203 protein-coding genes and 9 tRNA genes (1 of these 212 running past the window's edge) are annotated in these 230,686 nt (G+C 34.7%); 81 read left to right on the forward strand and 131 right to left on the reverse strand.

The window, feature by feature from the left end; translation table 11 throughout:
- The 8 genes from nuoD to VB776_RS03880 all read left to right on the forward strand — a co-directional run.
- Positions 1-699, forward strand: the 3' portion of a protein-coding gene (nuoD, locus tag VB776_RS03845; protein WP_323326210.1) for an NADH dehydrogenase (quinone) subunit D. The gene continues 537 nt to the left of window position 1, outside the view; only the last 699 of its 1,236 coding nucleotides appear in the window; its start codon lies beyond the left edge, outside the window; the stop codon is at positions 697-699.
- Between the two features lie 24 nt (positions 700-723).
- Complete coding sequence (locus tag VB776_RS03850; protein ID WP_323326212.1) at positions 724-1,218, forward strand: NADH-quinone oxidoreductase subunit NuoE family protein; 495 nt, start codon at positions 724-726, stop codon at positions 1,216-1,218.
- A 75-nt stretch (positions 1,219-1,293) separates the two neighbouring features.
- Positions 1,294-2,634, forward strand: a complete 1,341-nt coding sequence (gene nuoF / locus VB776_RS03855; protein WP_323326214.1) for an NADH-quinone oxidoreductase subunit NuoF — start codon at positions 1,294-1,296, stop codon at positions 2,632-2,634.
- Between the two features lie 10 nt (positions 2,635-2,644).
- Positions 2,645-3,835: a glycosyltransferase family 4 protein gene (locus VB776_RS03860; RefSeq protein WP_323326216.1), complete on the forward strand. Its 1,191-nt coding sequence runs from the start codon at positions 2,645-2,647 to the stop codon at positions 3,833-3,835.
- A gap of 95 nt (positions 3,836-3,930) precedes the next feature.
- On the forward strand, positions 3,931-4,947 hold the full coding sequence (locus tag VB776_RS03865; protein WP_323326218.1) for a 2Fe-2S iron-sulfur cluster-binding protein: 1,017 nt from the start codon (positions 3,931-3,933) through the stop codon (positions 4,945-4,947).
- 38 nt (positions 4,948-4,985) lie between these two features.
- Positions 4,986-6,146: an NADH-quinone oxidoreductase subunit NuoH gene (nuoH, locus tag VB776_RS03870; RefSeq protein WP_323326220.1), complete on the forward strand. Its 1,161-nt coding sequence runs from the start codon at positions 4,986-4,988 to the stop codon at positions 6,144-6,146.
- A 62-nt stretch (positions 6,147-6,208) separates the two neighbouring features.
- Positions 6,209-6,727: a NuoI/complex I 23 kDa subunit family protein gene (locus tag VB776_RS03875; protein WP_323257411.1), complete on the forward strand. Its 519-nt coding sequence runs from the start codon at positions 6,209-6,211 to the stop codon at positions 6,725-6,727.
- A 51-nt stretch (positions 6,728-6,778) separates the two neighbouring features.
- A complete protein-coding gene (locus VB776_RS03880) occupies positions 6,779-7,288 on the forward strand; it encodes an NADH-quinone oxidoreductase subunit J family protein (RefSeq protein WP_323257413.1) in 510 nt (169 codons plus the stop codon).
- Positions 7,289-7,413: 125 nt separating this feature from the next.
- On the opposite strand, the gene pyk is transcribed toward VB776_RS03880, so the two are convergent.
- Together pyk and VB776_RS03890 are read right to left on the reverse strand one after the other, a co-directional pair.
- Positions 7,414-8,886: a pyruvate kinase gene (gene pyk, locus VB776_RS03885; protein WP_323326222.1), complete on the reverse strand. Its 1,473-nt coding sequence runs from the start codon at positions 8,884-8,886 to the stop codon at positions 7,414-7,416.
- A gap of 291 nt (positions 8,887-9,177) precedes the next feature.
- A complete protein-coding gene (locus VB776_RS03890; RefSeq protein WP_323326224.1) occupies positions 9,178-9,684 on the reverse strand; it encodes a PAS domain-containing protein in 507 nt (168 codons plus the stop codon).
- Positions 9,685-9,863: 179 nt separating this feature from the next.
- On the opposite strand from VB776_RS03890, the gene murC reads away from it, so the two are divergent.
- Both murC and VB776_RS03900 read left to right on the forward strand, forming a co-directional pair.
- Complete coding sequence (murC, locus tag VB776_RS03895) at positions 9,864-11,240, forward strand: UDP-N-acetylmuramate--L-alanine ligase (protein WP_407653790.1); 1,377 nt, start codon at positions 9,864-9,866, stop codon at positions 11,238-11,240.
- A gap of 92 nt (positions 11,241-11,332) precedes the next feature.
- Positions 11,333-13,699, forward strand: coding sequence for a S9 family peptidase (locus tag VB776_RS03900; RefSeq protein ID WP_323326228.1), 2,367 nt, complete (start codon positions 11,333-11,335; stop codon positions 13,697-13,699).
- Between the two features lie 192 nt (positions 13,700-13,891).
- Here VB776_RS03900 and VB776_RS03905 read toward each other — a convergent pair whose 3' ends face one another.
- The 12 genes from VB776_RS03905 to VB776_RS03960 all read right to left on the reverse strand — a co-directional run bounded on the left by VB776_RS03905 (position 13,892) and on the right by VB776_RS03960 (position 23,604).
- Positions 13,892-14,698: a Rossmann-fold NAD(P)-binding domain-containing protein gene (locus VB776_RS03905; protein ID WP_323326230.1), complete on the reverse strand. Its 807-nt coding sequence runs from the start codon at positions 14,696-14,698 to the stop codon at positions 13,892-13,894.
- The gene (nadD, locus tag VB776_RS03910) at positions 14,695-15,267 is read right to left on the reverse strand and encodes a nicotinate (nicotinamide) nucleotide adenylyltransferase (protein WP_323326232.1); all 573 of its coding nucleotides are present in this window, start codon (positions 15,265-15,267) and stop codon (positions 14,695-14,697) included. Before nadD ends, VB776_RS03905 begins: the two co-directional genes overlap by 4 nt.
- A 68-nt stretch (positions 15,268-15,335) precedes the next feature.
- A complete protein-coding gene (gmk, locus tag VB776_RS03915) occupies positions 15,336-15,911 on the reverse strand; it encodes a guanylate kinase (RefSeq protein WP_323326234.1) in 576 nt (191 codons plus the stop codon).
- Positions 15,912-16,030: 119 nt separating this feature from the next.
- Positions 16,031-16,237: a phosphohydrolase gene (locus tag VB776_RS03920; protein WP_323326236.1), complete on the reverse strand. Its 207-nt coding sequence runs from the start codon at positions 16,235-16,237 to the stop codon at positions 16,031-16,033.
- A 221-nt stretch (positions 16,238-16,458) separates the two neighbouring features.
- On the reverse strand, positions 16,459-17,076 hold the full coding sequence (locus tag VB776_RS03925; RefSeq protein WP_184129601.1) for a sigma-70 family RNA polymerase sigma factor: 618 nt from the start codon (positions 17,074-17,076) through the stop codon (positions 16,459-16,461).
- A 167-nt stretch (positions 17,077-17,243) separates the two neighbouring features.
- Entirely contained in the window at positions 17,244-17,750 is a 507-nt protein-coding gene (locus tag VB776_RS03930; RefSeq protein ID WP_323326238.1) for a hypothetical protein, read from the reverse strand.
- A gap of 52 nt (positions 17,751-17,802) precedes the next feature.
- Entirely contained in the window at positions 17,803-18,651 is an 849-nt protein-coding gene (gene mreC, locus VB776_RS03935; protein ID WP_323326240.1) for a rod shape-determining protein MreC, read from the reverse strand.
- A 117-nt stretch (positions 18,652-18,768) separates the two neighbouring features.
- Entirely contained in the window at positions 18,769-19,794 is a 1,026-nt protein-coding gene (locus tag VB776_RS03940; protein ID WP_323257435.1) for a rod shape-determining protein, read from the reverse strand.
- 188 nt (positions 19,795-19,982) lie between these two features.
- Complete coding sequence (locus tag VB776_RS03945; protein WP_323326242.1) at positions 19,983-20,642, reverse strand: beta/alpha barrel domain-containing protein; 660 nt, start codon at positions 20,640-20,642, stop codon at positions 19,983-19,985.
- Positions 20,643-20,649: 7 nt separating this feature from the next.
- Positions 20,650-21,657: a sugar kinase gene (locus VB776_RS03950; protein ID WP_323326244.1), complete on the reverse strand. Its 1,008-nt coding sequence runs from the start codon at positions 21,655-21,657 to the stop codon at positions 20,650-20,652.
- Positions 21,654-23,111 carry a tagaturonate reductase gene (locus VB776_RS03955; RefSeq protein WP_323326246.1) on the reverse strand — a complete coding sequence of 486 codons (1,458 nt, stop codon included), beginning with the start codon at positions 23,109-23,111 and terminating at the stop codon, positions 21,654-21,656. Before VB776_RS03955 ends, VB776_RS03950 begins: the two co-directional genes overlap by 4 nt.
- Positions 23,112-23,280: 169 nt before the next feature.
- The gene (locus VB776_RS03960; protein ID WP_184129586.1) at positions 23,281-23,604 is read right to left on the reverse strand and encodes a DUF3467 domain-containing protein; all 324 of its coding nucleotides are present in this window, start codon (positions 23,602-23,604) and stop codon (positions 23,281-23,283) included.
- A gap of 160 nt (positions 23,605-23,764) precedes the next feature.
- Here VB776_RS03960 and VB776_RS03965 point away from each other — a divergent pair, with 160 nt between their 5' ends.
- Entirely contained in the window at positions 23,765-24,460 is a 696-nt protein-coding gene (locus VB776_RS03965) for a YjjG family noncanonical pyrimidine nucleotidase (protein ID WP_323326248.1), read from the forward strand.
- A gap of 206 nt (positions 24,461-24,666) precedes the next feature.
- Here the strand turns inward: VB776_RS03965 and VB776_RS03970 are convergent, their stop codons facing one another.
- Positions 24,667-25,284 carry an adenine nucleotide alpha hydrolase family protein gene (locus VB776_RS03970; RefSeq protein ID WP_323326250.1) on the reverse strand — a complete coding sequence of 206 codons (618 nt, stop codon included), beginning with the start codon at positions 25,282-25,284 and terminating at the stop codon, positions 24,667-24,669.
- Between the two features lie 59 nt (positions 25,285-25,343).
- Positions 25,344-25,646, reverse strand: coding sequence for a (2Fe-2S) ferredoxin domain-containing protein (locus VB776_RS03975; RefSeq protein WP_323257449.1), 303 nt, complete (start codon positions 25,644-25,646; stop codon positions 25,344-25,346).
- Between the two features lie 169 nt (positions 25,647-25,815).
- On the opposite strand from VB776_RS03975, the gene VB776_RS03980 reads away from it, so the two are divergent.
- Together VB776_RS03980 and VB776_RS03985 are read left to right on the forward strand one after the other, a co-directional pair.
- Positions 25,816-26,697, forward strand: a complete 882-nt coding sequence (locus VB776_RS03980; RefSeq protein ID WP_323326252.1) for a fructosamine kinase family protein — start codon at positions 25,816-25,818, stop codon at positions 26,695-26,697.
- A gap of 137 nt (positions 26,698-26,834) precedes the next feature.
- The gene (locus VB776_RS03985; RefSeq protein WP_323326256.1) at positions 26,835-28,121 is read left to right on the forward strand and encodes an O-acetylhomoserine aminocarboxypropyltransferase/cysteine synthase family protein; all 1,287 of its coding nucleotides are present in this window, start codon (positions 26,835-26,837) and stop codon (positions 28,119-28,121) included.
- A gap of 100 nt (positions 28,122-28,221) precedes the next feature.
- Here VB776_RS03985 and VB776_RS03990 read toward each other — a convergent pair whose 3' ends face one another.
- A complete protein-coding gene (locus tag VB776_RS03990) occupies positions 28,222-29,097 on the reverse strand; it encodes an SDR family oxidoreductase (RefSeq protein ID WP_323326258.1) in 876 nt (291 codons plus the stop codon).
- Between the two features lie 160 nt (positions 29,098-29,257).
- Between VB776_RS03990 and VB776_RS03995 the strand changes: the two genes are divergently transcribed.
- Positions 29,258-29,623, forward strand: coding sequence for a winged helix-turn-helix transcriptional regulator (locus VB776_RS03995; protein ID WP_323326260.1), 366 nt, complete (start codon positions 29,258-29,260; stop codon positions 29,621-29,623).
- A 136-nt stretch (positions 29,624-29,759) separates the two neighbouring features.
- Here VB776_RS03995 and VB776_RS04000 read toward each other — a convergent pair whose 3' ends face one another.
- From VB776_RS04000 to VB776_RS04010, 3 genes are all read right to left on the reverse strand, one after another.
- On the reverse strand, positions 29,760-31,475 hold the full coding sequence (locus VB776_RS04000; RefSeq protein WP_323326262.1) for a GMC family oxidoreductase: 1,716 nt from the start codon (positions 31,473-31,475) through the stop codon (positions 29,760-29,762).
- A gap of 69 nt (positions 31,476-31,544) precedes the next feature.
- Entirely contained in the window at positions 31,545-32,066 is a 522-nt protein-coding gene (locus tag VB776_RS04005) for a gluconate 2-dehydrogenase subunit 3 family protein (RefSeq protein WP_323326264.1), read from the reverse strand.
- Positions 32,067-32,411: 345 nt separating this feature from the next.
- On the reverse strand, positions 32,412-33,620 hold the full coding sequence (locus VB776_RS04010; RefSeq protein WP_323326681.1) for a 4-hydroxy-3-methylbut-2-enyl diphosphate reductase: 1,209 nt from the start codon (positions 33,618-33,620) through the stop codon (positions 32,412-32,414).
- A gap of 251 nt (positions 33,621-33,871) precedes the next feature.
- Here VB776_RS04010 and VB776_RS04015 point away from each other — a divergent pair, with 251 nt between their 5' ends.
- Positions 33,872-34,351, forward strand: a complete 480-nt coding sequence (locus VB776_RS04015) for a flavin reductase family protein (RefSeq protein WP_323326266.1) — start codon at positions 33,872-33,874, stop codon at positions 34,349-34,351.
- Between the two features lie 134 nt (positions 34,352-34,485).
- Here VB776_RS04015 and prmA read toward each other — a convergent pair whose 3' ends face one another.
- The 5 genes from prmA to VB776_RS04040 all read right to left on the reverse strand — a co-directional run bounded on the left by prmA (position 34,486) and on the right by VB776_RS04040 (position 37,650).
- Complete coding sequence (prmA, locus tag VB776_RS04020; protein ID WP_323326268.1) at positions 34,486-35,319, reverse strand: 50S ribosomal protein L11 methyltransferase; 834 nt, start codon at positions 35,317-35,319, stop codon at positions 34,486-34,488.
- Positions 35,320-35,496: 177 nt separating this feature from the next.
- Positions 35,497-36,348, reverse strand: a complete 852-nt coding sequence (locus tag VB776_RS04025) for a hypothetical protein (RefSeq protein ID WP_323326270.1) — start codon at positions 36,346-36,348, stop codon at positions 35,497-35,499.
- Positions 36,349-36,500: 152 nt separating this feature from the next.
- Positions 36,501-37,124, reverse strand: coding sequence for a HipA family kinase (locus tag VB776_RS04030; RefSeq protein ID WP_323326683.1), 624 nt, complete (start codon positions 37,122-37,124; stop codon positions 36,501-36,503).
- Positions 37,019-37,321, reverse strand: a complete 303-nt coding sequence (locus VB776_RS04035) for a hypothetical protein (RefSeq protein WP_323326272.1) — start codon at positions 37,319-37,321, stop codon at positions 37,019-37,021. Before VB776_RS04035 ends, VB776_RS04030 begins: the two co-directional genes overlap by 106 nt.
- Positions 37,322-37,577: 256 nt before the next feature.
- Positions 37,578-37,650: transfer RNA gene (locus VB776_RS04040), tRNA-Phe, on the reverse strand.
- 262 nt (positions 37,651-37,912) lie between these two features.
- Between VB776_RS04040 and VB776_RS04045 the strand changes: the two genes are divergently transcribed.
- The 6 genes from VB776_RS04045 to VB776_RS04070 all read left to right on the forward strand — a co-directional run bounded on the left by VB776_RS04045 (position 37,913) and on the right by VB776_RS04070 (position 43,327).
- Complete coding sequence (locus VB776_RS04045; RefSeq protein ID WP_323326274.1) at positions 37,913-39,241, forward strand: (Fe-S)-binding protein; 1,329 nt, start codon at positions 37,913-37,915, stop codon at positions 39,239-39,241.
- Between the two features lie 99 nt (positions 39,242-39,340).
- Positions 39,341-40,000 carry an NAD(P)-dependent oxidoreductase gene (locus VB776_RS04050; RefSeq protein ID WP_323326276.1) on the forward strand — a complete coding sequence of 220 codons (660 nt, stop codon included), beginning with the start codon at positions 39,341-39,343 and terminating at the stop codon, positions 39,998-40,000.
- Positions 40,000-40,992, forward strand: a complete 993-nt coding sequence (locus VB776_RS04055; protein WP_323326278.1) for an alpha/beta hydrolase — start codon at positions 40,000-40,002, stop codon at positions 40,990-40,992. The genes VB776_RS04050 and VB776_RS04055 overlap by 1 nt, the downstream gene beginning before the upstream one ends.
- A gap of 76 nt (positions 40,993-41,068) precedes the next feature.
- Positions 41,069-41,944: a sterol desaturase family protein gene (locus tag VB776_RS04060; RefSeq protein WP_323326280.1), complete on the forward strand. Its 876-nt coding sequence runs from the start codon at positions 41,069-41,071 to the stop codon at positions 41,942-41,944.
- A gap of 16 nt (positions 41,945-41,960) precedes the next feature.
- Positions 41,961-42,392, forward strand: coding sequence for a PBECR3 domain-containing polyvalent protein (locus VB776_RS04065; protein WP_323326282.1), 432 nt, complete (start codon positions 41,961-41,963; stop codon positions 42,390-42,392).
- 137 nt (positions 42,393-42,529) lie between these two features.
- Positions 42,530-43,327, forward strand: a complete 798-nt coding sequence (locus VB776_RS04070) for a (Fe-S)-binding protein (RefSeq protein WP_323326284.1) — start codon at positions 42,530-42,532, stop codon at positions 43,325-43,327.
- Positions 43,328-43,336: 9 nt separating this feature from the next.
- Here the strand turns inward: VB776_RS04070 and VB776_RS04075 are convergent, their stop codons facing one another.
- Positions 43,337-43,585, reverse strand: coding sequence for a hypothetical protein (locus tag VB776_RS04075; RefSeq protein WP_323326286.1), 249 nt, complete (start codon positions 43,583-43,585; stop codon positions 43,337-43,339).
- A 440-nt stretch (positions 43,586-44,025) separates the two neighbouring features.
- Here VB776_RS04075 and rlmN point away from each other — a divergent pair, with 440 nt between their 5' ends.
- Entirely contained in the window at positions 44,026-45,105 is a 1,080-nt protein-coding gene (gene rlmN, locus VB776_RS04080; RefSeq protein WP_323326288.1) for a 23S rRNA (adenine(2503)-C(2))-methyltransferase RlmN, read from the forward strand.
- Here the strand turns inward: rlmN and VB776_RS04085 are convergent.
- The 3 genes from VB776_RS04085 to VB776_RS04095 all read right to left on the reverse strand — a co-directional run bounded on the left by VB776_RS04085 (position 45,095) and on the right by VB776_RS04095 (position 48,199).
- The gene (locus VB776_RS04085) at positions 45,095-45,589 is read right to left on the reverse strand and encodes a DUF456 domain-containing protein (protein WP_323326290.1); all 495 of its coding nucleotides are present in this window, start codon (positions 45,587-45,589) and stop codon (positions 45,095-45,097) included. The two genes, rlmN and VB776_RS04085, sit on opposite strands and share 11 nt — an antisense overlap.
- Positions 45,590-45,709: 120 nt before the next feature.
- Positions 45,710-46,393: a response regulator transcription factor gene (locus VB776_RS04090; protein ID WP_323326292.1), complete on the reverse strand. Its 684-nt coding sequence runs from the start codon at positions 46,391-46,393 to the stop codon at positions 45,710-45,712.
- Positions 46,394-46,432: 39 nt separating this feature from the next.
- Positions 46,433-48,199, reverse strand: a complete 1,767-nt coding sequence (locus VB776_RS04095; RefSeq protein WP_323326294.1) for a sensor histidine kinase — start codon at positions 48,197-48,199, stop codon at positions 46,433-46,435.
- Positions 48,200-48,526: 327 nt separating this feature from the next.
- Between VB776_RS04095 and VB776_RS04100 the strand changes: the two genes are divergently transcribed.
- Positions 48,527-49,312, forward strand: a complete 786-nt coding sequence (locus VB776_RS04100; RefSeq protein WP_323326296.1) for a T9SS type A sorting domain-containing protein — start codon at positions 48,527-48,529, stop codon at positions 49,310-49,312.
- 66 nt (positions 49,313-49,378) lie between these two features.
- Here VB776_RS04100 and VB776_RS04105 read toward each other — a convergent pair whose 3' ends face one another.
- Entirely contained in the window at positions 49,379-50,101 is a 723-nt protein-coding gene (locus tag VB776_RS04105) for a DUF2490 domain-containing protein (protein ID WP_323326298.1), read from the reverse strand.
- Between the two features lie 256 nt (positions 50,102-50,357).
- Here VB776_RS04105 and VB776_RS04110 point away from each other — a divergent pair.
- From VB776_RS04110 to VB776_RS04125, 4 genes are all read left to right on the forward strand, one after another.
- Positions 50,358-50,430 (forward strand) — tRNA-Gly (locus VB776_RS04110).
- 70 nt (positions 50,431-50,500) lie between these two features.
- Positions 50,501-50,586, forward strand: a tRNA-Leu gene (locus VB776_RS04115).
- A 221-nt stretch (positions 50,587-50,807) separates the two neighbouring features.
- Positions 50,808-51,077 carry a helix-turn-helix domain-containing protein gene (locus VB776_RS04120; protein WP_323326300.1) on the forward strand — a complete coding sequence of 90 codons (270 nt, stop codon included), beginning with the start codon at positions 50,808-50,810 and terminating at the stop codon, positions 51,075-51,077.
- Positions 51,078-51,113: 36 nt separating this feature from the next.
- A complete protein-coding gene (locus VB776_RS04125) occupies positions 51,114-51,389 on the forward strand; it encodes a hypothetical protein (protein WP_323326302.1) in 276 nt (91 codons plus the stop codon).
- On the opposite strand, the gene VB776_RS04130 is transcribed toward VB776_RS04125, so the two are convergent.
- Positions 51,390-52,286 carry a hypothetical protein gene (locus tag VB776_RS04130; protein WP_323326303.1) on the reverse strand — a complete coding sequence of 299 codons (897 nt, stop codon included), beginning with the start codon at positions 52,284-52,286 and terminating at the stop codon, positions 51,390-51,392.
- Between the two features lie 216 nt (positions 52,287-52,502).
- Here VB776_RS04130 and VB776_RS04135 point away from each other — a divergent pair, with 216 nt between their 5' ends.
- From VB776_RS04135 to VB776_RS04155, 5 genes are all read left to right on the forward strand, one after another.
- Positions 52,503-53,186, forward strand: a complete 684-nt coding sequence (locus VB776_RS04135) for a hypothetical protein (protein ID WP_323326305.1) — start codon at positions 52,503-52,505, stop codon at positions 53,184-53,186.
- A 111-nt stretch (positions 53,187-53,297) separates the two neighbouring features.
- The gene (locus tag VB776_RS04140) at positions 53,298-54,815 is read left to right on the forward strand and encodes a type IV secretory system conjugative DNA transfer family protein (protein WP_323326307.1); all 1,518 of its coding nucleotides are present in this window, start codon (positions 53,298-53,300) and stop codon (positions 54,813-54,815) included.
- A 35-nt stretch (positions 54,816-54,850) separates the two neighbouring features.
- Complete coding sequence (locus VB776_RS04145; protein WP_323326310.1) at positions 54,851-55,648, forward strand: hypothetical protein; 798 nt, start codon at positions 54,851-54,853, stop codon at positions 55,646-55,648.
- Between the two features lie 169 nt (positions 55,649-55,817).
- The gene (gene mobF / locus VB776_RS04150; RefSeq protein WP_323326312.1) at positions 55,818-58,571 is read left to right on the forward strand and encodes a MobF family relaxase; all 2,754 of its coding nucleotides are present in this window, start codon (positions 55,818-55,820) and stop codon (positions 58,569-58,571) included.
- Positions 58,555-58,953 carry a hypothetical protein gene (locus VB776_RS04155; protein ID WP_323326314.1) on the forward strand — a complete coding sequence of 133 codons (399 nt, stop codon included), beginning with the start codon at positions 58,555-58,557 and terminating at the stop codon, positions 58,951-58,953. Before mobF ends, VB776_RS04155 begins: the two co-directional genes overlap by 17 nt.
- 102 nt (positions 58,954-59,055) lie before the next feature.
- Here VB776_RS04155 and VB776_RS04160 read toward each other — a convergent pair whose 3' ends face one another.
- The 3 genes from VB776_RS04160 to VB776_RS04170 are packed head-to-tail and all read right to left on the reverse strand — an operon-like array spanning position 59,056 to position 61,044.
- On the reverse strand, positions 59,056-59,526 hold the full coding sequence (locus tag VB776_RS04160; protein WP_323326316.1) for a hypothetical protein: 471 nt from the start codon (positions 59,524-59,526) through the stop codon (positions 59,056-59,058).
- Positions 59,527-59,561: 35 nt separating this feature from the next.
- Entirely contained in the window at positions 59,562-60,905 is a 1,344-nt protein-coding gene (locus VB776_RS04165) for a radical SAM/SPASM domain-containing protein (RefSeq protein WP_323326318.1), read from the reverse strand.
- Positions 60,853-61,044 carry a hypothetical protein gene (locus VB776_RS04170; RefSeq protein WP_323326320.1) on the reverse strand — a complete coding sequence of 64 codons (192 nt, stop codon included), beginning with the start codon at positions 61,042-61,044 and terminating at the stop codon, positions 60,853-60,855. The genes VB776_RS04165 and VB776_RS04170 overlap by 53 nt, the downstream gene beginning before the upstream one ends.
- 147 nt (positions 61,045-61,191) lie before the next feature.
- On the opposite strand from VB776_RS04170, the gene VB776_RS04175 reads away from it, so the two are divergent.
- From VB776_RS04175 to VB776_RS04185, 3 genes are all read left to right on the forward strand, one after another.
- Positions 61,192-61,572: a helix-turn-helix domain-containing protein gene (locus tag VB776_RS04175; protein WP_323326322.1), complete on the forward strand. Its 381-nt coding sequence runs from the start codon at positions 61,192-61,194 to the stop codon at positions 61,570-61,572.
- Positions 61,573-61,941: 369 nt separating this feature from the next.
- A complete protein-coding gene (locus tag VB776_RS04180; protein WP_323326323.1) occupies positions 61,942-62,538 on the forward strand; it encodes a hypothetical protein in 597 nt (198 codons plus the stop codon).
- Complete coding sequence (locus tag VB776_RS04185) at positions 62,528-63,478, forward strand: nucleotidyl transferase AbiEii/AbiGii toxin family protein (protein WP_323326325.1); 951 nt, start codon at positions 62,528-62,530, stop codon at positions 63,476-63,478. The genes VB776_RS04180 and VB776_RS04185 overlap by 11 nt, the downstream gene beginning before the upstream one ends.
- Before the next feature lie 318 nt (positions 63,479-63,796).
- On the opposite strand, the gene lysS is transcribed toward VB776_RS04185, so the two are convergent.
- The 3 genes from lysS to VB776_RS04200 all read right to left on the reverse strand — a co-directional run bounded on the left by lysS (position 63,797) and on the right by VB776_RS04200 (position 67,891).
- Positions 63,797-65,941 (reverse strand): lysine--tRNA ligase, encoded by a 2,145-nt coding sequence (gene lysS / locus VB776_RS04190; RefSeq protein WP_323326327.1) that lies wholly within the window; start codon positions 65,939-65,941, stop codon positions 63,797-63,799.
- Between the two features lie 7 nt (positions 65,942-65,948).
- A complete protein-coding gene (locus tag VB776_RS04195) occupies positions 65,949-66,638 on the reverse strand; it encodes a peptidoglycan DD-metalloendopeptidase family protein (protein WP_323326329.1) in 690 nt (229 codons plus the stop codon).
- Positions 66,639-66,724: 86 nt separating this feature from the next.
- Entirely contained in the window at positions 66,725-67,891 is a 1,167-nt protein-coding gene (locus VB776_RS04200) for a hypothetical protein (RefSeq protein WP_323326331.1), read from the reverse strand.
- Positions 67,892-68,883: 992 nt separating this feature from the next.
- On the opposite strand from VB776_RS04200, the gene VB776_RS04205 reads away from it, so the two are divergent.
- Complete coding sequence (locus VB776_RS04205; RefSeq protein WP_323326333.1) at positions 68,884-69,741, forward strand: hypothetical protein; 858 nt, start codon at positions 68,884-68,886, stop codon at positions 69,739-69,741.
- 535 nt (positions 69,742-70,276) lie between these two features.
- Here the strand turns inward: VB776_RS04205 and VB776_RS04210 are convergent.
- From VB776_RS04210 to VB776_RS04230, 5 genes are all read right to left on the reverse strand, one after another.
- Entirely contained in the window at positions 70,277-70,444 is a 168-nt protein-coding gene (locus VB776_RS04210; protein WP_323326335.1) for a hypothetical protein, read from the reverse strand.
- 280 nt (positions 70,445-70,724) lie between these two features.
- Positions 70,725-71,696: an ArdC family protein gene (locus VB776_RS04215; protein WP_323326337.1), complete on the reverse strand. Its 972-nt coding sequence runs from the start codon at positions 71,694-71,696 to the stop codon at positions 70,725-70,727.
- A 251-nt stretch (positions 71,697-71,947) separates the two neighbouring features.
- On the reverse strand, positions 71,948-72,424 hold the full coding sequence (locus VB776_RS04220; protein WP_323326339.1) for a JAB domain-containing protein: 477 nt from the start codon (positions 72,422-72,424) through the stop codon (positions 71,948-71,950).
- A gap of 10 nt (positions 72,425-72,434) precedes the next feature.
- A complete protein-coding gene (locus VB776_RS04225) occupies positions 72,435-73,352 on the reverse strand; it encodes a toprim domain-containing protein (RefSeq protein WP_323326341.1) in 918 nt (305 codons plus the stop codon).
- Between the two features lie 74 nt (positions 73,353-73,426).
- Positions 73,427-73,627 (reverse strand): helix-turn-helix domain-containing protein, encoded by a 201-nt coding sequence (locus tag VB776_RS04230; protein WP_323326343.1) that lies wholly within the window; start codon positions 73,625-73,627, stop codon positions 73,427-73,429.
- Between the two features lie 409 nt (positions 73,628-74,036).
- Between VB776_RS04230 and VB776_RS04235 the strand changes: the two genes are divergently transcribed.
- The 3 genes from VB776_RS04235 to VB776_RS04245 all read left to right on the forward strand — a co-directional run bounded on the left by VB776_RS04235 (position 74,037) and on the right by VB776_RS04245 (position 76,295).
- Positions 74,037-74,444 carry a hypothetical protein gene (locus VB776_RS04235; RefSeq protein ID WP_323326345.1) on the forward strand — a complete coding sequence of 136 codons (408 nt, stop codon included), beginning with the start codon at positions 74,037-74,039 and terminating at the stop codon, positions 74,442-74,444.
- Between the two features lie 271 nt (positions 74,445-74,715).
- Positions 74,716-75,090 carry a hypothetical protein gene (locus VB776_RS04240; RefSeq protein ID WP_323326347.1) on the forward strand — a complete coding sequence of 125 codons (375 nt, stop codon included), beginning with the start codon at positions 74,716-74,718 and terminating at the stop codon, positions 75,088-75,090.
- 8 nt (positions 75,091-75,098) lie between these two features.
- A complete protein-coding gene (locus tag VB776_RS04245; protein WP_323326349.1) occupies positions 75,099-76,295 on the forward strand; it encodes a hypothetical protein in 1,197 nt (398 codons plus the stop codon).
- Positions 76,296-76,327: 32 nt separating this feature from the next.
- On the opposite strand, the gene VB776_RS04250 is transcribed toward VB776_RS04245, so the two are convergent.
- Positions 76,328-77,620: a tyrosine-type recombinase/integrase gene (locus VB776_RS04250; RefSeq protein ID WP_323326351.1), complete on the reverse strand. Its 1,293-nt coding sequence runs from the start codon at positions 77,618-77,620 to the stop codon at positions 76,328-76,330.
- Between the two features lie 1,141 nt (positions 77,621-78,761).
- On the opposite strand from VB776_RS04250, the gene VB776_RS04255 reads away from it, so the two are divergent.
- The 3 genes from VB776_RS04255 (at position 78,762) to VB776_RS04265 (ending at position 86,626) form a co-directional block, all read left to right on the forward strand.
- Complete coding sequence (locus VB776_RS04255) at positions 78,762-82,409, forward strand: DUF7149 domain-containing protein (RefSeq protein WP_323326353.1); 3,648 nt, start codon at positions 78,762-78,764, stop codon at positions 82,407-82,409.
- A gap of 63 nt (positions 82,410-82,472) precedes the next feature.
- Positions 82,473-84,713: an ATP-dependent nuclease gene (locus VB776_RS04260; protein ID WP_323326355.1), complete on the forward strand. Its 2,241-nt coding sequence runs from the start codon at positions 82,473-82,475 to the stop codon at positions 84,711-84,713.
- Entirely contained in the window at positions 84,710-86,626 is a 1,917-nt protein-coding gene (locus VB776_RS04265) for a UvrD-helicase domain-containing protein (protein ID WP_323326357.1), read from the forward strand. The genes VB776_RS04260 and VB776_RS04265 overlap by 4 nt, the downstream gene beginning before the upstream one ends.
- A 204-nt stretch (positions 86,627-86,830) precedes the next feature.
- Here VB776_RS04265 and VB776_RS04270 read toward each other — a convergent pair whose 3' ends face one another.
- Entirely contained in the window at positions 86,831-88,039 is a 1,209-nt protein-coding gene (locus VB776_RS04270) for a site-specific integrase (protein WP_323326359.1), read from the reverse strand.
- Between the two features lie 461 nt (positions 88,040-88,500).
- Between VB776_RS04270 and VB776_RS04275 the strand changes: the two genes are divergently transcribed.
- Positions 88,501-93,207, forward strand: coding sequence for a hypothetical protein (locus VB776_RS04275; protein WP_323326361.1), 4,707 nt, complete (start codon positions 88,501-88,503; stop codon positions 93,205-93,207).
- A 66-nt stretch (positions 93,208-93,273) separates the two neighbouring features.
- Here the strand turns inward: VB776_RS04275 and VB776_RS04280 are convergent, their stop codons facing one another.
- Positions 93,274-93,492: a hypothetical protein gene (locus VB776_RS04280; protein WP_323257544.1), complete on the reverse strand. Its 219-nt coding sequence runs from the start codon at positions 93,490-93,492 to the stop codon at positions 93,274-93,276.
- Positions 93,493-93,757: 265 nt separating this feature from the next.
- Here VB776_RS04280 and VB776_RS04285 point away from each other — a divergent pair, with 265 nt between their 5' ends.
- The 7 genes from VB776_RS04285 to VB776_RS04315 all read left to right on the forward strand — a co-directional run bounded on the left by VB776_RS04285 (position 93,758) and on the right by VB776_RS04315 (position 99,440).
- The gene (locus VB776_RS04285; protein WP_323326363.1) at positions 93,758-95,095 is read left to right on the forward strand and encodes a BatD family protein; all 1,338 of its coding nucleotides are present in this window, start codon (positions 93,758-93,760) and stop codon (positions 95,093-95,095) included.
- Positions 95,096-95,152: 57 nt separating this feature from the next.
- Positions 95,153-96,265, forward strand: a complete 1,113-nt coding sequence (aroC, locus tag VB776_RS04290; RefSeq protein ID WP_323326365.1) for a chorismate synthase — start codon at positions 95,153-95,155, stop codon at positions 96,263-96,265.
- Between the two features lie 3 nt (positions 96,266-96,268).
- Positions 96,269-96,709 (forward strand): nucleoside deaminase, encoded by a 441-nt coding sequence (locus VB776_RS04295; protein WP_323326367.1) that lies wholly within the window; start codon positions 96,269-96,271, stop codon positions 96,707-96,709.
- A gap of 88 nt (positions 96,710-96,797) precedes the next feature.
- Positions 96,798-97,409 (forward strand): superoxide dismutase, encoded by a 612-nt coding sequence (locus tag VB776_RS04300; RefSeq protein WP_323326369.1) that lies wholly within the window; start codon positions 96,798-96,800, stop codon positions 97,407-97,409.
- A 96-nt stretch (positions 97,410-97,505) separates the two neighbouring features.
- Positions 97,506-97,581, forward strand: a tRNA-His gene (locus VB776_RS04305).
- Positions 97,582-97,635: 54 nt separating this feature from the next.
- Positions 97,636-98,319, forward strand: a complete 684-nt coding sequence (locus VB776_RS04310) for a carotenoid biosynthesis protein (protein ID WP_323326372.1) — start codon at positions 97,636-97,638, stop codon at positions 98,317-98,319.
- A 242-nt stretch (positions 98,320-98,561) separates the two neighbouring features.
- The gene (locus VB776_RS04315) at positions 98,562-99,440 is read left to right on the forward strand and encodes a MerR family transcriptional regulator (protein WP_323326374.1); all 879 of its coding nucleotides are present in this window, start codon (positions 98,562-98,564) and stop codon (positions 99,438-99,440) included.
- 39 nt (positions 99,441-99,479) lie between these two features.
- Here VB776_RS04315 and VB776_RS04320 read toward each other — a convergent pair whose 3' ends face one another.
- Complete coding sequence (locus VB776_RS04320; RefSeq protein ID WP_323326376.1) at positions 99,480-100,550, reverse strand: mannose-1-phosphate guanylyltransferase; 1,071 nt, start codon at positions 100,548-100,550, stop codon at positions 99,480-99,482.
- A gap of 426 nt (positions 100,551-100,976) precedes the next feature.
- Here VB776_RS04320 and VB776_RS04325 point away from each other — a divergent pair, with 426 nt between their 5' ends.
- The gene (locus VB776_RS04325) at positions 100,977-103,949 is read left to right on the forward strand and encodes a TonB-dependent receptor (protein WP_323326378.1); all 2,973 of its coding nucleotides are present in this window, start codon (positions 100,977-100,979) and stop codon (positions 103,947-103,949) included.
- Positions 103,950-104,022: 73 nt separating this feature from the next.
- Here the strand turns inward: VB776_RS04325 and nusG are convergent, their stop codons facing one another.
- The 10 genes from nusG to VB776_RS04375 all read right to left on the reverse strand — a co-directional run bounded on the left by nusG (position 104,023) and on the right by VB776_RS04375 (position 109,901).
- Positions 104,023-104,574 carry a transcription termination/antitermination protein NusG gene (gene nusG, locus VB776_RS04330; RefSeq protein ID WP_184129484.1) on the reverse strand — a complete coding sequence of 184 codons (552 nt, stop codon included), beginning with the start codon at positions 104,572-104,574 and terminating at the stop codon, positions 104,023-104,025.
- A 101-nt stretch (positions 104,575-104,675) separates the two neighbouring features.
- On the reverse strand, positions 104,676-104,861 hold the full coding sequence (gene secE / locus VB776_RS04335) for a preprotein translocase subunit SecE (protein WP_184129481.1): 186 nt from the start codon (positions 104,859-104,861) through the stop codon (positions 104,676-104,678).
- 161 nt (positions 104,862-105,022) lie between these two features.
- Positions 105,023-105,093: transfer RNA gene (locus tag VB776_RS04340), tRNA-Trp, on the reverse strand.
- A 118-nt stretch (positions 105,094-105,211) separates the two neighbouring features.
- A complete protein-coding gene (gene tuf / locus VB776_RS04345; RefSeq protein ID WP_323257564.1) occupies positions 105,212-106,399 on the reverse strand; it encodes an elongation factor Tu in 1,188 nt (395 codons plus the stop codon).
- Between the two features lie 158 nt (positions 106,400-106,557).
- Positions 106,558-106,629 (reverse strand) — tRNA-Thr (locus tag VB776_RS04350).
- Between the two features lie 111 nt (positions 106,630-106,740).
- Positions 106,741-106,816, reverse strand: a tRNA-Gly gene (locus VB776_RS04355).
- A 68-nt stretch (positions 106,817-106,884) separates the two neighbouring features.
- A tRNA-Tyr gene (locus tag VB776_RS04360) sits at positions 106,885-106,967 on the reverse strand.
- Between the two features lie 212 nt (positions 106,968-107,179).
- A complete protein-coding gene (locus VB776_RS04365) occupies positions 107,180-108,379 on the reverse strand; it encodes an outer membrane beta-barrel protein (RefSeq protein WP_323326380.1) in 1,200 nt (399 codons plus the stop codon).
- A 158-nt stretch (positions 108,380-108,537) separates the two neighbouring features.
- The gene (locus VB776_RS04370) at positions 108,538-109,326 is read right to left on the reverse strand and encodes a hypothetical protein (protein ID WP_323326382.1); all 789 of its coding nucleotides are present in this window, start codon (positions 109,324-109,326) and stop codon (positions 108,538-108,540) included.
- Between the two features lie 26 nt (positions 109,327-109,352).
- Entirely contained in the window at positions 109,353-109,901 is a 549-nt protein-coding gene (locus VB776_RS04375) for an RNA polymerase sigma factor (RefSeq protein ID WP_323326685.1), read from the reverse strand.
- Between the two features lie 205 nt (positions 109,902-110,106).
- Here VB776_RS04375 and murI point away from each other — a divergent pair, with 205 nt between their 5' ends.
- A complete protein-coding gene (gene murI, locus VB776_RS04380) occupies positions 110,107-110,913 on the forward strand; it encodes a glutamate racemase (RefSeq protein WP_323326384.1) in 807 nt (268 codons plus the stop codon).
- A gap of 38 nt (positions 110,914-110,951) precedes the next feature.
- Here murI and VB776_RS04385 read toward each other — a convergent pair whose 3' ends face one another.
- The 31 genes from VB776_RS04385 to rpsA form a co-directional block, all read right to left on the reverse strand.
- Positions 110,952-111,221, reverse strand: a complete 270-nt coding sequence (locus tag VB776_RS04385; protein WP_323326386.1) for a hypothetical protein — start codon at positions 111,219-111,221, stop codon at positions 110,952-110,954.
- A gap of 23 nt (positions 111,222-111,244) precedes the next feature.
- Entirely contained in the window at positions 111,245-111,784 is a 540-nt protein-coding gene (locus tag VB776_RS04390; protein WP_323326388.1) for a DUF420 domain-containing protein, read from the reverse strand.
- 21 nt (positions 111,785-111,805) lie between these two features.
- Entirely contained in the window at positions 111,806-112,531 is a 726-nt protein-coding gene (locus VB776_RS04395; protein ID WP_323326390.1) for an SCO family protein, read from the reverse strand.
- Positions 112,532-112,622: 91 nt separating this feature from the next.
- Positions 112,623-112,940, reverse strand: coding sequence for a cytochrome C oxidase subunit IV family protein (locus VB776_RS04400; protein ID WP_323326392.1), 318 nt, complete (start codon positions 112,938-112,940; stop codon positions 112,623-112,625).
- Positions 112,941-112,967: 27 nt separating this feature from the next.
- On the reverse strand, positions 112,968-113,726 hold the full coding sequence (locus VB776_RS04405; RefSeq protein ID WP_184129454.1) for a cytochrome c oxidase subunit 3: 759 nt from the start codon (positions 113,724-113,726) through the stop codon (positions 112,968-112,970).
- Positions 113,727-113,779: 53 nt separating this feature from the next.
- On the reverse strand, positions 113,780-114,373 hold the full coding sequence (locus VB776_RS04410) for a cytochrome c oxidase subunit 3 (protein ID WP_323326394.1): 594 nt from the start codon (positions 114,371-114,373) through the stop codon (positions 113,780-113,782).
- A gap of 30 nt (positions 114,374-114,403) precedes the next feature.
- On the reverse strand, positions 114,404-115,291 hold the full coding sequence (cyoE, locus tag VB776_RS04415; RefSeq protein WP_323326396.1) for a heme o synthase: 888 nt from the start codon (positions 115,289-115,291) through the stop codon (positions 114,404-114,406).
- 53 nt (positions 115,292-115,344) lie between these two features.
- Positions 115,345-116,310, reverse strand: coding sequence for a COX15/CtaA family protein (locus VB776_RS04420; RefSeq protein WP_323326398.1), 966 nt, complete (start codon positions 116,308-116,310; stop codon positions 115,345-115,347).
- Positions 116,311-116,455: 145 nt separating this feature from the next.
- Positions 116,456-118,339 carry a cytochrome c oxidase subunit I gene (locus VB776_RS04425; protein WP_323257590.1) on the reverse strand — a complete coding sequence of 628 codons (1,884 nt, stop codon included), beginning with the start codon at positions 118,337-118,339 and terminating at the stop codon, positions 116,456-116,458.
- A 35-nt stretch (positions 118,340-118,374) separates the two neighbouring features.
- Positions 118,375-119,481, reverse strand: coding sequence for a cytochrome c oxidase subunit II (locus VB776_RS04430; protein ID WP_323326400.1), 1,107 nt, complete (start codon positions 119,479-119,481; stop codon positions 118,375-118,377).
- Positions 119,482-119,572: 91 nt separating this feature from the next.
- A complete protein-coding gene (locus VB776_RS04435; protein WP_323326402.1) occupies positions 119,573-120,904 on the reverse strand; it encodes a quinol:cytochrome C oxidoreductase in 1,332 nt (443 codons plus the stop codon).
- A gap of 82 nt (positions 120,905-120,986) precedes the next feature.
- Complete coding sequence (locus VB776_RS04440; RefSeq protein WP_323326404.1) at positions 120,987-121,604, reverse strand: c-type cytochrome; 618 nt, start codon at positions 121,602-121,604, stop codon at positions 120,987-120,989.
- 56 nt (positions 121,605-121,660) lie between these two features.
- Entirely contained in the window at positions 121,661-122,185 is a 525-nt protein-coding gene (locus VB776_RS04445) for a DUF3341 domain-containing protein (protein ID WP_184129433.1), read from the reverse strand.
- Between the two features lie 57 nt (positions 122,186-122,242).
- Complete coding sequence (nrfD, locus tag VB776_RS04450) at positions 122,243-123,652, reverse strand: NrfD/PsrC family molybdoenzyme membrane anchor subunit (protein WP_184129429.1); 1,410 nt, start codon at positions 123,650-123,652, stop codon at positions 122,243-122,245.
- Between the two features lie 104 nt (positions 123,653-123,756).
- Positions 123,757-126,837: a TAT-variant-translocated molybdopterin oxidoreductase gene (locus VB776_RS04455; RefSeq protein ID WP_323326406.1), complete on the reverse strand. Its 3,081-nt coding sequence runs from the start codon at positions 126,835-126,837 to the stop codon at positions 123,757-123,759.
- Positions 126,838-126,905: 68 nt separating this feature from the next.
- On the reverse strand, positions 126,906-128,111 hold the full coding sequence (locus VB776_RS04460) for a c-type cytochrome (protein WP_323326408.1): 1,206 nt from the start codon (positions 128,109-128,111) through the stop codon (positions 126,906-126,908).
- A 678-nt stretch (positions 128,112-128,789) separates the two neighbouring features.
- Positions 128,790-129,839, reverse strand: a complete 1,050-nt coding sequence (locus tag VB776_RS04465; RefSeq protein ID WP_323326410.1) for a PDDEXK nuclease domain-containing protein — start codon at positions 129,837-129,839, stop codon at positions 128,790-128,792.
- A 408-nt stretch (positions 129,840-130,247) separates the two neighbouring features.
- Positions 130,248-130,619, reverse strand: a complete 372-nt coding sequence (locus tag VB776_RS04470; protein ID WP_323326412.1) for a hypothetical protein — start codon at positions 130,617-130,619, stop codon at positions 130,248-130,250.
- A gap of 15 nt (positions 130,620-130,634) precedes the next feature.
- Positions 130,635-131,030, reverse strand: a complete 396-nt coding sequence (locus tag VB776_RS04475; protein ID WP_323326415.1) for a hypothetical protein — start codon at positions 131,028-131,030, stop codon at positions 130,635-130,637.
- A gap of 65 nt (positions 131,031-131,095) precedes the next feature.
- Positions 131,096-131,713, reverse strand: a complete 618-nt coding sequence (locus VB776_RS04480; protein WP_323326417.1) for a hypothetical protein — start codon at positions 131,711-131,713, stop codon at positions 131,096-131,098.
- Positions 131,700-132,248, reverse strand: coding sequence for a hypothetical protein (locus VB776_RS04485; protein ID WP_323326419.1), 549 nt, complete (start codon positions 132,246-132,248; stop codon positions 131,700-131,702). Before VB776_RS04485 ends, VB776_RS04480 begins: the two co-directional genes overlap by 14 nt.
- A gap of 77 nt (positions 132,249-132,325) precedes the next feature.
- Positions 132,326-132,595, reverse strand: coding sequence for a hypothetical protein (locus VB776_RS04490; protein ID WP_323326421.1), 270 nt, complete (start codon positions 132,593-132,595; stop codon positions 132,326-132,328).
- 2 nt (positions 132,596-132,597) lie between these two features.
- Complete coding sequence (locus VB776_RS04495) at positions 132,598-133,461, reverse strand: toprim domain-containing protein (protein WP_323326423.1); 864 nt, start codon at positions 133,459-133,461, stop codon at positions 132,598-132,600.
- 239 nt (positions 133,462-133,700) lie between these two features.
- Positions 133,701-134,870, reverse strand: coding sequence for a hypothetical protein (locus VB776_RS04500; RefSeq protein ID WP_323326425.1), 1,170 nt, complete (start codon positions 134,868-134,870; stop codon positions 133,701-133,703).
- Between the two features lie 120 nt (positions 134,871-134,990).
- Positions 134,991-135,176 carry a hypothetical protein gene (locus VB776_RS04505; protein ID WP_323326427.1) on the reverse strand — a complete coding sequence of 62 codons (186 nt, stop codon included), beginning with the start codon at positions 135,174-135,176 and terminating at the stop codon, positions 134,991-134,993.
- Between the two features lie 27 nt (positions 135,177-135,203).
- Positions 135,204-135,410: a hypothetical protein gene (locus VB776_RS04510; RefSeq protein ID WP_323326429.1), complete on the reverse strand. Its 207-nt coding sequence runs from the start codon at positions 135,408-135,410 to the stop codon at positions 135,204-135,206.
- A 2-nt stretch (positions 135,411-135,412) separates the two neighbouring features.
- On the reverse strand, positions 135,413-135,682 hold the full coding sequence (locus tag VB776_RS04515; RefSeq protein ID WP_323326431.1) for a helix-turn-helix domain-containing protein: 270 nt from the start codon (positions 135,680-135,682) through the stop codon (positions 135,413-135,415).
- Positions 135,683-135,770: 88 nt separating this feature from the next.
- Positions 135,771-136,583, reverse strand: coding sequence for a hypothetical protein (locus VB776_RS04520; RefSeq protein WP_323326433.1), 813 nt, complete (start codon positions 136,581-136,583; stop codon positions 135,771-135,773).
- A complete protein-coding gene (locus VB776_RS04525) occupies positions 136,584-137,753 on the reverse strand; it encodes a site-specific integrase (protein WP_323326435.1) in 1,170 nt (389 codons plus the stop codon).
- A 188-nt stretch (positions 137,754-137,941) separates the two neighbouring features.
- A tRNA-Cys gene (locus tag VB776_RS04530) sits at positions 137,942-138,015 on the reverse strand.
- Between the two features lie 215 nt (positions 138,016-138,230).
- Positions 138,231-140,048: a 30S ribosomal protein S1 gene (gene rpsA / locus VB776_RS04535; RefSeq protein ID WP_323326437.1), complete on the reverse strand. Its 1,818-nt coding sequence runs from the start codon at positions 140,046-140,048 to the stop codon at positions 138,231-138,233.
- A 325-nt stretch (positions 140,049-140,373) separates the two neighbouring features.
- Here rpsA and VB776_RS04540 point away from each other — a divergent pair, with 325 nt between their 5' ends.
- On the forward strand, positions 140,374-145,752 hold the full coding sequence (locus VB776_RS04540) for a T9SS type A sorting domain-containing protein (protein WP_323326439.1): 5,379 nt from the start codon (positions 140,374-140,376) through the stop codon (positions 145,750-145,752).
- Between the two features lie 52 nt (positions 145,753-145,804).
- On the opposite strand, the gene VB776_RS04545 is transcribed toward VB776_RS04540, so the two are convergent.
- Both VB776_RS04545 and VB776_RS04550 read right to left on the reverse strand, forming a co-directional pair.
- A complete protein-coding gene (locus VB776_RS04545; protein WP_323326441.1) occupies positions 145,805-146,677 on the reverse strand; it encodes an inositol oxygenase family protein in 873 nt (290 codons plus the stop codon).
- A gap of 129 nt (positions 146,678-146,806) precedes the next feature.
- Positions 146,807-148,429 carry a sodium/sugar symporter gene (locus tag VB776_RS04550; protein ID WP_323326443.1) on the reverse strand — a complete coding sequence of 541 codons (1,623 nt, stop codon included), beginning with the start codon at positions 148,427-148,429 and terminating at the stop codon, positions 146,807-146,809.
- 236 nt (positions 148,430-148,665) lie between these two features.
- Between VB776_RS04550 and VB776_RS04555 the strand changes: the two genes are divergently transcribed.
- From VB776_RS04555 to VB776_RS04575, 5 genes are all read left to right on the forward strand, one after another.
- A complete protein-coding gene (locus tag VB776_RS04555; protein WP_323326445.1) occupies positions 148,666-149,574 on the forward strand; it encodes a hypothetical protein in 909 nt (302 codons plus the stop codon).
- A gap of 473 nt (positions 149,575-150,047) precedes the next feature.
- Positions 150,048-151,031, forward strand: a complete 984-nt coding sequence (locus tag VB776_RS04560; protein ID WP_323326447.1) for a ribonucleoside-diphosphate reductase small subunit — start codon at positions 150,048-150,050, stop codon at positions 151,029-151,031.
- Positions 151,032-151,162: 131 nt separating this feature from the next.
- On the forward strand, positions 151,163-152,512 hold the full coding sequence (locus VB776_RS04565) for a hypothetical protein (RefSeq protein ID WP_323326449.1): 1,350 nt from the start codon (positions 151,163-151,165) through the stop codon (positions 152,510-152,512).
- Entirely contained in the window at positions 152,499-153,896 is a 1,398-nt protein-coding gene (locus tag VB776_RS04570) for a tetratricopeptide repeat protein (protein ID WP_323326451.1), read from the forward strand. Before VB776_RS04565 ends, VB776_RS04570 begins: the two co-directional genes overlap by 14 nt.
- Before the next feature lie 150 nt (positions 153,897-154,046).
- Positions 154,047-156,695 (forward strand): valine--tRNA ligase, encoded by a 2,649-nt coding sequence (locus VB776_RS04575; protein WP_323326453.1) that lies wholly within the window; start codon positions 154,047-154,049, stop codon positions 156,693-156,695.
- Positions 156,696-156,944: 249 nt separating this feature from the next.
- Here VB776_RS04575 and VB776_RS04580 read toward each other — a convergent pair whose 3' ends face one another.
- Positions 156,945-157,913: an SMP-30/gluconolactonase/LRE family protein gene (locus VB776_RS04580; RefSeq protein WP_323326455.1), complete on the reverse strand. Its 969-nt coding sequence runs from the start codon at positions 157,911-157,913 to the stop codon at positions 156,945-156,947.
- Positions 157,914-158,038: 125 nt separating this feature from the next.
- Positions 158,039-159,109 carry a mechanosensitive ion channel family protein gene (locus VB776_RS04585; protein ID WP_323326457.1) on the reverse strand — a complete coding sequence of 357 codons (1,071 nt, stop codon included), beginning with the start codon at positions 159,107-159,109 and terminating at the stop codon, positions 158,039-158,041.
- A 165-nt stretch (positions 159,110-159,274) separates the two neighbouring features.
- On the opposite strand from VB776_RS04585, the gene VB776_RS04590 reads away from it, so the two are divergent.
- Genes VB776_RS04590 through lptC form a run of 3 tightly spaced genes read left to right on the forward strand, consistent with a single transcriptional unit; the run spans position 159,275 to position 161,965 of the window.
- The gene (locus VB776_RS04590) at positions 159,275-160,003 is read left to right on the forward strand and encodes a type III pantothenate kinase (RefSeq protein WP_323326459.1); all 729 of its coding nucleotides are present in this window, start codon (positions 159,275-159,277) and stop codon (positions 160,001-160,003) included.
- 13 nt (positions 160,004-160,016) lie between these two features.
- On the forward strand, positions 160,017-161,357 hold the full coding sequence (locus VB776_RS04595) for a hypothetical protein (protein ID WP_323326461.1): 1,341 nt from the start codon (positions 160,017-160,019) through the stop codon (positions 161,355-161,357).
- Between the two features lie 11 nt (positions 161,358-161,368).
- Entirely contained in the window at positions 161,369-161,965 is a 597-nt protein-coding gene (gene lptC / locus VB776_RS04600; RefSeq protein ID WP_323326463.1) for an LPS export ABC transporter periplasmic protein LptC, read from the forward strand.
- Between the two features lie 39 nt (positions 161,966-162,004).
- On the opposite strand, the gene VB776_RS04605 is transcribed toward lptC, so the two are convergent.
- The 6 genes from VB776_RS04605 to VB776_RS04630 all read right to left on the reverse strand — a co-directional run bounded on the left by VB776_RS04605 (position 162,005) and on the right by VB776_RS04630 (position 168,717).
- Entirely contained in the window at positions 162,005-162,457 is a 453-nt protein-coding gene (locus VB776_RS04605) for a c-type cytochrome (RefSeq protein WP_323326465.1), read from the reverse strand.
- A 7-nt stretch (positions 162,458-162,464) separates the two neighbouring features.
- Entirely contained in the window at positions 162,465-163,124 is a 660-nt protein-coding gene (locus tag VB776_RS04610) for an SCO family protein (protein WP_323326467.1), read from the reverse strand.
- Between the two features lie 23 nt (positions 163,125-163,147).
- A complete protein-coding gene (locus tag VB776_RS04615; RefSeq protein WP_323326469.1) occupies positions 163,148-163,540 on the reverse strand; it encodes a hypothetical protein in 393 nt (130 codons plus the stop codon).
- Positions 163,541-163,625: 85 nt separating this feature from the next.
- Positions 163,626-165,293: a DNA repair protein RecN gene (gene recN, locus VB776_RS04620; RefSeq protein WP_323326471.1), complete on the reverse strand. Its 1,668-nt coding sequence runs from the start codon at positions 165,291-165,293 to the stop codon at positions 163,626-163,628.
- 70 nt (positions 165,294-165,363) lie between these two features.
- The gene (locus tag VB776_RS04625; RefSeq protein ID WP_323326474.1) at positions 165,364-166,170 is read right to left on the reverse strand and encodes a crotonase/enoyl-CoA hydratase family protein; all 807 of its coding nucleotides are present in this window, start codon (positions 166,168-166,170) and stop codon (positions 165,364-165,366) included.
- Between the two features lie 114 nt (positions 166,171-166,284).
- Positions 166,285-168,717, reverse strand: coding sequence for an outer membrane beta-barrel protein (locus VB776_RS04630; RefSeq protein ID WP_323326476.1), 2,433 nt, complete (start codon positions 168,715-168,717; stop codon positions 166,285-166,287).
- 182 nt (positions 168,718-168,899) lie between these two features.
- On the opposite strand from VB776_RS04630, the gene VB776_RS04635 reads away from it, so the two are divergent.
- Positions 168,900-169,769 (forward strand): AraC family transcriptional regulator, encoded by an 870-nt coding sequence (locus tag VB776_RS04635; RefSeq protein ID WP_323257653.1) that lies wholly within the window; start codon positions 168,900-168,902, stop codon positions 169,767-169,769.
- Positions 169,770-170,248: 479 nt separating this feature from the next.
- Here the strand turns inward: VB776_RS04635 and VB776_RS04640 are convergent, their stop codons facing one another.
- Positions 170,249-171,217, reverse strand: coding sequence for a hypothetical protein (locus tag VB776_RS04640; RefSeq protein WP_323326478.1), 969 nt, complete (start codon positions 171,215-171,217; stop codon positions 170,249-170,251).
- A gap of 133 nt (positions 171,218-171,350) precedes the next feature.
- Between VB776_RS04640 and VB776_RS04645 the strand changes: the two genes are divergently transcribed.
- Positions 171,351-172,019: a YggS family pyridoxal phosphate-dependent enzyme gene (locus VB776_RS04645; RefSeq protein WP_323326480.1), complete on the forward strand. Its 669-nt coding sequence runs from the start codon at positions 171,351-171,353 to the stop codon at positions 172,017-172,019.
- Positions 172,020-172,255: 236 nt separating this feature from the next.
- On the opposite strand, the gene VB776_RS04650 is transcribed toward VB776_RS04645, so the two are convergent.
- Entirely contained in the window at positions 172,256-172,867 is a 612-nt protein-coding gene (locus VB776_RS04650) for a DUF4230 domain-containing protein (protein WP_323326482.1), read from the reverse strand.
- Between the two features lie 255 nt (positions 172,868-173,122).
- Here VB776_RS04650 and VB776_RS04655 point away from each other — a divergent pair, with 255 nt between their 5' ends.
- Positions 173,123-174,538 (forward strand): TlpA family protein disulfide reductase, encoded by a 1,416-nt coding sequence (locus tag VB776_RS04655; protein WP_323326484.1) that lies wholly within the window; start codon positions 173,123-173,125, stop codon positions 174,536-174,538.
- Between the two features lie 94 nt (positions 174,539-174,632).
- Here the strand turns inward: VB776_RS04655 and hemA are convergent, their stop codons facing one another.
- The 10 genes from hemA to guaB form a co-directional block, all read right to left on the reverse strand.
- Complete coding sequence (gene hemA / locus VB776_RS04660) at positions 174,633-175,913, reverse strand: glutamyl-tRNA reductase (RefSeq protein ID WP_323326486.1); 1,281 nt, start codon at positions 175,911-175,913, stop codon at positions 174,633-174,635.
- Positions 175,914-176,447: 534 nt separating this feature from the next.
- On the reverse strand, positions 176,448-177,278 hold the full coding sequence (locus VB776_RS04665) for a group I truncated hemoglobin (protein WP_323326488.1): 831 nt from the start codon (positions 177,276-177,278) through the stop codon (positions 176,448-176,450).
- A gap of 254 nt (positions 177,279-177,532) precedes the next feature.
- Positions 177,533-177,958, reverse strand: a complete 426-nt coding sequence (locus VB776_RS04670; protein WP_323326490.1) for a hypothetical protein — start codon at positions 177,956-177,958, stop codon at positions 177,533-177,535.
- Between the two features lie 170 nt (positions 177,959-178,128).
- Positions 178,129-178,860: a hypothetical protein gene (locus VB776_RS04675; RefSeq protein ID WP_323326492.1), complete on the reverse strand. Its 732-nt coding sequence runs from the start codon at positions 178,858-178,860 to the stop codon at positions 178,129-178,131.
- A 68-nt stretch (positions 178,861-178,928) separates the two neighbouring features.
- Positions 178,929-180,029 (reverse strand): undecaprenyldiphospho-muramoylpentapeptide beta-N-acetylglucosaminyltransferase, encoded by a 1,101-nt coding sequence (gene murG / locus VB776_RS04680; protein ID WP_323326494.1) that lies wholly within the window; start codon positions 180,027-180,029, stop codon positions 178,929-178,931.
- 83 nt (positions 180,030-180,112) lie between these two features.
- Positions 180,113-181,255, reverse strand: coding sequence for an FtsW/RodA/SpoVE family cell cycle protein (locus tag VB776_RS04685; RefSeq protein ID WP_323326496.1), 1,143 nt, complete (start codon positions 181,253-181,255; stop codon positions 180,113-180,115).
- Positions 181,256-181,286: 31 nt separating this feature from the next.
- Complete coding sequence (gene murD / locus VB776_RS04690; protein WP_323326498.1) at positions 181,287-182,630, reverse strand: UDP-N-acetylmuramoyl-L-alanine--D-glutamate ligase; 1,344 nt, start codon at positions 182,628-182,630, stop codon at positions 181,287-181,289.
- A 136-nt stretch (positions 182,631-182,766) separates the two neighbouring features.
- Positions 182,767-183,081, reverse strand: coding sequence for a large conductance mechanosensitive channel protein MscL (mscL, locus tag VB776_RS04695; RefSeq protein ID WP_323326500.1), 315 nt, complete (start codon positions 183,079-183,081; stop codon positions 182,767-182,769).
- A 49-nt stretch (positions 183,082-183,130) separates the two neighbouring features.
- Positions 183,131-184,102 (reverse strand): DUF3078 domain-containing protein, encoded by a 972-nt coding sequence (locus tag VB776_RS04700; protein WP_323326502.1) that lies wholly within the window; start codon positions 184,100-184,102, stop codon positions 183,131-183,133.
- A gap of 61 nt (positions 184,103-184,163) precedes the next feature.
- Positions 184,164-185,633 carry an IMP dehydrogenase gene (gene guaB, locus VB776_RS04705; protein WP_323326504.1) on the reverse strand — a complete coding sequence of 490 codons (1,470 nt, stop codon included), beginning with the start codon at positions 185,631-185,633 and terminating at the stop codon, positions 184,164-184,166.
- Between the two features lie 446 nt (positions 185,634-186,079).
- Between guaB and VB776_RS04710 the strand changes: the two genes are divergently transcribed.
- Positions 186,080-187,018, forward strand: a complete 939-nt coding sequence (locus VB776_RS04710; RefSeq protein ID WP_323326506.1) for a formylglycine-generating enzyme family protein — start codon at positions 186,080-186,082, stop codon at positions 187,016-187,018.
- A gap of 101 nt (positions 187,019-187,119) precedes the next feature.
- Positions 187,120-188,439 (forward strand): Gfo/Idh/MocA family protein, encoded by a 1,320-nt coding sequence (locus VB776_RS04715; protein WP_323326508.1) that lies wholly within the window; start codon positions 187,120-187,122, stop codon positions 188,437-188,439.
- 52 nt (positions 188,440-188,491) lie between these two features.
- On the opposite strand, the gene VB776_RS04720 is transcribed toward VB776_RS04715, so the two are convergent.
- On the reverse strand, positions 188,492-189,388 hold the full coding sequence (locus tag VB776_RS04720) for an arsenite methyltransferase (RefSeq protein WP_323326510.1): 897 nt from the start codon (positions 189,386-189,388) through the stop codon (positions 188,492-188,494).
- A 139-nt stretch (positions 189,389-189,527) separates the two neighbouring features.
- Here VB776_RS04720 and VB776_RS04725 point away from each other — a divergent pair, with 139 nt between their 5' ends.
- Positions 189,528-189,821 carry a hypothetical protein gene (locus tag VB776_RS04725; RefSeq protein WP_323257685.1) on the forward strand — a complete coding sequence of 98 codons (294 nt, stop codon included), beginning with the start codon at positions 189,528-189,530 and terminating at the stop codon, positions 189,819-189,821.
- Positions 189,822-189,834: 13 nt separating this feature from the next.
- Here the strand turns inward: VB776_RS04725 and sigZ are convergent, their stop codons facing one another.
- The 3 genes from sigZ to VB776_RS04740 all read right to left on the reverse strand — a co-directional run bounded on the left by sigZ (position 189,835) and on the right by VB776_RS04740 (position 193,389).
- Positions 189,835-190,419, reverse strand: a complete 585-nt coding sequence (gene sigZ / locus VB776_RS04730) for an RNA polymerase sigma factor SigZ (RefSeq protein WP_323326512.1) — start codon at positions 190,417-190,419, stop codon at positions 189,835-189,837.
- Positions 190,420-190,538: 119 nt separating this feature from the next.
- Positions 190,539-192,749, reverse strand: coding sequence for a polyphosphate kinase 1 (gene ppk1 / locus VB776_RS04735; RefSeq protein WP_323326515.1), 2,211 nt, complete (start codon positions 192,747-192,749; stop codon positions 190,539-190,541).
- 151 nt (positions 192,750-192,900) lie between these two features.
- Entirely contained in the window at positions 192,901-193,389 is a 489-nt protein-coding gene (locus VB776_RS04740; protein ID WP_323326517.1) for a DUF6438 domain-containing protein, read from the reverse strand.
- Between the two features lie 261 nt (positions 193,390-193,650).
- Here VB776_RS04740 and VB776_RS04745 point away from each other — a divergent pair, with 261 nt between their 5' ends.
- The 6 genes from VB776_RS04745 to pnuC all read left to right on the forward strand — a co-directional run bounded on the left by VB776_RS04745 (position 193,651) and on the right by pnuC (position 197,900).
- On the forward strand, positions 193,651-194,253 hold the full coding sequence (locus VB776_RS04745) for an RNA polymerase sigma factor (RefSeq protein ID WP_323326518.1): 603 nt from the start codon (positions 193,651-193,653) through the stop codon (positions 194,251-194,253).
- Positions 194,243-194,437: a hypothetical protein gene (locus VB776_RS04750; protein WP_323326521.1), complete on the forward strand. Its 195-nt coding sequence runs from the start codon at positions 194,243-194,245 to the stop codon at positions 194,435-194,437. Before VB776_RS04745 ends, VB776_RS04750 begins: the two co-directional genes overlap by 11 nt.
- 36 nt (positions 194,438-194,473) lie before the next feature.
- Positions 194,474-195,301 carry a mechanosensitive ion channel family protein gene (locus VB776_RS04755; RefSeq protein ID WP_323326522.1) on the forward strand — a complete coding sequence of 276 codons (828 nt, stop codon included), beginning with the start codon at positions 194,474-194,476 and terminating at the stop codon, positions 195,299-195,301.
- Positions 195,302-195,576: 275 nt separating this feature from the next.
- Positions 195,577-196,422: a twin-arginine translocase subunit TatC gene (gene tatC / locus VB776_RS04760; RefSeq protein WP_323326524.1), complete on the forward strand. Its 846-nt coding sequence runs from the start codon at positions 195,577-195,579 to the stop codon at positions 196,420-196,422.
- A gap of 134 nt (positions 196,423-196,556) precedes the next feature.
- Positions 196,557-197,234 carry an endonuclease III gene (nth, locus tag VB776_RS04765; RefSeq protein ID WP_323326526.1) on the forward strand — a complete coding sequence of 226 codons (678 nt, stop codon included), beginning with the start codon at positions 196,557-196,559 and terminating at the stop codon, positions 197,232-197,234.
- Between the two features lie 78 nt (positions 197,235-197,312).
- Entirely contained in the window at positions 197,313-197,900 is a 588-nt protein-coding gene (gene pnuC / locus VB776_RS04770) for a nicotinamide riboside transporter PnuC (protein WP_323326528.1), read from the forward strand.
- Between the two features lie 38 nt (positions 197,901-197,938).
- Here pnuC and VB776_RS04775 read toward each other — a convergent pair whose 3' ends face one another.
- The gene (locus VB776_RS04775) at positions 197,939-203,476 is read right to left on the reverse strand and encodes an alpha-2-macroglobulin family protein (RefSeq protein WP_323326531.1); all 5,538 of its coding nucleotides are present in this window, start codon (positions 203,474-203,476) and stop codon (positions 197,939-197,941) included.
- Between the two features lie 485 nt (positions 203,477-203,961).
- Between VB776_RS04775 and VB776_RS04780 the strand changes: the two genes are divergently transcribed.
- Entirely contained in the window at positions 203,962-204,795 is an 834-nt protein-coding gene (locus VB776_RS04780) for a dienelactone hydrolase family protein (RefSeq protein WP_323326533.1), read from the forward strand.
- Positions 204,796-204,880: 85 nt separating this feature from the next.
- Here VB776_RS04780 and hemE read toward each other — a convergent pair whose 3' ends face one another.
- Complete coding sequence (gene hemE, locus VB776_RS04785) at positions 204,881-205,912, reverse strand: uroporphyrinogen decarboxylase (protein WP_323326535.1); 1,032 nt, start codon at positions 205,910-205,912, stop codon at positions 204,881-204,883.
- A gap of 297 nt (positions 205,913-206,209) precedes the next feature.
- On the opposite strand from hemE, the gene yihA reads away from it, so the two are divergent.
- Positions 206,210-206,812 (forward strand): ribosome biogenesis GTP-binding protein YihA/YsxC, encoded by a 603-nt coding sequence (gene yihA / locus VB776_RS04790; RefSeq protein WP_323326537.1) that lies wholly within the window; start codon positions 206,210-206,212, stop codon positions 206,810-206,812.
- A gap of 91 nt (positions 206,813-206,903) precedes the next feature.
- Entirely contained in the window at positions 206,904-207,353 is a 450-nt protein-coding gene (locus tag VB776_RS04795) for a DUF5606 family protein (protein ID WP_323326539.1), read from the forward strand.
- Positions 207,354-207,434: 81 nt separating this feature from the next.
- On the opposite strand, the gene VB776_RS04800 is transcribed toward VB776_RS04795, so the two are convergent.
- The 13 genes from VB776_RS04800 to VB776_RS04860 form a co-directional block, all read right to left on the reverse strand.
- Positions 207,435-207,725: a hypothetical protein gene (locus VB776_RS04800; protein WP_323258330.1), complete on the reverse strand. Its 291-nt coding sequence runs from the start codon at positions 207,723-207,725 to the stop codon at positions 207,435-207,437.
- 107 nt (positions 207,726-207,832) lie between these two features.
- Positions 207,833-208,174, reverse strand: a complete 342-nt coding sequence (locus tag VB776_RS04805) for a c-type cytochrome (RefSeq protein ID WP_323326542.1) — start codon at positions 208,172-208,174, stop codon at positions 207,833-207,835.
- 151 nt (positions 208,175-208,325) lie between these two features.
- Positions 208,326-209,156, reverse strand: coding sequence for an N-acetylmuramic acid 6-phosphate etherase (murQ, locus tag VB776_RS04810; RefSeq protein WP_323326544.1), 831 nt, complete (start codon positions 209,154-209,156; stop codon positions 208,326-208,328).
- Between the two features lie 209 nt (positions 209,157-209,365).
- The gene (locus VB776_RS04815; RefSeq protein WP_323326687.1) at positions 209,366-210,772 is read right to left on the reverse strand and encodes a dipeptidase; all 1,407 of its coding nucleotides are present in this window, start codon (positions 210,770-210,772) and stop codon (positions 209,366-209,368) included.
- A 68-nt stretch (positions 210,773-210,840) separates the two neighbouring features.
- On the reverse strand, positions 210,841-211,491 hold the full coding sequence (gene plsY / locus VB776_RS04820) for a glycerol-3-phosphate 1-O-acyltransferase PlsY (protein ID WP_323326546.1): 651 nt from the start codon (positions 211,489-211,491) through the stop codon (positions 210,841-210,843).
- Positions 211,492-211,768: 277 nt separating this feature from the next.
- A complete protein-coding gene (locus VB776_RS04825) occupies positions 211,769-212,560 on the reverse strand; it encodes a LytR/AlgR family response regulator transcription factor (protein ID WP_323326548.1) in 792 nt (263 codons plus the stop codon).
- Positions 212,557-213,669, reverse strand: coding sequence for a sensor histidine kinase (locus VB776_RS04830; RefSeq protein ID WP_323326550.1), 1,113 nt, complete (start codon positions 213,667-213,669; stop codon positions 212,557-212,559). The genes VB776_RS04825 and VB776_RS04830 overlap by 4 nt, the downstream gene beginning before the upstream one ends.
- 417 nt (positions 213,670-214,086) lie before the next feature.
- Positions 214,087-216,639, reverse strand: a complete 2,553-nt coding sequence (locus VB776_RS04835; RefSeq protein WP_323326552.1) for a DUF5686 and carboxypeptidase-like regulatory domain-containing protein — start codon at positions 216,637-216,639, stop codon at positions 214,087-214,089.
- 234 nt (positions 216,640-216,873) lie between these two features.
- A complete protein-coding gene (locus VB776_RS04840) occupies positions 216,874-217,446 on the reverse strand; it encodes a non-canonical purine NTP diphosphatase (protein ID WP_323326554.1) in 573 nt (190 codons plus the stop codon).
- Between the two features lie 62 nt (positions 217,447-217,508).
- Positions 217,509-218,387, reverse strand: a complete 879-nt coding sequence (locus VB776_RS04845; protein ID WP_323326556.1) for an FKBP-type peptidyl-prolyl cis-trans isomerase — start codon at positions 218,385-218,387, stop codon at positions 217,509-217,511.
- Positions 218,388-218,403: 16 nt separating this feature from the next.
- Positions 218,404-219,300 carry an FKBP-type peptidyl-prolyl cis-trans isomerase gene (locus tag VB776_RS04850; protein WP_323326558.1) on the reverse strand — a complete coding sequence of 299 codons (897 nt, stop codon included), beginning with the start codon at positions 219,298-219,300 and terminating at the stop codon, positions 218,404-218,406.
- Between the two features lie 243 nt (positions 219,301-219,543).
- Positions 219,544-220,410 (reverse strand): FKBP-type peptidyl-prolyl cis-trans isomerase, encoded by an 867-nt coding sequence (locus VB776_RS04855; RefSeq protein ID WP_323326560.1) that lies wholly within the window; start codon positions 220,408-220,410, stop codon positions 219,544-219,546.
- A 55-nt stretch (positions 220,411-220,465) separates the two neighbouring features.
- Positions 220,466-221,491, reverse strand: coding sequence for a DHH family phosphoesterase (locus VB776_RS04860; protein WP_323326562.1), 1,026 nt, complete (start codon positions 221,489-221,491; stop codon positions 220,466-220,468).
- Between the two features lie 224 nt (positions 221,492-221,715).
- Here VB776_RS04860 and VB776_RS04865 point away from each other — a divergent pair, with 224 nt between their 5' ends.
- Positions 221,716-222,135, forward strand: a complete 420-nt coding sequence (locus VB776_RS04865) for a nucleoside-diphosphate kinase (RefSeq protein ID WP_323326564.1) — start codon at positions 221,716-221,718, stop codon at positions 222,133-222,135.
- Positions 222,136-222,186: 51 nt separating this feature from the next.
- Here VB776_RS04865 and ftsA read toward each other — a convergent pair whose 3' ends face one another.
- From ftsA to VB776_RS04880, 3 genes are all read right to left on the reverse strand, one after another.
- Positions 222,187-223,563: a cell division protein FtsA gene (ftsA, locus tag VB776_RS04870; RefSeq protein WP_323326566.1), complete on the reverse strand. Its 1,377-nt coding sequence runs from the start codon at positions 223,561-223,563 to the stop codon at positions 222,187-222,189.
- Positions 223,564-223,695: 132 nt separating this feature from the next.
- On the reverse strand, positions 223,696-224,400 hold the full coding sequence (locus VB776_RS04875; protein WP_323326568.1) for a cell division protein FtsQ/DivIB: 705 nt from the start codon (positions 224,398-224,400) through the stop codon (positions 223,696-223,698).
- A 291-nt stretch (positions 224,401-224,691) separates the two neighbouring features.
- Positions 224,692-227,109, reverse strand: coding sequence for an alpha-ketoacid dehydrogenase subunit alpha/beta (locus VB776_RS04880; protein ID WP_323326570.1), 2,418 nt, complete (start codon positions 227,107-227,109; stop codon positions 224,692-224,694).
- Between the two features lie 307 nt (positions 227,110-227,416).
- Between VB776_RS04880 and VB776_RS04885 the strand changes: the two genes are divergently transcribed.
- From VB776_RS04885 to VB776_RS04900, 4 genes are all read left to right on the forward strand, one after another.
- Positions 227,417-227,848: a DUF1573 domain-containing protein gene (locus VB776_RS04885; RefSeq protein WP_323326572.1), complete on the forward strand. Its 432-nt coding sequence runs from the start codon at positions 227,417-227,419 to the stop codon at positions 227,846-227,848.
- 135 nt (positions 227,849-227,983) lie between these two features.
- Positions 227,984-228,535 (forward strand): fasciclin domain-containing protein, encoded by a 552-nt coding sequence (locus VB776_RS04890; protein WP_323326574.1) that lies wholly within the window; start codon positions 227,984-227,986, stop codon positions 228,533-228,535.
- Positions 228,536-228,962: 427 nt separating this feature from the next.
- Positions 228,963-229,550 (forward strand): RNA polymerase sigma factor, encoded by a 588-nt coding sequence (locus VB776_RS04895; protein ID WP_323326576.1) that lies wholly within the window; start codon positions 228,963-228,965, stop codon positions 229,548-229,550.
- Between the two features lie 82 nt (positions 229,551-229,632).
- Complete coding sequence (locus VB776_RS04900; protein WP_323326578.1) at positions 229,633-230,457, forward strand: anti-sigma factor; 825 nt, start codon at positions 229,633-229,635, stop codon at positions 230,455-230,457.
- The last annotated feature ends 229 nt before the right edge of the window (positions 230,458-230,686 follow it).

The raw sequence follows: 230,686 nt of genomic DNA on the forward strand, positions 1-230,686 counted from the left end.
ATGGAAAGGGACTTATCTAAAGAAGCCATTCGCAAAATCCAAATACTTCTTGACGAATTTCCTGCAGGATTAACAGAGTTTGAAAGTTTGGTAAAACGTAATCGTATCTTCATGGATAGAACCATTGATGTTGGTGCTATTTCTGCTGAACGTGCTTTAAACTATGGCTTTACTGGACCAAACTTAAGAGCCGCTGGTGTTGATTATGACGTTCGTGCGATGAATCCATATTCTTCTTATGAAGATTTTGATTTTGAAGTACCAGTTGGCACAAAAGGTGATACTTATGATCGTTTCTTGGTTCGTGGAGAAGAAATGTGGCAAAGTTTGAAAATCATCAAACAAGCTTTAAGTAATCTTCCAGAAGGGCCATATCACGCTGATGCCCCACATTATTATTTACCTGAGAAAAAAGAGGTTTATAATAACATGGAAGCATTGATTTATCACTTCAAAATTGTAATGGGTGAAATTGATGCTCCTGTTGGTGAAGTATATCACTCAGTAGAAGGTGGTAATGGTGAACTTGGTTTTTATCTGGTATCAGATGGTGGCCGTGCACCATATCGTTTGAAATTCCGTCGTCCTTGCTATATTTATTATCAAGCATTCCCAGAAATGATTAAAGGCTCAACACTTTCAGATGCCATCGTTACGATGTCTTCTATGAATGTGATTGCTGGAGAATTAGACGTGTAATTTTTGCTTAATTCAGACTAAAACATGACAAATACACAAACCATACAGTTTCCAGCGGATACGTTGGAGTTAGTTCATAAAATCATTAAACGTTACCCAGAAGGTAAGCAAAAATCTGCTTTACTTCCAATTTTACATTTGGCTCAAGCAGAGTGGAAATGGTGTAGTTCAGAAGTGATGGATTATGTGGCTAGCTTGTTGAAAATTAAGCCTGTTGAAGTATATGAAGTAGCTTCATTTTATACAATGTTTCACTTAGAACCAGTAGGTGAACACGTAATTGAATATTGCCGTACTGGGCCATGTTGTTTAATGGGTGGAGTTGAAGTATATGATCACTTAAAGAAAAAACTAGGCATTGAAACTGGAGAAACTACTCCAGACGGTAAATTTACAATTAAAGAAGTAGAATGCTTAGCAGCTTGCGGTTGGGGACCTGTCTTTCAAATTCGTGAAAAATATTATATGAATTTGACCAACGAAAAGGTTGATGAAATCATTGATGAGTTGTCAAAATAATAATGTACTCTTAATTAATTGATACACTTTATCTGAATTCGATGCGAAATATCGCTGAGCAAATTTAATAGAAAAATGAAAATATTAACCGAACATATTGACGTACAAGGCATCGATACTATTGATGTTTTTCGTAAAAATGGTGGATATAAAGCTGTTGAAAAAGCTTTAAAAACGATGACTCCCGATGAAGTTACTGAAGAAGTAAAAAAATCAGGTATTCGTGGACGTGGTGGTGCTGGTTTCCCGATGGGTATGAAATGGTCCTTTTTGGCTAAACCTGAAGGTATTCCTCGTTATTTAGTTTGTAATGCGGATGAATCAGAACCGGGTACTTTCAAAGACCATTATTTGATGATGAAATCTCCTCATACTTTAATTGAGGGGATGATTGTTTCGTCGTATGCTTTAGGAGCAAATACTTCTTATATTTATGTAAGAGGCGAATTAATGTACGTTGTAAATATTCTTGAAAAAGCCATTCAAGAAGCTTATGACAAAGGTCTTTTAGGTAAAAACATTTTGGGTTCTGGTTATGACCTCGACCTTTTCGTTCAACCGGGTGGTGGTGCTTATATTTGCGGAGAAGAAACAGCCTTGTTAGAATCGTTGGAAGGTAAACGTGGAAATCCACGTAATAAACCTCCATTTCCAGCAGTAAAAGGTTTATGGCAATGCCCGACAGTAGTTAATAATGTAGAATCTATTTCTGCTACTTCTTGGATTATTAACAATGGTGGCGATGAATACGCTAAAATTGGTATTGGTAGAAGTACAGGAACTAAATTAATTTCAGCATCAGGCCATGTTCGTAAGCCAGGTGTTTATGAAATTCCTCTTGGTATTACTGTCGAAAACTTTATTTATGCAGATGAATGGTGTGGTGGTATCAGAGATGGACATAAATTGAAAGCTGTAGTAGCGGGCGGATCTTCAGTACCAATTCTTCCAGCAGAGTTGATTTTAAAAACAGTAAACGGTGAAAATCGTTTGATGACTTACGAATCGCTTTCTGATGGCGGTTTTATCACAGGCACAATGTTAGGTTCTGGAGGTTTTGTGGTAATGGACGAAACTACTTGTATTGTTCATAACACATTGACATTCGGTCGTTTTTATCACCATGAATCATGCGGACAGTGTTCTCCATGCCGTGAAGGAACAGGTTGGATGGATAAAGTACTCTACAGAATTGAACATGGAAAAGGACGTCAGGAAGATATTGATTTACTAGTAGATGTTGCTAAGAAAATTGAAGGAAATACCATTTGCCCATTAGGAGAAGCTGCCTCTTGGCCAGTCGCTGCTGCGATTCGTCACTTCCGTGATGAGTTTGAATGGCATATTAAACATCCTGAAAAAGCAACACAAAAAGGAGCAGTATTTATGCGTGAAGGTGCTAGTTGGAGTTTATAATTTAAAGGTTATGAAAAAGAAGATATTATTTATTGGACACGACGCCAACGTTGCAGGTGCTCAATATGTATTACTCGATTTCTTAAAATCTTTAAAACAAAAAGGTTTTGAAACCTATCTTCTATTAGCAAAAGGAGGTTCTTTACTTCCTGAATTCAGTAAAGTTGCAGAAGTAATTCTTTGGGAATACGATGATAAAGACACTCAAAGAAATCCATATTCAAGGATTATTTATGATAAAGTTTTTAAATTAAACAAGCTTCGTAAATTAGCCTTTTATCAGGAAAAACATAAAGAACTTACTGAATTAAAGTTCGATTTAATATTTTCAAATACCATTGCCAATGGCGGTTTGTTGAGAAGTTTAGAGTTTCTGAGATGTCCATTTGTGGTATATGTACACGAGCTTGAAAACTCTATTCAAAAATATACTTTGCCTGAAGACTTGGAGTATCAAATAGAAAATTGCATCCATTTTCTAGCGGCATCTAAAGAGATTAAAAGTAATCTCTTCTTGAATCATCAAATTGATGAAGATAAAATTACTGTTGTCAATCCATTTATATCAGTAAATAATATACTTGAAAAGCTCAACAATGCAGATAAATCAGGTATCAGGAAAAGGCTGAATATTCCTAATGACGCTATTGTAATTGGAGGTTGCGGAAATTTTGAATGGAGAAAAGGCGTTGATACTTTTTTATCAGTAGCTAATGCCATACTTAATAAAAAGAAAGAAGTACATTTTCTTTGGATAGGTATTCAAAAAAACTCTGTTGAACACCAAAATATCTTGTATGATTTAGAAAAAATGGGAATTCAAGAACATGTACATGTTATCGCTCCTACGATGGAAAACATGGATTATATGTCTTGTTTTGATATATTCTTTCTTTCTTCAAGAGAAGACCCACATCCGTTGGTCATGATTGAAGCAAGTTTAAATAAAATTCCTGTGGTATGTTTTGATAAATCTGGCGGTGCTCCAGAATACGTGGAGCAAGATGAAAGAGTAATTATTCCTTATGGCAGTATAGTTTGTGCCAAAAATAAATTGATAAGCTTAATTGAGGACAAAGTACTCAGAGAAGAAATAGGGCAAAAAATGTTTCAGAAGGCATTAAATTATGATGCTTCTGTAATAGCTCCACAGATATTACAAATTTTAGAAGAAATAAACGAGCATGAAAGTATTTCTTAATTATCAATGAAATACCGTCTGAATCGTAATATAGTAATTAGGTTATTCTTTGGAAAAACCATGTTTTAATCGACAAATAAATATTAAGCTTTTATATGAAAGTTACAATAGATAACATCACCGTTGACGTAGCTCCTGGAACAACCATTATGCAAGCGGCTCGTCAAATTGGGCCACATATTGCACCTCCAGCCATGTGTTATTACGAACCATTAAAGGCTTCGGGTGGTAAATGCCGTGGTTGTTTGGTTAAAGTAACAGCGGGTTCTGAAAAAGACCCTCGTCCAATGCCGAAATTGGTGCCTGCTTGTATTACTCAAATTCAAGAAGGTATGGTGGTTGAAAACACTATCAACGAACAAGTATTAGAAGTAAGAAAAGGGATTGTTGAGTTCTTATTATTGAACCATCCTTTAGATTGCCCAATCTGCGACCAAGCTGGTGAATGTGATTTACAAAACTTTACTTTTGAGCACGGTGTATCTAAAACACGTACAGTTGAAGAAAGAAACACATTTGACCCTGTTGATTTAGGTCCGAACATCAAATTAAACATGAATCGCTGTATTCTGTGTTATCGTTGTGTTTATACAGCAGACCAAATTACTGACGGACGTGTACATGGTGTAATGAATCGTGGCGACCATGCAGAGATTAGTACTTATATCGAAAAAGCAATTGATAATGATTTCTCTGGAAATATTATTGATGTTTGTCCTGTAGGTGCTTTAACAGATAAAACATATCGTTTCAAAAGTCGTGTGTGGTTCTCGAAACCAGTAGATGCAAGTTGCGATTGTGGAAAATGTTCTGGAAAAGTAACACTTTGGTACAGAGGCGATGAAGTAATCAGAGTAACAGCACGCAAAAATGAATGGGGAGAAGTAAAAGATTTTATCTGTAATACTTGCCGTTTTGAACGTAAAAAGACTTCTGATTGGACTATTGAAGGACCAAGCAAAGTACCACACAATTCGGTAATTTCTGCTAATAAGTATGGAGCGAACAAAATCACGCCAGCATTCCCATTAAAACAAGCAGCAGAACAATACAAAAAGATTGACGACAACCGTGATCGTTCATTTTTAGCCCCACAAAAGCAATTAAATTAATTGATTGTAGATAGTTTACTATTTACTCATTTAGATATATGGAAATTACATCAACATTATTTACGGCCAAAGCCATTTATGTAGGTATTATCTTCGCTATTACTCTTGGGGTAGCGGCCTATTCTACTTACTTTGAACGTATCATTGCCGCTTTTATGCAAGACCGTGTTGGACCAGATAGAGCTGGACCATTCGGTATTTTACAGCCTCTTGCTGATGCTGTAAAAATGTTCATGAAAGAAGATTTTATCCCAGCTCATTCAAACAAATGGCTTTTTATTGCTGGACCATGTTTATCAATGCTTACAGCTTTGATGACATCAGCTGTAGTTCCATTTGGTGACCAATTAGATTTAGGTGGAGGAATCATTCTGGATTTGCAAGGAATTGACGTAAACATTGGTATCCTTTGGGTATTTGGAATTGTTTCTTTAGGTGTTTATGGCGTTTTAATCGGAGGCTGGGCTTCAAATAACAAGTATTCATTAATTGGTGCGATTCGTGCTGCTTCTCAAAACATTTCTTATGAATTGGCAATGGGGCTTTCAATCATCGCCATTTTAATGCTTTCTGGCTCACTTTCAACAAAATCTATCGTTGAAACTCAACAAAATGGTCATTGGAATATCTTTTATCAACCATTGGGTTTTGTTATTTTTATCGTCTGTGCTTTTGCAGAGTGTAACCGTACTCCTTTCGATTTACCTGAATGCGAAACTGAATTAATTGGTGGTTATCACACAGAATATTCTTCTATGAAATTAGGCTTTTACTTATTCGCTGAATACATCAACATGTTTATTTCAGGTGCAGTAATGGCTACTTTATATTTCGGTGGTTATGATTATCCAGGACATGATTATGTAGCTACTCAATTCGGTGGGAATATTGCTACTTTACTAGGTGTGGGTGCATTAATCGGAAAAGCTTTATTCTTCGTTTTTGTGTTCATGTGGGTTCGTTGGACGCTTCCACGTTTCCGTTATGACCAATTAATGGGCTTAGGTTGGACAGGCTTAATTCCGTTATCAATGTTCAATGTTGTGCTTACGGGTGCTTCAATGTTATTTACTGTAAATGATGGCGGTTCAAACTGGATGACAGTTGGTGCATCATGGGCTGGCGTTATCATCATGTTAGTGGTAACATTTGCTTACAGCGAAATGAAATACAAGAAAAAGAAATTAGCAACAGCTTAAAATGTATTAATATTTTTAAGCTTCAAAATAAAAACTCTTTCCTTTAAGGTTTGAAGACTATTATGAAATTATCAAATAAATCCAAAGTCTTAGAGCAAGAAGAAATGACTTTTGCCGAACGCATTTACTTACCAGCTATCGTTGGTGGTATGGCTACTACGCTGAAACACTTCTTTTCTAAAAAAGTAACTATTCGTTATCCTGAACAAAAACGTTATTTAGGACCTGTTTTTCGTGGACATCATATCTTGAAACGTGATGAACAAGGAGCAGAACGTTGTACTGCTTGTGGGCTATGTGCTGTAGCTTGTCCAGCAGAAGCAATTTCAATGGTTGCAGAAGAACGTAAAAAAGGCGAAGAAAACTTATACCGTGAAGAGAAATATGCAAGCGTGTATGAAATCAACATGCTTCGTTGTATTTTCTGTGGTTTATGTGAAGAAGCTTGCCCTAAGCAAGCCATTTACTTACAACACGATAAAATGGTTCCTGTTTTTGAAGACCGTTCTGAAGTAATCTTTGGAAAAGATAAATTGGTTGAAAAAATGGATAATCGCTATTTAAGAGAAGGTTGGAAATAGCCATTTTGTAAATAAATTATTTGTAATATCTGATAACGATTCATTAAAAATATGAACTTTTGGTACTTTCTAACTGCCTTGACACTCCTGAGTGCATCAATGGTAATATTATCTAAAAACCCAATACACAGTGTTTTGTATTTGGTTTTCACATTCTTCTGTATTTCTGGTCATTACGTATTATTAAATGCTCAGTTTTTAATGGCTGTTAATATCGTAGTTTATGCAGGTGCCATTATGGTATTATTCCTTTTCGTAATCATGATGATGGATTTAAGTAAAAATTCACCAGATTCGAAAAGTACATTGACAAAACTAGCAGGAGCAATTTTAGGTGGAACACTTTTAGTAATTTTAATTGCAGCCTCACGTAAAGTAGATTTAAAGAACGCTGTAGGTCTTCAAGCATACGATGCTCAAACAGGAATGGTTGAAGGACTAGGACAAATCCTTTATCGTGATTATGTACTTCCTTTTGAATTAGTTTCTATCTTGTTTTTTGTAGCAATGGTTGGTGCAGTAATGCTAGGAAAAAGAGAAGCTGGAGAACGTAATTTCTAAGCAAAAAATATTAATATTTAGCCTGATGATTAATTTCGTCAGGCTTTTTTGTTTCCTTTCTTTTTGGGCAATAAAAAAGGGCTAAATCTTGAAGATTTAACCCTTTTAATATCGTTAAGGAATTACTATTCAACAATACCTAATTGAACGGTGTTGGTCTTTAAATTCTTATCAGAAGGAACACTTAACGTCGTTACGAAAGTATCACCAATAGCTAATAATCCTTTTTCTTTCAAGAAATCTGTCATACCTTTTACAGTTGCTTCAACATCATTTCCTTTTGTTTCATAATAGAAAACATTTGCTCCCCACAATAAACCCATTTCCTGTTGAACTGCTTTGTTAGAAGTAAAAATAAACAAACCAGCTTTTGGACGGTGAGCAGACAAACGGAAAGCTGTATAACCACTATTTGTGATACACAAAATTGCTTTTGCTTCAGTATCACGAGCTAAACGACAAGCTCCAGCAATCATACGATCATTTAAAGGAAACTGAATTGAACCTTTACTCAAAGAGTGATTCTTAAAGTAAATTGACGCTTCATCTCCTTTTACGATTTTGATTTCGTTTTGTTGTTGCTCAACTACTTCTTGAATATGTGCCATTGTTTCAACAGCTTTCAATGGATACGCACCAGAAGCAGACTCTCCACTTAACATCGTTGCAGAAGCACCTTGCAATACTGCATTGGCAACGTCAGATGTTTCAGCACGAGTTGGAACTGGGTTAGTAATCATCGACTCTAACATTTGAGTAGCCACGATAACTGGTTTTCCAGCCAAAGTACATTTCTCAACCATTAGTTTTTGCAAATGTGGTACTCTTGCCCCATCAATTTCAACACCAAGGTCACCACGAGCAACCATGATAGCATCTGTAGCTTCGATGATTTCGTCTAAATTATCAATTGCAAATGGCGTTTCAATTTTAGCAATCACCTTTGTATTCTTACCATAAGCTTTGATTCTGTCTTTAATATCATGAATATCAGCAGCAGTACGAACAAATGAAAGGGCAATCCAATCAACACCATTATCTAAACCAAAATATAAATCTTTAAGGTCTTTTTCTGTTAAACATGGTAAAGAAACTTTAGTCCCTGGAAGGTTAATACCTTTCTTTGACTTTAAAACGCCACCATAAACAACCTCAGTAATTACTTCTTTCTTTACTTTATCAATTTCTAAAACTTTAACTTCTAAATTACCATCATCCATCAAAATTCTTTCTCCAACATTTACATCTAAGTACATAGAAGTATAAGTTGTTCCAACTCTTTCAGAATTTCCCAATAAAGTTTCATCCATTACGAATGTCAATTTATTTCCTTCTGTAATAGTAACACCGTTATTCTCTACAAGTTGTGTACGAATTTTAGGTCCTTGTAAATCTTGAAGAACTGCAAGATTAATTCCTAACTCTTCAGATACTCCTCTGATAGTTTTTAATCTGTTTAAATGATCTTCGTGTGTTCCGTGCGAGAAATTAAGTCGGAAAATATTTACGCCAGCTTCTGCAAACTTAACTAGCATTTCTTTTGAATCGGAAGCAGGGCCTACTGTTGCTACGATTTTAGTTTTTCTTTGATAGGACATAATTCAGTTAATTATTCAATCTTGATAGTTCAATTAGATAATATAATGCGAAATTACATTTTACTATTTACACTTTGAATTAAATTTATGTGTTTTCTTTGAGAAGTTTAATTTTTATTTTGCAAATATAATTTTATCAAGAAAATAAATAACCAAATCAACAGTATATATTTTAATAAATATCAATAATAATATTTTGTCTTACTATCAGAATTCAAATGATTCTATAAGTTACAAAAAAATCCCATAAAGTTTTTCACCTTATGGGATTAGCAATCGTTTTTCTAAACCTTAATTTACTTCTCGTTCTAAAGCTATAAAATTACACAATACTTTGTCATTATTAAAAATCGGCAAAATTTCTACTTTACACAAATACTGCTCTCCATCTTTTCGGTAATTAAGTACTTCTCCAGAAAACGTTGTTTTGATAGCCAGCTTTTCTCTAATTTCTTTTCTGATTACCGCAGAAGTTTCAATTCCTTGAAGGAAATTCGGGAACTTCCCAACGGCTTCATTAGCATCATAGCCCGTCATTCTAGTAAACCCTTTGTTGACCCACTCTATTCTTTCGTTCGGGCAAGTAATAACAATTGCATTTTCACGATGCTTCAAAAAGCTTCTGATCTTACTTAAATTAAAATGCCAAGCACGGTTTCTAGCATATTCTTCTAAAAATTCATACTCAGTTATGTTTTTGCTCGCTCTAGTTGTAAACTCATAGGCATGTAGCAGTGGACTCACCAAGTGTACATTCTTGAAAGTATTACAATGGACTTCAGGGGAAAGATTGGTCATTTTACAAATAAATTTAAACTTACTGATGATGGTAAGTCTTTGTAAAATGATTTTGTTTTAAAATTTTATATTTTTTTTGAAAATAATCTTTCAGAAGAAGTACAGCCACAAAAGCCTTTGGTAATAATTATAAAAAACTAAATATCTTTGCCCTAATAGAAATTTAACCCTTGATGAAAGTGAATCTTAAAGCCCTAAAACACATTTATTTTCTTGGAATCGGTGGCATCGGTATGTCGGCAATTGCTCGTTGGTTTATTGCCAATGGTTATTCTTTGGCTGGTTATGATAAAACTGCAACTCCACTAACCAATGCTTTACAAGCTGAAGGAATTCCCGTTCATTTCTCAGATGACATTAGTCTGATTCCTGCTGAATTTTTAGCAAATAAAGAAGAAACACTCATCGTTTACACACCAGCTATTCCGAAAGACCATCTTGAATTTAATTATTTAAAAGATAATGGTTTTACCTTAATGAAGCGCTCGCAAGTATTGGGACTTTTAACCAAAAGTTTTTATACCATTGCCGTTTCAGGTACGCATGGCAAAACCACTACTTCTTCAATGGTTTCGCATATTCTGAAAAATGCTGGTAAAAATGTAACGGCTTTTTTAGGAGGAATCACCCAGAATTATGGCACAAATTTCTTGATTAACGAATCGCCAGAAGATGTGATTTGTGTAGTAGAAGCCGATGAATTCGACCGTTCTTTTCTTACTTTATACCCCAACTTAACCATTGTTACTTCTACTGATGCCGACCATTTAGATATTTATGGCGACCACGATCAATTACTGGAATCTTTCCAATTATTTGTATCACAACTGAAAGAAGGCGGTAAATTATATCAGCGTAAAGGTTTGAATTTGGCAAGTTTCACTAAAAATGAATCGACAGAATATTCATTAAATGAAGGAGATTTCTATGCAGAAAACCTAAGAATTGAAAATGCTGAAATGATTTTTGATATTGTTTATCCAAATGGCATCATCAAAGATTGTACTTTATTAACACCTGGTTTCCATAATGTGGAAAACGCTTTGGCGGCTACCGCAGTGGCTTTAGAAGTAGGGCTTAGTCCAGTGCAAATCAAAGATGGTATTTGTACTTTTGGAGGAGTAAAACGCAGATTTGAATACCATATTCGTTCAGAGAAGATTGTTTATATTGATGATTATGCCCATCATCCTACTGAAATTCAAGCCTTTTTGTCTTCTGTAAAAGCATTGTATCCACAACATAAATTAACGGTGGTTTTCCAACCGCATTTGTTTACTCGTACTCGTGATTTCCAAGAAGGCTTTGCTGAAAGTTTAAGTTTAGCCGACGATTTGATTTTACTTGATATTTATCCAGCCAGAGAATTACCAATCGAAGGCGTTACTTCTGATATTATCTTCAACAAAGTAACTTCGCCAAGCAAAACACTTTGTAGTAAAGAAGCCGTATTAGACCTCCTCAAAGAAAAACAACCTGAATTAATCGTTAGCGTTGGTGCGGGTGATATTGATACTTTAATTCCTAAAATTAAGGAATGGGGATTGAGTTTGTAATGTTTTAAATTCCCACTTCCCACAGCTTTGTCAACTTTTAAAAAGTTGACAAAGCTAGAAAAATCTATTACTAAATAATAAAAATCATCAACATGAAAAAAATCCTTACGTTAATTGCAATTACTTGCTTTTGTATGCAACTCAATGCCCAACATCTGAGTATCGAGCATATCATGCAAGACCCTAAATTTACCATTGGTGCTTTACCTTCTTCTATTAATTGGTCGGAAGATAGCAGAATGATTTACTTCAACTGGAATCCTTTCCGTAATAAGGCTGATTCTTTATACAGTGCTTCGGTTACTGAAAAAAAGCCTTTTAAAGTTGCTCCTCAAGTCCGTAGAGCTTTGCCATCTTTTAATGGTGTCTATAATCGAGATTTCTCAAAAAAGATTTACACAAAAAATGGGGATTTGTTTTTGCTAGACTGTAAAACAATGGCAATTCGGCAGATTACAAATACTGTAGAGACTGAAAGTAATCCTAGTTTTAATGGCAAAGAGAATAAAATTATTTACAGCAAAGCAAGTAATTTATACAGTTTTAATCTTTCGACTGGTGAAACAGAACAACTAAGTAATTTCTTGACTGGTACTAAGAAAACAGAAGCTAAAGCCAATGAGCAAGAAAAATGGCTCAAGAAAGACCAATTGAGCCTTTTTGAAGTATTAAAAGAACGTGCAGATAAGAAAAAACAAGGTGAGGCAATTGCCAAAGAAGATTTACCCAAACGTGCCAAAGAGATTTATATTGAAGATAAAAGAGTAGATATTCAGACCTTAAGTCCTGATGAAAACTATATTACTTATCGACTAACAAAATCGGCCACTGGTGCAAAAAATGCCGCAGTACCAAGTTATGTTACGGAGTCTGGTTTTACAGAAGATTTACCTGCAAGAACAAAGGTTGGCGCTCCAATGCCTACCTATGAGTTTTGGGTTTATGACATTAAAAAAGATACAGCTTTACAAGTATCCACCAAAGAAATTGAAGGTATTGATGAACAACCAGCTTATTTGAAAGAGTATGCTAAAAAAGACACAACAAAAAATAAAAAAGCTGAAGCTAAAAAAGTAATTTTCAACGAAGCACTTTGGTCGGAAGATGGAAAATATTGCGTAGTAGTAGTAAGAAGTCAAGATAATAAAGACCGTTGGATTTTAAAACTAGATGTTGCGACAAGAAAACTAAAAACCATTGACCGCCAAAGAGATGAAGCTTGGATTGGTGGTCCTGGGATTGGCTCTAATTTTAGTACAGGAAACATTGGCTTTTTAGGAGATAACCAAACGCTTTATTATCAGTCAGAAGAAGATGGTTACTCTCATTTATATACTGTTAATCTTGCAACAGGTGCCAAAAAACAATTAACCAAAGGAAAATTTGAGATTCAAAGTCTTCAATTATCAAAAGACAAACAACATTTTTACTTTACTTCTAATGAAGTACATCCGGGCGAACAGCATTTCTACAAAATGGCAGTAACTGGTGGCGATAGAGTACGTTTAACGAAAATGACAGGTTCAAACCAAGTAGTACTTTCGCCTGATGAAACGAAATTGGCTTATTTGAATTCATATTCAAATCGTCCTTGGGAAGTATATATTCAGGATAACGTAGTAAATGCTCCGCCTAGCCAAATTACAAAATCGCAAAGCCAACAGTTTAAAGAATATAAATGGCGTGAGCCTGAAATCGTTACTTTTAATGCTAAAGATGGCTCAGAGGTGTATGCTCGTTTGTATGAAGGCAAAGGAGAAAAAGGTAAAAAGCCAGCCGTAATTTTTGTACATGGTGCAGGTTATTTACAAAATGTGCATAAATGGTGGAGTCAGTATTTCCGTGAATATATGTTCCATAATATGTTGGTTGATAATGGTTATACGGTATTGGATATTGACTATCGTGGTTCGGCTGGTTATGGCAGAGATTGGCGTACAGGCATTTATCGTTTTATGGGCGGTAAAGATTTAACTGACCAAGTAGATGGTGCTAAATGGTTAGTAGAAACTCAAGGCGTTGACCCTAAAAAGATTGGTATTTATGGTGGCTCTTATGGTGGGTTTATTACTTTAATGGCAATGTTTACAACACCTGATGTATTTGCGGCTGGTGCAGCATTAAGACCTGTAACAGATTGGGCAGCCTATAATCATCCTTATACAGCCAATATCTTGAATGAACCACAAACGGATTCAATTGCCTATCGTAAAAGTTCACCGATTTATTATGCGGATGGCTTAAAAGGCAATTTGTTGATTTGTCATGGAATGGTTGATGTCAATGTTCATTATCAAGATGCCGTGCGTTTAGCACAAAGATTAATTGAATTGAAAAAAGAAAATTGGGAGTTGGCTTCTTATCCAATGGAAGACCACGGTTTTGTAGAACCAACATCATGGATGGATGAGTACAAAAGAATTTTCAAACTTTTTGAAACAACATTGAAGAAGAAGTGATTTTTAGATTAGGTGGTCATCAGCAATTAGATTTGTGGTACTAATTAATCATTGTAATCTTATTTACAAATAATAAAATTTAAGGTTTTATAAACCCTGTAGCGGTAACCCTTGCGGTTACCGTTTCTTGTATTATTTAAACGGTAACCGCAAGGGTTACCGCTACAGGAAATTTAACTCACAATTCACTAACTACAAAAATGAATAAGTAAAATCTAAAGGATTAGCATATTTAAACTGATAGCCCGTTTTCTCAACAAGTTTTTGCGGACTGATGATTTTAAATGGAATAACTTCTGTAGCTTCTTCAAAAATTGGGACATCAAAACCGTATTCTTCACAATTCTTTAGAAATACTACTTCACGCACAGGATGTTCTGGCGAAACAGCATTAAAAGTTTCTCCCCAAAAACCTTTTTCAAGTATCATTGAAATAATGCCAATTACATCATCTTGATGAATATAATTCACAGGAATTTGTCCAGTATTAATGTGCTTTCCAGCAAAATACTTCGCTCCTATTCTTTCCATTCCCATCAGTCCTCCGCAACGTAAAATAGTTGTTTGTACATTCATTGCTTTTAGTAATTCTTCTACTTTTATCAAAGCCGAAGAATTGATTACTTCATCTTCCTCTGTGATTTCTCTATTCAAATCTGGATAGACAGACGTAGAGGAAGTATAAATGATGGATTGAATACTGGAACTTTTAATGGCAGGAATTAAAGATTGTATTTGCTGAACATGATAATCTTCACCATACTTGCCAGCACGAGGTGGGATACAAATAATCAATATTTCTGATTGAAGGAATTCTGCAAGTTCTTCGCCTTCTACTGCCGGAGAAAATTTCAGTAAAAAAGGCTGAATCCCTACGCTTTGAAGCAATGATAATTTGAATTCAGAAGTAGTAGAACCTTTTACTTCATGACCATTTTCTACTAAAAATTTGCCCAAAGGCAAACCTAACCAACCACAACCTAAAATACTTATTTTCATAGATAAAACTTTTTTCTCAAGATAAACTCTTCTACTGCTTCAGGAATCATGTAACTGATAGATTGTCCATTTTTTAAACATTCACGAATAAAAGTAGCTGAAATATCCAATAAAGGAGCTTTGACTAAACGCACATTGGGGTGGCTTGCTAAATCGCTTGCTTCTGAATTTGGGCGTGGATACACATATAAACCGAAGTACTCTAAAATCTTATCGTGGTTTTTCCAATTTGGAAACTGTGCTAGATTATCGCCACCAATGATTAATTTGAATTCATGTTGTGGATACTTTTCTTGCAAACGAATTAGCGTATCAATCGTATAAGAAGGCTTGGGCATCGAAAACTCTATGTTGGTTACCTTAAATTTAGGATTATCAGCAATGGCTTTTTCAACCATATCTAAACGGTCGAATTCGTGCAATAAAGATTTATTTTTCTTGAAAGGATTTTGTGGAGAAACTACAAACCAGACTTGTTCTAAATCTGTAGTGGTTGCCATTACGTTGGCAACAATTAAATGCCCAATATGGATGGGATTGAAAGAACCAAAAAAGAGACCAATTTTCATATAGCTGTAAGCTATAAGCCCTAAGCTTTAAGCCTTTGGCTTATAGCCTAGAGCCTAAAGCTTATTACTTACAGCTTTTTCGTAAATTCATCAAACAGTTTTTGTGCTTTTCTAAAAGCTTCTGTTAAGTCATCATTTAATAAAATAATGTCGAATTTGTCTTTAAAAGACATTTCAAAATTCATTTTAAATACTCTTTTTGAAATAGAATCTTCTGAATCTGTACCACGTTCACGCAAACGTTTTTCTAGTTCTTGTACACTTGGTACTTTTACAAAGATTGACAAAGCTCTTTCTTTATAATATTCTTTCAATTTCACTCCTCCACGTACATCAACATCAAAAATCACGTGTTTCCCAGAAGCCCAAAGGCGTTCGATTTCTGATTTCAGTGTTCCATAATAAGCACCTGGATATACTTCTTCCCATTCTACAAATTCATCGTTATCAATTTTAGTTTTGAATTCATCGGGAGTCATGAAGTAATAATCTTTCCCATTTTCTTCGTTACGTCCACGTTTATCACGAGTACAAGCAGAAATAGAAAATCCAAGATTGTCATTATTGGCAAGCAAATGCTTTACAATAGTAGTTTTGCCCGAACCAGAAGGGGCTGAGAAGATAATAAGCTTTCCGTTTTCCAATTTTCAACAAGTAAGTAGGTACAAAATACCCTAATTAATTAAAAGTAAAAGGCTACTAAGTATATCGTAATAATCACGACGGACTTAATAACCTTTATCAAAAGAGCAAGATAGCTCAATTACAATGCACTTATTTTCTTTTTGATACAATCAATTAAGCTTGAAGGAACGCATTTTTTTTCCAATTTCAATTGCATTGTTTCTTTGATACATTTCTCCAATTCATATCCTTTCTCACACGGCAAACACTTATCCATGTTTTGCTTAAATTGTGCTATTTGCTCATCTGTTGCCTGACCATCCACAATTAATTGGACGAATTTCATACATTCAGATTGATGCTCGCAGCTTGTCTTTTTTTGAATTTTTTCAACCTCGGAAACCATTATTCTATTGGATTAAGCAAATTTAATTTGGCGTTTTATTGGGTTACTCTTTGTGATAATCAAGTAGTTAATCAACAGGAAGGTTTATAAAAAAATTCCCATAAATTTAAAAATATAAAAAATAATCCTTTGAAAGTTCATTTTTTCATATCCATAGCTACTTATTCTGCCATGCTGTCAGCATTTACGTCATAGCCTAATGATTTGGCATACGATTTCAATTTCTCTTTTAACAACATTCTGGCACGGTGCAAACGAGAACGGACAGTTCCGATAGGAATATCCAAAATCTTCGCCATTTCTTCATAGGTAAATCCTTCAACATCACAAAGGATAATCACCGTTCTAAAATCAACTGGCAAAGCATTTAAAGCGTTTGCAATTTCATCCCCAATTAAATCTTGAACTGTATCAGCTCTTAAATCTACTGTTTGGGTTGTTTCAGCGTCTTCTTCAGAATTATAAGTTGTTTCAACATCTTGATAGTCAACTTTTGAAGGTTCTTTAGACTTCTTCCTAAAATCGTTGATAAAACTATTCTTCAGGATTCTGAACAGCCATGCTTTGGCATTAGTTCCTTCAGCAAAAGAGTTGATGAATCTAAATGCTTTCAGATAAGTATCTTGAACGAGGTCGTTAGCATCATCTTCATCATTCGTCAGACGAAAGGCAAAGTTGTACATTGAGTCAATGTACGGCATAAACTCTTTTTCGAAAACTCTGTGTTTTTCTACTTCAGTATAGGTTTGAGTTATTTTAATTTCTTCTTGCTCGTCCATGGTTGCTGCTGAATATCACTTGATAAAAATAGAAAATGATACCTTAATTATCAAGTAATTTATTGAATCTACATTACATTGTTTTAGATAAATTTTTATAAACAAACAACTTGCCAAGCATGATTTTTGTCATTTTCCTGACAAAAAGGCACAATCATGATTGGTGATTAATCTTTTCTAAAAAACTGAATAATGATAATTACTAAAGTTGTAAAAATGGTGCTGGCAATTACTTTGGCTAGAATGGGTAGAATAAGACCAAAATCTGAAGCTTCTAATGAAAAAAGTATAAAATGATGAACAAAAGTCAATATCGTTACATAAGATACAAACCAAGATAAACCCATTGATTTTAGACTAAGTATTTGGCGTTCGTCATAGCCTCTTTGTGGTACTAATAGTGCTAAAATGGGAGTACGAATATAAGCGATGAAAGTCATCGCTGCGGCATTTGCACCGATGGTATTATAAAAAATATCAATAAATATTCCAGCAATAAAGCCTAGAAACACTAGCTGTACTCTACTAATATCAAAAGGAAGTAGAATAACAGTGGCTACGTAAACAAAACAAAATGCGTGATTGAGGAATACCAATTGTCTGACAAAGAAAATTTGCAACAAAAGATAAAAAATAAAAGTAAGTATTTGTGGAAAAATATTTCTTGGAGTCATTCTTAAATTAAATTGCCGAGTTTAAGCTATGCACAATTATTACAACAGGTTTTTATTTCTTTACTTCGCTGTCAGTACTTTCTAAAGCCTTCTGTTCTTTTTCAAGTTTGTTATTAATGACATACACATAAGAAAGTGTACTAAAGTCGGTAGCCAATTTTACTTTGATGTCATGAAAAGTTTGATCTGGCTTTAAACCTACTTTACTGACATAACCGATTACGATGTTAGAAGGGAAAACATAGTTAAAGTCGGAAGTCATAATGGTATCCTTTACTCTAACATTTTTATATCTTGAAACATCCGTCATTTCAACAATAGAAGGATTTTTACCATCCCACTTTACTGAACCAATTTCGTTATTACTTTTTACTTTCGCAGAAACGGTATATTCTGAATGAAGGATAGAAATTATTCTTGAATAGTGTTCTGAACAGGATTTAATTTTACCAACTACTCCTGTTGAAGAAATTACGCCCATTCCTGGTGCTAAGCCATCCGCAGTACCTTTATCAATAGTAATATAATTATTGAATTGTGCTACCGAAAGGTTGGTTACCTTGGCTACAGTAAACCTAAAACGAGCAGCTACAGCAGAATCTGCTTTATAAGTAATGTTTGATAATGCTATTGGCGTTTGCTGGGCTTGTAATTTCCCTACCAATTCATACAGATGTTTGTTTTCAGCACTTAAATCATCATTTACTTTTCTAAGATTTGAATATTCAACAATTGAATTTGAAATTTCTAAAGCTTGTGCTGCATAATAGTTGGTTGTATTAAACATCACAGCACTTGGGTAATTATTGTATGAATAAAAAAACCATAGACTCAGTACCTCCAATAATGCAAATAGAATGAAGGCTCGTTTCCTAGAAATAAATTGGATTAACTGATACATTTGCTAAAAGAAGAATCTTGGAGTAATTGATTTTGGAAAAGTCTATAATGTAAAAATGAGTAAACGAAAGAACATAAAATATCATTCTTTCATTTACTCATTTCTTAGCTTGTTTAATTAAGAGATGAGAATAGGCTTGAAGTGGTCAAGATGTTTTAATACTTCACCTGTTCCACGTACAACAGCTCTTAATGGATCATCTGCAATATGAATTGGCAATTTAGTTTTATTTGCCAAACGCTTATCTAAACCATGTAATAAAGCTCCACCACCTGTTAAATGAATACCATTGTGATAAATATCAGCTGAAAGTTCAGGAGGAGAAACCTCTAGGGCTTTCATTACAGCTTCTTCAATTTTAGAAATTGATTTATCTAAAGCATAAGCAATTTCAGAATAAGTAACTTTAATTTCTTTAGGAATACCCGTCATTAAATCACGTCCACGAATTTCATAATCTGCTGGTGGGTTTTCTAATTCTGGCAAAGCAGAACCGACTTCAATCTTGATTAATTCTGCTGAACGTTCACCAATCAATAAATTGTGTTCACGACGCATATAGTCAACAATATCACGAGTAAATACATCACCCGCAATACGTACAGAAGCTTCACATACAATTCCTGAAAGTGCAATTACTGCAATTTCAGTTGTACCACCACCAATATCCACAATCATTGAACCATTCGGTTGTTCAATATCTATTCCAATACCAATTGCCGCAGCGATAGGCTCGTGAATCATGTACACTTCTTTAGCACCAGCATGTTCTGCTGAATCTTTTACCGCTCTTTTTTCAACCTCTGTAATTCCTGAAGGAATACAAATTACCATGCGATGAGAAGGCGTTAAAAAACGGTTTCCCGTATCAATCATTTTAATCATTCCCCGAATCATCAATTCGGCAGCCGTAAAATCGGCAATTACTCCATCTTTTAAAGGACGAATCGTTTTGATATTTTCGTTGGTTTTTTCGTGCATCTGCATCGCCTTGTTACCAATTGCCAATACTTTATTGGTGGCTTTATCAAGGGCAATAATTGATGGTTCATCAACCACAATTCTATCTTTATGAATAATTAACGTATTGGCAGTACCAAGGTCAATAGCAATGTCTGACGTCAGGAAATTGAATAATCCCATTTTATGATTTTGTTCTTTATATTAATATTTTTAATGACAGGTCTTGTGTAAAGTTAATCATTTAAAATCACCTGTTTTCAGATATTCTTGTAAAAGTACAAAATTAATGAGAATGTGAGAGATTACCTTAAAACCATGAGGAAAAAATTTAGTAGGATTTAAAGATAAAGACCAAAGTAGATAAAGGATTATCTGTTTGAAAGAATTCTTAGACTTTCTTTTACTGTATTTTCAATCCAAGTAAAATTATTGCTTTCTAAAATGGATTTAGGGAATAGTTGTCCACCCATTCCAACGAATTTAGCTCCAGCATCTAGCCAAGTATTCAAACTCCGCTCATTGGGTTCAACGCCACCAGTTATCATCATTTCTATTTGGGGCATCACCGTTTTAACAGCTTTTACAAAAGAAGGATTTAAAATATTGGCAGGAAATATTTTAACAATATCAGCACCCAATAGATAGGCTTTATAAATTTCGTTAGGAGTAAGTACTCCTGGGAACCACGCCATGTCATTTTTTTGACAAACCTGAGCTACTCCAACATCCAATGTTGGCTGAACAATAAAGTCAGCATCTAAACTAACAAAGTATTCGGCTTCTTCTGCATTATAAATAGTGCCAATACCAATTGCCATATCTGGAAAATCATTCCGAATGTATTTTACTAATGCGGCAAAAACTTTATCTGCACCAACACCACGATTAGTGTATTCAAAAACTCTGATTCCACCATCATAACAAGCTTTTACAACAGCTTTACTCTTTTCAACATCAGGATGATTGAAAAGTGGCATGATTGGTGTCTGATAAAGTTTATCGTACAAAACCTCTTTGGAAAATCTCATAGCTAATTTATCTTCTTAATTTTCCGCTTACATCGCCATTCATCACGGCTTCTATTTCCTTTACTGACGATAAATTAAAATCGCCTTCAATCGTATGTTTTAGTGCCGAAGCTGCTACTCCAAATTCAATTGCTTTTTGTGTATTTTGATAAATGATTTCTCCATAAATAAAACCAGCCATAAAAGCATCTCCTCCGCCAATTCTATCAACAATATCTGGAATATTGATTTGCTTGGTCTCTAGCATTTCAAAGCCGTTCCAGCATTTTCCAACCAAAGTATTGTGTGAAGCCGAAATCTGTCCTCGTTTGGTTGTCAATATTTTTCTTAGCTTTGGAAAACGTTCTGTAAGTTGTTGACAAACTGATTTGAAACTTTTCTTTTCGTCATTAGGCACAATGCCAAACATATCTTCGGCATCACCTTTGCTACAAATAATCACATCGCAGTTTTCAATCAATTCAGGCATTACTTCATTGGGTTTCTTGCCCCATTTCCATAAATTAGAACGATAGCCTACATCGGCAGAAACTTTTAATCCTAAACGACTAGCTGTTTGTACTGCTTCTAAACAAGCTTGAGCTGCACTTGCTGAAATAGCAGGAGTAATACCCGTGAAATGAAACCATTGAGCATCTTCAAAGATTTGTTCCCAGTTAAATCCAGAAGGTTTTAGACTAGCAAAAGAAGAATTAGCTCGGTCGTAAATTACTTTACTTGGACGCATCGCTGCTCCTTGTTCTACATAATAAATACCGATACGGTCGCCTCCTCGGACAACATCTTGCATACTCAATCCGTACTTTCGATAAGTGTTGATAGCGGCTGAACCTAAATCATTATCGGGAAAACGAGTAACGTGGCTCGCAGGAATACCCATAATAGCCAATGAGGACGAAACATTTGCTTCGCCCCCACCGAAATTAATATCAAAACTTGTCGACTGTTGAAAGCGAGCATGATTTGGCGTACTAAGCCTCATCATTATCTCACCGAAAGTGACTACTTTTTTCATAAATATTTTCTTACTGCATCAGAAAATCCTTCTAATTGTGTTAAGTCTTCTCCCCACAAACTTCTGTTGGATAATACTTTATCTAAATCAAAATTTTCCCATGCTTCATAAAAGTACGGAGCAAAATTACAATTGATTGGGTAATACTCACCATTGCATTCTCCAAAATAATTACCATTCACTTCTTTTTCTGCCTTCATGAATTGTAAATATGCCGCAAAACCCATTGCAAACAATTCTGGTGCTTTGCCAAATTCACGATAGTATTGCAAAAGAATAGGGATATTACGCATCTTCATTTTAGCGGTGTACTGCACCGTAATATCTAATAATTTATGTTGCAAGAATGGATTACGGAAACGGTCTAAAACCATTCTGCCGAAACGGTCTTTAATTTTAGGGTCTATTTTATAAGGAATGGCTAAAGAAACTTCACCCAACATCATATTGGTGATAATTTTACTTAAATAGCTATTACTCATTACATCTTTCACTAAACGGAAACCTAATAAATAAGCCATTCCGCAAGTTAAAGTATGTGTTCCGTTAAGCATTCTTAACTTTAATTCACGATACACTTCGATGTCTCTTTCGATGATAACTCCTGAATCTACACTTGCGAAAGATAAAATTTTACGGATTTTTTCATCTCCTTGAATTGCCCATAAACGATAGACCTCAGAAAGTATCATCAAATCATCTTGATACGAGAATTTCTTTTCTAGTTCTTCACAAATTTCTTTGTCTGGTTTTCCCGGCACAATTCTATCTACTAATGAATTACAGAATGAATTGTGGTTTTCAAGCCATTCGATAAATTCTGGTTCAAGTCCATTACGGTGTGCTTGTTCTAATACAATTTCTTGTAATTTATCTCCATTTCCAACAATTAATTCTGTTGGAATAATCACCATTCCGCTTTCTGGAGAACCTTTGAACTCTTTCCAACGCTCGTATAAAAAAGCTAATAATTTTACAGGAAATGATTGTGGTGGAGTATTTGCGATTTTATCATTTTCTACTAGAGCAATACCAACTTCCGTTGTGTTAGAAATGATTACTTGCATTTCAGGGTTTTTCGCACAAGCTAAAATTTCATTCCATTGTGAACGAGCTGAAATAGTACGAGAGATTGAAGCATTAATAATGTATTCTTCAACGGGTTGTCCATTTTCTAAACCTTTTACACAATGTGTAAAAAGTCCATCTTGTTCATTGAAATCGTCAGTGCCACCTTTGTCTGTAGATTTAACCACCACTATACGACCATTGAACACTCCCTTTTTGTTAGCCTTATCAATAAAATAATCGCAAAGTCCTCTCAATAATACTCCAGTACCAAATTGAAGTACTTTTTCGGGAAGTTCAAAAATTTTATCATTAGGTAATTCAACAAGTTTACTCAAGTTTTCAGCATTCGACGCTAAATATTCTCTGGTCAGTTTTTGGTTCATTGTATCACAATATTTAATTATTTATATATTTTAAAGCCTCAAAGTACTTACTATCTACTCATTATTGTTTTAACAATAAAGCGTAAATCAAGCAAATAGACCATAATCTATTACTCATTTTACGCTTTATTGATGAAAATGCTAAAAATTGTGTTGCTTATAGTTTAATCTAAGCTTCTCCTATCGGGCCACGATAATTTGTTGGAAAATGGAAGCCGTCTTGGTTTTTATCATCTGTTATTGGGCCATAAGCCTCTTCGTATTTTTGAATATTCTCCTTTAAAGCATTCAAAAGACGGTACACGTGGTCAGGTGTTAGAATGACTCTTGACTTTACTCTTGCTTTGGGTATTCCGGGCATCATTTTAATAAAATCAATCACAAATTCACTTTGAGAGTGTGCAATCATCGCCAGATTTACGTATTCTCCTTCTGCCATTGCCTCGGTTAATTCTACATTTATCTGGTTTTCTTCAGTGGGTTGACTAGCCATTTTATAGTTCAATTAGATTTCTTGAAATTGTTTTTTACAGACTATGAATTTATACAAAAGAATATCTTATTGCAAATTAATTCAGGTTTTATCCTTTAAAACAAAATGCTTAGTACTTTGTTTCAAAGATTTACCTCAACATATTTGTATAAAAATCTTTATGTATAAACATCTTTTTTTCGACCTTGACCATACCCTTTGGGATCATAATACCAATTCTAAACAAGCATTAGACGAAGTATATCAACACTTCGAATTACATACTTATGGCATTCCTTCTCCACATCAATTTTACTTAAAATTCAATGAAATCAACCATCAATTATGGGATTTGTATGAACAAGGAAAAATAGCTCAGCCCGAATTACGCCATAACCGTTTTAGAATGATTTTTTCTGAATTAGGTTGTTATGATTATTCACTTTGCGATAAAATTTCGGATACTTATATCAACATTTCGGTTCGTAAACCCAATTTATTACCGAATGCTAAATCTGTTTTGGATTACCTTTTTCCAAAGTATCCATTACACATTATCACGAACGGTTTTATGGAAGTGCAGGATATTAAAATGACTTCAGGTGGGATTAAACATTATTTCCGAGAAATCGTTACTTTCCAAAATTCAGGATTCAAAAAACCAGAAGTGGGTATTTTTGAATATGCTTTAAATTTGGTCGGAGCAAAACCTCATGAATGTATCATGATTGGCGATAGTTTTCAAAGTGATATTGTGGGAGCAGCCAAAGCTGGAATTGATACAGTTTTTTTTAATCCAGATGGCAGAAAACAAGATATTACTTTACAACCCAAACATGAAGTGAAGGATTTGATTGAGTTGAAGGAGATTTTTTAATTTTGAGACTCAAAGACTTGAGGACTGGAAGACTTGAGCATTTTTGACTTGAAGATTTTTAGAGGCAAGAGGCAAGACAAAAGACTAGAGACTAGAGACTAGAGAACTGGAAGACTTAAGCATTTTTGACTTGAAGATTTTTTGAGGCAAGACAAAAGAGTAGAAAATTTAAGCCTACTGCCTAAAGCATACAGCCTAAAACCATTTCAAAACAACGACAACTGATTTGTATCTCCTTTTTTATCAAAAATCTTTTTGTCTTTGATTAATTTTCTGTGCTGTTCAAGAAATGCTACGAAAGCGTCTATTTGGTGATAGAGTGGTGTAAAATCGTAAGTTTTGATGTCGTAGCGTTCTTGATATACGTCTTCAAAATCAGTGATGATATAATCTAAGGTTTTTACGCCCCATTTTTGTAATCCTAATAAGTACAAATTTTGATGATTCAACGCAAAACGATTGGGTTCATAAAGTCTAGTCGATTTTAAATCAACGGCACGGTCGCCACCGACTAAATCTACAAAACCGTAAATTAAACAATTTTTATACTTGGCTTCTGTATAAAACTGTGTTTTGTATTTGGCTGGTAAAAATTCACGAGCTTTTTCGATAATTTTTTCACCAAATAATTCTTCATTTTCGCCCGTCACTACTGCCTTTTCAAAATCAATACCTTTTTGTTGGGCTTCGGTAGTTGGCTTTTTTACTCTGTTAATCCTATCAATCATTTCCCACAAATCCACCAAAATATTACCCTGAGCATCCAATACTTGTTGCTCATACAAAACAAATGAATTGATTAATGTGGGATAAATTCTATACATTTTGTTTTTGATTGTTAATTTGAAACGGAAAAATCCGTTTCAAATTAATAGAAATAATGTTAAGCTATTACCAAACGTTCAACCGCTTGATCGCCAATTAAATGACTTTCTACAATTTCTTCTACATCCGATAATTGTACGTTGCCATAAAATACTCCTTCAGGATAAACCACTAAACCTGGTCCGAAAGCACAAACATCTAAACAGCCTGTTTTTTGTGCTCTGATTTCTGACAATAATCCTTTTTCTTTTAAAGATGCTTTGAAAGCATCAACCAATGCACTTCCTCTTTCTGAGCCACAACATTTTTTGGGTGCATCTTTCTGATTCGTACAAATAAAAACGTGTTTCTTGTATTTCATTTTGTTTTTTAATTTTCGCTGATAACTGCTGAAATGAATTTCAACAATTTGTTTTTGATAAAATCGTTCAATCCATGCAATTTAACGGTTTTCTCGTAATTTTGGAATAAACCCAAGAAGGCAGAAGATAAATAAATCTTTATCGACACATTTTGCAATCAATATTTGTATGACTTTTCAGACGCAAGAACAATATCAGTTTATCGAAAGTATTCTTTTTGAAAACTTAGGACATCATCCAGAAGTACTTGATTTTCAGTTTTTTTATGGCGGAAATTTCAACCTTGCCGTAAAAGTAAAAGTTGCCGAAGGCGATTATTTTATTAAATGGAATCAAGGCGACCATGATGGAATGTTTGAATCGGAAGCAAAAAGCTTACAAACTTTGCGTGATAAAAACGTACTTTCAATTCCAGAAGTAATCAATTATGGAAAGATTTTGGATAAAGAATATTTAATGATTGAATTCTTGACGGCAAGTTATAAACAAGAAAATTATTGGCAAGATTTTGGACAAAAACTGGCTAAACTTCATACACATACTCACCACAGTCACGGCTTAGATTTTAATAATTATATTGGTGCTTTACGCCAAAACAATGAATGGATGGAAGATGGCGTTCAGTTTTTTATTGAAAAAAGATTGAAAGTACAGGCTGGTTTAGCCCTTTACGACCGCAAGATTTCTCAAGAATTATACGATAAATTTCAAACACTTTTTGAAAAAATACCCACCCTAATACCAAATGAAAAGCCAGCATTATTACATGGTGATTTATGGTCGGGAAACGTAATGACTGATAGTAAAGGTTTAGTAGCCTTGGTTGACCCCGCTTGTTATTACGGTTTGCGTGAAGCAGAATTAGCATTTACTACTATGTTTGGTGGTTTTGAACCTGTTTTTTATGAAGCCTATCACGAAGTATATCCAATCGAAAATGGTTTTGGCGATCGAATTCCACTATATAATTTATATCCATTAATGGTTCATGTTAATCTTTTTGGTGGCGGATATTTAGATGCCGTTGAGAAGATTTTGAAGAAGTATTAATGATAATCCACTGATTTACTTGCCATTAAATATTTTTCTAAAATTTTACAACCTTATTACTTACACATTAAATTAAAATTATAACTTTGTCTATCGAATTTGTAGAATTTATTAAATCTAATTAACATAACAATCTCATGAAATTTGAAACACTCCAATTGCACGCTGGGCAAGAAATCGACCCTACAACAAATTCTCGTGCAGTACCTATTTATCAAACTACGGCTTATCAGTTCAACAATGCAGAACACGGAGCCAACCTCTTTGCCTTAAAAGAATTTGGGAATATTTATACCCGAATTATGAACCCAACAAGTGATGTTTTTGAAAAACGTTTAGCTGCCTTAGAAGGTGGCGTGGCGGCTTTGGCTGTGGCTTCTGGCCATGCGGCACAGTTTATCGCTATCAATAATATTACTACGGTTGGCGACAATTTTATTACTACTTCGTTTTTATACGGTGGTTCGTATAATCAATTCAAAAATTCATTCAAAAATATTGGTGTTGAAGCTCGTTTTGCTGATGGTGACGATGTTTCGTCTTTTGAAGCCTTGATTGACGATAAAACCAAGGCGATTTATTTAGAAACTATCGGAAATCCAAGTTTCAGTATTCCTGATTTTGAAGCTTTTGCTGAATTGGCTAAAAAATACGATTTACCAATTATCGTTGATAATACTTTTGGTGCGGGCGGTGCTATTGCACAGCCAATCAAACATGGAGCACACATTATTGTTGAATCTGCTACCAAATGGATTGGCGGACATGGAACTACGATGGGTGGAGTAATTGTAGATGCGGGTACTTTCAACTGGGGAAATGGAAAATATCCACAGTTTACTGAGCCGTCTCCTAGTTATCACGGATTGGTACTCAACGATGTTTTTGGAATCGGTGGTCCTTTCGGAAATATTCAGTTTATCATTCGTGCCAGAGTAGAAGGTTTGCGTGATTGGGGTCCAGCACAAAGTCCATTCAATTCTTTCTTGTTGTTACAAGGTTTAGAAACGTTGACTTTAAGAGTAGAAAGAATTGGTGAAAATGCACTTGCTCTTACTAATTGGTTATCTGAACATCCAGAAGTAGAAGCTGTAAATTATCCCGGTTTAGCAAGTAGTCCGTATCACGAATTAGCGAAAAAATACCTTACTCGTGGTTTTGGTGGCGTGTTTTCATTCAAACTAAAAGGTGATAAAGCAAAAGCTGAAAAATTTGTAAATAGCCTAAAACTCATCAGCCATTTGGCCAATGTGGGCGATGCTAAAACATTGATTATTCATCCAGCGTCAACAACGCATTCACAACTTTCAGAAGCGGAACAAATTTCAGCAGGGGTTGAACCTACGATGTTGAGAATCTCTGTAGGAATCGAACATATCGACGATTTAAAAGAAGATATTGAACAAGCTTTGGCGGCTTTGTAGCAGCTACAGGCTTTGAGCTATCAGTCCTCAGCTTTCAGGTTTTAGCTTATTAAAAAAGCTGTTGTACAAAATTTGTGCAACAGCTTTTTTAATTTTCAAATTACTTCCCATAAACTCCTTGTAAGAAAGTTTCAGCATCTACTGGGGTTCTTCCTAATAAATCTGCTAAATCTGAACTTACTTCATCAAATTCTCCATCCTTGATTGCTCCGCTGAAACCAGCAAATAAACCAATGTATTCAGCAGGAACGCCTACTTCTGTAAGTGTTTTTGTAAATTCCTCCACACTTGGCGAAACATGTACAATTTGCTTTCCTGTTATTTTCGAAATGATATTGGCAATATCTTGATAAGAATAAGTTTTTGAACCAGTAATTTCATACGTTTTGTTTTCGTGTCCTTCGCTTGTCAACACATTTGCTCCAGCTTCTGCCATGTCTGTACGCAAAGCAAAAGCTGTTTTTCCATCACCTGCTGGCTGATAAATTACTCCTGTTTCAAGTACTTGTTCGCCCACAAACATTGGTAATAAATCTGTATATAAACCGTGTTTCAAAATGGTATAAGTAAGTCCTGATGCTTTCAACCATTCTTCAGTTTTTAAGTGACCTTCTGCAACAAAGGCAATTGGCGAAGTTTCAGTTTCGTTTTTACGTTGGAAACTTGTATAAACTACATGTTTTACACCAGCCGCAACAGCTGCTTTTACTACATTTTCTTGTTGAGAAATTCTGTTATGAATATCACTTCCTGAAACAAAATACAATTTATCAATTCCTTGAAATGCAGCGACTAATGAATCAAAATCACTATAATCACCCACAAGTACATTTACTCCTTTTTCTTTCAACGCTTCTACCTTAGCCGCATCTCTTACCAATACTGCAATGTTTGAAGCGGCTGTTTTTTCTAATAAAAAATTTACAACGGCACTACCTAATCCGCCTGTTGCTCCTGTTACTAATATCTTACTCATTTCTTTAAATGTTTATTTTATGAATATTTTTGCAAACTAAAAGTTATTAAGTTACTTTTGGTAAGTCAAAGATAAAAGGTAAGTTATAGCCTCACAAGAAGGTACGAAAAAGTTAGACACTTACTTAGAAGTTATTAATACTGAAAATCAAACAATTAAGATGAAAAAAAATATAAAGAAATTTTCAAGATCGCCTCAATGCCCTATCAGAAATGTATTAGATAGGTTTGGTGACAAGTGGTCGATACTTGTGATTTTGGTTTTAGGAGAAAATGGCACGATGCGTTTTAATGAAATCAATAAAACAATTGGAGATGTTTCGCAGAAAATGTTGACGGTTACACTAAGAACTTTAGAAGCCGATGGTTTGGTGGCAAGACAAGTATTTCCAGAAATACCGCCAAGAGTAGAGTATCAATTAACGCATTTGGGCATGAGTCTGATGCCACACATTCATAGTCTGACAACTTGGGCAGACCAGAATATTAATGAAATTAAAACTTCGAGAGAAAAATTTATGGTATAGCTGTAAGACTTAGCCCTGAGAAATGAGCCATGAGCTTTTTTGTACTAAAAGAAAAGGGTAAGTGTCCAATTTGGTACTTACCCTTTTCTTTTTTATTCTTTCTAAAATCTCAAAACTTATAGCTCATCACTCAAAGCTATAAAGTCCCTTTTCTCATTTCTTTCACGGCATAATCAACTGAACGAGCCGTCATTGCCATATAAGTTAGTGATGGATTTTGTGTCGATGTTGAAGTCATTGATGCTCCATCTGTTACGAAAACATTTTTACAACTATGAATCGCATTCCATTTATTTAGGATAGATGTTTTCGGGTCTTTACCCATTCTTGCTCCACCCATTTCGTGAATATCTAAACCAGGAGTACGGTTTGAATCGTTTGTTCTGATGTTTGTAAATCCAGCTTTGGTGTACATTTCAGTGAATTGCTCAAAGAAATCTTTCACCATTTTACGGTCATTATCATCATATTCAACTGAAATTTTGAGTTGAGGAATTCCCCAAGGATCTACTTTAGTTTTATCCAAAGCCACATAATTACTTTCTTTAGGAATGGTTTCGCCCATCATGTGCGAACCTACGTTCCAAACATTGTTATATTCTGGTTTCAATAAAGCTTTCTTTAAATCTTCTCCTAAACCACTTCTATCATCATGTTGATAACGTCCAGCCGAGAAACCTGCCGCATAACCACGCAAGAAATCGGTTTCTTGTTTTTCAACATTTCTGAAACGAGGCACATAAGCTGAATTTGGTTTACGTCCATCGGTGGTACTATCCAAGAATCCTTCATACTGAGCATCAATCGTTGCTGTATAATTATGGAAAGCTACGTATTTACCTAATACTCCGCTATCATTACCCAATCCATTCGGGAAACGGTGTGAAGTGGAATTCAACAATACCAAGTTTGAATTTAAAGCTGCTGCATTTACAAAAATAATTCTTGCATAAAACTCCATCATTTGGTTTGTCGTAGCATCAATTACTCTTACGCCTGTAGCCTTGCCTTTTTTCTCATCATAAATGATAGAATGAACTACTGAGTGTGGACGCAAAGTCAATTTACCCGTTTTAGCCGCCCACGGTAAAGTAGAAGAATTACTGCTGAAATATCCACCATAAGGACAACCTCTTTCGCAAATCGTTCTGCTTTGGCATTGTGCTCTTCCTTGGTCGTAATGTACTTGTTTAGGCGAAGTAAGATGCGCACAACGTCCAGTAATAATATGGCGGTCTTTATAGTTTTTGGCTACTTGTTCTTTAAAATATTTCTCTAAACAGTTTAATTCATGGGGTGCTAAAAATTCACCATCTGGCAAACTTGGCACATTATCTTTATTACCAGAAATTCCAGCAAATTTCTCTACATAACTATACCACGGAGCAAGGTCGGCATAACGTATTGGCCAATCTACTGCAAAGCCATCACGAGCTGGTCCTTGAAAATCATATTCTGACCAACGTTGTGTTTGGCGAGCCCAAAGTAAAGATTTCCCACCCGTTTGATAGCCACGAATCCAGTCAAAAGGTTTTTCTTGTACGTAAGGATGTTCGGCATCTTTTACAAAAAATTGTTCTGTGCCTTCATAGAAAGCATAACATTTGCTCACGATTGGATTGGCATCTTTTACTTCTTTTTTGATACGGTTATGGTGTTCAAATTCCCACGGTTGCATCAACGTTGTCGGATAGTCAATTACGTGTTTTACATCTCTTCCTCGTTCTAAAACCAAAGTACGTAATCCTTTTCCTGTAAGTTCTTTGGCAGCCCAGCCACCACTAATTCCTGAACCAATCACGATAGCATCGTAAGTTTGGTTTTTTATAGCATCTATATTAAAATTAGACATTTCTTGAGATGAAATTTGAGATCGTGAATAATAGCTTAGACGTTTAAGTAGTCAAGCAAATTTTTAGTACTATTTCTTGATTGGCACACAACCATGATAACGACCCGGAACCATTTCAAAAATTCTTAAGTTGGTCATCACATATTCAGAAACTAAATAACCATCGATTGTCAGACTTTTTACCAATTGTAAAAAACCTTTTTCATCGCTGTTTGGTGAAGTACTCATTTTCTTCAATACTTCTAATTTTTGTTTAGCATCGCTTTCTACAAAAGTTTTGCCATTTTCTTTTTTCGATATCTCATCTACCGAAACCATTCCTTTCGCAAAAATATCTTGAGATTTTTTATCGTAACAATCTGCTACCATTTTCAAGATAAATTTATCAGCACCCAGTTCTTTGGCTCCTGGCGTATCTGTTTTCGGAATAATTGTTTCTACGATTTCTGCCAATAAAGTTTCTTGAGCATAAGTAATCTTAAAAGCACCACTTTGAATCGATTCTTTGCTCCACGCATTTGCCCACGCTGGTAGAACAATTGTTCCACCTATCGTCAAGGCTAAATTTTTGATTGCCGAACGTCTTTGCATTATGTTATGATTAATTTAGGAATACAAATAAAAGAGTTTTTAAGCTGGATTTTAGACTGACTTATATGCTTTCAGGAAGCTAGGACAAATCTGCTGATTTACTGAACAATCAAAAGCTCAAATCCATGTCAAATTACTAGAAAATATTGTAAGATAAAAACTAAGAAAAAAGCAACTAAAGTATTATCTGAAAGAAAAAGAGGAATTTAAGGAAGAATAAGAAGGAATGTTTAGAGATACTTTTTTGCGGTATTTTGCGGCAAAAAATATCTCAGAAGATACTCCAAGTATGTCGAGAGATACTTTCTTGCGGTATTTTGCGGTTATTAGAAGTGTTGCCGATTTTTATGCTTCAATCGGCAATGCTTCAGGAAAGAATGAATGCAATTTCAATAAAATTGATTCTACAACCGCATCAGGGCAAGAAGCTCCACAAGTAAGCATTATCGTTACTTGCTCTTTTTTCGGTAAAAAATCACTTGTATGTTTTTCAGTTTTTGAATGTAAATCAAAATGACTGATAAGATTTTCTGTCAGGATTTTATCGGCAGAAGAAATAAAATAGGTTGGCAATTTTTGTTCACATAATTCTACCAAATGTGAAGTATTCGATGAATTATAACCACCCGCAACCACTACTAAATCTGCCTCCTCTTTCAATAGACCATAAGTAGCACTTTGATTGTCGTTAGTGGCATAACAAAGTGTATCACGAGTATCCGCAAAATAAGCCGTTACGTCTGAACCTTCAATATTATATTGTTGAATCATGATTTGCTTCAAATAATCCGCAATTCCTTGTGTATCCGAAGCCAACATTGTGGTCTGATTCACCACGCCAATTCTTTGTAAATCTTTCTTTACATCGAAACCTTCAGAGTACTGTCCTTTAAATTCTTCGTAAAATTGTTCGGCAGACTTTTCACCTGTGATGTATTTCGCCAATTCTATGGTTTGCTTAATGTCTTTTACGACAATAGTAGGAGCATTTTCTTTGGCATGTGAAAAAGTAGCTCTGGTTTCTTCATGGGCAGGTTTTCCATGCACCACGATTGTATAATCTTTTTGACCAATCGCTGTAGCACGATTCCATACTTTTTCAACAAAAGGACAAGTAGTGTCATACTGATAAGCATTGATTCCAATATCAGAAAGACGTTGTTGGATTTCAACCGTTGTACCAAAAGCTGGCACAATAACGACATCATCAAAAGTTAATTCTTCCCAAGGAATCAATTGTTTACCAGAAGTATCCATGATGAAACTTACGCCACGACTCAACAAGTCAGCATTTACATCAGGATTATGAATCATTTCTGATAGCAGAAAAATTCTTTTATCAGGATTTTCTTCTATCGTTCTGTAAGCAATCTCAACTGCATTTTCTACTCCATAGCAAAAACCAAAATGTCTGGAAATCAAAAACCTTACAACACCATAATCCAAAACGGTTGGCGTGAAGTCTTTTTTGAGTTTATCTTGTAAACGGCGTTTCTCCTTGATACCACCGATGATAGTACTCTTGTATAGATCAGGAATCTGAAATGATTTCATTTTCTTCATTTTTCTTCGGGCATCTCCCTCCGAAGGAGCATCTACCCGAAACAGTTCAATATCAGAAGAATTACTAATTACCTCCATCTCTTTAAACAACTTTTTTGATTAACAGTTTTCAAAGTTACATCAAATTGTAAAAATCAAGTCAAATAAATATCAGTAATTGAGTAAATGGTCACTAAAATTCAAGCTTTTATAGTTGTTTAATGACCCGTTTTATAATTTAATATTTCCTAAAAATACTCTTTATGGCTAAAGTATTATTAAAATACAAAAATTACGATTTGCATTCTATCACAACGGTTTCATCATTAGGACAAATCAATGCAAACATTACTACTTGGGTTATGCAAAGTGCTATGCAGGGTAAATTTATCACTGTTGCTCTTTACAAAACGGATTATACCATAGAATTGGTGCGAGAAAGCATGATACTGAATGTAAATCTTTTGGCGAAAGACCAAGCCAAAAAACTTATTCCTAAACTGGGCAGAAAAAGTGGAAGGACTTCAAACAAGTTCATAAACCTTCCTTTTGAAATGGACGAAAGAGGTTGCCCATATTTAACCGAAGCCATTGGCTATGTTCAATGTAAATGCACTGGAATTATCGACTCTGGCGACCATGAATTGTTTGTCTGTGAAGTATTGAAGCAAAAAGTACTCAATCCCGAAAAAGAAGTTTTGACAAATGATTACTTGCGAGCGGAAGGCTTGGTGAGAGGGTAAGTGGCTTTCGGATGTCAGCTTTCGGATTTCGGTTTTGATAAAACAAAAACGGCAACCTCCACGGTTGCCGTTGCATTTTATCTTATTTGCTACTATCAAAAACCGAAAGCCGATTGCTGACGACCGAAAGCCAATTATTTTCTTTCAAAAATCACCGCTGCCCAATTATTTTTGTTTTCGGTATGTGTTTTTGTTAAGCCTGATTCGTTAGCTACTTTTTCAATATCTTCGATGTCGTGCTGATAAAAACCGCTTACAATTAATTTTGAAGGAGCGGGTTTCATAAATTCAACATATTTCGGAATATCACGCATCAAAATATTACGGTTGATATTTGCCAAAATAATATCGTATTGGTCGGCAGGTTCATCTTCAATTGTTCCCTGACGAATCACTACATTTTCACAAGAATTCAACTGTACATTTTCACGAGAATTTTCAGCAGCCCATTCTTCAATATCAAAACCTGCTACTTCCGAAGCCCCCAATTTTGAAGCAAAAATGGCTAAGATACCCGTTCCACAACCAACATCTAATACTTTTTTAGCTTGGTGGTCAATCTCCATTTGTAAACTTAACACCATCGAAGTAGTTTCATGATGTCCAGTTCCAAACGACATTTTAGGATTAATCAACAATTCATATTGAATATTTGGATCAGGTTCATGGAAATTAGCACGTACTCTTACACGCCCATTGGCAGCTAAAATTGGCTCATAGTTTTTCTCCCATTCCTCATTCCAATTCTTTTTCTCTAAAGTCGAATAGCTATAACTAATAGGAGTCATCGCTAAATATCGCTCCATAATTTCGTCCAGATTTTCTTCAGAAAACAAGTCCTCCGTAATGTAAGCGTTCAAACCCTCCGCTTCTTCAGTAAAAGTTTCGTAGCCAATTTCACCTAACTCCGCCATGAAAATATCCGAAAATTCTGGGTTGATGTTTAGTTTTACTTCTATGTAGTTCATGATTAAATTTTGATTTGCTTGTTTGCAATGCCAAAGATAATATTTTTCTATGGGTGGGGTTGAATAATTTTGAAGTGAAGTTTAAAATAAGCATACAACAACAGACTCTTAAAGGTTTGTAAATGAATATTTGTAAGTAGTACCCACAAAAAAAGAGAACCATTTTTTCGGTTCTCTTTAGATTTGTGAATTTAACGCTTCCAAAGTTCTCTGGGAATATTCCTCTAATTGGTTTTCTGCCCAAAGCCTTACACACTTTACTTGTTCTAAAATTGTAATGGCTTCTTCGTACTTTTTTACAAGTGATTTCTGCTTGGGTTCTGCTAATAAAATATCAAACATTGCCTTGTTTTCATCCGCATAGCTTTGTAGAAGTGTAAATTTCCCAAAATTGAGCGTCGCTTTTCTAATGATAGATTCAGGCATTTTTAAATCTAAACTTACTGGGCTGACAATATTATAAGTACCATTCTGCCAAGCAAACGGGAAAGAGTACTCTCCTATCTTTTTATTTTCTTCAATTTTGTTTTGATTAAAAATTTGCTCGTTACCTAACTTTATTTTTTTTCTATACTCTTTTATTAAATACTCCTCAGTATGGATTTTATAAGGACTTTCTTCAACCTCATAAAAAGACAAGTACAAATCTTTTAACTGTGTTATAATATCCTTAATATTCTCTGTGTAGAGAATACTTGTTTTAATTTCCCCAAACTGCAATACAGAAGCATCTTTTATTAAAAGTTCATTATTAATAAATTCAGTTGGACGATTTTTATAATCATTAAAAATTTCAGGTTGACGATTCAGAGCATGAACTTTGCCATCAATACCCTTTAAAAAAGCTTTTAAAGTACGTTCTGCAAGACTATTTGGATAGGCATAACGAAGGCGATTTAGTTTTTCTGGATAAACAAACGCCACTTTTTGTTGGTCAGGAAACAATACCAATAAGCCCACATTCAATACTTCTCCAGAAGCTGAATTATAGTGATATTGAAGAGGGCTATATTGAAAAATGTTATTCATCTTTGGTTTCAATCCTTATTTCATCAAGATTAGAAATCTTTAAATTATTATTCTAATTACCTATAATTTTAGGCATTAGGTAATATTTATTCGCTATTTCAATTCCAAATATATACGACTAAATAGACAAACTCTTTTACTTCTTGCTTGGCTCAAGCAATCTTTTGAATCAATAAATCACAAAACTTATCAGGTTTGGACTTTATTTCATAAATATATTCTTTTATCAAATCAAAATTCCCTATCGAAATTTGATGTTGACTTAGGAAAAATGCCGTCTCATCCAAAATATTAGTATCTAAGTTTTTTAGATAATACCAGAACGTACCAAAAATATCCTTTTTTGCTCGTGGTGATAAACTTTTCAACAAGGGATAAAATAAATGTCTCTCAGCCTGATAATTCCAAATATTATTCTTGAAGTCTGCGATTACTGGATTATCGGAAGCATTAACATCATCTGAAAAGTAAAAAAGTTGTTCATGATCAATTAACAAAAAATATTCATCATTAATTAACAGATTGGGTTTGTTTCGGTATCCACCTCTATCTAAGTTGAGTACAAAGTTATCGAAAGCAAAAATGGTAGCCAAATCGTAATCTTTTAAATGGGATTTTAAGTTATTTGTATCAACAATCTGCATTCCATTAACCCACTCACAACAAAATTTCAATCCATTATCTCTTTGTGAAAGTATATCCTTTTCTGATTGTTTAAGTTGATACTCAATAAACAGTTCTGAAAATTCACTAACCCTGCTTCTGGAACATTTAATTCAAACTCACGAGCCAACACATTCCCAAATAGTTCTTTGGCAATAGCATGTTGCTGTATGAGTTGTCGTTTCGTAAATATCTTTGCTAAAAATGGTCTGATATGCTTATGCTCATCTACAACCAACACTCGCCACGGATAAGTAGAACCACCAGCATCCACAATTTCCTGAAAAGATATAGCCTCGTAAATTTGCACGTCAATACGTTTATTTTATTTACTCAAATATACTCTTTTAGTCTGTATTTGATGAAAGGTGGAAGTACATTTTTAGAATTAACAATTGGCTATTTACAAGTCAAGACTTTTAGAAACCTTGCATAAAATTGTAGAATTGGGTTTGGGGAAAGAATTGAGATTGGAGGTGGTTTGAAATCCTTTGCAAAAACTGTTCACCAAAGCATACCTCGAAAAAACAAAAACCCCTCAAACATTGCGTTTAAGGGGTTTTTTGTGGTAAAGGGCGGACTCGAACCGCCGACACACGGATTTTCAGTCCGATGCTCTACCAACTGAGCTACTTCACCTGAATCCCGCCTGTGTTTCGGGACTGCAAAGGTAGGAAACTTTTTTTTAACACCAAACATTTTCCGAAAATAATTTCAAAAATTTTTGAAATTATTTTCAAATAGTATGCTTGCATACTATTTGAAAAATCAACATCTTTGTATCACACAATAAAATCAGTAAATTGTTAAATAAAGTACAAGATTTACCTTAAATTCATCAAAAAAGGGTTCTGATTCATTTTAAAAATAAATAAGTACCAAAACTTATTTTTTCTGAACTATGCAAATCATCCAACAAATTCTCTTCGTAGCAGCTTTCGGTTTGGCGGCTTATTTTATTTCAAAACGCATACAAATCATAAAAAAAACCATTCTATTAGGCAGAGATGAAGACCGTTCGGATAATCCTTCTGAACGATTGAAGACCATGTTACGCATTGCGTTCGGGCAAAAAAAGATGTTCGACCGCCCCATCGTTGGCATTATGCACTTTGTTATTTATGCAGGTTTTTTGTTGATTAATGTTGAAGTATTAGAAATTGTATTGGATGGCATTTTGGGTACTCATCGGCTTTTTGCTCCTGTTTTGGGTAACTTTTATTCTTTCTTGATTAATTTCTTTGAAATATTAGCCGCTGGCGTACTCTTGGTTTGTGTGGTGTTTTTGATTCGTAGAAATATTACCAAAGTAGAACGCCTTCAAGCAACTCGCCACCGAGAGTTAAATGGTTTTCCCGTTATTGATGCCAACACGATTCTTTTTGCTGAAATTATTTTAATGACGGCACTCCTCAGTATGAATGCTGTCGATAGTATTTTGCAAGAACGTGGCAACGAACATTATCATCCAGTGGGTTCTTTTGTAATTAGTACTTTCTTGAAACCTATTTTCAGCAATTGGAACGAAACCGCTTTAATTATTTACGAACGCACGACTTGGTGGCTACACATTTTGGGTATTTTGGGTTTTGCCCTGTACGTCACTTATTCCAAACATTTACATATTTTCTTGGCGTTCCCGAATACGTACTTCTCAAATCTGAAAGCAAAAGGTGAAATTCCGAATATGCCAGCAGTGACGAAAGAAGTACAAATTATGTTGGGTTTGGCTCAGCCTGATGCCGAAGCAAGTACTGAAATTGCTCGTTTCGGAGCGAAAGACATCAAAGATTTATCTTGGAAAAACTTGATGGATGCCTATTCTTGTACTGAGTGCGGTCGTTGTACTTCGTCTTGTCCTGCTAATTTAACGGGCAAAGCTTTGTCGCCACGAAAAATTATGATGGATACTCGTGACCGACTCGAAGAAGTAGGCAAAAATCTTTCCGTAAACGGTGGCATTTTTGTTGAAGACGGTAAAGCTTTGTACGGAAGCTATATTACTTCCGAAGAGTTACGTGCTTGTACTACTTGCAATGCTTGCGTACAGGAATGTCCGATAAATATTTCGCCATTAGATATTATTCTTCAATTGCGTCGCTATCAAATCATGGAAGAATCCGACGCTCCTGCTTCTTGGAATGCGATGTTTTCTAATTTAGAGACCAATCAAGCTCCGTGGAAATTTGCGACATCGGATAGATTTAATTGGGCGAATGAAGTGAAGTAAAGCGTGATTTAAGTTGCTTCGCTATTATGTGGACTAAAGCACTGTTTATCAAAATTTCAAACTTAATACTCATTCTTAGTCAAGTTATCCTCATTAGTTATGAACAATAAAATACTAATATTAGGTGCAACTGGAAGAACTGGAAAACACCTTTTAAACATTGCTTTGGCGAGAGGATACGAAGTAAGTATTTTGGTAAGAGATATTCAAAAAATAGAAATTCAATCTGATAAACTAAGGGTTTTTGAAGGAACACCAAGTGATTTATCAGCCTTGACAAATGCTATTGAGAACTGTTCTACTGTCATTAGTGCATTAAACATTTCAAGAAAATCTGATTTTCCATGGGCTAAACTACGTACTCCCAAAGATTTTATTGAAAAATCAATTGAGAATATTCTTTACTTGAGTAATCAATACCCCATCAAATCCCTCATAATTGTTTCAGCTTGGGGTGTTTTTGAAACAAAATCTGAAATCCCGTGGTGGTTTAGATTAATGATAGATTATAGCAATATTAAGTTTGGATATGAAGCACATGAGCAGCAAGAAAAACTAATAAAATCCTCTAATTTAAATTGGACAATAGTTAGACCCGTCGCTTTAACCAATTTCACTAAAGAACATAAAGTACAAATTAGCATAAATAGTGTTCCTAAACCCAATTTGTTAATTAGTAGAAAAAACTTAGCGAGCTTTATCCTTGATATTTTAGAAACAAAAACATTTGTTCAACAAACATTAACAATTTCCGAATAATGAAACTATTGTTGAGAGTACTAATTATATTTTTTGTTGTTGGCTTTTTTGGCTATTTAATGGGTCCAAAGCCTGATGTCCCTTCGATAAAAGTACCCACTTTTGAATTACCAGATTCATTGGTGGATTTAGAAACCAAAATCAATAATGCTGAAAAAGCCGTAAAAGGCATTCGTCCCGACTGTGAAGCCAGAATTATTTGGGCTGATACTGCCAAAAAAGTGAAAACTAAATTAGCCATTGTATATGTGCATGGTTTTTCGGCAAGTCAGGAAGAAGGCGACCCTGTTCATACTAATTTAGCAAAAAAGTACGGAGCAAATTTGTACTTAGCTCGCTTGGCTGGTCATGGGATTGATTTGGGCGATTCTACCATGAAAAATGTAAAAGCCGAAGATTTTATCAATTCAGCCGAAGAGGCTTTGGCAATTGGCAAAAAACTGGGTGATGAAGTTGTAGTGGTGGGAACATCATTCGGTGGAGCATTGACTTTGTATTTGGCTTCGCAACATCCAGAAATTAAAGCCATCGTACTCTATTCTCCTTGCATCAAGATTTTTGATAAAAATGCCGAATTGTTGGATAATCATTGGGGATTGGCTTTGGCGAAATTAGTGACAGGTTCAGATGTAAGAGATTTCCCTCCGCACAATCCGATTCATGCCAAATATTGGAGTACGCATTATCATATTAACAGTGTAATTGCTTTGCAGAATTTCTTGACAAACGTAATGACGCCAGAAACTTTTGCAAAAGTAAAATGCCCAACTTTTATGGGATATTATTACAAAAACGAAGAAGAGCAAGACAAAGTAGTTTCTGTGCCAGCGATGCTAAAAATGTACGATGAATTGGGCGTTGCTGCCAATCAAAAACAAAAAGTTGTTTTTCCGAATGCTGGAAATCATGTAATTGGCTCTTATGTTTTATCAAAAGATTATCAACACGTTCAAAGAAAAACTGAGCAATTTTTAGATAAGATTTTGAAATAAAAGTATTCGGCAATCAGATTTTAGTCGTCGGTTGTTTTCAAATTTAGCTCATTTTCAAATTTTCAAATTACGCTCAATGGCTCCTAATCTAATTTTATATGCTGTTCCGTTTTTTGTGCTGACGGTTATTCTTGAGGCAATTTTTATTACTCGTGAACAAAAAGATTATTTGGAAGTAAAAGACACTTTTACTTCTATCGCTTTGGGCATTGGTAATTTATTAAGCGGACTGATTACTAAAACTGCCATAGCATTCATTTTTCTGTACTTGTACGAAAATTTTCATGTTTTTACTTTAGACGGTTCGGCTTGGTGGATGTGGGTTTTAGCGTTTTTTGCCGATGATTTTAGCTATTACTGGTTTCACAGAGAAGCACATTTGATTCGATACTTCTGGGCTTCGCACAAGGTGCATCATTCTTCTGAAAAATATAATTTGGCAACGGCACTGCGACAAACTTGGACGGGCAATATTTCGGGGTCATTTATTTTTTATCTGTGGATGCCCATTGTTGGTTTTCACCCCATCGTCGTGGTGATTATGCAACAGATTAGCTTGCTTTATCAGTATTGGATTCACACCGAAACCATTGATAAAATGTGGGAACCTTTTGAATTTATCTTTAATACGCCTTCGCATCACAGGGTACATCATGGTTCGGATGTGAAGTATTTGGATAAAAACTATGCAGGTATTTTGATTATTTGGGATAGAATGTTTGGTACTTTTATCGACGAAGACGAACGTCCAACTTATGGTTTGACCAACAATTTAAAGACTTATAATCCTGTAAAAATTGCTTTCAGCGAATGGATTGATATTGCCAAAGATGTTTGGAAGGCTGGTTCTCTGAAAAACGCTTTTAATTATATTTTTGCTCCTCCGGGTTGGAGTCACGATGGTTCAAGAAAAACAGCTAAACAGATGCAGGAGGAAATAAATAGAGAATAAAATTTCATACATATCAATGGATTTAAACGAAATTCTAACCTTAGCAAAAACAGATACCGAAAATAAAAACAAAGTTTTGATTATTGGTGAAATATCTCCAGAGTTATCTGTTCTTTTGACAAATCAATCAGGTATTGAACTAAGAAATTATCGTTTTTCGATAGATGTTTATGCCGTAAAACATATTATTAAAAATCATGGAATACCTGAAATAGAAACACCAAAAGGACAAGTAGCTATTACAGACGAAGATTTTACCCTAATCCCTGAAATTTTAGAGAATCCTGATATTGTTTTCTATGATGGAAAAAATAAATTGGGAAAAGATGTTTTTCAATTTCAGAAAATAATTGGTGACAAATACGTAATTATTAAAGAAGTGAGAACAGGTAAAAAACAGTTAGCACTAAACTCAATGCGTATAATAAAAAAGAACCATCATTCCTGACAGTTCCTTTTAAAAACAACGAGCGAGTGCCTAAAATATTTATCCCTCCTCCTAACGTCCAAAACGTCTTTGTTCATTGCAAATATAGTGAAAAATAAAGACTTATCCAGTAAAATAAATGATTTATCAATAAAGAAATGACACAAGAAATAGAATATAAAGTGCCAACAATGGCAGAAATGATGAGTACAGGCGAAAGTCCTGAGATTTTGTTTTGGGTGGGTTGTGCTGGTTCGTTTGATGACCGATACAAAAAAGTAACGATTGCTTTTACAAAAATCCTAAACCAAGTTGGGATAAAATTCGCTGTACTTGGCACAGAAGAATCTTGTACAGGCGACCCCGCACGCAGAGCTGGCAATGAATTTCTATTTCAAATGCAAGCCACTATGAATATTCAAGTATTGGATGGTTATGGCGTAAAAAAAATCGTGACGGCTTGTCCGCATTGTTTTAATACGTTAAAAAATGAATATCCAGCTTTGGGTGGAAACTATGAAGTAATTCACCATGCTACTTTTTTGCAACAATTAATTGATGCTGGAAAAATAAAATTACAAGGCGGTGGCGAATTTAAGGGCAAAAAAATCACTTATCACGATTCTTGTTATTTAGGACGTGCCAACGATATTTATGAAGCCCCACGTTCAGTTTTGGAAGCCTTAGATGCTGATTTAGTAGAAATGAAACGCTGCAAAACCAAAGGTCTATGCTGTGGTGCTGGTGGCGGACAAATGTTTAAAGAACCCGAAAAAGGCAACAAAGACATCAACATTGAACGCATTGAAGACGCTTTAGCCACAGGAGCAAGTACCATTGCCGTAGCTTGTCCATTTTGTATGGTAATGATGTCGGATGGTGTGAAAAATAAAGAAAAAGAAGATTCTGTAAAAGTATATGACTTGGCAGAATTGCTGTTGGAGGGGATGAAATAGGTGATTGTATTACTGTTTTTTTAATAACTTTTCTATTTCTTTAGCCGTCAAACTACTGTCACTTGTTCCGAAAATTTGCCCAATTTGTGGCGTAAATAAGTACTTTTCATTTGTTGTAGAAAATTTTATCCAATAAAAATCTAAGAAAAAAACGATGGGTTCAACACTAAAATTAGCCGAACGCAAATACGATTTTTTACTCTTAAAGTTCGTTACATAGATATTGCTTTTATCATAAGAAAGAGTATTTATTTTCATAAAAAATAATAAACCTATTAAGGAAAAGGGAAATATTGACAAGCTTGAATCTGATACAAAAAAGGAAATGGCTTGAAGCATAAAAATCATTAGAAAGATAAAAAAGGAAAGCTGAAACATCCAAACTGACGTTTTTGCTCCTATATATTTTTGTTCCGACATAAAAACTGATACTTAGATTTTGAATGATTTAATTATTTTATCATAATTTTTTTGCTGGCATGACTCGGAGTCATGTTAGCAATGGTTTTAAAGCTGCAATATCAATATTTATAAGCATTTGATTATCAATCCTATACCAACATCTTGGTTTGACTTGTTTTTATCCTTAACTTTGTAGAAAATTAACCTAAAGAGTAAAGACGCCAATCTTTGCTCTTTTTTTGTCGATAAAAATAATCTTACTTTCAGTAAAACTCAGAGTAATGATTACCAAATTCATGGAAACAGCAATAATCACCAAAAAAGATATACGTAAATTATCGTTGGCTCAAATAAAAGATTTCTTGACAGAGCAGGGCGAACAGGGTTTCAGAGCTAAACAAATTTATGAATGGCTTTGGAAAAAATCGGCTCACACTTTCGAAGAAATGACTAATCTTTCTAAGAAAACTCGTGAGTTATTAGAAAATAACTTCGACATCAGAGCTGTAAAAGTATCTGAAAAACAAATAAGTTCGGATAGAACTATCAAATCATCTTTTGAATTATTCGACCACAATTTGGTTGAAGGCGTATTGATTCCTGCCGACGATAGAATGACGGCTTGTGTTTCTTCGCAAGTGGGTTGCTCACTTACTTGTAAATTCTGTGCTACGGGTTATATGGACAGAAAAAGAAACCTCGACCCAGCCGAAATTTACGACCAAGTAGTTTTGATTCGTGACCAAGCAGAATCGCATTACCAAACTCCCCTTACCAATATTGTGTATATGGGCATGGGCGAACCTTTGTTGAATTATGCCAACGTGTTGTCGTCGATTAATTATATTACTTCGCCCGAAGGCTTAGGAATGTCGCCAAAACGTATTACGGTTTCTACGGCTGGTATTGCCAAAATGATTACAAAATTGGGCGATGATGAAGTAAAATTCAATTTGGCACTTTCGCTTCACGCCGCCAATGACGAAAAGCGTAATCAGATTATGCCCATCAACGAGTCCAATACATTAGAAGCTTTGAAAGATGCTTTATTGCATTTTTACAAGAAAACAGGCAGTAGAATTACCTTAGAATATATTTTGTTTTATCGTTTCAACGATACTTTACAAGATGCCAAAGAGCTTTGGGAATTTGCCAGACAGTTTCCTTGTAAAATCAATATTATCGAGTATAACCCAATTGCAGAAGCCAATTATACCAATACTGACCCACAAACTTTAGCAAAATTTGCTCAGTTTTTTGAAGATAAAAATATGGTGATTAATGTGCGTCGTTCAAGAGGAAAAGATATTGATGCCGCTTGTGGACAATTGGCTGGCAAAAAACCACCAACGGTGAAAGAAGAAATTACAGCATAATCATAAAGTATTCTGTAATAGCAATACAAGCGAAAATCAACATTGCTAAACAAAGTATTACTTTACCAAATATTCCAGCAATCAGCCCTAAAAATGAGCCAATCGCCGCTTTTAGGGCTTTTTTAGGCACTGCTTTTCCAAGAATTTCTCCTAAAAATGCTCCCAAAAAAGCTCCAAGAAACATACCAAAACCTGGGATAATAAATAAGCCTACAAGCAAACCAATTGTTGAACCCCAAGCTCCATACTTCGTTCCACCGAATTTTTTTGTTCCCCAAATAGGTGCATAATAATCAAAAATGCTGATTCCGATAGTGACCAAAGTAAAGAAAATCAAAGTTTTTTTATCAAAATCAGCATACTTGGAATAATGTAGCATAAATAAACCAACCAGACTCAATGGCGGACCAGGCAATGGCAATACTGCTCCAGCCAATCCGACCAAAAGGCATATTATTGAAACAATCAATAGCAGTATGTCCATTTTATTTTTAGTCTTTTAGGTATCTTTTAAAAAAAATTTCTGGCATCATAATTTTTGCCAGTTTATTGAAAGACAAACGATTAACGAATTTCAGATAACTGATAACTTGTACGAAAGTACTTAAACCATCAATTTAAAACCTTCACCATGAAGATTCAGAATTTGAATTTCTGGTTCTTCTTTCAAGAACTTTCTTAATTTGGTAATATAAACATCCATACTTCTGGCATTAAAATAAGTATCATCGCCCCAAACCATTTTCAATGCAAAACTTCTACTGACGGGTTTTCCCATGTTTTCACAAAGTAATTTCAATAAAGCAGATTCTTTGGCTGTCAATTTTTGCGATTCACCATTTCTTTCCAATACTTGTTTTTCAGCATCAAAAGCAAAGCCTCTGATACTAAAATTGGTTACTTTTTCATTTTGTAATTCTACTTTCTGACTTCTTCGTAAAACAGCTTGCAGACGAGCCAACAACTCTTCCATCGAAAAAGGCTTGGTCATATAATCGTCTGCCCCCAATTTAAAACCTTGTAAAGTATCCTCTTTCATCGCCTTTGCCGTCAGGAAAATGATTGGTGTATCTTTATCAGACATTCGTACTTCTTTTGCCAAAGTAAAACCGTCTTTTTTGGGCATCATTACATCAAAAATGCAAAGGTCGTAATCTTGTTGTACAAACTTTGTAAGAGCCTCGTCGCCATCTTTTGCTAAAACAGTTTCGTAGCCTTTTATGGTCAAATATTCTTGAAGTAAAGTACCTAAATTGGGGTCGTCTTCGGCAAGGAGAATCTTTGTCATGTTGATAAATAGGTAAAATTAAATGCTTCTAAAATTATATTAACTGTGTTGTGAAGTAATAGCAATCGGTAAAATCACTTCAAATTCACTCCCTTCATTGAGTTTGCTTTGTACACTAATTTTTCCATGATGTTCTTGAATCATCTTTTTCACGTAGCTCAAACCCAATCCAAAACCTTTAACATCATGTAAATTTCCAGTAGGAACTCGATAGAATTTTTCAAAAATATTCTTCAAAGATTCTTTACTCATCCCGATTCCTTTGTCTTTTATCGTAATTGAAATTCCTTTTTCAGTATTCTTGGTAGCAATGGTAATTTCAGGTTTATCGGGCGAATACTTGTTGGCATTATCCAAAAGATTAAAGATAATATTAGTCAAATGTACTTCATCAGCTTCAATTTCTGTAGTTTCGGCTTGTAAATCTAAGTCGATGATGCCTTCACGGAGTTCAATTTGTGGACTAATATTTTCTAATACTTTCTCAATAATTTCATGAACATCAACGGTTTTTAGCTTCAATTGAACGTCTCCTCTTTCCATTTGTGCTGTTTGAAGCACTTTCTCTACTTGTGAACCCAAACGTTTATTTTCATCTCGAATAATGCCTAAATAACGCTTAAACATCGATGGACTAGCCGATACGGCTTCATCTTGTAGCATTTGAGTAGCCAACGAAATCGTTGAAATTGGCGTTTTAAACTCATGCGTCATATTATTGATAAAATCATTCTTGATATCAGCCAATTGTTTTTGCTTTACAATCGTACTTACTGCTACATAAAAGCAACTCAAAACTACTAAAATCAATAACAATGATGTTGCGTACATTACCCAAATATTTCTGATAATGTATCGGTCTTGATTAGGGAAATATACTCTCAGATAATTCTCAGAATTGGCATAATCATTCGGGAAAAGATTAACCATATAGGTATCTTTATCGTTCTTTAAACCTGTCATTTTATACTTCATCGAAGAAGCATAATGCAAATAACTTGGTTCTTCTTGACTACTAATTCCATACTCAAAAGGGATTTCAATTCCCTTCATTTTGATTTCATACTTCAACAAAGAATCTAGTACTAAATAATTGATTCTGTCATAAATACTTCTCTTTTTGAACAAAAAATCATTGAAAACCTCTTTAGCCATTTCGGCTTTGTTCATTACTTTATCTTGGGCTTGTAATGGTTCAATAACCTTATCAACATGTTTTTTGCTTACTTGCTTTTTTCTTGCTGCTGATAATTCAGCCTTTCGCATAGAATCTTGTTTTTGAAGTGTATTTTGATGTTGTTGAAGTGCTTCGGAAAAAATTTCGTCTAATTGTTTATGTTCATTTAAACGATTCTGAAAATCTTGAATGTCAATATTCATCGAAAACTCCTGATATTCTCGAATCTCTCCATTAGGCAAAATTTCTGTCCCTTTAGATACCAAAATATCTGAAGGAAAAGGTGTTCTGGCTACTTTATCCAAACCAATTCCAGCTTGATTTGAAGCAATTGAACTGGTTGGTACTTTTTGTTTTGGTTTTTCAACAGCCTTCTCTGGGATAGGTTTAGCAATCGCCATTAGCTGTTTTTTCTTTTCCTCTGCTTCTACTTTTCGTTGTACAAAATAGTAAAATTCTTGTTTTCCAAGCTTACGCACTACTTGTTGCATGGCATCCCGTACATCACTTCCAAATTGATCATTTTTAGATCGAACAGTAAATCCTAGCCAATACATTTGAAAGGCAATTAAACCTAATAAAGCAAAAGCCATCAAAGCAATTATATATTGTATTTTCCGCTTAGTCATTCTTAATCATTAATATTGATTGAACTGTAAACATTAAGCTATAAGTCTTTTTAACCATTGTAAGTGATTTATTTCTTTCAATTTTTTTTGTACCTATATACTTTAAAACAAGCTAAACCCTTAAAAATATTGTGCTTATAGCAGCGTTGCAACATTTTTATTTTTAGAGTGTCTATTACAGAGCAACAAAATTAAACTAATTCTTAAGCAATTTATTCCGTTTAACATCTTTTAACAAAGTTTAAAGGTTTGATATAGAATAGGTTGATTAAGTTTGTTTCATGTAATCTTTACATGATTTTTTTTACTCAAAAAACAAAAATCACTATGCAAAAGAACATCAAATTTTTCGGAACAGCGATTTTATTTGCAGTTAGCATGACTGCAATGGCACAAAAAAGTACCTCTCAAAATATTGAGGAAAAAGACGGCAAAATTAAAATTCATGTAGAATCAACAGAGAACGGACAAAAACAAGTTTTCGACCGTACCTACAATGCCGAAGGAATGAATGCAGAACAAAAAGAAGACCTTATTAACCGTATTACTGATTCGCTATCGACAACTTTAGGAAAGGGCGAAAGAAAGCAAATTAGAATCAAAATTGATAGAGACAATATAAATAATCCAAGATTTGCACAATCATTTAAATCTCCTAGAAACGAGCAAAAACGCATTGAAATCTACAAAGATGGCAAAAGAATAGAAAAAGATTTTGATAGAAATGACCACAAAGAATTCCACTTTGATTTTGACCACGATAAGCTTTTAGGTTCTTTAAAACCAGCCATGAAAGAATTCAAGTTTAAATTCGACCACGACTTCAAAGATTTTGAGCCTTTTAGTGATTCAAAAACAGTTAAAGCCTTGAGAATTTATCCAAACAAACCTTTTGATAATAAATTGAATCTTAAATTTTACACCCCTGAAAAAGGAGATGTAAATATTACAGTGACAGATGTGAATGGAAAAGAAGTAGGTTCTCAAAAATTCAAAGATTTCCAAGGAGATTTTATGGGTCAAGTAGAACTAAAGAAAAATACAAAAGGAACACTTTTTGTAACCGTAACACAACGTGAAGATGGTACTGCAAAAAGAGTAGTTATTGAATAAATAAATTGATTGGAAAGTTTCGTTTTACAGAAAGAGTAATTGTTTAAAAGCAGTTACTCTTTTTTGTTATAGCCTGATAATGAAATGAGTATGCAAAGTATTTTCTTCATCAAACTCAACTAAACTAGCCCTTTGTCTATGATTCCACATATAACCAATCTCAGTTGTAAAATGCGGAGAAAATACGTGACTCAACATCAATGTAAGCTGGTTTTGACTAAAATTATTGGCTGGTAAATTAGGAGGAATATTCAAAAGTGGTTCTTCGCTGACATACAAAATATTGTTTTTATTCAGATTATACCTCCACTGAATCCTTAAACGAACCCTAGCTTGTTCATCTCCAAAAGTATTATCACTTCTTTTAAACAAACGATATTCATAACCAAATCTTGACCGAAAAGTCCATTTTGGACTCAGCACTTTAGTCCATTCTAAATAACCAACAGGTCTTATTTCTAATCTTACAGGTCTTTTTAAATCATCTATTTTTCCATAAAGTGGATAAGTATTAAAAACAATTGGAGCAAAACTTACTGCCCAATTTCCTTTTCTATAAACTGACGAAATTCTGTAAGCTTCTACATATCTTGAATCAAAAAGATTATAATTTTCTTTACTAAAATCATTTTGCCTTCTGTAAAGAAAATCGGCATTCACATCAAAATGCTCACTTACTTTTTTTTGAATTGAAATTCTTGACCACCAACTATAGTGTGGATAATTTTGGGTATAACTTGAAAAGCTCACTAAAAAAATCATAGCAAAGCCCAAAACATATTTTTTCATTTTAAGCAGTTAATAAATATCTTACAAATTACACGAATACTTAGTTACTTTCCAATTTTACAGCCTACAGCCCATTTAAATGCACAAAAAAAATAAAAAAACTTCCAAGCTTAATCCAAACATAATCAGCTATTTATATATTTTTTGAAACTTTTTTATTAAAAAATTTCAAAAAAAGCTTGCACAGACGAATTACATCGCATAATTTTGCACCACAATTCAACGGAATTACAACAACAATTCAAAAGAATTACAAGCGAAAGTAGCTCAGCTGGTAGAGCGCAACCTTGCCAAGGTTGAGGTCGCGAGTTCGAACCTCGTCTTTCGCTCAGCTTACAGAAGCACCTTTTGGTGCTTTTTAAGTTTAAGAGGTTAAAGATAATACATCTTTGATTTCATGCCAGGGTGGTGGAACTGGTAGACACGCAGGACTTAAAATCCTGTGAGCCGCAACGCTCGTACGGGTTCGATTCCCGTCCCCGGTACAAATTTGAAGGGTTTTTGCAGTAAAATGCAGAAACCCTTTTTTGTTTGGTACAACATAGGTACAACATTTTTTTCGTACGAATTAGGGTAAAAAAAACTGTAAAATCCCGAAAAAAAGTCAAAAAAATTGCTAAAATCTTACCGCTGCAATGATGAAGCTTATCATATAATTTTTTAAATTTATTTGATTGTTTCATCCACCCTCTTCTCTTCAAAATTCATGCAAGTCATCTGCTTAGAAGAATCTGCCTTTTATGCTTTAGTTGAACAGGTAGTTGCTCGACTAAAAGAAACAAACAAAGTGGAAAAAGAAAAATGGATTTCTGATGAACAAGCCATGCAACTCTTGAATATCAAATCAAAGACTACATTACAAAAATTGAGAGATGAAGGGAAAATTAGATTTTCTCAACCACAGAAAAAAATCATTCTCTACGACAGGGATTCAATTGATAAGTACCTTGAGAGCAATGCTCATAAAACGTTTTAATTATCCACAAGATTGATACTTTATAAACAACAAACAATGAACGAGCAAGAAAATATGGATTTGTATATCAAAGGCTTTAATCAAGGCTATATGATAGCAACATACGAACCAGAGCTTTCAGAGAAACTTTCAAAAACAACGGGAGAGAGCTCTTTCATTTCTGGTATTCAAGATGGAAGGAAGCAATATTTGGATGAAAAGTTACAAGAAAAAATGCCGTCTTGGTTGAAAAACAATCCTTTTGAAGAAAAAGAAAGCAAACCAGTGAAAAATGAAAAGGATAAAGACTTTGATATTGAACACGAGAGATAATCACTCTTTATCAATATCAATACTAAAGTTTTTCTTCTCTGTTATATCCTTTGAGTTTTCATTGAAGTCATTCATTTGCGGATAATCATATTGAGTTATAAAATTCTCAGGCATATTTTTAGATTGGGCTTCAGATTTTGCTACTTCGCTTTTATCAGGCTGGTTAGCATTTTGCTTATCAGCCATATCCTTTGTTTTTTCTGAAATTTCATTTGATTTTGGCTGTGTATATTGAGCCATAAAGCTCTCAGGAGTATTTTTGGACTCTGGTTCTTCTTTTTTAACTTCGCTTTTACTCGGTTCGCTACCTTTTACTGTCATTTCTTTTGCATTTTCAGCAAAGTCTTTATCCTTCGGCAAATCATCTTGGTTCACTGAACTTTTAGTTTGAGCATCTGATTTTGTCGCTTCATTTTTATCAGGTTCAGTTACAACTACATCTTTCTTTTTATCAAATGAATATCTTTCGTAATATATGCTTTCAATTCGGTCGAACGGATCACCCTTTTGCTTTTGACCATCCTTTTCTATACCAGCCTTATACTTGTTATCACTCAGTTGATAATCGACAACATCTTTAACTTTTTTTGCTTTATCGGGGTCTAAGTTTTCAAGTTCTTCATCTACCCTTTTCAAGAAGTCATCCTTTATCTGTGCTTTTTCTTGATTCCATCCCGCAATCTTACTGTCATTACTTTGTGAAATATCTGGGGTTCTACCGTATTGAGGACTTCCATATTGAGGAGGTCGATAGGCAGATTGTGGACCTCTGTCAGGTCTGGTATTATTAATTTGAGTGTCGATGGCATCTATTTTTGCCCTTGCCTCTTTGAGTGGCTCTTCAAGATGGCTTAATTCTTCTGGTAAAAGTTTCTTTTCTTCATCTTCAGTTTTCATACTCCAAGGTTTTACTGGTTAATAATAGAGTGCATTAAATATAGTAAAAATATACTTCTGAAAATCAGATACTTATTGTTATTTGTCCTCAAAAATACTATTTGCAAGGAAAGTTCATTTTAATCATCAGCCCAAGCGTATCAGGATTAAAAGTATTGAATCTAATAATAAATATGCTAAGATAAGTAGATTGTTAGTGTAGTTGAGGTGCATTAAATGTTCTCTGAATCAGCACAAAAAATCATAGATGAACGCTTTGGAGGTGACGCCAAAGCCTTTGTTCAAGCCCATATTCAATCAAGAAGAAGTGCACTCAATTGGAATGATATTATCACCAGCGAAAAAATCTTTCCTGAATACGCTTCAACAGTCGAAGATATTATAGAAAGATTATTGGGCTATAGCCCCCCTACTTATCTTACACTCCCTTATGAATCTTTTTTAAGAACAGTAGTGTATGGCTATCATAATGGTAGCATTTCACCAGATGAAATGCTTGAGCAGTCAGAAGAATATATCAAACTTATTCGCAATAAGGATATGGAGGATTATAGCTATCTGTATCACTCAAGAGATGAGTATCAGCAATATTTTGACTACTTGCCCGAGTACAAAGAAATAGTCAAAAATAGACTTACTAAATTTTTGGGTTATGAACCCAAGCTTGAACATTCTGTGGTTGCCGAAATTTTGACACGAGAATGCTTTGTTCAAGATAGATTTATTCTCCAAGAAGGCATTCTTTCTCAAGCTGATATTCGAGCCATTACCATCATAAAATATCGAGAGGTACTGATTGAACTTGGGAAAGAAGAAGCAGATAAATCGCCACTTATCGCTATGGAATTACGTTATCGTGTACTGAACACCAGAAATTATAACAAAAATATAAACAACTAAAATACAGCTTATTACACTCGAAAAAATATTTTGAAAATATTTTGCAGATGAACCTGCATTTATTTAATTTTATTATAAACACCTCTGTATTAACACCTTAATGCTGTGTATATGGATACTTCAAACCTTGACTATCCAATATTACATTTTCCATCCAATTCCCATGAACAATCAACATGGACAATCAGACACGCCGTTGAAGGTGTGCAAATATTTGGTGGCATTGGCTCTGGAAAAACCTCTGGATCTGGTCGGATGCTTGCTCTGAAATACCTCAAAGCTGGATTTGGTGGATTGGTATTAACTGCCAAACCAGACGAAAAAGAATTGTGGCAACAATATTGTGCAGAGACCAATCGAACAAAAGATTTGGTTATTATCGAACCGAACGGAAAATACAGTTTTAATTTTCTGGAGTACGAATCTACGCATACAGATTCCAATGAAGCTATCACTGAAAACATTGTACAGGTATTAAAAACAGTCATTCGTGCAGGCGAAGAAAAAGATAGTGGAAAAGGAGATGACCCCTTCTGGGAATCTGCTTTGGATATGCTTCTTTTTAATGTCATTGACCTTTGTAAAATTGCCTATGGCTATGTTTCTGTACAAATGATGTACGACATTGTTCAATCCTTGCCAAAAGCCACTGACTCACTAAACAAACAAGAAGGCGAAGACCAAGAAGCAAAAGCATTTGAGAAAGCATACCTTTTGGCAAATAGCAATGTTCTTGAAAAGATTAAGGCATGGCACAACTCTCTTACTCCTGAACAACAAAATTCACTCCCGAATGATGAATCATATTTTCAAATTGTCGAAGATAATGTGATGGAAGCTCGTTTGATAAAATTTTTATACGGATTTTTCTTTGACAATTTCAAGAACCTCAGCTCAAAAACACGTTCAATCGTCGATTTTACTTTTTCTGGATTTCTATTCAGGCTACTTAGAGAACCTGTTTATTCGATGTTTTGTCGTCATCAGTCCAATATTACGCCTGATGATTGCTTGAATGGAAAAATCATTCTCGTTAATCTGCCTGTGAAAGTTTATCACAAGGTGGGGCGCGATTGTCAGGTACTCTTCAAATATATCTGGCAAAGAGCAATGGAAAAACGCAATATAAAGATTAACAAAAGACCTCTATTCTTATGGGCCGATGAGGCTCAAAACTTCCTGCATGAGCATGATGCCGAATATCAGGCTACTGCAAGAAGTAGTCGCATTTCTACAGTGTATATCAGCCAAAACCTACCCAATTACTATGCCTCTATGGGCGGTCAAAAAGGAGAATACCGTGTCAAAAGTTTTCTGGGAACTTTAGGGACAAAGATATTTCATGCCAATGCTGATATAGAAACAAATAAATACGCCTCGGAATTAATCGGGGATACAACCTTCTTTGAGCCTTCGAGAACCATTACCACTTCAACAGAATTTTCTCAAAGCGATAGTTTATCGCTTAAAATTGACAGGCATGTACGACCAGAAAAATTTATCAGCCTCAGAACAGGTGGGGAGAAAAACAATTACAGGGTAGAAGGCTACTTTCATCGTCAAGGTGATAGTTTGGCTGGGAAAAAGAATTTTATCAAAATGGATTTTGACCAATTATTCAGACCATAATAAACAATTCTTTTAACTTAAAACGATAACACACAATGAAAAAGAACCTGTATTACCACACTGTTTACGGCAGAAGAAATGTGATTAAAGAGTTTATTTTAAGCACATTTTTAGAGATATCTTCTGGACCCAGATTATTATTAGAAGTGTTTACCAGAACCAAATTTGGAGAACGCTATTTTTCATTTTCATCAGCCATTATTCTTACACTAATATTGGCAATCTATCCTATCGTTATCTCAAATATGCCCAGTTTTGACAATTATGCTTATTACGGTAGAGAAGAGAGTGGGACGGGTATTGGTGCAATCCTTAGCAAGTACTTCACTTGGTATGCTTACTTAGGAGCATTCATGTACCAATGTTTTAAGCGTCGAGAAGAAATAAAGAGAGAACCTTCTGTTTTTGATTTTGCTCGCTTTAGTCTTTCGACCGGTGTCGTTAATCCAGCTTTCTTAGATTTTAAAATCAATGGTAAGACCCCTACTCCACGTCAGATTTCTATCTTGTTAGAGCCTGCCATTTTCTTGGGCTTTGGTATCCTATTGGCAATTTTCCAGCAGTCACTTGGATATTTACTGATATTTTGCAGTATCACTTACTCCTTGAGTTGGAAGGCGGCTTTCTACAGAGGAGACCAATTTATTATGGATAAAATTGATGAATTGATTGCCAACGAAGAAATGACTGAATCTTTTATCCACGGACGCAGACCAGAAGAAACCCGTGGTTTTGAGACATACGGAAGAAGACCCGAGAATACGGATTTCAGGCGCAAGGTCGCTGAAACCTTTTTTGAATATGACGACGACGAGCCTGTGAAGGTTTATTAGCCTTCTTAAGCTGTGCTTAGGGAAGACGTCTGATGAAATTTATTTACTTAATACTTGCCATCCCTCAGCACAGCTTTTTACGACTATCTGATTTATCCAAGATGAACAGGCAATAACATCAACAGAAACATTCCCTGAGCGTTGTAGTATATCCTTAAAATCCCTGAGCATGATAAGAATGATTCAAAGCACCTCGGCTGCTCATGCGAAAGCCTACTTCTCTGAGTCCCTGTCAAAGTCGGATTACTATATCAACGACCAAGAACTCAACGGACATATTCAGGGAAAATTGGCAGAACGTTTAGGGATTAGCGGTATTGCCACCAAGGAGGCATTTTTTGCCCTCTGTGAGAACGTGAACCCAGCGGATGGCACTCCACTGACCCCCAGAAAAAGAGAGGAACGGACGACAGGCTATGACATTAATTTTCATTGCCCCAAATCCGTTTCCATCTTGCACTCCCTGTCCAAAGACAGTCATATCCTCGATGCTTTTCACGAAAGCGTAAGGGAAACCATGCAAGACATTGAAAAGGATAGTAAAACCCGTATCCGAAAAAACAATGTTTACGATGACAGAGATACCCAAGAACTGGTATGGGCTGATTTTGTCCATCAGACTGCCAGACCAGTAGAAGGTCATGCTCCAGACCCTCATTTACACGCCCATTGCTTTGTCTTTAATGCTACATGGGATGAGCAAGAAAAACAAATCAAGGCAACTCAGTTTAGGGATATTAAACGGGATATGCCTTATTACCAGACCATGTTTCATAAACGGCTTTCAGATAAACTGATTAAACAAGGTTATCAAATTAGGAGAACTGAAAAATCCTTTGAAGTGGAAGGTGTTCCTAAAAATGTTATTTCCCTGTTTTCAAAACGCACGGATGAGATAGGTCGTATTGCCAAAGAGAAAGGTATTACAGACGTTGATGAACTCAGTGCCCTTGGTGCAAGAACTCGTTCTAAAAAACAAGCGGGTTTAAGCATGGCTGAATTAAAAGCGGAATGGAAACGACAAATCAAAGAATTGGATAAAAATGGACAAGAGGAAGGCGAACAAGGCAATATTCGCTTTGCTCCTGAAAAAGAAAAGACAGCCCTCACCTCAAAGCAATGTGTTGATTATGCCCTTGAACATGGCTTTGAACGAGCATCTGTGTTGCATGACCGACGTTTGCTGGAATCAGCTTATCGCCATAGCATCGGCGATGAATCCATTTCTATTGATGAAATCGACAAACATTTTAAGGAAGATAATCGTATTCTTCGTGTGAAAGAACAGTCTAAAATTCTATGCACGACCCATGATACGCTCAATGAAGAAAAGTGGATGGTCAAGCTGGCGAAGGAAGGAAAAGGAAAACTTAAACCCCTTTATACAAAAGCACCTGAACTTAAATTAAATGGACAACAAGCAGAAGCTGTTAGCCATGTGCTGACAACCACCAATCGGGTATCCATCATTCGTGGCGCAGCAGGAACGGGCAAAACTACCTTAATGCAAGAAGCCGTAGGCTTGATGGAAAAAGCTGGCAAGAAAGTAATAGTTGTTGCCCCGACTGCACAAGCTTCTCGTGGTGTTTTGAGAGAGGAAGGCTTTGAAAATGCAGAAACGGTTGCCAAACTGCTGACAGACCAAAATATGCAGAAGCAATTAGCCAATCAAGTATTATGGGTAGACGAAGCTGGATTGCTTGGCACAAAGGACATGGCTTCATTATTAGAGATAGCCAACAAACAAAATGCTAGACTTATTCTGGGTGGTGATACCAGACAGCATTCAAGTGTTGTCAGAGGGGATGCCCTTCGTATTCTGAATACCGTCGGCGGTATTAGAACCGCAGAGGTAAGTAAAATCTATCGCCAGAAGGATGAATATTATCGTTCAGCCGTAGAAGACCTATCCAAAGGCAATATCAAAGATGCTTTTCAAAAGCTTGATAGCATGGGTTCAGTAAAAAGCGTTTCACCGCTTAAGCCCAATGAAGCGTTGGTCAGCGACTATGTTGAAGCGATTAAAAAAGGTAAATCTGCTTTGGTAGTTTCGCCAACCCATCAGCAAGGAGATGAAGTTACCGAAGCCATTCGAAAGAAACTTAAATCGGAAGGATTGATTGGTAAAAAAGAAATCAAAGCGACAAAATTGAATAGTCTTAATTTGACCGATGCTCAAAAAAGTGATTGGAGAAACTTTGAAAAAGGACAAATCGTCCAGTTCAATCAAAACAGTGCTGGAATTAAAAGAGGTAGCCTTTGGACTGTGCAATCCAGTGCTGAAAATGAAGTCGTGATTAAGAATGAAAACGGTCACACCGTTCCGCTTCCTATTCAAAAGAGTAGCGATTACGATATTTTCTCCAAAAGTGAAATAGCAATTGCCAAAGGTGATACAATCAGAATTACCCGCAATGGTTTTGACCAAGAGAAAAACAGGCTGAACAATGGGCAAATGTTGGAAGTGGTTTCAGTGAGTAAAAAAGGAGATATGGTGCTACGCAATGCAATTAGCAAAGGAACTTATAAACTTGATAAAAATTATGGACATATCGATCATGCCCACTGTATTACATCACATTCTTCCCAAGGGAAAACAGTGGATGAAATCTTTATCTCTCAGCCAGCATCAACTTTTCCGGCGACGGATGCTAAGCAATTCTATGTTTCTGTATCCCGTGCCAGAAACCGTGCTCACATTTACACAGATGATAAAGAGCAATTGCTTCACCATGCCTCAGAGCTTGGTGAAAGACAATCTGCGATAGAGCTTGTCAGTAGGCAAAACCAAACCGATGAAATGATTCATCATCAAATCAGAGATGAATTGACCCGCACTTCCCCAGAGCCAAATAAAACAAAACAATTAGAAAAAGATTCGCTAATAAAATCAAATTACGAAGATTATGAGCCAAGATTATAAACTACGTTACGACCAAATACGGGAAGGTGACCCGACAAAGCCTAATACCCCTGCCCCATCAAAGAAAGATGAATCAATGGAGGTTTATCATACACCAAGCCACGCACGTAACCTTTGTCTGGTATGGCTTGATGGCAAGCGGATGTTTTTCAATTACGCTTATCTGGTATCGGGTGAATATTCAGCAAATGGAGAAAAGAATATTATCCTACTTCATTTTTCTTCTTTTATGGTTCAATTGCAAGGGTACGGCTTAGAATCTATTTTTATGAGTATTCTTGACCATAACCCTAAAGTAATCACCATGACTGATGAAAGGTATGTGGTGGATGGTATTGAGTCGGTGGTAATTGATATTCTGGTTGAAAGAAAAAATGATTAAGATACCATTTTAAAAATATTTAAATTTAAAAGAGATGCTATTTTCCAGAAGATTTTCACTTCCCTTTCAAACTAAACAAGCCCCAAAATGAGCCCATCATTGTTAATTTTTCCTTGCCTCAAACCATGAAAAATCACGCTTAATAGTGATTTTATTATTGTAAATATCTCGCCCAATTACCATCAATGAAAGGCTTGCTAATTGGGTTCTTACTTCATCAATAAGGTCTTCTGGTTCATCGGTATCAAAAGTTGTTTCAAAAATTACAAGGTTGGACGATGGAGAAATAACTGAACGTGAACTTTCACTTGTCCGAAGATGAGCGTAAGTTCTCGGATTTAAAGTTAAACAATCTGATATGACAGCGAACTTCTTACCATCTTTGGTATAAATTATCTTTTCAATTATGAGCGGACCAATACCATTATTACTGATACGAACCCGAAGCGTTCTTTCTTTATCTCTAAAATCAATTTGCCCTAATGGTCGCAAAGATTTCTCATTGTGTACACGCTGTAAATAAAGTTGATAGAATGTCGCCAACAATGCGAGCAGAGCAATGATTATCTCCAAGATACAAACTCCCTAAGTCAAATGAAATACTGAATTTAATTGACTATAGCAGGCTGGTAGGCTTGAAGCAATTTTAATCGTTCCAAGGCTTGAAGCTCAAAATATAAAGGGATAATTTGATGGTAAAGACTACACTGTGGGTCTTTATCATCTTTGCGGTACACTGGGCATCCACTGGTACAAATATGTTTATATCGACATTTTTTACAATCTTCGGATTTCTTATTTTCGTTATGTTTGCCCATTTCTATCATTTCCACAAGGTCTTTCTGCTCATCGAAGATGGTGAAAGATGAAGGGCTTTCCTCCCCAAATTCAACATGACAATATTTAAGCGTGCCATCAACGTAAATTGCTCCTCCTGAAAAACCAGAAGCACAGGTCTGAAATCCTAAATCATTGGGTTTTAGGTCACAGAATTGAAAGCGTTTTGAAAAATTCCAACCGACTTGAATTGCTTCTTTCATGATAGAAAAAGAAGTATTCAAATACTTTTCCAAATGAATAGCATCAATGTCTTCCCCTTTAACAATAGAATATCGAAAAGGTACATCAAGTGCGATAAGATAATGGGTTAATTCTGGCAAGCCAGATAAGTTTTGATTATTGATTACAGTGTTTACCGAAACTGGAATCTTTTGTGACAACAGCTTTCTCAAATTACTATCAACCACATTAAATGACCCCTTCCCTGACAAATATCTTCTGGTCTTATCATGCGTATCACCAACTCCATCCAAAGACACGCCAAAACTCAGGTTATATTCTTTAGAAAAATCGGTAATATCATCATTCAACAATGTAAGATTAGTAATGAAGGATACTTCTAAGCCACAGCCTACTGCCAACAAAGCCTGTTTTGCGTAGGGAATAAATTGTTTCCAACTTTTGAATTGACTGAGTGGTTCGCCTCCAGCCAAGCGAAACTTTATTGATTTTAGTTTGTGACGCTTTGCAGTTTCTATTAGTTTATAAATCAACTGTTCCCTTACAATATCCGCCATACCTTTGCTGATATTGAGGGTTGATATATAGCAATAGCTACAACTGAGATTGCAAGTATCAGTCGTATGAATCCAAAAATTTAGAGATTGGGGTTTATTAGGCTTTTGAGGTTCACTAAAACTCTCATCAAAGCGAATAATTTCTGTACGTGCTAAAAGATTTAAGTAAGCTACCAGAGCATCCTCGCTTAAAGAAAATAGACTGGCAATACTGCTTACATCAGATTGACCATCAATCTCTTTTAAAATTTCGTACTGAGCTTTATTCAGTAATCGAAACGAATTAGGAAAGGCACAATTAACAACGAAAGCATAGTCTTCGTTAATTTGGCTGTGAAGTAATTGCGGTGCTTTTTGGGGTATCCATTTCATCATCTTCTTCGGTTGAGGTATATCCATCACAATCGCAGTTTGCATTGAGAGATTTTCTTTTCAGTATCCCTTTTCCTAATAGATTTTCAAGCGTACTGAAGTCATCAAATAAAATGCTGTGGGTATTCGTGAAAGTTGTCATGTTACGGTCAAGTTTAAACGTCTACTTAAAATTACCACATTATCGTCTTTCAAAACAGTTATTTTGCTTGTATCTCACAAGTGAAATAATTGTTTTTTACTACCCTTGTTTTATCTATCTTTGCCTATCACAGTTAATTGATAGAACATGGTACATCAGGGTCATAACGTAAAACGTATTCGAGAAATATTGGGTATCAAACAAGATGCCTTAGCTATTAAATTAGGACTAAGCCAACAAGCAATTTCTCAGCTTGAACAAAAAGAAATATTGGACAAAGCAACATTGGAGAAACTATCTGGTGCATTAGGTGTTTCTGAAGATATTATAAAAGATTTTAAAGACGATAAAGCAATTCATATTGTTTCTAATAATAATTATCATGACAACGCAGCTTCGGTTCAATACAATTTCAACCCAATTGACAAATGGCTTGAAGCAATCGAAGAAAACAAAAAGCTTTATGAAAGACTTTTGCAGTCTGAAAAAGAAAAGGTAGAGTTATTACAGAAGCTTTTGAATAAATAATTTAAGGATAAAAGCATTCTTCATCAAAAGATGGGAATTGTATGCAGACACTAAAAGTAAAATTTTTATTCAGCTTGCAATTTTTTTTAGCAAACCGTTTAGAAAAATAACCATTACTTCCTCTGAGAATAGTATCAACTATTCTCTCCATTCAAAGATTCTGACTTAGCGTTACTTCAAGCACTCAGATAAACTCCCTTTTCACAAAATACTTGTTAGAATTTAAGTATCTCATAATTAAATACAAACTATAAATAATTATAACTATTTGTTTTATATATAATTACGCTATATTTTTGCATGAATTTTAAATGAAATATCTTGCAAAAATAGATAAATTCATATACAATAGGTTAGAAGGAAATAGTTATGAAACTTGATGAACTGAAAGCCCATTTAAAGCCTGGAGAGGTTTATCGTCGAGCAGATTTGGCACAATGGTCTAAATCTGTGGATCGTCATATCCAAGCACTTGTAGAAAGCAATGTGCTTCAAAAGCTGTCACAGGGACTTTATTACTGCCAAAAGAAAACAGTTTTTGGGCAAACGCCACCTGATGAAGAAATCTTAGTTCATCAGTTTCTAAAAGATGACCGTTTTTTATTGATGTCCCCCAACCTCTATAATACTTTAGGCGTTGGCACTACCCAGCTCTATAATAAGCGTGTTGTGTATAATCATAAGCGTCATGGGGAGTTTATGCTTGGCAAAAGAACCTTTTCTTTTTGTATAAAGCCCCATTTTCCGAAGAAAGTAACAAAGGAATTTTTACTTGTTGACCTTGTTAATAATTTGGAAAATTTAGCTGAGGACAAGGAACAAGTCTTAGAGAAGGTTTATTCAAAGAGAGAATTCTTTGATGTTAAAAAATTAGAACGAGCTACTAAAAATTATGGTAGTGTTAGAACAAGAAAACTTTTAGGAAAGCTTTTATCAGCAGAGTCCAATACAGCTTATGCCATCTAAATATTTGCACCATCACCGAAACTTTGTTGACTTGCTCAGTACTCTTGAAGAGGAAACAGGCATTCAAGCCGCACTGATTGAAAAAGACTATTGGATAATGCACGTCCTCTATGGACTGACAAAGAATGGATTTACTTTTGAATTGAAAGGAGGAACTTCTCTTTCCAAGGGATATAATATCATTCATCGTTTCTCTGAGGACATTGATATTCATATCCAGCCACCTGCTGAATTTAAAATCAATCCTAACCCTAAAAATACAAATCCAAAGAATGCCGAAGCAAGAAAGGATTTCTATGACTGGCTTGCTTCTCATATTGCAATAGATGGGATTACAGCTATTGAAAGAGATACCGAATTTGATGACACTGTACATTATCGCAGTGGTGGTATCAGGCTTTACTATGATAGTAAGACTTCAAAGGTAGAAGGACTCAAAGAAGGTATTTTGCTCGAAGTAGGCTTTGATAATGTGACCCCTAATCAACCAATTACCATTAGCTCGTGGGCATACGATAAAGCCGATAGCCTTATCAAAATTGTGGATAACAGGGCGATTGATATTACCTGCTATCATGCTGGCTATACTTTCGTAGAGAAACTACAAACGATTGCCACAAAATTCAGACAGGAGCAACAGGATGGAAGACCAAAGCAAAATCTCTTGCGACAATACTATGATGTTGCTCACCTTCTGGATTTAGAGCAGGTTCAAGCGTTCATCGGTACGCAAGAATACCTCTCACACAAAGAAGCACGCTTTCCCAAAGTTGATTTTGAAATACCGATTCAAGAAAATGAAGCATTCTTGCTGCGTGACCCAGATTTACGAGAAAGCTTTAGAAAGCGGTATAAACAAACAGAAGCTCTTTATTATAAAGGACAACCAGACTTCGATAGCTTATTAGCCAAATTAGAAGCTGTCATTGAGCGATTGTAAACATATAAAGTTATTTCAGCAAAAAATCTGGTCAAGGTTTCCCCTGACCAGATTAGATTTTAATTTATCAGGCTTTGTTCTTACGAACCGTCAGGGCAACTTTTTGTCCCAGACTGTCAAGCGATAGATTAAGCCCTTCTCCGAAGATATAGATATTCTATCGCACATCAACAATTTGTGCAGGCCGTTCAGTCCCCAAAGTCAATTGATGAAAAGTTGAATTGTGCTCTGTTCTTCTGTGGTCAATCCAGCCATGAAAGCCTAGCTAAACATTATATTAATTATTTTTGCACATATTTACTTAGTCAAAAAGTGCGTTCAATTTTCAGGTCTCATCATTGGAAACAGAATAACTTCTTGAATAGACGATTGATTTGTCATTAACATTGTAAGTCTATCTATTCCCAAACCTAAACCCGCTGCACTTGGCATTCCATATTCTAAAGCTCTCAAAAAGTCTTCATCCATTTCATTCATAGCCTCTTTGTCCCCCCTTGTTGCCAACCTTAACTGTTCCTCAAATCGCTCTCGTTGATCAATAGGGTCATTTAATTCACTAAAAGCGTTTGCGAACTCTTTACCAACGCAATATGCTTCAAAACGGTGAGTTAATGAATAATCATGTGGGTTTCTTTTTGCTAATGGCGATAACTCTACAGGGTAATCAGTAACAAAGGTTGGTTGTATTAAAAATTTTTCTACTGTTTCACTAAAAAGTTCGTCAATTAATTTTCCCTTGCCAATAATTCCTTGAATTCCTTCAATGGGCACTCCTTTTTTAATAATTTCCTCTCTTAAAGACTGTTCGTTATGTTGGTAAATATCTATTTCGTTTTTTTCAAAAATCAAATCCCTAATTGATACTCTTCTCCACGGCTTTTTAAAAGAAACCTGATTCCCCCAAATCTCAATTTCAGTTGTACAGTTGATTTCCATACATACTTTTTCTATTGTTTCTTCAACTAAATCCATCATCCAATTGTAATCTTTATAAGAAACATAGAGTTCAACCTGCTGAAACTCTGGGTTATGAGTTTTGTCCATCCCCTCGTTTCTAAAATCTACACTAAATTCATAAACACCTTCGAATCCACCGACAAGCAATCTTTTAAGGTATAACTCATTAGCAATACGTAAATACATGGGCATATCTAAAGCATTATGATGGGTTATAAAAGGGCGTGCCGAAGCTCCACCATAAATTGCTTGTAAAATTGGTGTTTGTGCTTCATACCAGCCTTTTGAGTTCCAAAGTGTTCGAATTATATCAACTATTCTAGTTCTTTTAATGAAAATTTCTCTCACATGTGGATTGATGATTAAATCCACATAGCGTTGTCTAAAACGTAACTCAGGGTCACTAAAGGAATCAAATATCTCATTCTCTCCCAAATTATTCTTTGCAGATTTTACTGAGGGTAATGGTCTAAGTGCTTTTGTAATACACGTAAACTTTTTTACTTCAATTGTAAGTTCATTTGTTTTTGTTAAAAATATTTTTCCAACGACTCCGATAAAATCCCCTCTATCTATTAAGGTTTTAAATATCTTATAATCGTCTTCCAAAATATCTTTTGAAAAATACAATTGAAGTTTTCCCTTAGAATCTTGTAATTCTGCAAAACAGACTTTCCCTTGATTGCGTATTGACATTAGCCTTCCAGCCATACATACATCTTCTCCAATAGACTTATGAGAAGCCAAAACATCTACAGAGTAAGTATCAACGGGATAAGTACTCCCAGGATAAGGGTCTATACCGAGGTTATTTAAATTTTCACGTTTTTGAATTCTAATAATTTGTTCATCTGATAGTCTTTTTTTAATAGTTTTGCTATCACCACTCTCATTAGAAACAGCTTTAATCATTTCTGGAAACACTGCATTGTTTAAATTTGTTTCTACTTTGGGTAATCCTAACTCTTCAGAAAATGGTTTAAGTGAATCAATAATAAACTGAATCCACGGTTCAAGCTTTACACCTAGAATTTTCATTGCCATATTGATTTCATTTCTTGAAACACCAGCTGCGAATTTAGTATCTCTAAATTTTTTAATAACTGAAGATGTGGTAAGGCTAGATAATCCATCAGGACGCAGTTTTGAAACAGCCATTATCAACCCTGTAATTTCATCTGCAGCTATTAAGCTTCTATCCATTAATGATTTCTGCTCTACATTAAATTCTGTACCATGTGAGGAAATCGCATATGCTATTTCATTTTCCCCCAAATTGTTGAGTTTATCAACAATTACCTGAGGGTGTTTTTCGGGCCATAATTCCCAGTCACTATCATGTAAAATGCCTGCAATAAAAAATTTAGACTCATCTTCATTATTTGCCTTTGCTACTGCTTCCATTACTCTTGCTACTGCTAAACAATGTTTACGAAGACCGTCATTTGTAACCATCTCTTTTAAAATTTCAAAAGCAGAATCAACTGTTAATTTTGTTATGTTCATTATCATTTTATTCGATGTTTAGAATAAGGTTCGGATTTGGACAATTCAATTTAAAAAATGTTAACTGCGACTTTGCTGCCACACCAAAATAATCTCCTCTGAAATTTCCAATATCTTTAATTAGTTGAAAATGTAAATGTGGGGGCCATTGTCCATTTTCATTTTCATCCCCAATAAAACCTATAAGTTCTCCAGCAGAAATTTTTTGACCAATTTTAAATCTTTGAATAGATTTTGCAGATAAGTGTCCATAAAGTAAATAAAACCTTTCTCCAATAAAGTGTTCTGTTATTATACACCCCCCAAATTGTCCTTTAGCTGGGTTAAAACTAAAAGAATGAATATTGCCATTTAAAACAGAATACACGGGAGTATTAGTTAAAGTCCAAAAATCAAGAGCTAAATGAATCGTTCTTGGTTCTCCTTCGATTTGATAATCGCTAGTTGTATCCCCACGATGATAAATATTTCTATTTTCTAAATACCCCCCAAAACCAATATAGCCTTTAGGAATTTGATTAAATACAAATGTGTTTACTTCCGATAAGTTGTTTATATCTAGATTTTTCGTCGATTCAATATCAAGATTCACATGCTCATATTTCGAATAAGCGAAAAGACTATGTGTTTTAACTTTAATATTTCGGAAAGAGCTATCATCTAATAGATGTTTATAAGCTTCAAAATTGGGTTCCATAGTATATCAATTTTTTATGATGAAATCATTTTAAATATTTTCTATTCTATGAAATAATCATCATAGAATAGAAAACAATACTTTGCCTAATCAATATTCTTAAGAACTGGATTTCTTAAATCAAAATCTCTAAGTTCATTTGATGAATAAATATGTCCACAACCTTTTTCTATAATTAATCTTGGATTCTCTGGATGAGCGAACCCTTGCATATATCCAAATGATTCAACAGATAAAGTTCTCAGCATCCATCTACGCTCACATGGTTGTTTGTCTGGTGTTAAGCCTACATTCACTTGTGCACGATAATGAAGGACAATTTTATTATTTATCAGATAAATATCCCCAGCTTCTGGAATGTCCTCTACCTTAACCGATTCTAAGTCTTTATCTAATGCCATTAATGCTTCTCTTTGAATTGGAGTATGCCCGACAAAATCTTTCAATTGCTCCGTTGGATCAAATCGTATTTTCGGGTATTGTCGGTTTCCGTACAAAATACCGCCACCATCATAAACTGGTTGTGGATTATAATTCCCATCTGCGGGGTACTTAAACTTCCCATCGAAAAGAATATCGAAATACCACTTATCATAAATATCAGGAATTGATCGAATTGAAGTCAGAATGGAAGATGTACATTCAAAATTTCTCAAAAACCCAAAAGTTATAAAATCAGCAGAAGACTTAAGAAGGTTATCTTCATTATGTTTAGAAAGCTTCACTATTCCAGAACTTGTTTCAGTGTTCTCCATACCATGACGCTGAATAATAGAGTGTACAGTTCCTGGACGCTGATATAAATAATTCATGACAACAGTATTTAGGATACCATGAATTAAAACTTGTGAAAATCTATACCATTTTGATTTTGAATAAGATTCTTTATCATAGTCACTAGGAGTTCCTCCAAGTTCAACTTGATTAACATCAAACAATCCTACAATTTTTAGTGCTCCAAAATCAAAATATCCCCAACCATATCTGAAAGAATTTATTTTTTCAAATAATTCTGTTCCCTTCAAATATTCGTATGCCAGATATGGTGAGTAGCATAGAAATTCATGATTATCCTCGTTAGGGTATTTTTCGACGCAAAAGTCAACTAATTCTTTGAATTTTAACTTTTCCTCTTGCTTGACTTTGTAGATTGGTAAAGTACTTGGAGGAAGAACTTCGTATTGGTGCGAAGTTTTTGTATTCGTTTGACGATTTTCTATCGTTCCAACGCCATTCTGTTTAATTACTACCATCTTTTCGTTTTTGTTATTTTATGGTTTAAGAAGAGGGGTGACGTAACCCACTTCGATGAACAGCTTTTTTTGCTCTTTGTCTTAGGTTCGCAATACCTTGACATATCATTATGACGAGCTTTATTTTTTTATGCCATTAAATTATTTTTTAAACCTCAATAAATACTTATTGCTTAGGGCATATTTTCAAAAGCCCCCCCCCAAAAAAAAAACAAGACAACGTTCTTGTTATCAGCAATTTAATTTAAAGCCATCTTGACTTTTCCCCTTTCTTTAATGGACTTAATTTAGGGTGCTGAATCACGAGTATTCATTATAGTCCATAACAGTTTGATTAATTTTGCTCCCAAAAGAACGCATCAGTATTTTGATATTTCCTTTGCTTTTATGTTTGATTTCATCTGGTCATTCAATAGAAGTTAAATAACATAAGATAATTTAATATTTATGTGAACCCAATTCTGTCTGTAACTTTCCCTTAGCAATTTGTTATAGTTCAAAAGGATGTAGAAAAATATTGACGAATACTGTGCAACATGGTATAAGATGTGTAATAATCTATAATATGTTAGGAGTAAATTTGTAATGAGTCAGGCTTATAATCAAGTGCTCAAACCTGTCTGTGAACTTGAACACATGACAGAGATGGTTCCGACAGTTGAAACATGGGAGCTGTTTAAGAATCAGAATTTTTACGCAAGCATATCTGGCGGCTATCTTGATAGTACATACGACATGCTTGAGAAGATAGAAAAAGTCATAGCTATTCAAAATTTCGATCAAATGCGAGAAGAACTCACAAAGTTGTATATCGACCGATATAATTTTCTGTCTTATGCACTTGATCATACTTAATTTGGGTTCTTTTTTTCTATACAAAGAATGATAAAATCTGAATGCTAGAGGGTTTCGTAAAAAAAAATTTATTTTGTAGAAAAATATACTTTTTGTAAAAAATATACTTTGATATGGAGAAATGTGTTTTTAACCGAGTGGAAGCAGTTGATATGTTCATCAAGCTTATCGCCAAGTATGAAAATAAGGCGAAACAAGATGTTGAAATAAATATTATTAGTTATTTAAATAAATATAGACGAGCTAATAGATCTGCTGAGGTTGCCAAACAAACACTAATGCCGATAGCAGATGAATTTGCTAATCAGAATTATTATCCAAGCTTTTTAAGTGATTTAGTTAAGGAAATTGAAACAGGTGTTCCAATGGTTCGAACTACCTATAGGGTTTTTTTAATGCTTGAATACATTGGAGAAAGTTCGCACCTTAAACGTTATATGCTTGGTAGCCAAAGTGATGTCAAAAGTGATTTATTAGTAGGAAGTTACTGGTATATGTACTCACATGAATATTATTTTAGTAAAACTCCAGAGCAAAAAGTGATGTTTATTACACGTGATATGGTCTTTTTTAATCAATTCTCATATGCAACTGTACTAGCTACAAAAAACCACGGTGGTGAAACTGTAGGTATGCAACATTATAGTGGTCATTATTATACAAAAAATAATAGATATCTTTTTTTGGATCTTCATATCAGCGAAACAAGAGAAAAAGATCTTCGTGTGATAATAGATATTGGTACAGGTAACTCCAATATTGGTGAAGTATTTACGGGTTATTATATGAATGCGTCTAATAATTTATATTTCGGACCTATTCTGTTTGAGAGAATTCCTGCACAAGAAAAATTATTCGCTCGAAGTTTTGAAGAACATGATTCTAGTCTTAATAGGTCAGTATGGGAATACTTCAATGGACTAAATTCTATGCCATATGAAATATTACCTACCTATAGTTCAAAAGGAAGAATAGGAAAATTCCTCGACATGTAAAATCTATGATTAAATAACATCTTACTTTTATTATGGATTTTCTATTTTTGATTACTAAAGGCTAATTGAAATTTAATACAACCCAAATCGAGGTTTTAATGTTTGTGGGCTATATGCTCTTGCCGTCCGTTGTTAGAATGTAAAAATCTACAGGGTTAGGTTAACGTTACTTTTCACACCGTGTTATATCAATCAACTAATCTTTTTTAAATAGTCGTTACACACCCGATTCTTTGTCTTGATATAGTTTTGAATTTTATTGGCTTTTGAAAGATCAAAGAAGCACGCTTTCCCAAAGTTGACTTTGAAATACCAATTCAAGAAAATGAAGCATTCTTGCTGCGTGACCCAGATTTACGAGAAAGCTTTAGAAGACGATATAAACAAACAGAAGCTCTTTATTATCAAGGGCAACCAGACTTCGATAGCTTATTAGCCAAAATAGAAGCTGTCATTGAGCGATTGTAAACATATAAAGTTATTTCAGCAAAAAAATCTGGTCAAGGTTTCCCCTGACCAGATTAGATTTAATGTTTTAGGCTTTATTCTTACGAACCGTCAGGGTAACTTTTTGTCCCAGACTGTCGAGCGAAAGATTAAGCCCTTCTCCATCGGTATGTTCCCATGCTACGCCAGCTTTAATCCATTCAGCTTTTGCATCTTCTCCATTGTGTTTTACAAAGTAAACTGTATGGGTTGGCATTTTAGGGTTGGTTTCCTTTTGGTTAGACATCATCAAATCTCCTTTCTTTGTTGTTGATGACAGAAGCTAAAAAGCTCATAAGGAGGTGAAAGCTCCCCGAAGGAAAAAAATCGTAGCTCGCTATCTATTTTTTTCAGAAGTCGTTAGAGCCTTTTATGCAATAAAAGGAGGGATAAGCGTCGTCACAGCCGTTGAAGCTATGCTTCTATCATTCATTCAACCGACAGAAGAAATAGTTAATTTGATAGACTAATCAAACGCTAAACCCTAAATTACTCCCTCAAGAAGGAGTAAAATTCTCCTGTGTTTGCAAACTGTGAATGTATTCAACAGCCTTTTGTGCATGGGATGCTGCTGAGAAGATGAATCGCTTATCGTCTTTCAGGACTTTCAGCCATGACTGGATATAAGCAGAATGCTCCTCTACTGGTATAGGTTCAAAACCTAAATCTGCTGCCAGAAAACAGGCTCCCAATTCGGCCACAAGCTCTTCTTTTGCATAGCCTTCATCAGCATGATGTTTGCGTCCCAAATCACGATTTAGACGCTTGGGATGTTTCGTCCAATGGGTAAGCTCATGTGCTAAAGTTGCATAATAGCTGGGAGCATCAATAAAACTTTCAAACGGCGGCATTTGAATATTATCCGAACCTTGGTTGTAAGAAGCCTTTTTGCCAGTATAAATATCGGCTTTAGTTTGGGCAAAAAAGGTTTCAAGCTCTTGGATACGCTGTTGCGAATTAGTGATGACAGGTTCTGGAATTTGATAGAATGCTTCTGGTAAGCCCTCTATTTGGGCAACATTAAATACTGTATAAGATTTCAAGAAAGGAATTTTGGTAACTTTGGATTCACCTTCTGCTTCATCTTCTTTGAATATATGGTCGGCATAGACAACTTGAGTCCCCTTCTCTCCTTTTCTTACCGTTGCTTTCATGTCAATTGCTTGTTTGAATGTCATCCAGTGCGGATAAATATAGCCTTTTTCTGCGGCAGTCTCCCAAAGCATCAGCGTATTGATACCTGTGTAAGGAATATTATTCCAACGAAGGGGACGAGTGATTTGTCCAGCAAGATGTTCTGAGTCCCAAGGTTTACGCCATGTGAGATTTCCTTTTTCTAAATCTGCAAGGATTTTATTGGTCACTCTTGCATAAATATCATTTTGAGCTAGGGTTTCATTAGTCAACTTAGCCTCCTTTGATAAGCGTTTTGAAGGTTTTCTGTTTGGTTTTCTTGTAGAAGCATTCATTTTCAATTCTCCGTAAGTAAGGATGACGGGGATTGATAGACCTGAAGTTAAAGCGAATGAACCAGCAAGAATTTTGGTTGGGCGGGGAATGCGAAGCAGGCGAAAATTATTGTTGGAGGAATGAGCGCTTCAGGTAAATCTCCGTCCTTAAATCCTTACTTTCATCACGAAGAATTGATAATGAATATCAAAACCAAGCAGAAAAAAGGAGGAAAAACTATGAAGCGCTATCAGACTAAATGAAACCAATCTCACCTAGGCATGAGTAATTTATCTTCAAAAGAGGCATATCCATCAGCGGTAATAATGAGGTGGTCGAGCACTCTTATTCCCAGAAGATCCCCCGCTTGAATAACTCTCTTTGTTAGCTCAATATCTGATTTGCTTTCCTTCAAATTGCCAGAAGGATGGTTATGTGCAAGGACGATTGCAGAAGCATTTGCTTTCAAAGCCGTCATGAAAATCAATCTAGGGTCGATAGGACAAAAGTCTGTTCCACCACTTGCGATTTCAGTGATACCCAAGCAGGAGTTTTTTCTATCAAGCAACATTATTTTGAACTGCTCTAAAAGTTCAATTTTGTTATCATCCCAAGTGCCTCGCAAGATTTCATAAGCTTCAAATGAATGTGTTACTAAAGGTCTATCTTGAGCTTTAATTTTGCTTCGATATACCAATTCAATTTCAGCTACTTTGAATAATTGAACCGCCGTATTTTTTTTGCTCATTATTGTACTCCTACAATCCTAATGTTTGCATGTGCCAAGCATTTACGTCTTTGTGAGCTTGATAGACTTTATTCATTTTGACTTGTTTGAGTGAAGATTCTGCTTTGAGAAATTCTGCAAGAATTTCACTCCCTTTCGTGCCGGCATTGTCGTTATCAAACCAAGTATAGTAAAAGCGATAACCGTAATTCTGGATGTAGGGCAAAGCCTGCTTTATGCAGGAAAGAGAATTAAGAACAATGGTGTCTCCTTTGATTCTCTTGCCGTTGAGTTGGGAAACAACCGATAGGTAATCCATGAACCCTTCAAAAAGATGGATGCCATCAGGTTTGGGAGTTGTGCCACGAATGAAAGAAATCGCTTTGGGTCTTAAACAGCCCTTGAAAAAAGGGTTCCTCAATTCAAAGCCACCTTCTTCATTCGGAAAACCCAAAGCATAAAAACTTTTGTTCGTTCTCTTGTTCTGAACATGAAGTTCTTTGAGAAATTGCTTTGCCAGATTGAGGGGAATACCCCTTTTTTCAAGATAATGAATCAGCCCTAAATGGTTGATTGATTTTTTAGATTTTAGGATGAGAGAAGAATCTTCTTCCTGATTATTCTCTGCTTGCACTTCAGGAATGAAAGAAATATCAGGCGTGTACTGGTACTGATATATATTTTTAATCCATCGAAGTGCATCTGAAGTGGTATGGCCTTCATTTCTGCTTTCCAGATAATAGCGACCAAAAGAAATCAAGTCGCCTCCAATACCCAAGCCATGGTCATACCAGAGATTATGCTGAATATTTACAAAGAAGCTGGGGGTTTTCTCAATCCTGAGAGGAGATAAATAGCAATATTCTTTCTTGCTTATTTTCTTTGGTAAAATATTAAGCTTGCCCAATATTTCGGAAATAGGTATATGTTTAGCCAGTTCTATATTCATTGTGACCCTCTAAGAGAACAGTGATATTGAGCTAGGGTAAGAAGAGTTTTCGCAGAACTTTTCTTACCCGCCCTTTAACGACAAAGCTGTCGTTCTATAAATTCATTCAATGATGAAAGACGGTATCTGACCGACCTTCCGACTTTGAGCGGTTGAAGGTCATAGCGTTTGGTACAATCCCAAACGGCTAATGTTCCAACGGTCACTCGTAGATAATTGGCTGCTGCTTTTCGGTCGAGTAATGGTTCAAGAATTGGGATTGATTTGTCAGGCATTCAACTTCCCTTCTAATGAATAAATAATCAGCATCAGGAATATCAGAACGTTTCTGATACTGACGGATTGATAAAGGAATTCATTCTAATGAGTCAATACAATCGAAGATTGATTAATGAATGATAAACTTGGGGAAGACAAGAAATAGCAAAGAAGTGCAATGAAAACAAAATTAATTGCATTGTAATGGTGCAAGGAATTAGCAAGAGATTTCAGTAATTTTAAAATGAAATTCAAGTATTGATACGCATTTAAAAATCTTATAAATTAATGTGAGATATACAAGTGTTGAAAATAAATTAAAAAAAATGTATCACAAAAGAACTAAATAGGATATTTGTTCGTTGCTGTACATGTAGTTAGTATTGAAATGAAAAATACAATAAATTTATTTAAAATATAAACATCATGAATTTAGATTTTATTGAAATAAATACTGCATCAAAGCCAAAAGCAACAATACATATAACGGGGAAGCTTGGTTTAAATAGAGAAGCTGTGAAGTATATGAATATTAATGAAAGTACATACTTTAGAATTGCTTTAGACAAAGATGCAAAAGAAAAAAAAGATATTTTTTTTGTAACTTCAGATAAAGAAGAAGCTGGAGCAATAAAAGTGTCAAAATCTGGAGAGTATTTTTTTATTAATCTTAGTACACTATTTGATACAATGAAATTAGAGTATGATAAGTATACAATAGCATTTGATATTACAAAAGATGTATATGAAGGAAAAGATTTATATATACTCCGAAAAAGAAAGAAAGATAAAATAAGAGATAAAACAATAAAAGAAGAAACGCATGAAGAATGAATTTCAGGAATCTGAATTAAATATAAAATAAAAACAAAAAAGCGAATACCTGGCAGTATTCGCTTAACGGATAAATCACTTGTTTGCGACGCTGTGAGCCTTAACAATTTAAAATTTTGTTACGGGAATCCTTTTGTTTTCAAATTTACATTTTTTTCTTGGTTTCAGGAAATTTAGTTTCTCTTAAATATTCAGCCTTTCTCATAAAATCTCTTTATGCAGAAATCTGAAATTTAACTTTAAAACAATTGATAAACTAAATATTTTAACCATGGGAAACCCGTCTAAGAAAGGTGCTACAAAACTTAAAAATCAAGCCCCTACTGTGCAAATCAGCAAAAGAAGTTCCATTCTTTTCGAACTTGATAACTCATCAAATGTCAACGAAGTTCATGACGTTAATATCGAACTGGAAAACATCGACTTTTTAATAGCTCATAAAGTTAATGTTTATGATAATGTTGAGCTTATCTTAAAAAATAACATTTATGAGGCTTTCTCTAATAAGGATAAAATTGGAGATATACCTTCTAACTACACACCTTTACTGATGATGGCTAATAAAAATAAAGGTCGTATTATCTCGATTAGTCTTGATAAAATAATTAAAGTTGTTATCCGAGTTCAAATAAAGTTTCCTAACTAATAAGAATAATGAGTTCTACAAACAAAAGAGCGATGCTGAATGATTTCGGTGGATTGTTTAATACTTGCACATCTCAGTGTAAAGTATTTTTAGGATGTGGAGGTTGTGATACTGCTCCTTGTGGATGTGCTTATCCACAAAAAAGTGGAAGAAGATACAAATGCGGTGAATGTTATTTAATATGCCGAGATAGAAAGGAAGCTACATCAGAAAATACAAGCCTTAAATTTGAGGATTATATTGATGAAGGAAAGTTCATTAACGAGGTGTCCATTAATGCGAATGGTTTTGATAAAATTCCATTGTTTGTACCAATCTCTTCCAACATGTATAAAGGTGATACATTGCCTATTAGTTGGGTTGCTGCAGACATGAATACATTATTTACAAAGCCCAAGAAAAAAGCAGCAAAGCTAAGTTCGCATTATCATACAGAAACTCTTACTAGAGATTACCTTAAAGTAGATTCCAATTGTACTATTTTAGCAGTTTTGAACGGTCAAGATAGGTTCTTGGAAAATTTATGGGGAATGGGAGTAGATGAAAGGCTAAAAGCATTTAGTCAATTGAAGAATGCAGGGTTCTCCATAGGAACTGGGGCGACTTACTCCCTTTCAAATTTAACAGACATAAAAACAAGAACCCCTCAAGCTCATAATGTTGCAATGCTGATGAGACATCATAAAATTATTGATGAATTAAATCATTCAAGATTACATACTATACCGAATATTTATTGGAGAGATAATGATTTATTAGAACTGGAACGGTGGAGTCAATGGTTAATTAGTAATCCCCAAGTTAAAACCATTTCAAGAGATTTTTCATCAACAAGAATTCTTGGAACAGTCATGGAAAAAACAGATGAACTGATAAACTTGCTTAGGAAAGTTGGAAGACCATTTCATATTATGATTATTGGTACTGGCTCACAAATAGCACCAGCACTTTTAAAAAAATTGTTTGATAGCGGGCATACAGCAACAGTTATCACTTCTACTCCTATTTATGAGGCAAGAAATTCTGCTATTAGGTATGATATAGTAAATAATAAGATTACTAGGAAGAAAGACAGCAGTAAATCTCACGATGAACTAATTCTAAATAATTTAGAAATATTTGAACACTTTTTATTATCAACAATAGATAGTTCAAATACAGGCGATAAGTATGTGGCTAATTTACATGGCCTAGTACCCATATAAAAAAATAAATAAATGATTATTAGATGATTGGGCTATATAAACATTGCGTCAACAGCCTTTTCTATTGAAGCCCTAACTGGGTCAAGATTGAGACGGGCGTAAACTTGTGTTGATTGTGGGGATTTATGCCCCAAGCTTTTTCCTATAATTTGTAAACTTGCTCCTGTGATGGCTTGGTAACTACCGAAAGTCCTACGAATATCGTGTAGATGAATATCCATTAAGCCAATTGGAAGTTCTATTTTTTGCTTCTTACTGTCGATGATTATTTGATTATAAAAATTATCGACAGCTTCATAAGAAGACAGCTTTAATTTTTCAATATTGATTAGTGGTGCTATTTGTTCTTCTTGTAACCAATAATATATGGTTGCTTTTTGAAGCGTTCTTTTCCAAGCCCTTTTAAAATTAATAAGGTGTTTCTGATTATCTGTTTCGCTCGGGAATACCCACTCACTTTGACAAACCTTTTTTCTTTTACTCAAAATATCCAAAGCTCTTTCCGTTAAAGGAACTGTGACTGGCACACCATTTTTGGTATCTGGAATTCTCCACTCTTTGCGTTCCCAATTAATTTCTGACCACTTCATCATCAGAGTATTTGTCCTACGAACACCTGTTAAAAGCAAAATAAAGAAATAGTCCTTTGCTGTCTGATTTGTCTCTTCTTCAAGTGACTTCAATAAACAGGGCATCTCGGCAGGTTGAATAAACCTATCCCTACTCTTCTCCTTATATTTTTTAATTCCAATGGCAGGATTAGTTCCTTCCCATCCCCATTCAATTGCTTTATTAAAAATCCCTCTTACACGTTCTAACATTCGGTTTGCTTGATACAAACCATTTTCACGAAATATCTTTTCGTGCATTCGCTGGACATCACTTTTTTGAATATCTGATAATTGACGTTTGAACCAATGTGTAAGAAACTTCTTTACTTCTCGTTCGTCATATAACCATGACTTCTTATGAACCTTGCTGTATCGCTCCAGATATTCGCTGAAATGCTCGCCAAAAGATTTTCTATTCTGACGTTCTTTTCTTTCTTCAGCTAAAGGGTCAATATTTGAAGCTATCAATCCTTTTAATGATAATGCCCGTTTTCTCGCTTGCTCGATCGTAACATCTGGGAATTTTCCAATAATTATTCTTTCATCTCTTCCTTTTACTCTTTTACGAACAAAAAATGTTTTAACGCCATTGGCAGTGACATAAATACTAAGCCCCTTCTCTTTTAAGTCTTTGTATGTGGCTATTCCTTTGTTAGGTACATAAAGCTCTTCTATCACTTTGACTGTAAAATTCAGTTCATTTGATTTGGTCATTCAGAGTCTCACGAAATTTGATGTAAGCGTAATATGGATAGAGTTTGTGCCATTTCCATTGCCGCACCATTGCCGCAAAAAGGAGTAATTTAGGTTAGAATGGAGTAAGCCAGAATGTCAATTATAGTTTTGATTCTTAATGACAAATAACACCAATTAATGATGGCAATAACTTGAAAAATATGACTCATAACCTGAAGGCCGCAGGTTCAAATCCTGCCCCCGCAACCAATTAAAATAAACACTTAAATAAAAAAATACAACTCACCTAAATTAGCCATTGCCGCACCATTGCCGCAAAAACGCTGATTAATTTATATCCATAGCTGTTAAAACATTCAGCTCTATTTTGCCAACCATGGGCGATTTGAAAAGACCAACACCCAAAAAATCAAGATTCGGACAAACTTATGATTTCTTAAACAAGGATGCTACCTGTACCTTCTTTACTTTTTGCGCAATAAGCCAAGTTTTAAGACTTACAGGCCTCATTCAGATGTTCTTATCCAACTGAAAAAAATATGTATTAGTAATGCTTACACTCGTATTTGCCTATATTTTTTACAATAAAATTGACATAAAAATAGTGGTGTGCTATATTTGGTGATTATGAGCACCTTACGAAAGTTAAAGTGTTATTTGTATTGTGAAAGCGTATATCTCCGATCTGGAATGGTTGAATTGTTCCTTGAATCTTCATTTGAAAAAACTTGTGAACGAAAGAACTTTGTAAAAAATGTCCTATGTGGTTAATTATTTTCCTAAGGAAATGCTAACAATCAACCCAATATTAGTACTTGAGCCTATAAAAAGGCTTCAAGTACTCCGCAAGCCCATATCTTAGACAATCTAAGCACGTTGCTTGCTACCATCTCTGAAGAAAGAACATTGTTTGAAGCTCAGTGTAAAGCAACTTCTGCTTTGTATTATTAGGAGTCAACCAAAGCATGGATATTTACTATAAAGAATAGAGCAAAAATTGAGACGTAATAATTCATAGGTCTTCTCCTATCAAGAATTTAAGAGTTGCAGATTACCTCCAGAAGTAAACGCTTGCATCGACATAAAAATAGTTAAATAATCAATTCAAAAGCGTCCCATTGCCAGTCTACAATTTGTAAGTTTTGAAACAGTGAACCAGATGATTTTAAAAGAACTGAAACCACGTAAGGCGCTCAATAAAGCCTTTTTAAAAGTAAAACCTAATAGAATTGAAATTGAGAGCTTCAAGGCCAATCTTATTACGTTACTTAAAAGTATAAGTGATAGGGAAAGCGAAGAATTTCACAAAAACCTAGTTTCAGACTTTCTTAAGGATACTTATTACAAGCAAAATCATTTTATAAATACAAAAGGTAGAAATGACCTTGTAATTCACAATGGGCAAAATGCAAGCTCATCTGTGGGAGTAATTATTGAGGCAAAAAAGCCAACTAGTAAGTCAGAAATGATTTCTACCAAGAAAATAAATGCAAAAGCATTTCAAGAATTGGTGCTGTATTATTTGCGGGAAAGAATTACACATAGAAATCTGGAAGTAAAACACTTGGTAATTACAAATATCAATGAGTGGTTTATTTTCGACAGTATTCTTTTCGACCGACTATTTGCACAGAATAAAAACCTTGTAAAGCAATTCAACGATTTTGAATCTGGTCGCTTAGCTGATATCAAGACCGATTTTTTCTACAAGCAAATTGCTGAACCATTTATTGATAGCATTACGTCAGAGATTGAATTTACTTACTTCAACATTCAAGACTTTAAAAAGCCCCTACTCAATTCGGATAAAGCTGACGACAATTTACTAATTGCTTTATTCAAACTTTTATCACCAGAGCATCTTTTAAAGCTTCCATTTAAAAATGACAGCAATAGTCTTGACAAAAGGTTTTATAGTGAATTATTGCACATCATTGGCTTAACAGAAACAAAGGAAGGAGGTAAAAAACTCATTGGGAGAAATAAACAAGGGGAAAGGAACACTGGCACTATCCTTGAAGATGCTATTATCCAGCTTGACAGCTTAGATAAACTTAACAGACTTGAAAAGCCAAACCAATTTGGCAACACACATCAGGAAAGACTTTTTAATGTTGCACTTGAACTTTCGATTACTTGGATAAACAGAATTTTATTTTTGAAGTTGTTGGAAGCCCAACTCATCACCTATCACAAAGGCGACAAATCATATTCGTTTCTCAATCTTGACAAAATCAAAAACTACGACGACCTGAATAGCTTGTTTTTTCAGGTATTGGCTCGCAAGTACGATGAGCGAAACGAAGATGTAAAGAAGATTTTTGAAAAAGTTCCTTATCTCAACTCATCGCTTTTCGAGCCGTCTGATATTGAGCAGGTTACTTTGTTTATCAGTAATCTGAAAGACGATAAAACAATTCCAGTAATTTCTTCCACCGTTCTCAAAGACAAACAAGGAAAAAAGCAAACTGGAAATTTAACCACAATTGAATATCTTTTCAAGTTTTTAGATGCTTACGACTTTGGAGCCGAAGGTAAAGAAGAAATTCAGGAAGACAACAAAACGCTGATTAATGCTTCGGTTCTCGGATTGATTTTTGAGAAAATAAACGGCTACAAGGACGGTTCATTTTTCACTCCAGGTTTCATAACAATGTATATGTGTAGGGAGACTATTCGCAAAGCTGTTGTGCAAAAATTCAACGAGAGCAAAAAATGGAACTGTAACAATATTGAAGAACTTTACGACAAAATTGAAGACCGAAAAGAAGCCAACAAAATTGTAAATAGCCTCAAAATTTGTGATCCTGCCGTTGGTTCGGGGCACTTTTTGGTTTCGGCACTCAATGAAATGATTGCTGTAAAAAACGACTTGAAAATTTTGCAAGATCGTGATGGAAAACGGCTGAAAGAATATCAGGTCGAAGTAGTAAATGATGAACTTATTATAACAGACGAAGAAGGAGAGCTTTTTGAATACAACCCCACCAACAAAGAAAGCCAACGTATACAGGAAACTCTTTTCCACGAAAAGCAAACCATTATTGAAAACTGTCTTTTCGGTGTTGACATCAATACCAACTCGGTAAAAATCTGTCGCTTACGTTTGTGGATTGAGCTTTTAAAAAACGCTTATTACAAAAATGCTGCTGAGCTTGAAACGCTACCCAATATTGACATCAACATAAAGTGTGGAAACTCTTTGGTGAGCCGCTTTGCAATAGATGCTGACTTAAAGCAACCTTTGAGAAAAAGTAAGTGGACAATTGACGGCTACAGAATTGCAGTTGACACTTATCGGAACGCTGAAAGTAAAGAACAGAAAAGAGCAATGGAACGGTTGATTACCGACATAAAATCTGATTTCAGAAGTGAAATTTCTTTGAACGATCCGAAAGTAAAAAAGCTCCGTAAACTGTCGGCCGACTTGTATCAAATGACCAATCAAGGTCAACTTTTTGAAATGAGCAAGAAAGAAAAATCCGATTGGAACAAGAAAGTTCAACAAATAACAGAAGAAACAAAGAAACTAGAAACAGAGATTGAAGGAATAAAAGCCAACAAGATTTTTGAAAATTCTTTTGAATGGCGTTTTGAGTTTCCAGAAATATTGAATGATGATGGCGACTTCTTAGGCTTCGATGTAGTAATTGGTAATCCGCCCTATGTATTTGCAAGGGAAAATTTTGATGAACAGTATAAAAAATACTATTACGAAAACTTTAAAGGTATTGACTACCAAGTTAATCTTTATGTTCTTTTTGCAGAACTTACTTTGAATATTTTACAACCAAAAGGCTGCTATAGTTTGATTGTTCCTAATTCTCTTTTAATGGTTAGCTCAACTTCTAAGATTCGTAAGCTGTTATTTTCAAACGCTTCAATTGTAGAAGTTGTAAACTTTTTAGGAGCATCATTTGAAGGTGTAAGTGTAGAGACTGTTTCCTATTTTGGGCTAAAAGGCAAATTAACAGAAAATATAAAAGTATCTATTGGCGAGTTTGGGTTGATAAAATTTTCTCACAATAAGAAAACATCAACTGTTTTAGATTCTCCAGATTTGATATTAAATGTTTTTTCAGATGACAAAACGGATGAGTTCCTAAACAAAATAAAAGCAAACACCGAAATTCTTGATAATATTGTCGAGATAAAAGCAGGCCTAAAAGCTTACGAAGTTGGCAAAGGAAATCCTAAACAAACAAGAGAAGATGTGACTAACAGGATTTATGATTACAATTATAAGGTTGATGATACAACATTCCCGTATTTAGAAGGAAAAGATGTGCAAAGATATCTTCAAGGAAAAAATTCGTCTTATTTGAAATACGGTGATAACCTTGCGGCTCCAAGGACATTTGACATTTTTAGTAGTCCCAAGATTATTATTAGAGAAATAACAGGTCAACATCCCCATTCAATTATTTCTTGCTATTCTGAAGATATTGTTCTGTTTAACATGAGCAATATTGCCATCAATAAAAAAGAAAGCACAAACATTGATCTGAAGTATATTATGGCACTTATTAACTCACGCTTAATTTCCTATTATTTTCAACTAAATACTGCTAAAGCAATTAGAAAGCTATTTCCTAAAATCATTTTAAAGGATTTGCGACAATTCCCAATTAAAGTTGTTTCAGCTACAGAGCAAAAAAAAATCATTGAACTAGTTGACATGATTATTAACGAAAAAAAACAAAATTCATCAGCCGATACAGAAGAGTTGGAAACCAAAATAGATCAATTAGTTTACCAAATTTATGATTTGACCGAAGAAGAAATTAAAATGGTTGAAAATCCATAAACAGCGATAGCTCCTTTTTTAGCAATTCACTAGCCTCTAATCAGGAATGATATTAAAAGCCCTATGAAAATAAATTGTTTTAGAATTCAGAATTTCAGACGTTTGAAAAACGTTCTTGTTGACTTAGAATCAGACATCTCCATTTTTGTCGGAGCAAATAATAGCGGTAAAACATCTGCTTCTTATGCACTCGATATGTTTATTAATGGGCAGAAAGATAAATTCACTATTTATGATTTTAATTCGAGTTGTTGGGCTATCATCAACGAAATAGGAGACGATGCGGGGAAAAGCATTGCTGAAGAGGCAGAACTGCCACATGTCAGCTTAGATATATGGTTTAATATTCAAGAAAATGATTTGCACAGAGTGCTGGATCTTTTACCTGAACTTTCTTGGGAAGGCTCCGTAATTGGACTTAGAATTGAGTTTCAGCCTAAAAGCACATCGGACACTTTACTGAAGTATAAGGAGGCACAAGAAAAAGTTGCAAAATATGTACCAAAAGGAGAAGATAAAAAGTACAGGCCATGGCCAAGAAATTTAATTGATTTCTTAGGTAAACACCTAACTCAGGAGTATGAATTTAAATTCTACTCCTTAGATCGATCAAAATTTGACATGGATTTTAATCAAAACGAAAACTATACTCCATTGTTACTTCCATCTGATCGTGGAAAGCCTCTAGTAAAATCACTTCTTCGCGTTGATACACTTCAAGCCCAAAGATACTTATCAGATCAAGCATCAAGTGCTAGAGCTGAAGATTTATCAAAATGTTTAAGTCGTTTCTATAAGCGAAATTTAGAAAAAAGAGAAGATGATCATGAGGCTCTTAGTGCGCTATTCGATTCCGAAAATCAATTAAACTCACACTTAAAAAGTGTTTTCGATGGAATGTTGAAAAGAATTGGTACTCTTGGATATCCAGGAGTTTCCAACCCACATCTAATAATAAAGTCAGCGCTAAATCCTTCAAGTATAATGAGCCAAGACACAAAGGTATATTATTCCATGGATGGAAGTACCGATGGGGTCTCGTTGCCTGATAATTATAATGGACTAGGTTTCAAGAACTTAATTTATATGGTCGTGGAGCTATTGGATATTCAGGCTCAATGGCTTGATGAAAAGGAAGATAGAGCATTATTACAATTGATTATAATCGAAGAACCTGAAGCCCATTTACATGCCCAATTGCAGCAAGTTTTCATTAGAAAAATCTTAGAAATATTAGCAATTACGGGTGAAGACGCTAATTACTACAGTACACAGTTAGCAATTACAACTCATTCTCCGCATATGCTATATGAACGAGGATTCCGTCCTATTAGATATTTCAGACGAGAAGGAAATGCAGGAGCACTACAACATTCTGTCGCTTTGAATCTTTCTTTATTTTATAAAAGTGACCCTGAGAAAGATTTTCTTGAAAGATATATGCGATTAGCACATTGCGATTTGTTTTTTGCTGATGCTGCGATTTTGGTCGAAGGTAATGTTGAGAGAATTTTACTACCGGCTATGATTGAAAAATCTTCAGTAAGCTTAAGAAAAGCGTATATCAGCATTTTGGAAGTCGGTGGTGCATACGCTTATAAATTTAAAAATCTGATAGAATTTTTAGGCATACCAGCTTTAGTAATTACTGATCTTGATAGCGTAGAAGAAAAAAAAATATCTGAATCAGAGGAAGATGATGAGGATGTTGAACTAGAAATAGCAGATTATGAAGATGCAAGTGAAAATGGAGGAAAGAAATACAGGCTGGGCAAAGCCTGTTTACCCGCTCATGAAGGAGCAATCACCTCTAATCAAACTTTAGCTAGATGGTTACCTAAAATGACTTTAATTTCAGAATTGCTTAGCTGCGATATGAAAAAATTAATTCAGCTACCAACCGAGACGAATCAGTCAACAATTTATGTGACCTTCCAAAGAAAGGTAAATGTTCGATGGAATGGTGAAAATGTGGAGGTTGCTGGCAGAACATTTGAAGAAACATTTGCACTAGAAAATGCTGAATGGTGTCAAAACGATCAAGCTAAACATATTGGACTTAAAATCAGAAAGAAACCAACTTCAGTAAACTCATTAGCCGAAAAAATTCATAAAAGGGTTAAATCTAGCTCATTTAGTAAAACTAGTTTTGCACTTGGAGTATTGTCATCTGATCCAGGGGTTTGGACTGTGCCAAAATACATTGAAGACGGACTAAAATGGCTAACAGAAAGACTGAAAGTAGATGACGGAATTGAATCGGAAGAACTTATAGAAACTATGATAACAGAAGTAGCAGAATGACAAAAAGAATTAATTCCCCAGATACAGAAGCCGATATTATGCTGAGAAAGTGTCTTGACAGAACTCCACGAACAAGTTTTGTCATGATAGCAGGTGCGGGTTCAGGAAAGACAACGTCATTAGTAAAGGCATTAAGCCACTTAGTATCAACCAAGAGCAATGAACTAAGGAGAAAGGGACAGCAGGTAGCGTGTATCACCTATACTGAAATAGCTGCAAAAGAAATTCGAAATGACGTGGCAAACAGTCCGCTTGTTCATGTTTCTACAATCCACAGTTTCTTATGGACTATTGGAAGCCCATTTCAAAAAGATATCAAAAAGTGGGTCATTCAAAGAATTGCTGAAAAGTGCTTAGAAATACAAGAAAAAATCAACAAGCCTCGCACTCGTACAAGAGACAGATTGGTCTTAGAACTAGACAGATTAAAATCGCAATTGGGTATCGTTGAATCTCTTCATTACTTCAATTATGGGACGGGTAGTAACTATGCAAAGGGCATATTAGGTCATGATGATATTATCAAGTTAGTTACCTCTCTGATTGAAGAACATAAAATGCTTAAGGCTATCATCAGCCAGAAATACCCCTACATTTTTGTCGATGAAAGTCAAGATACATTTCCAAATATTGTTTCTTCATTAAAACTAGTAGATCACATTTTTGGAAAGGATTTTTGCTTAGGCTTTTTTGGCGACCCTATGCAAAAAATATTTCCTACTGGTATCGGGGAAATAGCAATTGAAAATAGTTGGGAAAGAATAACAAAACCAGAGAATTTTAGGTGCTCTCAACGAGTATTAAAAACAGTAAATGCAATTAGAAAACCCGCTGATGGGCTTGAACAGACTCGGGGCCGATTTGAAATAATAGAGGGGAAAGAATTTCCAGTAGAAGGAAGCTCTCAGATATTTATTCTTCCTATTAATGATTTTCGCACATCTAATGTCAAAAGGGTTCAACAATGGAGTACCCACAAATTTGATGATGATTCTTGGCTCCTCGATGATAAGATTAAAGTACTTGTAGTTGTCCATCGTATGGCAGCAAAAAGATTAGGTTTCCCGAATTTGTATTCAGCGATGAATGATAATTCCCCCTCATCATTTAAGGATGGACTTTTGGATGGTACCGCTTGGCCACTTAAGCCATTTATGAATTTTGTTCTTCCGCTAATTAACCTCCATAGTTCTAATCTAAATTTTGAAGTCTTAAATATTTTGCGTGCCCAAAGCCCAAAGCTCACAAAAAATATTTTAAAGGGTGATGATCTTAGGATATCTTTAGCGGAACTGAAAAAGGGAGTTGATAGATTGGCTGAAATGATGCGATCTGATTCAACGGCGACTGTTTTAGATGTATTAAAAATCATTCAGGAATATGAAATGACATCTTTGGATGAGAGATTACTAGATCATTTGAATGAAACGAATCTAGTTGAAACTGACGAAGATGATGATGAAAATCTGAAGGCAACTGAAATTTCATCAATGCAAAATTATTTTGCGTGCCCTGCTAATGAGTTTTTAGGGTATAAAAAGTATTGTGACAATGAGTCTCCTTTTGCTACCCAACAAGGTATTAAAGGAGCCGAATTTGATAAAGTGATAACTATATTGGACGATGATGAAGGAACGAACAATCTTTTTTCATACGACAAATATTTTGGAATTTCCTCGCTATCAGATGTAGATAAGAAAAATATAGCAGAAGGAAAGGATAACGTCATTTCCAGAACCAGACGCTTGTTTTATGTGTCCTGCTCCAGAGCACGAAAAGACTTGATAGTAATATATTTTACTTCAAATGTACCAGAAGCTTTAAGATTGATTTCAGAAACTGGCATATTTCAGAAGGAGAGCATTTTCCTTGAAAAGGATTTAGCATCAATTATTATTGCTGATAATTTATAATTCCAATCCAGAAGGAATTCTTCGGCAAAAATCTTCAAAAATTCTAGATACTACCATCTCTTGTTGAATCAAAAGCCATTCAACAACTGACTTCTAATGAAATCCAACACAAATAAGTTACATCGCTTCATATATCATGTAATTTAAAGTGTGCTCAGATAAAAAAATAAAATCTGATTTGCCAAGAAATTTCAAAATTACTATCTACAAATTTATCACAGCCTCCAAAGCATCATCTGTCATCTTGGTCATAAAATTCGACTGGTACTGCATCGTAGTTTTTATATCTGTATGCCTGTATAGCTTTTGAAGAACATTGGCAGGAATTCTGTCTGCTGAGATTTGAGCAAATGAGTGTCTGGCAATGTGCATTGTCAAAGGTTTTGTAATGCCCGCTTTTACCGCAATCTTTTTTAAATAGTCGTTACAAATACGGTTTCTTGTTTTGATATAATTTTGAACTTCGTTGGCTTTTGAAAGGTCTGGTAATTTAGCAAGGTCATGGAACACTAAATCATGAGCATTTACTCCTCTTGGGTACTGCTCCAAGATTTCCATTACTTTATCTGGAACTTTCAATGAGCCCGTTTTTAAATTCTTACCCATAGTATAATATAGTCTCTCATTTTGGATGTCAGACCATTTAAGACGTAGCACGTCAGAAATTCTCATTCCGGCGAAATAGAATGAGGTTAGAAACAAATTTCGCGAATGATTTTCACCTCCAGACAATTCTAAATTTTGGAGAGCTTTTATTTCATCAGTAGTCAATCCAATTTTCATGGTATCGGGAAATTTGATAGAGATTTTTCCTTTCCCGAACGGATAATATTTTTGCTCAACTAAACCAGAGGCAATTGCTCTGTTAAAAATAGTCCTAATTACCACGAAATGATTTACAACTGTCCTTTCTGTAACGTTTCTTGTACCAATAAGATAGGCCCTAAACTTCTGCAAAAGACCTGTATTGATTTCTGCAAAGTTTATATCTGAACCACCAAGAAATTTTCGAAAGCGATTGATGCGAGGTAAATCAGAAGATTTTTGATTAAATCGTCCTGTTTTTTCCAACTCTTCACAATAGACTTTTGCTTGAGCAAAAAATGAAATACCTTCTTGTGGTTTTATCTGCCTGCGAACAGCCTTTGAAGAGACATCCTTGTTGTGAGCAGCCATATTTAGCATTTTATCATTAGCTTCCGCTTTCTTGGTAAGAATAAAATTGTTTAGCTGTGCTGAATTGGGATGTGATTTTTTGACTTTCTGGGCAGCAACATCCCAATCCGCTTTGCGAATACTATGCCCTAAGTAAATATACGAAGACTTTCTATCAATGGTAACACGCATTGCTAGTGGAAAAGTACCATCTGCATTTTGTTTATTTCTAAGAACAATTTTGAGGGAGGATGCCATATCTGTAATAGATTTAGTCTCTAAAAAATCTTTCTATACAAATATAATTAAATATTTGGTACAACATAGGTACAACAAATGGCGGTTTTTCTTGATTTTACCTGATTTTATAAAGAATGCAAAATGTTGATTATCAGCATGTTTGAGTACAAATAGCACCATATGAAACCAAATATTTAAGAACTTAAAATCCTGTGAACGCAAGTTCGTACGGGTTCGATTCCCGTCCCCGGTACATTAAAAAATAAACTCTTTAAATTAGCATTATGCTTGATTTGGAGAGTTTATTTTTTTATCCATACTTCTCTTATTTTTCATTACTCCTTCTTCTGTATCATCTCAAATGATGATATTTGTACCTTAGATTTCTTTCAGCAAATCATTCAACATGAATACTTCGTTTGGTTTAAAATACTAAACTCTATGATTTCGTTTATTTCTTGAAGCTAACTCCTACAATGATGACTATAAAACGCTTTTATTTAACTTTTGGAATAATCCTATTTTACTTGTCTTCCCAAGCACAAGGACTTAAACTTTCTGAGAAACCTGAGGAATTTTTAGCGGATGCAAAAAATGTCTTAGCTGCTTCTGGAAATCCACAAGCAAATACAATTGCTCAGAATTTCGACCAAAACTGGAATGCTGGTAAAATCAATGAGACTCAAAAAGCGTCTCTGGCAAAAGTTGCTAGTTTTATGTTAAAAAAAGGTTATAAATCGCCTCAATTTATTCCTTTTTTTGATGCAATTAATCTTGGACTAAACAGCGGAACGCTTTCTCAAAATAGTTTTGATAGTTATCTAAGTACACTTCAAAAATCAGTGGAAACTGGCGATGTAAAAACAACAACTAGATTTATTGATGTTTGTAGGCTATTTTTCAAAAACAATAGTCTTTACTTTACGAATTTTAACCGATTATATGCTTTTAATGGTTCTGTAAGTTTTAAATTCAACGATCAGAAAACAGAAATTTTTAAACCTGAAAAAACGAATACTCCTGCTAATACACCAGAAGCACCCAAAAAAGCAGCTTGGGATGAATGGGATGCGCCACTTCCATCAAACAATGCCACTGCGACAGCTCCTCAAGCCGAAGAGCCAATTGTCCAATTTCTAAATGCTGGACCAAGCATAGAATTCAATAATATTAATTTAGCAATCGTTACTGCAAACGATTCTGCAATTGTTCAAAATACAAAAGCGTTTTTGGATATTAAGGATGGAAATTTGATTGGAAATGGTGGAAAATTTTCTTGGGAAACAGTTGGTATGCCCGACATCTTTGTCAATTTAGACAATTACAGCATGGCAATTAGAAACCCAAAACTTTTAGCAGATGTTGCCACGCTGAATTATCCGCAAAAATTGACCAATCCTATAAAAGGTATTTTTGAGTTTCAGAGTAGAAAAAGAGTAAAGAATAGTTTGGCTATTTTTCCAAGATTTATGTCACTACAAAATGATGTTACTTTAAAAAATAGCTCAGACATTGATTATACTGGTGGTTTCACTATTATTGGCACTAAAATATCAAGTGCTTCGGTTCAATCTAAATACGCTACTATTTTAGTCAAAAAGGATGGAAAAACGGCTTTTAAAGTAATTAGTAAACGTTTTGACATTAGTGATTCTTTGATTACTTCTCCTTCTGCAATTTTCACAGGTTATTTTGCTAGTCAAGATTCCCTCTATCATCCGTCAGTAAAACTGAATTATAATCGTCAATTAGAATATTTACGCCTCAATAAAGTAGATGACGGCGGTTTTAGGGAATCGTCATACTCTGATAGTTACCATAAATTAGATATTACTTCAGACGTAATGCGTTGGAATCTAAAAGATAAAAAAATGGATTTCATGATTGTTACTGCCAAGAACATCGTCCCAGCTTTATTTGAATCTTTCGATTACTTCAATCCAGAACGTTTTGCGAAAATTTCAGCCAATTATAGTTTCAATCCATTATTAGTTGTTTCTAATTTTATCAAAAAGAATAATCTTCAATCCACCACAGTAAGTGAACTTGCTCGTGCATATCAAAAAGATGCGAATGCTTTAAAATCTGTCTTTTTAGAAATGATGCAAAAAGGTTATTTCGACTATGACCCAGATGTTGAAAGGCTTAAAATTTCAAGAAAAGGCTTACATTATTTGGCAGTTTATGGAGCGAAAAAAGATTATGACAATTTCTTGATTCCTTCATTTTATGCTTCAAGTTCTAAGGATTCTACTGCTAATGCTTCTTTAGATTTGAATAGCAATCAGTTAATCATTAGAGGTGTTAAGCAATTTTATCTTTCTGATTCGCTCAATGTTTACATGGCGCCTTACGATAACATTATTAAAGTAAATAAAGACCGAAATTTTGGTATTAGTGGCGAGCTTAAAACAGGAAATTTTAGATTCAGAGGAAGAGATTTATCATTTAACTACAATGAATTCAGTGTAAAATTAGATAAGATTGATTCCATCACTTTTATTCCACAAAAGGAATTGGCTAAAAAGGGGCGTACTGAAATTGGTGGAGACTTGAAATATGAAGCTGGCGTAATTTATATCAACAAACCCGATAATAAATCTGGTCGCCAAAGAATGTTAAATTATCCTCGCTTGGTTGTTCCAACGGGTGTTACTGCATACTTCGACCATCCTTGGCGATTGGATGGCATTTATAACAAAAAGATTTACTTCAAAGTACCAAGTATTGATTTTGATAGTTTGAATGTGAAAGACATTAATTTCGTCGGTACTTTTTACTCTGATGGCATTTTCCCTCCTTTCAAGGAAACATTGATTTCAATGCCTGATAATACTTTGGGCTTTAGCCATAAAGCTCCCGAGGGAAAGTATAATTTATACAACAGCAAGACTTTTGTAAAGTTTACGTCAAACTTACTGATGGATAGCAAAGGTTTGCATACCGAAGGAGAAATCAATCACCTGACGGCTCAAATCAAGGCAAAGGAAGCCTTATTTACTGCCGATTCTGTGACAGCCAACGGGACAACGGGTATTATCAACGAAGGCGAAGTTGCCAAAGCTTATTTTACCAAAGTTGCCATCAATAATTTTAAATTAAAATGGCAACCCAAAGTTGATAGTATGTTGATTGAAACCCAGAAAAATACTTTCGATTTTTATGCTGGTAGTTCAAAACTAGAAGGAAAACTTTTGGTTCGACAAACTGGTTTGTTTGGTTTTGGAAAAGTAAAAAGACAAGATTCTGAAATTAGCTCTAATAATTTCAAATTCGGCAAAGGTGTTTTCACCGCTGAATTAGCTGATTTGTTCGTAGGAAATACTATGAGTGCTGCCAAACCTGCACTACTTGGCAAGAAAATGAATATCAATTTCAATATTCAAACGGGTTTGGTTAATATCAAAACACCGACGAATTTGAAATTAGAAGATTCTACCAGTTTATATTTCCCATACACGGCTTATCAAACTTCCATCAACAGTGCTGAATGGGACATCAATAAAAAATTAATCACGATGAAAGGTGATGTAAAAACTACTACTTTTTCATCGATGGAGCCAAGTCAAGAAGGACTTTCTTTCAGCGGTTCTGAAGCTTTGTATAATATCGAAAAACAATCTTTGAACATCAATGGCGTGCCTTTTATTAGAACGGCTGATGCAAAAATTTTCCCCGACAAAGGAGCAGTTTTTATCAGTAAAGATGCCGAAATGAAAGATTTTCATCAAGCTAAAATTATCCTTGATACAGCTAATACTTATCATCGCTTGGTCAATGGAAATATTAAAATCTTGTCAAAATCAAGATTTGAAGGTGATGCTATTTATCGTTACGTAAATACAATTGGCGATACGTTAAATATCAAAATGGGAAATTTCGATTTCAAAGAAACATTTCTTGATAATCGTAAAAAGACAAAAGGATACATTACGACTGCCAAAGCAAGTATTGAACAAAATAATAAATTTTTCCTAACGCCTAAACTATTGTTTCGTGGAGAAATTAGTATGATTTCAACAGACAAAAATCTTACTTTAAACGGTTTTGTGCGTCCAGATACAAAAAACAAAAGATATGATTCAAACTGGATTGCTTACAAAGGAAATAGCCGTGATAGCGTAAGTATCGACGTTCAACCTACTTTGATGGGCGAAACAAATACACCATTATTTGCGGGACTTCATTTTAGAACGGCTTCAAGTGGCTTATATACTACTTTTTTATCGAATAAAGAAGACGCAAAAGACGAAGATATTTTTGTAGCAAAAGGAGCATTCAGAGATATTCCAAAAACATCCCGCTTTGAAATTGGTGCAGACGACAAAACACAGTCCTACGAAGCCAATCGTTATATTTTTGATGATGCCAAAAAGACTTTAAAATTAGAAGGAGCTTTCAATTTCTTCAATCCTAATACTTTATTACAAACAGCTGGTTTTGCAGAAATGCGCATTGATAGTGGTAAGTATAAGTTCGACCAAATGTTAGTCGTAAATTTCCCAATGCCTACAGAAGTATTGAAAGCAATGGCTGATAAAATTGTTAAAGTAAATTTAGATTCACGTGATAATACAAGTGCTGATGAACCAGAAGACAAGGAAAATTTATTATCTAAAATTGCTAATATTCTAGGTGGAAAAACGGTTGCACCATTTGAAAGACGTTTGAAAAATGAGCATGTTCCACTCTTTTCAATTTCTTCAAAATTCAATACGACGATGGTGATTTCTAAAGCCAATTTGCGATATTCTGAACAACAATCTGCTTTTTATACCGTTGGGAAAATTGCCATTGCCAATATTGGAGGAACCGACATCAATGCTGAAATTGAAGGCATGTTAGAAATCAAGAAGACAAATGAAGGCGATGAATTCTACTTATACCTCGAACCTTCAGAAGATGTTTGGTACTTTATGGGTTATTTGAAAAATGAAATGGGCGTAATTTCTTCAGACGGGGAATTCAATAATGCTGTTGCGGCAAAATCTAAAGGTGTTAAAAAAGGCAGTGGTAAAAATGCCTATGCTTTTCTTGGAGTAGGTGCTGAAGAGAAAATCGCTTTCACCGAAAGATTTGTAGATAATTACAGAACCAGAGTTGAAAAAGGCAAAAAAGTAGTCAATAAAAAAGAGGAAAAACCAAAAGTAGAAAAGAAGAAAGAGGAAGCGAAAGAAGGTTTTTAAACATACAAAAGCCCAACAAAATTATTTTGTTGGGCTTTATCAATTTCGTCAGTGTGTTCGAAAATGCTAAGCTGATAATCCTATCATTTTTCTGCGAATTCTATTAAAACATTTCTCAATTACTTGCTTGTAGGTTTTACCAAATTTATCATAACACCATACCTGCAATTCTTTTACTTCATCAGATAATAAGGTCTTGATTGCTTTTTTTAATTCTTTCTCGAATAACTTTGCATCAAAACTAACTTTTTCCAATATAACTTTGACATAGTTTAAGGTAACCATAGCTTTTAAAGGATTTAATAATTAACAATATAAATCTTCAATCAAATTTATAATACAAACACCTGTAAATCAAGCATTTTACATAAAATAATTAATCGTCATTTTGTATCATTTATTATTAATTTTTTGAACGTTTACTCTGACAACGGTGAAACAAAAAAAATATTATATAATTATTTCAATATTTTTTTATTTTTTAATAAGCTTTCATTCAAAAGCTCAAGATAGTGATGTATCGCTAGTTTTAGGCGATAAGAGTATTTCTATGAATGAACCCTTCGTTGTGACGGTGGTTGTAAAATACATTGGCGAAGCCCAAGTACCTACTTGTAAGTTTCCAGATTTGCCGAATTTTACTAAAAAAGGCTTTTCTCGTTCTACTACACATTCTTATGTAAACGGACAAACAGTTTCAACTTGTAACATCACACAAAACTATTCTCCGTTAAAAATCGGGACGTTTAAAATTCCTTCTTTCAAGGTAAATGTGAATGAACTTAATTTAAAATCAGATGGATTTAGCGTAAAAGTAAGTAAAGTAATTTCAGATAAAACCAGTACTGAGAAAAAAGACATAGTTGATTCGGATGAAGATTTTACAGATTTTATTGAAGGAAATCAGCCCGAAGTAGTTAGTTCTAAAAATGATGCTTTTCTAAGTTTGAGTACCAATAAATTTACTCCTTTTACTGGTGAAGGTTTTACTGTTACGCTTGCTTTTTATGTTGCGGATAACAATCCGACAGAATTTGAATCTTACCAAAATGAAGTTCAAATTCCGGAAATTACTAAAAAATTGAAACCTGAAAACTGTTGGGAAGAGAGTTTTGGCTTAACAGAAATGCAACAAGGACAATTAGTTCTAAATGGTAAAGCTTACACTCAGTATAAATATTATCAGGCTACTTTTTATCCATTAAATAACAAACCTATCGTTTTTCCATCGGTCAGTTTAAAACTGATAAAATATACCATTGGAAAAAATGGTGAAAAAATACCAGAGTTCACTACTTTTAAAACTAAGCCATTTATCATTAAAACGAAAGATTTACCAAGCCATCCTTTAAAGCAAGAAGTATCTGTTGGAAGTTTTTCATTGAAAGAAGTAATCAATAAAAACAGCATAAATACTGGGAAATCGGTTCAATATCGCATTCAAATTACGGGTGATGGATACAACATCAAGCTACCAGAAATGAAAAACGATAGCCTTTTTGACTTTTTTCCTCCTGAAGTAAATTCTAGTTCATATCCAGAAAATGGAAAAGTTGTTAGTACAAAAATCTTCACTTTTCTAATTATTCCGAAACAGGCTGGTAACTTTGCACTCGGAAAATATTTTAAATGGGTATTTTTTAATACAAAAACCGACAAATACGATACTTTACAATCAAAACTTCAACTGAAAGTAAGTGGAGCAACCATCAAAACTGCTGATACTCCTTCAACGGTAATTTCGGTTTATGATGGTTTGAAAGAAAAAGATTCGTCTGAAATCCCCAATGACTTCAGTAAGTTTTTAAAAGATGAAGCCAATATTCTGATTTCGATTATGCTGATAGGAATGGTTTATATTTTATTACCCAATAAAAAACGAAAATAAGTAAGAGCAATCAAAAGAATGAAATGACAAAGTTTTGTTATTTCTCATACAACTCAAATGAGCAGTACATACGGTAAATTATTCAAGATTAGTACATTTGGCGAGTCGCATGGCACAGCAGTTGGTGTAATTGTTGACGGCTGTCCGGCTGGCATTGACTTCGATTCATCTTTTATTCAAAGCGAATTAGATCGCCGCAAACCTGGGCAATCCAGAATTACCACACAACGCCGTGAAGCCGATGAATTTCAAGTACTTTCTGGAATTTTTGAAGGAAAAACAACTGGTACACCAATCGCTATGATGGTTTTGAATGGCGACCAACGTTCAAAGGATTATTCACATATTGCCCAACAGTTTCGTCCTTCACACGCTGATTATACTTATACAGCAAAGTATGGCAATCGTGATTATCGTGGTGGTGGTCGAAGCTCTGCTCGTGAAACAGTAGCTAGAGTAGCAGCTGGAGCATTGGCAAAATTGATTTTGAAACAAATTGGTGTCGATATTAAATCTTATGTTTCGCAAGTTGGTAAATTAAAATTATCAACGCCATATCAACAATTAGACTTAAATATTGCCGAAGAGAATGCCGTTCGTTGTCCTGACCCAGCAGTAGCCCAACAAATGTATGATTTGATTGATGAAACTCGTAAAAAAGGAGATTCTATAGGAGGCGTTGTTAATTGTGTAATTACTGGTACACCAGTTGGTTTAGGCGAACCTGTTTTCGATAAACTTCATGCCGAATTAGGAAAAGCGATGTTAAGCATCAATGCTGTAAAAGGTTTTGAATACGGAAGTGGCTTTGAAGGCGTTGAAATGTACGGTTCTGAACACAATGATGAAATGTTTTTGGATGAACACAATCGTGTAAAAACAAAAACCAATCATTCTGGCGGTGTACAAGGCGGAATTTCTAATGGTGAAGACATTTACTTCAGAGTTGCCTTTAAACCTGTAGCAACCATTATGCAAGACCAAGACAGCGTAGATGCTGAAGGAAATACAGTTGTGGTTTCAGGAAAAGGACGCCACGACCCATGTGTTGTGCCACGTGCTGTGCCTATTGTAGAAGCCATGGCAGCCTTGGTATTAGTGGATTTTTATTTAAGAAACCGTGCAACTAGCAAAGTCGCTCAAGAAATTTCTTCTGATTTACCTTGGTAAAATATGCTTTTTTCTGATGAATACTTTATGCAGATTGCCCTTCAGCAAGCAGCAATTGCCTTTGATGAAGGAGAAATTCCAGTTGGGGCAGTTATCGTATGTCAGCATCAAATTATCGCCAAAGCATATAATCAAACTGAAAAACTCAATGATGTTACAGCACATGCTGAAATGTTAGCGATTACTTCGGCGGCGCAAACTTTGGGTTCAAAGTATTTAAAAGATTGTACTTTGTATGTTACTTTAGAACCTTGTGTAATGTGTGGCGGAGCAATTTTTTGGTCGCAATTAAACAGAATTGTTTGGGGAGCATCAGATGAAAAAAGAGGTTTCAAAAAAGTAAATCCATCTATCATTCATCCCAAATCAATGGTTACATTTGGCATTTTACAAGATGATTGTGAACAAATATTGAAGAGTTTTTTTAGCCAATTAAGAACTTAATTATCATTTTGATAGTTTTTGAAACAACATGAGTAGAGAAAGTTCTCGAACTCCTTAACTATATAATTAATAATAACTCCTTATAAAAATGGCATTCGTATTAGACCCTTTACCTTATGCAAATGATGCTTTAGAGCCTCACTTTGATGCATTGACGATGGAAATTCACCATGACCGTCATCACAATGCTTACGTTACTAACCTTAATGCTGCTGTAGCAGGTACTGAATTAGAAGGTAAATCTCTTGAAGAATTAGTTTCTGAAGTAAGTAAATACTCGCCAGCAATTCGTAACAATGGTGGAGGACACTGGAATCATACATTCTTCTGGAATATTCTTTCTCCAAACGGTGGCGGAGCTCCAGTAGGTACTTTAGCAGAAGCTATCACTGCTAAATTTGGTTCATTTGAAGCATTCAAAGATGAATTCAAAAAAGCTGGTTTAACAAGATTCGGTTCAGGTTGGGCTTGGTTAGTTGTTACTGCCGACGGTTCAATTGCTGTTTCTTCAACACCAAATCAAGATAATCCGTTAATGGATATTGCTGATGTAAAAGGTACTCCTATCATCGGTATTGATGTTTGGGAACACGCATATTATTTGAAATTCCAAAACAAACGTCCTGATTATATCGATTCATTCTGGAATTTGGTTGATTGGGCAGGTGCTGAAAGCCGTTTCCAAGCAGCTAAAGCATAATAAGTTACAAAATAATAGCAATTTTTTCGTGATATTTTCATTGAAAAAATTGCTATTTTAAAATTGACTTCCTACCTTTGCAGTCCATTACAACACGGAGGTTGTAGCTCAGTTGGTTAGAGCATCGGTTTGTGGTTCCGAGGGTCGTGGGTTCGAGCCCCATCTTCCTCCCAAGGTCTTGTCAATACGACAAGACCTTTTTTATTGCCTAATCTCGCAACAAACCATGAATTATATTCAACTTAAAACATTAATCACGACTCGTTATCGAAAAACTACTTTTACGATATTATCCTTGATGTATATTGTTGGATTTATCGGTTTAAAAGTCCCTTTTACCCAAGAATACTTTAAAGTATTATCTCCTTTTAATCTTTGGACTTCATTAGTTCTATTACTTCTTTTTCATCAAGATTTTCAATTAAAGTTTATTCTCTTTGCTGTTATTACTTTTCTAGTTGGTTTTTTTATAGAAGTAATTGGCGTGCATACGGGCATTGTGTTTGGCGAATATCAGTATGGACAAACGTTGGGATTGAAACTATTTGAAGTACCCATTGTAATTGGTGCAAATTGGCTTATTCTGGTTTATTGTTCAGGAGTTATAGTCGAACACTTCTTTCAAAGTTTAAAATCAAGCATTTCAGGAAAAATCATTCTATCAATTATAGCAGCATGTTTAATGGTTGGATTAGATTTGTTGATTGAGCCCGTTGCAATTCGTTTAGATTTTTGGCAATGGTCGTTCAACAAAATTCCTTTACAAAATTATCTTGGTTGGTTAGCTGTTTCTTTTGTTTTGCAATTCTATTTCATCAACAGTAAATTCCTAAAAAACAACTCATTAGCACCACTTTTATTTTGCTTACAATTGTTGTTTTTTCTTCTCCATACACTTCTCCCTGCTTAGGCTACTTGAATTTTATTGTATAATTTTGTAAACTTTTCTTTGAACAAGATGTTTATTCTTTATACCTAAGTGTACTATAAGTATTTACACATGGCAATTCGATTGTGTTACATCATTCTATTCAATTGAAAACTTTAGTAAAAGTGATTTTATAAAACTCAATATTTCAATATATAGAGTTGAGCAAACCTTTGATTTGAATTTCGATTGTTGAAAATTATTAAACCCTTCGACCAAAAAACATGAGCAATTATTCTATCAAAGACCTTGAGCAATTATCTGGTATCAAGGCTCATACCCTTCGAATTTGGGAGCAACGTTATGAAATTTTAAAACCAGATAGAACAGATACCAATATACGCACTTACGATGATCAAGACCTTAAATTGGTCTTAAACATTGCTCTGCTTAAAGAACATGGCTATAAAATCTCGGAGATTTCTAAAATGAATTCCGATGAAATGTCAAAAGAAGTAATGTTGATTTCGGAAAAGCAATTAAGTTATCCAGAACAAATTCATGCTTTGACGATATCGATGTTAGATTTAGATGAAGAAAGATTTGAAAAAATTGTAAGTACCAACACCTTACAATTTGGCTTTGAAAATATGATGACTAATATTATCTTTCCTTTCCTAAGCAGAATTGGCACTTTATGGATTACTGGTTCAGTTGGGCCTGCTCAAGAACATTTTATTTCAAATTTAATACGCCAAAAGCTTATTGTAGCCATAGATGGTCAATTGCCTTCACTCAGACCGGGCGCAAAAAAATATATGCTGTACTTGCCTGAAGGCGAAATGCACGAAATCAGTTTATTATTTGGAAATTATATTATCCGTTCACGTCAGAATAAAGTAATTTACCTAGGACAAAGTCTGCCTTTCAGTGAGTTAGTTTTTGCTCATAAAGTACATAAACCTGATTACCTTTTTAGCGTAATAACATCAGTACCAGGACAGGATGAAGTACAAAGATATGTGTATAGATTGGCGAAGGAATTCCCTGATTCAAAAATATTATTATCAGGTTATCAAGTAGTAGGACAAGACATTGACTGTCCTGATAATGTAGAAATTATAACCCAAATTAAATACTTAATGGATATTGCTTTAGAATAGGAAGAATATAAGTTTTATACTCTTCCTATTCTGAATATTTTAAACAAATTCTTTGCCTTTTTTAGTAGCATCTGCTACAAAATTTTTCACGAATTGTTCTTGTTCTTTTTCACAAATCATCAGAACGTTATCATATTCAGCAACAATATAACCATCCAAGCCTTGAATTACCACTAATCGGTCTTTTGGAGTTTTTACAATACTATTTTTAACACCATAGAGCATCGTTGCTCCATCAATTACGTTAGCATCTTCATCTTTATCTGATACTTCATACAAAGATTTCCAAGTGCCTAAATCAGACCAACCAATATTTCCTAAAACAGTAAATACGTTATCAGCTTTTTCCATGATAGCATAGTCAATTGAGATACTCTCACAGTTTTGATAAATATTATTGATAAAGTCTGTTTCTTTATCAGTAAAGTAAATATCATTCCCAGATTCAAAAATACTGTGTACGATAGGGCTATTTTTTGAAAATGCTTTTTTGATTGCATTAGCAGTCCAGATAAAAATACCCGCATTCCAAACATAATCTCCACTTTCTAAAAAGGTTTTAGCCAATGCTAAATCTGGCTTTTCTCTGAAAGTTTTAACTTTTTTTACTTCAGTTTCTGATTGATCATATTGAATATAACCATAACCAGTATCAGGGCGAGTCGGAGTAATACCAAGCGTAACGAGTACATCTCCCTTAGCAGAAGTTTCTAATGCAATATTTATTCTCTTTTCAAATTCTTTCTCTTTCAAAATAATATGGTCGGCAGGTGCTACCACAATATTTGCATCTGGATTTCGCTTAGCAATTTTATAACAAGCGTAAGCTACGCAAGGAGCTGTATTTCTTCGGATTGGTTCTGCTAAAATCTGGCTATCCGATAAAAAAGGTAATTGACTCTTTATTAAATCAATGTAATCAGTACTTGTTACAATAAATATATTTTCATTTGGGCAAATGTCCTCGAAACGATCAGCAGTTTGTTGCAAAAGCGTTCTCCCTGTTCCTAAAACATCATGAAATTGCTTGGGATTATTCGTTCTACTAAATGGCCAAAAACGAGTACCAACCCCTCCTGCCATAATTACTACATAGTTATTTTTATTCATGATTTAGTATTATTTTTTTATATTTTAGTTGTGTGTTATCATTCTAAAATTTAAAGATATGTATAGTTTCTAAAAAAAGAAAATTATAATGAAAAGCTTCATTTATTCATAATAAAAACTCTATAAAATACTAATTTTTCTGCTTTTTCTACCTTACACTTATTTACTTTCTCAGATTACTCTAATTTCACATACATTTTTATAAATGTTCTTTTTTCTTAAATTAAAATACTATCTTAAGTCCACAAGGTTTAGTATTGAGCAATTTTACTTTCAAAATCTAATATTAGATAATTTTAAGAAAAAATGTAAAAAAATTACTCTGCTTGCATAATAAAATCCAAAAAATTCTTTCTATTTGCATAATAATTCATCGTATCAAGAAAAAGGCATTATTTAAATTTTAATTCACTAACAAATAAAGGTATGAAAAAACATTTTACGACAATGAGGTTTGGTTTAATTATCACGCTATTGTTTATGACCTCAATGCTATTTGCCCAAACAAAAATATCGGGTAAAATAAGTGATGGCTCAACAAAAGAGCCATTGATTGGTGTAAGTATTGCAGTAAAAGGAAAAGTAATTGGAACAATTTCAGATACTAAAGGTGCATTTGCACTGACAACAAGCACTCCAACTCCTTTTACCGTTGTTATTTCAAGTGTTGGTTATAATACTCAGGAATTTATCGTAGATGGCAGTAAAAGTGATTTCAACATTACGCTTTCTGAACAAAGTATTATGGGGCAAGAAGTTGTTATTTCAGCTTCAAGAGTAGAACAAAGTATTATGAAATCTCCAGTTTCAATTGAGAAAATGGATATACGTGCCATACAAAATACTCCTTCAGCAACATTCTATGATGGATTAAAAAACCTAAAAGGAGTTGAAGTAAGTACTCAATCGTTAACATTTAGCTCTGTAAATACTCGTGGTTTTAATGCTAATGGCAATGTTAGAATGGTTCAATTGATTGATGGAATGGACAATCAAGCTCCAGGCTTAAATTTCTCGGTAGGAAACATTGTTGGTATTTCTGAATTAGACCTCGAATCTGCTGAATTACTTCCAGGTGCTGCTTCGGCATTATATGGACCCAATGCCTTGAATGGTATTTTATTAATGAATTCAAAAAGTCCTTTTTTATACCAAGGACTTAGTGCATCAGTTAAAACTGGGCTAATGAATGAAAAAAGTCGTTCTGTTGCTACAACTGGTTATTATGATGCTTCTATTCGTTTTGCAAAAGCATTCAACAACAAGATTGCCTTTAAAGCCAACTTCTCTTATTTAAAAGCAGACGATTGGCAAGCAAATGATTTTAGAGACCAAAGCTTCTTGAATGGTAGCAATTTTAATGGTACACGTGATAATAATTATGCTTATAATGGCGTGAATGCTTATGGAGATGAAACAAACGTAAATATGTATGGCGGTTTGTATGGAAATGGTACTCCAGGCACTGGAGCGAATGGTACTTCTGCAATTCTAGGTGCTATTGCTACTTTTGTTTATCCAGCTAATATTCCGGGAATCGGAGGAAAATCATTGGTGCAATTATCAGGACAAACGCCAAAACAAATTTTTGATGCCATCATCCCTGGTCAAACCAATTCAAACATTTCAAGAATAGGTTATAATGAAAGAGACTTAGCTTCTTATGGAACTACAAGTATAAAATTAAACGGTGCTGTTCACTACAGAATTAACGATAACGTTGAAGCTATCGCTCAAGCAAGTTGGGGAAATGGAACGACTGTTTATACAGGAGCAGATCGTTACTCTATCAAAAACTTTAGTTTAGGTCAGTACAAATTAGAAGTAAAAGGTTCTAATTTCTTTGTAAGAGCATACACAACACAAGAACGTTCAGGAGATGCTTATGCTACTGGAACATTAGGAGCTTTAGTGAATGAGGCTTGGAAACCAAGTACGGCATGGTATCCTCAATATTTTGGTACTTTCGCACAATCTGCACTTACGAACTACGCTACTATTTTTGCGGGTGCATTAGGACAAGGACTTGCTCCTTCTGCTGCTGTTACTGCCGCTAGTGCAAGTACTCAGGGGCAATTTGGAGCTTATCATGCAGCAGCACGTACTCTTGCTGATGCTGGACGCCTCACACCTTCAAGTGCTAATTGGAATGCAACACTTGATAATGTAAAAAGCTTACCTATTCCTCGTGGAGCAAAGTTCAATGACAAATCAAATCTTTATGCTATTGAAGGGATGTATAATCTTTCTCAAGCCTTCAATAATGTCGTTGATGTAATCGTTGGTGCAAATTACCGTACTTATTCATTAAACTCTGGCGGTACTTTATTTGCTACCCAACAAGCAAATGCAGATGGTTCAAGTAATCCTAGTGCCAAAGAATTTTCTATCAGTGAATATGGTGCTTATGCTCAATTAGCAAAAGATTTATTTGATAAAAAATTTAAGCTTTCAGGTTCTTTAAGATATGACAAAAACGAGAATTTTGCGGGACAATTTACACCAAGAATTTCAGGTGTATTCTCTCCTACAAGTGACCATAACTTCCGTTTATCATACCAAACAGGTTTTAGAATTCCAACCACACAAGACCAATACATTGATTTACTAACACCACAAGCACGCCTAATTGGTGGCTTACCTTTATTTGACGATCGCTATCAATTATCAGGTAAAAGCTATGTTTATAGTACCGTATTAGCAAACCCAACAGATCCTACTAAATGGCAAGTATATAATAGAAAAGAGTATAAACCAGAAAGAGTTGGCTCATGGGAAGTTGGTTACAAAGGTTTAATTAGTAAGAAACTATTTGTTGATGCTTATTACTACACAAGTACATTCACTAATTTCGCTATTTCACAAGTTGTTGTTAAGCCAGACCCTGCTATTGCCGGTAGAGTACAACCATACTCATTACCAACGAATGCTGAAAAAGATGTAAAAACTGAAGGCTGGGCAGTTGGCTTAGATTATGCTTTTCCTAAAGGTTTCAACCTTGGCGGAAATGTTTCACACAACGTTTTAAGTGATAATGGAGGACTTACTTCTGGACAATTGCAGTATAATACTCCGCCATATCGTTTTAATGCCTCTTTTGGTAACCGTAATGTAGGTAAAACTGGAGTTGGTTTCAATGTAGTATGGAGATACCAAGAATCATTCATCTGGCAATCAAGCTTTGCTAGCCCTGCGGTAAATACTTTACAACAAGGTAATATTCCAGCATTTAGCACACTAGATGCTCAGGTTTCGAAAAAAGTAGCAAGTATTAAATCTATCGTCAAAATTGGTGGAACTAATATCTTAGGAAAATCTTACGTTACTTCATGGGGTAATCCAACTGTGGGTTCTATGTTTTATGTAGGAATTGCATTTGATGAATTATTAAACAAATAAGAGTACTTCATTAGAAAACAAAAAAGAGGAATATTCGCAATGAATATTCCTCTTTTTGTTTGAGCTAATTTCTCTATTTTTCTACCTGTGAATAATTCAATTCAACTGGAGTGTTACGACCAAAGATTTTAACCATAACGTTCAATTTCTTCTTATCATCAAAAATTTCTTCAACAGAACCTTCAAATCCAGAGAAAGGACCATCAATTACTTTAATAGTTTCACCTTTAGAGAACGATGTTGGTGCTAATTCTTCAACAGCTACGGCTTCATCCATTTTACCCAGAATACGCTTGATTTCTCCTGCACGCAATGGAATAGGTGTTTTAGACGTCTTACCATCATTCCAGCTCAAAAAGCCAATTACACCTGGCATAGAAGTAATTAAATGGGCTACTTCACCGTATTTAATATCTGCTTCAACAAAAATATATCCCGCAAACAAAGTTTTTTCACGAACAGTTTTCTTACCGTTACGCATTTCAAATATCTTTTCTGTTGGAATAATAATCTGTGGAATATAATCCTGAAGACTTTGTCTCGCAATTTCATTTTCGAGATAAGTCCTTATTTTCTTTTCTTGTCCTGAAACAGCTCTCAGAACGTACCAATTAGTCTCTGCCATTGTATGAGTATAAATTTCAGTTTGCCTTTGTAGATTTTGGATTGATATTACATCAAAGCAGATTTATTGCTAATGCTATATTCCGAAATCTGCCATTAATATTATTGATAGAACCACTCTAATCCAGACTTGAAAAGGAAGTCAATCATACCAACCACTAATGCAAAAATTAAAGATGCCACTAATACAAGCGTTGAACTTGCTTGTAATTCTGAAAATTTAGGCCATGTTACATTTTCTGTAACCTCTGTCCAAGACTCTTTAACAAGTTGTTGTAATTTGTTCATGGTTTTATTTTTCTGTATTATATATACTAATAATGTCTTTAATCTGTAAACAAAAACAGTTATGCTTATAAACTTTTAAGTTCCAATATTTTAGGCTTTAAAATTAGTACATTTAAAATGTATATAAATTTAAAACCTAAAACTTGGAACTTAATACTAAGCACGGGAACAAGGATTCGAACCCTGATCAAGGGTGTTGGAGACCCGCATTCTACCATTGAACTATTCCCGTGTAAATCGACTGCAAAGATAGTTGTTTATCCTAAACTTGCAAAAAATACTTGCAAATTTATTCTAAAAAAAGAGAGCGTCACAGATTTGTAACGCTCTCAATCTATTTTTAGCTAAAATTAGTCTAAAATTTCAGTTACTTGACCAGCACCTACTGTACGACCACCCTCACGGATAGCGAAACGAAGACCTTTGTCCATCGCTACTTTGTTCAATAAAGTTACTGAGATTGTCAAGTTATCACCAGGCATACACATTTCTACTCCTTCTGGCAACATGATTTCTCCTGTTACGTCAGTTGTACGGAAATAGAATTGTGGACGATATTTGTTAAAGAATGGAGTATGACGACCACCTTCTTCTTTAGACAAGATATAAACCTCTGCTTTGAATTTAGTGTGAGGCTTCACTGAACCTGGCTTACAAATAACCATACCACGACGGATAGATTCTTTGTCGATACCACGTAATAATAAACCTACGTTATCACCAGCTTCTCCACGGTCAAGGATTTTACGGAACATCTCAACACCAGTTACAACTGATTTCAAGCCTTCAGCACCCATACCTAAGATATCTACTGCTTCACCTGAGTTGATGATACCAGTTTCGATACGACCTGTTGCTACAGTACCACGACCAGTGATCGAGAATACGTCTTCAACTGGCATCAAGAAAGGCTTATCAACATCACGCTTAGGAAGTGGAATCCAGCTATCAACTGCATCCATTAACGCTTCGATAGTAGCTACCCATTTAGCATCTCCGTTCAAACCACCTAAAGCAGAACCTTGGATTACTGGAATGTTATCTCCATCAAATTCATAGAAAGATAACAATTCACGTATTTCCATTTCTACTAATTCAAGTAATTCTGGATCGTCAACCATATCCACTTTGTTCATGAATACAACCAATTGAGGTACACCAACTTGGCGAGACAATAAGATGTGTTCACGAGTTTGTGGCATTGGACCGTCAGTTGCAGCAACTACGATGATAGCACCGTCCATTTGAGCAGCACCAGTTACCATGTTCTTAACGTAATCGGCGTGACCTGGACAGTCAACGTGTGCATAGTGACGGTTAGCTGTTGAATATTCTACGTGAGCAGTGTTAATAGTGATACCACGCTCTTTTTCTTCAGGAGCCGAGTCAATTGATGAGAAATCTTTTTTCTCAGCAAGTCCTTTTTCTGACAATACTTTCGTAATTGCAGCAGTCAATGTAGTTTTACCGTGGTCAACGTGACCGATTGTACCAATGTTTACGTGGGGCTTACTACGGTCAAAATTCTCTTTTGCCATGATATTTAGTTCTTAATTAGTTTTATTTAAAAATTGTTTGATACTTTTTACATTTGAAACATTGAGGATTTGAGTATTTGAAAACATTTTAACTTATTCTGTAAAAACAACAAAATAACTTCCAAATCTTCAAATTAAAACAATCTTCAAAAGATTCGAGCCTTTGAGCAGAATCGGACTGCCGACCTCTTCCTTACCAAGGAAGTGCTCTACCACTGAGCTACAAAGGCAAACTCCAAAACCTAACCCTTAGAAATTATAAGAGGTTAATTGTTAATCGTTTTTAGCTAAACTAATAACTATTAACTAATTAACAACTAACCACTTACTATTGTTTCCTTTGGAGCGGGAGACGGGGCTCGAACCCGCCACCTATAGCTTGGAAGGCTATCGCTCTACCAAATGAGCTACTCCCGCTTACTCTAATAGTGAAATGATTGAGATTGAATTTTAAAATCAATTTAAACATTCACTCATTCAAATCGTGGGGGCGGATGGATTCGAACCACCGAAGGAATACTCCAGCAGAGTTACAGTCTGCCCCATTTGGCCACTCTGGTACACCCCCATTTTCTCTACTTTCGAATCGCTTTCGTTTAGCGTTCTGGTGAAAGAGTGTGCAAAGGTAAGTTTATTTTTTATTTTGTCAAACGTTAAATAAGTTTTTTTTCACTTTTTTTTCGTAAAAAAATATAATTACCTGATAATTTGACAGTTACAAAATTGGCATTAATTGAATATTTTTCCGTTTAAAATATTCAATTAATGCCAATGTCTTTTTTATAATCTTATCCCAAAACTTACTCCGCTGATACCAGGACCTCTTCCATCTTGGAAAAGCTTGTTCATATCATAGTTAACAAATAAGTCTGGAAAATTCTTTAATCCTAATTCAAAAGCTAAACCATAACGAAGATTATTCAAATAAAAGCTACTGTGATTCCAGTTCTTATCGCCACTATCTTCTTCTTTTGTTTTGGTGTAACTATCTATTCGATAACCAACATAACCGCCTGCTGCCACATAAGTCACTACACTTCCTTTTTTAAAAGCTACATAAGGCATTACGGGAATGTTGATATTGGCTACTGTCAATTTGTTTCGAGAAAGTGGAATTACATCTCCTTTGCTATCTTGGTAATTAGTAAATTCAATGTTATTTGTTCCTTTAACAAGATAATTATTGTTTTCGAACATATAGTTATTCCATGATATTTCTAAACCGTAGCTAATTTTCAAAGCTGCGTTTGCTCCTTTACTAATCATTCCGCTACGAGTCCAACCAAAACCAAAGTATCTCGAACCGAAAGGACTTAATTCAAAATCTTTGCTGCTGTAAATACCAGAGATACTTCCTGTATTAGAAAACCCGTTGAAACCAAAGTAGATATTGAAACCCGAACGGCTAGAGAATCCTTGGTCTCTGCGATTTACCTTAGCAGTATCTTTCAAAATCACTTTCACCTCATCATTTCCATCTTTAACGACTACTCCATTCCAACTTACGTGAACCTCTTCTCTGCCATCTTTCACATGTACTCCGCCAACGCCAATTTTCACATTTGAATTATTATTGATATTGTATTCTCTGCGAGTTGATTGGCTTGTAGTTGTACTACTATTCGTTTCTTCTGTTTTGGCATTAATCGCTACATTAATACTTTTATTGTTTTGTGTAATGACCAAAACAGTATCTTTACTTAATTCACTATTAACTACTCTGCGAATCCCTTTCCAAGTATCATCATCAAGGTTCATTCCATTTTTTTGAAACAATTCCTGTAAATCTTCTTTTAATGATCTATTAGGATTTTTACTGTTTAATAAAGTCTGATTACGCTTGTCGATATTAATAACTGTTGAATCTGCTTCATTTGATTTTGCTAAACTTTTAAAACTAGTTATTGAGCTAACAAAAACTGAAAAAATTATTGAGAAAGTGATTTTGCTCACGATACTCTTGATTCTGAACGTTTCCATGGCGATTTTATTTATTGTTTTAGGTTTTAAGAGATTCCTGTACTGGTTAATTCTATGCCTGCATGCCTTGGTTTTGAATTAAATTAGTAGTTAATCTAAAAACTCGTTGTTTACATTTTAAGATGCAAATGACTAATCTTGAGTTGCATCAATTTTATTTATTTTTCTGTTTCTTCTCCGTTTGTCAAAGCATTTTCTATTTTGGCATCTGCTCTGGCTAATAGCTTTTGTGGTTTAAAGCCAACTTCTTTCCAATCCACATTTTCGCCATTTTTAGCTCTTTTCAATTGTTGCCAAATTTTATTGAACTTGCTTTGTTTTCTATTAGCACTTTCATCAAGAACCGTAGCTTCGGCAACAGCTTCTGATTGTGTTTCTATCAAATTCAAAACGATTGTTTCTTTCTCTGGTTTTATTATTGGTTTTTGAGTATTTTCTACAACTAACACAATTGTATTAGTTTCAAGACTAGGCTTTGAAATAGTTTGAGGAGTAATATTTTTACTTAAAATCACTTCTTCATTAATACTATTTGTCAGTACCTTTTTAAGTTTAGTTCTTTTATGGATAATCGTTTTTTCTTTGTGTTTACTAGATACGGTTTCAATCCTAGTTTTCTCATTATCTTGAATACTTGCTAAGCTTTGTACCTCTTCAGAAGGTTTTATTACTTCAGCGAAACTCTTTTTTACTTTTGGATTGTTTTTTTCTACAGAAACAAATTCATCATCCATAGTATTGTCAGGAGTATTCAACCAATAAACTCCTGAGGCTAATAGTAAAGCGACAGAAGCTGCAGAGGCAAATTTCCACCAAAGTGGTATTACTTTACTTTCTTGCTTTTCTAGTCTTGTTTGTAGTTTTTCCCATGCAGCAGCACGTGGTTGACGCTCGTATTGCTGTAGCTTTTCGGCAAAAAACTTATCAATATTTTCTTGATTTTTCATATATTTTTCGATTAATCAAAATCGAGTTAAATCATTTGAACGACTGCATTTTGTAAAATTACTCTTGCTCTTGATAATTGAGATTTTGATGTACTCTCAGTTATTCCTAGTTGGTCGGCAATTTCTGCATGAGAATACCCTTCGATGGCATATAAATTAAATACTGTTCGGTAGCCTGTAGGAAGTTTCTCAATCAATTTAAGTAAATCTTTTGTTTCAAGGTCTGTTCTGAATTGTTCGGGTTCAGGTTCGTAAAGAATTTGGTCATAGCTTACTTCAAATTGCGTTTTCTTATTACTTCTCAGATACATCAACGATTCATTAACCATAATCCGACGAATCCATCCTTCAAAACTTCCTTCTAATTTAAAACTATTAATCTTGTCAAATACTTTCACAAAACCTTCAATCATCACTTCTTCCGCTTCAAATTCATCGTGTACATACCTAAAACATATCCCCAACATTTTCGGGGAATACTTCTCGTAAACTCGTCGTTGGGCTTTTGGGTCACCTTTCTGACAAGCTTTCACTAATGCCTCTTCGGTTTGAAATAAAGTAATCAGTTTCACGATATAAGGTTCTGGTTTAGCTTTTTATAAATCTGCGGTTCAGAGCAATTGTTTACTTAATTACTTTCAAGATGAAATATACTAATGAAAGGTTGCACGATAAATATTGAATATTCAAATTTGTAAACAATAATTGATTTTTCTTTCTAAAGAACAATTTTAAGAAAAGTCTAATTCATACAAAATTTCCCATTTTAATTATTTTTATATGAATTCATCTGCAGCAATTGGCATTTTTGATAGCGGTATTGGTGGCTTAACGGTTGCTCATGCAGTAACAAAATTACTTCCAAACGAAAATATTATTTATTTTGGTGATACTGCACACTTGCCTTACGGCGATAAATCTGCGGCAGCGATTCAAGCATATTCCATTAAAATTTGTAATGTTTTATTGCAACAAAAATGTAAAATTATTTTGATTGCCTGTAATTCTGCTTCGGCCGCTGCTTATGAGTTAGTAAAAGAATATGTTGGTAGCAAAGCAAAAGTAATGAATGTGATTGATCCAGTGGTTAATTATATTTCAGAAAACTATGCAGGTAAAACAATTGGCTTGATTGGTACAAAACAAACCGTAAACTCGAATATCTATCGTAAAAAAACTGATGCTTTAGAAAAAGACATTTCTTTAAAGTCATTGGCAACGCCATTACTCGCTCCGATGATTGAAGAAGGTTTTTTTAACCATAATATTTCTGAAAGTATTATTCAAGAATACTTAAAAAATGAAGAATTGAAAGATATAGAAGCGCTTATTTTAGGGTGTACGCATTATCCGTTAATCAAAAAGCAAATTGAAAATTATTACAAAGATGCTGTAACAGTTTTGGATACTTCTGAAATAGTGGCAAAATCAGTAAAAGAATTTCTAACTGAAAATAATGCACTGAATGTTTTGAATGCACATATCAAACACTTTTATGTTTCAGACTATACTCAATCCTTTGAAACATCAACAAAAATCTTTTTTGGCGAACAAATTCGGCTAGAATATTATCCTCTTTGGGAATAATAAAAATGGTTTCAGAACATATTCTGAAACCATTTTTATTAACTGAAAGCTTTTCTTAAACGTTGTCTCAAAATTGTTTGAGGCGACATGCTCTTTTTTGAACTCTTCCACCACAAATAACCAACTACTGCTACTATTAGATATGGCGTAACCAATAAGTACAAAATAGCAAAGTTCAGGTTTGATGCAATTTGGCTTCTACCATTCGAAACCGTACTCTCTACCGTCATTCGGCACATAGCACATTGTGCAAAGCTCATCGAGAGTGAAAACAAAAATATAATGGATGTTAAAATGAGTTTTTTCATAAGTCCTTTATTGGGGGAAACGATTACTTGTAATATGGAGAAATCATCAAGTAAACAATTACACCTGTTACCGAAACATATAACCACATTGGGAAAGTAAATTTTACAATTTTCTTATGCAAATCAATCTGATTGCTCAAAGCATAATACATAGCTCTAAGTACAAACCACACTACACTAATTGACAAACCAATATGTGAAAGTAATAAAAAATAATATACTGGTCTGATAATTCCTTCACCCTCAAAAGGAGTAGAAGGATTAGAAATATGGTATAAAATATATAAAACCAAAAACAGCGAGCCTTGAATAAATGACAAACTCATCATTTTTTGATGCCATTTAATATTGCTATTTTTAATAAAAATGTAGCCAATAATTAGTGTGATTGAAGTTGTTGTATTTAGTACACCAATTACATGTGGTAATATTTTTGTCCAAGATCCTAAATCAATTTTTGTACGAACTCCAATCAGTACTGCTACTGCTAAAGGAATTGTAATTGACAAAACATTAACTAGCTTTTCATTTTTTTCGTTTTTCTCTACCACTAATGAAGCCATTTTTCTTTACGGTTTTCTAAATCAACTATTGGTTTGATATATTTTCAAGAGTACTCTCATTTCAAGGATTAATCTATCTACATCCTTTTTATCAGTTCCATCATAGAAACCTCTGATGTGTCCTTCCTTATCCACAAGTATTAACTTTTCAGAGTGGATAAATGTTTCATCTGGGCTTTTAATTGCTTTATCATATTCTGAAGCATCTGCTACTGGAATGTAATATCCTTTCACAGCCAATGGATAAATCACTTTTTTTTCTCCAGTCAAAAAATGCCATTTGCCACTTTTAGCATCATATTCTTTGGCATATTTCTTCAATTGCTTGGAATCATCATGAGAAGGATCAACAGAGATAGAAACGAAACTTACTTCTTCATTTTCTGAAAAAGTATCTTGTACTCTTGTAAGTTGCGTTGACATTTTAGGACAAATAGTGGTACATCTTGTAAAGAAAAAATCTGTTACATAAATTTTTCCTTTCAATGCACTGCTCGTAAACTTATTTCCATCTTCATCTATCAATTCCCAATTAGGAATAGTATGAAAAACAGTATCCATTTCAGGCTGATTCCACCTTGGATTCGGGTTTTTCTTCATCATCACATTTCCAGTTGTAGAATCTGTCAATGGAATCATGTAGGGCAATTCATAATGGTTTTCACCAAAACCCTTTAAATATAAAAAAATTAAAGCTGGAACAACTAACGCAGCGATTAGGATTCCAGCTTTTTGAGACTTTTGCATGATTGTTTTCTTTAATCAATCTTAATGTCTTAATATCGCTACTAAAACATTTGTGGATAATTACTTGAAGTAACTATCCACAAATTTTATATCAGTAAAGGTGACCGCCTTCGTAAATCAGAGCAATTAATAACCAAACGACAAATATTGTTGGTATTAATATAGACCAGATAAGCGTTTTCACTTCATGTTTCAAGTGCATAAATTCTCCTACGATGAAAAATGCTTTGACAATTGTCATTACTACGAAGATTGCAACTCTTGTATGATTAGCTGGTAAAGTAAATGCAATAACGAACTCTATAGCTGTAAGGATTAAAAGAATCCAAAACGTTTTCCAGATAGCCGCCGTTTGTGCTGGTGGAATTACTTTTTCATCAGCATGTGATGAATGATTATGTGATGCCATTATATTTTTAGATTAACAGTTATCGAATTATACAAGATAGAAGAATGTAAATACAAACACCCAAACTAAATCTACAAAGTGCCAGTAAAGACCTACTTTCTCTACCATTTCATAGTGACCACGACGCTCGTACAAACCAGTAGCTGTGTTAAAGAAAATCAAAATATTTAAAATAACACCTGAGAATACGTGTGTTCCGTGGAAACCTGTAATAAAGAAGAATAAATCTGCAAATGCTGGAGGACCGTAAGGATTACGAGTCAAATTTGCACCTTCGATAGGATTACCCAATGCGTCTTTAGCAGCTAAGGCTAAATCAGCAGGACCGTGAATGAAGTGAGTCCATTCCCAAGCTTGTGAACCTAAGAAAGTAAAACCACCTACGATTGTCCAAAGCATCCATTTTTCAACATCAGCACGGTCGCCACGATGCCCAGCTTCAACAGCTAATACCATAGTAACAGAACTGAAAATCAAAATAAATGTCATGATTCCAACAAAAACTAATGGAGCCTCAACACCATGTAAAAATGGAACAGCTTCGAATACTTTGTCAGGGATTGGCCAGTGAGCAGTTGAGAAGAAAAACTTTTCATGAACACCAGTGTATGCTTGCTGGCTAAAGCGAATCATACCGTAAGTTACCAATAAGGCTGAGAAAGTGAACGTATCTGAAAGTAAGAAAAACCACATCATTAGTTTTCCGTAACTAGCTTTCAAAGGCTCTGAACCACCCGACCATGTCAATTTTTCAGGAACGGCAGTAGCAGCGTGTAATGCAGACATCTTTTATAATTTGGGGTTTATTAATTATTTAAAAGTTCGCTAATTTAAACAGATTAACGATTAAAATACAAGAAAAAGAATAAATACAACCAGAGTATATCTAAAAAGTGCCAATAAGTAGCACATAATTGTATTCTGGTAAGATTTTTAGATTCATTCGTAAACTTAAACGATGAAACCAAAGAAACTAAAAGTACTATCAAACCTGAAAAAACGTGTAAGCCGTGTAAACCGACTAATACATAAATCCAAGAAGCGGCAACATCACTGCCAGCGAAGTATAATTGATTCTCAATTAAATCAGAGAAACCAATTACTTGAGTGATTAAAAACACCAACCCGAACACAAAAGTAATAGAAATTGCTGTTTTGAGTGTACTGAATTTATTTTTTTTTGCAGCTCTCACTGCGAAAATCATTGAAATACTACTTACAAACAAGATAATTGTTGAATACCAAAAGATTTGAGGCAATTCAAACTCATGCCATCTACCTTCTGCTTTTCTTACTAAATAACCTGAAGTCCATCCTGCAAACATCATGGTTATTGATACAATTGCTAACCAAAGCATAAACTTCTTTGGATTCATTGAGAGCGTTTCTTCAGGCTCTCCTAGCTTTATATTGGCTAAATGTTCTTGTGTCATTATTTGTTAAATGTCAATTCTAAATCAAAATTATACCTTGTCCATCAAAAAAGCTATTTGCACGATTGGCAAATATATAAACGACCCAAACATCATCATCAAGGCTACCTTATCAGTTGGTTTCGACATTAAATAAAATGTCTGTGATAAAAACAATACTCCACACAAAACAGCTATCATCGCAGAGTTGATACCTGTCATGTGTAACAAATAAGGTACAAAACCGCATGGAACTAGAAAGATGGTGTACATCATCATTGTCAAGGCAGTTCTTAAATCTTTATGACCATTATTCGGCAACATTTTAAAGCCTGCTCTTTGATAGTCTTCATCAGCAACCCATGCAATAGCCCAGAAATGTGGAAATTGCCAAAAAAACTGAATCGCAAATAATATTCCGGGTTCTAATCCAAAATGGTTCGTGGCTGCAACCCAACCAATCATTGGAGGAAAAGCTCCGGGAAAAGCTCCTACAAAAACTGAAATTGGCCCTACTCTTTTCAATGGAGTATAGACAAAACCATAAAGTACAAAACTTAATAAACCAAGTAAACCTGCTTTGTAATTAAATTCAATAAATAGAATATATGATGAGATAATTAACAAAATTATACAGAATACCATGGCTTCATTTACAGATAACCGTCCGGTAGGCAATGGCCTGTTCTGGGTTCTTTTCATTAGTTTATCTAACTCTTTTTCTTTAATCTGATTCACAATATTTGCTGCACCAGTAATGAAAAAACCGCCTAAACTAATGAAAATTATTTTCTCCCAGTCAATATGATCTACAGCTAAAGAATAGCCAAATGCACCAGAAAATGCAACCATCGCTGATAATCTAAATTTCAATAATTCGTAATATGCTTTCACTTTTAAAGCTATTCCGATAGGAATGTTTTCTTCTTTTGAGATCATTACACTTTATGAATATCAAATATCCACTTTAATCTAAAATTACTTTGCTAAAACTAGTTTTTACTTGCCTTAAATACACGTTCAGCATTTATTAACAGGTAAACGATAAACTGTATTCCTAACGACAAAATAGCAAGCGTTAAATGAATTGGCTGAATATATGCTGGCACACTGAAGTAAGCCATTATTATTCCTGAAATAATTTCAATGATAACAATTGCTAAAAGTGCTACCATAAATTTATACGTCAAACCTTCTCTTTGGATATTCTTTTTCAGAAGCCAAACTAAATAAACATGTAGAGCAAGTATAATCAATGAATAAGAACGGTGAATTAAAAACGGTAATCCCATTTGTTCTATCCAAGTGTTTCTATTATACCCGAATAAAGGATTAGCCACTACTCTATCAATTGCTTCTCTTACTTGTGTACCCAATAATACTTGCGAAGTAGAAAGTACCAATGTTAAAACCAAAACCAAATTTAAAGTTGATTTATGGCTAATTGTTTCAACTGAAATTACTTCAGACCAAGCCCTAGCAATGGCATAAAGTAATACAAATACAACCAGTACGGCTAACAACATGTGTAGTGTTACCACTCCTGGCTTCAAAAAAGAATCGACTACATATTTTCCTAATACTCCATTTGCTCCTATTAAAATAACGCCTAAAAAGGACAAATACACTATTACTCTATCTTTTTTGAAGTAGTAGAAAATCGAGGCTAAAAATGTTGCAAATACAACAATTCCAGTGAAGGCACCTAGCAATCTATTAGCGTACTCTATCCATGTTTTAGTAACATTAAATTCTACTTCACCGTGAAGTTTTTCTGCATAAATTTCTTGATAATTATTCGGCAGTTGACTTACATCTGTTGGGGGAATTAGCATTCCAAAGCATTTTGGCCAATCTGGACAACCCATTCCAGAACCAGTACTTCTAACAATTCCACCAGCCAACACTAATAGATAAATCGTAATGATTGTTAATATTCCTAATTTCCTAAAAAGCATTATTAGAATATTTAAACATTGATTAACTAAATTCATTTAATACTTAATTGAACTAAATGAATCTTCTAAAAAGAAAAATTGAGAATATGTTAATTTAAGATAGCCTAAATTAACACATTCTCAATCTTAGAGGTTTTTTAACATCTTAGTGACTATAAGATGAATTTTGAATATCTAATAAATCTTCAATATCCTTTTCATGTGCAATCTCTTCATTTTCCTCTGGTAAGTTAGATTCAGGTGTTGCTGAATACGGAACGTTCTGAGGGATGAAATCAACTGCTGAACCTGGTTTACTGTAGTCATAAGCCCAACGATATACTGCTGGAATTTCGCCTTCCCAGTTACCGTGTACTGGAACAACTGGAGTAGTCCATTCTAAAGTAGTAGAGTTCCATGGATTTTGTGGAGCCGTTTTTCCTTTGAAAATAGAATAAACAAAGTTGATTACAAATATCACTTGCGCAGTGAATGTCAAAATAGCAGCAATTGAGATAAACATGTTCATATCAACAAAAGCTTCCATTCTACCATTACCTAATGCCGTAAATGAATAATAACGACGTGGGAAACCTGCTAAACCTACATAGTGCATTGGGAAAAATACGCAATAAACACCAATGAAAGTTGCCCAGAAGTGAGCGTATCCCATGTTTTTGTTCATCATTTTTCCGAACATTTTAGGGAACCAGTGATAAACACCTGCCATCAATCCGAAGAAAGATGCCGCACCCATTACTAAGTGGAAGTGAGCTACTACGAAATAAGTATCGTGTAAGTTAATATCTAAAGCAGCGTTACCAAGAATGATACCTGTTAAACCACCAGAGATAAACAATGATACAAGACCAATAGAGAACAACATCGCTGGCGTAAAGATGATATTACCTCTCCAAAGTGTAGTAATATAGTTAAATGCTTTTACTGCTGAAGGTACTGCAATAATTAATGTTAGGAACATAAATACCGAGCCAAGGAATGGATTCATACCTGTTACAAACATGTGGTGAGCCCATACAATAAATGCAAGCATTGTAATACCCATCATTGAACCAATCATCGCACGGTAACCAAAGATTGGCTTACGTGAGTTAGTTGCAATAATTTCAGATGTGATACCTAAAGCTGGAAGTAATACAATATATACTTCAGGGTGACCTAAGAACCAGAACAAGTGTTGGTATAAAATAGCCGAACCACCTACGTTTGGTAAAGCTTCACCACCGATATAGATTTCTGACAGATAGAATGATGTACCAAAGCTACGGTCGAAAATCAATAATAATGCAGCCGATAATAATACAGGGAAAGATAAAAGACCTAAGATAGCTGTAAAGAAAAACGCCCAGATAGTCAAAGGTAATTTTGTAAACGACATTCCACGAGTACGAAGGTTAATAACTGTACAAATGTAGTTAATACCACCCATCAACTGCGAAACAATAAAGAATGTCATACTTGTTAACCACAAAGTCATCCCTAAACCAGAACCAGGCATTGCTTGTGGTAAAGCACTTAATGGAGGATAAATTACCCAACCACCAGATGCTGGCCCCGTTTCAGTAAATAAAGAAGCAAACATGATTATTGATGCTAAGAAGAAGAACCAATAAGATAACATGTTGATAAAGCCAGAGGCCATATCTCTTGCTCCAATCTGAAGAGGAATTAAAAAGTTTGAGAAAGTACCCGATAAACCTGCTGTCAATACAAAGAATACCATGATGGTTCCGTGCATTGTAACAAGTGCTAAATAAAATTCTTTCTCTAATTTTCCATCAACAATCCATTGACCTAATACTGGCTTTAACCAAGTTAAATCCATATCAGGAAAACCTAATTGTAAACGGAAAATAATTGACATCGCACCACCAAAGAATGCCCAGATAATACCTGAAATTAAGTACTGCTTAGCAATCGTTTTGTGATCTTCTGAAAATATATATTTTTGAACAAAGCCTAACTCGTGATGCTCATGTTCATGCTCGTGTGCATGAGCGTCTGTAGCGTTTAGTGTCGCAGTTGCCATAATTAATGAAAATTTATTCTTGTTGAATAAGTAGTTTAACGTAAAGATACCGTTCCAGCTGTAACTGTTTCTGTTGCTGTAGTACTGTCTGTTTCAACAACAGGAGCTTCAATATATTTTTGAGCTTTTGCTTTGAACTTTTCAGGAACTTTAGCCAAGTAATCAGGATTTTGAGTTAAGAATGGCTTTTGTTGTTTACACCAAGCTGCATAATCATCTGGTTCGTCAACGAAAACTGTAATTGCCATACCGAAGTGACCACTACCACAAATTTCAGTACAGTTCAACTTATAATTAAAATCAGGATTACCAGTTTTATAACGCATCTCATCTGTTGAAATCGTTGGAACAAACCAGAATTTAGTTGGCATTCCTGGCACTGCATCCATTTTAACCCTTTGGTAAGGTAAATAAACAGAGTGTAATACGTCTTGAGCTTTGATTTTCAATAATACAGGAACTCCTTTTGGGATGTGCATTTCGTTAGCTGTAAAATCATCAAATGATTTCTCATCAGTAAAATCAATACCTACACTGTTTGTATTATCAATCAATTTATAGTTATTGTTTCCTAATTTGTTGTCATCATTTCCAGCATATCTAACATACCATCCGAATTGGTGACCTGTCACTTCAATCACAACAGCATTATCTGGTGCTTGTGAAGTAATATCTCTCCAAGTTCTCCAACCTGTAAATACAAGTACTGCCATTACAATAGCAGGAATTACAGTCCAGATAAGTTCTAGCTTGTGGTTAACGGGATAGAAAGTTGCAATATTTCCTTTTTTGTAACGATAGATAAAAGGGAAAACAAATAGAAGTGCATTCGTAACAAAGAATGCGAAAGTAATTACTCCCATTGAAATCCAAAACATACTATCTGTCTTAACACCATGTTCTGATGCCGCTACTGGTAAAAAGTCTGGTCTTGCGTGGAAAAACGACCATGCAGCACCAATAGAACCTAAAACCAAGAATATAATGAACCCAATTGCATTTAGATTATTAGCTCCGTCAACTGGTACATCAGAGTCTGTATCAGTTCCCTGAATACCTTTTGATAAAGCCATACTCTTGCTGACAATGATAATTGCCAAAATCAAGAATATTACTGACAAAAGTCCTATTAAATACGTCATGTTCGTAAATAAATTTTAATTATAAATTCTTAATAAAATGTTTATCAAAAATGTTTTTTGTGATAAAACTTTTTTTTCTATTTCAGTAAAATTAAATATCGTGATGAAGAGCTTCTTCCAAGAAAGGATGATTTTTAGCTACTAAAGAAGCTTTTGTTAATTCATTTGATACAATGTAAATGAAAGCAGAAGCAAAAATTGTAACCATACCAAACTCTACTAAACCGAATCCACCGTGAGGTCCAATAGTTCCTGGCATAATCATTTGGTAGAAATCTAAGTAGTGACCAACGATGATGAAAGCACAACAGATTTTCAAGAAAATTGCAGTTCTTTTTGCATCACGAGTCATCATTACTAAGAATGGGAAGAAAAAGTTAAACACAACGTTTAATATTTCTGTAGCTTTGTAGATTTTGTCATGACCTTCCCAACGCTCTAAGAAATAAATCGTTTCTTCAGGGAAGTTAGCATAGTAAATCAACAAAAACTGTTCGAACCAAACGTAAGTCCAGAAGATAGAGAAAGCAAACATGAATTTACCTAAATCGTGTAAATGGCTAAAATTCACATATTGCATATATCCTTTGTCTTTCAATAACAATACCGTTAAAGTAATAGTAGCTAAACCTGTAACATGCCATGAAGAGAACATATACCATCCGAACATTGTAGAGAACCAGTGAGTGTCGATAGACATAACCCAGTCCCAAGCTGACATTGAACTCGAAATACCCATTACTACAATAAAACCTGTAGCAATTTTCACCATATCGTAGAAGTTAGTATTACCTCCGTTCAAATCTTCATCAATAGATTTTTTACGCATCCAATTCCAAAGAATTAACCAAAGTGCAAAAAACACAACCATTCTACCTATGAAAAACCCTTGATTCAAATATCCTGATTTTCCAGCAATGATTTTATCATAATGCTCGCTTGAAGGATCTGTAATTCCATGGTGCATCCAGTGGAAAATGACATCACCTTTGAAAATGAATGTTAAAATTAAAACAGGTCCAGTTATCATCAAGAAACGTGGAAATGCTTCTGGAATTCTTTTAATTACTGATGACCAACCAGCTTTAGCAAGGTATTGAATTGAAACAAAGAACATACCAATTACAGCAATACCTGTAAAATATACTCCGTTCAACCAAAGGTTTGCCCAGATACGGTTCGTCCAGTCGTAATCACCATGATGAGAAACCGCTCCGCCAGAAAGGTGTTCTCCGTGCTCAGCACCATGTTCAGCAGCTGCTTGAACTACTTCGTGCCCTTCACCACGTGATAACAAATAAATTCCAACTAGTAGAGCTACAACTCCAGCCACAAAAGCATAAATGATTCTCTTGCGACCCTCCGCCGTGAACTCAAAATATTCTTCGACGTTAGCTGGGGAAAAATGTGAATGTCCCGCCATTATACTATAAAGTTTGTAAGTTTGATTTTATACTTTTAAAGAGTTTACCCTGAAACTCCGAAATAATCCTTAGCAAATAATCTTATTGCTTTTGTAATTCATGAACATACAATACAATCTTCCAACGGTCTGCAGAAGAAATCTGTGAACCATGAGCCCACATTCTACCTTTTCCATGTGTAATTGTATGATAAATATGTCCGTCGTTTACATCTTTCAAAGCATCAGATGAATATACAGGTACACCCGCATATTTTTTACCTACAAGACCATCGCCTTTACCAGCCTCACCGTGGCAGTGCTGACAAAATCTTTCGTATTGTTCTTTACCAGCTTCAAGGTTTTTTTCTGTAGGAGCAAAAGGATTACTCAATAAAGCTTCAGAAGAAGCCATATCTCCAGATTTAATATTTCGAGCGATTAAATCCATTTGAAGTAATTTAGCATTCACAGAATCACTTTGTGCTTTGCCAAAATTACTACGAGGTACAGTTCCTTTTACTGGTAAACGCATATTCATTCCGTAAGGATTAATATGGTTTGTATCTCCTTCAGACTGCGACATTGGCTCGTATGCTACCGAATGATACATATTTGGAGCAAATTCAGTCCCTGGATCGTTATGTTTGTCTTTACAAGCTGTTAGCGATAATGCGATAACTCCACTTACTAAAAGACTTTTTGTTTTGTTAGTAAACATAATTTTAGAAATATTTTTTTCGTCAATCACTTAGAAATCATTTCAAGTGACATAAACTAAAATTGCTTAACGTTCACTTCGATTGCACCTGTTGCTTTCAAAATAGATTCGATTTCTGATTCTGACTTTTTATTGTTTGCCATATTGACAGTCAAAATAAATCTATCATCTGTACTTCTTAAATCGAAAGTTCTTGGTTTCTTACCTGGCCACAAGCTGTTTGATACCAAGAAAGTACCAACCATACCAAAGGCAGTAAACAATACAGTACCTTCAAATGAAACTGGAATCCAGTCAGGCAAAGCAAAGAAGTCTTTACCACCAATAATCATTGGCCAGTCGAAAACCATTGTATAGTTTATCAAAGAGAAAATACATGTTAAACCTAAACAACCGAATAAAAAGGCTGCGATAGGAATACGAGTGCGTGGATGCCCAATTGCAACATCTAATCCGTGAATTGGGAATGGAGTATAAACTTCCTCGATTTTGATTCCGCTTTTCTTCACTGTTGTTACAGCTTGTAAGACTTCATCATCATCATCATATACTCCGACTAAATATCTTTCTGTTGAATCCATTGTTTGAATCTTTATTCTGTTTTGTGATTTGTAACTAGTAAAACTTTAACCTAATTACTAGTGAACATTTTCTTTAGATTTTTCTCCACCTTGTTTTTTCTTGAAAGGATAGTTTGTTGAAACACCTTTCATTACAGACTTAACCTCGAACATATTGATTACAGGTAAGAATTTCGCAAACAAGAAGAATAATGTAAAGAATAATCCGAAAGAGAAAATATAATCACCAATATCATACATTGTTGGCGAGAACATAGCCCATGAAGAAGGGATATAGTCACGGTGTAATGAAGAAACGATAATTACAAAACGTTCGAACCACATACCAATATTTACAATCACAGATAAGATGAACGAAACAAGGATACTTGTACGTAATTTTTTGAACCAGAAAAGTTGTGGAGAAATTACGTTACAGCTCATCATCATCCAATATGCCCACCAGTAAGGACCAGTAGCACGGTTAACGAAACAGTAGCTTTCGTACTCTACTCCTGAATACCAAGCGATGAAGAACTCTGTTAAATAAGCAATACCTACGATTGAACCAGTAACAGTAATGATGATGTTCATCATTTCGATGTGTTCAATTGTAATATAATCTTCTAATTTAAATACTACACGAGTAATTAATAATAAAGATTGTACCATTGCAAAACCTGAGAAAATCGCACCAGCAACGAAGTATGGAGGGAAAATGGTAGTATGCCATCCTGGAATTACAGAAGTTGCAAAGTCCATTGATACAATCGTGTGTACAGAAAGTACAAGTGGCGTTGAAATACCTGCAAGAATTAAAGATACGTATTCATAACGTGCCCAAGTTTTTGCTGAACCATTCCAACCTAAACTGAACAAGCCGTACCAGAATTTCGAAGCTTTAGTTTGTGCTCTATCACGAATTGTTGCTAAATCTGGAACAAGTCCTAAATACCAGAATACTAATGATACTGAAAGATAAGTCGAGATAGCGAAAACGTCCCAAACTAAAGGAGAGTTGAAGTTTACCCAAAGTGATCCAAATGTATTTGGTAATGGTAATGCCCAGTGGAATAACCAAGGACGACCCATGTGAGCCAAGATAAACGATGCTGCACAAAGTACGGCAAAGATTGTCATCGCTTCCGCAGCACGGTTAATAGATGTTCTCCATTTCTGACGGAACAATAAAAGTACGGCAGAAATCAAAGTACCAGCGTGACCAATACCTACCCACCATACGAAGTTGGTAATATCCCAAGCCCAGCCAACTGTTTTATTTAAGCCCCAGACTCCGATTCCTTGCCACCATGTCCAGAATAGACAATAAGCACCGTAAGCAAAAACTACGAGAGATACTCCAAAAGCTATTTTCCATTCTTTTGTTGGAGCCCCTTCTACTTGCTTACAAATATCATTTGTAACGTCGTGATAAGATTTACCGCCTGAAACGAGGGTTTCTCTTATGGGTGATACTACGTGCGACATATTTTAATATTTGATAGTTTTAATTTCAGTGATGGATCAAAAAAAATGATTGAAGAGTAAAATCTATTCATAAATATTACTCTTCAATATCATTCTCGACAATATTATGCGTGTTCTTTGTGCTCAGCTTTAGCTTCTTCTTTTTTAACTACTTCATCCTTATTACGGATTTTCACTAAGTAGGAAATACTTGGCTTAACATTAATTTCTTCGATTACACCAAATGCACGGCCTTTACGTTCTACTGCTAATAATTTCGAGATTTCTGATGTTTCATCATTCATATCTCCAAAAGTAATAGCGTTAGTAGGACAAGACTGAGAACAAGCAGTTTGGATTTCTCCATCTTTTGGTCTTCTCTTTTCTTTCTTCGCTTCTAATTTACCAGCTTGGATACGTTGTACACACATTGAGCATTTTTCCATAACCCCACGTGAACGAACTGTTACGTCTGGGTTAATCACCATACGCCCTAAATCGTTGTTGAAGTGGAAATCGTACTCATCTGTTTGGTAGTAACGGAACCAGTTGAAACGACGAACTTTATATGGACAGTTGTTAGCACAATAACGTGTACCAATACAACGGTTGTAAGTCATTTGGTTAAGTCCTTCAGTAGAGTGAGTTGTTGCCAATACTGGACAAACTGTTTCACAAGGAGCATTATTACAGTGTTGACATAACATTGGTTGGAATACAACTTCTGGATTTTCAGAAGCATATTCTAATCCTTTTACATCTTCAACATCAGCATCAGAAGAATAATAACGGTCGATACGCATCCAGTGCATTTCACGACGATTAATTACTTCTTGACGACCAACTACTGCAATATTATTTTCAGCATTACAAGAAACCACACAAGCAGAACAACCTGTACATGTGTTAAGGTCGATTACCATACCCCATGCGTGGTTATTGTATTTATGTCCATTCCATAAAGTAATGTCCATTGCAGTTTTCTTACCTTCTGCTGTTGAAATTTCTGGTTTGAAACGACCAGCTTCAACATTCTTTTTATAAGCACCTAAAACTGTTTCTTGAACTACAGCCTCACGAGCCATTACTGTATTGTGAGTTTGTGTACGAGCAATTTTTGCAGTTTCACCAGTTGCTTTTACTTGAACATCACCAGCATTGAAGTAAGCGACATTTCCATTTACAACTGAAGCGAATGGATAAGCATTAACACCTACTCCATCAGCTGATTTACCAGCTTTAGTACGTCCGTAACCAATAGCAATTGCTACAGTATCGTTTGCCTGACCTGGTTGAACAATGAATGGTAACTTAACTGATTTACCATTTACTGAAACTTCAACTTCAAGGGTATCTAATTCAACTTCTTGATCTAACGCTAATTTTTTAGCAGTTGCTAAAGATACTGTTGCATAATTGCCCCAACATGCTTTAGATACTGGCTCTGGACATTCTTGTAACCAAGGGTTATTTGCCTGAGAACCAGAACCCATAATTACTTTTTCATAAATAGCTAATTCCATTTTATCAGAAGTAGCTTTATAGTTTTTAGCAACTAAAGTAGCCGCTTCAGCAAGATTTACAGCTGGTGTTGCAGCGGAAACAGCGGAACCTAACTCATAAATACCGTCGTGCAATACTTTAGACCAAGCAACTTTTCCACCTAAAATACCTAACCAGCTATTTTCAAGATATGTAGCATAGTCTCCGTTCAAACCTGCCCAAGTTAAGAAACTTGATTGAGCTTGACGAGTCTTGAAAATTGTTGAGATTGTAGGCTGAGTGAATGAGAAGTAGCCTTTCTTAGGTTCTGAATCATTCCAAGATTCTAAATAATGAGAATCTGGAGTGCTATATTTACAAAGTGACCCTGTTTCGTCTGCTCTGTCGTTAGTTGAAATACTTAATTCAATTTTTGGTAAAGCTTCAGCTAATTCTGCTCCACGTGGATGGTTATAAACGGGATTAGCATTATAGAAGATTACTGCAGCAATTTGACCAGCTTTCGCTTCAGAGATAAAGCTATTCATTGCTACATCCGAACCTGAACGATAACTTACAGGAGAACCTGCATCAATAGTAGTTCCATAAGAACCTAATAAACTGTTGATAGCAACAACAATTGATTGAACCGCTGGGTCGTTAGAACCAGAAACAACCAATGATGCACCTTTAGTTGCTACTAAGTCAGCAGCAGCTTTATCAAGATGATCAATTTTTACAGTTGAAGTAGCAATCGTTGCAGCACCAAGTTTAGAAGCTACTGCATTGTAAAGTGAAGCTACAACTAAACCTTCTTGCGATGGTTTATAAGTTGAACGATAATCTGAATTAGCTCCAGTCATCGACATGATTGTCTCAAACTGATAATGACGAGACATTTCTTTGTTTCCACCTTCAGCAGAGCTTACTCTACGAGTTTTAGCCCACTGTTCTGAAAACTCATCTCCAGATAACCAAGTTCCTAAGAAATCAGCCCCGATAGAAACAATTGTTTTTGCTTTACTAAAATCAAAACTTGGCACAACACCTCCGTTTGCTTGAGCAAGCCCTGATAACGAATTAGCATCGTACGTTACTAATTTCGTTGTAGGATATTTCGCAATGAACTCTGAAATTACTTTCTTAGTAGTTGGTGATAAAATTGTGTTTGATACAATTCTAATCTGCCCACCTTTAGCAGCAATTTTAGTAAGTCCTGATATAATTTCTTTATCAGCTACTTTCCAATCTGCAGGTGCACCTGCAACTAAAGCTCCTTTTAATTTCTCATTATCATAAAGACTCAATACAGAGGCATGAACACGAGCAGAAATACCTTTAGTAAGAGATGACTGAGGGTTTACTTCAATTTTGATTGGACGACCTTCACGAGTTTTAACCAATACCGAAGCATAGTCACCACCATCTGTAAAAGTAGATGCGTACCAGTTTGCAATCGTTGGCTCTACATCTTCAGGTTTGTTCAAATAAGGGATAGTCTTTTTTACTGGCGCTTCACAAGCTGCCAAAGTAACTGCTGATACTCCAAAACCTAAAACTTTTAAAAAGTCACGGCGATTGGTATTTGTACCATCAATAATAGCTTCACCTTTTTCATCTGTTGTAGGGGCATCTCCAAATTCACGATGAGCATACTTTACAAATTCTGCTTCATTGGTCAATTCCTCAAGCCCTCTCCAATATCGTTTTGTATTATTTTCCATATATTTAATATGTATAACGAAATATCTTGATTATAAACTTAAAATGTCAACACTGAAAATCATTTTGATTAATAGTGACATTTTGAACACTCTAAACCTCCAATATTTTGAACTTTCAAAGGTTCTTTGTTTTCCTTATTATGTAATTCTACTAATTTGTCGTAGTAAGCATTGTCTTTTGTGTTAACGTCTGTCTTTCTGTGACAGTCGATACACCAACCCATCGTTAATGATGAACGTTGCTCAACAACTTCCATCTTATTGATTTCACCATGACAGTTAGTACATTCTAAACCACCTACATTAGTGTGTTGAGAGTGGTTAAAATAAGCTAAATCAGGCAAATTGTGAACTCTAACCCATTGAATAGGCTCATCGTTTTCTAAAGAACGATAGATCTTTTGAATTTCTGGAGATTCACGTTTGATAACATTATGGCAGTTCATACAAATGTTTGCAGAAGGAATGTTTGCACCTTTTCCTTTATAAACACCTGTGTGACAGTAGTTACAGTTGATTTCGTACTGTCCTGCATGCAATTTGTGAGAGAATTGGATTGGTTGCTCTGGTGCATATCCTTGGTGAATACCTACACCATAAGCAGTATCGATAGTTGCTTTACCAATCAAAAGAGTGATTAATAATGCTGCACCAGTTTTGAATGCACTATTTCCTGCTAACTTCTTTCCGTTTTCAGCAATTTTCTGAAAGAAAGGAACGTCCTTAGCTTCATCTGAATTAGGATCAATAGAAGCTAATTTTGAAAGTGAAGAAACAATTGATAATAACGCAACTAAAACAAGAATCATTACTCCTAATAATGCAACTAAAATATATTGCATCATTCCTCCGTTTGAAGAACCTTCTGCTGGAGCACCTGCTACTGCGCCACCTTCACCTGGTACGGGAGCTACTGGAGCTGCCTGTGCATCAATATAAGCAATAACACTTTTGATTTGATCTTCAGAATAGTTTGGATAAGGAGTCATCTGAGCTTGATTGAACTTCTTAAAAAGGTCGTTCGCATATTTGTCGCCAGATGCAATTACAGCCTGAGGGTTGTGTACCCATTTAACAATCCATTCTAAGGGTCTTCTTTCACCAATTCCCTTCAAGCCAGGACCAACTAGGGTCTCATCGTTTGTGTTGTGACAAGCGGCACAGTTGTTTTTGAAAATTTGTTCCCCTTCGGCTACGTCTTGTGCGTTAACATTCACAGTTGCGGCGAAGAAGCCTAAAACTGCCGTTAGTGCAACAATTTTCAAGCGTTTCATGGTTATCATAATCGTTTTATAACAGAACATTTATATAAAAATACAAGATTAAATTCAATTTTTTCAATTATCAAAACTTGAATATCCTTTTAGGAAATTAGAGACACAAGTTCTTTTTTTCTAGCAATTTTATCAAATAGACACTTTTGCGGGTCACAAAAGTACAATTGGATTATTTATGAACCAATTAATTCAATGTGCATTTTTTGCAAATTTCGTATCGCTCTCACCAATTTAGAATCTTTCTAAGCAAAGGCATAATTTTAGCACTTTATTATATTGAAATTTACGCTGATTCGTTTGTACAATATCAAGACCGCTCTTACATCTAAATTAACCGCTCATAAAGGTAATAAAGAATTGATTTTTTGCAGTACGAAAACAATATTTAGATTGATTTTATATAAGTAAAATTATCTTCAATAATCAACTAAATATTAACTCAAAGGTTTGAATTTACCTAAAAGCATAAAAAAAGCCTTTTAGCATCTGCTAAAAGGCTTTTAAATCTGAGGTCTCGAGCGGACTACATAATACAACACATATCAACCTCTTATGTATATATGGAATAAAAAGTAACAAAATAGTAACAAAACAATGCCTCTTATGATATATTGTGACGGCTTAAAGTCCATTAAATGAAATCATTTTATTTATATGATTCAGTGGGTATTGTAGCTAAATGTCTGCTTCATCTTCTTGATTTAAACGTTCAGTAAACTGCTCTATCGTTGGGAGTGCATTTTGTATCTGTGTGGGTAATTCGGTGTAAGTATATTCACTAACGCCCATAGGTTTGTTCACGTCATGCAAGGCAAAATCCACGACAACATCATTTTTACTTCTACACAACAAAATTCCAATGGTAGGCTTATCAGTTGAATCTTTTACCACTCTATCAATAGCTGTAACATAAAAATTGAGTTTGCCTACGTACTCAGGTTTGAACTTTGTTACTTTCAGTTCAATCACTACATAACATTTTAGTTTGGTATGATAAAAGAGTAAATCTGTCTTAAATAATTCTCCGCCTACATTTATCTCAAATTGTCGTCCCAAATAGGCAAAGCCTTTGCCCAACTCCAATAGGAAATGAGTGATATTCTCAATCAGTTTTTGTTCTAGCTCCAATTCTTTTACTTTACTCGAAAGTGTTAAAAACTCAAAATTATAGCTATCCTTCAACAAAGCATTGGCAAGGTCGCTTTCTGGTTCGGGCAAAGTATTTTTAAAATTAGTGATAGCTTTACCCTGACGTTGGTAAAGTTTCGTTTCAATTTGATAGTCCAAAACAGCACGACTCCAATTATTTTCTATTGTTTGTTGAACATAGAAAATAGCTTCTTCTTGATTTTTAATTCTTTGAATAATAAGGATGTGATGTCCCCATGGAATGTTAAACAATAAGGTTTCTAATTTGGAAACAAGTTGTTGCCAAATTGAAGGATTGCTATAATACTCGTAAAATGCCTTACAATATCTTAGATTTTTAGCAGAGAAACCACCTAGACTAGGGAACTCCTCTTTCAAATCCTTACTCAACTGGTCGATAAAACCACTACCCCATTTGGCGTTCTCTTGTTTTTCGACAATCTGTTTACCCAAATGCCAATAAAGCTGTATCAACTCTGAATTAACCGCCAGCGAAGCTTTAATTTGAGACTTTTTAATATTGGCTTTCAGTTCTCTAAGCCAATCTTTGTATTCTGAATGTGTGGAGATAGACATCTTATAAATAGTCTTTACATTATTAGTATCTTACGAAGATAATTCAATGCTTTCTGATACTCAAAATTATGTCAAATTGTAGATACTTATATCTATAAAACTACTTCAACATATCTGTCTAAAAAGACTAATCACCTCACAAGTCTATTTTTTTGTCCGACAAGTAATACTACTGATTTAGACGACTTCACCGTCAACTTAGACAAGTTTTACCTTTGTCGGACACTTTTTGAATCTGTATTAGACAGGATGAATGTAGTTTTAAACAGCTTTCTGACGGGTCGGACAAGTTCTATGTTACTCTAAGTCGGCTTTGATAAGTGTCTGTCAGAAACAAGAATCCATTTAAAAGAAAAAGCCCGACACTTAAAGTATCAGGCTTATAAATTTAATTTTGCTTAAATGACGTTATTTGCTCCTATCTTTATATCCATCTTTATACCCCATCTCGTAGGCTTCTGAAATCTCTTTACTATACGTTGGATGAAAATCGTCCTTTACTTTTCGCTTAATCTCTTCAACTTTGGAAAGAGGGATAGATTGTTTAAGCTTTTCTTGAAGCTGAGACTTTTCAATTTTCAGAACATCAATCTGCTTCTTAAATTCTAGTACCTTTTTTTGATATTCAGCCCAATTTTGAGTTTCTTGAAGAGGCGTTTCTAAATAGTAAAGAATATAATTTGTTAAAGAAAGCCCTGACCTTTCGGAATTTTCTTTAAGTCTTGCTTTTAGCTCTTTAGATACCCTGAATGATATTTTATCTGTTAGTTCATTATTCATACAAGTATGTAGAGATTAGACAGGTGTATATTTAACGACAGGCTGTGGATATGGACTGATTGTCGTATAATTAGCATTACTTTTTGTCTTAAATTTGAAAGCAAAAAATGTAACTAATATTAGTGTCAAAACGATTACAATCGCACCAACTACTTTTGTGGTACTTAGATTACTAGCATCTTCTTTCTCGCTGGAAAGGGCTTTGTATTGTGCGATTTTTACATCTAAAGCTTTTTCTGCCAATTTAGTTTTGGCTATATCGCCTTGGGCTTTAATTGAATTGACGGCTTCTCTTGCCTTATCTACTTCAGTTTGTGCAATTTTAACTTTGTCCCCACTGACAAATATTGAACCCACTGTTTCTGTGATAGAGCCGACGGCACTTAATATTGCGGCTATTGGTATTCCCATAGTATCTTTTTTATAAAGTGTTTTTACCTCGATTCATTTGAAATATTTGAATCTGAAAAGTATTGCTAAACTGAAACAATCCTGTTTGGAGGAACGGTAATTCCTGCTTGGAGATTTCTCGACTTACTTTTATTGATATACCAGAAAGTCAAAAATGCAAATACCACAACAGCTAGGATAATTGCGATTGTTAACCAGGGGATTTTTGAACCCTTGCTACCATTATCATTTTGGGCTACCCCAAGCTTATCAGGATTATCATTTAAGACTGAATCAATCAGCTCCTTATTTTCCTTATCTGTTTTACTTTGGGCTGTATCCATGCTGATGTCTTCTGCATTAACATATACTTTCAATGTTTTTGACGAATCATCATGGTTCTTACCATCAAGATTATAAAACGTAAAAGGAAATCTTAGAGGATAAAAACCTATACCATTCTTATATTGAATCACACCAGTAACAGAACCAGCCACAGTGTCAATTATTGATGGATTAATGGGCTGTCCTTCATGTGGCACATCGTAAGCAAACTTTTCAGAATAAGGATGACCATCATCTCTTGTTCCTTCCAGAAATTCTTCAGAAAGAAAATCTACAGGGTCGTTTAAGTCTGGTCGCCAATATACTCTTGCACCGTTTTTATTCCAGTAAACCACTGAACCTATTTTAATATTTTCCATTTTCTAGGGTTTGGGAAGGCTCATCATCATCATCATCATCGTCGTCATCATCATACGCTTCTTCGTATTCGTCCTCTTCTTCGTCGTCATCATCCCAATTCTCATCTAAACCAAAGTCTTCAGGGTCAAAACCAATGTAAAAGTTGTGAACAAGACATTTAAAGAAGTCTGCTTTTGTTTCAATTTCATAGACACTTTTAGACCCTTTGATGTTGAGCGAATGACCTCTTACTATTGGGAAAAGCTTGTCTAAAAGTATATCTTCCTCAAATTCTGAAATCCTTTGCTCTAAACCCCGGTTATAATCTTGGAGAGAAGCAATTAAGTCATCTTTTTCGGTGACGTTTACAATTCCAGCTAAAGAATTACTCTCTGTTGTTTCTTCTTCAACTATCTCTTCTTCGTCCTCGATTGAATCGCTTTCAATAAGCCAACTCAGATACTCTTCTTTGGTCATTCCAGTTGCTTTAAGCTTTTCATCAAGCTTATCTTTCACTTCTCTTTCAGCAAAAAATGTTATTGGATTTTTTTTCATGTGATTTGCTTTAAATAAAAAAACGCTGGCACTAAATGTACCAGCGTTAGCAAAGTTGAAAAGTTTTATTTTATCAGTCAGGAATCTAAAGGAATTAAAGGAAATGGCGGAGAGATATTTGTTCCGTTATGTTCAGAGAGAATATCACCTATTTCCTCAACGGTTAAACCAATATGTTCTGCAAGTAATTTAGTAGGTATTCTTGAGCCTTTTGTCTTTAGTGAAGGATTCTCTTCTTTTATAGATTGAATCGTTTTGTAGGCAAATGTCTTTTTGCACTCCATTATTACCATGACTTCTTCAATCGTGACAAAAAGAGGTGTTTTCGAGTATATAAAGTTTTCCATGATTATGGCTGATTGTTGATTAGAAATTCGTTAAAGTCTTTATAACCTTCGTAAATATTCGACCTATCTACGATTTGAAAGGAATCTGATAGCTTTTCAAGAGCTTTTATACCTTGTGTATCTCTATCCAAAAAACAATGTACTTTATCCGCTCCCTTTAGGCGTTCTTTCGCTTTATCAATATTAACGATAGAGTTCAGCACGATGATAGTATTAGATGACTTGTAAGTACCAAAAAATGAGAATGCTGAAAGTAAATCAAAAAAACCCTCAAATAAATAAATGTCTTTACTTTCTGGAACTTCAAGAGTTGTTATTCCTTTTGGAGAAGAACTACCTTTAAAATGCTGGTTTCTTAACTCAAATCCTCCCATGTCGTTTACAAAGCCTAATGAGTAATAAGATTTCTTGTTATTGGTGTAATGAACCTCTTTGAGATATTTGTATGCAATCTGAAAGGGTATTTTTCGACCTTCGCAATAACTTATCAAGGAATTGGCTTGCAATGGTTTTACGGTGTTGATTGATATAGCATTTGCATTGCTCTCAGGTGATTTTCTGCAAAAAGAAAAGGAGTTTTCAGCACTTTGAAAAATAGAACCGTTTCCCATTGTTTCCAAGTGTTTGCAGGCGGTTGCAAAATCAAAATCATTCAAGTACTGTACTAATCGGATAATGTCCCCGCTCTCATTACTGGAATAATCAAAAAATACATTTTTGTTTGGATTCACAAAAAAAGAAGGCGTTTTTTCATTGGTTTTCGGCGAATAGTAAACCAATTCTTTCCCACTGGATTTAACAGGCTCTAAACCTAAACTTTGTAAATAATCAATAATTGCGAATTGCTTTAAATCTGATATTTTCATTTTTCTTTTTGCGGAAATACTAATTTTTGAATGGAATTTAAGGCGGACGGACAAAAGGACGGACAAAAGGGGGGCATATATGGAAAGTGTCCGTCCGTCCGCTTATTAGTTAGTATGCCTGTTTATCGGAAAATTGCAACAATAAAAGGCGGACAGACGGACAACGGACATCTTATATATATTTGTCCGTCCGTCCATATACAGGCACGGGCGGAAACATAGAAAAAGTACAAAAAAAATTAAAATTTAAGTTCTGGATTGGGGCTTTCATAGTAGTAAATTTTTCTGTCTATTCCGTCTCTCTTTTCGTCCTCAATTCTTAGTAGTGAACTTTTGGTTATGCCTTCAAAAAGTCTGTCATTTCTCTTTCGTATGCCATCTTTTGAAATGGTTGATTTTGGTTTAGGTGCGTGAATAGATATTTGTCTTTTGAGTTCATCACTTTGCAAACCTATACCCTTGATATTCTTGTAAACTTCATCAAGTATCTGTATGTACTCATACTTTTTGTTTAAATATTTGTCCTCTGATAGCTTTTCAATTTTCTCAATAATTTCAGCACTGCATGACACTGGTTTCCCTTTTTCGTTGAAATGCCAATAAATAGGGTCTATTCTCTTTGAGCCTCTAAGGTGTGTTGATGTGATTGAATGTACTTTCTTTTCTTCTTCGTACTTAATAGAAATAGCCCCCTGACATTTTCGGGCGGCTTCACTTCCTATGTGACCTCTCATTTTGCCATTACCACCCCCTCCGTTTTCATGGATAAGGCAAACAATACAAGTATCGTTTTCGTAGCTCATTCTCATTAAATATCTTACAATTTCGTTGCTGGCTGTTTCATCGTTGGCACTTGGTAAAAAATCTGTTACACCATCAATTATCCATAAATAAGCATCATTGTAGTGATGGAAAAGGGTTCTTAAATATTCCATATTATCCGAATGGCTAAACGGTCTAAGATTCAATACAATGAGGTTTTCAGGCTGTTTGTTTAGTCCTGCTATTTCAAGTATTGAATTAATCATTTTTTGAGTATCTGAGGGGTTTTGTTCGGTATCAAGGTAAATTACCTTTTTACCTTTGCAATACTCTGAACGTATAGAAATTGTGTCACAGCTTTCAGGAACTTCTTTCATTAAAGCCGTTGCAATCATAAATCTTGTTATTGTTGATTTCCCTGCTTTTGGCAAACCAGAAACAAACGATATATCGCCATTTACACCGAATGTTGATTCACCTACTCGTATAACTGGCTTCATGTCTGAATACTGAGTTGATACATTAACCTTAATGTTTTCAATATCTAATAAATTATACTTAAAGGTTTCAGAATCAACCGATTTACTTTTTTTCAGCTTGTATTCTTGGGGTATTTCTGTATCTTTGTACATGATATTATTCGCCATAATACTACTGTATCGGATAATGGGGATTATCTACCGATACTGATTATTTTATCAAATTAAACGAGTTGCAATAAAGTCAAAACCCTCTTTAAATTGGATTTATAGAGGGTTTTGACTTTTTCATTTTGGGGCTTTCTCTTTCCGCAGTTCTGCTAAAATACTGAGTAATTTGTTGTAATCATCAGCCATTTGCATCCGCTCGTGACTTTCATCTATGTCCGCAAGTTCACTACTTACGTAGCCTACATACATCCGTTTCAACGATTTTTCAATTTGGTCGATATTTTCAATTTCTAATGATTCCATCTGATTATGATTTAAGTTGATTTTGTATTATTTATTGACTGGAACTCTAATTGTGATTTTGTTTCGATTATCGTGTTTTGCTATAATCTTTACTTCTGAGGTTGAAAAATCTTTCCCCAGCTCCTTTGCAAGCTTTCTCTCTTTTTTTCTGCGGACATTACGCTCACTTATCATTGGAGTTTTGGGAGATTTTAAACCGATAAGTCGAGAATAATCTTTTGCTGATATTTCCATAGTTATTTAGTTGAGAAGTCATTTGGAAACATTGAAGCTATTTCAGAACGGAGAACATAGGTTTTCCTTCCATTAGGGTCGGGTTTAATTGGATGGAGATAACCTTGCTCTACCCAAGAGTAAAACTTATTCTTACTAATCTTAAGCGTTTCACAAACTTCTTTTGGAGTCAAGTATTCCCCAACAGGAGCAGATACTCGTGTTGTAAATTGTTTTTCAATTTTATCCAATCTTGACAGTATGATTCCTAGTATTTCGTTCTGATTTACCATGTTGAGTTTTTTTTAGTTCAATATGTTGGCAAATATAATAGCATTTGTGGTAATAAAAATATTATTACCACAAATGCTGTACAAAAAATTAATTGTTAAAAAAAAGAGCTAAAATCTCATTTATAATCGAGTCATAATAAGGAGTTTTATAAACTATTTTCCTGTATTCTATCTTATTTTTAAAATCTTTAAGCATATCATCTGCAATTTCATTAATTGCGAATATCTCTTCATCTGACAAATTATTAATATTTTGGTTTGCAGTAATTTGAAAACATCTACTGTAAATCTGAAAAAATGACAAAAAAAGTGGGGAAAAATCTTTTAGAATATACCACAGGTCGTAAGCGTTTCCTTTCTCCCAGTCAAGCGACCTCAGATACACGTATGAAAGTCCATTGTTGCTATTTGATTCTTTCTCTAATAAGCCTTTTAATCCAATCTTAAGATATTCATTTACACTATCACTTATTTTAGTGTTGTATAACTCAAACCAAAAAATAACATCCTTAATGTCAAAGTCTGACTTATTGAAAGGGTTTAATTCTGTAACAATAGTATATAATAGCATTTTTTCTGTAATAACAGACCATGATGGCTCAAGATAAGAATCAAGAGAAGATTTCTCTACTATGGGTAAAAGCCCCTCATTTAGTTCTTTAAGCGTATGGAAGTTAATAGATTGTTCAAGAATATTGAAGTCATCCATTGTCATCATGTTTTTTATTGATAAGCTTTTCCCTTTTGTAGCCTGTCGCTTTACAGTAATCTTAAAATATAATGGATATAGTTTTTCTCCTGACTCTGAAATTTTAGGTTTCAAATCAGTATTTAGGTAATATCTTATAGATATTTTACCTTCTGAATTATTTGTAGGATAAACTAAAGTTGGCATATCCATTTACTCCCATTTAATTTTACTAAGCTCTTGTTTTTTCATTTCGGGTGTTAGATGCAAATACTTTTGTGTAGTGGTTAGATAGGAATGTTGCATTTCATCTTTAACCACTGTGATAGGTGCTTTACTAATCATAATCGTTCCGAAAGTATCTCTTGAATCTTTAAACCGTAAAGGCTTGTTAATATTGGCTTGCTTTGCCAATGCTTTAAGGCTGAGATTCACTTTAGGGTTAGTTAGTCCTTTAAACAAAGTAGTATTGTTTAAAGGCATATACTTTAAGGCTATCATTTGTGGTTTACCTGCAAACAATTTAAACAAATACTTTTCCCCAAATTTGCTCGTCTTGTTTGCTTGATACTCAAGTATTAAGCCCTCATTTGTATTATGGAAGTGCGAAGGCTTTAATTTATACACATCGTTAAACCTTAACCCTGTGTAACATCCAAACAAAAACATATCCCTGCAACGCTCCAACATTTTTTCATTTGCATTGAAAGTTAGCTCTTCAAGTCTTTTCAATTCTTCTTCTGTACAGAACTGTGATTTGAACGGACTTTTATTTACACTAAAATCATTATAGGGGTTATCCTGTGGCAATATTAAACGGCTCTTTATTGCTTGAATAATATACTTTCTAATATGCTTATGATGTTTAGCGATAGTATTTGTGTGTAGGCTTTTAGTATTCAGAAAGAATTCAAACTTTTGAATCATTGAGTATTTTACCTCAGAAAATTTCACATCAACACAAAACTCTTTAAAATAGTCTAAAGTCAACTTTCTGGTTCTCCAAGAAGGTTGTTTTAATGCTCTTTCTGCTTCGAGCTGGTCGGTATAGAATTGTGTAAAAGAAACCTGTTTAAGTGGTGGCTCAGGGACTTTACTATTTTGACAATCAAAATCTTTTAACGTAAAGCCTTTATTCGTAATTCTAAAGTCTGACTCAAATGTCTGAAGTTCATGTATCAATGTTTGGCAATTCCTTTTTATTGCCTTGTCTTTTGGCTGTTGCTTTTCAGAATCCCATCTGTCAGGTGTAACACTAAAGCCTGTTTGTTTATACCTTGCTTTTCCGCTTTGGTACATTCTTATTTCAACGGGAGCTTTCCCATCTTTGTTAAGATGATTCTTTCGATTAAATCGTAAAGAATACTCTATACACTGTTCCATAGTATGACTGTTTTAAATTACAGCCGTAAACGTAGGAATAAAAAGCTTGACTCTATTGGTAACAAAATGAGTAACAAACCTAATGAACTTTATAGTACTTTAATACACTAAAATAGGTCTTTAAAGTATTCTTTCTGCACCTTAAAAACAAGTAAAGCCTTGAAAATCAAGGCTTTAAGTTAATCATTTGGAGGTCTCGAGCGGATTCGAACCGCTGTGGAAGCTTTTGCAGAGCTCTGCCTAGCCACTCGGCCACAAGACCATTTGATTGGAGTGCAAAATTAATACAAAAAATATAAAAACAAAAGACTCTTTGATATTTATCTTAAATCTTTCAGAAAAGATTTTCAAAACACTTTTATGAAAAAGCATAATATCCTTATAATAAGGTTAATATCACAAGAAAACATCCATAAAACAAAAGCGTTCTGAGAATCAATGACTCTCAGAACGCTTTAAAATTATATCAAAATTAGATTATTCAGCAGCGTTTGCTTTTTTGTCTAATTTCTTTTTCGCTTCTTCACGAGCTGAATCTTCCATTTGAGCTTTCAATGCTGAAAGAGCATCTAAATCACCTAAAGTAGATTTTTCAGTATTATCAGCTAATTTCTGAACGTCTTTAGCTGTTTTTTTCTTCTCTTCAACTACTGCTTCTTCTTTCGCATCGTTATATACTCTCAAGTGAGAAAGAACAATTTTGCGATCTTCTTTTTGGAATTCAATTACTTTGAAATCTAATTGTTCACCGATTTCAGCTACTGAACCATCTTCTTTCGCTAATTGCTTCAATGGAGCGAATCCTTCAATTCCGTAAGGCAACTCTAAAGTAGCTCCTTTATCATTCTTCGCAACTACAGTAGATTTATGTACTGAACCTAAAGTGAAGATTGATTCGAAAGTATCCCAAGGGTTTTCTTCTAATTGTTTATGTCCTAAAGCTAAACGACGATTATCAGCATCTAATTCAAGAACGATAACATCTAATTTTTCGCCAACTTTAACGAATTCAGATGGATGTTTGATTTTCTTAGTCCAAGATAAGTCAGATACGTGAACTAAACCATCAATACCTTCTTCTAATTCAAGGAATAAACCGAAGTTAGTTAAGTTACGAACAGTTCCAGTATGTTTAGAACCTATAGCATAACGAGCTAACAAATCTTGTTTAGTCCAAGGATCTTCAGTTAATTGTTTGATACCTAAAGACATTTTGCGTTCAGCACGGTCAAGTGTTAACACAACTGCCTCGATAGTATCACCCACTTTCAAGAAGTCTTGTGGATTACGTAAGTGCTGTGACCAAGACATTTCTGAAACGTGAATCAAACCTTCAACACCTTGAGTGATTTCTAAGAATGCACCGTAATCAGCAACGTTTACAACTTTACCTTTTACTTTAGAACCAACTTCAGTTGTTTCTGCTAAAGCATCCCAAGGGTGAGCTTGCAATTGTTTCATACCCAATGAAATACGTTTCTTGTTCTCATCGAAGTCCAAAACAACCACTTGGATTTTTTGGTCAAGTTTAAGCATTTCTTGTGGGTGGTTGATACGACCCCATGAAATGTCTGTAATGTGAAGTAAACCATCTACACCACCTAAGTCGATGAACACACCGAAATTAGTCATGTTTTTGATTACACCTTCAAGTACTTGTCCTTTTTCAAGGTTAGTCAAGATAGACTGACGTTGTTGTTCAAGGTCTTTCTCGATTAACACTTTGTGAGATACAACTACGTTATCGTTAGCGTGGTTGATTTTAACCACTTTCACTTCCATTTTCTTACCTACAAAGATATCGAAATCACGGATTGGTTTCACATCAATTTGTGAACCTGGTAAGAATGCTTCTACACCATAGATATCCACGATTAAACCACCTTTAGTACGACGTTTCACGAAACCATCAATAACGATGTCTTGTTCAAGAGCATCTTCGATGTTTTTCCAAGCAGTCATTACTTTAGCTAATTTACGAGAAAGAATCAATTGACCTGATTTGTCTTCTTGGTTTTCTACGTAAACATCTACTACATCACCTACTTTCAAATCAGGCATATCTCTGAATTCAGAGGTTGGTACAAGACCATCTGATTTGAAACCAATATTCAAGATAATTTCACGGTCAGTAATCCCTACGACTGTTCCTTTTACTACTTGTTTCTCAGTAACTAAATTTAAAGTTTCCTCGATTAGAGCCTCCATTTGAGCTCTTTGCTCAGCAGAATAACCTCCACCGATACCTTTTGTGCCGACTAAATCCCAGTCGAAATCTGCTAATTGGTTAGCCATGTGTTTGATTAAAAGCCCTTTATACATCAACGTCACGGGCAAAAGACGAAGAAATTAAGTGAAATTCCCTAAAAGTAGTACTTTATGGGGGTGCAAAGATAGAAAAAATATGTAATGATTTGATAATGAGGAAGAAAAATATTTTTCAGGTTATAAATTAGCTTAAAAACTAAAATAGCTATCAGAAAACAAATAGTTAACATAAGTAAAGTAGCTACACCTTTTATTTTCTGATTTACAATTATTTAGTAATCCTTTAATTTCTCCTCTTGATTTTTTCTATTTTCTTTGTAGAATATTTATACAATAATCTTTATTATACTACATGAAACATTTCTACTCGTTGCTGGTCACTACATTATTTTGTATCAATTACGCTACATTTAGCCAACAAGTATCCTCTAATTCACCTGTTTGTTTGGGCAATCCCCTTGAACTCAAAGCCAGTGGTGGAAAAACATTTGTATGGAAAGGACCAAATGGCTTTACTTCCACCCAACAAAATCCAAGCATCGAAAAAACTATCTCCGAGAATGCTGGTAGTTACAGTGTTACTATTGATGGAACTACAACATTATCTGTTGATGTGAAAGTTGGAAAAACCTACTTTGGTAAACAGGTTGTCTATAATTCTGTTAGCGGAAATATCCTTTACCTAAGCACTTATCCTTCAGCTGCTAATGATTTAGCTTTTAGGTATTCATGGTCTGGTCCAAATAACTTTACTTCTCAAGATGCCTTTTCGAGCATAAAAGGATTCGACAAAAAAGCCCAAGGAAAGTACACAGTGACAATGACAGATGAGTTTGGATGTATTTCGGAGGAATCGACCGTTGTAGCATTAAATACACCTGACTGTCCTTATTCAGTGAGATTATATGTTGAAGCTGGAGATAATAGTACCTATTACAACTACTACAATGAAGATGAGATTTCTTCTGTAAAAATTTGCAAAGGAACTTCTACGACTTTGAGAGTAGATACTTCTTACTTTGGGAAATGCAAAGTACAATGGTATAAAAGCAACCAATTATTAACTGGAGAAAATGGGGTAAAATTACAAATTAAAGAAGATGCCGTGTACTACGCCAAAATCACCAATTCAACCTGCGAATATCAAAGTGCTAAACTAGAAATCCTTAGTAAAACATCTCCAAATATCTCCATTTATTCATACGGTGGCGATGAAAGCCAAATTGCTATTTGCAACATTGAAGGACAAGTTACATTAGGTGTCTCTTTAGAATATTTATCCGTAGATAATTATTCTTATCAATGGCTAAAAAACGATAAAATTATTGAAGGTGCCACTAGCTACAGTTATTTAGCTGAAGAAGTAGGAGAATATAAAGTTATTGGAAAAACAGGCTTATGTGCAGCAGTTTCTTCTCCTATTAAAATTATCAGTACTGATAAAATATCTGCAAAACTATCTTTTTTCGCAAATTCTTATGATAGCTCATCTAGAGTTACATCGGATATTTCCAAAATAAGAGAATTAAAAGTTTGTACAAATACTCCTATCAACTTCAACTTACTTGTACAAGCAATCGGGAATCAAGAAATATATTTAAATGGTAAACTACAAAGCTCAAATAGCAATGTGTTTACAGCCACTCAAAGTGGTACTTACAAATTAAAAGTAAAACAAGGGCAATGTTTAGCCGAAGACAGTCTAAAAATAACAATAGGAAAATCGTTCACTATTCCATTGATACACGAGGCAACACTTCCTTTTTATTATGGAACAACACTTGCCAATACGTATTACTATCCTGATTATAATTATTCAAATGCTTTGTCATATAATAACTTCAAGTGGTATAAGGATGACAAACTGTACTCGGAGCAATCAACCTTCACTCCAATTATTGCTGGAAATTATCAATTAAAATACTTGGATAACCAAACCGATTGCATAGGAGAATCAAGGATTATAAAAATTGATAAACCTTTTGTAGCTCCAAAATTTACAATCAAAAGCCAAAAAATAACTGTTCTCTGTGAAGGCAATTCACTAACATTAAATCCCAACATTTGTTACAATAATGATATTATTTGGAAAAAAGATGGAAAAAAAATACCTAAGCTCCATGATGGTTGTGATATTACAGTCAATGAAGTAGGAAAGTATTGGTATGAATTTTCGAGTGGAACTAGTACTTATTATTCTGATACCATCGAGATAAAAACAGAAAAAAAAATTAATATCTCTGTAAAAGACTCTTGTTTAGCTAGTAATACATTTACTTTGATCACCAATGCAATCCCTGATGGAAAGTACCAGTGGTATCAAGATAAAGAGTTGATAAAAGGTGCTACAAATAACTCCTTCAACACAACTCAATATGGGAATTACTATGTACAGGTAGTTAAAAATAATTGTGTCAATCTATCTAAGGAAATTAGTATAGGTATTTCAATTCCTAGTACACAAAACATTTGTAGGAATGATTCTATTATTTTTACCCCTAAAGGAACTCTTAAAACGGTAGAATGGACTGGCCCCAATAATTTTAACGCCAAGATTATAAATCCTAAAATACCTAAGTCAACAACAGCGATGTCTGGGATTTACACCATCAAAGGAGAAACTTCTAGTGGTTGTGTTATTTCTACACAAAGTCGTGTAATTGTTAATGATTTACCAACGATGAATCTACAAAAAACAATAATAGCTTGTGAAGGTTCAGACTTTGAGTTCCCTCGCCCAACATCAATTTTAACAGATAGTACTGAAACGGCTGATTATTTTACTATTACTTATCCAAATGGCACTCAATTTAAAATTGAATCATATAGCTCTGCTCTTTTACCTGTATTTAAAAACATTTCTTCCAAAAATGCTGGTACTTACAAAGTTGAAGGCTTTTCCAATAAAGGTGGATGTTCTGTAACAGGTACGACACAACTATCAGTAGTAAATTCAGCAGAATGCCGAAGTATAACATTAGGAAATCTCAATCCAAGCTATTTAAAACCTGGTGTATGTGTAAATACTGAAATTGAAATTCCTTTTACTACAACGGGGACTTTCCCTGTTGGAACAAAGTTTAAAGTAATCACAACTGAAAATATCATATTAGGAGAAGGTACTAAAAGCCCAATCAAAGTTAAAGTACCACAAACTTTTTACAGTTTTGAAATTCGAGTCGTTTCAGAAGATAAGACAGTAAGCTCTCTTAAATCCAGAATTAATCTTAAATCACATTGGCTTGATTATGAATTTATAAGTGATAGGCTATACTCTGCAAATGATTACTCTATGAGCGATATTATTGCATGTGATAGTGCCCATATTTTGTCTCTTTTTAACTCAAAACTTACAAACTTTCAATGGTTTAGAAACAATATAAAAATACCTAATGTCAATACCTACAACATACAAGCTAAACAAAGTGGAAGTTATACGCTAAAGTTTGAAACGGAATATGGCTGTATTTGGGAAACAAAACCAATTAAAGTAACACTTGGACAATTCCCCAAACCAATAATAAGCGGAAGAAATGAACTTTTATGCGGAGAAGAAACGGCATCTATTAACATAAACTCTTCAGCTGGGAATATTATTTGGAAAAGAGACGGAATAATACTCGCAGGTAAAAATGCTAGTACCCTTAATGTAAATCAGGTAGGGAAATACGTAGCTACCATTCAAAACAATCAATGTTTGGCTATTTCATCAGATACCTTAGAAATCACCCAAAGCACCAGTAATAAGTTAAAAACAAAAATTGTATATAGTTACTGGACGGTTGGATGTTCTGAGTTCAAAGCTGATTTGTATGCTAAAAGTGGCTATTCAAGTAAAAAGCTAAACTATCAATGGTTTAAAAATGGCATTGAAATTCCTGATAATAATGATAGTCTTTTAATTGTAACTGAAAAGGGTAAATATTCTGTTAAAATAAGCAATGGTACATGCGAAGGGTTTTCAGAAGAAGTAATTCTTGATAGACCTTCGATTCAAAAAATATTCTACTACTATAACAATGCTAATGTTAATATAGAAAAAGAAGTCTGCGAAGGATCAAATATTATATTGAATCTCAACAATTATTTACCAACCTCAATATCAAACGAATTTACCAAGGACTCGTCTAAAACTAATTATAATCTTGTTAGAAATACAATCTTTTGGTATCGAGATGGTAAACAAATCAATGAAATAGAATATCCATCAAAACAGGGTAGTGTTTATACCGAAAAGGATGCGGATAAAATTTATTTTTACTCTGAAAATGGCAAAAGAATTAACGATGCTAGTATCTCAAGCAAAACGTCAGGAAAATATTTTACTGTTATCAAGGCTTTGTACGAAAACGGGGAAGAATGTGTTTCATCAACCGATACTGTTGACATTAAGTTTAGTAAGCGTATACAACTAGTAAATGATTATTCTTATGATAAAAATTTGAAATATATACCTATTGCAAGTTGTCAAGATTCAGTAACTATTCGAGGAAACTCTAACTCAATTTCAGCAAACAGTTATGAAGGTCCTGTTAATAATCAAAGAGCAATTGGATATACTTGGAAAAAAGATGGGCAAATATTTAAGCCATTGAATAATCAAGAAAGTACACAATCTATTACTACTAACCAAGAAGGTACTTATGTTTTAGAAACCCAATACAAAGGTGGTTGTGTTTCTCTTTCACAACCTTATAAAATCTCCTTGGGCAAACTGGTAGTTTCGATAAGCAGCAGTCAACCGACTTATGACTATAACATTTGCGAAGGTGACAAGATTATATTTAATGGCATTGCATCCACTAGTATTATTGATACTAATAAAATAGTGTACAAATGGCTTAAAGATGGAACTAGTCTTAGCAATTTATCCTACATAACCACAAGTAAAGCCGGAGCATACCAATTAAAAGCGAGTCAGGGCAAATGTGAAGGAACTTCTGAAACCATTAAGGTGAATTTCGTTAAAATCCCAACCAGTATTAGTCCTAAAGACTCTATTACCTTTTGCGATAATGCTACGGTTGAACTGATTGCTAGTAACGAAACGGGCTTAAAATATCAATGGGAACTAAATAACACAAGTATCAAAGACGCTAATGCTTCCACTTTTAAAACAAATAACTCAGGCATTTATAGGGCTTTATTAAGAAAAGGTGAATGTTGGGATTATTCAGAGAAAGTAAAAACTATCGCCTTGCCTACTATTTTACCCAAAGCGACGCTCACGGGCGACCAAAGTATTGATTATGACAAAGAAACTAAAATCTCTGTCAGTTTAAATTCTTACGCTCCGTGGACTTTAACATTTTCGGATGGGCAAATATTTACAGCTACAACTTCGCCGTTTGAAGTCAGTGTAAAACCGCTTTCAACCACTACTTATGCTCTTAGTGAGGTGAAAAATATTTGTGGTATCGGTACAACAGAAGGTTCTGCTAAAATTGAAGTAATTATACTTGCCAATGATATTGAGAAAGATATTAAGGTAGAAGTATATCCGATTCCTACTTCCGAAACTTGCAATTGGAAAATAAGTACTGATAAACCTGAAAAAGTATATCTGACACTCTACGATGTAAGTGGAAAAAATATCCTAGAACAAACTTCCGAAAATCGCTCACAAAGTCATTCAGGAGTCATTGACCTTTCTAAAATCAATGCTGGAACATATTTTTTGAAAATTGATGTAGGTAACAAAAACATTACTCGTAAAATTATTAAATACTAATTCTTACAAACTAAATAGAGCCACCCATTTTCATGAGTGGCTCTATTTAGTTTTAAAACTTCAAGTTAGCTGGTAAATATTTCTTCACTAACTCTTTGTAATATGGTTTCAAGGCTTCTGTATCTGGAGGAACTGGAAGTTTTGAATACAAATCATAAGGATTGAATTTCTTCACCCATTCAAACATTTCGTGGTCATGCTCATCCATTAAATGTTCGTAAGCATTTTCACGGTGCTGTGAATAAAATGAGTGATAGCGAATCATATACAAAGCTGGCTCTGGCAAATTATCTTTCACCATTTGATATAAATACTCATCATGTCCCCACGACATATCAACGTTTCTTAAACCGCAGTTTGGTGAATAAACACCATATTTAGTATTGAAACGTTCGTCGTGTGCATCTGGATTTGCCTCAAAGTATTCTGAATAAACAATTTTATCTGAATGCTTACAGCCTACAGGGAAAGTATCACCTACTACAGCCCATTGTGGTTCACCGAACAAACAAAGTACTTTACCCATATCGTGTAATAAACCTGTTAATACAAACCAATCTGGATGTCCGTCTGCACGGATAGCTTCCGAAGTTTGTAATAAATGTTGCCATTGGTCTAATGAAGTATCAGGGTCAGAATCATCAACCAGTGAATTCAAGAAATCAAAAGCATCCCAAATCGGCATTTCTTTTTTATCGAACTTCAAAAACTCTGCTTGCTTTTGCTTCACAAAGTCATAAGTTTGATATTTGTGATTCAAACGATAAAACTCCCGAACAGTATCTCTTTCAGGATTATCATAATTACGATACTCGTCTTTTGTCTTTTTAAAAGTAGTATCTTCTTCAGGATAACGCTGCAAAACGTCGTCTTCCCAAACCTCTAAGCTCGCTAAGGGAGCGATTTCTTTTTCTGAAAATTCCATAAGACCAAAACAGATTAAATGGCTATAAATTAAGATATTGAATAAAAAAATAGATAATTGTACTCACAAAATATATTTTTCAAAAGTATGAATTTTCTAGCACAATTTTAGAAATTCAGACTTTTTGATTTACCAAAAAACAGTATAAAGTGCTGCTAAAACGCCACAAATAAGCACCGAAACAACCACAAAAGAATCTGAAACCTTAAACATACTCGAATCTATGGCTAAACCTTTTGTTTCTTCTTTTTTTCTGCCTTCAATTAAAGAAACTGTCACCATTAAAACGACTAAAATCAGATAAACCCAAAGTGTTCTGTCTAAAAAAGGAATTGGCTCGGTTCTTATCCATTCTGGTAACATTTTGAACAAAAGTGATAGAGGTAAAGTCAACACGGCAGCAACGATAGCGGCATTTGAAGTAGTTTTTTTCCAGAATAATCCTAAAGAAAACAATGCAAATGCACCCGGCGTAATATAATTTGAATATTCTTGAATGAATTGATAAGCCTGTTCAAGATGGCGAAGCTGTGGCGTAACCAACAAGGCAATTGCAAAAGAAACCCAAACGGCGTATCGTCCTACCAAAACAGTATTTCGCTCAGTAGCGTCTTTCTTCAAGATTTTTTTATAAATATCTAAACTGAAAATCGTAGCAATACTATTACACTTACTTGCCAAAGATGCTACAATTGCTGCGGTGAGTGCCGCAAAAGCTAGTCCTTTTAAACCAATAGGTAATAAATTCATTAAAGATGGATAGGCATGGTCGGGCTTCACGACTCCGTTCAAATCTACCATTTCTTGTTGCAATGAACCGTTGCTATATAACACATAAGCCGCAATTCCCGGAATAACGCAAATTAATGGAATTAATAATTTCAAAAAGGCTGCAAAAATAATCCCGCTTCTTGCTGTTTTTAAATCTGCTCCCAAAGCTCTTTGAACAATGTATTGATTACAACCCCAATAATTCAAATTGTTTATCCACATCCCCCCTATCAAAATTGATAATCCGGGCAATTCATAATAGTACTTATCTCCTTTTGAGAATATCATGTGGAAATGGTCATCGGCTTTGGTTTTTAGTAAAGATAAACCATCGAAAACACCATCGCCTCCAAATTTATCTGAAACCATATTTAAAGCTAAATAAGTTGTGGCTAATCCTCCCAAAATCAATACAACTACTTGAATAACATCAGTATAACCGATTACTTTCATTCCTCCAAGTGTGATTAATATCGCAAAAATGGCTAAAGCAGCCATACAATATTCAAATTGTAAACCTGTAATGGTTTCTAATGCCAAAGAGCCTAAATATAAAATAGAAGTAAGGTTGATAAATACATATAACAAAAGCCAGAATACTGCCATAATCGTCGCTACGGTATCGTTATATCGTAATGACAATAATTGCGGCATGGTGTAAATTTTATTTTTCAGATAAATTGGAATGAAAAAAACTGCCACAACAATCAAGGTGGCTGCCGACATCCATTCATAAGAAGAGATAGCTAAACCAATGGCAAAGCCCGAGCCTGACATTCCAATAAAGTGTTCTGCTGAAATATTTGAAGCAATTAAAGATGCTCCGATTGCCCACCAAGTAAGTGAACCTTCGGCTAAAAAAAAGCCTTTTGTGGTTGAGTTTTTTGTTTTGTCTCGCTGAAATACCCAATAGCCATACGAACCAACAAGTATTAAATACAATGAAAAAACGACGTAGTCGAGCTGATGAAGGGAATTCATATTAAATGGATAAAATCTAAATTATTCTAAGATATATCTAAAAGTAAATTTTGTTATTTTTTACTCGTTTTCCCTCAATTTTATCAAAAACACTGTCCTGATAACACAGACCTCCGCTTAAATACTTTAGCCTTTGATTAAGTCGTTTAAAGAAAGACTAACAATTCTCTATTATGCTATTTCAAAAACATATCTCATTTCTTAGCGTTTTGTTGCTTTGCTTTTGTTCTAAAAGTATGGCACAAACGCCTTCTTTAAGCCAATTATTTTATCCAAATATTACGTTACGAGCTGAGTTTATGCCCGAAACTTCAATGTCGAATGGACAAAAATTTGGTTTCAACAGAAGTACAGCTTTAGGAATTATTCCTTTGAGTACAGAAATTCAGGCAGGTATTGGTTTCGGGAAAAAGGCTGATATTCAGGCGAAGCATTCTCTATTAGTGGCAAATCTTGCCCAAATCAACACCACAATTGATGGCAAAGATGACCCAACTGGTGGATATAAAACTTTAGGCATGACTTATGTACAACTTAAAGCAAGTCTGCGAGAAAAACTTTGGGTTTATGCTGTTGGCGGAGGTATTACACAAACAAATGAAACCTTTTTGAATCCACAACCTTACTTTTATGGTGGAGCCGCTCGTTTACGAATTCTGGGTTTAAAAACACAAATACTTTATGGCACAGCCATTATTTATAACCAGAAATTCAGAATTATTCCTGTTTTTGGTTTCACAAAAGCACTCGGAAATGATTGGAAGGTTTCTGGCATTTTGCCTTTCAGAGCCAGCGTTGGCTATAAAGTAAATCCTTGGCTTCATCTGGATTTCAACTCGGTTTACGATGGATACAGTGCTGGTTATCAAGAATATGTAATTTCAGAAAAAATGATTCGTCGTCAAAATTATCAACAAGTTAGGTTTACCTTATCAGGCAATGCACATGTGTTGAATGTTTTTAACCTTGGTATTGAAGGTGGTTTAACGGAGTTTAGAAAAGTAAAAACCTTTAATGCTGCTAACGAAAACCTTAGTACTTCAAGCTTACCTGTTGCTCCATACATAGGTTTTAGCGTAAGATATATCACAAGTAAATCAAAAATTTCTTCCAAATTTCTGAAAAGTACTGGCATAGATTTTTAAGGTCATTGATAACATTCTGAAAAACAATAGTATCAATTCAACCTTATAAAAAATACATTTGGCGGAAAATATGATTTATAAAAATTCAAGAATTTTTCTTAGTTAATGAAGTAAAACCTTTCTAAATTTGGAGAAGATAGCTCAGCGATAATATCAACACGAGCTTCTATCTAATACGTATTTTGTACCTGCCTAAGAGCCCACTAAAAAATTCTATCTGATTATTTTATTCCTTGAAACATCGCTTGTCTTGAAAAAGACGAGCTTATCAAAAACATCAAGTTTTTTCCGAAAAAATATAACTTCATCGCTACTTTTGATGTTCTGTTAAATAGTGATTTGAAGATTAAAAACCTACATTACTTTAATCGTTAATTAAACAAACGATAGTTTTAGTAGCTAATAAATCGAATTTAAAGCAATAAAAATATTGTTCAGTAAAACACTGGCAAACAAAAATTCCCTTAAAAACCATGACAAACATTACGCAAATAGAGCCCCTTTTAGTTGAAGACCCAAACCGCTTTGTATTGTTTCCAATTAAGCAAAATGATATTTGGCAATTCTATAAAAAAGCGGAAGCTTCTTTTTGGACTGCTGAAGAAATAGATCTTCAACAAGATTTAGCCGACTGGGAACATCGCTTAAATGATGGAGAAAGACACTTTATCTCGCACGTATTGGCATTTTTTGCAGCTTCAGATGGTATCGTCAATGAAAACCTTGCGGTAAATTTCCTTTCTGAAGTACAATATGCTGAAGCAAAATGCTTCTACGGATTCCAGATTATGATGGAAAATATCCATTCTGAAACGTACTCTTTGTTGATTGATACTTATATCAAAAATCCAGTAGAAAAAGACAAAATGTTGCGTGCAGTTGATACAATTCCTTGCGTAAAGAAAAAAGCTGACTGGGCATTGCGTTGGATTAACGATGGAAACTTTGCAGAGCGTTTAATTGCTTTTGCTGCCGTAGAAGGAATTTTCTTCTCAGGTTCATTCTGTTCAATTTTCTGGTTGAAAAAACGTGGTTTAATGCCAGGTTTATCATTCTCGAACGAATTGATTTCAAGAGACGAAGGTCTTCACTGTGATTTTGCTTGTTTGCTTTATACAGACCATATCCAAAATAAACTAGACCCATCATCGGTTTACAAAATCATTATGGATGCTGTAACTATCGAGAAGGAATTTGTAACAGATGCGCTACCAGTATCATTGATTGGTATGAATGCACAATTGATGTGCCAATACATCGAATTCGTAGCTGACCGCTTATTGTTGGCTTTAGGCTTACAAAAACAATATAACGCTACCAATCCTTTCGATTTCATGGAAATGATTTCATTACAAGGAAAAACAAACTTCTTTGAAAAAAGAGTGGCAGAATATCAAAAATCAGGCGTTATGTCTGAGAAAGAATCAATGTCATTCTCTTTGGATGAGGATTTTTAGGCGATTATCTCTAGCATTAACGACAAAGCCCTCAGCACAATGAATGTCTGAGGGCTTTTTTGTTTACAACAAAGCTCATATTTACTCCAAATGGATTTATATTTGTGTTATCATCATATACAAGGAACAATATGTCTCACAAAGCTGAAACAATCAATGAAATAGACCAAGCAGTTAAATTTAATGAGCCTATTGGTCCAAGTCATTCTTTTTTTACTGATTTTTCGGGATTGAGGGGTGAATTTGAGGATAGAATTGTTTACAAAAATTTGAATGTTGAAAAGGAAAATGGTATTTTCTCTTTCAATCCAGCTATTAATGGTAGCAACAAATCCATTCTTTTTCTGGGTGGAATGCGTGGCTCTGGCAAAACATCCGAACTAGCCAAATATGCCGAAAAACTCAATAGTCCTCAATGCTTTTTTTGTGTTACTTGTAATATCGACCAAGAGTTAGATTTGAATGAATTGGAGTATATGGATATTCTGATACTTCAATTAGAGCAACTAACCAAGCGGCTGAGCGAATACGATTTAACCATTAATGAAGGTATCAAAGAACGATTAGAAACTTGGTTTGCCAAACGAGAAACAGAAATAAAAAGGGATTTAAAAGTAGAAGCAGAACTGGAAGCAGGTATTGAAATCAGCACAAAAAATCCACTTTTTAGTTTGTTAAACATCTTTGGAAAATTTAAAACTGGAGTAGTGGGTTCAAATGAAAGAGCAAACATCGTCAGACAAAACCTTAAAAATAATTTCAACTCTTTTGCTACTATTTTTAATGAGTTTATTGAAGAAGTAAATGTCTCACTTCGTGATAATCACATCGCTCAAGAAATTCTTTTTATTGTTGATGGTTTAGAGAAAACGCTGAGTGCTAATACTCGCAAGAAAATCATTATAGAAGAACAAAACCGCATTGATAAAATTAAGGCTTATACCATCTTTACTTTACCGATTGAACTGATGAGCCAAAGACCTAACTTATCACAATTTAGTAGCGTTGAAGCTTTTCCATTTGTGAAATTGATTGAAAGAAATGATACAGAAGATGCCATAGCTTTTGAGAAATTCAAAGAGTTTGTATATAAAAGAATAGATAGAAGTCTTTTTGAAAACGAAGTGATTGTCCATAAAGCTATCAGATATTCTGGAGGTTCGCCACGAGAACTTTTAAAGATTTTGGAAACTACCGCTTTTTATGTAGAAGATGAACAACAACAAATTGATGATGTGGCTTTAGATAAAGCTTTAAATAGATTGGCGAATCAAACGGCACAGTATATTACAGAACCGATGTTGGAAAAGATGAAGAAAATCATTGAAAATAATCGTGCAGGAAAAGACACTCCTTTTGATGAGGTATTGCAGACTATGTTAGAAAACATCTACGTGATGGAATACAACAGTGGGAGTTATAAAAGAATAAACCCTATTTTGGAACGCTCTAATTTGTATCAACAATATGTTCAAGGATAGTTCCAATCAGGCAGAATTTGAATTGCTCATTCGTGCTACACGAAATGAGCTTTTTCATTTTATCATTGTTCAATATCAGCATTTAGACTTGGTAAGAACAGTAAAAAATGACTTGAAAGTCCAATATCCAGAACGACCATTTGCAGAATTTAATCTTGAAAACATCAATTCCGAGACTTTTATTCATTCCATTTTAGCTTGTAAAACAGGTTTTATATTTATCGAAAAGTTTGAATTATTCTTTCAAGAAGATTTACAAGCATTAGCCATTGGCTTTAATCAAAGAAGAGATTTATTTTCAACATTTCCAATTCAATTGATTGTTTTTGTGCCGTTGGGTGGAGATACTTTACTCCATTTTCAGAAAACAATGCCTGATTTTTATTCGATTCTCAACCTAAGTATTAGTTTGAAATCAGAAATTTTATTAGAAGAAAATCTTCAAAGCAGAATTCCTTTTGATATTACCAATAACGATTATGATAATGTAGAGGAAGCTAAAAATGAAATAGAAAGAATTGAAAAAAGACTAAAAACACTCGAAGATACTCCCGAAAATACTTCGTTGAGATATGAGTTAATAATTCAATTAGCAAATGCTTATCGCTTTAGTGCTGATTATTTGAAAAGTAGAGAATTATATGAGAAGTTGCTCCATAACTTCGAGCAACAAAATGATATAAGCTTAGAAACAGTAATTGCTAATATTCAGAATAATTTAGCATTAGTCCTTCAAGATTTGGGAGACGATATGGGAGCTAAAGTATTGTTAGAAAAAGCAATAAATTCAGCCGAAAAATATTATGGGGTTGACCATTCAATAACAGCAACAGGCTATGCTAATTTGGCATCAGTACTAAGGGCTCTGAGGGATTATGAAGGTGCAAAAGAACTTATCATAAAAGCTATAAATTCAGATAAAAAAAACCTTCATGAAGAACACCCAACTACAGCAATTCATTTTTCAATCTTAGCGACAATACTTCAAGATTTAGGGGATTATGACGGTGCCAAAAAGATATTAGAACAAGTAAAAAATATTGCAGAGAAAACCATTGGACAAGAACATTTTATCACAGCCAGTTTTTATACAAATTTAGCAACTAGCTTACAAAATTTAGGAGATTATGTTGGTGCTAAACAATTATTAGAAAAAGCTTTAAGAGCAGATGAAGAAAAAATGGGTATAAATCATCCTTTGACCGCAATCAACTATTCTAATTTAGCTACAATACTTGAAAAATTAGGAGATTATGACAAAGCCATGACTCTATATGACAAAGCGTATCAAATATTACTAAAACATCTTGGAGAACAACATCCATACACTAAAATAGTAGAAGGAAATTTAGATTTTGCAAAACAAAAAAATAGCATCAACTAATCATTAATAAATCATTCTATTGGAATAGCCAAACCTAAATCAATCAAATAGAGAACACTTCCTTCCATTCCATTAACTCCTTTCCTTCAAAATCCGTATCTTTGCAACAAATTTCGTCAGGACTGAAAACTGACCCACAATTCTTATAAAATGATTTCAAAAACATACGCTCCACAAGACATTGAAGCCAAATGGTATCAATATTGGCTCGAAAATAAATTCTTTGCTTCAAAACCAAATCCAGACAAAGAACCTTACTCTATCGTAATTCCTCCGCCAAACGTAACGGGTGTACTCCACATGGGTCACATGTTGAACAATACTATCCAAGATGTATTGATTCGTAAGGCAAGAATGGAAGGTAAAGAGGCTTGTTGGGTGCCGGGTACTGACCATGCGTCTATCGCAACGGAAGCAAAAGTGGTGGCGATGTTGAAAGAAAGAGGCATCGAGAAAAAGGATTTGACTCGTGAAGAATTCTTGGCTTATGCCATGGAATGGAAAGACAAGTATGGCGGGATTATTCTGGAACAATTGAAAAAATTGGGTGCTTCTTGCGACTGGGACAGAACTCGTTTTACCATGGAGCCTTCTTTGTACCAAGCCGTAATTGATACTTTCGTTCGTTTGTACGAAAAAGGTAAAATTTACCGTGGCGTAAGAATGGTAAACTGGGACCCACAAGGGAAAACGGCTTTATCTGACGAAGAGGTAATCGACAAAGATATTCAAGCGAAGCTTTATTATATTACTTACAACGTTGTGGGTGAAGAAGGAAGTTTAACAATTGCTACTTCTCGTCCTGAAACGATTATGGCGGACTCTGCCGTTTGTATTAATCCGAACGACGAGCGTTATACACATCTTCATGGTAAAACTGTAACGATTCCATTGTTAGGTCGTGAAATTCCTGTGATTTTGGATGAGTACGTAACGATGGATTTTGGAACGGGCTGTTTAAAAGTAACGCCTGCCCATGATTTGAATGACTACGAATTAGGTTTAAAACATAAATTGCCAGTAATCGACATCTTAGACGATGCAGGTTTCTTGAACGAAAAGGCGGTATTGTATCTAGGTCAAGACCGTTTTGCAGCTCGTAGAAATATCGTTAAAGATTTAGAAGAAGCAGGACATTTAGTAAAGGTTGAAGAGTACAAATCTATCGTTAAAACATCTGAGCGTACTGGTGCGGTTATCGAGCCGAAATTATCTTTACAGTGGTTCTTGGAAATGAAAGAGGTTTCTCAGCCTGCTTTAGAGAACGTAATGAATGATAACATCAAATTATATCCACCGAAATTCAAGAATATGTACTCTTCTTGGATGGAAAATGTGAGAGATTGGTGTATTTCAAGACAATTGTGGTGGGGACAGCAAATTCCAGCTTATTACTTGCAAGACGGAACGGTTATCGTAGCAAAAAGTAAGCGTGAAGCTTTGCGTAAAGCTCAACACGAATTACAATTATTTGCTTTAACAGAAGAAGATTTAACGCAAGACCCAGACGTTTTGGATACTTGGTTCTCGTCGTGGTTATGGCCAATTTCTGTTTTTGATGGTATCGAAAATCCTGATAACGAAGATATTAAATATTATTATCCAACCAATGATTTAGTAACTGCTCCAGAAATTTTATTCTTCTGGGTAGCTCGTATGATTATCGCTGGTTATGAGTGGAGAGGCGAATTACCTTTCAGAAATGTATATTTAACGGGTATCGTTCGTGATAAATTAGGCAGAAAAATGTCTAAATCATTAGGAAACTCGCCAGACCCATTAGATTTGATTGCAAAGTATGGTGCAGATGGCGTGCGTACTGGTATGCTTTTCAGTTCGCCAGCAGGAAACGATTTGATGTTTGACGAGAAATTGGTTGAACAAGGACGTAATTTCTGTAATAAAGTATGGAATGCTTATCGTTTGGTAGAAGGTTGGAACGCAACAGATATTTCACAACCACAAGAAAATTTATTGTCAATTCAATGGTTTGAATCACGTTTGAATCAGACGATTATTGATGTACAAGAACACTTTGTGAAATTCCGTATTTCAGATGCACTTTTGTCGATTTATAATTTGATTTGGGATGATTTCTGTGGCAAGTACTTAGAAATGATTAAGCCAGCTTACGAACAACCTATCGACAAAGCTACTTTTGAAGCAACGATTGCTCTTTTTGAAAAATTGATGTGTTTGGCTCATCCATATATGCCATTTATTACAGAAGAAATTTGGCAGGCAATCAGCGAACGTGGAGCAAACGAAACAATTTGTAGAGCTGAATATCCAGTGGCTGGTGAAGTGAACTCTCAGCTTTTAGTCGATTTTGATTTCATGTTTACAATTATCACTAAAATACGTGAAACTAGAAATTCGAAACAAATTTCTCCTAAAGTCGAGTTACCATTTTCTTGGGCTTTAAGTAAAAACAATTTAGGTAAATTACATTTACATCGCTTTAATTTAATGGAGAAAATTATCCAAAAACTTGCGAATGTCTCAATGAAAGAATATGTTTCGGATGATATTGATGGTGCTATTTCATTCACAGAAAAAAGTGTACAATGCTATATTTTTATAGAAAATGAAATAGACGTAGAAGCCGAATTAGCTAATGCCAAAAAAGAGTTAGAATATAATTTAGGATTCAAAAAATCGACAGAAGCGAAATTAGCTAACGAACGTTTTGTAGCCAATGCCAAACCTGAATTAGTAGAAAGAGAACGCCAAAAATTGGCAGATGCTGAATCAAAAATTAAAGCTTTAGAAGAAATGATTGCGAGTTTGAGCAAGTAGATTTTTAGGATTTCGGACTTCGGATGTCAGATTTCGGCTTTTGAATTTCGGACTTAAATGTTAATTATAATAAAAGACTTGAGAGCAATCCCAAGTCTTTTATTTTTAGTGACAATAAATGAAATCTTAATTTTACCCGCAGATTTACACAGATTTGTTACGAAGATAAACGCATTTTTTTTTAGAGTAAAAACATATAGACTAAAGCAAAAAACTGAAAGCTGATGTCCGAAAGCCGAAACCTCGAAGTCAAAATCCTACTCCAGTCGTCAAGGTTTTTACACGACAAAGATACATATCAGCCGTGATGTAAAGCGTTGAACCATCGTCTCCCCAAGCACAATTTGCTGCTAGAGAACCCGTCTCAATCCTTCCTAATAATTTACCTGCTGGAGAGATAATCAATACTCCACCGGGCCCAGTTGCGAATAAATTCCCTTTTTTATCAATCTTCAATCCATCTGGTAAGCCTGAACGCTTTTCATTTTTCAGCATATAGGTTGCATCAAAAAGTACTTTGCCTGTTCCTAAACTTCCATCTTCGTTCACAGGATATGCCATGTAAATTGCACGTTCTTCATGTGATTGTGCAACGTATAAAATCTTTTCATCTGGTGAAAAAGCTAAACCATTTGGTCTTACTAAATCACTCGCCACTAAGGTTACTTTTCCATCTGTTCCAATGCGATAAACGCCAAATTCAAGTTCACGGCTTGGGTCTTTTTCTTTTTTAGGCAATCCATACGGTGGGTCGGTAAAATAATAAGCTCCGCCAGAATGTTGAACAACATCATTTGGACTATTGAATCGCTTTCCTTGATAATTATCGGCTAATGTTCTTTTTCCTCCTAAAGTCAAAGACATTGACGATACTCTGCGGTCGCCATGTTCACAGGCAATTAATTCGCCTTTGTTATTAATTGTCAGTCCATTACTTCCAGGTTCATCACCATATTCTCCCAAACCTGTATAACCCGAAGGAGAAAGAAAAATAGTTGCTCCTTCGCTTTCATTCCATTTATAAATGGTATTATCAGGAACATCCGAAAAAAGTAAATATTTACCTTTTTTGTTCCAGACTGGTCCTTCTGACCAAACAAAACCAGACGCTAAAATTTCTACTTTTGCATCGACAGAAACCAGACTTTCAAGTGCTGAATCAAATTGAGTGATTTTCCCTAGTGTGGGATAAACTTTTTGAGCGTGAATTGTTGACATTGTTGTACCAAGAGTAAGCAATGTGAGGAATATTTTTTTCATTAAAGTAATATAAAATATTAAGAAAACAGTTAGTCTGCAAATATACAACAACAAGTTCTCCCTATCTGAAAAATACTTCTTAGTTATGTCCTATTATTCAAATCAGCAAATTTTGCCCCATTTTTTTGGACTATATTTACAATTTTATAGTTGATTTCTTCACGAGTTTTGTTAAGGATTGCTACATTATTGCTCTCTACATTGTAAGCCACTTGAATATCCATAGAGCCATCACCAATTCCTTCAAAACGAGTAACACCCGGTTCTGGCTTATAAATATGTTCGTGTGCTAATACTTCTTCTTGAATTTGAGAAACAATATTTTGAATCGTACTTGAAGGAGTATCTTGTTGAAGTTTAATTAAATATTTTGCTCTACGAAACTGACGAGTACTCATATTTTCTAAAGCTTGGGCAGTTAATAAACGATTCGGAACAGTGACAATACTTCCATCAGCAGTTTTTAAACGAGTACTTCTAAAGCCAATTTTTTCAACATCTCCTGAAACTTTATCTAACTGAATATTATCTCCAACAACAAAAGGCAAATCCATAAAAAGCATTAAGGATGCAAACAGGTTTTCCAAGGTTTCTTTGGCGGCCAAGGCAATAGCCAACCCTCCAATTCCCAAACCTGTTACCAATGCCACAACATCTATCTTGAAAACCATTCCTAACATTGAGAAAAAAGTCATAATAGATACCGCTACAATAGCCAAATCTTTGAAGAAAGGGACAAACTGGTCGTCGAGTTTTGTTTCAGTCAATGCCGCTCTTTCTTGAAAAATAAGAGCGATAAATTTCACCAAACGAATCAAAATCCAAGAAATTGAGAAAATCAAAAAGCATTGAAAAATCTTCAGAAGTACAACTTTCAAGCCCAAAGTAGCGGCTAAATTCCAAGAAAGAGGAAAGTGTAAATAAAGAAAAGCAAAGTAAACCATCAACACAATGATGAAAAGCTCAACGGGCTTTCTGAGCATCTCAATACAAGTATGAATTGATACTTTATCGTGTTTTATAAAACGATATAAAACTTTACTAAGCGATACTGATAATAAACGTTTTAATAGTAAGCTACTCACTATAATTCCGATAAACCAGAGAATATCATTAACTTTATTTTCAAGAATTTCAGATTCTAAGAATTCCATAATGTTTGTTTTTTACTTAAAGATGAATGTTATGATTGGGAGTGAACATGAGAATTTTAAAAATGCTTTCCCAAAATTGTAAAAATTGCTTTTATTTTAAACGATTTGCCGTCTTTTTTATCCTAAAAAATCATACCGAAGCAAATAATACTTACATCATTTTACATGAATTTAGCCATAGATTTAGGAAATACTTTTGCCAAAACGGGTCTTTTTGAGCAAGGAAAGCTCATCGAAAGTAAAGGTTCTTTTACATATTCTGAACTTATTGGCTACGTAAAAGGCTTAAAACCAACAAATATTATCATTTCAACAGTGAGTTATTCTGAAGAACAACTGAGTCAAGATTTTTCAGAAGCCAATACAAAAGTGTTCTTTTTGAAAAATACTACGCCCGTTCCTATCACTAAATTGTACGATACACCAGAAACTTTGGGTGCCGACCGCATTGCTGCCGCCATTGGTGCAAGGGTTATTTTTCCTGAAAGTAACGCTATGATTATTGATTTAGGTACTTGTATTACGTATGATTTGGTTGATACCGAAGATAACTTTCATGGAGGAATTATTTCACCAGGAGTACGGATGCGATTCACCGCTATGAATACTTTTACCAAACGTTTGCCGTTATTAGAACCAGAAGAAGTGCCCGCAATTCTTGGAAAAAGTACAAAACACGCTATGCAAAGTGGCGTAATGAATGGTATTACTGCGGAGATAAATGGATTTATTGAAGAGTATCACAAGCTTTTAACAAAAATTAACGTCATTTTATGTGGCGGAGATGCTACATTCTTTGCAAACCGCATAAAATACCCGAACTTTGTAATTCCAGAGTTGGTGCTGATTGGACTTAACAGAATTTTAGAATATAATGTCGAACAAAATAAATAGTATTTCAAATTTTATGCGAGCAACAATCCCTTCAAGGGTTGTAAATAGAAAAAGTTACAATCAAGCATTTGCTTCTAAGTTCCTATTCAAATCATTCTCTCGTTTATTTATTGCTGTTTCTTGCCTTTTGGCATTTCATTCAATACAAGCACAAGAAACAAATTCTCCCTTTTCATTCTTAGGCATTGGCGAAGTTTACAATGGCGGCACTGCCGTAAACTCAATGTCGGGTGGTTTGGGCGTTGCAAGTTCTAATGGTATTTATGTAAATACCGTGAATCCAGCGATGCTTGCCAGAAATCGTTATACTGTTTTTGAAATGGGAGTAAATACCGAAATCAAAGCGATGCAAGATAACAGACAACGCTCTAATACTTATAATGGAACTTTAGGGCCAGTTGTGCTAGCTTTACCAGCTTCTCCACGCTGGACTTTAGCTTTGGGTTTAATGCCTTATTCTACTGTAAATTATAAAACCCTTACTTCAAGAAAACTTAACGTTGTTGGTACAGACAGTACAATTCTTACTTATAATGGCGAAGGCGGACTTAATAAGGCTATTATCAGTAATGGTGTTAGAGTAAGTAAAAATATGTATGTTGGTCTTGAAACTTCCTATTTATTCGGAGTAATCAACAGAGATATTACTACACAAAACCTTAGTGATGGTCAAAATTATCAAGTAAAAAGCTTTAACCGTTCTAATTACTCAAGTGTACATTTTAAATTAGGCTACGCTTGGAGACCCAAAATTAGCAAGGAATATTTCTTAAATATTGGTGCTACAGCAGAGTTATCACAAAATCTTGGCATTAAAAATCTTGGTGGTTTTAATATTTATGATGCTTCAGGCATAACGCTTATTAATGCTGATACGCTTTCAAATCCAAACGGAAGTATTACATTACCAGCCAATTACAAATTTGGGATAAGTTTAGAAAAGCCCGGAAAATTATTAGTTTCGTTAGATTACTCAACAACAAAATGGACTGGTTATAAAAGTTTAGAAGGTGATAATGATGGACTAAAAAATGCTTATACAGTAGCTGTTGGTGCAGAATATATTCCAAAATTTGATGCCATCTCTGGATACTTCAATCACGTAATGTATCGTGTAGGAGCTAATTATACACAATCTCCTTACAGTTATAACGGAAGCGAAGCCGCCAAAGATATGAGTTTCTCGGTAGGTGTTTCATTACCATTACGTACTATTTCTTATGTAAATATTGCTTATGTAAGAGGGAAAAGAGGAGTACTTTCAACAAATGGATTAGAAGAACAATATAGCAAAATTGTTGTTGGCTTCTCGTTAGGAGACTTTTACTGGTTCCGTAAACCAAAAATTGATTAATTATTCTTTTTATGAATCAATTCAAAATATCTTCATTAACTGATTTGACAACTCCACTTAGGGTTGTCAAATTAGTTTTACGCCCAATACTTGGTTTAATTCTTTCTTTCTTTTTGCTAATGGCTTGTAAAGAAGAAAAAAAAGTAATTGCCAAGAAAGCATACAACGGACCACTTTCTGAGATTTATGGTGTAAATATGACATATTCTGATTCTGCCAGATTAGTCGTTAGAATGTCCACTGAAAGCCAATTGACGATGCCCAATGAAGACAAAGTATATCCTCATGAAGTAAGAGTATTCTTTTTTGATAAACTAGGAAATAACAGCACTACCTTACGAAGTGATTCGGCTAGATATATTCGCATGAAAAATGTTTATCATATTATGGGAAGAGTACTTATCAACAATCAAGTTAAACACGAAACGCTTTCTACCGACGAACTTTATTGGAATCCAGACACCAAGAAGATTTATACCGAAAAGCCTGTGGATGTAAAAACTCCAGAACAAATTCTGCATGGAATAGGTATGGATTCTAATCAGGATTTTACAGAATATACTCTTAGGAAAGTGACTGGAGTTGTGAGCGTGAAAAGTTTACCATAAATAACAAAATAGGCGATGTTCATCACACCGCCTATTTTGTTACTCTACCTTATTTTTACAAGTTGCTAATATTTTTTGTACATCTTTTACTTCTGTAATGGTTTTTTCTCCGCCCCATTCATTATAAATAAAAGTAGCAATTTCGGCTACGTCCAAAGCTTGTAATTGCGAATTGGCTGGCATTGGTTGGCGATACGTTTTTCCATTTACAATAATGGTATCCATCAATCCATTTCGCATCGAACAGAGAATAAGTTCTTTATTCTTTGCCAAAAAATCTGAACCAGCAATCGGCGGATACAATCCCGCTAAACCTCCTCCTTTTTCTTGATGACAATTTGCACAATGTGTTTTGTAAAGTGCTTGTCCGTCGATATAATACTGTTTTCTTTTGATTTCCTCTTTGCTATCACAAGCAAACATCGTTAATATACAAAGAGCAAATGAAAATTTGATGGCAATACTTTGTTGTAACATTAATATCTTTTTCAATAAATTATTATTTATGATTTGAACTCGATTCATTTAAAAGTATTTCCATATCCTCCATCAAGTTATCTACTTTTGCAGGAACAGTTCCATCGTAAATTCCACGAATGTGGCGATTTTTGTCAACTAAAATAAACGCTCCGCTATGTACTACACCACCCGGTTGGGTTGGGTCGTCGGCAGCAGAAACCATATAACTTTTTTGTCCGATTTCAAAAATTTTCGCTTTATCACCCGTCACCATTTGCCAAGAATTCCCTTTGATGCCCAGATTACTTTTAAACTCTTTTAACACAGCAGGCGTATCATGGCGTGGGTCGATTGAATGAGAAAGTAAAATTACGTTCGGGTTATCCTTATACTTTTCATAAATCCGAAGCATTTGCGTTTTCATTTTTGGGCAAATCGTAGGACAAGTCGTAAAAAAGAAATCGGCGATATAGATTTTTCCAGCAACAAATTCTTGCGTAATTTTTACGGAATCCTGATTGATAAATTCAAAATCAGGAATTTTGTGGTAAATGGTATCAACAACCATTTTGCCATCAATCATTTTCTCAGCCGTTTCTTTATTGCCCAAATAAGGTAATTCTTTAGGCGATTTCGAACAGCCCAATACAATGTTTAGCAGAAAGATTAAGGATAAACAATGAACAATATTTCTCTTCATGATATTTAACAAGTATTCAAAACTTACTTTTTCAAAAAAGCTTTTGCCTCTTCAATACTTGCATTCGTTAATTCTTTTACTTTAACAATTTTGTTTTTCTCTCCTTCGTAGTATTTTACTACTTCTTCTTCTGATTTCCCTTTTACTTGATCAGGATTATACTTTTCCATCCATTCCATCATTTTTACATCGGCAGAATCTAACGCTACATACAATTCTTTCGCTTTTGAAGAATCTGAAGATACTTTTGAAATAGAATCTAATTGTCCTTTCAAGGTCATGATTTCATCCATTTTTGGCATTACTTCATCATGTACTGCCATTACTTCTTCAATCATTTTTTTCTGTTTGTCTTCCGACTTTGAACAAGAAAAAACTACTGACAACATTAATACCGATAATAATATTTTCTTCATATTGATAAGTACCTGTTTAGTTTGGAACAAATTTATTGAGATAACAAGCTTTCGACCTTGAACGTTTAGCTTGTTAGATAATATTTTAACTGAGTGCAAGATGTTTCCCTAAAATCTCACGAGCATTTTCTACAATGGCTTTTGATGGATTTTCTCCGCCAATCATCTGTGCAATTTCCATTACTCTTTCTTCACTACTTAATTTTCGGATTTTTGAAACCGTTCTTTCTGAAGAATTATCTTTATACACAAAGTAATGTGCTGAACCTTGTGCCGCAATTTGATGCAAGTGTGTAATAGCAATCAATTGGTGATTGCGGCTCATTTCTCGCATCATATTTCCAACTTTTATTGATACTTCACCAGAAATTCCTGTATCAATTTCATCAAAAATAATGGTTGGCAAAGCTCGTTTATTGGCTAAAATATACTTTATCGCCAACATTAAACGGCTAAATTCACCGCCAGAAGCTACATTTTTAATCGGTTGTGGTTTAATCCCTTTATTGGCTGAAAACAACAAATTAATCACATTAATCCCCATTGGTGATGGCTTTATGATTTCATCTTCAATTTTCAAACTAGCATTTGGCATTCCTAAATCTTTCAGCAAATCTGAAATTTGTTTTTCAATAATTGGCAAAGCTACGAGTCTTGATTGCGATAAAGCTTCGGCACTTATCAATACTTCTTTCTCGGTTTTCTCTACTTCCGCTTTTGCATCTGCCAAAGCTTCGTCGATATTCAGTACTTTATTAACTTTTTGTTCTAATTCTTTCTGAATGGCTAATAATTCAACATCTGTTTTTACTTGATGTTTTTGTAAAAGATTATAAATTACATCAAGTCGTTGCTGAATACTGGTGATTTTTTCATTATCTAATTCTACTTCTTCGGCTTCGCTTTCTACTTCAACAGCAATGTCTTTAAGTTCAATCAAACAGCTTTGAATACGTTCTTTCAATTGCAAATACTGTTCGCCAAAAGTACTGATGCTATTCAAATTGGCTAAGGTTGAAGTAAGTAATGGAATGATAGATTGCTCGGTAGCATTCAAATATTCGGCTGACAAAAGCAATTTAGATTTTACTTCTTCGGCATTTTCTAATTTATTTAGCTCTTGCTCTAATACTTCTAATTCGCCTGCTTTTAGCTTTATTTTCTGTAATTCATCCAGCAAGAAGGAATTATAATCAAACTCTTTTTTACTTTCTTTGGCTTCTATTCGAAGCTGTTCATATACTTTTTGGGCTTTATGAAAAGCCTGAAAATCTTTTTTATAAGTATCTAATAAATCATGATTCTGAGTGAAAGTATCGACGATTTCTAATTGATAATCGTTTGCTCCCAATAATAGATTATCATGCTGTGAATGCACATCCATCAATTGCGAAGCTACTCTGCGAAGCGTTTCTAAATTAACAGGCGTATCATTGACGAAAGCACGAGTTTTGCCTTGCGGAGAAATCTCACGACGAATTACGCAATGTTCGTCATAATCTAATTCTTCTTCCTCAAAAATACTCTTGATAATATAGCCCGAAACATCAAATTCGCCCTCGATAACACACTTTTCATTTGGATTAAAAAGTGTACGAGTATCGGCACGATTGCCCAATAACAATCCTAAAGCACCCAACATAATAGACTTTCCCGCACCTGTTTCGCCTGTAACAATGTTTAAAGCAACGTCTGGTGTTAATACGAGATGCTCGATTAAAGCATAGTTTTTTATTTGTAACTTCGTTAGCATAAGTTGTTGGCATAAAAGCCTTGTCTGTCAATTCTTCACAAATATACTAAGGACGGAGGAGTCCTTTTATTCAATTTTCAAATTTAGGTTCTCTTTTAGTCATTTTCGCTTCGAAAGCTTCTTGCAAATCGGCAGAGAGTAACATTCCTGCATTCCAAGTTGCCATGTAATTAAGTCCATCGGCTACAGAATTATCACGGCTATGCAGTAAAATGTGTTTTGTTCCACGAATAGCGACAGGTGATTTTTGGGCAATTGTTTCCGCCAATTTCATTACTTCTGTCAACATCGTTTCTTTATCTGTAAAAGTACGATTCACGATTCCGATTTTCTCAGCTTCTTTCCCTTCTACATTTCTACCAGTATAAGCCATTTCTCGTACTAAACCATCGCCAATCAGTTTTGGTAATCTTTGTAGCGTACCCAAATCGGCTACCATTCCCATATCAATTTCTTTAATCGTGAAAAAAGCATCTTCCGTACAATAACGCATATCGCAAGCACAAACTAAGTCGATTCCGCCACCGATACAACCGCCATGAATAGCTACTAAAACTGGTTTAGAACAATTTTCGATGGCATTGATGGGAGCTTGTAAACGCAAAATATCTTTGCGAATACTCTCTCTTCGGCGAGCTTCGCATGGCATTTTACTTTGTGTAACCGACATCAGCAAACTTAAATCTATGCCTGCACAAAAATGTTTGCTATCGCCACCTTCCAGTACGATTACTCTTACTTCTGGGTTTTCATCGAGTTCAGTAAAGATTTGCAAGATTTCATCCCAAGCGGTTTGATTCAATGCATTGGCTTTGTCAGGGCGATTGATGATAAGATGAGCAATATTATTCTGGATTGATAATTTGAGCGTTTCCATGTTTTTGGGAATAAAAAATTCACAGAGAAAAAACTGAATATCAGTAGTTTCCCTGTGAATGTTGAAGTTAGACGATATAGAATTGGAACGCAAAATTAAAGTAAAATATTTCGATTAACTTCTGCCTTTACCACCACCACCGCCATCATTATCTCCATTTGATCTTTGGTTTACTTTTACGTTGGTATTACCAAAATTATAAGTAAAGTTGATTCTTAGTCTGCGGTTATCCCAGCGATATTCTCCTGTAGAAACCAATTCATTGGTTCTAGCAACATTTCTATAACGGTTCAAATAGGCGGGGTCTTGGACAGAAATTTTCAACGTAGCTTTTTTATCCCAAAGGAATTTCTTGATGCCTAAATCGAAAGAGCCTTGTGCTTTACTCGTTTCAAAACCCCATGTTTCACCAGAATTTACATAGCCCGAAATTTCAGCAGAAAGTGTTTTATTCAAGGTGAATGTTTGTTGTAAATACAATCCACTATAAAATTGGTTTACGTCAACAATAGCATTTTCTCTGCTGTAATTATACATATTGATGCCACTCCAAATATTTACATTTACATTCCACCATTTTGTAAGATTGAATGGCAAGGAAGTACTGAAACTCCACCATGATACTTTTCCGTTGACATTTTCTATAGACTCTTGTATCAAACGATTGCCAGGAATATACACCGAATCTACACTATAAACATCTGCAAAGAACTGTTTTACAGTGACGTAATCTATCGTAAAACTGAAGGCATCTTTAATAGTATGCGTCATAGAAAAGCTATTATTCAAAGAGGGGAGTAAATTAGGGTTTCCTTTTGCATACTGTTGTGGTGAGAAAAAGCGATTAAAAGTATTAAAATTATCACTGTTTGGACGATTGATTCTACGAGAAAAACCCAGTGAAACAGCATAATCTTTCGTTACTTTTTTATTCAAAGAAAGCGTTGGAAACAAATTAAAATAGTTCTGAGTTGAAAGTTCTTCGCCAGCTCTATCAGTTCCAGAAGTATAGGTTTGTTCACCTCTCAAACCTGTTTGTAGATTCAAGGTTTTACTGAGTTCTGTATTGAGCATAAAGTAAGCTGCATGAATATTTTGTTTGAATTTGAAATATGAATTGACCAATGCTCCGTTGTCTCTGAAATTATCATTAAAGTCTTTTGCATTATCTGAGAAACTACTTTTAAAACCTGTTTCTAGTTTTACTTTTTTTGTTAGATTTTTTACAAAATCAGCTTTCAAAGCATAAGTAACAAAGTTTTCAGGCGAGTAAATCTGATTATTCACTACATTTTGTTGACTTTCCAGCATGTTGGTAGTTTTAAAGCGGTCATCGAATGTTATTTTATTAATAATCACATCGAAATCTACGTTTAGTACCGTTCCTGAAGTATCAAAACTTTGTTTCCAGTGCGTATTAATAAGGTAATTTTTATTATCTGTATTACGGTTACGCAACATTTCAATGGCTTGCGTTGTGTTTACTTGTTGATTACTTTGGTTAATTGATCTTTCAAAAAGATTGTCAGACAATGCACCTTGTACTGTAAAACCTACACTTGTATTTTTACTAAAATCATAATCAAAAGCGACTTTCGATGACCACGAATTTCCATTCCCTAAAGCCTTTCCGATATTTTTACGAGTTTCCACTAAATTACTGCCTTCGTACAATTCTTGCGTTTCATTAAAAGCATTAAACCAAGTCATATAATTTCTACTCAAATTGGCATAAAGGGTATATTTGCCTTTCTTGGCATTCATCGTAATGCCCTGATTATTTTTTGGGAAACTACCATATTCTTTATAATTGCTATAACCGACACCCATATCCACGATGTAGTTTGTGCCAAAATTTTTGCCTTTTTTAGTTTTGATATTGATAATTGCCGTTGTTCCAGAAGCATCATAACGAGCCGACGGATTGGTGATTACTTCTATTTTATCAATGTCATCACTCTTTAGTGTCTTCAAGAAATTAGCTAATTGTTCATCGCTTAGATAGGTTTTACGGTCATCAATCATGACCAAAACACCCGATTTCCCTTTTACTTTTATCGTTTCTGAGTTTCTATCTACCGTAATGCCCGGCACTTTTTCCATCAGCTCCAAACCGTTCAAACCAGAAGTAATCGGGCTGGCATCTACGTTCATAATCATCTTGTCGCCCGAACGTTCTATCAATTGCTTTTTAACGCTTACTTCTACTTCTGAAAGCGTTTTAGATTCAGGCAATAATTGAATATTTCCAAGATTCAAATCTGAACGTACTTCAATTTTTTGATAGTACTTTTGATAGCCAATTGCCGTGATGGCAAGTAAATAAGTATTGTGAGGAATTTGTGGCGTAAGGAATTTACCATCCACATCGGCTACAGCTCCTTTTACCATTGTTGAATCTTTTTCATTCAAAATCAATACATTAGCAAAAGAAGCAGCTTGTTTTTTTTCGTCTATTACTATTCCTGAAACAGTTGACTGCCCCAAAGCTTGGATAGTAGTAAAGAGAAATAGCACTAGAAAAGTAGGTTTAAAGGTCATGAGCATTTAGCATTTTGTTGATTTGACAAGAAGATGCAAAGGTTGTACAAAATGTTGCATGCAAAAAGTTAAAAAGTCTTAACAAATGTTAAACATTCAGGATAGCACCCTTACAGACAAAGTCTTAGGAATAATAATTTCTACAGAAATGATGTGGATATACGAAAAGAAATGTATAAATTTTTGCCATGATTAGAGTCCCTTCCCTTATACACGCTGGTGAATTTCAGTCCTTGAAAATTCAGGATATGACTTTTGTTGCCTATCGCAACCAAGACCCTCCCCTAAAAAACGAAGTGTTTTTTGAGGAACACGCCATGATCTTCGTCTTGGAAGGTGAAAAACGTTTTACTTTACCCAGCCAAACCATTCTTGTGCGTAAAGGCAGTGTGGTCTTTATACCGAGAGGCTATTATTTGATGCAAGAAACCATTGATGCGAGCTACAGAAGTTTGGTTTTTTTCTTTAACGAAAAGCTTTTGAAAGAATTTGTCAGCCAACATTTAGAGCTTTTTGAAGAATACCAAAGTAGCCAAGCTTTGCAGGTAATGTGGAATAATGCGAACCAGTTATTGGTTCTGGAAATCACGGAGAGTTTGGATAAATTCACAGAATCTATTTTTCCGTATTTCAATCATGAAACTCAGTATTTGAATCATTTTTTACGATTAAAACTACAGGAATTACTCTTACATATTCTGGAAATCGACCATTCAAAACAGTTTAAATCGATCCTTTTTAGTTTGTACAAAGGCGAAAAACCCGATTTAGCCTTTTTGATGAATTCTTATTACTTAAAACCACTTTCATTAGAAGAACTCTCAAGACTTTCAGGTAGAAGCTTGTCGGCTTTTAAAAGAGATTTTCAACAAGAATTTAATACAACGCCAGCCCTTTGGATTAAAAATAAACGATTGGAATATGCCTGTTTACAGATAGAAAAGACAGAGAAAAACGTTTCAGAAATCAGTATGGAAATAGGTTATGAAAGTGTTTCACACTTCATAAAAGCCTTTAAAGAAAAGTATGGACATACGCCTTCGGCTTTGAAAAGATAGGATTGGTAAAATACGTTATGCGTATTTAATCTTACTAGATGCCTATTTCATTTTACTAGATAACCATTTCATCTAACAAGATGCCTGTTTCATTTTACTAGATGGCCATTTCATCTAACAAGGTGCCTGTTTCATTTTACTAGATGACCATTTCATCTAACAAGATGCCTGTTTCATTTTACTAGATGGGCATAATAAAATACAATTAGAAAGATAGAAAAAACATAAAAGACCGATAAACATGAGTCATCCCGAATTTTAAAATCATAAAAAAGCGGTCGAAATTAGTTTTTCGACCGCTTTTTTATGATTGATGGGCAATGAATTCCTACTGTTTGAGCGAAGCGAGTTTAGGAATTCTTGATTTTTTTGTTACTTTTTGTATCAAGACAAAAAGTAAGGACGAGAATAAATCCAAAAAATATTGAAATCACTTAAAACTTGCATTTTCAAGAGAAAATTCGGGATGACTCATGTTTTTATTTCACTTCAAAAAAACCTTCGCCAATTTTGTAACCTTCAGCATATAATTCTATGATATGTTTACCATCTTTATAAGCTTGTCCACGGCTGTAAACGAATTCAACAGATTGATGACTGTTATCATAAACAATTCTTTGCTTTGCAGTATAAGTAACATCTTTGTTTTTATACGTAAAACTGCCAGAACCAGTACTCATATCCGCAATAGACTGACCAGATGGGTCGATAATTCTTAAAAAAATCACTTTTGCTTCTCGTGTCGTCAATGGATTTTCTTGCAAATAGAAGGTGATTCTTACTTTATCTACTTTCTTCGATTTATAAACACCGCCATCACTTTCTTTTCCTTTTACAGAAATCGCATAGACATTGATACTTTCAGCATGAAGAGCTGCCGCCTGAGAAACCTTTTCGGATAATTCTCTATTACGTTCAGATAATTCTTTTTGGCGAATTGTATAATTAATGGCAGAATCGTTCAAGGCTTTTTGAGCAAAAGTAATGTCTTCTAAAAGTGCTTGAGCTTCCTTACTCAACGAATCGTTCATCGCTGCGAGAATACCATTCTCTTTTCTTAAACTCACTAATTCATTATCTTTTTCTCCTAATAAAGTAAGGTATTTCTTGAATTTCAACTCATACTTTTTCATCGAAAAACCTACTGATTTCTGCAAAGCTATTTTATCTTTTTGCAATTGTTGCTTTGCACGAATCAACTCACTTACATCACCACCCAAACGTTTAATTTCAACAATTTTTGTATTTAACTGTTTTTCTATTGAATCTAATTTGGTACTTGCTACTAACAAATCCTTAGCTTGCAAATTGCTTAGGTCTTCGTTTCTTTTATTAAACTGGCGTTCTCTGAAATATAAAAACCCCAATGCTGTAACTAAAATAATCAATACAGCAACGGCAATTTTAAGTTTCTGTTCACTTTGTCTATTTGGATTATACTCCTCCATTGGCTAGTATTTGATAATTTATGTTTGTATTAACTTTAAACGTTATAAGTTTGGTTTAATTTTGCAAAACTAAGTGTTTACCCCCGATTACACAAAAATACAAATATTTACCAATCATTCTTGAGCTGAAACCATGAGCATCGCAAAAAATTTAGAGCATATCAATCTTCAATTACAGGGCACTACAGCACGATTAATTGCTGTAACTAAAACTAAACCCATTGCTGATTTGGAAGAAGCCTATCAAGCAAACTGTAAAACCTTTGGCGAAAACAAGGTTCAGGAAATGGTTGAAAAATGGGAAATATTGCCTAAAGATATTGAATGGCATTTGATTGGTCATCTACAAAGTAATAAAGTAAAGTATATGGCTTCTTTTGTAGCAATGATTCATTCGGTTGATTCTTTAAAACTACTTCAGGAAATTAATAAACAAGCTACTAAAAATAATAGAATTATCGACTGTTTATTACAAATTTATATTGCTCAGGAAGAAACTAAATTTGGATTATCACAAGATGAAGCTAAGGAGCTTTTACTTTCTGAGGAATTTAAAAGTATGAAAAATATCAAAATTGTAGGCTTGATGGGCATGGCAACTAATACGGACGACCAAGCACAAATCAGATTAGAATTCAGAAGTTTAAAAACGTTTTTTAATGAATTAAAAGCTTCAATTCCTGAAAGTGATAATCTACAATTAAAAGAAATTTCAATGGGAATGTCTGGCGATTTTCTGATTGCTGCTGAAGAAGGTTCTACTTTGGTAAGAGTTGGTTCTGCGATTTTTGGACATCGCTAAGATGTAAGTCAACCTGAATTCCCCTTTAATACAAAAAAGATTTTAAAGGTCTTTGGAATTATCATAGTCCTTACTTTTCTTTCCTTGATGAAAGAAAAGTAACAAAAGAAAATCAAGAATTCCTAAACTCGCTTCGCTCAAACAGTAGGAATTCGGTTTCCATCAATCACAAAAAAACGGTCGAAATTAGTTTTTCAACCGCTTTTTTGTGATTATAAAATTAGTGATAACTCATGTTATCCTAACTCTCTCTTTTTATCTTTCATCGCATATTTTAATACTACCTTTTTCCTAGAAACCGTTTCCAGAAAAGGCTTTAAAATTTGCTCTGCTGATTTTTTAGTTTGTTCCAGAATTCCCATTTCCTTCGCCGAAGTTTCTACTTGTACTTCAGCTTTTTTGAAAGCCTCATCTACTAATTTCGCTTCATCCATAAAAGCATATTCAGTATTATAAACCTTTGATTTTGAATGGTCTATTTTAAAATTACAGATTTCTGGTTCTGGTAAATGAACGACCAAAACACTGTCTTGTTCGGTAATATCAGCAACTCTAATCTTGGTTAAATCCAAACAGCCAGTAGCTTCGCCCGTGACGATTAACAATACTTTTGCATCTGGCAAAAAATCTTTTTTGATACTACTTTCTACCACATCTCTGAAATTATACTTCACCAGCTCCAATTTTCCCATTGAAGTAATCTTTTGTAAAAGTACACTATGCGATATTTCTGGCTCGGCATCTCCAAAAGGGTTTTTAAAACTTTTAAATTTTTCCCATGCCCAAAGAGCAATGAGTATCACCAAAATCAAAGGAATAAGGCGAATGATTTTACGGAGTATATTCACGTATTTGAATGTTATGTATTACTCTAAAAACAAAAGTTTTGGGAAATAATTCGTTTTTTGTGATTATGGATGAATGTTTAAGAAAATTAGGTAGTCCTTTTAGAGCTAAAGTTCTAGGATTAATTTCTAAATTACTCTAAGCACAATAAATCAAGGTAATTCATCATTTACAAAATAGCCTTTTACATGGAATATTGACAAATCGTCATGCTTTAACACGATAAAAATTTAACACATTTAAAACTCAAAATCTATATGAAAAATAACTTACTATACCTCTGTTTTTTCCTATTCCTTTCTTTTACAACTGAAGCTCAAAGGTCAGTTGTTATTACGAAAGATACTTCTCTCATCGTGCGAATAAATTATTATGATGATTTATTAGAATCTGTAAGTAACAGAGGTGCAATATTACCGCATAACCGTGGCGTGAAGTATGTACTTAATCATCATTTTCCTACTTTAATTTATCCTTGGGATGGAGAAAGAAAAGCAAATCCAATGCTCATTTTTCCTAATGATAGTGTTGAGCTTGAAAAATCTAAAGAAGGACACATTACCTGTACTTTTCCAAAGGATTCTTTAAGAAATGTCCTTGCCAATTTTGATAGACAATATGGCTCTGAGATACAAGTATCTGGTTATTCTATTCAAAATATGTCAAAAAGCGAGCATCTTGTTGTTATCCATGATATTAAGGCGAAAATGAATCGTTTGCTTTCTAGCATTTCTGCGTATCCGCCTGCCGTAGATAGTTCTTTGTTGCGTAGCACTGTTCAAGAAGTAAAAAGTATTGCTTTGTCTTCGGTTTTAATTCCTTTTGTAAGTGTTAGTACAGATTGGCGGAAATTTCCCCAGTGGTATGTCGATTCTGTAAAGTTATTTAAGGAGGAAATCTTTGGAACTGACACGCTCATCAAAGGCTCAGAGTATCGTCGTGCTTTATATTATTACAATCAATTTCTTTGTCGAGATTCGCTTAATGGTCATAAAGACTTTTATGTTCAGTTTAACTCAGCCATGTTGAATTTCAAAGGCGAGCATCGAGACTTTCTGATGGCTTATTTGTTGAATAAATACAAAATTGAAAACCTGCCAGATTTTTATGATTATGTGGGCATTTTCTATGCGAATTGTCAAAACGAAACTTTTCTAAAGTATGTCAAAGATAAAATTGATGATACAAATTTTACTTTTCCTGAGTTTATCTTGACACAAAAGCTCGTTCATGAAAATGGACAAACGACTACTTGGAAAGATTTATTGGCACAAAATAAAGGCAAACTGATATACTTGGATTTTTATGCAAGCTGGTGTCCGCCTTGTATATTTTTGACACCTTATGTAAAAGAACACGCTAAAGCGTTGAAAGACAAACCTATCGTATTCATTTCGATAAGTTCAGATAAATCTATGAAAGTATGGAAAAAAGCTTTGGCAAAATACAAATTATCGGGCGATGGAATACAAGCCTATTGGTTAGGAAATAAAACTAAGTTTCTGAATTTTCTCTATACCAGAAGAGAGAATGAAAAAATATCTTTACCTATTCCGAGATACATGATTTTTGACCACAAAGGAAATTTCATTACTTCAAATGCCCTGCAACCGCATTTTAAGACATCTAGAAAGCAAATTGAGATTTTTTTGAAAGATATTCCAGCGGAATAGAGAAGCAAATTTATAAGGTTAGCAAAATGTGTAAAACAAAAAAGGGAACTGGATGCAATTACAGTTCCCTTTTTTGAAAGATTTTTCTAATTTATTAATGACTATATCCAGAAGGATTTTCTTGTTTTTCTAAATCAAATAATTCAGTAAGTACGTCCACCAATTGGTCAGCATCGCCACGTTTACAAGCCGCTTTTAATTGAATTACTGGCAACTTCATGATTTTTTGCACAATGCCCATTGTAATTTTCTCGATTTTCTCAGATTCTTCTGGAGAAAGATTCTTCAAATGACGAGCCATCTCTTCTTTACGAATTTGCTCAAGAGCGTTTTTCAATTTATTAATCGTTGGAGAAACTACCATTTCTTTCGACCAATCATCAAAACCTACAATAGCTTCTGCAATGATTCTTTCTACATGAGGAATCGACGCTAAACGGCTTTTCAAGGCTTCATCAGCACGTTCACGAAGGCTGTCAATGTTATAAACTAAAGCTCCTGGAATTTCCTCTACATTATCTTCCACACTTCTAGGAACTGATAAATCAATAAAATATTTGAAAGTAAGAATTCCGATTCTTTCGATTAATTCTTTGGTAACAATCGGTTTATCAATCATCACTGAAGAAATAATTACGTCGGCTCTTTTAATTTCTCTTTCCAAAGTAGAAAAATCAGCAATTCTGAAATTGCGTCCCGCAGCGATTTTTTCAGCTTTAGCACGAGTACGATTCATCACGGTGATTTCAGCAAATTCTTGGTCTGCCATGTTTTTACAAACATCAATACCAATTTCGCCTAAACCTAAAATTAATACTTTCGGATTGTTGATATTTCTTGTTACTTCTTCTGTCAAAGCTACTGCGGCATACGACGTAGAAGCGGCACCGTCACGGAAAGAAGTTTCCTGAGCCACACGTTTGTTGGCAAAGAAAATCGTGTGCATCAAACGGTGAAGGAATGGACCAGCCATGTTCAAATCAGCAGCGATTTGATATGATTGTTTTACTTGGTTAGGAATTTGTAAATCGCCAACAACTTTTGAATGCAAACCAGTTGCTACTTCAAAAAGATGCTGAACCGCTTCTGCTTGTGTATTAAGTTGTTGGAAATAATCAAAATATAATTCAGTATTAGTAATTCCTTTTTCTATTAATAATACTTTGATTAATTCAGCCGTAATATTCTGTTCGGCTACATAATATACTTCAGTTCGGTTGCAAGTAGAAACAACAAGGCTTTCTTGAATGCCAAACAAATCTCTAATTTTAAGTGAGAAAATTTTGATTTCTTCCTCCGTTAGAGCTACTTGTTCACGCACCGCCAAGGGAGCAGATTTATATGATAAACTTAATGCTTTGAAAATATTTTTCATGACTCCTTACAATTCCGATTCGCTTCAACAAGGAAATATCCTTGTTTTCAAGCTATACAATTAAACAATTTGTAACGCTGTGTGCCATATTTTCACAAATTGAATAATTGTGTAAAATTACAACACGAATGATTATGATTGGTCTTAATAATGGCTAATTATTTATACTTATCTATAATTTAGAATACATATAAATAAGATACTTATTCTTTGTTCTGAATTCTAAAAAAAATACAATTTCACTGTTTTCTAATTTTGTCGAAAGGTAGTAGAGTTTTTACGCATCAAAACTGACTTTAATCAATTTTATTGTTAATATTGATTAGTTTGTCTAACAATAAGCATTGATTTTATTCCATTCAAAATCTCTATTTCACAAAAGTAAACAAAGATTATTGATAGTAAAAATTGATATTTTGTATATTGAAATAGCTTTTAACTATAAATCTATTCAATAAAAAAGGCAAAAGGTATTCTTGAAATGGAATATTGAATTCTATTCTGAAAAGACCTTTTACCTTTTTCTTTGTAAAACTATTGTCCTACAATATCTCCTTTAAGACTCGCCAAAACTGTCAATAATTGAATTTTAGTTCTTGATTCAACTTTGAACTTCACTAATGATGCTGTTAAATCTTCCACCAAAGCGTTGAAATGAGCGTCTGTAATATTCATTCCTTTATGAGCCGTTTTCATATCCAAACCTGTATATTTTTCGGGTCCGCCAGAAGCCTGACCTACTTGATTTACAAGATTCATTTTCAAACGGTTCAATCGAGCTGGGTCAGCCGCAGCCGCAGCAAAAAAAGCATTGATACGAGTATCAGCAGCCACTTTTCCAATAAAATCGTCAATCACAGCTGTAATCGCTGGATTTCCACCCAAACGTACATATACTGAAGTAGGACCTTCAACAATATCACCTTTCATGGTAGCCAAAGCTGTCAATAATTCTGTTTTTTCAGTAGCTGGCACTTTAAATTTATCAAGTGATAATGATAAATCTTCAACCAAAGCATTAAAATGAGATTCTTCAATACCCATTCCTTTGTGAGCCGTTTTCATGTCAAGTCCTGAATACTTTTCCATTCCACCTGTTGCCATTCCAACTTGGTTAATCAAATTATTACGTAATCTTGTAAGACGAGCAGGATCTCCAGCAGCATCAGCAAAGAAAGCGTTGATTCTAGCATCACCAGCTACATTCGTAATAAATTGGTCAATCACTGCTGAAATGGCAGCGTTACCACCCAGACGGTCGTAAAGAGATTTTACAGGAACTACTTCATCATCTTTACTGCAAGATGTAAACACAAGCATTCCTGCCATGAGGAATGCGCCCCATAGTTGCATTGTTTTTTTCATGTTTTTAAAAATTTTACCGATGACTGTAAAAGTTTTGCACGCTCGTTATGCGCTACTTTCACGATTAATTTTAATGATATTCGAGCAAAGAAGGTTTAAGCAAAAGTTGTGAATTATGAATGATGAATTATGAATAAAAAGTATTGATATACAACTCTTTAACTCGTAATACAGCGTCGTTTATTTTACATAGACGCTCTGGAAGCGATAAAAGCTTTGTGGGATTATTGATTAAAATGTGCTGTTGATAACATTTATCGAAAACACAATGCTTTTTTAGCTCCTAATATAAAATCAATATATTCTGTAGGAACTGGGCATTGAGGCCCTTTAAAAGCAGTAAAATCTAATTTTGAGGGATTGAAATCCTCAGAAGTTAGCACTTGTGTCAATGCTTCTTCTGAGGTTTCGTCTTCATGGAAAGTAACACTTACGGTTTTTCCCATGCGGTTTACTGTGGCAGCAGTAATCCCTGTGTTGGCGGATAATTTGTTGGCGATGTTGATACTATCTTGAACGGATAAATCACGGTCGAGATTAAAAACAGCTAGGGAAATTGGTTTTAAATTCAAGCGATCAGAAAGTGGCGGTTCTTGCCAATTGGCATAAACAACAAAAGCAACGAAAAGACTTAAAATGACAATGCTTGTTACTTTGAATATTTTGGTTAGCGTTTGCATGGCTGAAAATATTTATTTGAAAGTTTTTAGATACGTTTTACACTTGACAAACATATCTACGAAAGACTTTTCATCTTGGATTGCTGGATTTAAAAAAATTATTAGAAAAATAAAAAACGGGGAATCTCCTCTCAGAAATTCCCCGTTTTGCTTAATACTTAGTCGTTGTCTTAATATCCTTTTTCCCAGATTTCATGTACTCTTTCGCCTGTGGCGCTTTGTCCAGCATGAATCCAATCTTTGCCATTGATTACACAATCGTATTCAAATGAAATATTTACTTCTTTGTTTCTTTTTGAAGAAAAAGTGATTTTCTCGATATACTTCTCTTTTTTCTTGCTGAAAGTACCGCCAAAAGTTCCAAAAAACTGATGTGTATCAATATTAAAACTTGCCGACTGAAAGTGTTCGCCAGAGAATATTTTTATTGTTTTAAAAGAACCTTTAAAAACCGTTTGCATTTTAAAGTCTTTGTCTTCTTTTGCTCGTAAACGCCAAAGTGCATTTGAAAAAGGTTCTGTACTTAATTTTTCAGTGATTCGTAACCAAGTACCAGCCAATGGACCTTGAGCAACGGTTAAAGTATTTTTATCTAAAGAAAAAACATTTGCTACCGTTAAACCTACCAAAGTAGAATCTTCTGTATTAAAATCTCTTTTGAACGATAAAATAGTTTTTGAATCTGCTTTTAATATTTCAAAAGTACCGCCACCTGCGCTGACAAAATGTTTATCAGTGGTTTGATAAGTAGTAAACATTAAATAATTTTCAGCACAAATTAACCTTGAAGTATTGCCCTTAGGATTTACTTGTTGCCATATTCCAGCAATAGATTGAGCAACCAAAAAATTGCTAAGTGTTAGACAAAAACAAAAAGCAAGTAATAATATTTTCTTAGTCATTGAAATGATTAAAGTATTGATAATGATTGAGTAATCAACGAAAGATTCATCGTCTTTCGCATAAATAATTATTCGTTTTTCCCAATGAGTTTTAATACTTCATTCGCAATTTCTTTCGCTGCTTCTGGTTTGGCTAATTGGTGTATATTTTTGCTGAGTACTTCTTGTTTTGAAGCATCTTGTAATAAATCAATCGTTGCTTTCACTAAACTTTCTCTGGCAGCTACATCTTTCACCAAAATAGCAGCATCATTATTGACTAAACTCATGGCATTCATGGTCTGGTGATCTTCCGCAGCCGTTGGCAAAGGCACCAAAATAGCAGGTTTCGCCGCCAAACACAATTCTGAAACAGATAATGCTCCCGCTCTTGAAACGACGACATCAGCCACGGCATAAGCTAAATCCATTTCATAAATAAAATCTGAAACATAAACCTGACCTTTGAAAACACTTGCCGTCGTTTTGGCTCTATCGATGTATAATTTACCTGTTTGCCAAACTACTTGATAACCCGCACCAACCAAATTGGTTAATCCTGCATCAATTGATTCATTGATTGTTCTAGCACCTTGGCTTCCACCAATTACTAAAACCGTCTTTTTATCGGCTTGCAAACCGAAATGTTTTAGGGCTTCATCACGTTTTGATTTTACTTCTAAAATATCTTTTCTGACAGGATTTCCCGTCATTTTTATTTTTTCTGCATCGAAAAAAGTATCCATTCTTGGATAAGCTACACAGATTCTTTTTGCTTTTTTCGCTAATAATTTATTTGTAACGCCAGCATAAGAATTCTGTTCCTGAATCAAGTAAGGGATACCCATCATAGACGCTGCCAACAATAGTGGTCCAGAAGCATAGCCACCAACACCAACGGCAACGTCAGGTTTAAAATCTTTAATAATACTTCTGGCTTCGCTCAAGCTTGCGATTAATTTTCTAGGAAAGCTAAGGTTCGCTAATAAATTAGAGCGATTGATTCCCGCAATGGGTAAACCAATAATTTTATACCCTGCTTTGGGCACTTTTTCCATTTCCATTTTCCCTTCTGCCCCGACGAACAAAATTTCAATAGCAGGATTCATTTCCTTTAAAGCATTAGCAATAGCAATGGCAGGATAAATATGTCCGCCTGTTCCTCCACCTGAGATGATGACTTTGGTCATTTGAATGATAATTAATCAATAAGTTTTTAAAAACTTATTTTTTACTGTTAAAAACAAATAGCTGACAACGAAGGGCTGATAGCTTATAAAATTGGATTTTTTACTTTATCTCTACTCACTGCAATGATAATTCCGACCATTGCCCCTGTGAACAAAAGGGAGCTTCCCCCCATACTTAAAAGTGGTAAGTTTTGCCCAGTAACTGGGCCTAAACCAGTAGCAACACCCATGTGCACCATTGCTTGAATCACTAAGCTAAAGGTTAGCCCAGCTGAAAGTAAGCCTCCGAAGGCTCGCCCAGAACTATCTACGGCTTTCATCCCTCGATACAAAAACCAGAGATAAAGCCCCAAAACAAATACCCCGCCAATCATTCCCCATTCTTCGATAATGATGGCATAAATAAAGTCTGATTCAGATTCTGTTAAGAAGTATCGTTGTTGGCTTTTTCCTGGACCTTTTCCTAAAACTCCACCGTTGGCAATGGCATAAAAACTCCGTTCAATTTGATAATCGGAAGTTTGTGAAGCGTCTTTTTTCTTCGTTCCTTTTAAACCACTGGCAAAGTTGATAACACGGTTTCTGGCTGTTTCGATACGGCTACCTGTTCCGGTCATAACCAATAAAGTTGCCGTAATGAAAATACCCGCCAATGCCAACATTAAATATTGGCTAGGTACTCTTCCGAAAAACATCAACAAAAAACAAGTAGTAAATAAAAGTAAAGAAGTAGAAACGTTGGTGAGTGCAATTGCCGAACAGACCAAAATGATTTTTAGAATCATCGGTAAAATTTCATTAAAAGTATAACTCACGTGTTGTCGTTTGGCTAACATTGCCGCCAAATTGGTAATTAAAGACAATTTGGCTAAATCGGAGGGCATAAATGTCAAGCCCCCAACGTGAATCCAACGATTGGCGTGGTTAATTCCCTGCTCGAATTTGTAAGCATAAATCAAGAGTACAAATGATAGAATTACACCCGCATTTGAATACATCGCAAAACGATGGTAGTCTAGTCGATGAAAAAACCACATCGAACCAAGCCCCAATGAAACCAAAATAATGTGTTTAAAGATATGATAAAAAATACCTCCACTAGCCATTACCGCTAATTTTCCAGATGCACTTGATACGACAATAATACTTATCATCGACAAAGCTGCAACTATAGTCCATATCTGATGATCGCCTTTAAGATTACTTTTTAACCAATTTGTCACCATTTTTTCACTAAATTTTTAAATAATATTTTGCTTAAACAATTGTCAATGCTGATACAGCCACTTTGAATTGTCGTCCTCTATCTTCGTAATTTTTGAATAAATCAAAACTAGCACAAGCTGGCGAAAGTAAAACAACGTCACCTTCTGTAGCTACTTCTTGCCCAAGCGTAACGGCTTTTTGCATACTATCAACCGAGAAAATTAAGGGTACTTTTTTACCAAAGTAATCTAATAATTTTTGATTATCCGTTCCCATACAAATCAAGGCTTTTACTTTTTGTTCAACCAAGGCTTCTATTTGGCTATAATCATTGCCTTTATCAACACCGCCCATTATTAGCACAATTGGGTCGTTGAAACTACCAAGTGCATAAAAAACAGAGTCAACATTTGTCGCTTTTGAATCGTTAACAAATTTTACGCCTCCAACTTCGCCACAAGGTTCAAGGCGATGTTCTACACTTTTGAACGTTTTTAACCCTTCTGTAATTTTATCGTTTTCAATGCCCAATACTTTTGCTACCAAAATAGCAGACATTGCGTTGATGGCATTATGCGAACCTTTGATAGGCAAATCTTCTAAAGCAAATGAGAAATGATTTTCTTGATAAGTAACTTCAAGTTTTTCGTTTTGTAAGCTTCCGCCTTGGGCTACTTTTTCTTGTAATGAAACGGGGAGATAATTTACAGGGAATGTTTTTTTCGTTAATTCATTCGCAAGGGCTTCGCTTTCTTGATAAAAAATAAAGTTATCAGAAGGTGTCATATTCTGTAAAATTCTGAATTTAGAATCTATATAATTCTGAAATTCATAATTATATCTGTCTAAATGGTCGGGCGTGATATTGAGTAAAATAGCGATATCAGCTTTGAAATCAAAACAATTATCCAGCTGAAAACTGCTGAGTTCTAATACAAAATAATCAAGTGTGTCGTCAATTACTTGTTTGGCAAAACTATCGCCAATATTACCAGCCAAGCCGACATTCAGTCCTGCATTTTTGAGTAAATGATAGGTTAAAAGTGTCGTCGTTGTTTTTCCGTTACTTCCTGTTATTGCAATAATTTTTGCTTTTGTATAACGAGAAGCCAGTTCTATTTCTGAAATAATAGGAATTCGAAGTGATTTCAATTTTTGAACTAAAGCAACTTTATCTGGAATTCCAGGGCTTTTTACTACTTCGTCGGCATCTAAAATTTGTTCTTCTGTGTGTTTTCCTTCTTCAAAAGGAATATTATTTTGTGTTAATATTTCTTTGTACTTATCCGATAAAACACCCTTATCCGACAAGAACACATTAAAGCCTTTTGCTTTTGCCAATAAAGCTGCACCAACGCCACTTTCACCTCCGCCCAAGATTGCGATTTTTTTCATATTCCAGAATTTGTTATGCTCTTAAAATTCAATTTGCAAAGTAACCAAAATCTCTGCCCTCTTCTACTATTTTTAATGGAAAAATAAAAGCCCAAAGTTATTACACTTTGGGCTTCATAGGATGGTCTAAACCATTTTATGCTTTTTCATCTGTACTTTTATCAGTTAAACCAGTCTTATTAGCTGCTTTCACAATCATAAAAATTACAAAGGCAATAATTAAAAACTGAATAACTACCTGAATAAAGTTTCCATACTTTACCTCAGCTTTACCAACCATAACAGACAACGCTGCAAAGTTTTCGCCGCCTATCAAAATACCAATTATTGGCATCAGAATATCATCTACTAAGGAAGTAACTATTTTACCAAAGGCACCTCCAATAATTACACCAATTGCCAAGTCAAGAACATTTCCTTGAGCAATAAATTTTCTAAATTCTTTTAGCATTGTTCTGAGTGTTTTTAGAGTAATTGACAATACTAATATGGTGAAAATCTTAGAAAGTATGCAAAAAACCTAAACCTAAATTTCTAGCTTGTTGAATTTTAGTGCTTAAATCGTCATCATAAAGTAAAATAAAATCAAAAGTAGCACTAAAGTATTTATTGATTTTAGCAGCAACTTTTGCATCAATTCTATTATCAATATGTCCCAAAGAACTGGCATTGATAAAAACCTGATGACGTAATTTCAAGTTGACATTTTTGGCAATATCCTTATCAAAATTTGAAACCACTTGAATAAGGGCAAAATCATTTCTAAACTTCGAGCCTACACGTACTCCATAAGCGGGTTTCAATTCTCCAGTTATTAGGTCTTTTTCTCTTACACCATCGTCTGTTACAATTGTTTGACGAATAGCACCTGGCGATGCAACCATGCTAAAATAAGGTTTTGGTCGCCATTCAAACCCAATAGATTCTGTAATATAAGCAGGCGATAAAAAATTAGAAATCTTTATATCGTTGGCAGCAACATCGCCATACTTATAACCCGAAGTGAATTGTGATTGAAAGTTGAATACTCCAACTAAAGCCCAAGTAGTGGATATTTTATGACCCACTTTTGAATCAAAAAACAAACGGTCGATACTTTTTCTAAAACCGTTACCATTATTGAGCAAACCATATTGCATTTGCAAATCGTTTACCCAAGTAGTTTTTGCTTTGGCGTACTCTCTTTTTGTATTGAAAAAAACGGTAAAACCTGTAGCGTTTTGTCCTCCTGGACTCCAGTTACTAAAATCAGCATTGCTGAAATTAGCACCATATTGGGTTTTCTTTTTCCAATAAGAAGTATCTTTTTTTATCTCTTTAGGTTTTACTTCTTGAGGCTTGATTTCTTGCGGTTTAACTTCTGGTGTTTTTACTTCTTGAGGCTTTACTTCTTGACTTTTTACTTCTTGAGCAAAAATGTTCGACGAATAAAATAAGCTTACGATAAAGAAGAGAAAATGCTGTTTCTTCATAATATATTTTTTAGTCCGTTATTTATAATTTCCACAAATAACGGACTAAAGTATCTTATTCTTATTTGGCACTGTAGTTAGGTGCCTCTTTTGAAATGGTAATATCGTGTGGATGGCTCTCTCTTGAACCAGCCGCAGTAATTTTTACAAATTTCGCTTTTTGCATGGCTTCGATGTTCCCTGCACCGCAGTAACCCATACCAGCTTTTAAGCCTCCAACCATTTGGTAAATGATTTCAGCCACTGCACCTTTGAACGGTACACGACCAACGATACCTTCTGGTACTAATTTCTTAATATCGTCCTCTGCATCTTGGAAGTAACGGTCTTTTGAACCATCTTCCATCGCTTCTACAGAACCCATACCACGATAAGTTTTGAATTTACGTCCTTCAAAAATAATCATTTCACCTGGTGCTTCGTCTGTACCAGCTAACATTGAACCAATCATAACAGTACTTGCACCGCCAGCGATTGCTTTTACAATATCACCTGAGAAACGAATTCCACCATCAGCAATAACAGGAACGCCTAAGTCTGCAACGGCTAAAGCAGCTTCATAAACAGCAGTTAATTGCGGCATACCTACTCCAGCAATAATACGAGTAGTACAAATACTTCCTGGACCAACGCCAACTTTTACGGCATCAGCACCTGCTTCGGCTAAAGCTCTTGCACCTTCGCCAGTTGCTACGTTACCAACAATTACATCAAGATTTGGGAATTTTGCTTTTACAGATTTCAAAGCATCAATCACTCCTTTTGAATGCCCGTGTGCAGTATCAATACTTACTACGTCAACACCAACTTTTACTAAAGCTTCTACTCTTTCAAGTAAATCAGCAGTAACACCTACAGCAGCACCAACTCTTAAACGACCTAATGAATCTTTAGAAGCATTTGGATGGCTTTTTCTTTTCAAAATATCTTTATAAGTAATCAAGCCAATAAGGTTTGAATTCTTATCAATAATTGGTAATTTTTCAATTTTATATTCTTGTAAAATGCTTTCTGCATCTTCAAGCGAAATACCTTCTTTGGCAGTAATAAGATTATTTTTGGTCATAATCTCAGTCACCAATTTGGTCAAATCTTTCTGAAAACGTAAGTCTCTATTAGTAAGAATCCCAATCAGTTTTCCTGCATCATTCACTACTGGAATACCACCAATTTTGAAATCACGCATAATGCGGTGAGCATCTCCCAAGGTTTGTCCTTCAGTAAGCGTAATTGGGTCGATAATCATTCCTGATTCCGAACGTTTTACCTTTCTTACTTGAGCAGCCTGCTGGGCAATCGTCATATTTTTATGGATAATTCCGATACCACCTTCTTGAGCCATAGCAATAGCCAACTCAGCTTCGGTAACAGTATCCATCGCAGCAGAAACAATTGGAGTATTTAAAATAATGTTACGAGTAAGTTTTGATTTCGTACTTGTATCTCGTGGAAGGACTTCAGAATAAGCGGGAAGAAGAAGCACATCATCATAAGTGAGGGCTTCGAAAAGGAACTTGGATGTATCTAACATGGCAAATATCGTTGATATTGTTATTTGCAAGACAAAATTACTACCTTTTTTGTACTTTTAAAAGATTCATGAAAAAATTCTTATTAAATGATTGTAAAGTTCTAATTCTAAGAAATTCCTGATTAATTTTTATTATTTCCTTTAACCGATGGCTTTAATTGAACAGACAAATACAACCTTCATTCTGCCAGACTTTGCTATTGTAGATTGGTTGTCAACTACATGCAGTGCTTTCTGCATTATAAATGCCATGAAGCGAATAAAATCTCTACTGAATTGTGTGACATTTAATTGCTAAAATAAAACGAGAGAAAATACTTCAATAGTAAACGGATGGTTTTAAAACATATTTTGCCAATTGAAATCAGTAAAGTATGATTAATCAGGACATATACGCAAGAGTGTTTTTATAATTTTGGGAAAACCTTAATATTTTAAATAACCTTATGAAAAAAATACTCTTTATCTTTTTAATTATTATCACTCAAAAATCTATTGCTCAAGATTTTAAACCTTACGAGCAGACCATTCCAAACACTTCTGTAAAGTACAAAATGATGCCAATTCCCGCTGGGGAATTTATGTTAGGAAGTCCAGACTCAGAACAAGGACATGAAGTGGATGAAAGCCCACAAGTAAAAGTAAAAATTGAACCTTTTTGGATGGGTGCTTATGAAGTTACTTACGACGAATATCAATTATTCTTTGAAGAAGAAAGAGACCCAGAACCCCGACCAGACGCCATTACTCGTCCGAGTCCACCATATATAGATTTTACTTTAGGCATGGGAAAAGTTGGCGGTTTTCCTGCCAATTCCATGCAACAATACGCTGCATTGATGTATTGTAAATGGTTATATTACAAAACAGGGATTTTTCACAGGTTGCCAACAGAAGCTGAATGGGAATATGCTTGTCGTGCAGGAAGTAATACAGCATTCTTTTTTGGAAACGATGCTTCTAAAATGTCAGATTATGCTTGGTTTAAAAATAATTCAGAAGATAAGTATCATCATGTAGGCGAGAAAAAGCCAAATGCTTGGGGTTTGTACGATATGCTTGGTAATGTAGCTGAATGGACACTCGACCAGTATGACGAAACTTTTTATCAGAAAATACAGGTCGGCGAAACCAATCCTTATAATGCGAAACTAAAACGTTATCCAAGTACTGTTAAAGGTGGAAACTATCAAGACGAAGCCATTCAATTAAGAAGTGCCAATCGTTTGAAATCAGATGCGGTTTGGAACAGAAGAGACCCACAAATTCCAAAAAGTAAATGGTGGAATGCTGATTCTCCCTTTGTAGGTTTCAGAATTATTCGCCCCTTAAAACAGCCTACTAAAGAAGAAGTGGAGGCTTTTTTTGAGAAAATGTTAAAATAAGCTCTAAGCAGTAGGCTTTAAGCTTTAGGCAAGCACAAAGTAAAGCTTAAAGCATATAGCCTACTGCTTAGAGCAAAAAATAAACAATTAACTAAACAACTATGAACTTTAACAGACGAGATTTCGTAAAGAGTACTTCTATCATCACAGGTGGAATACTTACTACTCCATTTTTATCGGAGGCATCCTTTTTCAATAGTAACTCTGATGATACTATCAAAGTAGCTTTAATTGGTTGCGGAGGTAGAGGAACAGGTGCAATTATTCAGGCATTAAGCACTAAGCAAAATGTGAAATTAGTAGCGATGGCTGATGCCTTTAAAGACCGTTTGGATAACTGCTATCAAGAAATTACTAGCGATGATTTCGCTCATTTAAAAGCTAAAATTGATGTGCCAGCTGACCATAAATTTACTGGCTTTGATGCTTACCAAAAAGCTATTCCTATGGCTGATGTGGTGATTCTGACTACTCCTCCGGGTTTTCGTCCAATTCATTTTGAAGCAGCAGTGAATGCAGGTAAACATATTTTTATGGAAAAACCTGTGGCAACTGACCCAGCGGGGATTCAAAGAGTATTAGTGGCGGCCGAAAAAGCAAAAGCTAAAAAATTGAATGTAGTGGTTGGTTTGCAAAGACATTATCAAAATTCTTATAGAGAATTAATGAAGCGTTTGCAAGATGGCATGGTTGGCGATATTGTTTCGGCTTCGGCTTGGTGGAATAATGATGGTGTTTGGACTAAACCAAGAGTAGTAGGACAAACAGAAATGGAGTACCAAATGCGAAATTGGTATTATTTCAACTGGCTTTGTGGCGACCATATTACCGAACAACACATTCATAATATCGACGTAATCAACTGGGCGAAAAATGGTTATCCAGTAAGAGCCAGAGGTACTGGTGGGCGTGAAGTAAGAAAAGGAAAAGATACAGGAGAGATTTTCGACCACCATATTGTAGAATTTGAATATGCCGACGGTACAATTTTAAATTCACAATGCCGACACATCAAAGGTACTTGGGCAAAAGTTGACGAATTGGTAGTAGGAACAAAAGGAAAAATACAGTTCGATGCTGCCAAAATCACTGACCACAAAGGAAAGCCTTTGTATGCTTTTGATAAAAAGACCAAAGAAAATCAGCCTTACCAAACCGAACACGACGAATTGTTTGCAGCCATAGCCAAAGGCGAATACAAATTTGCTGATGCAGAAAACGGTGCAAAGTCAACAATGACTTCTATTTTGGGAAGAATGGCAACTTACTCAGGACAAGTAATAGAATGGGACAAAGCTATTAATTCGGGCATTGACATTATGCCAAAAACCTTTGCTTGGGACGCAGATATGCCTCTGAAACCCTATGCAAACGGCAATTATCCAGTAGCCATTCCGGGCAAGACCAAGTATTTCTCATAAAAAAACTAAAGCAGTCCGAAATAAAATCGGACTGCTTTTTTATCAAGAATACCTAACAACAACCGCTTCCTGGTGTGCAGCAAGACGCATTAGCTAAATCTGCTAAATTGATTTTCACTTTCTCTTTCTTCACGCCATCAATGGCTGGTTTTTCAGCATAAACCGTTACGCTATAAATCCCAGTTCCTGATGCTAAAAAGGCTTTTAAAGCATCAATAGAAAGATACTCCATCAAAATATTGTCAGGCAGAAATATTGGTTTTTCTTTCTGAACGGTGATGTTTTCGAAACCAGCTTCTTTAATCAATTGAAGATATTCAGATTTTTGAATCGCTCCCGACACACAGCCTGCGTACATTTCTGCTGCCGACTTCAATCCTTCAGGAAGCTCCCCTTCTAAAACAATATCCGAAATACTAAAATGTCCGCTTGGTTTCAATACTCTAAAAATATCTTGAATGACATTTCTTTTGTTTGGCACTAAATTCAGCACACAATTACTAACAATTACATCGGCTACATTATCATTAACTGGCATATTTTCAATATCGCCTTCTCTGAATTCAACATTATTATAACCTAATTTTTCAGCATTTCTTCTCGCCTTATCAATCATGGCTTTTGTAAAATCAATCCCGATTACTTTGCCTGTAGCTCCTGTTTCAGCACGAGCGATAAAACAGTCATTTCCTGCACCAGAACCTAAATCAATAACTGTATCACCTGCTTGAATATTTGCGAAAGCTGTTGGCAATCCACAACCTAAACTTAAATCTGCATCAGGATTATAGCCTTTTAGATGTTCATAACTTTCAGACATAATGGTATAAGTACCAGCTGAAGGTCCAGCTCCACAACAAGTTGAGGCATTATATTCGGCTGATTGAAGGGCAATTTCCCCATATTTTTCTTTAACAATGTCTTTTAAATTCTCTTCTTGCGTTTTCATATTAATCTTGTTTTTGTATGAAAGAACCCGAATCTTAAAAATGGACGCAGGTTTTTAAATATTTCTTTTGAAAAAATAACAAAAGCTCACAACTATCGTTATATTTATAAAAATTCTTGAAATAATAAAATATAATACTATGGATATTTTTCATTTCGATTACGATTTTCAGGAAAACTCTCAAGGAGCTGGCAATGATTTACAATTATTAGAGGAAAAATGGCTTGGCGATTCTTTGGTCGGTTATTTGGTAGAATCACAAACGCAAGACTGGCTTATTTCTCTGGTTTTTGTTTCAAGAGAAACACCTTTAAAATTCGTGATTAGAAAGTTAGAAAAAACGCCTTCACACGTAAAAATGGAGCAGTATCGTATTCTTTCTTCTAAAACTTCCAGACTTTTAAAACCATTTTATGAAGCTTCTTTAAACTAATTTTTATCGGAATTTAAGCACAAAGACATTCTCCTTTTTTGTTTCGTATTTCAATAATGTTTCCGTAAGCATCTACTTTTACGGGGCAACAATCCATGAGTTTTTGCTTCAATTGCTCTCTGCCACGTTGCACTCTTGATTTTGCTCCTGAAACTGAAATGCCTAATTTTTCAGCTAATTGTACTTGTGATAATCCTTCAATATCTACTAAACGAAGTGCCTCTTCGTACTTTGGGTCAAGATCTTGCCTAAAATGTTCAAGCCATTGAGCTACCATCGTATTGAGTTCATTTTCGCTAAAATATGTTTGCTCTAAATTGTTTTGATAGACCGCATCTTCATGCTCAAGTGCTCTTTTCTTTGAACGAAAATAATTCAACACGGTGTTTCTGGCAATCTGAAAAACCCATCCAGCCAAACGTTCCTCTTCACGCAACTCATGCAAATGTTGATGAATTTTTATAAATACTTCTTGCAGAAGGTCGTCGGTCACTTCGGTATTATGCGTTTGATTCCGAATAAACTCTTTGACAGGTTTACTGAAATCTAACCAAATCTGATTAAATTTTATGGCTTTGGATGTGGATATTGCATTCATAAAACGAAGTTTTTCTGAAAGATGCCTTTTTATTGTAAAGGACGCAAAAAAGGCGAACATTTAGAAAACGTTCGCCTTTTTTACTTATTGAGCATCTCAAATTCCGAAAATTGAATCTTTTAAACTTCAGTACCCAATTCTTCTTCAATCATTTCTTCTTCCTGAAATAATTTGGCTTCCATTACTTCTGCGGCATTTACTTCAAAGAATTTCTTATGAATATTAAATGCATCATCTCCGCATTCCGCTGGCGATGCACATCGTATGAAAGAACCATCTTCTTGCATGGTATAAGCATTGACATTGTCTTTCAAATTCCAATCTAAAATATGAATAGCTTGTTGTTTAACTTGTGTACCATAAATTTCAAAAAGTGATTCTATTCTACGGTCAAAACTTCTTACCATTACATCGGCAGAACCGCCATAAACTTTAGGCTCGCCATTGTTATGGAAATAATAAATACGAGTATGTTCTAAGAAATCTCCGACGATAGAACGTACTGTAATATTTTCAGATAATCCTTTTCTTTGCGGACGTAAACAACAGATTCCTCGAACAATCAATTGAATTTTTACACCTGCTTGTGAAGCTTTGTATAATTCATCAATAGTGATTTTATCTTGTAATGAATTGATTTTAAAACAAATTCCGCTTGGTAAACCAGCTCTGGCATTATCTGCTTCGTGCTGAATCATTTTTACCAAACTCTTACGCATATCACGTGGAGCGGTAATCAATCTTTGATAAGAATGCGGTTGTGAATGCCCAGTAATTACATTGAAAAACTCAGAAATATCTCTTGTCAATACTTCATCAGTTGTAAGTAAACCAATATCGGTATAAAGTTTTGCGGTATCTTCATTATAATTTCCAGAAGATAAATGTGCATAACTTTTTACCATATCACCTTCATTTCTAATTACTTGCAGAAGCTTTGTGTGGGTTTTTAATCCTGGAATTCCATAAATTACAAAACAACCTGCTTTTTGTAAACGAAGTGCTTCACGAATATTATTTTCTTCATCGAAACGGGCTTTCACTTCAAATAATACCGAAACGTGTTTGCCATTTTCAGCAGCATGTAAAAGCGCTTCTGCAATGCGAGAATGCTTTGAAATTCTGTAGAGTGTAATTTTAATCGCCAATACTTGTGGGTCTTCAGCAGCTTGCTCAAGCAATTGAAGTACTGGTTCAAAATTGTTATATGGATGATGTAGGAGTATATCTCCTTGTTTCATCGTTTCAAAAATATTTTCTGGTTTTTGTGTTAGCTGACCCAAGGCTGGCACTGATGCTCTTTGTACAACTTGCTTTGATTTTAATTCTGCGTGTTTGATGATTTGCCAAAATGCTGTAAAATCAATCAAGGTATCGCTGAAAAAAATATCGTTTTTTTCAAGCTTCCAACGTTTTAACATCATCTGCAACATCCATTCCGAACAACCACCCTCCATTTCAATTCGGGTTACTCTACCCAAACGACGGTCTTTGATTTTCTTTTTGATTTCGTCGATAAAATCTGTTTCAGAATCTTCATGTTCTACTAAATCAAAGTCTCCATTTCGGGTAATTCTGAACAAAGCGACTGATTCAATTTCTACATTTTTATAGAGTTTCCAGATTTCATGACGAATGATTTCTTCTATAGGTAAAAACATGATTTCGTCCTCACGTTCTACCACATAAAAGCGTTTTAAGTTTTGTGGAATTTGCACAAAACTAATTTTCCTACTTTCGTTGATGTTACTTTCTGTACGTTCGCCTTCACTTTTGGTGACAACCCCAAAAATCAAGGTTTTGCCCAATAAACTCGGAAAAGTATGCGTATGGTCGAAAACCATCGGCGTAAGCATTGGGTAAATGGTACGATTAAAATAATCAAGTACTTGTTCCATTTCCTCATGATTGAGGTCGTTCAAGCCGATTACTCTAAAGCCATTTCCTAAAAATTCAGGGAACAAATCTTCTTTGTACAATCTATGTGTTTCGGTCACAAAAGATTGTGTAGCTGCCATCAAGGTTTTTTTGAAGGGCAATTCTCTCAAACCTGAGTAATCTGTACGTTCTTTACCGTAGTCGATGTAGTTATACAAAGAACCTACACGAATGGTAAAAAACTCATCAAGGTTTGATGCTGTAATGGCTAAAAACTTTAATCTATCGAAAATATTTCTGCGAACGTCTCTTGCTTGGTCAAGTACTCTTTCATCAAATTTTAACCAACTTAAATCACGGCTGATATAGTCAGACTTTTCAATGACGTCATACGATTTGTTAATGACTTTTTCAAGACGACGTTTCTCATCTGGCGTTTGCTTTGTATTCATAAAATTATTTAGAAAGGAAAAAAGATTCCCCACAAGAGAATCCTTTACTCTACTGCGTTTTTTGTATTTGGGAATCATTCCACTCATGTCTCAACAAAGTTAAATCTAATCAGAATATATCCTCTATTATGAAATTATTAAATTTTCAAACTCACTCTTTTTTGATTTGTACTTCGTCAGCTACCAGATTAGCGAGTAATTGCTCTAGGTTTTTGAGTGTCTCAGGACTACCGTGATAGTCTGTAATCTTTAATTTTTTTGACTCGTCGTTGAAAGCAATAATCGTTGTAGGTAAATCGCTAATATGGGCTTCATAACTACTTTTGAAGTTGAAAAAATTGGCTTCTCTGAATGTTTTCGTGAGTTGTGCCACCGTACCTTTTTTCAATTTTTTAGTATGTAAACCTATTGTTCCAACAAACCTTTCGCCTTCATAAACTAAACTATCGTTTTCGAAGATATTCAACTTATATACTGGGCAAGTACCGTAACAAGCTGTTTTCTCTAAAGTAAAAATAGTTTTGGCAAGGTTTTCCGCTTTTTTTGCAGTTTGCTCCGAATTAGCATTTGCAGGCTTTTGGGTATTCTTACAAGCTCCTAGAAGCAAGATAGTTAGGCAAAAAAAACTAAGGTTTTTCATCGTTTCAAAAAATTATGATGTATAAATTTGAACGCTACTTCTATTAAAAATATTATATAAAACCTTGCGATTTAGCTAATTTAAGGCTTTTCGCTATTTAATATATAATAGGATTAAAATATTTTTTGTTATTTTCGTATTCCAAAACACACAGCGTCACTGCTCACCAAAATTCCCTCTGAAAGTATAGTTGCTTAACCGAATTGACGGAAAATCAAAAACGGTTAAGAATTCATGTTGAGAATTTAGCATTACCTATCAATGAATCTTAAAAATTTAAGTGACGAGCAATTAGTTTCCCTGTATATCGACAATCAAAATAATCTCTATTTTGAACAACTTTACGACCGCTATGCTGATAAAATCTATCGCAAATGCTTATCGTTCGTCAAAGAGGAAGCCAAAGCTGAAGATTATACTCATGATATTTTCATGAAGCTTGTGCTGAATATTGCTTCATTCAAGGAAACCGCCAAGTTTTCTACTTGGCTGTACGCTATTACTTATAATTACTGTATCGATCAAACAAGAATCACGAAAAGGTTTGCTGAAAATCCCATTGAAGAACATTTTGATGTAGTCGAAGAAGAGGATGAAACGGAATTAGCGGAAATGGAAGCAAATAGACTTCGTAAAGCTTTACAGCAAATTGTGCCTGAAGACAAAACCATTTTGATGATGAAGTATCAAGATGAAATGAGTATTAAAGAGATTTCTGGCAATTTAGATATTTCTGAAAGTGCTGTAAAAATGCGTTTGCTCAGAGCGAAAGACAAACTCAAAAAGGCATACTTAGAAAGTTTATTTTTCTGGAGCGTGATTATCACAAAATCCATCCATGTTTTTTTTAATCATGAACAATAATTCATTTAAAAATATCGACACCGAAAAAAAAATACCTGCTCACGTAAAGTCTGCCCTGATAGCAGAAATCGAAACCATCAGAAATACGTCTGTTTTGGTAGAATTATTTGTAGGTAATTTCATCAGCACCTTTACCAAATCTATAGAAGATATACACATCGAAGAAAAAAATCCCAAGGTCTGATTTTCTTTTTATTCACTTCCGAAAACAATTACTATTATGCCTAATATTCAAGAGATACTTTTTCAAACTTTTCAAAAGCTCTTAGAGCAGCTATTTTTATTTATTCCTAAAGTACTTGGAGCAATCGTTTTGTTGATTATTGGAATTATTATCGCTAAAATAGTAACCAATATTTTACAGAAAGGTCTTGAAAAAACAGGATTTGATAAACTTGGCGAAAAGTTAAATACTATTGAAATCATTCAGCGTTTTGGTTCAATTAAGCTAAGTAAATTGGTTGCAAAAATGCTCTATTACTTCATTATGCTAGTGTTTGTAACGGCAGCCACCGAAACGCTGGGCATGAAAGTACTGACAGACATGGTAACATCGTTAGTCAATTTAATTCCTAAATTAATTGCTTCGGCATTGATGCTTTTAGCGGGAATAATGATTGCCGATGCACTCAAAAATTCGGTCACGAATATTTGTAAATCCTTGAAAATTGATTCAGGGAAATTATTGGGAAACATTGTTTTCTTTTTCTTTTTAATTATAGCCCTAATTGCAGCGTTGAAGCAGGCGGGTATTGAAACAAGTTTGCTGGAATCTAGCTTTAATCTGATTATTGGTGGAATAATTTTAGCTTTTGCGGTAGGTTACGGCATGGCATCGAAAGATGTTTTAGCCAATATTCTTTCAAATTTCTACAGTAAAAATAAATTCAAAGAAGGACAAATTGTGGTATTGGATGGTGTAAAAGGCGAAATCATTACGATTGATACGACTTCTATCACCTTAAAAACGGGCGAAAGCAGTACCGTTTTTCCATTAAGTATTTTACAAAATCAAAAAGTAGAAATCATCACGGTGAATAGTATTTGAATAAATTCTTTCAGTCCTGAAAAATCTCCAATGCTCCATTCTTGAATATTGGAGATTTTTTTATGCCTCAAATACGTTCGTATCTTCAGATAAACCCTATAATTAAACATACAATCACACAGGTAATCAAGTTTTTTTGTGTTTTTGATGTACTTTTGCATCAGAACAATTATGCCATTGCTTCTTTGTAGCGAAGTAATGGTTTATTCAAGACAAATAAAAAGGAAATTTTAAGAGAAATCCTTACCCTAAAAAAGCAAATTAATATTCAACAAATGGCTTTAGACCAAGAATCTGACAAAGAATTAGACGAAACTGAAGGTGAAGAAATGACCTTCCTTGACCACCTCGAAGAACTCCGCTGGCATATCTTACGTTCGGTAGCCTCTATTTTGATATTTACAATTGCCGCATGGATTTTCCAAAAAGAAATCTTTGGGCAAGTAATTATGGGGCCTTCAAAGTCTGAATTTTGGACGAACAGAATGCTTTGTAAATTAGCAGATGCTACAGGCGTTGAAGGGTTGTGTTTCAAACAAGCAAATTTTATTCTGCAAAGTAGAGAAGTATCGGGTCAATTTATGATGGCACTTACGCAATCAATTCTTGTGGGCTTGTTATTTTCTTTCCCGTATTTTTTCTGGGAAATTTGGCGTTTTGTAAAACCAGGCTTAAAAATTACTGAAGCAAAAGCAGCACGTGGAGCGGTTTTCTGGGTTTCATTACTTTTCTTCATGGGCGTTTCATTTGGTTATTTTGTAGTTTCGCCAATGGCAATCAACTTTTTGGCAAGCTTTAAATTAGACGAATCCATACAAAACCAATTCGATATTAGTGATTATATCTCATTGCTTTCAATGATGACTTTGGCTTGTGGATTAACCTTTCAATTACCAATGATTACTTATGTACTTTCAAGAGTTGGAGTACTTACACCATCATTCATGCGTGAATATCGTCGTCATGCAGTAGTTGTGATTTTGATTGTCGCTGCTGTTATTACGCCTTCGCCAGATATGATTTCTCAATTATTGGTAACCATTCCATTGTTGGGTTTATACGAAGTAAGTATTCTCGTTTCGGCAAGAGTAAACCGCCAACGTGAAGCAGAAATGTTGTAAATGATTTTATGAGATTATGAGTTGATAAGGTTTTTGATAGCCTAAAACTTAAATATTCTTCAACATATAAAATTAATTTTCTTAAAAGAAGCCTTTGCCTAAATCGAAGGCTTCTTTTAAATTATACCCATACCATGCTCAAGAAAGAACGTTATCAAAAGCTAATCGCTTATTTCACCGAAAACTTTCCGATTGCAGAAACGGAATTGCATTACCGCACACCTTACGAATTATTAGTAGCGGTGTCCTTATCAGCACAATGTACCGATAAGCGTGTGAACATGGTAACTCCAGCTTTATTTGAACGTTTCCCCGATGCCGAATCACTATCAAAAGCTGAATTTGATGAAGTGTTTCACTATATCCGCTCAATTTCTTATCCAAACAATAAAGCCAAACATCTGATTGGCATGGCACAACGTTTGGTTTCGGTATATCATTCAGAAGTACCAAGTACTATTGAAGAGCTACAAACTTTGCCTGGTGTTGGTCGTAAAACGGCAAATGTAATTGTTTCAGTGATCTATAATCAGCCAGCAATGGCGGTAGATACACACGTTTTTAGAGTATCTCATAGGATTGGTTTGGTAGCTAAAACGGCAACGACTCCTTTAGCTGTTGAAAAAGAATTGATTAAATATATTCCAGAAGCATCTGTACCTGTGGCACATCATTGGCTAATACTTCATGGGCGATATATTTGTGTAGCAAGAAGTCCAAAATGTGGAGAATGTGCCTTGAAGCATCTTTGTAAATATTATGAAGCACTTGAAAAGAAGGTGATGAAAGAAAAGAGTAAGGAAAAGCCTTGAGTTATGAACTTTTTTATTTTTATCAATCATAAAACATTTTCAAATCTTCAAATTCCCAAATTTTCAAATTAAACAATCATGCAAGAATACATCCAACAAAACTGGTTAGAAGGCTTAGGGATACTCACAACATTAATTTGTGTGTGGTTGAATACCCGTCAGAATATTTGGGGCTGGTTTTGGGCAATTGTTTCTTCTGGGATTTATGGAGTGATTTACTGGCAATTCAAATTGTATTCGGATATGGAGTTGCAAGTAGTGTTTATCATTTTAAGTATTTATGGTTGGTATCAATGGCTTTTTGGAGGTAAAGAAAGAACAGAATTGCCAGTAACTACAATGCCTACTAAATTTTGGCTCGCTTGTTCTGTGATTTTTTTAGCATTCACCTTTGCTTCAGGTTATATGCACAGCAAATATTCTGATGCTAGTTTACCTTATGTAGATTCGGGACTAACGGCAATCAGTTTAATTGCCCAATGGATGATGGCAAGAAAATACCTTGAAAACTGGATTTTGTGGATTGGTGCAGACTTTTTTTATACAGGAATGTACTTATACAAAGGTCTTTACGGAACAAGTCTATTGTATTTACTTTTATTAGCCTTGGCGATGAAAGGTTATCAAGACTGGAAGAAAAGCCAAACTTTAATGTTGGATTTGTGATTTCGGACGTATGTCCGAAATCACAAATAATTACTATTTTATTCCACCACCGCAATACCTCCGCCTGAATAACTTCTGTACTCTCCACGATACATCGCATCTGCGGAAACGGGTCCCATTTGGAATTTACCTTTTGAAACGGCTCTTACCAAATAATAGAAGGTTTGGGCTTTGTCCGAAACATTGGTGAAGAAATTAATTCTATCGTCTCGAATGTCAAAATGCTCTGGCGTACTTTGGTCTTTTATCCACACTAAATCTCTATCAGCATTCAATCTTGGGTTTTCAATTTCCAAGCCTGCTGGTAACATATCCGTCACCACTACGTTATCCACATTCAAACCATTCGATGTGGATAAGGTAATTTTCACCACAATCAATTGATTTTGCTTGAATTTAGCTTCGCCCAAAGGTTGCCCCGAACGAGTATAGAATTGCTTACGCACTCTCAAAATATTATCCGTTTCTTCGTATTTGCCCGAAGCACTCAAACCTTCTGCTTGAGCGAAGTAATACAAAGTACCTTTTCCTTGCGTGCGAATTTGCGACTGATTAGCGATATTTTTTACTAATAAATCCTTTACCGTAAAATTTCCAACCACTTTTCCATTGGCAATCAACGAAGCCGTAATGTTGCTTGCGTTGGCTTTTTTCGCCAATTTACCCAAAGCTAAAAAGGCAAAAGATTGTTCTTGCGTAGTTAGCCAACGTTCTTGTTTGAGTACTGTGGAAAGTTGTCTTGCCAAAGTAGGAATCTGAATATTATTCGGGTCGGTATCAATCAAAGTATTCAATACCAAAGCCTGATTTCTAATTGGCGAGCTGAAACTTCCGCCAGATTGTTTTTCAGTTTGTTCAAAAGCATAGTTTTTCGGTAAAATGGCTGAGTAACTTCTTACATCGCCAATCAAACTGTAAGCTGCCGCTAATAAATACTTTTCGTCGGTTGTTAAAATATTCGGATTGGCTTTATAATAATTCATTACCGAACGGTTGGGTTTGCCAGCCAAAGCCAAAACGTACAAGCTATAAATGGTTTCTCGGCTTGCAATTACTTTGGTCGTGTAGCTACTTCCCACATAATAATATTCGTTTTCGGTCTTTTTTGTGTTAGATTGATTGCTGAGGTACTCAATCAATTTGCCCAAAGTAGTATTATTTACTTCAAAATCATTTTTCTGAGCTTCCAACAAAAAGTGCGTGGCAAAAGCAGAACCCCACCAAGATTCACGCTCGCCACCTTGCCAGTACGACATTCCTCCGCTTGGCAATTGCATTGTTTCTAATTTACGAATCGCAGTTTCAACATTAAATCGTGGATTCAACTGATTATCACCCGTTTTCATATAAGGCTTTTTGCCCGACTGAATTTGTTTTACCAAATCGGCAAAGTACAACTGTGGAAAAGCTGAAGCAGTTGTTTGTTCCACACAACCATAAGGATAGTCTAACAAACTTTGGAACTGATTGGTAAACTGCACCATCGGCGATTTACTCAGCGTAATTTCTGAACTAATACTGTTTGGTAAATAATCATGCACCAAATTTACCATAGCCGTTCCGCCACCATTTACTTGTCCAGCAACAGCCGTTTTCATTAAAGAAGTACTTGGACGAATGGTTAAATCTATTTTTTCAGTAAACTTCTCTTTCAAACCATTTACTGTAACGTTTACTACGGCATTGCCCGTCATCGCTCCTGCTTTTACAGAGAAGTAGGTTCTACCTTCTTTTTCTGCTGGAATAACCAAATTTTGCGTTCTTTGTCTCGTAACCGACAGTCCGCCCGACAAAGTAATATTGGCACTTACCGAAGCATTTTGTTTGGTAGTATTGGTGATGTTTACGGGTACTTGTATTTCATCATTAGGTGAAACAAATCTTGGCAAAGCCGTACTTACCACCAATGGGTCGGCAACTTTCATGTTTTTGGTGGCTGAACCAAAGGCTTCGTCTTTGTAACCAACTGCCATGATGCGTAAATCGCCCGAAAACTGTGGAATATCTACTTCAAAAGTAGTTTCTCCGCCAAAACCAGTTTTCACAATGCCCGACCAAATCGCTACTAATTTTACTCTGCCGTTGATTAATGGATTGACTCTTTTTTCTAAATCATAACCATCGCCACCAACCGACGAGCTTCCTGAAATAGATAATTCTGGGAAAAGGAAAGGATATAAATCAAAGCTGTTTACTTCTAAAGCCTGTTTTTGGTAAAAATGATTGTAAGGGTCGGGCGTTTTGAAATTTTTCAATTGCAAAATGCCTTCGTCCACCACCGCAATGGTTACTTCGGTATTGGCTTTGGTTTTAATGGTTATTTTTTGTTTGGTTTTTGAACGAGATTTTTCAACCGCCACAATTTCAATTGGTAATTGATTATCAACATCTTCCACCATCACAGGAGCATAACCATGTGCCACCGTCAGCGGTAAATTTGAATCATCCAATGGACGAATCAGCGTAGCCGAAACATACACATTAGGCAAATGTTCTTTATGAATCGGGAAACTCAACTCTGCCGATTTTTTATCCGTTTCAATCACAAAATTTTCTAACACGTGATTTCGCTCAATCGTCACAATCAGTTTTCCAGCAAAAGGCGTTTTGAAAAGTACTTTGGCTTTGTCGCCTACATTGTACTTTTCTTTATCAAATTCCATTTCTACTTGTCCTTCATTGTTTACTTCAAAAGAACTGTTTTGTGTACTACCAAAACCGTAAGCATAAAAACTTTGTGCCGTCCAAGATTTTGCACCTTCGCTATGTACTCTTACTTCGTATTCTCCCGAAACTGGCGGAGCATAAGCCAAAGTAGTTTTTCCATTATCAAAAGATAAAGCTCTTGAGTACACGACTTTCGTCTGTTTTTTTGAAGAATATTTTAAGGTATTATTCGGATTTTTCTCAATAACGGTCTGATATTCAAAACGTACAATTTCTACTTTGCCTTTCGCCGCCGTTAGTTTTCCATCTTTATTTACCGCCACCAAAGGAATCTGCACAGGAACGTTTGTGCTGATATAAGTATCGGGCATTCCGATTCCGTAGAAAACACTTTGTGTAAAAATATCCAACTTCTTGAGTCTATTCACAGGGCGACCCGTTTCATCAAAAACAGTCACAAAAGTTTTAGATTCCAGCACGCCCATATTGCTGTAAGTAGCAGGAATCTGGAAGTTTTCTTTGAACATTCCGCTGGCATCGGTTACGCCTTCACGAGCTACGTCTTCAAAATTGGTATTGTCTTGAATGTCAAAAATATAGTTTTTGAAATCTTTTGCTTCAAAGCGTTTACGTTTGAGTTTAAACTGCATTTCGTAATTTCTATCAGCAGCAGGCGGGCCAAATAAATTTAAAGCTGTGGCTGAAATTTGTACAGTTTCGCCATTTCGGTAAAATTCCTTGCCTGATTTCACTTCTACTTTGATTCTGTCAGGCATAAATTCTTCAATCGCAATATTTCTGGAAGCCAACAAAACATCGTTGGCATTTAAAACTTCAAGAATGTAAGTACCAGTAATAGCAGAAGCATTGGTTGGAATAGACAAAGCCACAGCTCCTTGTGCATTGGTTTCTTTTCTAAAGCTTTTAAATTCTCGTCCATTTGGTAATAAAAGACGAATTTTCACAGGAATTTCTCCGACTGATTCCCAGTTTTGTTTACGAATAATAGTATTGGTATTGATGGTTTCTCCCGGACGATAAATATCACGGTCGCCATAAACGAAAGCTTCAAAACCAGAAGTATTATCACGTTTGCCTTCTACATCAAAACGTGAGGTTTCAACTTGCGAGCCATCCATCAATAAGTAATTGAAATCGTCGGGCGTATGTGCCGAAATCATCGCTACTTTAAAGCCAGAAGCTTTTAACTCTTTGAAAGTAACAATGCCTTTTGAATCGGTTTTAGCAGTTTGAATGGTTTGATTATTACTTGAAACCAAACGGATTTCTACATCACGCATAGGTTTGGCTGTTTTGATAGAATTAGCAAAAACCACTACTTCATTTTCAGAAGTTTTCATGATTAAACCAATGTCTGAAATACTCACCAATTTGGTAGCACTGTTGTAATACTCATCGTTTGAATTCAAACTGACTAAATAAATGCCTTTAATGCTATTTTGTTCGGGCAAAGATAAATTCAAAGCACGAACGCCTTTTACTTTTGCAAGGTTAGATGTTTCTACGGTTTTATTCACAATCACATCTGAATATTGCCCCGATTCATCCGTATCGTACATATATGAACCTGCTTTGTATTCGCCTGTTTCTTCGTTGTAATCGTTATAATCTTGATAACGCCCATTCTTCATAAAATGCAAAATGTTATTTTCATACACTTTGGCAATTCTGACATTTACTTTGGGCGTATTCACGATATTGACAGCAATATTTTTACTTCCTTTTGAAGACAAGTAAATAGCTTTTTTATTCACAAAACCAATCGAAGCAGGCATTTGTCCGAAGTACAAATCCTTCACATACTCATCCGACAAACTCGCTCCCATTACGCCTTTGATATTCGTATTAATCGTCAGAATATAATTATCACTTTCGTTAAAATCTCCACGAATAATAAAACCATTGTCAATCGTTTCTACTTTCGTACTTAGTGTTGGATTATTTTTTTCTGGCGTTACAGAAACGGTTTTCGTTTCGATTGGATTTCCCGTAGAATCGTATTCTACAATGGCTTCTTCAACCGTTTCTTGCTGTTTTTCGCCGCCATCGCTTGTTACAGCGTACATTTCTTGCAAGCGTTCTGCCGAAACACTTTGGTTGGTAATTACTTTTATAAAACCTTGGTTATTCTCGAAACCGTGCTGAACGTCAATAATTTCTAAGGTTTTAATATCTGGCAAAGTCGTTTCTAAACTTAATTCTTCTGGTGTTTCAAAGTTTGAATTAGGCATTGAAAGTCCTTTTTCAATGGTTACTTTAAAAGATTTTCCGCTGGCATTACTTTGATTTTTTAGTTTCACTAACACATTCGCTAAAGCACCAGATTGCGTGATTTGAAAATCCTGTTGCTTGCCGTCTTCGTCCGTCAAAACCAATACTTTTGCTAACTCTTGTGGATTCACAGGATAATTGAAATTTACTTTCAACATCGCCGAAGCCTGTCCATCTTCTCTTGATTTCGTCCAAAATGCTTCTACATTTTCTGCTTTCAAATAAGGCGTATGGAATTTAATTTTATCGACATCCAAGCCTAAATCTTTTTCAGCTTTTGTCAAAATACTTTTCAACACCGTTGCCGAGTAATCAGTAGCTGGTTCAAAACTAACAGCAGGCGAAAACACCAATTCGTTGGTGGCAGTCCACTTAAATTTACCTTCTACTTTTGGCGAAAATTCAATTAGAGGCTCAGAAGACCAAGTATTCAAATCTGATTCTTTGACCAAATCTTTACTAAAAGTAAAAACCAAATTCTGCGTAAGCTGTACTTCATCTTCAAAATTCATATTTCGGATAGAAACATCCCCGAATTTTGAACAAGAAAACAGTAAAAAGAAAGAAATGAGCAGGAAGTAGATGCCCGATTTTGGGCGAAACAAAGAGGTTTTCATAGCGCTTTTGAGCCGATTTAGAAAATCGAAAAACAGAATTAAAGGGGTTTGTAAAAATCTGCTGAGAAGTTCAGAAATTTTGATGATTTTTCAATTTTTTAGGCATAAATCTTTGTGTAAAATTAGTAAACGGTCAATTGTAGCGGGATAGTGTCAAAAAAATTGAAAGAAGGTCTTTAATTGGCATTTATTTCATTATTCATTAGAACGAAACAATTGACAAATGAATAATTATTGGGAATTCCATTTAGCTTTTGTTGAGCCCAAATAACACTTATCTCCTATTATTCCACCTCAATAATAGCTAGATAAAACACTTTATCCTTCCAGAAATATTTTTCCATTCAAAACCATCTTAGTCTATCTTGTGTTAATCTCATGAACGTACATCAACAGTGTTCGTGTTCATTATTGACTGTCCCCCAATGATGAACCGTTTAAACCAAAAACAAATACTCCATCGGGGATTGGAGTTATCTATTTCGATGAAAAAACTATTGACTACTTTGGCTTTCACAACTCTTTCGTACTTTGGTTTTTCACAGAGTTGTTGTTCATTAACAAAAGATGACATGCAATTGATGGCATCTACTAAAGAGTTTCAAGCTGCTCACCTTTCGCCGCTTCCTTACACGCATGTAAGTACTGTTGGCGGAACAATGATTGAGTTCAAAACACCAGATGGTAAAATGGCAAATGCCTATTTGATTAAATCTGTGAAGCCCTCTAATAAGTATTTATTTGTATATCAAGAATGGTGGGGTTTGAATGATTATATCAAAAAACAATCAGAAGTATTTTATGGTGATTTGAAAGATGTAAACGTACTAGCCATTGATATGTACGATGGAAAAATAGCGACAGACCCTAAAGATGCTGGTGCATTGATGTCGGGTGCTGACCCTGCTCGTTTACAATCTATCATTAAAGGTGCTTTGGCTTTTGTAGGTACTAAAGCTAAAATTGCTTCAGTTGGTTGGTGTTTTGGCGGTGGACTTTCGCTAAAATCTGCTATTTTAGAAGGTAAGCAAGCGGTAGGTTGCGTAATGTATTATGGAATGCCAGAAAAAGATGTTGAACAATTGAAAACTTTGAAATGTGATGTATTAGGATTATTTGCAGGAAAAGAACAATGGATTTCTCCAGCAGTTGTAGCTCAGTTCGAGAAAGATATGGCGACGGCAGGAAAATCTGTAAAAATAAAATCTTTTGATGCAGAACACGCATTTGCCAATCCATCAAATCCAAAATTTGACAGAGAAGCATCAGAAGAAGCATACTCTTTAGCAATTACTTTCTTGAAAGATAAATTGAAGTAAGTGAAATTGAAGTAACACTATTTATCAAAAAAGCACGACTTTAATAGAGTCGTGCTTTTTTGATGTTTAATAACTTTGTTAAAAACTACAAACTATACTCCTTAACAGTATCGATAAAACATTTTACCTTTTCAGGATCAGTATCTGGATAAACTCCGTGTCCTAAATTGGCAATGTATTTTTGTCCACCGAATTGTTGAATCATTGAGCGTGTTTGTTTCTTGATTTCGTCAAAAGAACCGTACAAAACACATGGGTCAAGATTTCCTTGTAATGTTTTACTGTCGCCAATTAATTTACGAGATTCAGCAATATCCATGTTCCAATCTAAACCAATGGTTTCACAATTTAATTTGCTCATTTCTTCACGAGCAAAGAAAGCACCTTTTGCGAAGACCGTCACAGGTACTTCTGTAATAGCATCACAAATCTGAGCGATATAAGGCAATGAATAAATACGGTATTGTTCTGGAGAAAGAATACCCGCCCAAGAGTCAAAAATCTGAACAAGGTTTGCACCAGCCGCTACTTGTGCTTTTAAATAAGCGATAGTACTATCGGTAATTTTCTGTAAAAGTGCATGCGAAAGTTCAGGCTCTGAATACAAGTATTTTTTCGCTTTCGAGAAAGTCTTTGAACCTCTTCCTTCAATCATATAACAAAGTAAAGTGAAAGGAGCACCTGCAAAACCAATTAAAGGTACACGTCCGTTCAATTCTTTTTTTACAATTCTGATGGCATCTAATACATATTTCAATTCCACTTCTGGGTCTGAAACGATTAATTTATCCACATCAGCCATTGTTTTTATTACTTCTGGAAAGATTGGACCAACTTTTTCTTCCATCAAATAAGGCAAGCCCATTGCTTCTGGAATAACCAAAATATCAGAGAAAATAATAGCAGCATCTACTCCTAAAATATCAACGGGTTGAATCGTTACTTCGGCTGCTAATTCAGGATTGGTCGCTAACTGAATAAAACTTCCTGCTTTCTCACGAACGGCACGATATTCCGATAAAATTCTTCCTGCCTGACGCATCATCCAAACGGGTACACGTTCTACTTGTTCGCCTCTAGCGGCTCTTAACAACAAATCATTTTGTAAAATTTCCATATAAACTACACGATTTCAAGAATCGTTTGTGGTATTGATAAAAGCGAATGCGTGAAATCGCTGTAATTTTCACAAAGATACGATTGTTTCATCAGACTGGATTTTCATACGGAAAGAAATCATCAGATTATTCATCGTTATCAAGTTTTGCAGACAGTAATTGACTTCTAAACAGTGCCATACGTCGAGTAAATTTCCAAGAAGCAAGAGAAGTCCTAAATCTTCTGTAAATTTGTAAAAGTTTTAAAAAGACATATTTCATTTATAAAAAATGAGTAGCGTTTTAACATTAGTTTTATGAAAGTCTCAGAAGCAATATTTTTACAGAGTAATACAGAATACGAAAAATGTCCAAAACCAGATAAACCAGAATATGCGTTTATTGGTCGTTCGAATGTGGGCAAATCGTCTTTAATCAATACCATCGTTCAGAAAAAAGGCTTAGCGAAAACTTCGCAAACGCCTGGCAAAACCCAATTAATCAATCACTTTTTGATTGACCAAAAATGGTATTTGGTAGATTTACCAGGCTATGGTTATGCCAAAATCAGTAAAACTGAACGTGATAAATTTGAATCAATGATTCATAATTATCTTTCAAATCGTGAAAACTTACTTTATACTTTTGTATTGGTAGATATTCGTCACGAGCCACAAAAAATTGATATGGAATTTATCAATCGTTTGGGTGAAGAAGGGATTCCTTTCTGTTTAGTATTTACAAAAGCAGATAAATTATCGAAAACAGCAGCCGATAGAAACGTAGCATTGTATCAAGAAAAACTCCTTGAAACATGGGAAGAAATGCCACAATTTTTCGTGAGCTCTTCCGTTAATGGCTCTGGTAGAGAAGAAATCTTGAGAACAATCAGTGAATTAAATGCTGAATTTAAAGCATAAAAAGTACTTGTCTAACAGGAATTCAAGCCTTGTACTATTTTGCTAAGAACTTATTGAGTAATTTTGCAAAAACAAATCATTAAAATAAAACATGGAATTATTAAAAGAAATAGCCAATATTTCTGGCCAAAGTGGTTTATACAGAATTTTAAAGCCAACTCGTACAGGAGTAATTGTTGAAAGTTTGGATGGAAAGAAAACACGTTCGGTTGTTGGTGCGAATGCTCGTGTATCAGTTTTAAAAGATATTTCAGTTTATATTGAAGATCATCAAGATGCAGCAATGCCTCTTGCAAATATTTTCTTAAAAATCAGAGAAACACACGGCGAGAAAGTAGAATTAAATACAAAAAATGCTACCGAAGCCGATCTTTTTGATTTATTAGCAACAGTTGTTCCAAACTTCGACCGTGAACGTGTTCATGGTTCTGACGTGAAAAAAATGATTAGTTGGTATAATATCATTTCAGCAAATTTGCCAGAAGCATTTGTGGTTGAAGCTGTTGAAACAGCAGAAGAAACAAAATCAGAAGAAGCTTAAAAATATTTTTTTATAAGTAAAAAGCCTTGAACGTTTTCCAACATTCAAGGCTTTTTTATGTTTGAGATTGTTATAATCTTTTTAATTCATTAACATTTTAGGAAAACGATACGATTGAGAATCATAAACCATCAATTGATCTATTTCTAATTCAAAGTATTTGTATAAAGGCGAACGTTGCAGGTATTTATGAACACTTTCTTTACTTTTTGCATTAACAATTATCCATCCACGACCCACTTCTGCTGAAATAGCGTAAGAATCTATTACTCCTTTCAGAATTAAATCATTAATAATACTACGATGCTCAGGAACAAGTGTCATAAATTCTTGGTCAACGCTAAAATAAACTGTTACTTGGTATTTGTTCATATCAATAAAATTGTGGCTCGATTAAAATACTAATATTGAGCGAACAAAAAAAATACCTTGACAGTTCGTTACCGATGTCAAGGTATTTTTATAATGTTTAATCGCTCTTAGCTTTTTTTACCTTTAGCTTTTGATTTCGCCGCTAACGAATTAATCCATCCTGCAATTTTCATTGCATCTTCTTTAGGTACTTTCAAAGCAGCCATTGGAGGATAACCTGGCCAGTTAGAAGGCTTCGGTGCACCGATTAATTCTACGATTTTCTCGTTAGTATATTTCTTTTTTGCTACATCTGTATAAGCAGGACCAACAAGTCTAGCATCCACTTTATGACATGCAGTACAAGCATACTTCGTTACAAGTGGCTTAATATCCTCTGGGAAGTCCTGAGCTTTTGCATTAATTGCTAAACCTGCAAGCAATAGTGCGCTAAATATCGTTTTTTTCATAATAAAGAAAAGAAAGGGTTACTGATATATTGATTAAATCTTATTTGTTCGGATGTTTATAATTAGCAATAAGACTTGTTTATGGTTTAAGTAATTTCACTTATAACGACAAACATAGCCGCTTGTTTTAATACTTGCTGTTAACGATATGTTAATGGTTTGCTTTGTAGGCATCTACCGAAGCTCTAACGCTTCCATGTTTTTGCAATAAACTTTCGGCTTCATCACGAGTAATCCCTAATTCTTCCATGACCATATTCTCTGCTCTGACAACCAATTTATGATTACTCAGTTGCATATCAACCATCCTGTTTCCTCTTACTCTTCCCAATTGAATCATCACAGAAGTTGAAATCATGTTTAGAATTAGCTTTTGGGCTGTTCCTGATTTCATACGAGTACTTCCCGTTACGAATTCTGGACCAGGAATCGCTTCAATTTTAAATTCAGCAGCTTTTGAGATTTCACTATCTTCATTACAAGAAATAGAACCCGTCAATAATCCATTTTCACGAGCTTTGTTTAAACCGCCGATAACATAAGGAGTTCTTCCAGAAGCCGCAATGCCAATTACTGTATCTAATTCATGAATATCGTAAGCTTCTAAATCTTTCCAAGCTTGTTCAATATCATCTTCTGCATTTTCAACTGCTTTACGAATAGCACCATCACCACCAGCAATTAAACCAATGACCAAATCAAAAGGCACACCAAAAGTTGGTGGACATTCTGAGGCATCTACAATTCCTAAACGTCCGCTCGTTCCAGCACCGATATAGAAAAGTCTTCCTCCTTTTTTCATTCTAGGTACAATCTCTGAAACTAGTTTTTCAATTTGTGGAATGGCTTTTTCTACAGCATAAGGCACTGTTTTGTCCTCATTATTAATACCTTCTAAAATCTCACGCACTGACATTTCATCAAGGTTATCATACCGTGAGGTTTCTTCTGTTGTAAGAGCTTCTAAATTAATTTCGGTCATGATGATTATAATTCAATTCTTTCAGAAAAGGCAAAAATCAACACTTATACCTCTCTTTAATCTTTGTATTAAGATATTTTATTACGTAGCAACGCTTCTATCTTTTTGCAAATATAACAATTTGCCTTTTTAATTAAGCACAGTCTTGTCTTGTCTGTAATGGTTTTACCATAAAATATGCCAGACCTTTGCAATATTTTACTGAACCTTTATGATTCTGCGTAATATTTAAAAAATAAAGGTATCGTTTCTATTCCTTTGTAAAAATTAAATAAACCATAATGTTCATTCGGTGAATGAATAGCATCTGAATCTAATCCAAAACCCATTAATACGGTTTTTAAGCCTAATTCTTTTTCGAATAAAGCCACAATCGGAATACTTCCACCACCACGAGTAGGCACTGGTTTCTTACCAAAACTTTCTTCCATTGCTTTTTCAGCCGCTTTGTATTCTTTAGAATCTGTTGGAGTAACATAAGGCTCGCCACCATGATGTGGACGAACTGTTACTGTTACTCCAGCTGGTGCAATAGCCTGAAAGTGTTTCGTAAATAATTCTGTAATTTTATCTGATTGCTGATTTGGTACTAATCTCATTGAAATTTTTGCAGAAGCTTTTGAAGGCAATACCGTTTTTGCACCTTCTCCAATATAACCTCCCCAAATACCATTCACATCCAAAGTCGGGCGAATAGATGCTCTTTCCAAGGTTGAATAACCAGCTTCGCCTCTTACATCATCTATGGCTAAATCTTTTTTATATGCTTCTAAATCAAATGGCGTTTGTGCCATCGCTTCACGCTGAGCAGGCGTTAATTCAACCACATCATCATAAAAAGTAGGAATGGTAATATGGTTATTTTCATCGTGTAATGAAGCAATCATTTTACTCAACACATTGATTGGATTCGCTACTGCTCCGCCATACACACCAGAGTGTAAATCTCTATTTGAACCTGTTACTTCTACTTCTAAATAACTCAAACCCCTTAAACCAACATCAATTGATGGAATATCATTGGCAATAATCGCTGTATCAGAAATCAAAATAACATCAGCAGTTAGTCTTTCTTTATTAGCTTTTACAAAAGTACCCAAGTTATCAGACCCAACTTCTTCTTCGCCTTCAATCATGAACTTCACATTACAAGGTAAAGCATTTGTAGCCATCATTGTTTCAAAAGCTTTGATGTGCATATATACTTGTCCTTTGTCATCACAAGCACCACGAGCATAAATTTTTCCGTCTTTTACAACTGGCTCAAATGGTGGAGAATCCCAAAGATTTAATGGATCAGCAGGTTGTACATCGTAATGTCCATAGACCAAAACCGTTGGTAAAGATTTGTCAATTATTTTTTGCCCAAATACAATTGGATAACCCGCTGTTTCACAGATTTCTACGAAATCAGCACCAGCAGATTGAATTTTATCAGCAATAAACTCAGCAGCTTTTCTTACATCATCTTTGTATTTGCTATCAGCACTTATCGATGGAATTCTTAATAAGTCAAGTAATTCAGCTAAAAAACGCTCTTTATTTGCTTCAATATAGTTTTTCATGTTGTTGTGATTGTGTAATGATGAGCCATTATTTGTATTTGATGCCCAAATATTCAGTCAAAAAAATACCTTCCGTCAATTTTCTGACAGAAGGTACAAATATAATATCTTCTAACGATTTAAACGGATTCTTTCTTCGGACGAAGGTAAATTCTATTTTCTTGTCCTTTACATAGCCTCACTACATTTTTACGATGAGTAATCAGGATAAGTAAAAATAAAATAAACCCGAAGATGATAACCAAATCGTTTTCTTTACCGAATGTTTTTAATAAAAGTAATATAGGAAACGACAGCGAAGCGATGATAGCTCCTAATGAAACATAATGAAATGAAAGAAATACTAAAAAGAAAATCACCATACAAACCAAAGCGGCTTCTGGATGTACTGACATTACCATTCCTAATAAAGTTGCTACACCTTTTCCTCCTTTAAAATTAGAAAATACAGGAAAAATATGACCTAAAACCGCTGCGAAACCAAAAAGTAATTTTAAATTCTGACATTCAGACCAATCAATTAAATGACCGTAGTACATCATTAGTGCCAAAGAAGTAGCAATCCAACCTTTGATAGCATCAATTAATAAAACGATTGTTCCTGCTCTTTTCCCAAGTACTCTAAAAGTATTAGTAGCACCAGCATTACCACTTCCATGTTTACGAATATCAAATCCAAAATACGCTTCGCCATACCAGATTGCTGTTGGAATTGAACCGAGTAAATATGCTGCAATTGTGCAAGAAATTATAAGTACTAAAATTGACATTGATTGAAAATTAATTAATGTTAGGCAAACAGTGCTATATTTTTTTTCTCTAAAACAAATATAAATCAAAATTTATTAAAACAAGAAAGCCCCACAAAGTTCTTCAAATTGTACAAATTGGCTCTTTTAAATGTTTTATTTTTGAAAACTTGTAACGAGCCTTCGCTTTACTTAATGACTTTGAAGAATATACATAGCACAGTTTTTAGCTTTTAAAGAAGCAAAAAGCCTTAGGACTTTTAAAATCCTAAGGCTTTTTTGTATAAACTTATCTTAACTATTTATCTCCTCCAATTTTTCTATAGACCAAAGTAGCACTGTCTTTTTCTTTATAATAAATACTTCCTTCAATGGCTTTTGTAAACTCATCTGCATAAGTATCTCCTACAGGAATTCGTACTACTTTATCAAGAATTACTTCGTCTCCTTCAATACCTGTAATTTTCTCTGTAGATATAATATAAGAACGGTGAATTCTCATAAAGCGATCAGGTGGCAAACGCTTTTCTAAATCAGAAAGCGTAAGATTGGTCGTAATACGTTCCTCTTTTGTATAGATTGAAGCATAACTTTTTTGTGCTTCCATATATACTACATCCTTATAAAGTACTTTATGGAATTTTCCTTTTACATCTACTTTTACAAAAATAAATTCTTCTCTTTTAACGGGCTGTTCAGGAGCTGTTTCAACAGATTTCGTTGGGTCATCAACCAATGTCATATTAAACGGCATTTTATTGACAGCCTTCAAGAATCTTTGATATGAAAAAGGTTTAACCAGATAATCTAGTACTCCATATTCAAAGCTTTTTAGAGCATATTCCTGATAGCCAGTCGTCATTACGAATTTTACTTTATTTTCGAAAAGGCTTACCAGATTCAAGCCATTCATTCTTGGCATTTGAATATCTGCAAATACCAAATCAACCTCCCTAGATTGTATAATACCAACAGCTTCCATGGGATTGGTCGTCGCAGCCACTAAGTTAAGGAACGGGGTATCATTAATATAGTCAACCACAAGATCTAATGCAGATTGTTCATCATCTACTACAACACAATTAATCATTTCTTCAGAAGGTTAAAATTTACTGTAAATACTACTGTATAGTCCTCTTCGCTCTCAATTATTTCTATACTATGCGCTTCGGCTGGATATGTTGTTAAAAGTCGTTTTTTAATATTTTTAATCCCAATACCAGTCTGTCCAGCATCTGCAATGGCATTAGGATATGGATTTTTCTTATTTGTAGCCGTAAATACAAATACTTCATCCATTAAAGTGGCTCTTATTCTAAAAGCAATATCTGGTTCATCAAAAACACCATGTTTAATTCCATTTTCAACAATGGTAATCAAGACCATTGGAACGATTCTGTGGTAAGAGAAATCTCCATCTTCTTCAAAGTCGATATAAACTTTATAATGAAATCTCTGTAAATGTAATTCAATATATTGTTTTACAAAATCCAATTCACCCTCTAAATCTACTTCATCTTCTTGTGACTTTGTACTGGTGGCATATCGTAACATTTCAGCAAAAGCTAGAACAATATCACCAGCCTCACGAGAAGCCTTTCTTACCCTTTCAAAAATCATATTAAGGGTATTATACATAAAGTGCGGATTGATTTGGGCTCTTAAAAATGCCATTTCCGCCAAAGCTTTTTCTTTCGCTAAGATAGCTATTTCCAATTCTTGTTTAGCAATTTTCGCTTCCTTTTCTGCAATGGCGATTCTTTGTCTGGCTATTTCTCTATCTCTAGTAGCAATTTCTATTTGTTGATTGATTGATTTTTGTGCGAAATAGTAGCCTAGAGCGTAAATAGTATAAATCTGAGCATTCCAGAAATGTAGTAATAATACTTTCTGATTGAATGCTGCATTTGGATAATCAGGAAAAAGGGTAACTATAAAAAAAATATTTACAACTGTCAGAATAGCTCCATTTAAAATGCATAAAATAACTGTTATGGTATATTGTTTACGTAATAGGAACTTAGGGAAAATAAATAAAACACAGTTATAAAAAATAATTATCCAGCACAAACAATTTATTAAAATTATCAAACTTGTAGATAAATCAGATTTATTTAAGTACCCAATAACATAACTTATTTGATAATAAATTACATATAATGCCCACACAATTATATGTACTTTCTTCTTTTGATTCATTTTATGATGTTTTTTAATATTTTTCCTTTTCAGGAAACTTCATATCTTTTAAATAAATAGATTGTGTACTCATTAAGCTCTAAAATTCAAATATACAATATAGCCATTTAGACTGACAATACGATGATTAAGACCGATTGTGCTTTTTAACACCTTTTTCTCCGCAATTTTGAATCATCAAAAATGAATATAATTTTCAAAAATATTTAAAACAAAATACTCAGATGAAAAACAGTAAATTAACTATCTCGAAAAAAAATGTAGCAACACTAACAGCAAACAAAACAAATAATTCGAAGTTGTCAATTGTTGATATTATAACCATCATAACAGAAATTTAAAATTCCAAAAAAAATCCCACCTCACAGCTATATATTCTGTAAAGTAGGAGCTTTTTGTAAAACTAGTAAGTTTGTCTTAAAAAGAGAAATGTACAGATGCTTTTAATGCAAAAGGTCTTGGATTTCTTCCTGATGGTGAAAGATGGTCTAGGTAAGAAAGGCGATGAAATGCCTGAATCCTAAATATCTTAAAAATGTTATCAATACCATATCCAACTTCTATATAAGGTTTGTTGGGGTCTAGTCCTGAAAAACTATACCTTGGCTGTAATTCTCCTTTGCTATGTCTTGGATTAATTACTGGTATCGCTTCTTGCATCAGTTCTTTATTATCAGCTCTCTGGCTTCCTAGAAGTACATTCGCTGAAGCAATCAAACGCCATTTTAATTGACGAATGGCTGGAATACGGTTAAAGAGTAATCCATCAAAATTGTGGTTATAATTTAACGAAACGTATTTATCGCTTACAAATTCAAAGTAGTGCATCGTATTAAAAGCTGCACGATTATAGAAAAAAGTTTCGTTCCCTAAATGTGGGAACAAAAGCGGTGCTGGCAAAGCTGTTGGAATATAGCCTGCCTGCAAAGTATAATCAGAGCGCCCAATTGTTCCGATACGAAACGATTGAAATACTTTTGCCATAAACTTATCATAACGAAAATCTCCGTTGAGAACTTTCATTCCATGTTGATAAGTTAGTGTAACTGTAGGAGTACGTTTACTTCCAAGCGTTATGCGTTCATTACCATCCATTAAGAATGTTTCATTCTTTGCGAAGCGTGCTTCAACTGTAAAAAAAGTATCGTTATAATTATCTATCGTAGGTGAATGTGTACCTTGATCGGGATGAGTACGATATTGGAATTCAAATAGCGGGTCAAAACCTCTTGTTGTGAGCGAACCTGTAAAAGTTATTCCTTTTGTAGGCTCTGTTTTATAGAATACTTCACTTTCTCTTCTGTAGAAAGCACCAGAAAATGCACCCCAGCGTGTAAAAGCATAAAATATTTTATTGTCACCAATTAATTCTGGCGTCAATCCGATGCGTTCTAAGTCATAGCTGTGCTTGATACCCGCAACAGTCCAATGTCTGCGAGAAATAATATAATCTACTTCACCACCATATTTGAGTACTAAATCTTTCGTACCAAATCCTACCCAACCTTTAAGAATCCATTCTTTACTAAAGTCTGCATTTGTCTTAAAACCTAATCTTGTTCTAAAACCTTCGATTTTGTTGGCAGAAAAAAGTGTAATGTATGGACCTACTCCAAATTTATTGAATCTTTTATAGCCACTTGCCACAATTTCTGCAATTTCAACATAAGTCTTCACGATTGGAACATTCCTTACGGTATCAATTAATTTTGAAGCCAGAATATCTTGTGCTGAAAGTGATTCATGTCTAGCTTCTAGCCAAAATTTAGGGTCAGGTTCTTTAGAATTTTCTGCTACTTCTATTGGCAAATCATAGAAACTTAATTCTTTAGGTTGATTTACGACAAAATCTTTATTTGAAATATACATTTTCAACAACATTCCCGCCGAATTTTTAGTTAATTCAGCAATGTCAATTAAAAAGCGGGTTTTGGCAGGTAACCAAGCACCTTCAGAAGTTTGTTCTAATTCTTGAGATATTTTTATTTTATCAATAAAATTGATGTTGGCTTCTTTTCCAACCGTAGCATCAATCTGAACCAAAGCATACGAAGTAGTATCGATATAAGCTTTTCCTATAAAAACTAAATCCTTATCATTTTTAGGGTCAAATTCCATTCCATAACAAATATGTCCATCAACATTTGTTGTATCAGACAAAAACCATTTGTATGTTCCTTTCCAGTTATCGCCAAATGGAGAAATAATATCTTTGCCTAAAAACGGAACATAATTATCGTAGAAATTGTAATTGGCAAAAATATTTCCGCCAACAAGTTGCGAAACAAAGCCTCCTTCTTTTACACCAATACCCTTGATATTATTTTTTAAGATAACTTCTTTTTTTCTTGAAGGACTTTCACGGAAGTAATATTTTGAAAGCGTTTCTGAAATAAAAGTTGGTATAACTGCTTTACCATCTTCGCCCGCTAATTTTTCAAACTTTTCAATAGCTCCTTGAATCTGTTTCATAACTTTCCTTTCTTTAAATTTTTCAGAAAGGTTATCCACATCCAATTCCATTTTAGAATAAGAATTATACTCAAAAGCATTTAGTCGCTTTCTATCATTTTTAACTTTATTTTCACTAAGTTTTCTAAGAATTTTAAATGCAGGATTTTCACCCGAATACACTACTACTTCATCCAAAGATTTTGCTTCTCCTTGTAATTGAAAATCTATCGTTTGAGACAATGCCTTTCTATCAAGAACTTTCATTCTCTTTTTGTAATTCACAGTACTGACATAGATAGAGTCGGAAAGTACTTTTGTTTTGATGACATAAATGCCTTCAAAATTTGTTTGTGCTCCCACATTCAAGCCTTTCAAGCCAACTGTTGCAAAAGGTAAAGGGTCTCCATTTTTTGCATCAGTTACAACTCCAGTGATAGTGTATTGGGCATTGGTATTTTGATAAGCTAAAGCAATGATTATAACAATTAGCAGTTTTAAAATTTTTGGGTAAGTCATTCTCTTTATGAATGTTAAAGAAATTAGCATTTTCTATTCGAATTTACATGATTTAGAGGCAATATCAAATTTGCTCGCAGAATACAGACATTTCATCTATTCAAAACCCCTATTTAAAGTATAAATCTTTAAAAAACACCTATTTTCTAATCAGTTACAACCCATAAAGCAAAATAGCCACAAGACTAAGTAACAATTACTTAGGTTTGTGGCTATTCATCTAGTTTTTAATATTTACTTTAAAAACTCAATTAATTTTTCAACCGCTTTTGCACGATGCGAAATTTCACCTTTTTCTTCTATACTCATTTCAGCAAATGTTATTTCATAGCCTTCTGGCATAAAGATTGGGTCATATCCAAAGCCTTCGCTTCCTTTTAATTCTTCAATAATTTTACCTTTAATAATTCCTTCAAACTGATTTACTTTTCCATCTAAAATCAAAGTAATTACCGTTCTGAATTGTGCAGAGCGGTCTTTTTCTCCTGATAAGTTTTTTAAAAGTAAAGCGATATTATCGGCATGACTTCTTTGCTCTCCAGCATATCGTGCCGAAAACACTCCTGGTTCACCGCCTAATGCTGTTACTTCCAAACCCGAATCATCAGCAAAACAATCTACCTGATAATGGTCAAAAAGATATTGAGCTTTTTGTAATGAATTGGCTTCTAAAGTATTTCCTGTTTCTGGCAATTCTTCTTGGCAACCAATTTGGCTAAGTGTCAATAACTCGAACTGTTCTCCTAAAATGGCTTGGACTTCTTCTACTTTATGAGCGTTGTTCGTTGCAAAACATAGTTTTTTCATGATAAAATAAATAAAAAGCCTCCTCATTTCTACGTGAGGAGGCTCTTAATGAAAATATGAATTTATTTAACCGCAGTTACTTCTATTTCAAAATTTAATGGTGAATATGGAGGAATTGTATAAGCTCCTGTCGAGTTATCAAGACTACCCGTTTTACTATAACCTAATGATGATGGAAAAACAAAACTTCCTTTATCACCAACTTTTAGTTTTGAAACACTTTCTTCAAAACCTGCTACAGTTGAGCCTTGACCTAGCACAAAGCTGAAACTTCCAGCATCGAATTGTTCATTATAAACATAAAAACCGTTACTATCTCTTTTTTTCGTTGGGAAAAGTAATTTCCCTGTATAAGTAACGGTAACAGTTTGTCCAGTTTTAACCAATTCTCCAGTAGAGTTTGATTTCGTAATTACATATTGTAAGCCTGTACTGGTTGAATTCACATTTAATCCTGCAAATTTACTTTGAACGAACTCTCCAATTTGTTCCGTTTCATTACGAGTTGAAATCAATTCAATACTCAGGATAGTAGGTTCTGTATATTGGCTTGTTTCTGGAAAAATAAATACTCCTTTTTCGCCTTCTTTCAATAAAGCAACTGGAATATTTAAAATAGTATTGTAAGTATAATAAGGAAAACCTAATGGTACTGAAGTTGTGCTATCGAGTAATGTTCCGTCTAATTTTCTATACGTATAAAAAACTTTTACTAATTCTGTTTCCTTAGCACTTCTACCTGAAGTATTTGGAGTAGTTACTGCATAATAAGTTCCAGAGTTAGCTTCTTTGGTAAGTGTCAGATTATTGGCTTTACCGTATTGAAGTACTTTATTTTCGTTCTCAATGTATCTTTGACTCGTATCTTCAATACCACTCGAACAGGCACTAAGTAAACCAACAACGCCCACCAACATCACCCAAAATATACTTTTATTCATTGTTTTATATTTATTTTTATTGATCTTTCATTGCTACGATTTCTAGTTCAAAAATTAGTGGTGTGTATGGTGGAATCCTTCCTCCATCTCTTGAATCTCCAGTGGCTCCATAACCCAGTGCTGATCTAAAAATTATTGTTGCCTTCTCTCCTAGTTTCATTTTGTTAGCACCTATCATAAAACCCGTTACAAACGAAGCCGCAGTAGAACCCACTGTCAAACTTAATGAATCTGTTGTATTTAGATTAGTATCGAAGATTTCACCGTTCAAAAACTTACCAGTATATTTAATTTTTGCCACTTTCCCTGCTATTAAATCCGCAGAACCATCTCTTGTTTTGATGTATCTAACTCCTTCTGTGGTTTTTTCTGTAACTGTAATATTGTTTTTGGCGATATAATGATCAATATCTGCTTCTTCGCCGAATGTGTAGAAATAAGATATATCACAACGAACGGGTTGATTAGCCGCTAAATTAGGGAAAGCTACTCCGCCACCCACTAATCTTGAAGGTAGAATAAACGTACCTTTTTCTCCTTCATGCAATAAAGAAAGGAATTTCAAAAAGATATTGGTATTCACTCCGTTATGATAAAACGTAAAAGGCTTGTCAGTTAGTACCGAAGAACTATCAATTTTAACACCGTCGAGTCTAGTAATGACATAATGCAAACGGATTGTATCGCCCAAAAGCATTTGGCGACCACTGGCATTCGACTGAGTAATTGTATAATAAACCCCATTTCCAGCTTTTTGCATCGTTAGGCCTTTACTACTGATATATTGCTGGATTTGTGTTTCGTTTTGTTGGTCGATTACATTTTCTTCCAATACAACCGAAGAAAGACACGAACTGAGCAAACTCACTACCGCCCCAAACACTAAAAGGTTTAATAATTTGAACTTCATCATTACTGACTGTTATTTGATTATCAGTTATTCGTTAAAATTATAACGAAACTAAACTCTTATTTGAAACGCAAAATAACGAAAACCATTGTTGAGAATTCGTTAAAAACTGTTAAAATGGCAGAAATCCAAAAAGGTAAGTAAAAAAATACAACAAAATCTTAGAAATAAATAAATTCAAGCCCGTTTAGGTTAAATTATTTACTTATTTATTTTATTGTCTTCTTCACTTACCTTCTGTGAAATCTATTGTCCGCCTTTTTTGAAATCTATTACTTCAACATCAAAAACTAAAGCAGAGTTTGCAGGAATTGGTCCTTGAGCAGCCTCTCCATATCCAATTGTTGGCGGAATCAAGAAAGTACCTTTTCCTCCTTTTTTCATCATTAATAATGCTTCATTGAAACCAGGAATCATCCCTCCGATTGGCATATCTAATGGACTTGGGCTTTGGTCAAATACTTTTCCATCCAAAAATTTACCTACATACATACATTTACAAACATCGCCAGTTTTAGGAGTTTCGCCTGTTCCTTCTTTCGTGATAACATATTGTAAGCCCGAAGCAGTAGTTTTAAATGTTAAACCTGATTTTTTAACATAATCAGCCATCATTTGTGGCAATTTAGTTTTACGGTCTTCTGCATCAGCTTTTGCTTTTGCTTGTTCTCCAGCCATATCTTTTTCAAATTCAGCTTTCGACTGTACTTTTAAAATCTTAACTGTATATTTTAAATCTGTTCCTTTTTTAATGAATGGAGGTAATTGCTGACCACCTTTTGCTAAAGAATCTACAGGAACATAAATTGTTGCACTATCACCAAGAGAAAGTAAACGTAAACCATCTTCAAAAGAACCTTTGAAACCTGATAAACCAGCTGGTTGTAACATAGCACGTGCTGGTTGTGAAGCTGGCGACTCTTGAAGTACTGAGTCTGTAGAGTTTTGAATTTTAGCTGTAAACGAAATAATATCTCCGTCTTTTAATTTTCTTGCTTTGTCATCGTGACTATGAATTTGGATTTTCACACCGTCTTTTACTTCTACACGATTCTTGTTACATGCAACCATCATGCTGGCAGCAAACAATACAACACTGATTCTTTTGAACATTTTTGTTTGATTTTATTGATTTTATTTTAGTTTTTTTGCTCGATGAGCGTTTTTATTAAATGGGTACTGCCAATAATTCAGCCTGATATTCTGGTAAAATACTAATGAATTTTTCTACCGTTGCTTGTAAACCAATGCCCGATGTTTTGCCTCCAGAAGCATTTTTGTGTCCGCCCCCACTGAAATACTTTGAAGCAATTTGATTCACTGCAAATTCTTCAACCGAACGGAATGACATTTTTACGGCCTCTGGACGGTCAACAATAATTACTGACATTACAACTCCTTCAATTTGTAAGCCGTAATTTACAATTCCTTCAGTATCGCCCGTTTGTGAATTAAAACGTTTGAGTTCTTCTTCAGTTACAGTAAAATAAGCGACTCTATATTCTGGTAAAATGACTAATTTTTCAGAAAGAACATATCCTAAGAAATTTAATCTTTCAGCAGTAGTACTGTCGTAAATTCGGCGATGAATTAAATTTGTATTCACCCCAATTTCCATAATATCGGCTACAATTCTGTGTACTGCTGGCGTAGTACTTGGATGACGGAAAGAACCTGTATCCGTCATGATTCCAGCATATAGACATTCGCAAATTGGAACATCTAGTAAAGATTCATCCCCTAAAAGTACTATTAATTGAAATATTAATTGTGCTGTAGCCGCTGCTTTGGTATCATGATACGAAAACTGTGCAAAATCTTCAGGAAAAGTATGATGGTCAATCATTACTTTTATTGCATTCGATTGCCTAACTGGCTCTGCCATTGCCTCAATACGTGACAAAGCTGAAAAATCTAGGCAAAAAATTATATCTGCCTCAGCAATTAACTTATTAGATTTCCCTCTTAATTTATAATCTTCATAATTAACAACCTCCTCATTATTAGGCATCCAGAACAAGAATTTAGGATAGTCGGAAGGAGTGATAACCGTAATATGATGTCCCTTTTTTCTTAAATATCCTGCTAAACCTAATGAAGACCCAAGTGCATCTGCATCGGGTTTAAAATGGGTTGTAATTACAATTTTTTGGGGCGTATTAATCAACTCACGAAAGGCTTCAAGATTTTGCATTATATACGATTGATTATCAGGATATTATGTTTTATTCTAAATTTGAATGGCAAAGTTAGCGAGAATTCTCCACAAAAAAAGCTGCAAGGTTTCTAAAACCTTACAGCTTTGTCGTAATTTTACATAAATAATCTATTTAAACGATGTTTTAGTTGCTTTTTAATAAGCTTTAAAACTATATAACTCATAGAAATCACATTCCACACATTTCATAAACTCAAAATATGGCAACTAACAGAACTTTTACAATGATTAAAGCTGATGCAGTAGCAGAAGGTAATTCTGGCGCAATTATTAAAATGATTGAAGAAGCGGGTTTCCGTATTGTAGCCATTAAGAAAACGCTACTTACTAAGGAAAGAGCGGGCGAATTTTATGCAGTTCACGCTGAAAGACCTTTTTATGGTGAATTGTGCGACTATATGTCGTCGGGACCAATCATTCCAATGATTTTGGAGAAAGAAAATGCGGTATTAGATTTCCGTACTTTAATCGGAGCAACAAATCCAGCTCAAGCAGCTGAAGGAACTATCCGTAAAGTTTTTGCTAAATCGGTGCAGGCAAACGCAATTCATGGTTCTGACTCAGATGAAAATGCGGCTATTGAAGGGTTTTTCTTTTTTGCTGGTGTAGAGCAGTTTTAGTAATGAAACTATGCAGGAATATGAGTAGTAATATGTTATTACACCATGCTACTACTCATATTTATCGTTATCGCCTAAATCTTCCCCAATGATTCTACTTGCTGCTTGCTTTAATTTTCCAAAGAATCCTAAAGAGCTTTTCTTACCATTGGTTTCTGTGGATTTTGTATTTTCTCTACTACTCTTGTTAATTGTTGTATTAACTGGAACAACTGGAATAATTACTGGAGCATCCTTTCTAAGGATTTTATAAGCCTCTTCACGCTCGTCAATATCTCTAATTCCTCTCCAAACCAAACCAACAGCTGTTGAATAAGTAGGATTTTTAATCTCTTCTGTAAATGTTTTTCCTAAATTTTCGTTTGGATAACCAATTCTTACATCTCTTTGTGCTACTCTTTCAAAAAGTTGATCTATATATGGCATCTGAGCAGTTCCACCAGTAATTACAATTCCACAGTTAATTCTATTTAAATAACCTGAACGAGTAATTTCTGCAACGACCAATGCCATGATTTCTTTTAATCTTTCTTCAATAATAATCGCAACATTTTTGACAGAGACAATTTTAGGTTTACGTCCATTGGCACTTGGAATTGAAACAACCTCTTCAATGGCTACTTCATCGGCAATGGCAGAGCCAAATTTTACTTTTAATTGCTCGGCTTGTTCAATAGATACACCACAACCTTGTTCAATATCTGTTGTGATTGAATCTCCAGCAAATGGTAATACGGCAACGTGTCTTACAATATTCTTATAATAAATTACAATTTCAGTAATTCCACTTCCAATATCAACTAAAGCTACGCCTGTTTTCTTTTCTTGTTCGGTTAATACCGCTAAAGAAGCAGCCAAAGGTGAGTACACTAATCCACCCTCAATCTCCATTTTATCTTTAGAACGTTCGATACAGCGTTTGGTTTTATCCAATTCTGCTTGAGGAGAAATAATCATTAAAAACTCCCCTTGTAATTTCAAACCACTGATTCCTACTGGCTCTTGAATTCCATTGGCAGAATCTACAGAGTACTCCTGAGGTAAATTGTGCACAATAGCGTTACCCTGCGAAATAAAAGTTCGCTGGGCATCATTAGCAACTTGATCTACATCCGTAACCGTTACTTCTTCTCCACGAGTTTGTCTGGTAATACCAGCCTTATGTTTCGAACTATGAATGTTCGGACCAGCAATACTAGCCACAACACCTCTAATATGAATATTGGCTTGGTTTTCAACTTGTTCGATAGCAGACTGAACGGCTTCTATCGTTTTATTGACATTCAAAACGACACCCTTAGAGACTCTTCCAGTGGTATCGGCTTTACCCAAACCAAGAATCTCCAACTTGCCTAAACTGTCAAGTCTGCCAGCAACTACACTTACTTGCTTACTGCCTATGTCAAGTCCAACGATTATTTCATTCATGGAAGGTAGAATTTAGGAAACTTGGGATTAAGAATGTGAAACATACAGTTTTATTAAAATAAACCACCAATATAAGTACTCTTATTGGATAATCGTTTACCGTTTAATAAAGTCTATATTGAAACATCATCTTTACTCACAAATAATCTGATTTCTGTATTTTACACTTACTTTATGATAAGTATCCCAGCCTTTTGCAGGTAGAATATCTTTATAAAAAATTTTAATTTTCTTAAATTTAGATTCAATGTCAATTCCCATCCCAAACTCAATCACATGATTTCCTACCTCAGGCACCATGGTAATACCTCCATCTTTCTCAACGATTAATTGGGTTATTTGTGCTTTCCAAAAAGGATCAGCATTGATAGCATTGATTAAGTCCAAGATTGGTTTACTTTTCACTTCTTTTAAATCCTGTATTTTATCAAAATACTTTCCTGAGAGTAATAAAACTCTAGGAGTAAAGTGCTGAGAAATACCGATAAAATCGCCTTTCTCTGTGACGTAACTATCTGAACTTTTATTATATAATACTCGGGCGAGTGGTGTGTGTTCTACAATATCAATTGTCATTTCTCCGCTTAAATCACGATGAACTTGACATGACTTTACTAATTTATTTAAACAAACTCTTTTTTCAATCTTTTTAAAGTCAATCTTATCAAATGGCTTTCCTTCTGGGCTATCAACAGCGTTTGGACTAACAATGGCTAAAATCTCATCGGCAGTAACTAACTCACTTTCGTTAGTTCCTTCAATGTTTACATTGATATTCTTACATTTCTGATGATGATGAACACTTTCAGCATAAATTACAATCGACAGTAAAACCATAGTTAGTACCGTCGGCCAAATCCATTTCTTAATTTTTCGTAAGGGGTTCAATGTAATTTAATTAAAGATATTGTTTTCAAGCAATTAGAAAAAAAGCTTATTCCCATACCTATGAAACTACTCATTATACTGATGAACTTTCTAAAAGTTTGAAAAAACCATACGAAATTAAAAAAAATAACTTAAAACCTTAGCATTATTTACTAAAAGGCAATTAAGTACATAAAAAAATAAAAAAAGTTTCAATTCTCAACACATTTAAGGCTGAAAAAATATAAACTTAATATTAACTCACTCTTTTAAATAAATTGGTGGAAACTTTATTGGAAAGCATTCAGACATCAGTTGATATGCCGTATCTACAACATTCTCCGCATTTGGTTTCGAAAAATAATCGCCATCTGAACTATATGCTGGTCGATGTGGTACTGCTGCCATACAAACTGGTTTGGCATCTAAATACCGATAAGCATTTTGTTCATCCAATACTTGTTGCATCATATATGCAGAAGCTCCTCCTGGCATATCTTCATCTGCAAAAATTACTCTATTCGTTTTCTTTATTGATTCTACTATACAGTGTGAAATATCAAATGGCATTAGCGTTTGTACATCAATCACTTCTACCGAAATATCCATATTTTCTAATTGGCGAGCCGCTTCCATCACAATTCTACACATCGAACCATAAGTAACAATGGTAATGTCTCGTCCTTCTCTGATTACTTCTGGCATTCCCAATGCTACTCTTGTTTCATGTAAATTGGTAGGCAATTTTTCTTTCAAGCGATAACCATTCAAACATTCGATAACAATAGCTGGGTCGTCTGAATTCAACAAAGTATTGTACATTCCGGCGGCTTGTGTCATATTTCTTGGTACGCATAAATGAATGCCTTTTAAACCGCCCAATAAAACAGACATTGGCGAGCCAGAATGCCAAATTCCTTCTAAACGATGTCCTCTGGTTCTAACAATCAATGGTGCTTTTTGTCCGCCTACTGTTCTATATTGTAAACAAGCCAAATCATCCGACAAAGTAGCGAATGGATAAAATATATAATCTAAATATTGAATTTCAATAATTGGTCTTAAGCCTCTCATCGCCGCTCCGATTCCTTGACCAACAATTGTCATTTCTCGGATTCCAGTATCAGTTACTCTTAACTCCCCAAATTTTTCTTGTAAACCTACTAATGTTTGGTTTACATCCCCAATTTTCCCCACATCTTCACCTAAAATAAAAATTCTGGGATTTGTACTGAATAAATAGTCAAAATTTCTATTTAATATCTCTCGTCCATCTATTACTGGGGAATTTGCATCATATTCTGGCTGAACAGCCTGTACTTTCAAGGGTGAATATTTTGAGGTACTAAACTGATGCGAGTTAAATCTTTTATCATTAGCGGCATCAGTTTGTTTTAACCATTTTTTTAATCCTTGTTTGGCTGATGAGTCTTCAGAACGTAAAACTCTTAGTACTTTTCTTGCCGCTACCACATTTTCATGATGAATCGGATTAATGGCTTTGCGTAATTCTTCCGCTATTTTTTTTACTTCTGCTCCATTCTCTGTTTCAGCAGCTGCCTGATATAATAATGAGAGTAAATCTTCTCTTTCAGGCTTGATTGAACTCATGTAAGCATTCCAAGCTGCTTTTTGACAAGCCTTTGCTTCTTTGATAGCTTCTTCGTCAATACTTTTTAGCTCTTCTTCGGTAGCCAAATCTTCTGCAAGAATCCATTCTCTGAATTTTATATTACAATCATAATCTAATTCAAATTGTAATCTTTTCGCAGATTTATATCTTTCGTGTGAACCTGACGCTGAATGTCCTTGCTGTTGCGTTACTTCTTCTACGTGAATTAAAGATGGAATATGATACTCACGAGCCAAAGTAGCTGCTTTTTGATAGGTTTCCATCAAAGCTACATAGTCCCACCCTTTTACTGTAAAAATTTCTATGCCAGCCTCATCTTCATTTCTTTGATAGCCTGCCAAAGCTTTTGAAATAGATGATTTTGTCGTTTGATATTCAGAAGGAACTGAAATGCCATAACCATCATCCCAAACAGACATCACCAAAGGAATTTGTAAGACTCCAGAAGCATTTACACATTCCAGAAACATTCCTTCTGAAGTAGAAGCATCACCAATGGTCGAGAAACATACTTCACTGCCATTACGAGTAAACTTTTCTGAAATTTCTTGAAGATTGGGTAATTGTCTGTATAATTTAGAAGAATATGCTAGACCTACTGCTCTTGGCATTTGTCCAGCCGTTGAAGATACTCCAGCTGCAGAATTAAATAATTTGGTTTGGTCAACCCATTCTCCCTCTTCGTCTAACCATCTGGTAGCATGATGATTATTCATTGCTCTTCCGCCAGTGTGTGGGTCGAAATTAACGTCTGGATGTCCGTAGAGTTGTGAAAAGTATTGCATCCAAGTCATATCGCCGACGGCCGCAACAATGGTTTGGTCACGATAATATCCTGAAATAAAATCTCCTGCTTTCATGGCTCTTGCCAAAGCAAGCTGGCAAAGTTCTTTTCCGTCTCCGTAGATTCCAAACTTAGCACGACCAGCAAAAACTTCTTTCCTTACAAGGAGGCTACACTCACGACTCATGCGAGCAACCCGATAATCAGTCAAGACTGATTCTTTTGTGAATACAATAGTTTCTGACAGAAGTGTGTTTTCCAAGACAGTAAGAGGGGTATAAATGAACGATAAAATATAAGTTTCAGTACCAAAAATAACAAAAATTAATTAGGGTAACAAATATAGATTCTCGAAGCAAAGAAATTGTGCCCTTGTTAATGATTTGTTAAAACATATAAAACATTTTGCGAAGCATCTGTAAGACTTTACTTTTGTTTTGTGAATTAAGGGTATTTTTTATTAAATTAAACGAAATTTTAATTTTAAGGCATCGTTTAAAACTTTGTTCTGATTATAATATTTTTACAATTATCTTAAACATCATTAAAACAAAACAATTAAATCTAATATGAAAAAGTTATTTTTCGTTTTCGCATTGGTATTTGTTGCTTCTTTTGCCAATGCGCAAGGAGTAATTAAATTCAAATCAGAATCTCATGATTTTGGTAAAATAGAAGAAGGCGTTGTGGCAACTCACGTTTTTGAATTTACAAACACAGGTACTGCACCAGTTGTTATTTCAAATGCTTCGCCTTCATGTGGTTGTACTACTCCTGACTGGACGAAAGAACCTGTAATGCCAGGAAAAACTGGTAAAGTAACAGCGGCATTTAGTTCGGCTGGTCGCCCAGGTGGTTTTTCAAAAACAGTTACTGTAATCAGTAATGCTGAAACACCGCAAATTGTATTATCATTTAAAGGTGAAGTTGTTCCAAAAGGTACTCCGATTGAAACTCCTGCTCCAGCGAAAGCGCCAGTTAAGAAAAAATCAACGAAGTAATATTTCTTTATTAATTCAAAGAAAGGCGTAGGCAGTAATGTTTACGCCTTTTTTCGTTTTTTATCAATATCAGCAATCCAAAACTTTATTACTTCCGTAAATCTGTTTGAAACGATATTTAAACAATCAAATAAAATGAAAAAGGTAATATTAGGATTGGGTTTAGCATTTTGTGCAATGGCATTTACAGGTAATGCACAAACAGTAACAGTAAGAAATGAAGCGATGTTTCCTGCAAAAAACATTGTTGAAAACGCCGTTAACTCTAAGGCTCACACTACTTTAGTTGCCGCAGTAAAAGCCGCTGATTTAGTAAGTACTTTGCAAACAAAAGGACCATTCACAGTTTTTGCACCTGTAAATGATGCTTTTGAAAACCTTCCAGCTGGAACGGTAGAAACTTTATTAAAACCAGAAAACAAGGCAACCTTAGCCAAAGTTTTAACGTATCATGTTGTAGCTGGCAAATTAGATTTCGATGCTATTGCAAAAGCCATCAAAGCTGGTAACGGAACTGCTACATTAAATACAGTAAGTGGAGGCAAATTATATGCAATGATGAATGGTTCACATAACATCATGCTGAAAGATGAAAATGGCGGAACGTCAAACATCAGTACTTATGATGTTTATCAATCAAACGGTGTAATTCATGTATTGGATGCCGTAGTATTACCTAAAATGTAATTCACCCAAAAGGGTATGAAGTTAGTTATCTGAACTTCCTTCACGCCTAATAGACAGGTGTGGTTTAATAATGGGTAATGTACAAAGGGCTTTCTCTTTGTTGGAAAGTCCTTTGTTTTTAACACTTATTTTACTCCGCCTTCTGCAACAACTACCTTTAGCATAAATTTGAGGTACAGTTCAATTGTAAAATCTCTTTAATACTTCTTATTTTATAAATAACATATTATTAAACCTCCTTCTCCTTAATTTTATAAACACATAGCATTTCAATTATAAATTATTGGAATTATCCCATTATCTTTATTAAGCCCTTTACCAAGAAGGTAAAATATGAAAAAACTTATTTTAAACATAACGTTGCTTTGGACGTTGTATTAAAAAGTTATTCATTCATCATCTTACATTCATTGAGAAGAAAACACTCATGTCTAAACGCAAAACCATTATAGCTGAAGAAGCACTCGTGTCTTTACTGCAAAGTAAAGATGAGCGAGGGTTCTCCATCTTGTATGACAATTATTCCTCGGCACTTTATGGGGTTATTCTGAAAATTGTTCGTTCAGAAGAAGTCGCTGCTGATGTCATGCAAGACTCTTTTGTGAAGATTTGGCGAAATATAGAAGGCTATAATCGCACAAAAGGTACATTATTTACTTGGATTCTAAACGTGGCTAGAAATACAGCCATTGATAGAATTCGTTCACAAGAATTCCAGAATTCGCAGAAAAATCACGACCTCGATGACCATGTAAATTTCATCGATAGCCAAGGAGGAAGTCAGTTTGATATTGATGCCATCGGTGTAAAAAAGGTTATTGAAAACCTTCGTCCCGAACATCAGCAAATTATTGATTTACTTTATTTCAAAGGTTACACACAAGCGGAGGTTTCTGAAGAATTTGGTATTCCATTAGGAACGGTCAAAACAAGAGTAAAATCTGCTATTGTACAATTAAGGCAGTATTTTATTGAACTCGGATTGATTTTCCTCTCTGGATTTTTTGATTTGTAATTGAACGATTGATGATTGCTCAATTTAAGCAAATCAGAAATCACTCTTTCACAAACATCAACCATGATTAACGTTTAAAAAAATGAACATTCAAGAATACATAGAATCTGGTATTTTGGAGAGCTACTTGCTAGGAGCTACCAATCCTGCGGAATCCGCAGAGGTAGAACGCCTTGCAGAAGAGTATCCTGCCATTCAGATGGAACTGATGGCTTTACAGGGTACGCTTGAAAATTATGCACTTCAATTTCAACAGGAACCTCCAGTTGCTCTCAAGGATAGAGTGATGGAAGCCCTTAAAAAAGAATATACAAATACTGAAAATACAGGATGGCAAACGCTAGAAATACCAACAGCTATCAATCCAGAAAATAATATTAAGCCGCTGAAAACAACTAACACTTGGCGAATGGCAGCTTCATGGGTACTTTTGGCTTTGAGTATTGCAGGAAATGTTTGGTTCTTTAGCAATTGGCAAAAATCTGAGGATAAATTACTTGCCTTAGAATCTCAAAATCAAATTTTAGCCCAAGAAGGACAAACCTTAAAAGCTAATTATCGAGAAGAAGTAGCCATTCTTCAAAACCCAAATGTGAAAGTAATTCCTTTGGCGGGACAACCTGATTTCCCAAATGCGAAGGCTTTGGTTTATTTCGATAAAACCAGTGAAGCCGTTTACTTATCTGGACTCAATTTACCAAGTGTTCCTTCTGGTAAACAATATCAACTTTGGGCAATTGTTGATGGCAAACCTGTAGATGCTGGTATGATTGAAGGCAATTCAAGTATTTTGAAAATGAAATCTTTCTCAAATGCTGTTGCCTTTGCTATTTCTTTAGAAAATACTGGCGGAAGTACTACAGAAGCTGGACCAAAAGGAGCAATTTATGTGATGGGAGCGGTTTGATAATTATGAATTTTGAGTTATTAAGTAAAAAGAAGTTATCAGTTAATAGTATTCTGTTATCTGTAAATTCTCAAAATCAAGTATTTACTTATCAAATAGCTTATAAAGTAATGTCTATTTAATTCTTTCTTTTTACTTAATTAGTAATTATTACTTCAAAATTCATGAAATATAAAACCCGAAAAGTGTCAAAATTGATACTTTTCGGGTTTTATTATTTCTTATAGTT

It is taken from the genome of Arcicella gelida, from assembly GCF_034931025.1.
Taxonomy (GTDB): domain Bacteria; phylum Bacteroidota; class Bacteroidia; order Cytophagales; family Spirosomataceae; genus Arcicella; species Arcicella gelida.

Excerpts from the sequence above, each read along its gene's own strand:
- aroC (WP_323326365.1), top strand. The coding sequence starts at position 95,153 with ATGAGCAGTACATACGGTAAATTATTCAAGATTAGTACATTTGGCGAG.
- VB776_RS03905 (WP_323326230.1), bottom strand. The coding sequence starts at position 14,698 with ATGAAAATAAGTATTTTAGGTTGTGGTTGGTTAGGTTTGCCTTTGGGC.
- VB776_RS04130 (WP_323326303.1), bottom strand. The coding sequence starts at position 52,286 with ATGAAAACTGAAGATGAAGAAAAGAAACTTTTACCAGAAGAATTAAGC.
- VB776_RS03965 (WP_323326248.1), top strand. The coding sequence starts at position 23,765 with ATGTATAAACATCTTTTTTTCGACCTTGACCATACCCTTTGGGATCAT.
- VB776_RS04120 (WP_323326300.1), top strand. The coding sequence starts at position 50,808 with ATGCAAGTCATCTGCTTAGAAGAATCTGCCTTTTATGCTTTAGTTGAA.
- VB776_RS04590 (WP_323326459.1), top strand. The coding sequence starts at position 159,275 with ATGAATTTAGCCATAGATTTAGGAAATACTTTTGCCAAAACGGGTCTT.
- mobF (WP_323326312.1), top strand. The coding sequence starts at position 55,818 with ATGATAAGAATGATTCAAAGCACCTCGGCTGCTCATGCGAAAGCCTAC.
- VB776_RS04395 (WP_323326390.1), bottom strand. The coding sequence starts at position 112,531 with ATGCAAAAGTCTCAAAAAGCTGGAATCCTAATCGCTGCGTTAGTTGTT.
- VB776_RS04585 (WP_323326457.1), bottom strand. The coding sequence starts at position 159,109 with ATGGAATTCTTAGAATCTGAAATTCTTGAAAATAAAGTTAATGATATT.
- VB776_RS04835 (WP_323326552.1), bottom strand. The coding sequence starts at position 216,639 with ATGACTTACCCAAAAATTTTAAAACTGCTAATTGTTATAATCATTGCT.
- VB776_RS04550 (WP_323326443.1), bottom strand. The coding sequence starts at position 148,429 with ATGAATTCCCTTCATCAGCTCGACTACGTCGTTTTTTCATTGTATTTA.
- VB776_RS04100 (WP_323326296.1), top strand. The coding sequence starts at position 48,527 with ATGCAAAAGAACATCAAATTTTTCGGAACAGCGATTTTATTTGCAGTT.
- VB776_RS04830 (WP_323326550.1), bottom strand. The coding sequence starts at position 213,669 with ATGAATCAAAAGAAGAAAGTACATATAATTGTGTGGGCATTATATGTA.
- VB776_RS03970 (WP_323326250.1), bottom strand. The coding sequence starts at position 25,284 with ATGTATAGAATTTATCCCACATTAATCAATTCATTTGTTTTGTATGAG.
- VB776_RS04135 (WP_323326305.1), top strand. The coding sequence starts at position 52,503 with ATGTTCTCTGAATCAGCACAAAAAATCATAGATGAACGCTTTGGAGGT.
- VB776_RS04640 (WP_323326478.1), bottom strand. The coding sequence starts at position 171,217 with ATGGAGGAGTATAATCCAAATAGACAAAGTGAACAGAAACTTAAAATT.
- VB776_RS03950 (WP_323326244.1), bottom strand. The coding sequence starts at position 21,657 with ATGAAAAAAGTAGTCACTTTCGGTGAGATAATGATGAGGCTTAGTACG.
- VB776_RS04755 (WP_323326522.1), top strand. The coding sequence starts at position 194,474 with ATGCCTAATATTCAAGAGATACTTTTTCAAACTTTTCAAAAGCTCTTA.
- VB776_RS03980 (WP_323326252.1), top strand. The coding sequence starts at position 25,816 with ATGACTTTTCAGACGCAAGAACAATATCAGTTTATCGAAAGTATTCTT.
- VB776_RS04670 (WP_323326490.1), bottom strand. The coding sequence starts at position 177,958 with ATGCAAACGCTAACCAAAATATTCAAAGTAACAAGCATTGTCATTTTA.
- hemA (WP_323326486.1), bottom strand. The coding sequence starts at position 175,913 with ATGAAAAATATTTTCAAAGCATTAAGTTTATCATATAAATCTGCTCCC.
- VB776_RS04060 (WP_323326280.1), top strand. The coding sequence starts at position 41,069 with ATGGCTCCTAATCTAATTTTATATGCTGTTCCGTTTTTTGTGCTGACG.
- VB776_RS04740 (WP_323326517.1), bottom strand. The coding sequence starts at position 193,389 with ATGAAAAACCTTAGTTTTTTTTGCCTAACTATCTTGCTTCTAGGAGCT.
- VB776_RS04055 (WP_323326278.1), top strand. The coding sequence starts at position 40,000 with ATGAAACTATTGTTGAGAGTACTAATTATATTTTTTGTTGTTGGCTTT.
- VB776_RS04025 (WP_323326270.1), bottom strand. The coding sequence starts at position 36,348 with ATGAATAACATTTTTCAATATAGCCCTCTTCAATATCACTATAATTCA.
- VB776_RS04885 (WP_323326572.1), top strand. The coding sequence starts at position 227,417 with ATGAAAAAGTTATTTTTCGTTTTCGCATTGGTATTTGTTGCTTCTTTT.
- VB776_RS04005 (WP_323326264.1), bottom strand. The coding sequence starts at position 32,066 with ATGCAAAGACGTTCGGCAATCAAAAATTTAGCCTTGACGATAGGTGGA.
- VB776_RS04155 (WP_323326314.1), top strand. The coding sequence starts at position 58,555 with ATGAGCCAAGATTATAAACTACGTTACGACCAAATACGGGAAGGTGAC.
- VB776_RS04710 (WP_323326506.1), top strand. The coding sequence starts at position 186,080 with ATGAAAAAAATACTCTTTATCTTTTTAATTATTATCACTCAAAAATCT.
- VB776_RS04850 (WP_323326558.1), bottom strand. The coding sequence starts at position 219,300 with ATGATGAAGTTCAAATTATTAAACCTTTTAGTGTTTGGGGCGGTAGTG.
- VB776_RS04090 (WP_323326292.1), bottom strand. The coding sequence starts at position 46,393 with ATGACAAAGATTCTCCTTGCCGAAGACGACCCCAATTTAGGTACTTTA.
- VB776_RS04440 (WP_323326404.1), bottom strand. The coding sequence starts at position 121,604 with ATGTTTACTAACAAAACAAAAAGTCTTTTAGTAAGTGGAGTTATCGCA.
- VB776_RS03850 (WP_323326212.1), top strand. The coding sequence starts at position 724 with ATGACAAATACACAAACCATACAGTTTCCAGCGGATACGTTGGAGTTA.
- VB776_RS04490 (WP_323326421.1), bottom strand. The coding sequence starts at position 132,595 with ATGGAAAACTTTATATACTCGAAAACACCTCTTTTTGTCACGATTGAA.
- VB776_RS04320 (WP_323326376.1), bottom strand. The coding sequence starts at position 100,550 with ATGAATAAAAATAACTATGTAGTAATTATGGCAGGAGGGGTTGGTACT.
- VB776_RS04725 (WP_323257685.1), top strand. The coding sequence starts at position 189,528 with ATGGATATTTTTCATTTCGATTACGATTTTCAGGAAAACTCTCAAGGA.
- guaB (WP_323326504.1), bottom strand. The coding sequence starts at position 185,633 with ATGTTAGATACATCCAAGTTCCTTTTCGAAGCCCTCACTTATGATGAT.
- VB776_RS04210 (WP_323326335.1), bottom strand. The coding sequence starts at position 70,444 with ATGCCAACCCATACAGTTTACTTTGTAAAACACAATGGAGAAGATGCA.
- VB776_RS04575 (WP_323326453.1), top strand. The coding sequence starts at position 154,047 with ATGATTTCAAAAACATACGCTCCACAAGACATTGAAGCCAAATGGTAT.
- VB776_RS04235 (WP_323326345.1), top strand. The coding sequence starts at position 74,037 with ATGAATTTAGATTTTATTGAAATAAATACTGCATCAAAGCCAAAAGCA.
- VB776_RS04170 (WP_323326320.1), bottom strand. The coding sequence starts at position 61,044 with ATGACAACTTTCACGAATACCCACAGCATTTTATTTGATGACTTCAGT.
- VB776_RS04715 (WP_323326508.1), top strand. The coding sequence starts at position 187,120 with ATGAACTTTAACAGACGAGATTTCGTAAAGAGTACTTCTATCATCACA.
- VB776_RS04015 (WP_323326266.1), top strand. The coding sequence starts at position 33,872 with ATGGCTAAAGTATTATTAAAATACAAAAATTACGATTTGCATTCTATC.
- VB776_RS04495 (WP_323326423.1), bottom strand. The coding sequence starts at position 133,461 with ATGAAAATATCAGATTTAAAGCAATTCGCAATTATTGATTATTTACAA.
- VB776_RS04555 (WP_323326445.1), top strand. The coding sequence starts at position 148,666 with ATGGCACAAACGCCTTCTTTAAGCCAATTATTTTATCCAAATATTACG.
- VB776_RS04860 (WP_323326562.1), bottom strand. The coding sequence starts at position 221,491 with ATGCAAAATCTTGAAGCCTTTCGTGAGTTGATTAATACGCCCCAAAAA.
- VB776_RS03960 (WP_184129586.1), bottom strand. The coding sequence starts at position 23,604 with ATGGCTAGTCAACCCACTGAAGAAAACCAGATAAATGTAGAATTAACC.
- VB776_RS04595 (WP_323326461.1), top strand. The coding sequence starts at position 160,017 with ATGCGAGCAACAATCCCTTCAAGGGTTGTAAATAGAAAAAGTTACAAT.
- VB776_RS04565 (WP_323326449.1), top strand. The coding sequence starts at position 151,163 with ATGTCTCACAAAGCTGAAACAATCAATGAAATAGACCAAGCAGTTAAA.
- VB776_RS04655 (WP_323326484.1), top strand. The coding sequence starts at position 173,123 with ATGAAAAATAACTTACTATACCTCTGTTTTTTCCTATTCCTTTCTTTT.
- VB776_RS04245 (WP_323326349.1), top strand. The coding sequence starts at position 75,099 with ATGAGTTCTACAAACAAAAGAGCGATGCTGAATGATTTCGGTGGATTG.
- VB776_RS04255 (WP_323326353.1), top strand. The coding sequence starts at position 78,762 with ATGATTTTAAAAGAACTGAAACCACGTAAGGCGCTCAATAAAGCCTTT.
- VB776_RS04225 (WP_323326341.1), bottom strand. The coding sequence starts at position 73,352 with ATGAATATAGAACTGGCTAAACATATACCTATTTCCGAAATATTGGGC.
- VB776_RS04365 (WP_323326380.1), bottom strand. The coding sequence starts at position 108,379 with ATGGAAACGTTCAGAATCAAGAGTATCGTGAGCAAAATCACTTTCTCA.
- VB776_RS04520 (WP_323326433.1), bottom strand. The coding sequence starts at position 136,583 with ATGGATATGCCAACTTTAGTTTATCCTACAAATAATTCAGAAGGTAAA.
- VB776_RS04425 (WP_323257590.1), bottom strand. The coding sequence starts at position 118,339 with ATGGCAACTGCGACACTAAACGCTACAGACGCTCATGCACACGAGCAT.
- VB776_RS04185 (WP_323326325.1), top strand. The coding sequence starts at position 62,528 with ATGCCATCTAAATATTTGCACCATCACCGAAACTTTGTTGACTTGCTC.
- VB776_RS03940 (WP_323257435.1), bottom strand. The coding sequence starts at position 19,794 with ATGGGATTATTCAATTTCCTGACGTCAGACATTGCTATTGACCTTGGT.
- VB776_RS04275 (WP_323326361.1), top strand. The coding sequence starts at position 88,501 with ATGACTATAAAACGCTTTTATTTAACTTTTGGAATAATCCTATTTTAC.
- VB776_RS04720 (WP_323326510.1), bottom strand. The coding sequence starts at position 189,388 with ATGAAAACGCAAGAAGAGAATTTAAAAGACATTGTTAAAGAAAAATAT.
- VB776_RS03880 (WP_323257413.1), top strand. The coding sequence starts at position 6,779 with ATGAACTTTTGGTACTTTCTAACTGCCTTGACACTCCTGAGTGCATCA.
- nrfD (WP_184129429.1), bottom strand. The coding sequence starts at position 123,652 with ATGTCGCACGTAGTATCACCCATAAGAGAAACCCTCGTTTCAGGCGGT.
- VB776_RS04075 (WP_323326286.1), bottom strand. The coding sequence starts at position 43,585 with ATGAAAATAAATACTCTTTCTTATGATAAAAGCAATATCTATGTAACG.
- VB776_RS04895 (WP_323326576.1), top strand. The coding sequence starts at position 228,963 with ATGTCTAAACGCAAAACCATTATAGCTGAAGAAGCACTCGTGTCTTTA.
- VB776_RS04105 (WP_323326298.1), bottom strand. The coding sequence starts at position 50,101 with ATGAAAAAATATGTTTTGGGCTTTGCTATGATTTTTTTAGTGAGCTTT.
- pyk (WP_323326222.1), bottom strand. The coding sequence starts at position 8,886 with ATGTCCTATCAAAGAAAAACTAAAATCGTAGCAACAGTAGGCCCTGCT.
- plsY (WP_323326546.1), bottom strand. The coding sequence starts at position 211,491 with ATGTCAATTTTAGTACTTATAATTTCTTGCACAATTGCAGCATATTTA.
- VB776_RS04310 (WP_323326372.1), top strand. The coding sequence starts at position 97,636 with ATGAATTATATTCAACTTAAAACATTAATCACGACTCGTTATCGAAAA.
- prmA (WP_323326268.1), bottom strand. The coding sequence starts at position 35,319 with ATGAACTACATAGAAGTAAAACTAAACATCAACCCAGAATTTTCGGAT.
- VB776_RS04480 (WP_323326417.1), bottom strand. The coding sequence starts at position 131,713 with ATGGAAAATATTAAAATAGGTTCAGTGGTTTACTGGAATAAAAACGGT.
- ppk1 (WP_323326515.1), bottom strand. The coding sequence starts at position 192,749 with ATGAATACAAAGCAAACGCCAGATGAGAAACGTCGTCTTGAAAAAGTC.
- VB776_RS04515 (WP_323326431.1), bottom strand. The coding sequence starts at position 135,682 with ATGGTAAATCAGAACGAAATACTAGGAATCATACTGTCAAGATTGGAT.
- VB776_RS04385 (WP_323326386.1), bottom strand. The coding sequence starts at position 111,221 with ATGAAAAAACTCATTTTAACATCCATTATATTTTTGTTTTCACTCTCG.
- VB776_RS03945 (WP_323326242.1), bottom strand. The coding sequence starts at position 20,642 with ATGAGATTTTCCAAAGAGGTTTTGTACGATAAACTTTATCAGACACCA.
- VB776_RS03995 (WP_323326260.1), top strand. The coding sequence starts at position 29,258 with ATGAAAAAAAATATAAAGAAATTTTCAAGATCGCCTCAATGCCCTATC.
- VB776_RS04665 (WP_323326488.1), bottom strand. The coding sequence starts at position 177,278 with ATGAAAAAAACAATGCAACTATGGGGCGCATTCCTCATGGCAGGAATG.
- VB776_RS04795 (WP_323326539.1), top strand. The coding sequence starts at position 206,904 with ATGGAATTATTAAAAGAAATAGCCAATATTTCTGGCCAAAGTGGTTTA.
- VB776_RS03865 (WP_323326218.1), top strand. The coding sequence starts at position 3,931 with ATGAAAGTTACAATAGATAACATCACCGTTGACGTAGCTCCTGGAACA.
- VB776_RS04625 (WP_323326474.1), bottom strand. The coding sequence starts at position 166,170 with ATGGAAACGCTCAAATTATCAATCCAGAATAATATTGCTCATCTTATC.
- murI (WP_323326384.1), top strand. The coding sequence starts at position 110,107 with ATGAATTCATCTGCAGCAATTGGCATTTTTGATAGCGGTATTGGTGGC.
- VB776_RS04540 (WP_323326439.1), top strand. The coding sequence starts at position 140,374 with ATGAAACATTTCTACTCGTTGCTGGTCACTACATTATTTTGTATCAAT.
- VB776_RS04295 (WP_323326367.1), top strand. The coding sequence starts at position 96,269 with ATGCTTTTTTCTGATGAATACTTTATGCAGATTGCCCTTCAGCAAGCA.
- VB776_RS03875 (WP_323257411.1), top strand. The coding sequence starts at position 6,209 with ATGAAATTATCAAATAAATCCAAAGTCTTAGAGCAAGAAGAAATGACT.
- mscL (WP_323326500.1), bottom strand. The coding sequence starts at position 183,081 with ATGCTAAAAGAATTTAGAAAATTTATTGCTCAAGGAAATGTTCTTGAC.
- VB776_RS04825 (WP_323326548.1), bottom strand. The coding sequence starts at position 212,560 with ATGATTAATTGTGTTGTAGTAGATGATGAACAATCTGCATTAGATCTT.
- VB776_RS04845 (WP_323326556.1), bottom strand. The coding sequence starts at position 218,387 with ATGAATAAAAGTATATTTTGGGTGATGTTGGTGGGCGTTGTTGGTTTA.
- VB776_RS04230 (WP_323326343.1), bottom strand. The coding sequence starts at position 73,627 with ATGCCTGACAAATCAATCCCAATTCTTGAACCATTACTCGACCGAAAA.
- VB776_RS04875 (WP_323326568.1), bottom strand. The coding sequence starts at position 224,400 with ATGGTTTTACTGTCGATTGTAATTTATGCTGAAAGTGTTCATCATCAT.
- nadD (WP_323326232.1), bottom strand. The coding sequence starts at position 15,267 with ATGAAAATTGGTCTCTTTTTTGGTTCTTTCAATCCCATCCATATTGGG.
- VB776_RS04805 (WP_323326542.1), bottom strand. The coding sequence starts at position 208,174 with ATGAAAAAAACGATATTTAGCGCACTATTGCTTGCAGGTTTAGCAATT.
- VB776_RS04175 (WP_323326322.1), top strand. The coding sequence starts at position 61,192 with ATGGTACATCAGGGTCATAACGTAAAACGTATTCGAGAAATATTGGGT.
- VB776_RS04775 (WP_323326531.1), bottom strand. The coding sequence starts at position 203,476 with ATGAAAACCTCTTTGTTTCGCCCAAAATCGGGCATCTACTTCCTGCTC.
- VB776_RS03985 (WP_323326256.1), top strand. The coding sequence starts at position 26,835 with ATGAAATTTGAAACACTCCAATTGCACGCTGGGCAAGAAATCGACCCT.
- VB776_RS04635 (WP_323257653.1), top strand. The coding sequence starts at position 168,900 with ATGATTAGAGTCCCTTCCCTTATACACGCTGGTGAATTTCAGTCCTTG.
- VB776_RS04125 (WP_323326302.1), top strand. The coding sequence starts at position 51,114 with ATGAACGAGCAAGAAAATATGGATTTGTATATCAAAGGCTTTAATCAA.
- VB776_RS04420 (WP_323326398.1), bottom strand. The coding sequence starts at position 116,310 with ATGCTTTTTAGGAAATTAGGAATATTAACAATCATTACGATTTATCTA.
- hemE (WP_323326535.1), bottom strand. The coding sequence starts at position 205,912 with ATGGAAATTTTACAAAATGATTTGTTGTTAAGAGCCGCTAGAGGCGAA.
- nuoF (WP_323326214.1), top strand. The coding sequence starts at position 1,294 with ATGAAAATATTAACCGAACATATTGACGTACAAGGCATCGATACTATT.
- VB776_RS03975 (WP_323257449.1), bottom strand. The coding sequence starts at position 25,646 with ATGAAATACAAGAAACACGTTTTTATTTGTACGAATCAGAAAGATGCA.
- VB776_RS04700 (WP_323326502.1), bottom strand. The coding sequence starts at position 184,102 with ATGAAGAAACAGCATTTTCTCTTCTTTATCGTAAGCTTATTTTATTCG.
- VB776_RS03920 (WP_323326236.1), bottom strand. The coding sequence starts at position 16,237 with ATGAAATTCGTCCAATTAATTGTGGATGGTCAGGCAACAGATGAGCAA.
- VB776_RS04580 (WP_323326455.1), bottom strand. The coding sequence starts at position 157,913 with ATGTCAACAATTCACGCTCAAAAAGTTTATCCCACACTAGGGAAAATC.
- nusG (WP_184129484.1), bottom strand. The coding sequence starts at position 104,574 with ATGGCAGAGACTAATTGGTACGTTCTGAGAGCTGTTTCAGGACAAGAA.
- VB776_RS04800 (WP_323258330.1), bottom strand. The coding sequence starts at position 207,725 with ATGAACAAATACCAAGTAACAGTTTATTTTAGCGTTGACCAAGAATTT.
- VB776_RS04165 (WP_323326318.1), bottom strand. The coding sequence starts at position 60,905 with ATGATGAAATGGATACCCCAAAAAGCACCGCAATTACTTCACAGCCAA.
- VB776_RS04645 (WP_323326480.1), top strand. The coding sequence starts at position 171,351 with ATGAGCATCGCAAAAAATTTAGAGCATATCAATCTTCAATTACAGGGC.
- VB776_RS04460 (WP_323326408.1), bottom strand. The coding sequence starts at position 128,111 with ATGAAACGCTTGAAAATTGTTGCACTAACGGCAGTTTTAGGCTTCTTC.
- VB776_RS04050 (WP_323326276.1), top strand. The coding sequence starts at position 39,341 with ATGAACAATAAAATACTAATATTAGGTGCAACTGGAAGAACTGGAAAA.
- VB776_RS04750 (WP_323326521.1), top strand. The coding sequence starts at position 194,243 with ATGAACAATAATTCATTTAAAAATATCGACACCGAAAAAAAAATACCT.
- VB776_RS04220 (WP_323326339.1), bottom strand. The coding sequence starts at position 72,424 with ATGAGCAAAAAAAATACGGCGGTTCAATTATTCAAAGTAGCTGAAATT.
- VB776_RS04445 (WP_184129433.1), bottom strand. The coding sequence starts at position 122,185 with ATGGATTCAACAGAAAGATATTTAGTCGGAGTATATGATGATGATGAT.
- VB776_RS04270 (WP_323326359.1), bottom strand. The coding sequence starts at position 88,039 with ATGGCATCCTCCCTCAAAATTGTTCTTAGAAATAAACAAAATGCAGAT.
- VB776_RS04470 (WP_323326412.1), bottom strand. The coding sequence starts at position 130,619 with ATGAATAATGAACTAACAGATAAAATATCATTCAGGGTATCTAAAGAG.
- VB776_RS04510 (WP_323326429.1), bottom strand. The coding sequence starts at position 135,410 with ATGGAAATATCAGCAAAAGATTATTCTCGACTTATCGGTTTAAAATCT.
- VB776_RS04145 (WP_323326310.1), top strand. The coding sequence starts at position 54,851 with ATGAAAAAGAACCTGTATTACCACACTGTTTACGGCAGAAGAAATGTG.
- VB776_RS04630 (WP_323326476.1), bottom strand. The coding sequence starts at position 168,717 with ATGCTCATGACCTTTAAACCTACTTTTCTAGTGCTATTTCTCTTTACT.
- murQ (WP_323326544.1), bottom strand. The coding sequence starts at position 209,156 with ATGACCGAAATTAATTTAGAAGCTCTTACAACAGAAGAAACCTCACGG.
- VB776_RS04780 (WP_323326533.1), top strand. The coding sequence starts at position 203,962 with ATGAAAAAACTATTGACTACTTTGGCTTTCACAACTCTTTCGTACTTT.
- VB776_RS04675 (WP_323326492.1), bottom strand. The coding sequence starts at position 178,860 with ATGACTAAGAAAATATTATTACTTGCTTTTTGTTTTTGTCTAACACTT.
- nuoH (WP_323326220.1), top strand. The coding sequence starts at position 4,986 with ATGGAAATTACATCAACATTATTTACGGCCAAAGCCATTTATGTAGGT.
- VB776_RS04505 (WP_323326427.1), bottom strand. The coding sequence starts at position 135,176 with ATGGAATCATTAGAAATTGAAAATATCGACCAAATTGAAAAATCGTTG.
- recN (WP_323326471.1), bottom strand. The coding sequence starts at position 165,293 with ATGCTAACGAAGTTACAAATAAAAAACTATGCTTTAATCGAGCATCTC.
- VB776_RS04410 (WP_323326394.1), bottom strand. The coding sequence starts at position 114,373 with ATGACACAAGAACATTTAGCCAATATAAAGCTAGGAGAGCCTGAAGAA.
- VB776_RS04390 (WP_323326388.1), bottom strand. The coding sequence starts at position 111,784 with ATGGCTTCATTAGTGGTAGAGAAAAACGAAAAAAATGAAAAGCTAGTT.
- VB776_RS04405 (WP_184129454.1), bottom strand. The coding sequence starts at position 113,726 with ATGTCTGCATTACACGCTGCTACTGCCGTTCCTGAAAAATTGACATGG.
- VB776_RS04285 (WP_323326363.1), top strand. The coding sequence starts at position 93,758 with ATGAATGAACCCTTCGTTGTGACGGTGGTTGTAAAATACATTGGCGAA.
- VB776_RS04265 (WP_323326357.1), top strand. The coding sequence starts at position 84,710 with ATGACAAAAAGAATTAATTCCCCAGATACAGAAGCCGATATTATGCTG.
- tuf (WP_323257564.1), bottom strand. The coding sequence starts at position 106,399 with ATGGCAAAAGAGAATTTTGACCGTAGTAAGCCCCACGTAAACATTGGT.
- VB776_RS04840 (WP_323326554.1), bottom strand. The coding sequence starts at position 217,446 with ATGAAAAAACTATGTTTTGCAACGAACAACGCTCATAAAGTAGAAGAA.
- VB776_RS04045 (WP_323326274.1), top strand. The coding sequence starts at position 37,913 with ATGCAAATCATCCAACAAATTCTCTTCGTAGCAGCTTTCGGTTTGGCG.
- VB776_RS04890 (WP_323326574.1), top strand. The coding sequence starts at position 227,984 with ATGAAAAAGGTAATATTAGGATTGGGTTTAGCATTTTGTGCAATGGCA.
- secE (WP_184129481.1), bottom strand. The coding sequence starts at position 104,861 with ATGAACAAATTACAACAACTTGTTAAAGAGTCTTGGACAGAGGTTACA.
- VB776_RS04140 (WP_323326307.1), top strand. The coding sequence starts at position 53,298 with ATGGATACTTCAAACCTTGACTATCCAATATTACATTTTCCATCCAAT.
- VB776_RS04065 (WP_323326282.1), top strand. The coding sequence starts at position 41,961 with ATGGATTTAAACGAAATTCTAACCTTAGCAAAAACAGATACCGAAAAT.
- VB776_RS03925 (WP_184129601.1), bottom strand. The coding sequence starts at position 17,076 with ATGGACGAGCAAGAAGAAATTAAAATAACTCAAACCTATACTGAAGTA.
- tatC (WP_323326524.1), top strand. The coding sequence starts at position 195,577 with ATGGCTTTAGACCAAGAATCTGACAAAGAATTAGACGAAACTGAAGGT.
- VB776_RS04195 (WP_323326329.1), bottom strand. The coding sequence starts at position 66,638 with ATGGAACCCAATTTTGAAGCTTATAAACATCTATTAGATGATAGCTCT.
- VB776_RS04560 (WP_323326447.1), top strand. The coding sequence starts at position 150,048 with ATGACAAACATTACGCAAATAGAGCCCCTTTTAGTTGAAGACCCAAAC.
- VB776_RS03930 (WP_323326238.1), bottom strand. The coding sequence starts at position 17,750 with ATGACTCCAAGAAATATTTTTCCACAAATACTTACTTTTATTTTTTAT.
- VB776_RS04855 (WP_323326560.1), bottom strand. The coding sequence starts at position 220,410 with ATGTTCAAAAGAATCAGTGTTGTATTGTTTGCTGCCAGCATGATGGTT.
- VB776_RS04485 (WP_323326419.1), bottom strand. The coding sequence starts at position 132,248 with ATGAAAAAAAATCCAATAACATTTTTTGCTGAAAGAGAAGTGAAAGAT.
- murG (WP_323326494.1), bottom strand. The coding sequence starts at position 180,029 with ATGACCAAAGTCATCATCTCAGGTGGAGGAACAGGCGGACATATTTAT.
- VB776_RS04475 (WP_323326415.1), bottom strand. The coding sequence starts at position 131,030 with ATGGGAATACCAATAGCCGCAATATTAAGTGCCGTCGGCTCTATCACA.
- VB776_RS04900 (WP_323326578.1), top strand. The coding sequence starts at position 229,633 with ATGAACATTCAAGAATACATAGAATCTGGTATTTTGGAGAGCTACTTG.
- VB776_RS03955 (WP_323326246.1), bottom strand. The coding sequence starts at position 23,111 with ATGAACCAAAAACTGACCAGAGAATATTTAGCGTCGAATGCTGAAAAC.
- VB776_RS04215 (WP_323326337.1), bottom strand. The coding sequence starts at position 71,696 with ATGAATGCTTCTACAAGAAAACCAAACAGAAAACCTTCAAAACGCTTA.
- VB776_RS04300 (WP_323326369.1), top strand. The coding sequence starts at position 96,798 with ATGGCATTCGTATTAGACCCTTTACCTTATGCAAATGATGCTTTAGAG.
- VB776_RS04200 (WP_323326331.1), bottom strand. The coding sequence starts at position 67,891 with ATGGTAGTAATTAAACAGAATGGCGTTGGAACGATAGAAAATCGTCAA.
- VB776_RS04435 (WP_323326402.1), bottom strand. The coding sequence starts at position 120,904 with ATGGCGGGACATTCACATTTTTCCCCAGCTAACGTCGAAGAATATTTT.
- VB776_RS04525 (WP_323326435.1), bottom strand. The coding sequence starts at position 137,753 with ATGGAACAGTGTATAGAGTATTCTTTACGATTTAATCGAAAGAATCAT.
- VB776_RS04325 (WP_323326378.1), top strand. The coding sequence starts at position 100,977 with ATGAAAAAACATTTTACGACAATGAGGTTTGGTTTAATTATCACGCTA.
- VB776_RS04430 (WP_323326400.1), bottom strand. The coding sequence starts at position 119,481 with ATGACGTATTTAATAGGACTTTTGTCAGTAATATTCTTGATTTTGGCA.
- mreC (WP_323326240.1), bottom strand. The coding sequence starts at position 18,651 with ATGTATCAGTTAATCCAATTTATTTCTAGGAAACGAGCCTTCATTCTA.
- VB776_RS04070 (WP_323326284.1), top strand. The coding sequence starts at position 42,530 with ATGACACAAGAAATAGAATATAAAGTGCCAACAATGGCAGAAATGATG.
- pnuC (WP_323326528.1), top strand. The coding sequence starts at position 197,313 with ATGCAAGAATACATCCAACAAAACTGGTTAGAAGGCTTAGGGATACTC.
- VB776_RS04400 (WP_323326392.1), bottom strand. The coding sequence starts at position 112,940 with ATGGCATCACATAATCATTCATCACATGCTGATGAAAAAGTAATTCCA.
- yihA (WP_323326537.1), top strand. The coding sequence starts at position 206,210 with ATGAAAGTCTCAGAAGCAATATTTTTACAGAGTAATACAGAATACGAA.
- rlmN (WP_323326288.1), top strand. The coding sequence starts at position 44,026 with ATGGAAACAGCAATAATCACCAAAAAAGATATACGTAAATTATCGTTG.
- VB776_RS03900 (WP_323326228.1), top strand. The coding sequence starts at position 11,333 with ATGAAAAAAATCCTTACGTTAATTGCAATTACTTGCTTTTGTATGCAA.
- VB776_RS04685 (WP_323326496.1), bottom strand. The coding sequence starts at position 181,255 with ATGGTGACAAATTGGTTAAAAAGTAATCTTAAAGGCGATCATCAGATA.
- VB776_RS04500 (WP_323326425.1), bottom strand. The coding sequence starts at position 134,870 with ATGGCGAATAATATCATGTACAAAGATACAGAAATACCCCAAGAATAC.
- VB776_RS04465 (WP_323326410.1), bottom strand. The coding sequence starts at position 129,839 with ATGTCTATCTCCACACATTCAGAATACAAAGATTGGCTTAGAGAACTG.
- VB776_RS04095 (WP_323326294.1), bottom strand. The coding sequence starts at position 48,199 with ATGACTAAGCGGAAAATACAATATATAATTGCTTTGATGGCTTTTGCT.
- VB776_RS04000 (WP_323326262.1), bottom strand. The coding sequence starts at position 31,475 with ATGTCTAATTTTAATATAGATGCTATAAAAAACCAAACTTACGATGCT.
- lysS (WP_323326327.1), bottom strand. The coding sequence starts at position 65,941 with ATGAACATAACAAAATTAACAGTTGATTCTGCTTTTGAAATTTTAAAA.
- VB776_RS04250 (WP_323326351.1), bottom strand. The coding sequence starts at position 77,620 with ATGACCAAATCAAATGAACTGAATTTTACAGTCAAAGTGATAGAAGAG.
- VB776_RS04455 (WP_323326406.1), bottom strand. The coding sequence starts at position 126,837 with ATGGAAAATAATACAAAACGATATTGGAGAGGGCTTGAGGAATTGACC.
- VB776_RS04180 (WP_323326323.1), top strand. The coding sequence starts at position 61,942 with ATGAAACTTGATGAACTGAAAGCCCATTTAAAGCCTGGAGAGGTTTAT.
- VB776_RS04240 (WP_323326347.1), top strand. The coding sequence starts at position 74,716 with ATGGGAAACCCGTCTAAGAAAGGTGCTACAAAACTTAAAAATCAAGCC.
- VB776_RS04610 (WP_323326467.1), bottom strand. The coding sequence starts at position 163,124 with ATGAAGAGAAATATTGTTCATTGTTTATCCTTAATCTTTCTGCTAAAC.
- nth (WP_323326526.1), top strand. The coding sequence starts at position 196,557 with ATGCTCAAGAAAGAACGTTATCAAAAGCTAATCGCTTATTTCACCGAA.
- VB776_RS04865 (WP_323326564.1), top strand. The coding sequence starts at position 221,716 with ATGGCAACTAACAGAACTTTTACAATGATTAAAGCTGATGCAGTAGCA.
- VB776_RS04260 (WP_323326355.1), top strand. The coding sequence starts at position 82,473 with ATGAAAATAAATTGTTTTAGAATTCAGAATTTCAGACGTTTGAAAAAC.
- VB776_RS04280 (WP_323257544.1), bottom strand. The coding sequence starts at position 93,492 with ATGGTTACCTTAAACTATGTCAAAGTTATATTGGAAAAAGTTAGTTTT.
- cyoE (WP_323326396.1), bottom strand. The coding sequence starts at position 115,291 with ATGATCTCAAAAGAAGAAAACATTCCTATCGGAATAGCTTTAAAAGTG.
- VB776_RS04545 (WP_323326441.1), bottom strand. The coding sequence starts at position 146,677 with ATGGAATTTTCAGAAAAAGAAATCGCTCCCTTAGCGAGCTTAGAGGTT.
- VB776_RS03990 (WP_323326258.1), bottom strand. The coding sequence starts at position 29,097 with ATGAGTAAGATATTAGTAACAGGAGCAACAGGCGGATTAGGTAGTGCC.
- rpsA (WP_323326437.1), bottom strand. The coding sequence starts at position 140,048 with ATGGCTAACCAATTAGCAGATTTCGACTGGGATTTAGTCGGCACAAAA.
- VB776_RS04745 (WP_323326518.1), top strand. The coding sequence starts at position 193,651 with ATGAATCTTAAAAATTTAAGTGACGAGCAATTAGTTTCCCTGTATATC.
- sigZ (WP_323326512.1), bottom strand. The coding sequence starts at position 190,419 with ATGAATGCAATATCCACATCCAAAGCCATAAAATTTAATCAGATTTGG.
- VB776_RS04570 (WP_323326451.1), top strand. The coding sequence starts at position 152,499 with ATGTTCAAGGATAGTTCCAATCAGGCAGAATTTGAATTGCTCATTCGT.
- VB776_RS03890 (WP_323326224.1), bottom strand. The coding sequence starts at position 9,684 with ATGACCAATCTTTCCCCTGAAGTCCATTGTAATACTTTCAAGAATGTA.
- VB776_RS04615 (WP_323326469.1), bottom strand. The coding sequence starts at position 163,540 with ATGAAGAAAATATTATTATCGGTATTAATGTTGTCAGTAGTTTTTTCT.
- lptC (WP_323326463.1), top strand. The coding sequence starts at position 161,369 with ATGAATCAATTCAAAATATCTTCATTAACTGATTTGACAACTCCACTT.
- VB776_RS04010 (WP_323326681.1), bottom strand. The coding sequence starts at position 33,620 with ATGAAATCATTTCAGATTCCTGATCTATACAAGAGTACTATCATCGGT.
- VB776_RS04315 (WP_323326374.1), top strand. The coding sequence starts at position 98,562 with ATGAGCAATTATTCTATCAAAGACCTTGAGCAATTATCTGGTATCAAG.
- VB776_RS04085 (WP_323326290.1), bottom strand. The coding sequence starts at position 45,589 with ATGGACATACTGCTATTGATTGTTTCAATAATATGCCTTTTGGTCGGA.
- ftsA (WP_323326566.1), bottom strand. The coding sequence starts at position 223,563 with ATGAATGAAATAATCGTTGGACTTGACATAGGCAGTAAGCAAGTAAGT.
- murD (WP_323326498.1), bottom strand. The coding sequence starts at position 182,630 with ATGAAAAAAATCGCAATCTTGGGCGGAGGTGAAAGTGGCGTTGGTGCA.
- VB776_RS03860 (WP_323326216.1), top strand. The coding sequence starts at position 2,645 with ATGAAAAAGAAGATATTATTTATTGGACACGACGCCAACGTTGCAGGT.
- VB776_RS04370 (WP_323326382.1), bottom strand. The coding sequence starts at position 109,326 with ATGAAAAATCAAGAAAATATTGATAAGTTTTTTGCCGAAAAGCTACAG.